The 230,686-nt window shown below is 55.9% G+C and carries 217 protein-coding genes and 1 pseudogene (2 of these 218 running past the window's edge); 120 read left to right on the top strand and 98 right to left on the bottom strand.

Features of this window, described 5'->3' with window-relative positions:
* A protein-coding gene (locus tag PYW49_RS02540; RefSeq protein WP_320385555.1) for a LysE family translocator crosses the window boundary here: on the top strand, positions 1–55 show its final stretch. Its footprint begins 548 nt before the window's first position; 55 of the gene's 603 nt are visible here — the last part of the coding sequence; its start codon lies beyond the left edge, outside the window; the stop codon is at positions 53–55.
* On the opposite strand, the gene PYW49_RS02535 is transcribed toward PYW49_RS02540, so the two are convergent.
* Positions 50–943 (bottom strand): LysR family transcriptional regulator, encoded by an 894-nt coding sequence (locus tag PYW49_RS02535; protein ID WP_320385554.1) that lies wholly within the window; start codon positions 941–943, stop codon positions 50–52. The genes PYW49_RS02540 and PYW49_RS02535 overlap by 6 nt on opposite strands.
* Before the next feature lie 214 nt (positions 944–1,157).
* Between PYW49_RS02535 and PYW49_RS02530 the strand changes: the two genes are divergently transcribed.
* The 5 genes from PYW49_RS02530 to PYW49_RS02510 are packed head-to-tail and all read left to right on the top strand — an operon-like array spanning position 1,158 to position 4,200.
* Positions 1,158–1,964 (top strand): MipA/OmpV family protein, encoded by an 807-nt coding sequence (locus PYW49_RS02530; RefSeq protein ID WP_320385553.1) that lies wholly within the window; start codon positions 1,158–1,160, stop codon positions 1,962–1,964.
* Between the two features lie 9 nt (positions 1,965–1,973).
* On the top strand, positions 1,974–3,089 hold the full coding sequence (locus PYW49_RS02525) for a serine hydrolase domain-containing protein (protein WP_320385552.1): 1,116 nt from the start codon (positions 1,974–1,976) through the stop codon (positions 3,087–3,089).
* A complete protein-coding gene (locus tag PYW49_RS02520) occupies positions 3,076–3,423 on the top strand; it encodes a hypothetical protein (protein ID WP_134350224.1) in 348 nt (115 codons plus the stop codon). The genes PYW49_RS02525 and PYW49_RS02520 overlap by 14 nt, the downstream gene beginning before the upstream one ends.
* A 25-nt stretch (positions 3,424–3,448) precedes the next feature.
* Positions 3,449–3,982, top strand: coding sequence for a DUF2975 domain-containing protein (locus PYW49_RS02515; protein ID WP_320385551.1), 534 nt, complete (start codon positions 3,449–3,451; stop codon positions 3,980–3,982).
* Between the two features lie 2 nt (positions 3,983–3,984).
* Positions 3,985–4,200 carry a helix-turn-helix domain-containing protein gene (locus PYW49_RS02510; RefSeq protein WP_024908393.1) on the top strand — a complete coding sequence of 72 codons (216 nt, stop codon included), beginning with the start codon at positions 3,985–3,987 and terminating at the stop codon, positions 4,198–4,200.
* On the opposite strand, the gene PYW49_RS02505 is transcribed toward PYW49_RS02510, so the two are convergent.
* The gene (locus tag PYW49_RS02505) at positions 4,155–5,117 is read right to left on the bottom strand and encodes a LysR family transcriptional regulator (RefSeq protein ID WP_320385550.1); all 963 of its coding nucleotides are present in this window, start codon (positions 5,115–5,117) and stop codon (positions 4,155–4,157) included. The two genes, PYW49_RS02510 and PYW49_RS02505, sit on opposite strands and share 46 nt — an antisense overlap.
* Before the next feature lie 89 nt (positions 5,118–5,206).
* On the opposite strand from PYW49_RS02505, the gene PYW49_RS02500 reads away from it, so the two are divergent.
* Together PYW49_RS02500 and PYW49_RS02495 are read left to right on the top strand one after the other, a co-directional pair.
* A complete protein-coding gene (locus PYW49_RS02500; protein WP_320385549.1) occupies positions 5,207–5,683 on the top strand; it encodes a GNAT family N-acetyltransferase in 477 nt (158 codons plus the stop codon).
* A gap of 119 nt (positions 5,684–5,802) precedes the next feature.
* Complete coding sequence (locus PYW49_RS02495) at positions 5,803–6,075, top strand: DUF883 family protein (RefSeq protein WP_047348589.1); 273 nt, start codon at positions 5,803–5,805, stop codon at positions 6,073–6,075.
* Positions 6,076–6,104: 29 nt separating this feature from the next.
* On the opposite strand, the gene PYW49_RS02490 is transcribed toward PYW49_RS02495, so the two are convergent.
* On the bottom strand, positions 6,105–7,568 hold the full coding sequence (locus PYW49_RS02490; protein WP_320385548.1) for an EAL domain-containing protein: 1,464 nt from the start codon (positions 7,566–7,568) through the stop codon (positions 6,105–6,107).
* A 276-nt stretch (positions 7,569–7,844) separates the two neighbouring features.
* Between PYW49_RS02490 and PYW49_RS02485 the strand changes: the two genes are divergently transcribed.
* Complete coding sequence (locus PYW49_RS02485; protein ID WP_320385547.1) at positions 7,845–8,729, top strand: MarR family transcriptional regulator; 885 nt, start codon at positions 7,845–7,847, stop codon at positions 8,727–8,729.
* 35 nt (positions 8,730–8,764) lie between these two features.
* Here PYW49_RS02485 and PYW49_RS02480 read toward each other — a convergent pair whose 3' ends face one another.
* The 4 genes from PYW49_RS02480 to PYW49_RS02465 form a co-directional block, all read right to left on the bottom strand.
* Positions 8,765–9,940, bottom strand: coding sequence for an HlyD family type I secretion periplasmic adaptor subunit (locus PYW49_RS02480; protein ID WP_320385546.1), 1,176 nt, complete (start codon positions 9,938–9,940; stop codon positions 8,765–8,767).
* Complete coding sequence (locus tag PYW49_RS02475; protein WP_320385545.1) at positions 9,937–12,117, bottom strand: type I secretion system permease/ATPase; 2,181 nt, start codon at positions 12,115–12,117, stop codon at positions 9,937–9,939. The genes PYW49_RS02480 and PYW49_RS02475 overlap by 4 nt, the downstream gene beginning before the upstream one ends.
* Before the next feature lie 73 nt (positions 12,118–12,190).
* On the bottom strand, positions 12,191–30,196 hold the full coding sequence (locus tag PYW49_RS02470; protein WP_320385544.1) for an Ig-like domain-containing protein: 18,006 nt from the start codon (positions 30,194–30,196) through the stop codon (positions 12,191–12,193).
* Positions 30,197–30,316: 120 nt separating this feature from the next.
* Positions 30,317–31,654: a TolC family outer membrane protein gene (locus PYW49_RS02465; RefSeq protein WP_320385543.1), complete on the bottom strand. Its 1,338-nt coding sequence runs from the start codon at positions 31,652–31,654 to the stop codon at positions 30,317–30,319.
* A 738-nt stretch (positions 31,655–32,392) separates the two neighbouring features.
* On the opposite strand from PYW49_RS02465, the gene PYW49_RS02460 reads away from it, so the two are divergent.
* Complete coding sequence (locus tag PYW49_RS02460; RefSeq protein WP_320385542.1) at positions 32,393–33,136, top strand: DeoR/GlpR family DNA-binding transcription regulator; 744 nt, start codon at positions 32,393–32,395, stop codon at positions 33,134–33,136.
* A gap of 13 nt (positions 33,137–33,149) precedes the next feature.
* Positions 33,150–34,217: an oxidoreductase gene (locus tag PYW49_RS02455; protein WP_320385541.1), complete on the top strand. Its 1,068-nt coding sequence runs from the start codon at positions 33,150–33,152 to the stop codon at positions 34,215–34,217.
* Between the two features lie 78 nt (positions 34,218–34,295).
* On the opposite strand, the gene cybB is transcribed toward PYW49_RS02455, so the two are convergent.
* Positions 34,296–34,826 carry a cytochrome b561 gene (cybB, locus tag PYW49_RS02450; protein ID WP_134350212.1) on the bottom strand — a complete coding sequence of 177 codons (531 nt, stop codon included), beginning with the start codon at positions 34,824–34,826 and terminating at the stop codon, positions 34,296–34,298.
* Between the two features lie 189 nt (positions 34,827–35,015).
* On the opposite strand from cybB, the gene gap reads away from it, so the two are divergent.
* Entirely contained in the window at positions 35,016–36,017 is a 1,002-nt protein-coding gene (gene gap, locus PYW49_RS02445) for a type I glyceraldehyde-3-phosphate dehydrogenase (RefSeq protein ID WP_134350211.1), read from the top strand.
* Between the two features lie 42 nt (positions 36,018–36,059).
* Here the strand turns inward: gap and PYW49_RS02440 are convergent, their stop codons facing one another.
* Positions 36,060–36,863 carry a YdcF family protein gene (locus PYW49_RS02440; protein ID WP_320385540.1) on the bottom strand — a complete coding sequence of 268 codons (804 nt, stop codon included), beginning with the start codon at positions 36,861–36,863 and terminating at the stop codon, positions 36,060–36,062.
* A 203-nt stretch (positions 36,864–37,066) separates the two neighbouring features.
* On the opposite strand from PYW49_RS02440, the gene PYW49_RS02435 reads away from it, so the two are divergent.
* The 4 genes from PYW49_RS02435 to PYW49_RS02420 all read left to right on the top strand — a co-directional run bounded on the left by PYW49_RS02435 (position 37,067) and on the right by PYW49_RS02420 (position 41,961).
* Complete coding sequence (locus PYW49_RS02435; RefSeq protein ID WP_320385539.1) at positions 37,067–38,719, top strand: MFS transporter; 1,653 nt, start codon at positions 37,067–37,069, stop codon at positions 38,717–38,719.
* A 22-nt stretch (positions 38,720–38,741) separates the two neighbouring features.
* Positions 38,742–39,824 carry an HlyD family secretion protein gene (locus tag PYW49_RS02430; RefSeq protein ID WP_320385538.1) on the top strand — a complete coding sequence of 361 codons (1,083 nt, stop codon included), beginning with the start codon at positions 38,742–38,744 and terminating at the stop codon, positions 39,822–39,824.
* The gene (locus tag PYW49_RS02425) at positions 39,821–41,200 is read left to right on the top strand and encodes an efflux transporter outer membrane subunit (RefSeq protein ID WP_320385537.1); all 1,380 of its coding nucleotides are present in this window, start codon (positions 39,821–39,823) and stop codon (positions 41,198–41,200) included. The genes PYW49_RS02430 and PYW49_RS02425 overlap by 4 nt, the downstream gene beginning before the upstream one ends.
* 101 nt (positions 41,201–41,301) lie before the next feature.
* Positions 41,302–41,961, top strand: coding sequence for an O-methyltransferase (locus PYW49_RS02420; protein ID WP_320385536.1), 660 nt, complete (start codon positions 41,302–41,304; stop codon positions 41,959–41,961).
* An 82-nt stretch (positions 41,962–42,043) separates the two neighbouring features.
* Here PYW49_RS02420 and hrpA read toward each other — a convergent pair whose 3' ends face one another.
* Positions 42,044–45,946: an ATP-dependent RNA helicase HrpA gene (gene hrpA, locus PYW49_RS02415; RefSeq protein WP_320385535.1), complete on the bottom strand. Its 3,903-nt coding sequence runs from the start codon at positions 45,944–45,946 to the stop codon at positions 42,044–42,046.
* A gap of 205 nt (positions 45,947–46,151) precedes the next feature.
* Here hrpA and azoR point away from each other — a divergent pair, with 205 nt between their 5' ends.
* Entirely contained in the window at positions 46,152–46,757 is a 606-nt protein-coding gene (azoR, locus tag PYW49_RS02410; RefSeq protein ID WP_008502313.1) for an FMN-dependent NADH-azoreductase, read from the top strand.
* A 90-nt stretch (positions 46,758–46,847) separates the two neighbouring features.
* Positions 46,848–47,534 carry an RluA family pseudouridine synthase gene (locus PYW49_RS02405; protein ID WP_134350204.1) on the top strand — a complete coding sequence of 229 codons (687 nt, stop codon included), beginning with the start codon at positions 46,848–46,850 and terminating at the stop codon, positions 47,532–47,534.
* A 7-nt stretch (positions 47,535–47,541) separates the two neighbouring features.
* Here PYW49_RS02405 and PYW49_RS02400 read toward each other — a convergent pair whose 3' ends face one another.
* Entirely contained in the window at positions 47,542–48,081 is a 540-nt protein-coding gene (locus PYW49_RS02400; protein WP_134350203.1) for a DUF2058 domain-containing protein, read from the bottom strand.
* Positions 48,082–48,434: 353 nt separating this feature from the next.
* Between PYW49_RS02400 and PYW49_RS02395 the strand changes: the two genes are divergently transcribed.
* Positions 48,435–49,409 carry a DUF1852 domain-containing protein gene (locus PYW49_RS02395; RefSeq protein ID WP_320385534.1) on the top strand — a complete coding sequence of 325 codons (975 nt, stop codon included), beginning with the start codon at positions 48,435–48,437 and terminating at the stop codon, positions 49,407–49,409.
* 23 nt (positions 49,410–49,432) lie between these two features.
* A complete protein-coding gene (locus tag PYW49_RS02390) occupies positions 49,433–50,461 on the top strand; it encodes a methionine synthase (protein WP_320385533.1) in 1,029 nt (342 codons plus the stop codon).
* A 4-nt stretch (positions 50,462–50,465) separates the two neighbouring features.
* Here the strand turns inward: PYW49_RS02390 and PYW49_RS02385 are convergent, their stop codons facing one another.
* Positions 50,466–51,398 (bottom strand): LysR family transcriptional regulator, encoded by a 933-nt coding sequence (locus PYW49_RS02385; RefSeq protein WP_320385532.1) that lies wholly within the window; start codon positions 51,396–51,398, stop codon positions 50,466–50,468.
* Positions 51,399–51,493: 95 nt separating this feature from the next.
* Here PYW49_RS02385 and PYW49_RS02380 point away from each other — a divergent pair, with 95 nt between their 5' ends.
* Positions 51,494–51,928 (top strand): DMT family transporter, encoded by a 435-nt coding sequence (locus PYW49_RS02380; RefSeq protein ID WP_134350200.1) that lies wholly within the window; start codon positions 51,494–51,496, stop codon positions 51,926–51,928.
* Between the two features lie 3 nt (positions 51,929–51,931).
* On the top strand, positions 51,932–52,390 hold the full coding sequence (locus tag PYW49_RS02375; RefSeq protein ID WP_320385531.1) for a DMT family transporter: 459 nt from the start codon (positions 51,932–51,934) through the stop codon (positions 52,388–52,390).
* A gap of 2 nt (positions 52,391–52,392) precedes the next feature.
* Here PYW49_RS02375 and PYW49_RS02370 read toward each other — a convergent pair whose 3' ends face one another.
* Genes PYW49_RS02370 through PYW49_RS02335 form a run of 8 tightly spaced genes read right to left on the bottom strand, consistent with a single transcriptional unit; the run spans position 52,393 to position 58,267 of the window.
* Positions 52,393–52,920, bottom strand: coding sequence for a DUF3833 domain-containing protein (locus PYW49_RS02370; protein WP_320385530.1), 528 nt, complete (start codon positions 52,918–52,920; stop codon positions 52,393–52,395).
* Entirely contained in the window at positions 52,917–53,441 is a 525-nt protein-coding gene (locus PYW49_RS02365) for a hypothetical protein (protein ID WP_320385529.1), read from the bottom strand. Before PYW49_RS02365 ends, PYW49_RS02370 begins: the two co-directional genes overlap by 4 nt.
* The gene (locus PYW49_RS02360; RefSeq protein WP_320385528.1) at positions 53,438–53,923 is read right to left on the bottom strand and encodes a DUF2878 domain-containing protein; all 486 of its coding nucleotides are present in this window, start codon (positions 53,921–53,923) and stop codon (positions 53,438–53,440) included. Before PYW49_RS02360 ends, PYW49_RS02365 begins: the two co-directional genes overlap by 4 nt.
* On the bottom strand, positions 53,920–55,140 hold the full coding sequence (locus tag PYW49_RS02355) for a cyclopropane-fatty-acyl-phospholipid synthase family protein (RefSeq protein ID WP_320385527.1): 1,221 nt from the start codon (positions 55,138–55,140) through the stop codon (positions 53,920–53,922). Before PYW49_RS02355 ends, PYW49_RS02360 begins: the two co-directional genes overlap by 4 nt.
* Entirely contained in the window at positions 55,137–55,859 is a 723-nt protein-coding gene (locus PYW49_RS02350; RefSeq protein ID WP_320385526.1) for a DUF1365 domain-containing protein, read from the bottom strand. The genes PYW49_RS02355 and PYW49_RS02350 overlap by 4 nt, the downstream gene beginning before the upstream one ends.
* 1 nt (position 55,860) lies before the next feature.
* Positions 55,861–57,120: an NAD(P)/FAD-dependent oxidoreductase gene (locus PYW49_RS02345; RefSeq protein ID WP_320385525.1), complete on the bottom strand. Its 1,260-nt coding sequence runs from the start codon at positions 57,118–57,120 to the stop codon at positions 55,861–55,863.
* Positions 57,117–57,836 carry an SDR family NAD(P)-dependent oxidoreductase gene (locus PYW49_RS02340; protein WP_320385524.1) on the bottom strand — a complete coding sequence of 240 codons (720 nt, stop codon included), beginning with the start codon at positions 57,834–57,836 and terminating at the stop codon, positions 57,117–57,119. Before PYW49_RS02340 ends, PYW49_RS02345 begins: the two co-directional genes overlap by 4 nt.
* On the bottom strand, positions 57,833–58,267 hold the full coding sequence (locus PYW49_RS02335) for a nuclear transport factor 2 family protein (protein ID WP_320385523.1): 435 nt from the start codon (positions 58,265–58,267) through the stop codon (positions 57,833–57,835). Before PYW49_RS02335 ends, PYW49_RS02340 begins: the two co-directional genes overlap by 4 nt.
* Positions 58,268–58,525: 258 nt before the next feature.
* On the opposite strand from PYW49_RS02335, the gene PYW49_RS02330 reads away from it, so the two are divergent.
* Together PYW49_RS02330 and PYW49_RS02325 are read left to right on the top strand one after the other, a co-directional pair.
* The gene (locus tag PYW49_RS02330) at positions 58,526–58,723 is read left to right on the top strand and encodes a hypothetical protein (protein ID WP_134350190.1); all 198 of its coding nucleotides are present in this window, start codon (positions 58,526–58,528) and stop codon (positions 58,721–58,723) included.
* 1 nt (position 58,724) lies between these two features.
* On the top strand, positions 58,725–59,513 hold the full coding sequence (locus PYW49_RS02325; protein ID WP_320385522.1) for a hypothetical protein: 789 nt from the start codon (positions 58,725–58,727) through the stop codon (positions 59,511–59,513).
* On the opposite strand, the gene PYW49_RS02320 is transcribed toward PYW49_RS02325, so the two are convergent.
* The gene (locus tag PYW49_RS02320) at positions 59,494–60,006 is read right to left on the bottom strand and encodes a GNAT family N-acetyltransferase (protein WP_320385521.1); all 513 of its coding nucleotides are present in this window, start codon (positions 60,004–60,006) and stop codon (positions 59,494–59,496) included. The two genes, PYW49_RS02325 and PYW49_RS02320, sit on opposite strands and share 20 nt — an antisense overlap.
* 332 nt (positions 60,007–60,338) lie before the next feature.
* Here PYW49_RS02320 and PYW49_RS02315 point away from each other — a divergent pair, with 332 nt between their 5' ends.
* Positions 60,339–60,491: a phosphoglycerate mutase gene (locus PYW49_RS02315; protein WP_320385520.1), complete on the top strand. Its 153-nt coding sequence runs from the start codon at positions 60,339–60,341 to the stop codon at positions 60,489–60,491.
* Between the two features lie 52 nt (positions 60,492–60,543).
* On the opposite strand, the gene PYW49_RS02310 is transcribed toward PYW49_RS02315, so the two are convergent.
* Entirely contained in the window at positions 60,544–61,122 is a 579-nt protein-coding gene (locus PYW49_RS02310; RefSeq protein WP_320385519.1) for a TetR/AcrR family transcriptional regulator, read from the bottom strand.
* 103 nt (positions 61,123–61,225) lie between these two features.
* On the opposite strand from PYW49_RS02310, the gene PYW49_RS02305 reads away from it, so the two are divergent.
* The gene (locus PYW49_RS02305) at positions 61,226–61,693 is read left to right on the top strand and encodes a nuclear transport factor 2 family protein (protein ID WP_320385518.1); all 468 of its coding nucleotides are present in this window, start codon (positions 61,226–61,228) and stop codon (positions 61,691–61,693) included.
* A 38-nt stretch (positions 61,694–61,731) separates the two neighbouring features.
* On the opposite strand, the gene PYW49_RS02300 is transcribed toward PYW49_RS02305, so the two are convergent.
* Complete coding sequence (locus tag PYW49_RS02300) at positions 61,732–62,307, bottom strand: ester cyclase (RefSeq protein ID WP_320385517.1); 576 nt, start codon at positions 62,305–62,307, stop codon at positions 61,732–61,734.
* Positions 62,304–63,419: an alkene reductase gene (locus tag PYW49_RS02295; protein WP_320385516.1), complete on the bottom strand. Its 1,116-nt coding sequence runs from the start codon at positions 63,417–63,419 to the stop codon at positions 62,304–62,306. The genes PYW49_RS02300 and PYW49_RS02295 overlap by 4 nt, the downstream gene beginning before the upstream one ends.
* Positions 63,420–63,517: 98 nt before the next feature.
* Here PYW49_RS02295 and PYW49_RS02290 point away from each other — a divergent pair, with 98 nt between their 5' ends.
* The 3 genes from PYW49_RS02290 to PYW49_RS02280 all read left to right on the top strand — a co-directional run bounded on the left by PYW49_RS02290 (position 63,518) and on the right by PYW49_RS02280 (position 65,534).
* Complete coding sequence (locus PYW49_RS02290) at positions 63,518–64,429, top strand: LysR family transcriptional regulator (protein WP_320385515.1); 912 nt, start codon at positions 63,518–63,520, stop codon at positions 64,427–64,429.
* A 57-nt stretch (positions 64,430–64,486) separates the two neighbouring features.
* Positions 64,487–65,086 carry an HAD-IB family hydrolase gene (locus tag PYW49_RS02285; protein ID WP_320385514.1) on the top strand — a complete coding sequence of 200 codons (600 nt, stop codon included), beginning with the start codon at positions 64,487–64,489 and terminating at the stop codon, positions 65,084–65,086.
* 133 nt (positions 65,087–65,219) lie between these two features.
* Positions 65,220–65,534 carry a PTS sugar transporter subunit IIB gene (locus PYW49_RS02280; RefSeq protein WP_320385513.1) on the top strand — a complete coding sequence of 105 codons (315 nt, stop codon included), beginning with the start codon at positions 65,220–65,222 and terminating at the stop codon, positions 65,532–65,534.
* Positions 65,535–65,578: 44 nt separating this feature from the next.
* On the opposite strand, the gene PYW49_RS02275 is transcribed toward PYW49_RS02280, so the two are convergent.
* Positions 65,579–65,947 carry a MerR family transcriptional regulator gene (locus PYW49_RS02275; protein WP_134350180.1) on the bottom strand — a complete coding sequence of 123 codons (369 nt, stop codon included), beginning with the start codon at positions 65,945–65,947 and terminating at the stop codon, positions 65,579–65,581.
* Positions 65,948–66,043: 96 nt separating this feature from the next.
* Here PYW49_RS02275 and PYW49_RS02270 point away from each other — a divergent pair, with 96 nt between their 5' ends.
* The 7 genes from PYW49_RS02270 to PYW49_RS02240 all read left to right on the top strand — a co-directional run bounded on the left by PYW49_RS02270 (position 66,044) and on the right by PYW49_RS02240 (position 74,115).
* On the top strand, positions 66,044–66,838 hold the full coding sequence (locus PYW49_RS02270) for an SDR family NAD(P)-dependent oxidoreductase (RefSeq protein ID WP_320385512.1): 795 nt from the start codon (positions 66,044–66,046) through the stop codon (positions 66,836–66,838).
* Between the two features lie 210 nt (positions 66,839–67,048).
* On the top strand, positions 67,049–67,663 hold the full coding sequence (locus PYW49_RS02265; RefSeq protein ID WP_134350178.1) for a TetR/AcrR family transcriptional regulator: 615 nt from the start codon (positions 67,049–67,051) through the stop codon (positions 67,661–67,663).
* A gap of 74 nt (positions 67,664–67,737) precedes the next feature.
* A complete protein-coding gene (locus tag PYW49_RS02260) occupies positions 67,738–68,847 on the top strand; it encodes an efflux RND transporter periplasmic adaptor subunit (protein ID WP_320385511.1) in 1,110 nt (369 codons plus the stop codon).
* Positions 68,844–71,933: an efflux RND transporter permease subunit gene (locus PYW49_RS02255; protein ID WP_320385510.1), complete on the top strand. Its 3,090-nt coding sequence runs from the start codon at positions 68,844–68,846 to the stop codon at positions 71,931–71,933. Before PYW49_RS02260 ends, PYW49_RS02255 begins: the two co-directional genes overlap by 4 nt.
* A gap of 34 nt (positions 71,934–71,967) precedes the next feature.
* Positions 71,968–72,561, top strand: a complete 594-nt coding sequence (locus PYW49_RS02250; RefSeq protein ID WP_134350175.1) for a TetR/AcrR family transcriptional regulator — start codon at positions 71,968–71,970, stop codon at positions 72,559–72,561.
* Between the two features lie 73 nt (positions 72,562–72,634).
* The gene (locus PYW49_RS02245) at positions 72,635–73,234 is read left to right on the top strand and encodes an NAD(P)H-dependent oxidoreductase (RefSeq protein WP_134350174.1); all 600 of its coding nucleotides are present in this window, start codon (positions 72,635–72,637) and stop codon (positions 73,232–73,234) included.
* A gap of 335 nt (positions 73,235–73,569) precedes the next feature.
* Positions 73,570–74,115: a cysteine hydrolase family protein gene (locus tag PYW49_RS02240; protein WP_134350173.1), complete on the top strand. Its 546-nt coding sequence runs from the start codon at positions 73,570–73,572 to the stop codon at positions 74,113–74,115.
* 64 nt (positions 74,116–74,179) lie between these two features.
* Here the strand turns inward: PYW49_RS02240 and PYW49_RS02235 are convergent, their stop codons facing one another.
* The gene (locus PYW49_RS02235) at positions 74,180–74,656 is read right to left on the bottom strand and encodes a WbuC family cupin fold metalloprotein (protein WP_134350172.1); all 477 of its coding nucleotides are present in this window, start codon (positions 74,654–74,656) and stop codon (positions 74,180–74,182) included.
* Between the two features lie 319 nt (positions 74,657–74,975).
* Between PYW49_RS02235 and PYW49_RS02230 the strand changes: the two genes are divergently transcribed.
* A complete protein-coding gene (locus PYW49_RS02230) occupies positions 74,976–75,446 on the top strand; it encodes a hypothetical protein (protein WP_320385509.1) in 471 nt (156 codons plus the stop codon).
* A 53-nt stretch (positions 75,447–75,499) separates the two neighbouring features.
* Here the strand turns inward: PYW49_RS02230 and PYW49_RS02225 are convergent, their stop codons facing one another.
* Together PYW49_RS02225 and PYW49_RS02220 are read right to left on the bottom strand one after the other, a co-directional pair.
* Positions 75,500–76,423, bottom strand: coding sequence for a LysR substrate-binding domain-containing protein (locus PYW49_RS02225; protein WP_320385508.1), 924 nt, complete (start codon positions 76,421–76,423; stop codon positions 75,500–75,502).
* Positions 76,424–76,447: 24 nt separating this feature from the next.
* The gene (locus tag PYW49_RS02220) at positions 76,448–76,984 is read right to left on the bottom strand and encodes a MarR family winged helix-turn-helix transcriptional regulator (RefSeq protein ID WP_320385507.1); all 537 of its coding nucleotides are present in this window, start codon (positions 76,982–76,984) and stop codon (positions 76,448–76,450) included.
* Positions 76,985–77,114: 130 nt separating this feature from the next.
* On the opposite strand from PYW49_RS02220, the gene PYW49_RS02215 reads away from it, so the two are divergent.
* The 3 genes from PYW49_RS02215 to PYW49_RS02205 all read left to right on the top strand — a co-directional run bounded on the left by PYW49_RS02215 (position 77,115) and on the right by PYW49_RS02205 (position 79,944).
* The gene (locus PYW49_RS02215) at positions 77,115–78,275 is read left to right on the top strand and encodes an MFS transporter (RefSeq protein WP_320385506.1); all 1,161 of its coding nucleotides are present in this window, start codon (positions 77,115–77,117) and stop codon (positions 78,273–78,275) included.
* 64 nt (positions 78,276–78,339) lie between these two features.
* The gene (locus PYW49_RS02210; protein ID WP_320385505.1) at positions 78,340–78,777 is read left to right on the top strand and encodes a VOC family protein; all 438 of its coding nucleotides are present in this window, start codon (positions 78,340–78,342) and stop codon (positions 78,775–78,777) included.
* A gap of 228 nt (positions 78,778–79,005) precedes the next feature.
* Entirely contained in the window at positions 79,006–79,944 is a 939-nt protein-coding gene (locus PYW49_RS02205; RefSeq protein WP_134350166.1) for an omptin family outer membrane protease, read from the top strand.
* A gap of 165 nt (positions 79,945–80,109) precedes the next feature.
* Here PYW49_RS02205 and PYW49_RS02200 read toward each other — a convergent pair whose 3' ends face one another.
* The 3 genes from PYW49_RS02200 to PYW49_RS02190 form a co-directional block, all read right to left on the bottom strand.
* The gene (locus PYW49_RS02200; RefSeq protein ID WP_134350165.1) at positions 80,110–80,415 is read right to left on the bottom strand and encodes a cupin domain-containing protein; all 306 of its coding nucleotides are present in this window, start codon (positions 80,413–80,415) and stop codon (positions 80,110–80,112) included.
* A 134-nt stretch (positions 80,416–80,549) separates the two neighbouring features.
* Positions 80,550–81,032 carry a glutathione peroxidase gene (locus PYW49_RS02195; RefSeq protein ID WP_320385504.1) on the bottom strand — a complete coding sequence of 161 codons (483 nt, stop codon included), beginning with the start codon at positions 81,030–81,032 and terminating at the stop codon, positions 80,550–80,552.
* 59 nt (positions 81,033–81,091) lie between these two features.
* Entirely contained in the window at positions 81,092–81,580 is a 489-nt protein-coding gene (locus PYW49_RS02190) for a DinB family protein (protein WP_320385503.1), read from the bottom strand.
* Between the two features lie 134 nt (positions 81,581–81,714).
* On the opposite strand from PYW49_RS02190, the pseudogene PYW49_RS02185 reads away from it, so the two are divergent.
* Positions 81,715–81,981: pseudogene (locus PYW49_RS02185) on the top strand (LysE family translocator); the annotation flags it as partial.
* Here PYW49_RS02185 and paaY read toward each other — a convergent pair.
* The 13 genes from paaY to paaA form a co-directional block, all read right to left on the bottom strand.
* Positions 81,979–82,575: a phenylacetic acid degradation protein PaaY gene (gene paaY, locus PYW49_RS02180; RefSeq protein ID WP_134350163.1), complete on the bottom strand. Its 597-nt coding sequence runs from the start codon at positions 82,573–82,575 to the stop codon at positions 81,979–81,981. The pseudogene PYW49_RS02185 and the gene paaY sit on opposite strands and share 3 nt — an antisense overlap.
* A 9-nt stretch (positions 82,576–82,584) precedes the next feature.
* A complete protein-coding gene (paaX, locus tag PYW49_RS02175; RefSeq protein WP_025757961.1) occupies positions 82,585–83,520 on the bottom strand; it encodes a phenylacetic acid degradation operon negative regulatory protein PaaX in 936 nt (311 codons plus the stop codon).
* A 100-nt stretch (positions 83,521–83,620) separates the two neighbouring features.
* Complete coding sequence (paaK, locus tag PYW49_RS02170; RefSeq protein ID WP_320385502.1) at positions 83,621–84,937, bottom strand: phenylacetate--CoA ligase PaaK; 1,317 nt, start codon at positions 84,935–84,937, stop codon at positions 83,621–83,623.
* Positions 84,938–84,963: 26 nt separating this feature from the next.
* Complete coding sequence (pcaF, locus tag PYW49_RS02165) at positions 84,964–86,169, bottom strand: 3-oxoadipyl-CoA thiolase (RefSeq protein WP_134350161.1); 1,206 nt, start codon at positions 86,167–86,169, stop codon at positions 84,964–84,966.
* The gene (paaI, locus tag PYW49_RS02160) at positions 86,169–86,591 is read right to left on the bottom strand and encodes a hydroxyphenylacetyl-CoA thioesterase PaaI (protein WP_134350160.1); all 423 of its coding nucleotides are present in this window, start codon (positions 86,589–86,591) and stop codon (positions 86,169–86,171) included. The genes pcaF and paaI overlap by 1 nt, the downstream gene beginning before the upstream one ends.
* Positions 86,581–88,005, bottom strand: coding sequence for a 3-hydroxyacyl-CoA dehydrogenase PaaH (gene paaH / locus PYW49_RS02155; RefSeq protein WP_320385501.1), 1,425 nt, complete (start codon positions 88,003–88,005; stop codon positions 86,581–86,583). The genes paaI and paaH overlap by 11 nt, the downstream gene beginning before the upstream one ends.
* A gap of 1 nt (position 88,006) precedes the next feature.
* Positions 88,007–88,795, bottom strand: coding sequence for a 2-(1,2-epoxy-1,2-dihydrophenyl)acetyl-CoA isomerase PaaG (paaG, locus tag PYW49_RS02150; protein ID WP_320385838.1), 789 nt, complete (start codon positions 88,793–88,795; stop codon positions 88,007–88,009).
* Complete coding sequence (paaF, locus tag PYW49_RS02145; protein WP_320385500.1) at positions 88,795–89,562, bottom strand: 2,3-dehydroadipyl-CoA hydratase PaaF; 768 nt, start codon at positions 89,560–89,562, stop codon at positions 88,795–88,797. Before paaF ends, paaG begins: the two co-directional genes overlap by 1 nt.
* A complete protein-coding gene (gene paaE / locus PYW49_RS02140) occupies positions 89,559–90,629 on the bottom strand; it encodes a 1,2-phenylacetyl-CoA epoxidase subunit PaaE (RefSeq protein WP_320385499.1) in 1,071 nt (356 codons plus the stop codon). Before paaE ends, paaF begins: the two co-directional genes overlap by 4 nt.
* Positions 90,630–90,636: 7 nt before the next feature.
* On the bottom strand, positions 90,637–91,134 hold the full coding sequence (paaD, locus tag PYW49_RS02135) for a 1,2-phenylacetyl-CoA epoxidase subunit PaaD (protein ID WP_320385498.1): 498 nt from the start codon (positions 91,132–91,134) through the stop codon (positions 90,637–90,639).
* A gap of 11 nt (positions 91,135–91,145) precedes the next feature.
* A complete protein-coding gene (gene paaC / locus PYW49_RS02130; RefSeq protein WP_320385497.1) occupies positions 91,146–91,892 on the bottom strand; it encodes a 1,2-phenylacetyl-CoA epoxidase subunit PaaC in 747 nt (248 codons plus the stop codon).
* Positions 91,893–91,900: 8 nt separating this feature from the next.
* Positions 91,901–92,188: a 1,2-phenylacetyl-CoA epoxidase subunit PaaB gene (gene paaB / locus PYW49_RS02125; protein WP_108416960.1), complete on the bottom strand. Its 288-nt coding sequence runs from the start codon at positions 92,186–92,188 to the stop codon at positions 91,901–91,903.
* A gap of 11 nt (positions 92,189–92,199) precedes the next feature.
* The gene (gene paaA / locus PYW49_RS02120; RefSeq protein ID WP_320385496.1) at positions 92,200–93,129 is read right to left on the bottom strand and encodes a 1,2-phenylacetyl-CoA epoxidase subunit PaaA; all 930 of its coding nucleotides are present in this window, start codon (positions 93,127–93,129) and stop codon (positions 92,200–92,202) included.
* Between the two features lie 284 nt (positions 93,130–93,413).
* Here paaA and paaZ point away from each other — a divergent pair, with 284 nt between their 5' ends.
* From paaZ to PYW49_RS02100, 4 genes are all read left to right on the top strand, one after another.
* Positions 93,414–95,453: a phenylacetic acid degradation bifunctional protein PaaZ gene (gene paaZ / locus PYW49_RS02115; protein ID WP_320385495.1), complete on the top strand. Its 2,040-nt coding sequence runs from the start codon at positions 93,414–93,416 to the stop codon at positions 95,451–95,453.
* A 165-nt stretch (positions 95,454–95,618) separates the two neighbouring features.
* Entirely contained in the window at positions 95,619–97,895 is a 2,277-nt protein-coding gene (gene tynA / locus PYW49_RS02110) for a primary-amine oxidase (protein ID WP_320385494.1), read from the top strand.
* 165 nt (positions 97,896–98,060) lie between these two features.
* On the top strand, positions 98,061–100,034 hold the full coding sequence (locus tag PYW49_RS02105) for an alkyl/aryl-sulfatase (RefSeq protein WP_320385493.1): 1,974 nt from the start codon (positions 98,061–98,063) through the stop codon (positions 100,032–100,034).
* A 72-nt stretch (positions 100,035–100,106) separates the two neighbouring features.
* Entirely contained in the window at positions 100,107–101,213 is a 1,107-nt protein-coding gene (locus PYW49_RS02100) for a GGDEF domain-containing protein (RefSeq protein ID WP_320385492.1), read from the top strand.
* Positions 101,214–101,299: 86 nt separating this feature from the next.
* Here the strand turns inward: PYW49_RS02100 and PYW49_RS02095 are convergent, their stop codons facing one another.
* Positions 101,300–102,799 carry an aldehyde dehydrogenase family protein gene (locus PYW49_RS02095; RefSeq protein WP_134350149.1) on the bottom strand — a complete coding sequence of 500 codons (1,500 nt, stop codon included), beginning with the start codon at positions 102,797–102,799 and terminating at the stop codon, positions 101,300–101,302.
* A gap of 241 nt (positions 102,800–103,040) precedes the next feature.
* Here PYW49_RS02095 and feaR point away from each other — a divergent pair, with 241 nt between their 5' ends.
* Complete coding sequence (feaR, locus tag PYW49_RS02090; RefSeq protein ID WP_320385491.1) at positions 103,041–103,949, top strand: transcriptional regulator FeaR; 909 nt, start codon at positions 103,041–103,043, stop codon at positions 103,947–103,949.
* Here the strand turns inward: feaR and PYW49_RS02085 are convergent, their stop codons facing one another.
* The 4 genes from PYW49_RS02085 to PYW49_RS02070 all read right to left on the bottom strand — a co-directional run bounded on the left by PYW49_RS02085 (position 103,950) and on the right by PYW49_RS02070 (position 107,636).
* Positions 103,950–104,267, bottom strand: a complete 318-nt coding sequence (locus tag PYW49_RS02085) for a YdbL family protein (protein ID WP_028017556.1) — start codon at positions 104,265–104,267, stop codon at positions 103,950–103,952.
* Positions 104,268–104,274: 7 nt separating this feature from the next.
* Positions 104,275–104,466 (bottom strand): YnbE family lipoprotein, encoded by a 192-nt coding sequence (locus PYW49_RS02080; RefSeq protein ID WP_320385490.1) that lies wholly within the window; start codon positions 104,464–104,466, stop codon positions 104,275–104,277.
* Entirely contained in the window at positions 104,463–107,102 is a 2,640-nt protein-coding gene (locus PYW49_RS02075; protein WP_320385489.1) for a YdbH family protein, read from the bottom strand. The genes PYW49_RS02080 and PYW49_RS02075 overlap by 4 nt, the downstream gene beginning before the upstream one ends.
* 210 nt (positions 107,103–107,312) lie before the next feature.
* Positions 107,313–107,636, bottom strand: coding sequence for a hypothetical protein (locus PYW49_RS02070; protein ID WP_320385488.1), 324 nt, complete (start codon positions 107,634–107,636; stop codon positions 107,313–107,315).
* 328 nt (positions 107,637–107,964) lie between these two features.
* On the opposite strand from PYW49_RS02070, the gene PYW49_RS02065 reads away from it, so the two are divergent.
* A complete protein-coding gene (locus PYW49_RS02065) occupies positions 107,965–108,954 on the top strand; it encodes a 2-hydroxyacid dehydrogenase (RefSeq protein WP_134350145.1) in 990 nt (329 codons plus the stop codon).
* 406 nt (positions 108,955–109,360) lie between these two features.
* Here PYW49_RS02065 and PYW49_RS02060 read toward each other — a convergent pair whose 3' ends face one another.
* On the bottom strand, positions 109,361–110,152 hold the full coding sequence (locus PYW49_RS02060) for a DUF6694 family lipoprotein (RefSeq protein WP_134350144.1): 792 nt from the start codon (positions 110,150–110,152) through the stop codon (positions 109,361–109,363).
* Between the two features lie 189 nt (positions 110,153–110,341).
* On the bottom strand, positions 110,342–112,375 hold the full coding sequence (gene dcp / locus PYW49_RS02055) for a peptidyl-dipeptidase Dcp (protein ID WP_320385487.1): 2,034 nt from the start codon (positions 112,373–112,375) through the stop codon (positions 110,342–110,344).
* A gap of 142 nt (positions 112,376–112,517) precedes the next feature.
* Here dcp and ydfG point away from each other — a divergent pair, with 142 nt between their 5' ends.
* Both ydfG and PYW49_RS02045 read left to right on the top strand, forming a co-directional pair.
* Positions 112,518–113,264 (top strand): bifunctional NADP-dependent 3-hydroxy acid dehydrogenase/3-hydroxypropionate dehydrogenase YdfG, encoded by a 747-nt coding sequence (ydfG, locus tag PYW49_RS02050; protein WP_063431503.1) that lies wholly within the window; start codon positions 112,518–112,520, stop codon positions 113,262–113,264.
* Positions 113,265–113,355: 91 nt separating this feature from the next.
* The gene (locus tag PYW49_RS02045; protein WP_134350142.1) at positions 113,356–114,042 is read left to right on the top strand and encodes a GntR family transcriptional regulator; all 687 of its coding nucleotides are present in this window, start codon (positions 113,356–113,358) and stop codon (positions 114,040–114,042) included.
* A 35-nt stretch (positions 114,043–114,077) separates the two neighbouring features.
* Here the strand turns inward: PYW49_RS02045 and PYW49_RS02040 are convergent, their stop codons facing one another.
* Positions 114,078–114,509, bottom strand: coding sequence for a universal stress protein (locus tag PYW49_RS02040; protein ID WP_059311321.1), 432 nt, complete (start codon positions 114,507–114,509; stop codon positions 114,078–114,080).
* Between the two features lie 287 nt (positions 114,510–114,796).
* Between PYW49_RS02040 and ydfZ the strand changes: the two genes are divergently transcribed.
* A complete protein-coding gene (gene ydfZ, locus PYW49_RS02035) occupies positions 114,797–115,000 on the top strand; it encodes a putative selenium delivery protein YdfZ (protein ID WP_134350141.1) in 204 nt (67 codons plus the stop codon).
* Between the two features lie 43 nt (positions 115,001–115,043).
* Here the strand turns inward: ydfZ and PYW49_RS02030 are convergent, their stop codons facing one another.
* The 5 genes from PYW49_RS02030 to PYW49_RS02010 form a co-directional block, all read right to left on the bottom strand.
* The gene (locus PYW49_RS02030; protein ID WP_320385486.1) at positions 115,044–116,507 is read right to left on the bottom strand and encodes a mannitol dehydrogenase family protein; all 1,464 of its coding nucleotides are present in this window, start codon (positions 116,505–116,507) and stop codon (positions 115,044–115,046) included.
* A 221-nt stretch (positions 116,508–116,728) separates the two neighbouring features.
* A complete protein-coding gene (locus PYW49_RS02025) occupies positions 116,729–118,096 on the bottom strand; it encodes an MFS transporter (protein ID WP_320385485.1) in 1,368 nt (455 codons plus the stop codon).
* Between the two features lie 73 nt (positions 118,097–118,169).
* On the bottom strand, positions 118,170–119,189 hold the full coding sequence (locus PYW49_RS02020; RefSeq protein ID WP_320385484.1) for a Zn-dependent oxidoreductase: 1,020 nt from the start codon (positions 119,187–119,189) through the stop codon (positions 118,170–118,172).
* Between the two features lie 14 nt (positions 119,190–119,203).
* On the bottom strand, positions 119,204–120,418 hold the full coding sequence (manD, locus tag PYW49_RS02015) for a D-mannonate dehydratase ManD (RefSeq protein ID WP_047348676.1): 1,215 nt from the start codon (positions 120,416–120,418) through the stop codon (positions 119,204–119,206).
* A gap of 112 nt (positions 120,419–120,530) precedes the next feature.
* Complete coding sequence (locus PYW49_RS02010; protein WP_134350136.1) at positions 120,531–120,857, bottom strand: YnfA family protein; 327 nt, start codon at positions 120,855–120,857, stop codon at positions 120,531–120,533.
* A gap of 152 nt (positions 120,858–121,009) precedes the next feature.
* Between PYW49_RS02010 and PYW49_RS02005 the strand changes: the two genes are divergently transcribed.
* Positions 121,010–121,348, top strand: coding sequence for a DUF1283 family protein (locus PYW49_RS02005; protein ID WP_134350135.1), 339 nt, complete (start codon positions 121,010–121,012; stop codon positions 121,346–121,348).
* Complete coding sequence (gene speG / locus PYW49_RS02000) at positions 121,348–121,908, top strand: spermidine N1-acetyltransferase (protein ID WP_047348678.1); 561 nt, start codon at positions 121,348–121,350, stop codon at positions 121,906–121,908. Before PYW49_RS02005 ends, speG begins: the two co-directional genes overlap by 1 nt.
* Positions 121,909–121,925: 17 nt before the next feature.
* Here speG and PYW49_RS01995 read toward each other — a convergent pair whose 3' ends face one another.
* Positions 121,926–122,636: a YnfC family lipoprotein gene (locus PYW49_RS01995; protein WP_134350134.1), complete on the bottom strand. Its 711-nt coding sequence runs from the start codon at positions 122,634–122,636 to the stop codon at positions 121,926–121,928.
* A gap of 104 nt (positions 122,637–122,740) precedes the next feature.
* Here PYW49_RS01995 and PYW49_RS01990 point away from each other — a divergent pair, with 104 nt between their 5' ends.
* The 5 genes from PYW49_RS01990 (at position 122,741) to PYW49_RS01970 (ending at position 127,672) form a co-directional block, all read left to right on the top strand.
* Positions 122,741–123,007: a DUF1161 domain-containing protein gene (locus PYW49_RS01990; protein ID WP_059311314.1), complete on the top strand. Its 267-nt coding sequence runs from the start codon at positions 122,741–122,743 to the stop codon at positions 123,005–123,007.
* Between the two features lie 131 nt (positions 123,008–123,138).
* Positions 123,139–125,577 (top strand): selenate/tellurate reductase subunit YnfE, encoded by a 2,439-nt coding sequence (ynfE, locus tag PYW49_RS01985; protein WP_320385483.1) that lies wholly within the window; start codon positions 123,139–123,141, stop codon positions 125,575–125,577.
* Between the two features lie 93 nt (positions 125,578–125,670).
* Positions 125,671–126,285, top strand: a complete 615-nt coding sequence (dmsD, locus tag PYW49_RS01980; protein ID WP_134350132.1) for a Tat proofreading chaperone DmsD — start codon at positions 125,671–125,673, stop codon at positions 126,283–126,285.
* Between the two features lie 154 nt (positions 126,286–126,439).
* A complete protein-coding gene (locus PYW49_RS01975; RefSeq protein ID WP_320385482.1) occupies positions 126,440–127,009 on the top strand; it encodes a hypothetical protein in 570 nt (189 codons plus the stop codon).
* Positions 127,010–127,270: 261 nt separating this feature from the next.
* On the top strand, positions 127,271–127,672 hold the full coding sequence (locus PYW49_RS01970; protein WP_320385481.1) for a hypothetical protein: 402 nt from the start codon (positions 127,271–127,273) through the stop codon (positions 127,670–127,672).
* Positions 127,673–127,827: 155 nt separating this feature from the next.
* Here the strand turns inward: PYW49_RS01970 and PYW49_RS01965 are convergent, their stop codons facing one another.
* Positions 127,828–129,549 carry a SulP family inorganic anion transporter gene (locus PYW49_RS01965; RefSeq protein ID WP_320385480.1) on the bottom strand — a complete coding sequence of 574 codons (1,722 nt, stop codon included), beginning with the start codon at positions 129,547–129,549 and terminating at the stop codon, positions 127,828–127,830.
* 285 nt (positions 129,550–129,834) lie between these two features.
* On the opposite strand from PYW49_RS01965, the gene PYW49_RS01960 reads away from it, so the two are divergent.
* Positions 129,835–130,236: a cell envelope integrity TolA C-terminal domain-containing protein gene (locus PYW49_RS01960; protein WP_320385837.1), complete on the top strand. Its 402-nt coding sequence runs from the start codon at positions 129,835–129,837 to the stop codon at positions 130,234–130,236.
* 126 nt (positions 130,237–130,362) lie between these two features.
* On the opposite strand, the gene PYW49_RS01955 is transcribed toward PYW49_RS01960, so the two are convergent.
* Positions 130,363–130,830, bottom strand: a complete 468-nt coding sequence (locus PYW49_RS01955) for a GNAT family N-acetyltransferase (protein ID WP_320385479.1) — start codon at positions 130,828–130,830, stop codon at positions 130,363–130,365.
* 457 nt (positions 130,831–131,287) lie between these two features.
* On the opposite strand from PYW49_RS01955, the gene PYW49_RS01950 reads away from it, so the two are divergent.
* Positions 131,288–131,587, top strand: coding sequence for a DUF6966 domain-containing protein (locus PYW49_RS01950; protein WP_320385478.1), 300 nt, complete (start codon positions 131,288–131,290; stop codon positions 131,585–131,587).
* A gap of 328 nt (positions 131,588–131,915) precedes the next feature.
* Here the strand turns inward: PYW49_RS01950 and PYW49_RS01945 are convergent, their stop codons facing one another.
* Together PYW49_RS01945 and PYW49_RS01940 are read right to left on the bottom strand one after the other, a co-directional pair.
* The gene (locus PYW49_RS01945) at positions 131,916–132,695 is read right to left on the bottom strand and encodes an SDR family oxidoreductase (RefSeq protein ID WP_320385477.1); all 780 of its coding nucleotides are present in this window, start codon (positions 132,693–132,695) and stop codon (positions 131,916–131,918) included.
* Complete coding sequence (locus PYW49_RS01940; RefSeq protein ID WP_320385476.1) at positions 132,695–133,021, bottom strand: nuclear transport factor 2 family protein; 327 nt, start codon at positions 133,019–133,021, stop codon at positions 132,695–132,697. Before PYW49_RS01940 ends, PYW49_RS01945 begins: the two co-directional genes overlap by 1 nt.
* A 90-nt stretch (positions 133,022–133,111) precedes the next feature.
* Between PYW49_RS01940 and PYW49_RS01935 the strand changes: the two genes are divergently transcribed.
* Both PYW49_RS01935 and PYW49_RS01930 read left to right on the top strand, forming a co-directional pair.
* A complete protein-coding gene (locus tag PYW49_RS01935; protein WP_134350120.1) occupies positions 133,112–133,438 on the top strand; it encodes a winged helix-turn-helix transcriptional regulator in 327 nt (108 codons plus the stop codon).
* Positions 133,401–133,727 (top strand): chorismate mutase, encoded by a 327-nt coding sequence (locus PYW49_RS01930; protein WP_320385475.1) that lies wholly within the window; start codon positions 133,401–133,403, stop codon positions 133,725–133,727. The genes PYW49_RS01935 and PYW49_RS01930 overlap by 38 nt, the downstream gene beginning before the upstream one ends.
* 316 nt (positions 133,728–134,043) lie before the next feature.
* Here the strand turns inward: PYW49_RS01930 and PYW49_RS01925 are convergent, their stop codons facing one another.
* Together PYW49_RS01925 and PYW49_RS01920 are read right to left on the bottom strand one after the other, a co-directional pair.
* Positions 134,044–134,598: a nucleotidyltransferase family protein gene (locus tag PYW49_RS01925; RefSeq protein ID WP_320385474.1), complete on the bottom strand. Its 555-nt coding sequence runs from the start codon at positions 134,596–134,598 to the stop codon at positions 134,044–134,046.
* A gap of 102 nt (positions 134,599–134,700) precedes the next feature.
* Positions 134,701–135,537, bottom strand: coding sequence for a MipA/OmpV family protein (locus tag PYW49_RS01920; RefSeq protein ID WP_134350114.1), 837 nt, complete (start codon positions 135,535–135,537; stop codon positions 134,701–134,703).
* A 203-nt stretch (positions 135,538–135,740) separates the two neighbouring features.
* On the opposite strand from PYW49_RS01920, the gene PYW49_RS01915 reads away from it, so the two are divergent.
* The 3 genes from PYW49_RS01915 (at position 135,741) to PYW49_RS01905 (ending at position 138,423) form a co-directional block, all read left to right on the top strand.
* Complete coding sequence (locus tag PYW49_RS01915; RefSeq protein ID WP_320385473.1) at positions 135,741–136,418, top strand: response regulator transcription factor; 678 nt, start codon at positions 135,741–135,743, stop codon at positions 136,416–136,418.
* On the top strand, positions 136,418–137,806 hold the full coding sequence (locus PYW49_RS01910) for a sensor histidine kinase (protein ID WP_320385472.1): 1,389 nt from the start codon (positions 136,418–136,420) through the stop codon (positions 137,804–137,806). The genes PYW49_RS01915 and PYW49_RS01910 overlap by 1 nt, the downstream gene beginning before the upstream one ends.
* A gap of 137 nt (positions 137,807–137,943) precedes the next feature.
* A complete protein-coding gene (locus PYW49_RS01905) occupies positions 137,944–138,423 on the top strand; it encodes an RrF2 family transcriptional regulator (RefSeq protein WP_320385471.1) in 480 nt (159 codons plus the stop codon).
* A 67-nt stretch (positions 138,424–138,490) separates the two neighbouring features.
* On the opposite strand, the gene oqxB is transcribed toward PYW49_RS01905, so the two are convergent.
* Positions 138,491–141,646, bottom strand: coding sequence for a multidrug efflux RND transporter permease subunit OqxB (gene oqxB / locus PYW49_RS01900; protein WP_320385470.1), 3,156 nt, complete (start codon positions 141,644–141,646; stop codon positions 138,491–138,493).
* A 24-nt stretch (positions 141,647–141,670) separates the two neighbouring features.
* Entirely contained in the window at positions 141,671–142,846 is a 1,176-nt protein-coding gene (locus PYW49_RS01895; protein ID WP_134350109.1) for an efflux RND transporter periplasmic adaptor subunit, read from the bottom strand.
* Between the two features lie 336 nt (positions 142,847–143,182).
* Here PYW49_RS01895 and PYW49_RS01890 point away from each other — a divergent pair, with 336 nt between their 5' ends.
* Complete coding sequence (locus tag PYW49_RS01890; RefSeq protein ID WP_134350108.1) at positions 143,183–143,545, top strand: helix-turn-helix domain-containing protein; 363 nt, start codon at positions 143,183–143,185, stop codon at positions 143,543–143,545.
* A 29-nt stretch (positions 143,546–143,574) separates the two neighbouring features.
* Here PYW49_RS01890 and PYW49_RS01885 read toward each other — a convergent pair whose 3' ends face one another.
* Positions 143,575–144,453 (bottom strand): LysR family transcriptional regulator, encoded by an 879-nt coding sequence (locus PYW49_RS01885; protein ID WP_320385836.1) that lies wholly within the window; start codon positions 144,451–144,453, stop codon positions 143,575–143,577.
* 100 nt (positions 144,454–144,553) lie between these two features.
* On the opposite strand from PYW49_RS01885, the gene PYW49_RS01880 reads away from it, so the two are divergent.
* The 3 genes from PYW49_RS01880 (at position 144,554) to PYW49_RS01870 (ending at position 146,237) form a co-directional block, all read left to right on the top strand.
* A complete protein-coding gene (locus PYW49_RS01880) occupies positions 144,554–145,534 on the top strand; it encodes a nitrilase family protein (protein ID WP_320385469.1) in 981 nt (326 codons plus the stop codon).
* A gap of 77 nt (positions 145,535–145,611) precedes the next feature.
* Positions 145,612–145,929 (top strand): YebG family protein, encoded by a 318-nt coding sequence (locus tag PYW49_RS01875; RefSeq protein ID WP_320385468.1) that lies wholly within the window; start codon positions 145,612–145,614, stop codon positions 145,927–145,929.
* Between the two features lie 92 nt (positions 145,930–146,021).
* Complete coding sequence (locus PYW49_RS01870; protein ID WP_320385467.1) at positions 146,022–146,237, top strand: DUF6500 family protein; 216 nt, start codon at positions 146,022–146,024, stop codon at positions 146,235–146,237.
* Positions 146,238–146,335: 98 nt separating this feature from the next.
* On the opposite strand, the gene PYW49_RS23345 is transcribed toward PYW49_RS01870, so the two are convergent.
* From PYW49_RS23345 to PYW49_RS01860, 3 genes are all read right to left on the bottom strand, one after another.
* On the bottom strand, positions 146,336–146,476 hold the full coding sequence (locus tag PYW49_RS23345) for an FAD-dependent oxidoreductase (RefSeq protein ID WP_407057596.1): 141 nt from the start codon (positions 146,474–146,476) through the stop codon (positions 146,336–146,338).
* A 4-nt stretch (positions 146,477–146,480) separates the two neighbouring features.
* Positions 146,481–146,906 carry a VOC family protein gene (locus tag PYW49_RS01865; RefSeq protein WP_320385466.1) on the bottom strand — a complete coding sequence of 142 codons (426 nt, stop codon included), beginning with the start codon at positions 146,904–146,906 and terminating at the stop codon, positions 146,481–146,483.
* A gap of 148 nt (positions 146,907–147,054) precedes the next feature.
* Positions 147,055–147,960, bottom strand: coding sequence for a LysR family transcriptional regulator (locus PYW49_RS01860; protein WP_320385465.1), 906 nt, complete (start codon positions 147,958–147,960; stop codon positions 147,055–147,057).
* A gap of 151 nt (positions 147,961–148,111) precedes the next feature.
* Here PYW49_RS01860 and PYW49_RS01855 point away from each other — a divergent pair, with 151 nt between their 5' ends.
* Together PYW49_RS01855 and PYW49_RS01850 are read left to right on the top strand one after the other, a co-directional pair.
* Positions 148,112–148,405 carry a DUF1330 domain-containing protein gene (locus PYW49_RS01855; protein WP_134350102.1) on the top strand — a complete coding sequence of 98 codons (294 nt, stop codon included), beginning with the start codon at positions 148,112–148,114 and terminating at the stop codon, positions 148,403–148,405.
* Between the two features lie 143 nt (positions 148,406–148,548).
* Complete coding sequence (locus PYW49_RS01850; RefSeq protein ID WP_320385464.1) at positions 148,549–148,959, top strand: YybH family protein; 411 nt, start codon at positions 148,549–148,551, stop codon at positions 148,957–148,959.
* A gap of 44 nt (positions 148,960–149,003) precedes the next feature.
* Here the strand turns inward: PYW49_RS01850 and PYW49_RS01845 are convergent, their stop codons facing one another.
* Together PYW49_RS01845 and PYW49_RS01840 are read right to left on the bottom strand one after the other, a co-directional pair.
* Positions 149,004–149,459 (bottom strand): hypothetical protein, encoded by a 456-nt coding sequence (locus PYW49_RS01845; RefSeq protein ID WP_320385463.1) that lies wholly within the window; start codon positions 149,457–149,459, stop codon positions 149,004–149,006.
* 335 nt (positions 149,460–149,794) lie between these two features.
* Positions 149,795–150,679 (bottom strand): LysR family transcriptional regulator, encoded by an 885-nt coding sequence (locus PYW49_RS01840; RefSeq protein WP_320385462.1) that lies wholly within the window; start codon positions 150,677–150,679, stop codon positions 149,795–149,797.
* Between the two features lie 114 nt (positions 150,680–150,793).
* Here PYW49_RS01840 and PYW49_RS01835 point away from each other — a divergent pair, with 114 nt between their 5' ends.
* The 9 genes from PYW49_RS01835 to clcB all read left to right on the top strand — a co-directional run bounded on the left by PYW49_RS01835 (position 150,794) and on the right by clcB (position 159,850).
* The gene (locus PYW49_RS01835; protein ID WP_134350097.1) at positions 150,794–151,921 is read left to right on the top strand and encodes an alpha/beta hydrolase; all 1,128 of its coding nucleotides are present in this window, start codon (positions 150,794–150,796) and stop codon (positions 151,919–151,921) included.
* A 47-nt stretch (positions 151,922–151,968) separates the two neighbouring features.
* Positions 151,969–153,156: an MFS transporter gene (locus PYW49_RS01830; RefSeq protein ID WP_320385461.1), complete on the top strand. Its 1,188-nt coding sequence runs from the start codon at positions 151,969–151,971 to the stop codon at positions 153,154–153,156.
* A 130-nt stretch (positions 153,157–153,286) separates the two neighbouring features.
* A complete protein-coding gene (locus PYW49_RS01825) occupies positions 153,287–154,030 on the top strand; it encodes a YoaK family protein (RefSeq protein WP_320385460.1) in 744 nt (247 codons plus the stop codon).
* Between the two features lie 68 nt (positions 154,031–154,098).
* Positions 154,099–154,722, top strand: coding sequence for a glutathione S-transferase family protein (locus PYW49_RS01820; RefSeq protein WP_320385459.1), 624 nt, complete (start codon positions 154,099–154,101; stop codon positions 154,720–154,722).
* Between the two features lie 282 nt (positions 154,723–155,004).
* The gene (gene osmY / locus PYW49_RS01815) at positions 155,005–155,715 is read left to right on the top strand and encodes an osmoprotectant ABC transporter permease OsmY (protein WP_320385458.1); all 711 of its coding nucleotides are present in this window, start codon (positions 155,005–155,007) and stop codon (positions 155,713–155,715) included.
* 18 nt (positions 155,716–155,733) lie between these two features.
* Positions 155,734–156,633, top strand: a complete 900-nt coding sequence (gene osmX / locus PYW49_RS01810; protein ID WP_320385457.1) for an osmoprotectant ABC transporter substrate-binding protein OsmX — start codon at positions 155,734–155,736, stop codon at positions 156,631–156,633.
* An 8-nt stretch (positions 156,634–156,641) separates the two neighbouring features.
* Positions 156,642–157,289 (top strand): osmoprotectant ABC transporter permease OsmW, encoded by a 648-nt coding sequence (gene osmW / locus PYW49_RS01805; protein WP_014169860.1) that lies wholly within the window; start codon positions 156,642–156,644, stop codon positions 157,287–157,289.
* Positions 157,289–158,437 (top strand): osmoprotectant ABC transporter ATP-binding protein OsmV, encoded by a 1,149-nt coding sequence (gene osmV / locus PYW49_RS01800; protein WP_134350091.1) that lies wholly within the window; start codon positions 157,289–157,291, stop codon positions 158,435–158,437. Before osmW ends, osmV begins: the two co-directional genes overlap by 1 nt.
* A 102-nt stretch (positions 158,438–158,539) precedes the next feature.
* Positions 158,540–159,850 (top strand): voltage-gated ClC-type chloride channel ClcB, encoded by a 1,311-nt coding sequence (gene clcB, locus PYW49_RS01795; protein ID WP_320385456.1) that lies wholly within the window; start codon positions 158,540–158,542, stop codon positions 159,848–159,850.
* On the opposite strand, the gene bioD is transcribed toward clcB, so the two are convergent.
* The 3 genes from bioD to PYW49_RS01780 all read right to left on the bottom strand — a co-directional run bounded on the left by bioD (position 159,785) and on the right by PYW49_RS01780 (position 162,858).
* The gene (gene bioD, locus PYW49_RS01790) at positions 159,785–160,480 is read right to left on the bottom strand and encodes a dethiobiotin synthase (RefSeq protein ID WP_111965730.1); all 696 of its coding nucleotides are present in this window, start codon (positions 160,478–160,480) and stop codon (positions 159,785–159,787) included. The two genes, clcB and bioD, sit on opposite strands and share 66 nt — an antisense overlap.
* Before the next feature lie 130 nt (positions 160,481–160,610).
* On the bottom strand, positions 160,611–161,831 hold the full coding sequence (mlc, locus tag PYW49_RS01785; RefSeq protein WP_134350089.1) for a sugar metabolism global transcriptional regulator Mlc: 1,221 nt from the start codon (positions 161,829–161,831) through the stop codon (positions 160,611–160,613).
* A 94-nt stretch (positions 161,832–161,925) separates the two neighbouring features.
* Positions 161,926–162,858 carry a LysR family transcriptional regulator gene (locus tag PYW49_RS01780; RefSeq protein ID WP_134350088.1) on the bottom strand — a complete coding sequence of 311 codons (933 nt, stop codon included), beginning with the start codon at positions 162,856–162,858 and terminating at the stop codon, positions 161,926–161,928.
* Between the two features lie 121 nt (positions 162,859–162,979).
* On the opposite strand from PYW49_RS01780, the gene PYW49_RS01775 reads away from it, so the two are divergent.
* From PYW49_RS01775 to PYW49_RS01735, 9 genes are all read left to right on the top strand, one after another.
* Complete coding sequence (locus tag PYW49_RS01775; RefSeq protein WP_320385455.1) at positions 162,980–164,233, top strand: MFS transporter; 1,254 nt, start codon at positions 162,980–162,982, stop codon at positions 164,231–164,233.
* Between the two features lie 173 nt (positions 164,234–164,406).
* Entirely contained in the window at positions 164,407–164,889 is a 483-nt protein-coding gene (locus PYW49_RS01770) for an Hcp family type VI secretion system effector (protein WP_320385454.1), read from the top strand.
* Positions 164,890–164,902: 13 nt separating this feature from the next.
* Positions 164,903–165,352, top strand: coding sequence for an STM2901 family protein (locus PYW49_RS01765; protein ID WP_134350086.1), 450 nt, complete (start codon positions 164,903–164,905; stop codon positions 165,350–165,352).
* A complete protein-coding gene (locus PYW49_RS01760) occupies positions 165,352–165,681 on the top strand; it encodes a DUF1493 family protein (protein ID WP_134350085.1) in 330 nt (109 codons plus the stop codon). The genes PYW49_RS01765 and PYW49_RS01760 overlap by 1 nt, the downstream gene beginning before the upstream one ends.
* Positions 165,682–165,865: 184 nt before the next feature.
* Positions 165,866–166,786 (top strand): hypothetical protein, encoded by a 921-nt coding sequence (locus tag PYW49_RS01755; protein ID WP_320385453.1) that lies wholly within the window; start codon positions 165,866–165,868, stop codon positions 166,784–166,786.
* 321 nt (positions 166,787–167,107) lie between these two features.
* Entirely contained in the window at positions 167,108–168,595 is a 1,488-nt protein-coding gene (locus PYW49_RS01750) for a carboxypeptidase M32 (RefSeq protein WP_320385452.1), read from the top strand.
* Between the two features lie 164 nt (positions 168,596–168,759).
* Positions 168,760–169,299, top strand: a complete 540-nt coding sequence (locus tag PYW49_RS01745) for a thioredoxin fold domain-containing protein (RefSeq protein ID WP_166790963.1) — start codon at positions 168,760–168,762, stop codon at positions 169,297–169,299.
* A 166-nt stretch (positions 169,300–169,465) separates the two neighbouring features.
* Positions 169,466–169,879, top strand: coding sequence for an acid resistance repetitive basic protein Asr (gene asr, locus PYW49_RS01740; protein WP_059311270.1), 414 nt, complete (start codon positions 169,466–169,468; stop codon positions 169,877–169,879).
* Positions 169,880–170,158: 279 nt separating this feature from the next.
* Positions 170,159–170,980, top strand: coding sequence for a trypsin-like serine peptidase (locus tag PYW49_RS01735; RefSeq protein WP_134350082.1), 822 nt, complete (start codon positions 170,159–170,161; stop codon positions 170,978–170,980).
* A gap of 1 nt (position 170,981) precedes the next feature.
* Here PYW49_RS01735 and PYW49_RS01730 read toward each other — a convergent pair whose 3' ends face one another.
* From PYW49_RS01730 to PYW49_RS23420, 4 genes are all read right to left on the bottom strand, one after another.
* Positions 170,982–173,144 carry a bifunctional diguanylate cyclase/phosphodiesterase gene (locus tag PYW49_RS01730; RefSeq protein WP_320385451.1) on the bottom strand — a complete coding sequence of 721 codons (2,163 nt, stop codon included), beginning with the start codon at positions 173,142–173,144 and terminating at the stop codon, positions 170,982–170,984.
* Between the two features lie 84 nt (positions 173,145–173,228).
* The gene (gene mdtI, locus PYW49_RS01725; protein WP_047348730.1) at positions 173,229–173,558 is read right to left on the bottom strand and encodes a multidrug/spermidine efflux SMR transporter subunit MdtI; all 330 of its coding nucleotides are present in this window, start codon (positions 173,556–173,558) and stop codon (positions 173,229–173,231) included.
* Positions 173,545–173,907 (bottom strand): multidrug/spermidine efflux SMR transporter subunit MdtJ, encoded by a 363-nt coding sequence (gene mdtJ / locus PYW49_RS01720; protein WP_134350080.1) that lies wholly within the window; start codon positions 173,905–173,907, stop codon positions 173,545–173,547. Before mdtJ ends, mdtI begins: the two co-directional genes overlap by 14 nt.
* A 117-nt stretch (positions 173,908–174,024) precedes the next feature.
* Entirely contained in the window at positions 174,025–174,195 is a 171-nt protein-coding gene (locus PYW49_RS23420; protein ID WP_455350753.1) for a protein YdgV, read from the bottom strand.
* A 133-nt stretch (positions 174,196–174,328) separates the two neighbouring features.
* On the opposite strand from PYW49_RS23420, the gene PYW49_RS01715 reads away from it, so the two are divergent.
* Positions 174,329–175,363, top strand: coding sequence for an AI-2E family transporter (locus PYW49_RS01715; protein WP_134350079.1), 1,035 nt, complete (start codon positions 174,329–174,331; stop codon positions 175,361–175,363).
* Between the two features lie 110 nt (positions 175,364–175,473).
* On the opposite strand, the gene PYW49_RS01710 is transcribed toward PYW49_RS01715, so the two are convergent.
* A complete protein-coding gene (locus PYW49_RS01710) occupies positions 175,474–176,499 on the bottom strand; it encodes an LLM class flavin-dependent oxidoreductase (protein WP_320385450.1) in 1,026 nt (341 codons plus the stop codon).
* A 178-nt stretch (positions 176,500–176,677) separates the two neighbouring features.
* Here PYW49_RS01710 and yajD point away from each other — a divergent pair, with 178 nt between their 5' ends.
* Complete coding sequence (gene yajD / locus PYW49_RS01705; protein WP_006808895.1) at positions 176,678–177,025, top strand: HNH nuclease YajD; 348 nt, start codon at positions 176,678–176,680, stop codon at positions 177,023–177,025.
* Positions 177,026–177,077: 52 nt separating this feature from the next.
* Entirely contained in the window at positions 177,078–177,350 is a 273-nt protein-coding gene (locus PYW49_RS01700) for a hypothetical protein (protein ID WP_320385449.1), read from the top strand.
* 12 nt (positions 177,351–177,362) lie between these two features.
* Here the strand turns inward: PYW49_RS01700 and PYW49_RS01695 are convergent, their stop codons facing one another.
* On the bottom strand, positions 177,363–178,148 hold the full coding sequence (locus tag PYW49_RS01695) for a MipA/OmpV family protein (RefSeq protein WP_320385448.1): 786 nt from the start codon (positions 178,146–178,148) through the stop codon (positions 177,363–177,365).
* A 124-nt stretch (positions 178,149–178,272) separates the two neighbouring features.
* On the opposite strand from PYW49_RS01695, the gene PYW49_RS01690 reads away from it, so the two are divergent.
* The 4 genes from PYW49_RS01690 to PYW49_RS01675 all read left to right on the top strand — a co-directional run bounded on the left by PYW49_RS01690 (position 178,273) and on the right by PYW49_RS01675 (position 184,462).
* Positions 178,273–178,968 (top strand): response regulator, encoded by a 696-nt coding sequence (locus PYW49_RS01690; protein ID WP_320385447.1) that lies wholly within the window; start codon positions 178,273–178,275, stop codon positions 178,966–178,968.
* Positions 178,965–180,161, top strand: coding sequence for a sensor histidine kinase (locus PYW49_RS01685; RefSeq protein ID WP_134350074.1), 1,197 nt, complete (start codon positions 178,965–178,967; stop codon positions 180,159–180,161). Before PYW49_RS01690 ends, PYW49_RS01685 begins: the two co-directional genes overlap by 4 nt.
* Positions 180,162–180,239: 78 nt before the next feature.
* Entirely contained in the window at positions 180,240–181,388 is a 1,149-nt protein-coding gene (locus PYW49_RS01680; protein ID WP_320385446.1) for an efflux RND transporter periplasmic adaptor subunit, read from the top strand.
* Complete coding sequence (locus PYW49_RS01675) at positions 181,385–184,462, top strand: efflux RND transporter permease subunit (RefSeq protein WP_320385445.1); 3,078 nt, start codon at positions 181,385–181,387, stop codon at positions 184,460–184,462. The genes PYW49_RS01680 and PYW49_RS01675 overlap by 4 nt, the downstream gene beginning before the upstream one ends.
* Positions 184,463–184,484: 22 nt before the next feature.
* Here the strand turns inward: PYW49_RS01675 and PYW49_RS01670 are convergent, their stop codons facing one another.
* Positions 184,485–185,252 carry an arylamine N-acetyltransferase family protein gene (locus tag PYW49_RS01670; protein WP_320385444.1) on the bottom strand — a complete coding sequence of 256 codons (768 nt, stop codon included), beginning with the start codon at positions 185,250–185,252 and terminating at the stop codon, positions 184,485–184,487.
* A gap of 96 nt (positions 185,253–185,348) precedes the next feature.
* On the opposite strand from PYW49_RS01670, the gene PYW49_RS01665 reads away from it, so the two are divergent.
* Complete coding sequence (locus tag PYW49_RS01665) at positions 185,349–186,803, top strand: aminotransferase-like domain-containing protein (RefSeq protein WP_320385443.1); 1,455 nt, start codon at positions 185,349–185,351, stop codon at positions 186,801–186,803.
* Here the strand turns inward: PYW49_RS01665 and PYW49_RS01660 are convergent.
* Complete coding sequence (locus PYW49_RS01660) at positions 186,775–187,659, bottom strand: LysR family transcriptional regulator (RefSeq protein WP_320385442.1); 885 nt, start codon at positions 187,657–187,659, stop codon at positions 186,775–186,777. The genes PYW49_RS01665 and PYW49_RS01660 overlap by 29 nt on opposite strands.
* A 135-nt stretch (positions 187,660–187,794) precedes the next feature.
* Here PYW49_RS01660 and PYW49_RS01655 point away from each other — a divergent pair, with 135 nt between their 5' ends.
* Positions 187,795–188,775 carry an NAD(P)H-dependent flavin oxidoreductase gene (locus PYW49_RS01655; RefSeq protein WP_320385441.1) on the top strand — a complete coding sequence of 327 codons (981 nt, stop codon included), beginning with the start codon at positions 187,795–187,797 and terminating at the stop codon, positions 188,773–188,775.
* A gap of 66 nt (positions 188,776–188,841) precedes the next feature.
* Here PYW49_RS01655 and PYW49_RS01650 read toward each other — a convergent pair whose 3' ends face one another.
* Both PYW49_RS01650 and PYW49_RS01645 read right to left on the bottom strand, forming a co-directional pair.
* Positions 188,842–189,288 (bottom strand): hypothetical protein, encoded by a 447-nt coding sequence (locus PYW49_RS01650; protein ID WP_320385440.1) that lies wholly within the window; start codon positions 189,286–189,288, stop codon positions 188,842–188,844.
* A gap of 75 nt (positions 189,289–189,363) precedes the next feature.
* Positions 189,364–190,419, bottom strand: a complete 1,056-nt coding sequence (locus PYW49_RS01645; RefSeq protein ID WP_320385439.1) for an SDR family oxidoreductase — start codon at positions 190,417–190,419, stop codon at positions 189,364–189,366.
* 97 nt (positions 190,420–190,516) lie between these two features.
* Between PYW49_RS01645 and PYW49_RS01640 the strand changes: the two genes are divergently transcribed.
* Positions 190,517–191,419, top strand: a complete 903-nt coding sequence (locus PYW49_RS01640) for a LysR family transcriptional regulator (protein WP_320385438.1) — start codon at positions 190,517–190,519, stop codon at positions 191,417–191,419.
* A gap of 68 nt (positions 191,420–191,487) precedes the next feature.
* Positions 191,488–191,757 carry a hypothetical protein gene (locus PYW49_RS01635; protein ID WP_134350064.1) on the top strand — a complete coding sequence of 90 codons (270 nt, stop codon included), beginning with the start codon at positions 191,488–191,490 and terminating at the stop codon, positions 191,755–191,757.
* 12 nt (positions 191,758–191,769) lie between these two features.
* On the opposite strand, the gene umuC is transcribed toward PYW49_RS01635, so the two are convergent.
* From umuC to PYW49_RS01620, 3 genes are all read right to left on the bottom strand, one after another.
* A complete protein-coding gene (umuC, locus tag PYW49_RS01630; RefSeq protein WP_134350063.1) occupies positions 191,770–193,032 on the bottom strand; it encodes a translesion error-prone DNA polymerase V subunit UmuC in 1,263 nt (420 codons plus the stop codon).
* Positions 193,016–193,450: a translesion error-prone DNA polymerase V autoproteolytic subunit gene (gene umuD, locus PYW49_RS01625; protein ID WP_134350062.1), complete on the bottom strand. Its 435-nt coding sequence runs from the start codon at positions 193,448–193,450 to the stop codon at positions 193,016–193,018. The genes umuC and umuD overlap by 17 nt, the downstream gene beginning before the upstream one ends.
* A gap of 327 nt (positions 193,451–193,777) precedes the next feature.
* Positions 193,778–194,644, bottom strand: coding sequence for an aldo/keto reductase family oxidoreductase (locus PYW49_RS01620; protein WP_134350061.1), 867 nt, complete (start codon positions 194,642–194,644; stop codon positions 193,778–193,780).
* A 143-nt stretch (positions 194,645–194,787) separates the two neighbouring features.
* Between PYW49_RS01620 and tcp the strand changes: the two genes are divergently transcribed.
* Positions 194,788–196,449, top strand: a complete 1,662-nt coding sequence (gene tcp, locus PYW49_RS01615) for a methyl-accepting chemotaxis citrate transducer (RefSeq protein WP_320385437.1) — start codon at positions 194,788–194,790, stop codon at positions 196,447–196,449.
* A gap of 27 nt (positions 196,450–196,476) precedes the next feature.
* Here the strand turns inward: tcp and smrA are convergent, their stop codons facing one another.
* Complete coding sequence (gene smrA, locus PYW49_RS01610; protein WP_320385436.1) at positions 196,477–197,040, bottom strand: DNA endonuclease SmrA; 564 nt, start codon at positions 197,038–197,040, stop codon at positions 196,477–196,479.
* A 356-nt stretch (positions 197,041–197,396) separates the two neighbouring features.
* The gene (locus PYW49_RS01605) at positions 197,397–198,308 is read right to left on the bottom strand and encodes a LysR family transcriptional regulator (protein ID WP_134350058.1); all 912 of its coding nucleotides are present in this window, start codon (positions 198,306–198,308) and stop codon (positions 197,397–197,399) included.
* A gap of 175 nt (positions 198,309–198,483) precedes the next feature.
* On the opposite strand from PYW49_RS01605, the gene PYW49_RS01600 reads away from it, so the two are divergent.
* From PYW49_RS01600 to uspE, 7 genes are all read left to right on the top strand, one after another.
* Positions 198,484–199,794: a M20 family metallo-hydrolase gene (locus PYW49_RS01600; RefSeq protein WP_320385435.1), complete on the top strand. Its 1,311-nt coding sequence runs from the start codon at positions 198,484–198,486 to the stop codon at positions 199,792–199,794.
* Complete coding sequence (locus PYW49_RS01595; protein WP_320385434.1) at positions 199,794–201,239, top strand: M20 family metallopeptidase; 1,446 nt, start codon at positions 199,794–199,796, stop codon at positions 201,237–201,239. The genes PYW49_RS01600 and PYW49_RS01595 overlap by 1 nt, the downstream gene beginning before the upstream one ends.
* Positions 201,240–201,290: 51 nt before the next feature.
* Complete coding sequence (gene abgT / locus PYW49_RS01590; RefSeq protein WP_134350055.1) at positions 201,291–202,817, top strand: p-aminobenzoyl-glutamate transporter; 1,527 nt, start codon at positions 201,291–201,293, stop codon at positions 202,815–202,817.
* A gap of 10 nt (positions 202,818–202,827) precedes the next feature.
* Positions 202,828–203,343 (top strand): methylated-DNA--[protein]-cysteine S-methyltransferase, encoded by a 516-nt coding sequence (gene ogt, locus PYW49_RS01585; RefSeq protein ID WP_320385433.1) that lies wholly within the window; start codon positions 202,828–202,830, stop codon positions 203,341–203,343.
* A 183-nt stretch (positions 203,344–203,526) separates the two neighbouring features.
* Positions 203,527–204,279: a fumarate/nitrate reduction transcriptional regulator Fnr gene (gene fnr, locus PYW49_RS01580; protein WP_006174991.1), complete on the top strand. Its 753-nt coding sequence runs from the start codon at positions 203,527–203,529 to the stop codon at positions 204,277–204,279.
* A 146-nt stretch (positions 204,280–204,425) separates the two neighbouring features.
* Complete coding sequence (locus tag PYW49_RS01575; protein ID WP_014883604.1) at positions 204,426–204,608, top strand: hypothetical protein; 183 nt, start codon at positions 204,426–204,428, stop codon at positions 204,606–204,608.
* A 109-nt stretch (positions 204,609–204,717) separates the two neighbouring features.
* Entirely contained in the window at positions 204,718–205,668 is a 951-nt protein-coding gene (gene uspE / locus PYW49_RS01570; RefSeq protein ID WP_134350053.1) for a universal stress protein UspE, read from the top strand.
* 122 nt (positions 205,669–205,790) lie between these two features.
* On the opposite strand, the gene pntB is transcribed toward uspE, so the two are convergent.
* Together pntB and pntA are read right to left on the bottom strand one after the other, a co-directional pair.
* On the bottom strand, positions 205,791–207,179 hold the full coding sequence (gene pntB / locus PYW49_RS01565) for a Re/Si-specific NAD(P)(+) transhydrogenase subunit beta (protein ID WP_059312357.1): 1,389 nt from the start codon (positions 207,177–207,179) through the stop codon (positions 205,791–205,793).
* A 10-nt stretch (positions 207,180–207,189) separates the two neighbouring features.
* Positions 207,190–208,719: a Re/Si-specific NAD(P)(+) transhydrogenase subunit alpha gene (pntA, locus tag PYW49_RS01560; RefSeq protein ID WP_320385432.1), complete on the bottom strand. Its 1,530-nt coding sequence runs from the start codon at positions 208,717–208,719 to the stop codon at positions 207,190–207,192.
* Between the two features lie 535 nt (positions 208,720–209,254).
* Between pntA and ydgH the strand changes: the two genes are divergently transcribed.
* The 3 genes from ydgH (at position 209,255) to folM (ending at position 212,528) form a co-directional block, all read left to right on the top strand.
* Complete coding sequence (gene ydgH, locus PYW49_RS01555) at positions 209,255–210,199, top strand: DUF1471 family protein YdgH (RefSeq protein ID WP_134350051.1); 945 nt, start codon at positions 209,255–209,257, stop codon at positions 210,197–210,199.
* Between the two features lie 184 nt (positions 210,200–210,383).
* Positions 210,384–211,766, top strand: coding sequence for an amino acid permease (locus PYW49_RS01550; RefSeq protein WP_134350050.1), 1,383 nt, complete (start codon positions 210,384–210,386; stop codon positions 211,764–211,766).
* Positions 211,767–211,805: 39 nt separating this feature from the next.
* Entirely contained in the window at positions 211,806–212,528 is a 723-nt protein-coding gene (gene folM / locus PYW49_RS01545) for a dihydromonapterin reductase (protein ID WP_134350049.1), read from the top strand.
* On the opposite strand, the gene PYW49_RS01540 is transcribed toward folM, so the two are convergent.
* Entirely contained in the window at positions 212,525–212,860 is a 336-nt protein-coding gene (locus PYW49_RS01540; RefSeq protein ID WP_320385431.1) for a GlpM family protein, read from the bottom strand. The genes folM and PYW49_RS01540 overlap by 4 nt on opposite strands.
* A gap of 128 nt (positions 212,861–212,988) precedes the next feature.
* On the opposite strand from PYW49_RS01540, the gene rstA reads away from it, so the two are divergent.
* The 4 genes from rstA (at position 212,989) to tus (ending at position 216,589) form a co-directional block, all read left to right on the top strand.
* Positions 212,989–213,705, top strand: a complete 717-nt coding sequence (rstA, locus tag PYW49_RS01535; protein WP_100170752.1) for a two-component system response regulator RstA — start codon at positions 212,989–212,991, stop codon at positions 213,703–213,705.
* 246 nt (positions 213,706–213,951) lie between these two features.
* Positions 213,952–214,212, top strand: coding sequence for a hypothetical protein (locus PYW49_RS01530; RefSeq protein ID WP_320385430.1), 261 nt, complete (start codon positions 213,952–213,954; stop codon positions 214,210–214,212).
* Between the two features lie 75 nt (positions 214,213–214,287).
* Positions 214,288–215,586: a two-component system sensor histidine kinase RstB gene (gene rstB / locus PYW49_RS01525; RefSeq protein ID WP_320385429.1), complete on the top strand. Its 1,299-nt coding sequence runs from the start codon at positions 214,288–214,290 to the stop codon at positions 215,584–215,586.
* 73 nt (positions 215,587–215,659) lie between these two features.
* Positions 215,660–216,589 (top strand): DNA replication terminus site-binding protein, encoded by a 930-nt coding sequence (gene tus, locus PYW49_RS01520; protein ID WP_320385428.1) that lies wholly within the window; start codon positions 215,660–215,662, stop codon positions 216,587–216,589.
* Here tus and fumC read toward each other — a convergent pair whose 3' ends face one another.
* Positions 216,590–217,984: a class II fumarate hydratase gene (gene fumC / locus PYW49_RS01515; protein WP_320385427.1), complete on the bottom strand. Its 1,395-nt coding sequence runs from the start codon at positions 217,982–217,984 to the stop codon at positions 216,590–216,592.
* A 183-nt stretch (positions 217,985–218,167) separates the two neighbouring features.
* Positions 218,168–219,814, bottom strand: coding sequence for a class I fumarate hydratase FumA (fumA, locus tag PYW49_RS01510; protein ID WP_320385426.1), 1,647 nt, complete (start codon positions 219,812–219,814; stop codon positions 218,168–218,170).
* 199 nt (positions 219,815–220,013) lie between these two features.
* Here fumA and manA point away from each other — a divergent pair, with 199 nt between their 5' ends.
* Both manA and PYW49_RS01500 read left to right on the top strand, forming a co-directional pair.
* Positions 220,014–221,189 (top strand): mannose-6-phosphate isomerase, encoded by a 1,176-nt coding sequence (gene manA / locus PYW49_RS01505; protein WP_320385425.1) that lies wholly within the window; start codon positions 220,014–220,016, stop codon positions 221,187–221,189.
* A 99-nt stretch (positions 221,190–221,288) separates the two neighbouring features.
* Positions 221,289–222,821, top strand: coding sequence for a YdgA family protein (locus PYW49_RS01500; RefSeq protein WP_320385424.1), 1,533 nt, complete (start codon positions 221,289–221,291; stop codon positions 222,819–222,821).
* A gap of 39 nt (positions 222,822–222,860) precedes the next feature.
* Here PYW49_RS01500 and PYW49_RS01495 read toward each other — a convergent pair whose 3' ends face one another.
* Positions 222,861–223,715, bottom strand: a complete 855-nt coding sequence (locus tag PYW49_RS01495) for an alpha/beta fold hydrolase (protein ID WP_320385423.1) — start codon at positions 223,713–223,715, stop codon at positions 222,861–222,863.
* A 15-nt stretch (positions 223,716–223,730) separates the two neighbouring features.
* Positions 223,731–224,711, bottom strand: coding sequence for an MBL fold metallo-hydrolase (locus PYW49_RS01490; RefSeq protein WP_320385422.1), 981 nt, complete (start codon positions 224,709–224,711; stop codon positions 223,731–223,733).
* A 107-nt stretch (positions 224,712–224,818) separates the two neighbouring features.
* On the opposite strand from PYW49_RS01490, the gene PYW49_RS01485 reads away from it, so the two are divergent.
* Positions 224,819–225,715: a LysR family transcriptional regulator gene (locus tag PYW49_RS01485; protein ID WP_320385421.1), complete on the top strand. Its 897-nt coding sequence runs from the start codon at positions 224,819–224,821 to the stop codon at positions 225,713–225,715.
* Positions 225,716–225,717: 2 nt separating this feature from the next.
* Here the strand turns inward: PYW49_RS01485 and PYW49_RS01480 are convergent, their stop codons facing one another.
* A complete protein-coding gene (locus PYW49_RS01480; protein ID WP_320385420.1) occupies positions 225,718–226,746 on the bottom strand; it encodes a Mal regulon transcriptional regulator MalI in 1,029 nt (342 codons plus the stop codon).
* A gap of 177 nt (positions 226,747–226,923) precedes the next feature.
* Here PYW49_RS01480 and malX point away from each other — a divergent pair, with 177 nt between their 5' ends.
* The 3 genes from malX to add all read left to right on the top strand — a co-directional run.
* The gene (gene malX / locus PYW49_RS01475; RefSeq protein WP_320385419.1) at positions 226,924–228,516 is read left to right on the top strand and encodes a maltose/glucose-specific PTS transporter subunit IIBC; all 1,593 of its coding nucleotides are present in this window, start codon (positions 226,924–226,926) and stop codon (positions 228,514–228,516) included.
* A gap of 48 nt (positions 228,517–228,564) precedes the next feature.
* Positions 228,565–229,737: a MalY/PatB family protein gene (locus tag PYW49_RS01470; RefSeq protein WP_320385418.1), complete on the top strand. Its 1,173-nt coding sequence runs from the start codon at positions 228,565–228,567 to the stop codon at positions 229,735–229,737.
* A 96-nt stretch (positions 229,738–229,833) separates the two neighbouring features.
* Positions 229,834–230,686: the 5' portion of an adenosine deaminase gene (gene add / locus PYW49_RS01465; RefSeq protein WP_320385417.1), read on the top strand. 149 nt of this gene lie beyond the right edge of the window; 853 of the gene's 1,002 nt are visible here — the first part of the coding sequence; it begins with the start codon at positions 229,834–229,836; its stop codon lies beyond the right edge, outside the window.

Raw genomic sequence — 230,686 nt, 5'->3', positions numbered from 1 at the left:
GTTGCTTATTACGGCGTGTTACATGCTCTCTTTACAGTTCTTAAGCCATTCATAACGTGTGAAACTCAACTGAGTTATACATATCATTAATCAATTTGTAGGCAATACTGCTGGTCGAAATATTTGAAGGCCATACGGCATAGACTTTCAGCGGCTCTAATGACCAACCAGGGAGTAAAGCCTGCATTTCTCCGCGCTTAACGTCCTCTTCGCTTAAATAGCGAGGAGGTGCCGCGAGGCCAATTTGCTGCTTTGCGAGGGAATAGGCGGCTTCGACATTATCAACATACACGGTAGGTGTATACGTTACGACGGCAACTTCCCCATTTTCATGCCGGAATTCCCGCTTATTCTGCCTCATATTGAGTCCAATCCACGGCAGCTGCGCTAAGTCATCAGGATGTTTAATTGGGGGATAATGGCTGAGCAAATCCCGGGAGGCAACTAACTGCCGGGGCAGCACAAAAAGATGCCGCGCTTTAAGTGAGCTGTCCGGAAGTTCGCCGATTCGAAATGCAACATCAATACCGTCAGCAATAATATCTCTGCGCGTATCGCTGTAAGAAATGTTCAGTAAAATACCCGGGTGTTTTTTTATAAAAGTGGCCAGATGACGAGTAAACGCGCTGTTCAGAAATACGGCTGGAATAGAAATATGCAGCTTATTCGCCGTTGAAATCGAACGCTGCTTAAATTCAATAACCCCCTGCTCATACAGCGCCAGCATCGATTTGGCCGTTTCCAGCAAATTAACGCCGTCGTGAGTGAGAGACAGTTTACGGGTGTTTCTGTACAGCAGCGCGCAGCCAAGATTTTTTTCAAGCTTAGATAAATGCGTGCTTGCCGTTGCTGTCGTAAGCCCTAAAGCCTCTGCCCCGCCTGAAATGGATCCTGCCTCAGCAATCTTTGCAAACACTATCAGATAACGGATGTCATCAATCATTTATCGTCCTGTTACAACGGCGTTCCTGCGAACCATTAATTCAATCATAGGGTTACGATAGCCGATTTTCCTCCCCGGTCGCATCTCTTTTTAACGAGAGCACTTGCGTCCCCCTACCAAATTTAGTGTAAAACAATAAATGTTTATTGTTAAACGATAAACACCAGGCTAGCCTGCACACACTTCAACGTACCTTTGCCAGGAGAGGCATCGAATGAACAGAAGTCTGCTGTATGGCGTTTCGCTCGCGGGGATGGCGCTTTGCGCCCCTTTACACAGTGCGGAGCTGTCCGGTTATGCGGGTCTGGGTGCCGCGGTCAGTCCCGTTTATTCGGGATCGCGGCACTCCGCGCCCGGGCCGCTACTTAAAGGCGGTCTGAGCCTGAAGAGTGAAGACTGGGGGCAATGGGATCTCTCCACGGAGGGACTGGTCTGGACGTTTCAACCCGAGTCCCCGTTTGCCGTGAGTTTGCTGCTGGCCTCAGATGAGGGGCGAAAAGAGATAATTAATTACCCCTTCTCCGCCAGAAAAGATCGTGACCTGCAGGGAATGGGCGATCTGTCCGACATGCTGATGGCGGGCGGGGAGCTGCGTTATCAACGTGGGGACTGGGGGCTCTGGCTGCGCGCATTAAGCGCAACGCAAACACACCGGTACGGTGGCGAGACGCAGCCCCTGGCGAGGACCGTGAACGGCGGCGTAAAGACTATCCTCTGGCGCGGGCAGCACGTCGAATTTTCGGTCGCTGGTGATATCACCTGGGCGAACAGCGGCTATCAGCAGCGCCACTATGGGGTCACCGTTAGCCAGTCTCAGCGCACTGATTTTGAGGCGTATTCCCCTTCATCGGGTTTACAGGAAGGAGGAGTCGATAGCGAACTGGTCTGGCACATCAGTGAAAACCTGGCGGCTGGAGTCGCTGGTCGCGCGGCCTGTCTGCTCGATGAAGCGGCTAAGAGCCCGCTGGTAAAAAGCAGAATGCAGTACACCCTCTCATCAATGATCCAATATCAATTCTGAGGCGCAACCATGAGCAAACAATATGTGCGCAGCCGTACGCGATTGTTAGCCGCAGGAACGGTTTTTATGTCGCTGATTGCCGCAGGCATCTACCTGCAGCCGGGATTCAGTAAACCCTCTCCACGCCTGGCGGGAGATGCAACGGTCGTCTCGTTCTTAACGCCCCTCCTCAGCGGCGCGCGAGGCAGCGTTGCCGCCGCCGTCATCACCCCGAAAGGCGTGCAGTACGCCCTGTGGGACAGTGATTTCACAAAACAGTATGAAATCGCCAGCCTGACCAAAACCATGACCGGCAGCCTGCTGATTGAGGCGCAGCGACGCGGTGAAGTGACCCCGCAAACCCGCGTCGGCGAACTCATCCCGGAGATAGCAGGCCCGGCGAGCGATATTACCCTTGCGCAGCTGGCATCGCACCGCTCCGGTCTGCCGCCGCTGGCAACGTCGTTACTCCAGAAAATTCAGGTACTTAAAACCATCATCCTGCGTGACAATTTCTGGAGCTTCAGGGAGAAGACGTTAATAGAGATGGTGAATAAAGCCAGCCTCGAACGCCCCGCCGGATTTGACTACTCTAACACCGGCTACGCGCTGCTGGGACTGGCGCTGGCACGCGCAGCGCATCAACCCTTTACCCAGCTTCTGCAAACGCGGCTTTTCGCCCAGGCGCACATGACAGATTCCCTCGTCGCCGGCGATTCAACACCTGCCTCGCCCGCGTTCAGCCAGGGTAGTACCGCATCAGGTTTCAGCGAAGCGCCGTGGATAATGCACGCATTTGCGCCTGCCGGTGGCGTGCGTTCGACCATTGTCGATATGGCCAATTATGCTCAGTCGCTGCTGTCCGGAGAGCTCGCCGGGAGCGACGCGATGACGCCGCAGTTTCCGACTGACGACCCCGATTCACGCGTGGGCTATGGCTGGTTCACCACGCGCATTAAGGGGCGTGATATCACCTGGCATGATGGTGAGTCGTCGGGGTTCGCAGCCGCTATCGCCTTCGACCGACAGCGACAAAGCGCCGTGGTGATCCTCTCCGACACCGCGTGGCCGGTGATTGTCCCGGCAATACGACTGTTATTAACGCAGCCAGATAATGCAGCAGAGGTACATCATGAACTGGATTGATATCCTCTGGGCGATACTGACCTTTGCCTCGGCTCTGCTGTTTGTGTGCGGAACGTGGGCCGCGCATTATAAGCTTCGGCTGGTCAACACGATGCTGACCGTCGGAATTATTCTGTATTGCATGGAAATGATGCAGACAATTACCCATCTGAGCAGTTCGGGTTACTTATTCAGAATGCTTACCTGGGTCATTCAGGCGTCATATCTTGCCGTTAGCGTGTATCACGCGTGGTCAAAACCCTGGATGAAACACGGTGCTAACTCTCTGAACGGCGTCAAGATTGCTATCGCGCTGATGCTTATGTCATGCTTGAGCATGCTGGTCTTAAAATAATATGAAATATTCAGGAAGGTTTAACGTGAACGGTGCGAGGAATAAACTCAGTCTGGTGCTCATTGCAGGGTTGCTACCGCTATTTCTCATCCTGGTATTAATCGTCCCCCTGTGGATCTATTTCACCGGTGAGTCGCTTTTTATTTCCACTATGCTTACGTTCGCCGAGGTTAAGAATGACACTCTGCAAATAACGACGGTGTCGCCGCTTCGCCAGCTACTCTTGCTGGCGATCCTTTATCTTCCTGCCGGTCTTTTTGCCTTTGCTATCTGGCAGGGAATGAGCGTCACGCGTCAGGTGCGTCAAAAACAGATCCTCTCCCGACCACTGGCAAACAGCGTGCGTAAGATTGCCATCGCAATGCTAAGCCTTGGCATCGCGCTGCCGATGTCTCGCTTTTTGATCCCGCTGACGATCGCGTGGCCGGGACATTACTACCAGGTCACCCTTTTGCTGGGGGATTTTGTACTGTTATTAACAGGCAGCTTGCTGCTGGTGACGTTTCACTCCCTGGTCGAAGGGATCAAAGCGGAAGAAGAAAATAAGGAGTTCATCTGATTATGGCTGTTGTGGTTCATCTGGACAAAATGCTGGTAGAGAAGAAAATGACGTCCAGAGCGCTGGCAGCCTTTGTGGGGATCACGGAGCAAAACCTGTCGCTGCTCAAGTCCGGAAAGGTGAAAGGGATACGTTTTGATACGCTGGCCAAAATTTGCGAGGCGCTGCAGTGTCAACCCGGCGATATCCTCTCCTGGGAGCCGGACAGCCCGGAATGAAGTCCTTGCGCCAGCGTTTGCAGCTCCTCTTTAAGCCAGCGGGTCGCGCCCCGCTGGCCGCTGCGTTTATGCGAGTAAATTTTCACTTCAAACCTGCGTATCGGGAACGGTAACGCAAATATCCTCAGATCCGCTGCCGCAGTCAGTTTCTCAGCGGCATACCTGGGGATGGCCATCAGCAGGTCACTTTCCGCTACGATAAACGGTGCGCTGAGCATCGATGGCGTTTTGATCGCGATTTGCCGGGTATAGCCCAGTTGTTCGAGCCGCACATCCAGAACGCCCTGCTTTTCATTCCACGGCGTTACCACCAGGTGCCGGGCCGCGAGATAATCTTTCAGCGTCAGCCGCGTCCGGTTTGCGTTGCTGATGACCACATATTCATCTTCAAACCAGCCGATCTCTTCCAGTTCTGGATGGCGAAAATCATCCGGCGTGCTGAAACCCAGCGCCAGATCCACCTCGCCCGCCAGCAGTTCCGTCAGCGCCGGGCTGTGCGGCAGGTAGCGCAATTCAAAACGTAAACCCGGGGCAGCAAGCTGCAGCTTGTGCATCAGGGCCGGAAAAATGCAAAGCGCGGTAAAATCCGTAATCGCAATCTGTAAGCTCTCCGTACTGCTGGCCGCGTCAAACTCCGGCTGCGGGGTCAGCTCATGATTAAGAAACGACAGTGCGGAAGCAATGGAAGGCGCAAGCTGAGAGGCATACACGCTGGGGGACATGCGATGCCCTTCCCGAAAAAATAGCGGGTCATTCAGGGTGGCGCGCAAACGCGACAGCGCATGGCTGAGCGCCGATGTGCTCATCGCCAGCTCATCAGCGGCCAGCCTAACGGAACGGTGGCGGTAAATCGCGTCGAAAACGGGCAGCAGGTTTAAATCAAGCCGCCTTAGTGCCGGATGCATAATATTCATCATTTGTTGATTTCATTGCACTTAATTCTTCGAACAATACTCCGTATGCTTAACGCCATCAATCGAAACACACGCTAAAAACAGGAACAACAATGAGCATCACCATTCGTCAGGCACGTCCCGAAGATGCGGCGGCCATTTACGCCATGATTTATGAACTGGCGGTGTATGAAAAAGCGCCGGAAGAAGTGGTTACCACGCCGGAGGAGATCCGCCAAACGCTCTTTGGCGCAGGCACTAAAACCGAAGCGTTGATCGCGGAGTTTGCAGGCAAGACTGCTGGCTATGCCGTGTTCTTCACCAGCTATTCTACCTGGCTCGGACGCAACGGGATTTATATGGAAGACCTGTACATATCCCCGGAGTATCGCGGTAAAGGCGCGGGCAGAGCGCTGCTGAAACATATCGCGCAGCTCGCGGTAACGCGGCAGTGCGGACGCCTTGAATGGAGCGTGCTCGACTGGAACCAGCCCGCCATCGACTTTTACCTGAGCATTGGCGCGCTGCCGCAGTCCGAATGGGTTCGCTATCGTCTTGATGGCGAAGCGCTGCTGAAATTTGCCGAATAACGGGTTAGCGGCATAGAGATATATCCGAAAACCACCGTATCGGATGCCGAAATTAGCCTTTCATCTCTCATGTCGGCAAAGAGCGGCTATCCTTTAATTATCAACAAAAGGAGGCAAAAATGTCTGATTTCGGTACTGATAAAAACACCCAGTTTGCTGAAGACAAAGCAAAAAATAAACTTGATGAACTTGCAGGCTCAGCGCAGCAGCAGTTTGGTGAATTCGTTGATTCACCGAAGCACCAGGTCAAAGGCGCGGCTAAAAAATATGCCGCACAGGCCAGCGATGCCGTTTCCGACGTCACTGAAGCTGTCAGAAATAACCCCCTCACCGGCCTCGTCGCAGCGGGTGCGGTCGGTATTGTTCTCGGCCTGTTGCTGGGTCGAAAATAATAAAAGGCCCTTCGGGGCTTTATTTTTTCTTAACTAAACAACCTGACCATGCGGTCTAACTCTTCCTCTTTTACAGCACGCGATAAATAATACCCCTGAAAGTTTTTGACGCCCAGCGCGACTAATTTCTCAAACTTTTCTTCACTATCAACCCCCTCCGCAATACAGTCCGTACCGGTCATGTCGCTATAAAGCTGTATCGCTTTAATCAAGTTATAGTCATTGTCGTTTGCCACAAAATGCTCAACGATGTCCCGATCCAGCTTGAGTCCATCAAAATGCACCTGCCGCACCGGGAACATGGTTTGATGATTAGAGAAACAGTCATCCAGAAACAATCGACACCCCGTATTACGTAACTGCCGCATGGTTTCAGGGATCCTTTTGTCCTTGGTCACGTCAATATCTTCTGCAAACTCAAAGACCAGCTTTTCGGCCCATTGCGGTTTAAGCAGCATACCGATAGCTTTCCTGGCCATATCAGGTAATGCATTCCCTGAGGCCAGCACAGGTGGAATATTCACTGAAAAATAGTATTTCCCATTATATTTATTAATCCCCGAAACGGCGGCATGAATGACTAACGCCGTTATTTTTAACCATATCTCGTGATTTGAGATATCTGTAAGGAAACTGGCTGGCTTGACAATTTTACCGTTTTTATCCCAACGAATCAGTATTTCAAAACCTACACCTTTCTTGTCACGATCGGTAATAATCTGATAGGAAGGGAAGATCTCTTTTTTAAGTAGCGCATTTAATATTTCTGTTTCCTTATCCGTGAACTCTGTCTTTTGACACTGATGTTTAATACCCCCTTCGGCTTTAAAATTATGCGGATCGTGTAGCCATTGTTTAATCAAGCGTAATTTCATCACGCCTTCCTTGCGGTGAGTATAAACCGTTTTATTAGAAAGCCCCATTACGTCACACATTTCTTTTACGGACATGCCGCGGTAGAAACTTAATAAAACGTCAATCTCTCTTTTTGTTAGCCACTTTACGTTTTCTTGCGAAGAATTATCCCTGCAGCGATCGCGTAATAAGTACGAACGATCCTTAAAATCGTTATGTTGCGTATGAGAACAGGTTATGACATCTGAAACGCGGGCAATACGAATCAATGATAATTGATAGCTATTATTTAAAAGACTGCCCAGGGTGCGATACAACCAGCCATCCGGAATGTCACCGTACAGGGTGACGCATCGAATAACGGGAAGAGTATTGAGCACGGATGCCAGCCGCTTCAGGGTTTCCAGTAGATTGACGATACCTTTTCCGAGAAACACCACAATATGAGATCTTTGATTTATAAGGATATTTTCCATATCCTGTTGGGATACCTCATCCCCCTCAAAGTGAATATGCGAGGCCTGTATTCCGTACTTGCTAAGGATCTCACGATATCCCAGGAATGTGAACGCGCAGGCTGAAACGACAAATTTTTGTTCATCGCACGCCCCATTTCTCAGAGAAATTTTGTGGGTCATAACCTGCTCCTGGGCACTGAAGCGCCATTTCCATTTGTGAATGCGTAAAATTTAACGCACCCGTTATAAACATTAATTTTACAGTACAGCCTCAGGCTAAGAAATAGTTATCAGCCGAATTCACAGGAACATCTTTGCGTTAATCACCGACGTTTAAATATACTTTTCTTTGCAAATACCCACGGCAAACACCTCATTCTCAGGGTATAATGTGAGTTCCGAAAAAGAAGACTAAACACTTCATCTATCGGCTCATTTAAATACGAGAAAAATGCTATGGATAATCACGTCTCATCCAGGGCCTTGCTACATCGAAGGGATGTTATAAAGAACAATCCGCGATTCGGTGAGGCAATATTAGAGCACTACACAATTAATGACACCATCTACAAAAAACAACCTCTTTTCTACAAAACAATGCTACAGGAATCACGATTTAACATTATCCTCTCCATGTGTTGTTTTATTTTTGGAAATCAGGCCGAGTCAGTATCAGAGATTAAAGCGTTATGTTCTCGCTATAAGATAGCCAGCCCCAACAGCGTTATTGCTATCATTACGATACTCAGAACCACAGGACGCATCAAGACCTGGCGGTGCACGGAAGACAGACGCAAAACAAAAATCGCACCAACCGAAAAAGGTTTGAATGAACTAAAGCGATATATGTCTGGCGCATTTCTGCCGGTCAGCATTCTTTATCCTAAATTTAATATCAATGTTAACTTACTGGATAATGATGCATTGAGAAATAACTTTTTCCGCCGTGCGGCTGAGTATCTTTTTCGGGGATTAACGTTCAGAAAGGTTTTGCCAGAAGTGGGATTATTTATCGATAAGGATGGCGGCCGCATGATTATGCTTTATATTTATCTGCAGGCCATGAAAAACAAATCGGCTAACGGTGCAGTCATTGCGTATTCAGCCAACTCGCTCGCAAAAGAATTTTTTGTTTCACGCATTCACGTCAACCGAATTATCAAAATGGCACAGGAGGCGGGTTATCTGAAAGATCGCGGTGATGGTCGGATGTCGGTATACCCGGCATTTCTCGAACTGGTCGAAAATTATGCCGGGTTATATTTTGCATACGTCACGCATTACATCAATGTTGTACCTAAAGAGCGACGCCACGCTCATAACGTAACGCCAACGGCATAATCCAGCAGGCGTTCGGTGTCCCGAACGCCATTCATCTATCGTTCCCGCAGCGCCTCTTTTGCCTTGTTCAGCGGCTTCAACAGATAATCCAGAATAGTTTTGCTGCCGGTTTTAATATCCACAGTGGCAATCATGCCCGGAAAAACCGGAAATTCCTGACCTTGCTTATTGGTCAGATGGTTACTGTCGGTACGAATATAGACGCGATAGTAGTAGACATCCCTTTTCACCTCATCCTGCAGGGTGTCTGGCGAAATCATGGTCACTTCCCCTTCCAGCCCGCCGTAAATGGAGTAGTCATAGGCCGTAATTTTCACCAGCGCTTTCTGGCCAGGATGAATAAACGCCACATCGCGCGGCGAGATTTTCGCTTCGACCACCATCTGATCGTCAAGCGGGACCAGGCTCATCAGCTTGCCGTTCGGCGGGATAACGCCTCCCACGGTCGTGACGTCAATATCCTTCACGATCCCGCGAACCGGGGCATTGAAGGTCAGCCGGGTCAGGGAGTCCTCACGCCCTTTCATCACCGAACGCTGGGCTTCAATCTCCGCATTGGCTTTCGCCAGCTCTTCACGGGCGCGAACGTAATACTGGTTTTTCATCTCGGTGATTTTATTCTCAAGCTCATTTTTTTGACGCTCAAGACGTAACACCTCAACCTTGCTGGCCGCCCCCTGGGTCACCAGCGGACGGGTTAACGACAGCTCGCGCTGCACCAGCTCTGCGCCCTGACGTAAACCGGCCAGCCCTTTTTCGAGGCTTTCACGACGGGACTGATAGAGCGCCGTTTCCTGTTTGACCAGCTCAACGTCGTCATCCAGCTCATCCGGAAACGCGAGTTCCGAGTCGTTCACCTCGGCCTTCAGGCGCGCTGCCGTTGCCAGCGCCGCTTTCAGGCGAGACGCACTCTCCAGCACGCTCGACTCGGTTTTTGTCCGGTCAAGCTGCGCAAGCTGCTGGCCGCGTTCAACAATGTCGCCTTCCCGCACCATCAGGCTGTGGATAATGCCGCCTTCCAGGGACTGAATGACCTGCTCATGAGAAGACGGTATTACCTTGCCGCTGCCGGTCGTCACTTCATCAAGATGGAACAGGCTTGCCCAGGCGATAAACACCGCCAGCAGGGCGAAGAGCGACCATGCCACCAGTGACGAGCGCGGCAGGCGGGGCTCCTTCAGTCGGCTATTGAAACGAGACAAATCATTCATGCCGCGCCCTCCTCGGCAACCGCCGCCGGCTTCATGGTCACCGTGCGCTGTGCGCCTTTCTGCGGCGCCATACCGTGCTGATGCAGGATCGCATCGCGCGGGCCGTCCATCACTACCTTGCCGTTTTCCAGCACAATGATACGGTCGACCAAATCCAGAATCGGCAGGCGATGCGTCGCCACGACCAGCGTCCGGCGCTTGCTCAGCCAGGTGTGAAGATGTTGAATAAACTGCTTCTCACTCATTTCGTCCAGCCAGGCGGTAGGTTCGTCCAGCAGCAGGATATTCGGGGAGGTAATCAGCGCGCGCGCCAGCAGCAGCGCCTGACGCTGACCGCCCGACAGGCCCGTTCCGCCCTCGTTGATGATGGTGTTCAGCCCCATTTTCTGCTTGCGCACAAACTCCAGCGCGCCGCTGTTGACCAGCGCCTGATGAATTTCATCATCTGTCGCCAGCGGGTTCCCCATCAGGATGTTGTCCCGCACTGAGCCAAAGAACAGCCGGGCCTGCTGGCTGAGCAGCTGCATGTCGCGACGCACGTCGGCCGGGTCCAGATGATTGAGGGCAATACCGTCCAGCAGGATGCTGCCCTGCTGCGGCTCCTGCATGCCCGCCAGAAGCTGTAGCAGCGTGCTTTTACCGGAGCCATTACGCCCAAGCACCGCCACGCGCTCTCCGGCGCGGATCTGCAGCTTGCTGATGTTGAGCACGGTGAGTTTCTCTTCCTCGTCGTAATAAAACCCGACGTCCTCAAGGTTATAGTCGCCACGCAGGTGGGCTTTGTGCACCTTTTTGCCGTGCTGCGGATCGTCAATCGGACGCTGCATCAGGTCGTCCAGCCCCTTGCGGGCCACTTTTGCCGACTGCCAGCGCGAGAGCACGCCTGAGATCTGCGACAGCGGCGAGATAGTGCGCGATGCCAGAATCGAGGTCCCTACCAGCGCACCGGTGGTCATGTCACCGCTGATGACCAGGTAACAGCCGACCAGCAGTACCACCGCATATACGATTGACTGCACCTCCTGCGTCCACGTGAGCAGCAGGCCCGTCAGCCAGCGCTGCTTCATGCCGACGCTGGCGGCGACGTCGTTGGTGTTATTCCACTGGTTCTGGAAACGCTGCTCGGCACGCATCAGCTTGATGTCTTCAATGCCCTGCACCGCCTCCACCAGCGTGGCGTTACGAATAGCGGATTCACGCATCCCTTCGCTGGAGAGTTTCCCCAGCGGGCGCTGCACCAGCAGGCCGGGGATGAGCAGCAGCGGCACGGCAAGCAGGACCACCAGCACCAGCGGACCGCCAATCATCCACAGAATAAAGACGAACAGCAGGAAAAACGGCAGATCGGAGATAGCCGCAATGGTGGTGGAGGTGATCAGCTCGCGCACCGACTCCAGCTCGCGGATCTGCGCGATAAACGATCCGGTTGATTTGGAGCGTGCGCCATTTTTGATCCGCAACGCGTGGGCAAAAACGCGTTCGGAGATGCGCAGGTCGGCGCGTTTCCCCACCACGTCAGAAATATGCACGCGCAGCATGCGCATGATGAATTCAAACACGATGGCAATCATCACGCCGCCAAACAGCACCCACAGCGTGGCTTCCGACTGCGACGGTACAACCCTGTCGTACACCTGCATGGAGAAGACCATGCCTGAAAGCGCCAGCACGTTGGCAACCAGCGCCACCAGCATAATGTCGCTATAGCGTCGCCAGTCCTTCAGCGCCAGCTGCCAGAACCAGTTTTTCTCATACGGTTTAATGTAGTCATCCACGCGGGCATCCGGCGTGGACTCGAGCGGACGCAGCACCATTAGCTCCTTTAGCCGTGGCCCAAGTTCTTCACGCGTCAGCGTCGTCTCCAGCCCCGCATCGCCGCTAAACTGCAGGCTGACGTTGCCTTCGCTATCCATGCGGTTAATGACCGCGATTTGTCCGCCGGTGAATTCCGCCAGCAGCGGCAGGCGCCACGGATCGAGGGATACCGCTTCAGCCGCCACCATACGCAACCCCAGCCCAAGCTGACGCGCCATCTCCTCCAGCACCAGCTGGCGTGGAGACTGGCTTTCATGGTTAACCGTGACCCGAACATGCTCCGCTGAGAAATCCAGCCGATAGTGTTTCGCGATGATAAGCATGCCCTGCAGCCAGGGTTCGTACTGTGGATGTGTCTTCATAATCTCCGGGTTAACGCAATTCGTGTAAAAGAAACGCCAAAAGGCCGCGAGGATCGCTCCCCGCGGCGTTGTTTTACGCAATTAACAGCTGATGGTTCGCCAGCAGCGTCGCCAGATCCGTCTGTACGCCGTTCAGCGTCACCAGAGTGGTTGGTGAGAACTGACCGCCTGTACCATCCATGTCAACCTGGATCTCGGTATTGCTGCCGTTCTGCACCACGCGGATGTAATCGCTGATATTGCCCGCGCTGCTGTCCAGCGTGGCCACGCCGTTCACATAGCTCGCCGAGCCCGTACCGGTATAGCCGCTATCGGAGAGCAGATCGCGCAGGTCAATACGATCCGTGTCCGCGGTCCCTTCCCAGGTGCCGACCGTAAAGCCATTCACCACGTCGTGACCGTTACCGCCCGTTGCGTCAGACGCGTTGATCAGCTTGTAGAGCAACGTATCGTGACCGCCGCTGCCGATATTGAAGGTGTCGTTCCCGCCGCGGCCTTCGAACCGGTTATCACCGCTGTTGCCGGTAATGACGTCGTCGAAGTTCGAGCCGTTAATTCCCTCAATGTTGAGCAGTCGTGACGTACCGAACCCGGTGTCCTGTGCGGTAGAGAGGCGCAAATCAACGGTAATGCCGGACGTCGCATTTCGGTAATCCACCACGTCCATGCCACCGGTATTGCTCCAGGTATCATGGTCAGAATGGGTATTCCAGCCGCCGGAACCGTTGTAGGTATAGGTGCCGTTCTCTGCGATAAAGGTGTCGTTATACCCGGTGCCGGTAATCGTCCCGCTGTGTCCGCCGGTAGCCGCTTCGGCCGTCAGCACGTAGCCCTCTTTGCCATTGCCCGCCTCCAGACCGCTCCAGGTGACGTTATCCGACACGCCGTTGGTGATCTTCAGGATCTCGGCCGAATAAGTTTCATTCGGATCCAGCCCGTAGAAGCTCACCAGCGCAGAGGTATCGTTCGAACCGATACCGGACTGGGCGTTGATGATCTGCGACGCCACCAGCACGCCCGCGGCGTTATACAGATTGACCGTGTTGCCGTAGTAGGCGTTGATGCCCTCGCTGTCGACGATGTGCAGATGCATCGCAGTACCGTCAGCAATGGTTTTGCTGTTCTGCACCAGCACCACCTTGCCGTTCTGCTGAGAAACCAGCAGATCCTGCGCGCCGTCCCAGTTGTAGTCCACGGCCGCCACGCCGGTGACGTTCGCCAGCCCTGAAGCCAGCTGGCTTGAGGTCCAGGTGGAACCGTAGCCGTTGTTGGTGAACAGGGTCGCCGTCTGCGAGCCGCCGTAGGTGCTGAGCTTGACGATGTCCATCTGCCCGTCACCGTTCCAGTCTACTGCCACCGACAGATAGCCCGCCGAAGCATTTGAGGCTTCAACCGCGCTCTTAGTGGTGGACAACTGCCCTGCACCGTTGTTGTAGTAAATCACTCCACCGGTGTTGTTGTAGCTGCTGCCCAGGTATAGGTCCATGTAGCCATCGCCGTTGAAATCCGCCCACGTCATGGACGCCGCCGTGGTGGTATTCGAGGCGTTTGCCACAAACACGTTGGTCAGGTTCTGACCGATAGAGAGCGTGCCGTTACCGTTGTTGTTGATCACGGTTAACGAGTACGCGCCGCTACGGTTGGTGTGCTGCACAATGTCTACGGTGCCGTCGTTGTTAATATCGACGCCAGAGAGTTCACGCAGCGTAACGAATTGTCCCCAGAATCCGGCCCCGCCGTTGGTACCATCCGGCGACAGTACGCCGTTGTTGTTGATCAGGTAAGTGATGGAGTCAGCACCCGCATCGCCGTACGCCAGGTCAAGATAACCATTGCCCGTTTTGTCGTACGCCACCACACCGCCGTACCAGATGGTGGTCCCCATCGCCAGCTGGCTGGCGTTATAGGTGCTGCCATCGTAGGTCCACATGACCTGCGTAGAGCCTGCGTAGCCGGTTTCAGTGCCGAATACATCCTGCGTGCCGTTTCGGTCAAAGTCGGCTGCCGTCTGGCTGACCACGTTGTAGGAACGAGTATTGGTCAGCGCATTACCTGCATAAGAGGAGCTATCGCTGCAGGAGTAAGACTGGCCGTTAGCAATGATATTCCACAGACCGCTGCTGTTCATGCCGAGGGTCATGGTGGAGTTGTTGCTGTTCCCCGCCGTGGTTGCCCAGTCGGTATTCACCGAGGTGGTATCAATCACCAGGCTGCCGGTCGCCGAACCGGTGGTGTTACCGTTACCCGCGCTGCTCTTCACCTGCGCCGTCACGCTGTAGCTCGCTACGCCAAGGGCATCGCTGTCCGGGATCTGCAGATACCAGGTGTTATGATCCGGGTCGACCACCACCGCGCCGCCGGTCTGCGAGGTATAGGTTTTACCGTTGACAATAACCGTCAAGTATTCCCCGTTCACCAGATCCGCGGAGACCGTACCGCTAACAATCGGCGTGGTATCGGAGGTTGTTTGTGCGGTAATTGCCGCCGTGGTAGTCGGGATGCTGGTGTCCACATTCAGCACGAAACCGTCCGATTCCGTGTAATTACCGGCCTTATCGGTGACGCGCACAATGTAGGTGTGATTGCCATCGCTCAGGCCGTTGTCCTGGAAGGACCAGCTTGCGCTGCCGTTCATGGTCACCTGGCCGAGCAGGACCCCGTCACGATACAGCTGCACAATTTCACCGTCTTCCGGGGCGCGGTTAAGCGTGCCGTTGATCAGCGGTGAGTTATCGTCAGTTGCCACCGCACTGCCAAAGGTACCCTGACGCTCGCCTTCACCGTCGGTATAGCTTACTACCGTGCCTACCGTGGTTGGCGGCGTGGTGTCCACCGTCACCACCTGAGAGGCGGTGGAGCCGACATTGCCCGCCTGGTCGATAATCCGCACCTGGTAGGTGTAGTCTCCGTCAGGCAGATCGCGGGTATCGGTGTAGCTCCAGCGCTGGTTGGTGACCGTGGTATCGAGCCAGGTGTTTCCGCCGTCCAGACTGATCTGCACGCGCTCGTCGCTTGCCAGCGCGCTGCCCAGCGAACCGTTGATGGTCAGCGTGGTGTCCATGGTGATGAAATCACTGCCGGACTGGCCGGTGTCTTCGCTGATGCTGTCGATGGTGACGCCGTACTGCGGCGCGTGCGTATCCACCGTCACCGCCTGCGCGGTGGTGGCCCCCACGTTCCCCGCCTGGTCAACGACCCGCACCTGGTAGTTATGGCTGCCGTCGGTCAGGGTACGCGTGTCGCTGTAGCTCCACTGCGTACCGCTTACGGTGGCGTATACCCAGGTGCTGCCGCCGTCCATGCTCACCTGCACGAATTCACCCGCGCCGAGTTCTGCACCGAGCGTTCCGTGCAGCGTGTACGAGGTCGAGCTGGTCAGGAAGTCGTTATTGTCGAAGCCGGTATCCACGGTGATGTTATCCACGTTCACCGTAATCGCCGCATCCGGGGCGACCGTATCGACGGTCACCTGCTGATGGGCGCTGGCGCCTACGTTACCGGCGGCATCCACCACGCGAACGTAGTAGTCATATGTCTGGTTACCCAGCGTGCGGCCGTCCACGTAGTACCAGCTGTTGCCGGTGACGATCACGTTCTGCCAGGTGACGCCGCCGTCGATGCTGATCTGTGCGTATTCCCCGTCGGCCAGCGTTGCGCCGAGCGAGCCGTGCAGCGTCAGGGACGTATCGTTGGTGATAAAGTCGCTGCTGCTCAGACCGGTATCGTCGCTGATGCTGTCGATGGCGATCGTTTTGCTGGCGTCAGGTGCAACCGTATCAATGGTCACCACCTGGCTGGCGGTGGCGCTGATATTGCCCGCGTCATCAATCACGCGCAGCTGGTAGTTGTAATCCCCGTCGGCCAGCGTGCGGCCATCAACATACGTCCAGCTCAGGCCGCTGACGCTGACGTCGATCCAGGTTACGCCACCGTCAAGGCTGATCTGCGCGTGGTCGCCGCTGCCCAGCGCCGCGCCGAGCGTCCCTTTCAGGCTGATCTGGTTGTCGCTGGTGATAAAATCACTGCCGGACAGGCCGGTATCCTGGGTGATGGAATCGACCGTAATCGTCGTCGCCGCAGGCTTCGTCAGGTCAATCACCACGTCCTGACTGTCCGTTGCCCCCATGTTCCCGGCGTTATCGATCACGCGCACCTGGTACTGGTAGGTACCGTCCGTCAGGGTGCGGCCATCGGTGTAGCGCCAGGTGGTGCCGGTCACGGTCAGGTCAATCCAGGTGGTGCCACCGTCGAGGCTGATCTGTGCCTTCTCGTTATTGCCGAGCTGCGCGGTCAGGGAGCCGTTGACCACAACCTGGCCGTCGTTGGTGATGAAATCGCTCGCGCTCAGGCCGGTGTCGTTTTGCAGGGAATCAATCGTAATTCCCATCGACGGCGCGGTGAGATCCACGGTGACGGTGTGGTTCTCGCTGGCGCTGTTGCCGATGGTGTTGCTCACCTGCGCGTTAATCACGTACGAACCGCCGTCCGCCAGCGCGGTCACGTCCGCGCTGCCCAGGGTGTAGCTCCAGGTGCCGTCATTCTGGACGGTAGCCGCATAAGTTTTACCGTTCAGCGTAATGGTCACCGTCTGGCCCGCCGGGGCGTCGGTGGTGCCGCTGACAGCCAGCGGCGTACCGTGCTCGGCGGCGTTGACGATATCGTCCTGCGCAAAGGTGTTAATGGTGATGGTTGGGACATCGCCGTTCAGCGTCACGTCGTGCGTTGCGCTGCCCGGGTTGCCCGCCTTGTCGTTCACCGTGGCGGTGATCGCGTACTGCCCGTCGCTCAGGCCGAGGAAATCACGGCCCGGCACGAAGACCGACCACGATCCGTCCGCCCCGACGGTCGCCTGATAGCTGTGCCCGTTAAAGGAGACGGTCACCGTCTGGCCCTGTTCCGCCGTGGTCGTACCACGGATCGTCTGGCCCGCCAGCTGCTCCGCGTTGTTGACGATATCGTCATCGGCCACGGTGCTGATGGTGACGGTTGGCGCGACGGTATCGACCGTTAAGGTATGCGTGGTTTGACCGTTATTACTCGCTTTGTCGTTCACCGACGCGGTGACCGTCAGCGCGCCTTCGCTCAGGCTGGCAAGATCGGCGGCCGGAACGTCGAGCGTCCAGGTGCCGTCGTTTGCTACGGTTGCGGTGTAGGATTTGCCGCCCAGCGTCACGGTAACCGTCTGGCCCGCTTCCGCGCTGGAAGAGCCGTGTACGGTGAGCGGCTGCTGCGCTTCCGCCGCGTTCAGAACGTCGTCGCCGGACAGCGTGGCAATGCTTACCACCGGCGAGGTGGTATCCACGCTGATGCCGTGCGTCGCCGACGCGCTGTTGCCCGCGCTATCCTGCGCCGACACGGACACCTGATAGCTTGCGCCATCGGCCAGGGCGCCCACGTCTGCGGCCGGAACGGTGGTCGTCCAGCTGCCGTCGCTCTGGATGCTGGCCGTATAGGTCTTGCCGTTCAGCGTCACGGTGACCTGCGTCCCGCTGGCGAACTGGGCGCTGGAGCCGTTAATCACCAGGGACGAACCGGCTTCAGCGGCGTTGATGACGTCGTCACCGCTAACGGTGTTCACCGTCAGCGCCACGGAGGCCGTATTCACCACCACATCGTGGGTCTGGGTGCTGCTGTTGCCCGCGCTGTCGGTAATCGTCGCGCTGAGGGTCACGGTGCCGTCGGTCAGCGCGGAAATCACGCTGGCCGGAACGCCCACGCTCCAGTTACCGCTTGCGTCAACGGTAGTGGTGTACTGGTTCGAACCGATGGTGATGACCAGCTTATCGCCGACGCTCGCGCCGGTTGCCGTGCCGCTGACAATCTGTGCCTGCCCGTGCTCCACGCTGTTAATGACGTTATCGCCCGCGACAGCGTTAAAGCTGACGGTCGGCGGCGTGGTATCAAGCGTAATCGCTTTGCCCGCGCTGCCCGGGTTACCCGCGGCGTCGCTCACGCTGACCTGCACGGTGTAGCCGTTATCCGCCAGTGCGGACAGGTCGGTGCCCGGTACGTTCACGCTCCAGACGCCGCCCTGCTGCACCTGCGCGGTATAGCTCTTCCCGCCCAGCGTCACGGTGACGGTCTGCCCGACTTCCGCCGTGGTGGTGCCGGAAATGGCCACGCCCGCAGCCGCTTCACTGCCGTTAATCACGTTATCGCCAGCGACCGTATCAATGCTCACGGTTGGCGCGGTCGCATCCACGCTGTACTCGCGGCCCGCAGAGGCGCTGTTACCGTGCGCGTTGGTGACGCTCACCTGCACGCTGGCATCGCCGTCTTTCAGGCCCGCGAGATCGGCGGAAGGCACGGTGGCCGTCCAGTTACCGTCGGCATCCACTTTCGCGGTGTAAGTCTTGCCGCCAAAGGTGATGGTGACGGTCTGGTTTTCCTCCACGTTCGACGTGCTGCCGGACAGCACCAGATCTGCGCCTTTCTCCGCCGCGTTAATCACGTCGTCGGTGGCAATCGCATCGATGCTGACGGCAACGGCAGACAGATCGACGGTGACATCGTGGCTGATGGTCACCGGGTTGCCCGCCGCGCTCTGGCCTGCAACGGTCACGGTGACCGTACCTGCTGCCAGGGCCCCGACGTCTGCCGCCGGGATCGCCGCGCTCCAGGTGCCGTCTGCCAGCACGGAGGCCGCATAGGTTTTGCCATTGACGGTCACGGTGAGCGTGGTGCCCGCCGCCAGCCCGTCGCTGGAGCCGGTGACGATCAGGTTCTGACCGTGCTCGATGGAGTTGATCACATCGTCGCCCGCCACGGTATCGACGCGCAGGCCCGGCAGGCTGGCGTCTATAGCGATTTCGCGCTCGCCCGTTCCCGTGTTGCCGTGGCCGTTGGTGACGGTCGCCGACACGGTCAAATCACCGTTGCCCAGCGCGGTCAGGACCGATTCCGGCACGCTCACGGACCAGGTCAGATCATCCTGAACGCTGGCCGTGTAGCTGTTGCCACCGAGGGTGACGGTGACGGTATTGCCCGCTTCCGCGTTCGCCACTTTACCGCTGATGGTCTGGCCTGCGGCCACTTCCGCCGCATTGATGACGTTATCACCCGCAATAGTGTTGATGGTGACGGTCGGCAGCGCGGTGTCGACCAGCAGGGTCGCCGTATTGCTGACGCTATTGCCCACGCCGTTGATGGCAGTTGCGCTCAGGGTGTAGTTGGCTTCGCCCAGGCCCGCCAGATCCGCTGCCGGAACGGTCAGGCTCCAGGTGCCGTCCGCCGCCGTCGTGGCCGTGTAGTTTTTGCCGTTGAGGGTCACGGTCACCACGGTGCCTTCCGACAGGTTGGCGCTGGTGCCGCTGACGCTCAGATCCTGACCTTTCTCCACCGCGTTCAGCACGTTATCGCCGCTGATAGCGTTGAAGGCTACCGATGGCAGACCGGTATCGACGGTCACGTTATGGCTGCCGGTACCGGTATTGCCCGCCGCGTCGGTGACTGTCGCAGTGACGGTTACGGTGCCGTCGCTGAGGCCGGAGATGACGCTGGCCGGTACGCCCACGCTCCAGTTACCCGCCGCGTCCAGCACGGTGGTGTAAGTCTGGCCGCCAATCGTAACGGTGACCTTATCGCCCGCTGCCGCGCCGGTGGCGGTGCCGCTGATGATGTGCGCCTGAGCGTGCTCAGTGATGTTAATCACATCGTCGCCCGCCACGGTGTTGATGGTGACCGCAGGCACGGTCACGTCCACCGTCAGGTTGTGGTCAACGGACGCCGGGTTACCGGCTTTGTCGCTCACGCTTGCAGTGACGGTCACGCTGCCGTCAGCGAGTGCACCCAGATCGGCGGACGGAACGCTCAGCGTCCAGGTGCCGTCTGCGCTGACCGTTGCGGTGTAGTCCTTGCCGTTCAGCGACACGGTCACGGTCTGGCCCGCCCCGGCGGTGCTGGTGCCGGAGATCGCCAGGTCAGACTGCGCTTCGGTCGCGTTCAGGATGTCGTCCGAGGCAATGGTATTGATGGTCACGGTCGGTGCGGTTGCATCCACGCTGTACTCACGACCCGCCGAGGCGCTGTTACCGTTCACGTTGGTGACGCTCACCTGCACGCTGGCGTCTCCATCCTTAAGGTGTACCAGATCCGCAGACGGTACGGTGTAGGTCCAGTTGCCGCTGTCGTCTACTGTCGCGGTATAGATTTTGCCGTTCAGGCTGATGGTCACGGTTTGCCCGGCTTCCACGTTGGTGGTCGCACCGGACAGCACCAGATCCACGCCCTTCTCCGCCGCGTTAATCACGTCGTCGGTGGCGATGGCGTTGATGCTGATGGCAACGGTCGCCAGATCCACCGTCACATCGTGGCTGATGGTAATCGGGTTGCCCGCTGAACTATCGCCGGTAACGCTGATTTTCACGGTGCCTTCCGGCCACGCGCTCACGTCTGCCGCCGGAACCGCTGCGCTCCAGGTGCCGTCTGCCAGAACCGTTGCGGAATAGTCTTTCCCGTTAACGGTCACGGTCAGCGCGGTGCCCGGGATCAGGCCGTCGCTGGAGCCGGTCACGATCAGGTTCTGCCCGTGCTCGATGGAGTTGACCACGTCATCACCCGCCACGGTGTCCACGCGCAGTCCCGGCAGGTTAGCGTCGATAGCGATTTCGCGCTCGCCGGTGCCTGTATTGCCGTGGCCGTTGGTGACGGTCGCCGTTACGCTCAGGCTGCCGTTGCCCAGCGCGGTCAGCACGTCAGACGGCACGTTCACGGACCAGGTCAGATCGTTCTGTACCGCTGCGGTGTAGCTGTTGCCGCCAATGGTGACGGTGACGGTATTGCCCGCTTCGGCATTCGCCACGGTACCGCTCAGGGTCTGGCCTGCCGCCACTTCCGCCGCGTTGATGACGTTGTCGCCCGCCACGGTGTTAATGGTCACGGTCGGCAGCGCGGTGTCCACCAGCAGGTTCGCGGTATTGCTCACGCTGTTGCCCACGCCGTTGGTGGCGGTCGCGTTCAGGGTGTAATTGGCCTGACCGAGACCGGCCAGATCCGCTGCCGGAACCGTCAGGCTCCAGGTACCGTCTGCCGCGGTCGTCGCCGCGTAGTTTTTACCGTTCAGGGTCACGGTCACCACGGTGCCTTCCGCGAGGTTGGCGCTGGTGCCGCTGACGTTCAGATCCTGACCTTTTTCAACCGCGTTCAGGACGTTGTCATCGCTGATGGCGTTGAAGTTCACCGATGGCAGGCCGGTATCGATGGTCACGTCATGGCTGCCGGTACCGGTGTTGCCCGCCGCGTCGGTGACTGACGCAGTAACGGTCACGGTGCCGTCGCTGAGGCCGGAAATCACATTCGCCGGTACGCCGACGCTCCAGTTCCCCGCCGCGTCCAGCACGGTGGTGTAAGTCTGGCCGCCAATCGTGACGGTGACCTTATCGCCCGCTGCCGCGCCGGTGGCGGTACCGCTGATGATTTGCGCCTGGCCGTGTTCTGCGATGTTAATGACATCGTCGCCCGCAACGGTATTGATAGTCACCGCAGGCGCGGTGATATCTACCGCCAGGTTGTGGTCCACGGACGCCGGGTTACCCGCTTTATCGCTGACCGATGCGGTAACGGTCACGCTGCCGTCGGTTAATCCAGCCAGATCCGCCTCCGGGACGTTCAGCGTCCAGCTGCCGTCTGCGCTGACGGTTGTGGTGTAGTCTTTGCCATTCAACGATACGGTGACCGTCTGGCCCGCTTCTGCGGTGCTGGTACCGGAAACGGCCAGATCGCTCTTCGCTTCGGCGGCATTCAGAATATCGTCGGTCGCCAGAGTATTGATGGTCACGGACGGTGCGGTTGCATCCACGCTGTACTCGCGGCCCGCCGAGGCGCTGTTGCCGTTCACGTTGCTGACGCTCACCTGCACGCTGGCGTCGCCGTCCTTCAGGCCCGCCAGATCAGCGGACGGAACCGTGGCGGTCCATTTGCCGTCGGCGTCCACCGTGGCGGTATAATTCTTGCCGCCGAAGGTGATGGTGACGGTCTGATTTTCTTCCACGTTCGAGGTGGTGCCGGAGAGCACCAGATCCGCGCCCTTCTCGGCCGCGTTAATCACGTCATCGGTGGCGATGGCGTCAATGCTGATGGCAACGCTCGCCAGATCCACCGTCACATCGTGGCTGATGGAAACCGGGTTACCGGCGCTGCTCTGGCCCGCAACGGTTACTGAAACCGTGCCTGCACTCAGTGCGCCAACGTCTGCTGCCGGGATCGCGGCGCTCCAGGTGCCGTCCGCCAGCACGGTCGCCGGATAGGTTTTGCCGTTTACGGTCACGGTCAGCGCCGCGCCCGCCGCCAGCCCGTCGCTGGTTCCGGTGATAATCAGGTTCTGCCCGTGTTCAATGCTGTTGATCACGTCGTCACCCGCCACGGTATCCACGCGCAGGCCCGGCAGGTTAGCGTCTATAACGATTTCGCGCTCGCCCGTTCCGCTATTGCCCACGCCGTTCGTGACGATGGCTGACACGGTCAAATTACCGTTGCCCAGCGCGGTCAGGACGGATTCCGGCACGTTAACGGACCAGGTGAGATCGCTTTGCACCGTTGCGGTGTAGCTGTTACCGCCAATGGACACGGTCACGGTGTTGCCCGCTTCGGCATTCACCACCTTACCGCTGATGGTCTGCCCGGCTGCCAGCTCCGCCGCGTTAATGACGTCGTCACCTGCAATGGTGTTGATAATCACGCCCGGCAGAACGGATTCCACGTTCACGGTGTGTGACGTGCTGGTATTGTTGCCGACGCTGTCCGTTGCCGATGCGGTAACGGTGTACAACGCTTCACCCAGCTGGCTCACCTGATCCGCCGGAACGGTAGTCGTCCATTTCCCGTTGCTATCGACCATCGCGCTGTACGCTTTGCCGTTCAGCATCACGGTCACCACCGCGCCTGTCGCCAGGCCGGAAGCCGTACCGGAGATCGTCAGATCCTGGGTTTTCTCGGTGCTGTTGATCACATCGTCACCGGAAACGGTGTCAATGGTCAGCACCGGCGCGGTCAGGTTCACCTCCACGCCGTGCGTGGCGCTGTTGCTGTTGCCCGCTTTATCGGTCAGCGCCGCGGTGATAGTGTAATCCCCGGCGGCCAGCGCGGTGACGTCCGCCGCAGGCACGCCCACGCTCCAGTTGCCGGAGGCATCCAGGGTGGCGGTGTAGGATTTACCGTTGAGGGTAACGGTAACCACGTCGCCCGCCGCCGCGCCGGTCACGGCGCCCGTAACAATCAGAGCCTGTGCATGCTCGGCGCTGTTGATCACGTCGTCGTCGGAAACGGTGTTAATGGTCAGCTGCGGGACGGTGGTATCGACCAGCACGTCGCGATCCGCAGAGGCCGGGTTGCCCGCCTTATCAGACACGGCGGCGCTGATGGTGTAGTTGCCGTCGGTAATACCGCTCAGATCCGCGGACGGTACGGTCACGCTCCAGCTGCCGTTCGCCTGTACGGTAGTGGTGTAATCCACGCCGTTCAGCGTCACGGTGACGGTCTGGCCCGCTTCGGCGTTGGTCACGCCGTTAACGACCAGATCCTGCTGCGCTTCGGCCGCATTGATGATGTTGTTGTCGCTGACAATTTCAATAGATACCGTCGGCGCGGTGGCGTCCACGCTGTACTCGCGGCCTGCCGACGCGCTGTTGCCGTTCACGTTGGTGACGCTCACCTGCACGCTGGCATCGCCGTCTTTCAGGCTGCCTAAATCGGCAGACGGTACGGTCGCCGTCCAGTTGCCGCTGGCATCCACCGTCGCGGTGTACGACTTGCCGCCGAAGGTGATGGTAACAGTCTGGTTTTCTTCCACGTTGGTGGTCGAGCCGGACAGCACCAGGTCCGCGCCTTTCTCCGCCGCGTTGATCACGTCGTCCGAGGCAAGCGGGTTAATGCTGATGGCGACTGCCGCCAGATCCACCTTCACATCGTGGCTGAAGGAAACCGGATTACCCGCCGCGCTCTGGCCTTCTACGGTCACGGCGATCGTGCCCGCATTCAGCGCGCTGACGTCTGCTGCCGGAATGGCCGCCGTCCAGGTCCCGTCCGCCAGCACGGTTGCGGCGTAGGTTTTGCCGTTGACGGTCACCGTTAACGCCGCGCCCGATGCCAGGCCTTCGCTGGAGCCGGTGATAATCAGGTTCTGAGCGTGCTCAATGCTGTTGATGACATCGTCGCCCGCCACGGTATCGACGCGCAGGCCCGGCAGGCTGGCATCGATGGTAATGTCGCGCTCGCCGGTTCCGGTGTTGCCGTGGCCGTTGGTGACGCTGGCTGACACCGTCAGATCGCCGTTACCGATGGCGGTTAAGACCGTGGACGGCACGCTGACCGACCAGCTCAGATCGTCCTGAACGATGCCAGTGTACGTATTGCCGCCGATTGAAACAGTGACAGTGTCACCACTCGCCGCGCCGCTCACTTTGCCGCTCAGGGTCTGCCCGGCAGCCACTTCCGCGGCGTTAATGACATCGTCCGTGGCGACAGGGTTGATGGTGACCTGCGGCAGCGCGCTGTCGACCAGCACGCTGTGGCCGGTGCTCGCGCTGTTGCCTGCAGTGTCGGTTACGCTCACCGTCACCACGTAGCTTGCTTCGCCCAGCGCAGAAACGTTTGCCGCCGGAACGGTGATGCTCCAGCTACCGCTGGCGTCGGTGGTGGCCGTATAGCTGATACCGTTCAGGGTCACCGTAATGGTGGTTCCGTCCGGCTGGTTGCTGGTGCCGGACACCAGCAGATCCTGGCCTTTCTCGGTCGCGTTGATCACGTCGTCAACCGCCAGGGTATTGATGGCAACCACCGGCGCGGTCAGGGAGACGTCAAACTCGTGCGTCGCGGTGGTGCTGTTACCGGCTTTATCGGCGAGGGTCGCAGAGAGCGTCTGCTCGCCGTTTGCCAGCGCGCCCACATCCGCCGCCGGAACGCCCACGCTCCAGCTGCCGGACGCATCCAGCATGGCGGTGTAGTCTTTACCGTTCAGGGTCACGGTAATAACGTCGCCCACCTGCGCACCCGTCACCTTGCCGGAGACGATCAGCGCCTGGCCGTGCTCGGCAATATTAATGACGTCGTCGCCCGCAACGATGTTGAAGGAAATCTGCGGTACGGTGGTGTCGACCAGCACCGCGGAGCCCGCGCTGGCCGGGTTGCCTGCCTTATCGGACACCGTCGCCGTTACCGCCGCGCTGCCGTCGGCGATGCCTGCCATATCCGCCGCCGGAACGTCCAGCGTCCAGCTGCCGTCCGCCTGCACCTGCGCGGTGTACTGATTGCCGTTGAAGGTCACGGTGACCGTCTGGCCTGCTTCGGCAGTAGAGGTACCGCTCAGGGTCAGATCCTGCGCCGCCTCTGCCGCGTTAAGCATATTGTCATGGCTAATGGTGTTGATGGTCACCGTCGGCGCGGTGGTATCGACGCTGAATTCCTGCGCCGAAGATGCCGCGTTGCCGTTCACATTGATGACGCTGACCAGCACGCTGGCGTCGCCGTCTTTCAGGCCGCTCAAATCGGCTGCCGGAACGGTCCAGGTCCAGTCGCCGCTGGCATCCACCGTCGTGGTATAGGTTTTACCCGCAAAGGTAATGGTCACGGTCTGACCCGCTTCAACGTTGGAGGTGGTGCCGGAAAGCAGCAGATCCTGGCCTTTTTCCGCCGCGTTGAGAACGTTATCGTCGGTCACGCTGCTGATGGTGATGGCAACAGGCGCGAGATCGACGTCCACAACGGTGCCGATGGTCACCGGGTTACCGGAAGCATCCTGCGCGCCAGCCTTGATATCCAGCGAACCGTCCGCCCACTGGGACACCTCGGCCGCCGGTACCGCCGCCTGCCAGGTGCCGTCCGCCAGTACCGTTGCAGAATAGGTTTTGCCGTTGATGGTCACGGTCACGGTGCTGCCCGCCGCCAGATCGGTGCTGGTACCGGACACAATCAGGTTCTGAGCGTGTTCAATCACGTTGATCACGTCGTCACCCGCCACGGTATCAATACGCAGTCCCGGGAGCTGGGCGTCGATGGTGAAGTCGTGAGAAGAAGAGCCGGTATTGCCGTGCGCGTTGGTCACGCTGGCGGATACGGTGAGGTCGCCGTTGCCGAGCGCGGTTAACTGGCTCTCGGTTAACGGCAGGCTCCAGGTCAGATCGTCCTGCACGGTAGCGGTGTACGTCTGGCCGCCAAGGATGATAGTGACAGTGTCACCTGACGCCGCGTTCGTCACCTTACCGGTCAGGGTTTGCCCTGCCGCTACTTCCGCTGCGTTAACGATATTGTCGCCCGCCAGCGTGTCGATCGTTACCACCGGCAGCGAGCTGTCCACCAGCACATCGTGTGAGGTTGAGGCGCTGTTGCCGACGTTATCCGTGACGCTCGCCGTCACGGTGTAATGGGCTTCTCCCAGCGCGCTTACGGCCGAGGCCGGTACGGTCACGCTCCAGTTGCCGCTGGCGTCGGTAGTGGCGGTGTAATTGATGCCGTTCAGGTTAACGGTGATGCTGGTCCCTTCCGGCTGGTTACTGGTGCCGGAGAGCAGCAGATCTTCGCCCTTCTCGGTCGCGTTAATCACGTCGTCCGCCGCCAGCGTGCTGATGGCGATAACAGGCGTCACGGTATTCACCACCACATCCAGTGAACTGCTTCCGGTATTGCCGGATTGGTCGGTCACGGAGACGTCGATTGTCCAGGTGCCGTCCGCCAGACCCTGCACGACAGACGCGGGCAGGCCAAGACTCCAGTTCCCCGCCGCATCCACCACGGTGGTGTAATCGACGCTGTTAATGGTGATGGTCACCCGATCGCCCGCTGCCGCACCGGTGACGGAGCCGCTCAGGATCTGCGCCTGTGAATGGGCGAGCTGGTTAACGGTGTTGGTGTCGGTGACAAAGTCGTTAATGGTCACCTGCGGAACGGTGGCGTCCACCAGTCCCACGCGATCGGCGCTGCTGGCGTTGCCCGCCACGTCGCTCACGGTTGCGGTCACGGTAACGATGCCATCCGTCAGGGCACCCACGTCAGCCGCAGGCACGCTCAGCTGCCACGTACCGTCCGCCTGAACCGTGGTCTGATACGTTTTGCCGTTCAGCGTCACGGTGACCGTCTGGCCCGCTTCCGCAGTGCTGGTACCGCTTAAGGCTAAATCCTGCTGCGCTTCAGCCGCATTGATGATGTTGTCGTCGGTCAGGTTATCGAGCGTAATCGCCGGTGGCTGCGTATCCACCGTCACCACGCGCGCGGCGTCCGCGCTGTTGCCGCTGACGTTAGTGACGCTGACGCTCACCTGCGCACGCCCGTCGATCAGGGTTTCCATGGCGCTGGCCGGAACGCTCAGGCTCCAGGAACCGTCCTGCTGCACCTGTGCGGTAAAGGTCTGGTCGGCGAATTTCACCACCACGGTCTGCCCCGCTTCCACGCCCTGCGTCTGACCGGAGAGGGTTAAGTCCGCGCCTTTTTCCGCCGCATTCAGCAGGTCGTCGCCGGAGACGGTATCAATGGTGACCGCCACGGCGTTCAGATCGAGTTCAATCGGGTGTTCAGCCGCAACGGTATTGCCCCAGGCATCTACCGCGCTGACGCTTACCGTCATGCCCCCCGCCGTCCATGCCTGCAGGTCCGCCGCCGGAACGCCGATCTGCCAGTTGCCGCTGGCGTTAACCGCGGTAACGTACTCAACGTTGTTGATGGTGACGACAATCTGCGTGCCCGCGGCCAGATGAGTACTGGAGCCAGTGACGCTCAGATCCTGCTGCTGTTCGATCGCGTTGATCACGTCATCGCCGGAAATGGTGTTCACGCGAAGACCCGGCAGCTCCGCGTTGATATTGATATCACGCTCGCCGGTGCCGGTATTGCCGTGCCCGTTGGTCACGGAGGCCGTAAAGGTTAAATCACCGTCGCCGAACGCCTGGAGATCCGCTGACGGGATTTTCACGCTCCAGGTCAGATCGCTGCCAACCGTTGCGGTGTAGCTCTTGCCGCCTGCGGTGATGGAGACGGTATCGCCCGCCGCCGCGCCGGTAACGCGACCGCTGAGGGTTTGATCGACGCCCGATTCGGCGTTATTGACCAGGTTATCGCCCGCAAACATATTGATAATGACCTGCGGAAGGACGGTATCCACCAGCAGATTCGCTTCGGCAGAACCGCTGTTACCCACGCTGTCGGTACCGCTGACGCTGACGGTATAAAGCGTGTTCGCCAGATTCAGCACGTCAGAAACCGGCACCTGGACCGCCCAGATACCGTTTTCGACGGTGGCCTGATAGGTGACGTTGTTCAGCGTCACGGTGATGGAGGTGCCGTCCGGCAGGTTGCTGGTGCCGGTCAGGCTCAGGGGCTGCATCGCCTCCTGGGCATTAAGCACGTTATCCTGGCTGATGGCGTCAATCGTAAATTCTGGCGGGTGTCCACTCAGCGTAATGCCGTGCGTGGCGCTGCCGGTGTTGCCTGCCGCGTCAGTGACGGAAACCGAAAGCGTGTGGTTGCCTTCACCCAGCGCGCCCAGTACGGACGCCGGAACGCCGACGTTCCAGCTGCCGTCCGCCAGCACCACGCCGGTGAAGGTCTGGCCGCCAAGAGTCACGGTGACCACATCGCCCGCGGCGGCACCGCTCGCCTGGCCGGAAATAATGTGCGCCTGGCCCTGCTCGCTGATATTGAGGATATCGTCGCCCGCCACGGTATGGATGGTGACGACAGGCGCCGCGGTATCCACCGTGAAATCTGCCGTCACGGACGCGCCGTTGCCCGCTTTGTCGCTAACGTTAACCGTCAGGGTCTGATTACCCTCATTGAGCGCCTGCACGTCGCTCGCTGCAAGCGTGACGGACCAGGTGCCGTCGCTGCCCACCGTAGCGTTATAGTTTTTACCGTTCAGGGTGACCGTGACGATCTGACCGGCTTCCGCATTCGTTTTACCGGTTAGGGTCAGCGGCTGATTGTGCTCAGCCGCATTAATGATGTTGTCCTGTGCGAGGGTATCGACAGAGAGGGTTGGCGCGGTGGTATCCACGCCAATCGTCTGGCTTCCGCTAACGGTGTTACCCGCCGCGTCTTTACCGCTCACGTTAACCGTCCAGGTACCGTCGCCCAGCGCCTGCGCGTCTGCCGCAGGCACGTTAACGTGCCACGCGCCGTCTGCCCCGACTTCAGCCGTGTAGGTTTTGCCATTCAGCGTCACGGTGAGTTCGGTACCCTGCGCCAGATTTTTGCTGGCACCGGAAAGCGTAAAGCCCGCGGATTGCTCGCTGGCGTTCAGCACGTTATCGCCCGCCGTGGTGGCCAGCGTAATAGCGGCATCGGCGGTAGAGACCGTCACGGTGATACTGCCCGCAGAGGTGGTTTTACTGCCGTCGAGCTGCACAACCGACCAGGTGTGCTCCCCGTCCGTCTGGGTCGGTAATATTACCGTCCACGTGCCGTCTTTACCGACCATGGTGCTGGCAATGGTGCTGCCGCTGCTATCTTTGATCTGGATGGTCGCACCCGGCTGACCGGTACCGCTAAAGGTTGGGTTGCTGTCGTCCGTGATCTCGTTTGCACTTAGCACGCCCTGCTTGTCACCCGCTTTATCCGACAGCAAGAAGGTCGGCGTGGCGCTTTCAACTTCTTTGGTATTATCAATGACTTTTGTTTTAGTTTCGCCGTCACCGCCGTTTGCCAGCAATGCCCCGATGGCACCGCCGCCTAACGCAGCCCCCGCAATCCAGCCCCACGGCGCGTCGCTTAAAACACTTTCCTGCTCGAGGAAAGGTTGAATGCTATTAATCGGTGTGGCCTGCGCGGTTAACTCGGTAACTGCAACGCCTGACGCTTCCCCGGCATCGGCAAAAGAAATATGTGTCAGTTCCTGACTGTCGTTGAACACCAGTTCTGACTGATTATGCGTTTCAGGATCTTCGACAAAATAGTTATTGCAGCGAATAACGCTGCCATCTTTCATATAAATGAGGAGGTCTTTACCCTGGCGGACATAACGCGCAACATCCAGAGCAGAACCCTGGATTTCAATCACACTCGGCGATGAAATAGAGACCGACAGATTTCCTTCGCCGGTTAATTTCGTTTTCTCTGCCGTTTTGCGAATGATGACATCAACAATTTTTACGTTACTCATTTCTTCTCCTTGCAGGTGTAAGGATTCCTGTGGATATGACCACCAGATGGATGTAGCTATCCCTGGGAAAAAACACCCATTATATTAAGACTTATTTTTGCGCAACACTGCGCATCTTTTTTAGCTCAAGTCAGGTAATTTTGCGGCAGCGTTTTTCTCTATTCCAATAAGCGGCATTAAATTATCAACCGCGGAAGCATAATTAATTGCCGAACTCCAGCCATCATACTCAGCGATTATTTTCGCTGATGTGGCCTGCCAGACATCCTGCTCAACGCTGAGCAGATCGTTAATGCTCCGCTTGCTCAGGGTGTATTCATTTTTATAAACATCGCGGGCGCGCAAAGCATTTTCCAGCTGTTGCTTCCCGGCTTCCATTCTTCCCCGTGCGCCGGTCCAGTCAGCCTGCGCGACGGAGGCTTTTTGCAGGACATCGAAACGCGCCTGATCGACCTGAGAGGAGGCCATGGCCCGTGTGCCTTCCGCCTGCCGAACGCGAGCGGAAACCGCGCCCCCCTGATACAGCGGAGCATCAATATTGAGCTGTATCTGGTCGTCCCAGTATGAACGGTTATCCGATTCATAACGGGTGCGTCCCCCTTTCAGGCTTAACGTCGGCCAGTGCTGGGACTTCGCCGTTTCCACGCCATATTGAGCCGAACGTTCCATATTCTGCGCGGCCATCACCGACGGTATTAACGAATAATCAATACGGTTGAGCGAATCTGGCTCAACCGCGAGGTTCGCAGGCACTGGCGACCAGGCTTCTGCCTGCATCCCCGTTAATACCGCAAGCCTTGCGCGCGCGCTGTTTAAGGCGGCGTTATACTGCGCGACCGTCGCCTGCATGCCGGCAATACGCGTGCGGGTCTGCAGCTCATCGGAGGTGGAACTCACGCCCGCGTCTGCGCGCAGCTTTGCCAGCTGCTCGACGTTTTTGAGCGCCTGCACGTTATCAATTGCCGCCTGCAGCAGATCGGAATAGCGTTTGACCTCTACATAGCTCAGCGCCGTTTTTTCCGCCACGTTCGAAAGCGTGCCCATCAACTGGTAGCGGTAGCTATCACGCTGGGCGGAAGACTGGCTGATGCTGTTATTGGTCTTGCCGAAATCGTACAGCAACTGCGTCAGGCTCAGCCCCCAGGCGGCAGAATTCTTCAGTGACCCGCTGGAATCGGTGGTCTGGCTGTGCCCTGTACTCCCGTTCAACGATATTTGCGGCATCCAGCCGCTGCGCGCTTCATCTATTTGTGCCTGGCCAATGCCTAATTGCGCGGCCTGCTGACTAATTGACGGATCGCGATCGATAGCAAAAAGAATACTTTCTTTTAAGGTTGTGGTTGCCACCGGAGCAATACCCACCTGATGACTATTCGCGTACGCCGAATTTATGGCTAATGAAATGAATGCCAGTGCTGCTGTAAATCGGCGTAACATAGGCTTTCGTAATATCGTCATGTTATCTCCCTGACTCTGAGTGATACTCAAGCAAATACCCAAAAGAGGTACAGATAATTAGACAAATATCTTATTTAGCTACCGTGCTGAATTTTAGGTAATAATCCCCACACCCATTTCCATTGGAGATGAGATCTGCCTGCGTCTTATTTCAATTAAGAATTTACTTATTTCTTAAACTGGTTAGCAGCATAACAAAATGTGGTATAGCCCACTACACCCACAATGTTAATGTGGTGTTGCAATTAAGAAAAAACATGGGGTTTCTGGACAAAACCCTAAAAGTACCCTTTCAGATGAAACATACAAACCCCCTGTTATCTAAGGAAAAAACTTAAATCTTTCTGTGCACATTTTTGCGTTAATTTCAGAGCGGGTCAGACACAAAGATTTTCAAAGAAGTGTCAATTTAAGTAACCAAAGGGGTATATTTAAAATTAAAAGCTTTTAAAAAACTAATTAAAGAAATTAAACGCTGCAAAATTTCGATTAAACAGAATTTATACCCATACAATGGCGATACACTGGTTACATAACCCAAATCGTTAAACAAAACATAACAATAACATTGTGATTAACATTCAAAACGGCTTACTTATACCCGCTTAATAAAATTTTAATAATCACCGATATGAACCATCACGCCGCTGCACATCGTCATGATGACATTCCCCTTCTCTCTGCGTCAAAATGCTGTATTATGCAAACTATTGCGACATTTTGCAGGATTACAGCCCCATGCACAAAACCGCACGTCAACGCTACGTCCTGGATATCCTCAGCGAGCAAGGCCAGGCCAGCATCACCGAACTGGCCGAAAAGCTGCAGGTTTCAGCGGATACCATCCGTCGGGATCTGACCGACCTGGAGAACCAGGGCCTTGCGCAGAAGAACCACGGCGGGGCCATCGCGCTGAACCTTTCTGCCATGAACCGGCTGGGTCGCAGCACGCTGCTGCCGGATGCTAAACAGCGCCTGGGAAAACAGGTCGCGCAGCAGGTTCCACCAGGATCTACCCTGTTTCTGGATGCCGGAAGCACGGTGATGGCGGTCGCCACCTTTCTTAAAGGACCGCTGACCGTCATTACCCCATCCCTGGATATCGCCCAGCATTTTAGCGACCGGGAAGATATTGAGCTGATTCTGCTCGGGGGAAAATGGGACCAAAAGCAACGCCTGTTTGCCGGAAGCGCTACCTTGTCCCTGCTGTCCCGGTACCGGGCAGATATCGCCATTCTCGGGGCGTGCGCCATCCATGCCGAGCTCGGCTTGAGTGCCGGTAAAGAAGCAGATGCCGAGGTTAAACGCGCAATGCTCGCCGCAAGCCATGCGCACTGGATTGTCGCCGACCACCTGAAAGTCAACCGCTGCGAACCGTATCTGGTTTCCGGGTTGTCCAGCATTCAACAACTCTTTTTAGATCGTCCCTGGCCCGAGCTTGGGGACCATAGCGCATTGCAGGTCACGGTATGCGCGCAATAACGTGGAGAAGGTCATGAGTAAAGTTCAAACAATCAACATTGCGCTGATCGGGTATGGATTTGTCGGTAAAACCTTCCATGCTCCGCTGCTCCAGTCGGTGGACGGACTTAAGCTGGCAGTGGTCTCTTCCAGGGATGAAGAGAAGGTTAAACGCGATCTGCCGGACGTACAGGTGGTAGCGACGCCGGAAGAGGCCATTCAGCATCCTGATATCGATCTGGTGGTGATTGCCTCCCCCAACGCCACGCACGCCCCGCTGGCGACGCTGGCCCTGAACTCAGGTAAGCACGTGGTCGTGGATAAGCCTTTTACCCTCGACATGCAGGAAGCCCGCGACCTGATTGCGCTGGCGGATGAAAAGCAGCTTCTGCTTTCCGTCTTTCACAACCGCCGCTGGGACAGCGATTTCCTCGGCATTAAGCAGATTATTGAGCAAGGCACGCTCGGCAAGATTAAACACCTGGAGTCGCATATCGACCGCTTCCGCCCGGAAGTCCGCGTGCGCTGGCGCGAGCAGAACGTCCCGGGGAGCGGCCTGTGGTTTGACCTGGGCCCTCACCTGATTGACCAGACGCTGCAGCTCTTTGGCCTGCCGCAGTCGGTTCAGGGGAATATTGCAACGCTGCGCGACGGCGCGGAAATTAACGACTGGGCGCACGTGGTTTTAAACTACCCGGAGCACAAGGTCATTCTTCACGCCAGTATGCTGGTGGCTGGCGGTACGGCCCGCTTTACCGCCCACGGGGACAAAGGCAGCGTGGTGAAAGCCAGAATCGACCAGCAGGAAGCGCAGCTGCTCTCAGGGGTTATTCCCGGCAGTGAAACCTGGGGCGAAGACAGCGACAGTATGGTGTTCTATGGGGCTGACGGCATCCCGCAGACGATCGAGACGCCGAAAGGCGATCAGCGCCAGTATTATATCAACGTACGTGATGCGTTACTCGGGAAAATCACCAATCCTGTCCACCCTGTCGAGGCATTAGCGGTGATGGCCGTGCTGGAAGCGGCGGTGAAATCGTCGGAGACCGGGTCAACGCAGCCGCTGGCGTTAACTGCTGAAGAGCGTGCTCTGCTGCGTTAAAAAACAAGCCGGGTGGCGCTGCGCTTACCCGGCCTACAAACGGTTCTGAGCGCAACGCCACCCGGCAAGCGTTAAAGACTACTGGCGCTTTTTCGGCATCATGCGCAGGAGGGTATTATCTTTCCAGAAGTAGTGATGCATCAGCGCCGCCGCCGCGTGCAGGCCAATAATAAAATAGCCCAGGTTAGCCAGCGTCTCGTGCCACTCTTTCAGTACATCAACCAGGTCAAAATTTGACTCCGCCGCATGCGGCATCACCAGACCAAAAGCAAACCAGTCGCTGCCCCGGTTGTACATCATCACAATGCCAATCAGCGGCAGCGCAATAAACAGCAGATACACCACCAGGTGCCCCAGATGAGACATCCCCGTCACCATCGCTTTTGGCTTCGGCTGAATCGGTGGCGCACGGAATTTCAAACGAACCAGCAGACGTGCCACCATCAGCACCAGGATACTGATACCGCATGAGACATGGATCATATTGATCGTCGGACGTGCGGTGCGCGGGAAGAAACCTTTGAACTCCATGGCGCAGTAGGCGACGATAATTAACAGAAACACCAGCCAGTGGATACCGATTTGCAGGCTTGTATATTTAGTGCGCATATGATTTCCCGGTTAAAAACAGTTATCGCGCCAACATAGTCCCCTTTCCTTAAAAATTCATTAATTTTTCTGTATGGTTTTTCAAATACTTCCCCCCGCATGAAGCATCTTCAATTGCCGCCCTGCCCGTGATGGTCTAAGCCTGGATGAGTTCAAACTGTCGCATCGACACGTTTACAGGAGAACACCATGAGTAAAATTGGCATTAACGGATTTGGACGCATCGGACGCCTTGTACTGCGTCGCCTTCTTGAAACCCAGGACAGCAACACCGTCGTCGCCATCAACGACCTCACCTCCCCCAAAGTGCTGGCCTATCTGCTGAGGCATGATTCAAACTACGGTGGCTTCCCGTGGAGCGTGGATTTCACCGAAGACGCGCTGATTGTGGATGGCAAAACGATCGCGGTTTACGCTGAGAAAGAGGCCAAACATATTCCGTGGAAAAGCGCGGGTGTGGATATCGTCGTTGAATGCACCGGTTTTTATACTTCCGAAGAGAAATCCAGAGCGCATCTGGATGCGGGTGCCAAAAAGGTGCTGATTTCCGCGCCGGCGGGTGAGATGAAAACCATTGTGTTTAACGTGAACGATGACACCCTCGACGCCAGTGATACCATCATCTCCGTCGCCTCCTGCACCACCAACTGCCTCGCCCCGCTGGCAAAAGCCCTGCACGACGCCTTTGAAATTAAAGTCGGTACCATGACCACCATTCATGCCTATACCGGTACGCAGGCGCTGGTGGATGGACCGCGCGGGAAAGATCTTCGCGCCTCCCGCGCGGCGGCAGAGAATATCATTCCTCACACCACTGGTGCTGCGAAAGCCATCGGCCTGGTGATCCCGGCCCTGAGCGGCAAACTGAAAGGACACGCCCAGCGCGTGCCGGTGAAGACGGGTTCGGTGACCGAGCTGGTAGCGATTCTGGGCAAGAAAGTGAGCGTTGAGGAGATTAATGCCGCACTGAAAAAAGCGACCCAGGGCAACAAATCCTTCGGCTATACCGATGATGAGATTGTGTCGTCCGATGTGATTGGCTCGCATTATGGTTCGGTGTTTGACGCCACGCAGACGGAAGTGTCAGAAGCGGGAGAGCTTCAACTGGTGAAAGCCGTTGCCTGGTATGACAACGAATATGGTTTTGTGACGCAGTTGGTGCGTACGCTGGATAAGTTTGCTGCGCTGTAACCGGTTTCCCCTCTCTCTCTGAGAGGGGAATTTCGCCAATGTTCACAGAAGTGAGCGCCGTGATAAGGCCTCGGTGAGGATCGGATCTTTTTGTAACCGTGCCCATGCGGCAGTCACGGCCTCAGGAAATTCAACGTGAGCGATAAAATCCCGCCCGGCCGGGCCATAGCCGTTAACGTCATCATACAGACGCGGCAGTTCCCCCAGAACCAGTGAAAGGTAGCGGTCAACGGGCCACAGTCCGGTGTTGCTCTCGCTAAATTCCACGCCATCTTTGCCGTTCTGCAGTATCGGCGTAATCCCCGGGTGGCTTATCCACTGCGGCGAAACGGTCTCATCCCGGCAAACGCGGGCAAATGTCGCCATCGTACGGCGCTGCATCGTCGGATCCTGCACCACCAGCACCTGCCCGGTTGCTTGCTGATGCTGTTTCAGCATATTCCAGCTAAAACGCGCGTTCTCACCGCAGTTGGTGGATTGATCCTCAATCCACAGGCGTGACTCGGGGATCTGCCAGAACTGCCGCGCAATGTCGGCAAGAATACTCGCTTCCGCCCGCCCCGTTGCCGGTACGGTATGATAATGCGGATGGTTGCCGATGGCTGCGTATAAAAACGCGGTCGAATGGCCTATACCGCCGCTAATCAGGAGCGGGATTTCGCTCTGCGCGGCGATGCGACAGGCCGCATCTATGGTCGGGATCGCCGCGTTCCCTGCCAGAATAACCGCATCGACGTTCGGAAACTGACGTGTTGCACGCAGGTCGTCCTGCGCCAGCCATTCACCGACGGTATTGATGGCCGCCAGCGTGGCATCCGGCAGGAGGGGAAAATGGGTCTGTTCCAAAATGAACTCCTTCTCTGTATCCCTTCAGGGTAGCGACTACAGTATCTCAACACAACGATGACGTCGGCCGCTCTTTTTCCTTAAACTTTCCCTTCAACATTTGATTAACATGCGTAAATCATATTCACTTGAATTATGATTTACGGCAGACGTAGAATCGCGTCCCCGTTAATTCTTCAATTTTTTCAAAGGTAAACAACGTTATGCGCCTGCCCGAACGCGACCCTTATGCTCCTCGCGAGTGGCAGCCACACGAGAAACCCGCCCTGCTGGGCTCGCCTTCTACGCCGGAGCACAGCACGCCCAAACGGATTGCCTATGGTGTCGTGGGCCTGCTGGTATGCCTGACGGGAGCCCTGGGAAATGCGGTGGTCACCGCCAACCTGCAAAATCTGCAGGGGACCTTCGGCGTCTGGTCTACGGAGATCGCCTGGCTACCGGCAGTCTATGTCATGACCAATATTTCCATAAACCTGCTGCTGGTTAAGTTCCGCCAGCAGTACGGTCTGCGCGCCTTCACGGAAGGTTTTCTGGTGCTCTATGTGCTGGTCACCTTTTTCCACCTGTTCGTTAACGACCTGAGCTCGGCGCTGATGGTCCGCGCCGCGCACGGGATGGTGGCCGCCGCGCTCAGCTCGCTGGGGATTTACTATCAGATCCAGGCCTGGCCGGCGAAGCATCGCCTGAAGGCGTTGACCATTGGCATCACCGGATCGTCGCTCGCTATCCCTCTGGCGCGTCTTTTTTCAACCGAACTGCTGCAGCTGGACGAGTGGCGCGGGCTCTATTTCTTCGAACTGGGGCTGGCGCTGATCTCCCTTGCCTGCGTGATAGCGCTGAAGCTGCCGCCGGGTGACCGGCGCAAGGTCTTCGAGAAGAAAGACTTTATCACCTTCTTTTTAATGGCCCCAGGGATGGCCCTGCTCTGCGCCGTGCTCTCATTAGGCCGTCTTGACTGGTGGTTCGAAGCGCCGTGGATCGGCTGGTCGCTGGCGTTATCCCTGGTGCTGATTGTGGCGGCCATCGTCTTTGAACATAACCGCACCAATCCGCTGCTGAACACCCGCTGGCTGTCGAGCGGCAGCATCGTTCGTCTGGGGCTGATCATGTTGCTGATCCGTATCGTTCTCGCCGAGCAAAACACCGGCGTCATCGGCTGGCTCCAGTATGTAGGGTTACAGAACGAACAGATGACGCATCTGGCGTGGTCCATTTTCGCCGGTATCGTCTGCGGGATAGTGACCAGCTGTCTGACCATCAAGCCCACGAAACTGGCGTGGCCGATAATCACCTCGCTGGCGCTGATGATTATTGCCTCGCTGTTGGACAGCCAGTCCAACAACCTGACACGGCCGGATCAGCTGATGCTAAGCCAGTTCCTGCTGGGCTTTGGCAGCGCCTTCTTCCTGGCGCCCGCTATGCTGGCCGCCATTGGCGGGGTGATCGCCGACCCGCGCAACCTGGTCAGCTTCTCGGTGATGTTTGGCATGAGTCAAAACATAGGCGGCCTGCTGGGTTCCGCCATCCTCGGGACCTTCCAGACCTGGCGTGAGAAGTACCACTCCAGCCTGCTGGCGGACCAGCTCACTACGCTGAATCCTCTGGTCAACGAACGCATTCAGCTTTATACCCAGATGTATAAAAGCCTGATTGGCGACAGCGCGCTGCTGGGAACGCAGGCGATAACGCAGCTGCAAACGGTCACCACGCTGGAGGCGAATATTCTGGCTTACAACGATACTTATCTTCTGACGGCGAGTATCGCTGCCGCCACGCTGGTCTGGATTTTATGGCGCTTGCTGCGCCTGCGCATCACTGCCCGTATGGCGCTTAAGAACGCCACCGGCAACAAATAATTGAAATATTTCTGGAGAGTTTATGAGTCAGCAGGATGCCGCCAAAGAGCAGGCCAACACCCGCAAAAATGTGCGCATTGTTTCCGTTTTCACCGCCGCTGCCATCGGTATTGTCGGCGTGCTGGTGATCCTTTATGCGTGGCAGCTCCCGCCGTTCACCCGCCACGCGCAGTTTACCGACAACGCTTACGTGCGCGGTCAGACGACGTTTATCAGTCCGCAGGTCAACGGTTACATCACTGAGGTGAATGTTCAGGATTTTGTGCAGGTCAAAAAAGGCGACCTGCTGCTGCAGATCGATGACCGTATCTATCGTCAGCGCGTACATCAGGCCGAGGCGCAGCTGGCGATGAAAATTGCCGCGCTGAATAACAACCTGCAGCAGCGTAAAAGCGCTGAGGCCGTTATCGCAAAAAATGATGCCGCGCTGAAAAATGCCCGCGCCCAGAGCCTGAAAACCCAGGCGGATTTGAAGCGAGTGAAAGAGCTGACCACTGACGGCTCGCTTTCCATTCGCGAGCGCGACGCTGCGCTGGCGAGTGCCGCCCAGGGCAGCGCGGATATCGACCAGGCGAAAGCCGCGCTTGAAATGTCGCGTCAGGATCTGCAGACGGTGATTGTGAATCGCGGTGCGCTGGAAGCGGATGTAGAAAATGCCAAAGCGGCGCTGGAGCTGGCGCAGATCGACCTGCAAAACACGCGTATTGTGGCCCCGCGCGACGGCCAGCTTGGTCAGATTGCCGTTCGTCTCGGGGCGTATGTCACCGCCGGGACCCATCTCACCACCCTTGTGCCGCCTCAGCACTGGGTCATCGCCAATATTAAAGAGACCCAGCTCGCGGAACTGCGCGTCGGTCAGCCGGTGAAATTCACCGTCGATGCCCTCAATAACAAAGCGTATCAGGGCCGCGTTGAGAGCATCTCTCCGGCGACCGGCGTTGAATTCAGCGCCATCACGCCGGATAACGCCACCGGGAACTTTGTCAAAATTGCCCAGCGTATTCCGGTGCGCATCGAGGTGCTCGGTAAGCCAGAGGCGTCCGCGCTGCTGCGTCCGGGCATGTCGGTGCAGGTGACCATTGATACGCGGGAGGCGAAGCAATGATCCTTCGCCCGATAGCCGCGCTGGTGGTGGCGGTAATGCTGGCCGGATGCCAGTCCGTCGATGTCAAACCGGCGCAGCCGACGCTGCAAATCCCCACGCAGTGGCGCAGCGTCTCAGGCCCTGCCAGCCCGACGGAGCAGCTCTGGTGGCGCAATTTTCATGACAACAATCTGAACCGCTACGTGGACCAGGCGCTTGGGCATAACAGCGATGTCCTGATCGCCCGCGAACGGATAAACGAGTACCAGGCGCGGGTCTTTGCGGCCGACGGCAGCCTCTTTCCCTCGCTCGACGCTGGAATCACAGGGACGCGCGCCCGTTCGCAATCCGCCGCGACCGGGCTACCGGTTTACGGCACGTTGTACAGAGGGAGCCTGACGGCGAGCTATGACGTTGATATCTGGGGCGTCAACCGCAGTACCTCACGCGCTGCCGAAGCCACGCTGGACGCGCAAAAAGCCGCCGCCGCCGCCGCGGATTTGACCGTCGCCTCGTCCGTTGCATCCGGGTATGTCACTCTGCTCTCGCTTGACGAACAGCTGCGCGTGACCGAGTCCACGCTGAAATCGCGCGAAGAGGCATTTAACCTCGCGAAGCGTCAGTTTGAGACGGGCTATAGCTCGCGCCTGGAGTTGATGCAATCGGATTCCGAACTCCGCTCAACCCGGGCGCAGGTTCCGGTGCTGCAGCACCAGATTGCACAGCAGGAGAATGCCCTGAGCCTGCTGCTGGGAAGCAACCCGGGCGATGTGGCGCGCAGCGAAAGCTTTGCGTCGCTAACGCCGCTGACGCTGCCGTCGCAGCTGCCCTCTACGCTTCTGAACCGCCGGCCGGATATCGCTCAGGCTGAACGACAGCTGGTGGCGGCTGATGCTTCGCTTGCCGCGTCGCGCGCCAGCCTGCTGCCGTCGATCAACCTGACAGCAACCGGATCGATACAGGATCGCACCCTGTCGGGCCTGCTGGACAATCCGCTTCAGCTCTGGAGCGCAGGGGGAAGTATTCTCGCCCCGCTCCTTAACCGCCAGGCGCTCAATGCGCAGGTGGATATCTCTCAGTCCCAGCGTAACCAGGCGCTGTACGCCTATGAGAAAACCGTGCGTAACGCGTTTGCCGAAGTGAACAACAGCCTTGATGCCATTACGCGCTATCAGGAACAGCTGACGGAGCTGCTTGCCCAGCAGGATGTAGCCCAGGAGACCCTGCGCATTGCGCAGAATCGCTATCGCAACGGTTATTCATCCTATCTGGACGTGCTGGATGCACAGCGCACGCTGTTCTCGGTCCAGACCAGCGTCGTGCAGGTGAAAAATAACCTGCTGCTGGCGCAGATTGATTTGTATAAAGCGATGGGCGGCGGCTGGGTTAGTGCCTGAAAACCTGCCCGGTGGCGCTGCGCTTACCGGGCCTACATTTTACCCCGTAGGCCCGGTAAGGCGCAGCCGCCACCCGGCGATTCTCCCTCAGGAGTCAATCTATGCAACAACAGTGGTCTGCAGTAGATAATTTCATGATTTCTTCGCTTATTCCTGAAGATGACGTACTGAGTCAGGTACTGGAAAACAACAAGCGCGCCGGGCTCCCCGAACACGACGTAGCGGCCAATCAGGGGCAGCTGCTGGCGCTGTTCGTGCGCATGACGCAGGCGCGGCGTATTCTCGAGATTGGCACGCTGGGTGCTTACAGCTCCATCTGGATGGCACGCGCCCTCCCGCCGGACGGAAAGCTGATCACGCTTGAGGCCCATCCCACGCATGCCAACGTTGCGCGCCAGAATATCCACCTCGCCGGGCTAAACGAGCGCATTGAACTGATTGAAGGTCCGGCCCTGAACTCTCTTGAGAATTTCGGTGACGTTCCGCCGTTCGACCTGATCTTTATTGATGCCGATAAGCCAAACAATCCAGGCTATCTGGAATGGGCGCTGTACTACTCCCGACCAGGGACGTTGATCATCGGCGATAACGTGGTGCGCGAGGGCGAAGTGATTAACGGGCAAAGCGACGACGCGCGCGTACAGGGCGTGCGTCGGTTTATCGAGATGATTGGGGATAATCCGCGCCTGACCGCCACCGCGCTGCAAACGGTGGGGGTTAAGGGATGGGATGGGTTTACGCTGGCAATTGTGGAACGATAACCAGCCGGGTGGCGGCTACGCCTTACCCGGCCTACATTTTCTTCCGTAGGCCCGGTAAGCGAAGCGCCACCGGGCAAGGGTTTTAAGCGGAAATCTGCTCCATCGCCTGCAATATACGTTTATCCGATATCGGATACGGCGTGCCAAGCTGCTGAGCAAAGAAGCTGACGCGCAGCTCCTCAATCATCCAGCGGATCGCCTGAACGTCTTCATCGTCGCGGCGCGCTGGCGGCAGTTTGTTGAGCCACTGCTGCCACGCCTGCTGCACGCTTTCCACTTTCAGCATCTGCGCGCGATCGCGGTGTGGATCGATAGCCATTTTCTCCAGACGTTTTTCAATTGCCTGCAGATAGCGCAGCGTATCGCCGAGACGGTTGAAACCGTTGCCGGTAACAAAGCCGCGATATACCAGCCCGGCCATCTGCGCCTTCACGTCAGACAGCCCCAGCGCCATGGTCATATCCACGCGCCCTTTCAGGCGCTTGTTGATATTGAACACGGCGGTGAGGATCTGCTCAACCTGTTTGGCAATCTCTACCACGGTGTCGTTCAGCTCCGCGCGCACCTTTTCATGAAGCTGTGCAAAGCCCTCTTCCGTCCAGACCGGGCCGCCCGCCTCGTGGATCAGTTTGTCCACGCCGCAGGAGATACAGTCGTCAATCAGATCCAGCACTTTGCCGTAAGGGTTAAAGTACAGCCCCAGTTTGGCTTTGTTCGGCAGCTTCTCGTGCAGATACTTAATCGGCGACGGGATGTTCAGCAGCAACAGGCGACGCAGCCCGCGCCACATCATCTGCTGCTGTTCCTGCGGGTTATCAAACAGCCTGATCGCCACGCTGTCGCGCTCGTCCACCAGCGCCGGCCAGGCTTTGACTTTATAGTTGCCGCGCTTCTGCTCGTAGCTTTCCGGAAGCTGACCAAAGCTCCAGATATGCAGCCCGCTCTGCTCGATGCCGTCGTCCGCCACCGCAGAGAGCGTCTCCTGGACTTTGCCTTTCAGGGCCTCTTTCAGCTCGCTCAGGGAACGCCCTTCCAGCAGCTTTTTGTTTTTATCGTCCACCACGCGGAAGCTGATTTTCAGGTGATCGGGCACCTGATCCCAGTTCCAGTCATCGCGGTCAATCGTAGTGCCGGTCATGCGGCGGAACTCGCGCTCCAGCGCATCCAGCAGCGGCAGCTCCAGCGGCGTGACGCGGCCTAAAAAGGCTTCCGCATAGTTTGGCGCGGGAACAAAGTTACGGCGCACCGGTTTCGGCAGGGATTTGATCAGCGCTATCACCAGCTCGCGGCGCAGGCCGGGGATCTGCCACTCAAACCCGCTCTCATCCACCTGGTTTAACAGCGGCAGCGGAATGTGGACAGTCACGCCATCCGCGTCAGCACCCGGCTCAAACTGATAGGTTAAACGCAGCTTGAGGTTTCCCTGATGCCAGAAGTTCGGGTAGTCGAGTTTGCTGACCGACTCCGCCCCCTCTTTAATCAGCATGCTCTTTTCAAAGTTGAGCAGGTCCGGCGTCTCTTTGCTGGCCTTCTTCCACCAGCTGTCAAAGTGGCGGGAGGAGATCGCTTCGTGACTGATGCGCTGGTCGTAAAACTCGAACAGCGCTTCATCGTCCACCAGGATGTCGCGACGGCGGGATTTATGCTCAAGCTCTTCCACTTCGGCACGCAGTTTGAGGTTTTCGCGGAAGAACGCGTGACGCGTCTGCCAGTCACCCTCCACCAGCGCATGGCGGATAAACAGCTCGCGGCTGAGCGCCGGATCGATCTGGCTGTAGTTCACCTTACGCGCGGCCACCACCGGCAGGCCGTAAACCGTCACTTTCTCGGTTGCCATCACCGCGCCCTGCGCGCGCTCCCAGTGCGGTTCACTGTACGAGCGCTTCAGCAGATGCTGCGCCACCGGCTCAACCCATTCCGGATCGATACGCGCGGCAATGCGTCCCCACAGGCGGCTGGTTTCCACCAGCTCCGCAACCATGGTCCATTTCGGCGGCTTCTTGAATAAGCCGGAACCAGGGAAGATGGAGAAACGGGCGTTACGCGCGCCGGTATATTCCTGCTTCTCGGCGTCCTTCATCCCAATATGGGACAGCAGGCCAGTCAGGAGTGCGATATGCACTTCACGGTACTCCGCCGGTTCGCTGTTGACCGGGATCCCCAGCTCTTTCACCACCTGGCGGAGCTGGGTGTAGATATCCTGCCACTCGCGCACGCGAAGGTAGTTGAGGAAATCCACGCGGCACTGGCGGCGGAACTGGTTCGATGAGAGCGCTTTCTGCTGCTCGCCAAGATAGTTCCACAGGTTCACGAAGGCGAGGAAATCGGACTCTTTATCGTGGAAGCGACGGTGTTTTTCGTCAGACGCCTGCTGTTTGTCCATCGGACGCTCGCGCGGGTCCTGAATGGAGAGCGCAGACGTAATGATCATCGCCTCGCGCACGCAGCCGTGCTTTTGCGCTTCCAGCACCATGCGCGCCAGGCGCGGGTCGACCGGCAGCTGGCTGAGCTGGCGGCCCAGCGGCGTCAGCTTATAGACCGTCGCCTGCTCGTCGGTGGTAATGGCCCCGAGCTCTTCCAGCAGACGTACGCCGTCCTGAATGTTGCGTTTGTCCGGCGCTTCGACGAACGGAAACGCCGCGATGTCGCCCAGCCCCAGCGCGGTCATCTGCAGGATAACGGACGCCAGGTTGGTGCGCAGAATTTCCGGGTCGGTAAACTCCGGGCGCGACAGGAAATCGTCTTCGGAATAGAGGCGAATACAGATCCCTTCCGACACGCGGCCGCAGCGGCCCTTACGCTGGTTAGCGGACGCCTGGGAGACCGGCTCAATCGGCAGACGCTGGACTTTGGTGCGGTAGCTGTAGCGACTGATGCGCGCCGTGCCCGGATCGATAACGTACTTGATCCCCGGCACGGTGAGCGAGGTTTCCGCCACGTTGGTCGCCAGCACAATGCGACGCCCGCCGTGAGGCTGGAAGACGCGGTTTTGCTCGCTGTTCGACAGACGGGCATACAGCGGCAGAATTTCGGTATGGCGCAGGTCGCGCTTGCTGAGCGCGTCGGCGGTATCGCGAATTTCTCGCTCGCCGCTCATGAAGATCAGAATATCGCCCGCGCTTTCATTACCCAGCTCGTCAACGGCATCAAAAATGGCCTGCAGCTGGTCGCGCTCGGTATCATCCGCCTCTTCCACAATCGGGCGATAGCGCACTTCCACGGGATACGTGCGTCCTGACACCTCGATGATCGGCGCGTTGTTGAAATGCTTCGAGAAGCGTTCCGGGTCGATGGTCGCGGAAGTGATGATGATTTTCAGATCCGGGCGACGCGGCAGCAGCTCTTTCAGGTAGCCGAGCAGGAAGTCGATGTTCAGGCTGCGCTCGTGCGCCTCATCAATGATGATAGTGTCGTACTGCATCAGCAGGCGATCCTGCTGAATCTCCGCCAGCAGAATACCGTCGGTCATCAGCTTGACCATGGTGTTATCGCTGACACGATCGCTGAATCGCACCTTGTAACCGATGCAACCGCCCGGCTCCGTTTGCAGCTCTTCGGCAATACGGTTCGCAACGGTACGCGCCGCCAGACGACGCGGCTGGGTGTGGCCAATTAGCCCTTTGATCCCGCGACCAAGCTCCATACAGATTTTCGGCAGCTGGGTGGTTTTCCCCGAACCGGTTTCACCCGCGACAATCACCACCTGGTGGTCGCGCACGGCCTCGAGGATGTCCTGTTTCTTCTGGCTGACGGGCAGGTTTTCCGGGTAGGTAATCGCCGGACGCGCGGCTTCGCGCAGCACAACTTTCCCTGCCGCCTGCTCAATCTCTTTCGCCATCTCCTGGTAAATGGCCTGTTGAGCATCAGGATTTTTAACCTTCTTCACGCCGTGCAGACGACGGGCGAAGCGCTGTTTATCGCGCAGCGTCAGGGAATCAAGCTGTTGCAGGAGCATCGGGAAGGTTAATTTTTGTTGTTCTGTCATAGCGTTAAAGGGCAGTACACGCCCTGATAAACTCTCTTTTTAATGATTGCTATAGAGTACCACATTGACGCCTTTCGCGCCTTATTCAAAAAATTCGAACATAGGCTTCGATATATTGCGCTATCTCTGTGGCAGGATTGTGAATAGAGTGTCAACAAGCAACGGGGCAACCCCCTTCAATCAAATGCAACAACAGGAATCACCCATGAGCAAAGTATTAGTTTTGAAATCCAGTATTCTGGCAGGGTACTCTCAGTCTGGTCAGCTGTCTGACTACTTCGTTGAACAGTGGCGTGAACAGCATTCTGCTGACGAAATCACCGTGCGTGACCTGGCTGCAAACCCGATTCCTGTGCTGGATGGCGAGCTGGTTGGCGCGCTGCGCCCAAGCGATGCACCACTGTCTCCACGTCAGCAGGAAGCTCTGGCGCTCTCCGACGAGCTGATTGCCGAGCTGCAGGCGCACGACGTTATCGTCATCAACGCCCCAATGTACAACTTCAACATCCCTACCCAGTTGAAGAACTACTTCGACCTGGTAGCCCGCGCTGGCGTAACCTTCCGTTACACCGAGAACGGCCCTGAAGGTCTGGTAAAAGGCAAACGCGCCATCGTGCTGACCAGCCGTGGCGGTATCCATAAAGATACCCCAACCGACCTGGTTGCGCCGTACCTGAGCCTGTTCCTGGGCTTCATCGGTATCACTGACGTGAACTTCGTGTTCGCTGAAGGTATCGCTTACGGTCCGGAAGTGGCGACTAAAGCGCAGACTGACGCGAAAGCCGCCATCGACAGCCTGGTAGCAGCGTAAGATTTCGCCCTCTCACCGCCAGGTGGGAGGGTTTTTCTTTTCCCCCGCATTTCGTTATCATCCGCTCCCACTCTCCAGCCGGGCGGCCTGATGTCTGCGATTATTGATTCTTTTATAGCTCCACCGTGTCACGACGACATTGAGATCCTCTGGCAGGATGAACATCTACTGCTGATCAATAAGCCTTCCGGTCTGCTCAGCCTCTCGGGCAAAAATCCGCAAAACCTCGATTCGGTCCACTATCGTCTGGTCCAGACCTTCCCCGGCTGCACGCTGGTACACCGTCTGGATTTCGGCACGTCCGGGCTGATGGTGGTTGCGCGCAATAAGGCCATCAACGCCGCGCTCTGCCAGCAGTTCAGCCAGCGCAGCGTGGAGAAAGGTTACAGCGCCCTGCTTTGCGGACATGTGGAAAACGATGAGGGAGTAATCGACGCGCCGATTGCCAAAGATCCGGCGCTGTTCCCGCTGATGTCGATCTGCGCCATCAGCGGAAAGCCGGCACGCTCCCGCTACCGGGTGGTGGAACGTTTTTATCAGGGTATGGAACTGCCGTTAACGCGGGTGATGCTTACCCCGGAGACCGGGCGAACCCATCAGCTGCGTATTCACTGCCAGCAGCTGGGGCACCCTATTCTGGGCTGCGATCTGTATGGCGGTCTTGAAGTGCCGGGGGCGGAAGACGCGCCCCGGCTGATGCTGCATGCCAGCGAGTTGAATTTTATTCATCCCGTGAGCGGAGAGCCAGTTAACGCCCGTCACGCCGCCCCGTTCTGAAGCCGATTTACCACATCAAATCGTCCGGGATTTTGAAGTCCGCGTACGGATCGTCTTCGTCCTGCTCTTCCTGGCTGAGCGCGCTGTTCAATACAATGCTGTCGGCATCGCGCTGGGCAATTTTATCGGCAACCACCGCCGGGATAATCGCGTATTCGCTGTCGCCGCTGGCGTTGATGACCAGACGGGCAATCGCCAGACGGCCGTTAATCAGCTGAGCCTGGGTTTGCTTGTCGACCTCGATTTTTTTGATCAGATTACCGTCGGTGAAGTTAAAGGTGATGTTGCCTCTTGAAACGGTGATGCGGTTCATCTCAATGAGCTGCTTCACCTGTGCTTTAAACTCTTTCGCCAGCACGGCCTGCTTCTGCTGCTCGCTCAGCTGCTTGTCACGCTCGATCTGCGCTTTCTTGTTCTCTTCTACCGCTTCCCGAGCTTCACGCGCCTGAACGCGTGATTTCTTTGCCGTGCGCTGAACTTTCGCCGCTTTTTTGCTGCTGACCAGGCCCGCTTTCAGCATCTGCTCTTGTAAGGTGAGTTTTGTCATGATCGTTTCTAAACCGGTTGGAAATTTTGGGGATTATAGCGGGAATTGAACGGAAATAAAAAATCCCTCTCCCCCGCAGCCGGTTAACGACGAGGGCAAAGTGCATATCACAGACATATTGCGAGCTTCGCCCGGCGGCGCTGCGCTTGCACGGGCCTACAAACGACGCTGAACCGTAGGCCGGGTAAGCGCAGCGCCACCCGGCATGAAGGCAGCGACACCTCGAGCATTACACTTCATGAAGTTCGCTCATGTTGCAGTGAAATTAAGTCACTTCCCCTGCGCCGCGGGCTCAGGCATAAATTATGCATTGGTAACCTCTTAGCAACATGAACTTAGGATGCATAACCACGATGAGCAAAGTTTTCACATATACCCTTAAGCGCAGTTGCTTCGATGAGAATTACAACCCGTCAGAAAATACGCGTACAACCACCAACTTTGCCAACCTGGCGCGTGGGGAAAAGCGTCAGGAAAACCTGCGCAACACGCTGGTGATGATCAACAACCGCTTTAACGCCTTAGCGCGCTGGGATAACCCCAACGCCGATCGCTACGCGGTTGAGCTTGAAATCATCTCAGTCGATTTGAATATTGGCGTGGAAAAACCGTTCCCGGCCATCGAGATATTGCAAACGTATATTGTCGACAAAAAAAATAACCAGCGTATTCCAGGTATCGTCGGGAATAACTTCTCGTCTTACGTGCGGGATTACGATTTCAGCGTGCTGCTGCTGGAGCACAACAAGAACCAGCAACGCTTCAGCATTCCGGAAAAATTCGGCGAACTGCACGGCAATATTTTCCGTCACTTTGTGAAGTCACCTGAATACAAAGAGAACTTCAGAAAAGCACCGGTGATCTGTCTGAGCGTTTCCAGCAAAGATACCTATCGCCGCACGGGCAACGAGCACCCCATTCTGGGCATTGAGTATCAACCGGAGGGTGAATCCTTAACGGAACAGTACTTCGCGAAGATGGGCCTGAGCGTGCGCTATTTCATGCCGGAGAACAGCGTGGCGCCTTTCGCGTTCTTCTTTACCGGGGATTTACTGAGTGATTACACCGATCTGGAACTGATCGGTACCATCAGCACGATGGAAACGTTCCAGAAAATCTATCGCCCGGAGATTTATAACGCTAACTCGGCGGCGGGGCTGTGCTATCGACCGGATCTGAACCAGCAGGATCACTCATTAACAAAAATTGTTTATGACCGTGAAGAGCGAAGCCGCCTGGCGATTGAACAGGGTCGATTTACCGAAGAGTACTTCATCAAGCCTTACAAACACATTCTTGAGCAGTGGTCTGATAACTACACGCTTTAATACATCAAAAAAGGTCTTTTATTATGAAAACATTGCTCCCGACTTCTACCGCTGGCAGCCTGCCTAAGCCGACCTGGCTTGCACAACCTGAAACGCTCTGGTCCCCCTGGAAATTACAGGATCGGGAATTACTGGCAGGTAAACAGGATGCGCTGCGCCTGTCCCTGGATGAGCAGATCCGTGCGGGTATCGATATCGTCAGCGACGGGGAACAGACCCGCCAGCATTTCGTCACGACGTTTATTGAACACCTGAGCGGCGTTGATTTTGAGAACCGCCAGACGGTGCGCATTCGTAACCGCTATGACGCCAGCGTGCCGACCGTGGTCTCTGCCGTCGCAAGGCAGAAACCGGTCTTCGTGGACGATGCAAAATACTTACGCCAGCTCACGGATAAGCCGATCAAATGGGCACTGCCGGGCCCGATGACCATGATCGACACCCTTTACGACGCGCACTATAAAAGCCGCGAAAAGCTGGCCTGGGAGTTCGCCAAAATCCTCAATCAGGAAGCGCGTGAGTTAGAGGCCGCAGGTGTCGATATTATCCAGTTTGATGAACCGGCGTTTAACGTCTTTTTTGACGAGGTCAACGACTGGGGCATCGCCGCGCTGGAGCGCGCCATCGAAGGGCTGAAATGCGAAACCGCGGTACACATCTGCTACGGATACGGCATCAAGGCCAATACAGACTGGAAAAAGACGCTCGGCTCAGAGTGGCGACAGTACGAAGAGGCCTTCCCTAAGCTGCAGACCTCTAACATCGACATCATCTCCCTGGAGTGCCATAACTCCCGCGTGCCGATGGATCTGCTGGAGCTGATCCGCGGTAAAAAAGTGATGGTCGGCGCGATCGACGTGGCAACGAACACCGTTGAAACGCCGGAAGAAGTGGCCGATACGCTGCGTAAAGCGCTGCAGTTTGTCGATGCCGACAAGCTTTATCCGTCAACTAACTGCGGCATGGCTCCACTTTCTCGTCAGGTTGCCAACGGCAAGCTGAAAGCGCTCAGCGCCGGTGCAGAGATTATCCGCAAAGAGCTCGGCGCGTAATCCTTTACGTTTGCCAGTAAAGCGGCGTACCAAAGCGCTCGACGTAATAATCAATCACCGCCCTGACGTTCAGGGGCGGATGTCGGGCATCTGGATAGATCGCCGCGATAGCCTGCTGTTCCGTATTAATGGCGCACTCCAGCGCGGGCAGGAGCGGAATCAGCTCGCCGCGCTGGAGCTGCTCGCTCACCAGCCAGTCTGGAAACAAAACAATACCCATCCCGCCCAGCGCCGCTGCCAGTAACGCTTCCGCATTATTCGAAGTCATCAATGGCGTAACGGGATAGTGTGTCCACGCCTCGCCCGCCCTGCGCAACAGCCAGCGGTTAGGCCCAGACGATCCGCGATAGACAAGACAGTGATGACGGTTCAGATCGTCCGGCCCTTCAGGTGCACCGTACTTACGCACATACTCTGGCGACGCGGCCAGGTGATACACCTGCTGCCCGAACACCCGCGCGTGAAAAGAGGAGTCCGTCAGCACGCCAATCCGGAAGATAACGTCGGCGGCATCGCGGTGCGGGTCGATAAAATCATCGGTCAACGTCAGCTCTACGCTGAGGCGAGGATAACGTTCCGACAGGCCGGGAAGTCCGGGGGCAATGTGCTTCTGGCCGAAAAACACCGGTCCGTTAATGCGGATTGCACCGGACGGCTCCACCGCACGCGCGTCCAGCTCTCGTCGCGCCTCTTCCAGGTTTTCCGTCATCGAACGGGCATAGCGAATAAAAAGATGACCGCTTTCCGTGGGGATGACGGCCCGCGTGTTGCGGTAGAAAAGCTGCTGCCCGAGCGCGTCCTCAAGCTGGTGGATCACGCGCGATATCTGCGAGGCCGATATTCCCTGCCGCCGCGCCACGACGGAGAAGTTCTGTGCTTCATACACGTCAATAAAGATCAGCAGCGCGCGGATGTTGATATTGCTGGCGTCAACCATTGATGCATATCCTGCAAAGGTGTTTCCAGCATTATGGCATTTTTCTCACTGAGCTACCGACGTAATCTTCTTCGCCTGAAAACGGAGGAAGAAGAATGCAGTTTGTTTTGATTTTACTGGTGATTGCCGGCGGGATGGGTCTTTCCGTCGAGGCGGGGTTGCTGGGGCCGCTGGGCAGCGAAGTTGGGGATTTATGGGCCACGTTCAGCATCTTCGGCGTGGGTGCCGCGCTGACGTTTCTGCTGATGCTATTTTTTAGCCCGCGAAACAGCCCGTCATTTTTTTCACAGCCGTCATGGCAACTGCTCGGCGGCGTGCTTGGCCCTGTTTACGTGGTCATTCTGACCGTGGCGACACCCGCCATCGGCATCGCCCTGACGATGATTGGCATTCTGGCCGGTCAGGTCTTTAAAAGCCTGATCATTGACCACTATGGTCTGCTGGGTACACCGCACAGGAGGATAAACGCGAAGCGCATTATCGCACTGGGATTCATCATTGCGGCACTGGTTCTGGTCGCACAGGGGTAACGTATGACACTGATTATGATTCTTCTGGCCGTTTGCGGCGGCGCGACGCTGAGCATTCAGGCCGCAATCAACGGACAGCTTGGCAGCAACGTCGGCGTTTTTAAAAGCGCGTTCCTGACGTTTTCCGTCGGTGCCCTGGTAACCGCCCTGCTCATTTTCTTCTTTGAGCCTAAGCAGACTGTCACTCTGCTGGACGTGCCGAAATGGCAGCTCCTCGGTGCGATGTTTGGCGTGCCCTATATCGTGATAATGGTGCTCGCGGTGCAGCGTATCGGCACCGCCGTCGCCACGGTAGCGGTCATCTTTGGTCAGCTCACCATGAGCATGCTGATTGATAACTTTGGCTGTCTGGGGAATACGGCCATTCCCTTTTCGATGAGCCGCCTGGGCGCGGTGGTCTGTCTGGGTATTGCCCTGTACTTCATCTACTCCAGCAGCAAAACCGGGAGCCTCCGCGACTAAACTCACGTCTTACGGGTAAAGAACAGCGTCACCGTGGCGACGGTGACGCCAAATTTCTTCATCTCGGTTTTATTAAACAGATGGGTCTCATCCTGCAGGTACATCCAGTCGTCAAACTTCAGTAGCCAGGTGCTCCCGTTGGCTTTTACGTTCATGCTGTAATGCCAGTTAAAGGCGTTGCCCGCTGCCTGCCCCGTGGCAACCCCTTCAATATCCCCCGCCGTTCCCTCGTAGCGATCGTTCCCCACGCGACGGATATGCCATACCCGCTGCTGCTTCTCGCCGTCGTCGTAGACAAAGTGTTCATTGAGCGTCAGCGTATCGCCGATAACGTCCCCGGCAATCTCAACGTGGAAGCGACGGATTTGCTTCCCGCTACGATCCTGCACCATCCCCCACGCTTCGGTTTTGCCCTGGAAATAGTGGAAGATATCCAGTCGCGGCTGCTGCTGGCGATACTCGGCCACCTCCGTGCTACAGCCCGCCAGCAGCATCGTGAATGCCAGCGCCATCATCAGGATACGTTTCATTTTTGGCCTCCGATTAACTGCTGGCGCAGCTCAGGATATTGCGTGCGAGGATCGAGCCAGATGGCCAGAAAACGGGTGCTGAACGCTTCCGACTGGCGTGGTCCGAGTGGAATAAAGGATGTTTGCGCCGCTGACGCGCGGTACCAGAACTGCCCCTGCTTATCGTTGAGAACAAACGCCAGCTGCGAGCCCGCTCGGACATCCGGCCACAGCGACTGGAGCATCCGCAGCCAGGCTTCGCTTTGCGGTTCCTGGGCCAGGATCCCCTGAGCCTGCCACTGGTCGCGGGTCGCCTCGACCAGTTCATCGCGATCGATGTCGCGCGCATAGGTGATAATCAGCGCCTGATTCGGGTTCTCCCGGCTGTAACGGCCATCCGGAGTGCGCAGCTGGGAGGTATAGACGGTGAAAGGTCCCCAGGTGAGCGTGGCGTCGCCCACCTTACGCCAGGCCAGCCAGTCGGCCGCCTGGGCTGCGGGGGTGACGATCGTTAACCAAAGCAGCAGAACCGCAGCTCTCATTTTTGTCTCCCCATCAGCAGGTGGAAAAACAGCATCAACACCAGCCACCCCGGCGCCATCCAGCTGACGACGATAAAGGTCGGCTCCAGAAACGTGATAGCGCCCAGGCGCTCGCCGAACAGGTAAGCCACCGGCCCCCCAAGCGCGGCCAGCAGGGTCAGCAGCCAGCCGGGCAACGTTGTAGTGCGCGTCAGCTGTGTCCAGACCGTGGCAAACATCAGCCACAATGCCACCATCCATAACGGCATCAGGGACTCACCCGTGAAGGCAATGAGCCCGGTCAGGGCCCAGAGCGCATCCAGCATGCTGCCCGCCGCCGCCAGCCCAATGGCGTAAAACCGGTATGCTGGCGGTAACAGCAGGCACGCCAGGACCGCCAGCGCGAGCCAGATAATCAGGCCTTGCTCGCGAAAGAGCACCACCAGCGCCCAGTAAAGATCGAACGCGACGGCCAGCAGGAAGACCTGAAGGTAACGCCTCATACGCGCTCGGCGGTGAGCTGCACCACGCTAATGGTGCGGGCGTTAAACCCGGCTTCGCAGTAGCCAAAGTAATACAGCCACATCCGGCGGAACCGTTCATCGAAGCCAAGCTTTTCAATCTCCTGCCAGGCATGGACAAAGCGCTGCCGCCAGTGGGCCAGCGTGCGGGCGTAGTCCGGCCCCATGTCGAAGAGATTGCGCACCACGAAGTCGGTGTGGCGCGTCATCAGCTCATTCATTGCGGTAATGCTCGGCAAAAAACCGCCGGGGAAAATGTAGCGCTGGATAAAATCGACGCTTTTGCTGTAGTCGCGATAGCGCTGATCCTGAATGGTGATGGCCTGAATCGCCATGCGTCCTCCCGGACGCAGCCGCGCCTGGCAGGTGCGAAAGAACACCGGCAGATAGCGCAGCCCCACGGCCTCAATCATCTCTATTGAGACCAGCTTGTCGTACTGACCGGTGAGATCGCGATAGTCGCAGAGCAGCACCTCAACCCGATCCTGCAGCCCGGCGCGGGCGATCCGCTCTGTCGCCCAGACGTATTGCTCCTGTGAAAGCGTGGTGGTGGTCACCCGGCAGCCATAATGGCGGGCGGCGTATTCCGCCATCGCGCCCCAGCCGGTGCCAATTTCCAGCAGGTGGTCACCCGGGCGCAGCGCCAGCTGTTCGCACAGACGCGCCATTTTGGCCTGCTGAGCCGCCGTGAGATCCTGCTCGTCAGCGGTAAACAGCGCGCTGGAGTAGAGCAGCTCCTTATCCAGAAAATGGCTATAAAAGGTGTTGCCCAAATCGTAATGGGCCGCAATATTTTCCCGCGCCTGCACGCGAGAGTTGCGCCGCGTCCAGTGGCGTAACCGTTCAAGCGGCCTGCCGAGCAGATGGAATCCTTTTTCCAGACGGCCAAGTACCTCGCCGTTGAGCGCCAGCAGTTCCAGAAGCGGCGTGAGATGCGAGGTTTCCCATTCGCCGTCTATCCAGGCTTCTGCCGCGGCAAGGCTCCCGCCCGTTAAGACACGCCAGTAGACGCCGGGCGTGAGGATCTGCACGTCGGCATGCAGCGCGGAGGATGTCTCGCCAAAATGAAAGGTCTGCGCCCCTTCCCGCAGCGTGAGCGAGCCGCCGCGGATGCCGCTTAACAGCCTGAAAAGCAGCCAGCGCGCGATGCGGACGTTGCGCGGGATATCGGGTTCTAGCGCAAAGACGGGATCGGTCATGAGCGTTCACTCCTGCTGACGGGATGGTTATACAGCGGCACGCGCTTGAGCCACAGGCGCAGCGCCTGCCAGTAAATGGCGAAAACGGTTTTCAGGGTCATCAGCGGGATGCGCAGCAGCAGCGAGCGCAGCGCCGGACGGGTCAGAGGCGCCCGGCGCAGCGCCAGCGTGGCGTCAAACACCTTCGCTTCCTGGTGATTTTCAATGTGCATATGCAGGGTGTTATCCGGGTTGTTGAAGCGCCAGTGGTAAATCATGTCCATCGGGTTGAAGGGGGAAACGTGAAACGCTTTTTCCGTGGGCTGCGCATCCTGCCCGTTGACGGCATAGTAATGACGTTCATTCCACGGCGTGTTGCGGACCTCAGCCAGCACCCAGCGCAGGATTCCCTTCCCGTCATAGCAGTAGTAAAAGTTGACCGGATTAAAATGCAGCCCGAAATAGCGCAGCTGCGTCAGGAGCATAACCCGCCCGTCCGGACGTTCGCCGGTCAGGCTCTCCAGCCTGCTCAGCACGTTCTCCTTAAGCGGCGTGCCGAGGGGATAGTCCGCATCATGGAACGAGGCGGCGGCAAAGCGATTGCGCCGCACGCCGACGGAGGCCAGCTGCGGCAGTTCATCCAGATCCAGCCAGGCCATAAAGACGCTGTAGCTAAATTCATGGGTTTTCGGCTGAAGGCGACGGTGGCGTAACACGCCGTGATAGAGGCAGCTGTTCATGTCAGTTCCCCTCTCCGGCCGCTATCGCATTGACCACGTCCAGCGCGCTGCGCACGCCATCTTCATGAAAACCGTTGTACCACCAGGCACCGCAGAACCAGCTCCGCCGCTGGCCGTTGATCTCGCCGCGGCGCGCCTGCGCCTGCCAGCTTTGCGGGTTAAACAGCGGATGTTCATAAACAAAGCGTTGCCAGACGAAGCGTTCGTCCACCGGCGTGTCCGGATTGAGGGTGACGCAGAACAGCGGACTGCCCGCAGGCAGCCCCTGCAGGATGTTCATGTTGTAAGTGACGCAGGCGCTGGCCTGCTCCCGATCGCTGAGGCGGTAGTTCCAGCTGGCCCACGCCCGCTGGCGCACCGGCAGCCAGCGCGGATCGCTGTGCAACACCACCTCGTTGCGCTGCCAGCCGATATCGCCCAGCACCTCGCGTTCTGCCTGCGTCGGATTGTCAAGCATGGCCAGCGCCTGGGCCGAGTGGCAGGCAAAAATCACCTGTTCGAAGGTATGGGTGGCGTCGTCAAACAGGAGAGTGACGCCATCCGCATGGCGTTTCACACGCTGAACCGGCGCGTTCAGGTGTAGCGTCAGACGGTCACCCAGTTTGTCCAGCATCGCGCGGATATACTCCCGCGAACCGCCCGGGACGACGTACCACTGCGGGCGATGGGTGATATCCAGCAGGCCGTGATGGTGAAAGAAGCGTAAAAAGAGCGGCAGCGGGAAACGCTTCATCTCCTGCAGCGAGGATGACCAGATGGCGGCCCCCATCGGCAGAATATAGTGTCGCGCGAAAAACGGCGTGAAGCCGTGCTGCTGCAGAAACGTCTGCAGCGTGGCGTTGGGGTCAACTTCGGCGTCCAGCGCCGCTTTCGCCAGACGATTGAAGCGAACAATCTCGCCCAGCAGCCGCCAGAATGTCGGATTCACCAGGTTTCGACGCTGGGCAAACAGCGATGTCAGGGTGTGCCCGTTGTACTCAAGCCCCGTCGCCGGGTTGTGCACCGAAAAGCTCATCTGCGTTTTTTGCCCGCTGATGCCCAGCTCGCTGAGCAGGCCCATAAAGCGCGGATAGGTGCGATCGTTGTAGACGATAAACCCGGTATCGATCGCATATGTGCCCTGCGGCGTCGTCACGTCAACCGTTGCGGTATGGCCGCCGGGCGTAGCTCCCGCTTCAAACAGGGTCACCTGGTGGTGCCCGGCCAGCCGCCAGGCGCAGGTCAGCCCGGCGATGCCGCCGCCGATAATCGCAATCTTCATGAACGCACCATCCTGCGCAGCAGCGCGCGCTGCAAAAACGCGGGTAGCCTGGAGAGCAGCCGCAAAATGAAGCCAAACCCGGCGGGAAACGCGATATGCATTTTCCCTGCCGCCAGCCCGGTCCGGATCGCCTTCACCGCCTCGTCAACGTTCACCCTGCCCGGCATGGCAAAATCGTTTTTCCGCGTCAGCGGCGTGTCAACAAAGCCCGGCGAGACAACCGTGACGGTAATCCCTTTTGGCTCCCAGTCCAGGCGCAGGCTCTCGGCAAACCAGCTCAGCGCCGCCTTGGACGCGCCGTAGGCCTCCGCGCGGGGAAAAGGCAGCCAGTGGGCCATCGAACTCACCAGGACCACGCGGTTGCCCGCAACCAGCTGCGGCTGTAGCGCCTCAAGGCAATTCACCGGACCGAGGAAATTTGTTGCCATCACCCGCTCCACCAGCGCCGCGTCCACCACGCCCTGTTCGAGGTATTCGCAGGTCCCGGCGCAGAGAATTATCAGATCGGCGTAGCTGCCGGTCAGGGCCTGGCGACAGGCATCCCTGTCCGTCATATCGAACAGGCGAACGGTGAGATTGGGGCAGGTTTGATGCAGTGCTTCCAGGCGCGCAGGATCTCGCCCGCAGGCAATCACATGGTAGCCGTCAGCGGAATAGGATTTCGCCAGACCGGCACCGATGCCCGAGCTTGCGCCAGTAATCAGCACCGTCTTCATGATTTCACCCTCCGCTTAACGCCCCGTACCGCCCAGCCAAGCAGAGGAAGGTGTTCGTAAATCATCTCTCCCGCATCGTAGTAGTCGCGCTGGCGTGTGATGAGATCGTTTTCCGTCTCCACCACGGAACACCCCGGCAGATCGAGCGCTTCTCCCCCGGCAATGCGCGGGTGCGACCAGTGCATCACCCAGGTCACAACAAAACGGCTTTCGCTGCACAACGGCGGATCGATGGTAAAACGGCAATGCTCAACGTTGGCCAGCAGATGGATGAAGTAGCGCTGAAGCGCGAAAATCCCGTCATGCTCGCCAAACGGATCGATAAGCGTGGCATTTGAATGATAAAGCCCCATCAGCGCAGACGGCGGCTGGCTATCCAGTGCGGCGTAGTACTCAACAAACCGACTCACGACAGAGGGCAAAGTGCTCATGGGTCACATCCTGGCTGTAAACAACGTGGCGTAATCGCATAATTAAAACTTACACAATTAACGTTATTTGTCCAAGTTTGTAGTGATCTATTTTTTATTTTAGATATATATCAATAAGTTGATAACAAATCAAAAAATGGGTTTTGTGGACGGGGTAAGGTGTCGCCGTCAGTCGGCTTTAACTTTCAGGTTATCCTTAAGGCAAACTCACCGGACATCTACCAGGCTTATCCTTTTTAATTCATAAGGATGCCTGACATGAAACGCTTCTTTCTCTCGCTTTTCTCCAGCCCCGAATCTTTGCTCCAGGTAATGAGCCAGCAGGAAATGATTGAAGCCGTCGAAGATGGCGATCGCATCATCATCGACCAGGACGGGAACGCCTCGGTGAACTACAAAAGCAACGAGGTGCGGCAGGATTTTCTGCGTCACGTCGACACGCTGAAGAGGGCCTGATATGGGAACGGCGATATTTATGGTGCTGATGGTATGCGGGTACTGGTACACCAGCCGCGACCTGTCGACCCGCTTTAAAATCAAGCGGTCCTTCGGCTGGGATGTCTATTTTCTGGTTGCGCTGTATGGCTGTATTTTCGTTCTGCAGGGCGTGATTGCCACGGGGCTGCTCTGGTTGCTGCTGCTCGCCCTGTCCGCCGCCAACAACGCTTTCCACTTTGCCTCACCGAAATATACCGACTGGCAAATCGATTTTATGAACTGGAGTTTTTTAGGCATTCAGGCACCGGTGGTGGTTATGCTGGCGTTTGCCATCCTGTTTTGCCTCTACCGCTCTAACTGGGCGGGCAGCGCCAGGCTGGACGGTGAAAGCCGGAAAAAGCTCTACAAACGCCTTGCCCAGTCGAGCGGGATAGAACAACTGCTGTACCAGTGTATGGAGCAAGGCGAGCTGGCGCAGGTCACGCTCCGGTCGAGGCGGATATACATCGGCATGATCCACACCGCGACGCTGGAATATGAAAAAACGGCCAATATTGTGCTGATCCCGATGTTAAGCGGGTACAGAGATGAAAAGACAATGGATCTGCGCATCGAGAATAATTACAGCAGGTGGTATGCGGAGCATGACATTACGCTCGACTCGGAACCCCGCAGCGCAATGTCATTCCGCAAGGTGATTTTACTCAATCAGATTGAGAGCCTGTCATTGTTCGACCCCGCCAGCGCCAGTGCGCTGTCGCTGGCACAGCGGGATGCGCGCGCTTTTTTTAAAGAGACATCCCCATAATCCTGAGTATGCTCTGCTGAGAAGCGGTTTCGAAAAGCACGTTCTTAAGGCAGAGCATGCCCTGCTTTTGGTAGAAGCGGTACGCTCCCGCGTTCTGCTCAAGCACTTCCAGCCAGAGATAGTCTTTCCCTCTGTTCCGGGCCATGTCGATGATTTCGTTGAACATGACCTGACCATAATTCTTGCCGGTCTCAGCAGGATCAAGGTAGAGCTTGTTCAGAAGCACACCCTGCTTATCCGTTTCTGGAATCATGGCCTCCCAGGTCACTTTCATGAACCCCACGGGCCGATCGGTCTCGGCAACATACCAGGAAACAGCGTTATCTTTTAGGCTCTGTTCAAGTACAGAAAGCGCGTACTCACCGTGCAGAAAATCCTTCATCTCTGCGTCTGACACCCACAGATGCTGAAAATGGGCGGGGTAAATGCGATATCCCAGCTCGCTTAAAAGCGTTGAATCGGCCCCGGTGGCCTGTCGAATTCGAAGAGACATGGAGGGTATCCTTACTAACCCGCTTTACGTGTGATGCCGCGCGAAACGAGAAAGCCAAAAAACAGTTAAATTCTTGCGACATATATTATTGTGGTGAACGACGTTAAGTACAGCCGCGTGTTATGGTTCTCGCTCTGACACACCAAAACGGGTGGGTGAACATTCTTATCAGATCGCGTTAGTCTGGCTGTGATGAATGGAAGATCGGGTTACGGTTATCGCCTTTTTCCTGGGCGGCACTGTTTCGTATACTTTGGCTCTGCGGCCTGTCTGGCGAGGCAGAGTGCGTTAACAGCGCAAAAAAGCGTGCCGCTAAGGCGGCCGAGATCCTCATGACGGCGGCTAAGGGCTCCGACGGTCCCGTCCTGCTCATGGGGCACGGGATCATGAACCGGTTTATTGCAAAAGCGCTGATGGCATCCGGCTGGAAAGAAGAGACTCGCCCGGGTAAGGGGTACTGGGGCGCGGGGGTTTACAGTCTGTAATAGACTGTCGCGTATTCCAGCCATTTAACATGATGCAACGCCCCGGCTGCGCTTATTTTCCAGTTAACCTTTCCAGACCCGGTGCTAACGACGTGATGACCGTACTGGTATCTATGCCCATTTGCGCATGAATAATTGCGCCGTCAATGAGCAACATGATTTCGCTGACGACGCGCTCATCAGCGATCTTCGTCAGCGATGCAATAATTTTCTTTGTTTCACATTTATGATTTCGGCAAATCTCTTTTATTTCGCTTTCAATATCTTCCGATTTTGCCTCTGCGCTGGCATTAATAAACGCGCAGCCGTGAAACTCGGGCGAAACAAACCATTCGTAAAGCGTTGCAGATAACGCATCAGAAGGTATTTCACCTTCCTCAAGATGTCGACGCAGCGTGGACTCAAACCAGCCAATCCATATTTCATGCCGATACTGTAAATAAGCGAGAATAAGTAAACTTTTACTCGGGAAATGGCGATAAAAAGTCACCTTTGTCACTTTCGACGCTTTAATCAGCGTATCCACGCCCGTCGCCCTGAAGCCTGTGGAATAAAACAGATCGTGCGCCGTCAGTAATATCTTATCTCTGACGCTGATTTTTGTATCGTTGCCTGCGGATTCTGTTTTCACTTTTTTATAACCTCAAAACGGATGTTGACAGCGTTATTTTACAGGCATAGATTAGCGCAAGTAGACAGACCTGTCTACATCATAACACGCTGAGGTAATCGCAATGAACACACGTCCTCCTTTACCGCCCTTCACACGTGAAAGCGCCATCGAAAAAGTCAGACTGGCAGAAGATGGCTGGAACAGTCGCGACCCGGCGAAAGTCGCGCTGGCCTATACGCTGGATACCCAATGGCGCAACCGCGCGGAGTTCGCCACCAACCGTGAAGAAGCGCAGGCGTTTCTGGAGCGTAAATGGAAAAAAGAGCTGGATTATCGTCTGATTAAAGAGCTCTGGGCGTTTACGGATAACCGCATCGCCGTTCGCTATGCCTATGAATGGCATGATGATTCTGGCAACTGGTTCCGCTCGTACGGCAATGAAAACTGGGAGTTCGAACCGGACGGATTAATGAAGCGCCGTTTTGCCTGCGTAAACGATATGCCGATAAAAGCCGCTGAGCGACTGTTCCACTGGCCGCTGGGCAGACGCCCGGACGATCACCCCTCTCTGAGCGATCTGGGGTTATAGGATTTACGCATCACTCCGGGTTACCCGGAGTGATGAAGTTACAGTGCGCCCAGCTGTTTCATCAGCGTCAGGTTATCCTCAATATGCCAGTTAGCCGCAATTTTACCTTCACGAATGTCGTAAATATCCGTGGCGATAAAATCTATTTTCTGCCCCTTCCCCTTCAGCTTGCCGAATGTTCCGCTGAACGTGCCGTAAAAATGCAAATGGGAGACCACGCGATTACCTGAAATAATCATTTGCTCAACCTCGCAGCGTAAATCAGGCACGGCGGCACGAAAGGCCCGCGAGGCTAAAATAGCGCCTTCCGGCCCCTGCTTACGACCTTCCGGGGGCGTTTTATCAATAAAGTTCACCGCCAGGGCATCACGCGCCAGGGATTCATCCCCCGTGTTCCAGAACGTTGCATATTCTCTGGCAACAGATTCATTCGCAGTTAATTGCGCCTGGGGCAGGCTTTTATCCATAATAAGCTGATGAGGTTTTAGCCATTCTGCCTGCGCCGAATACGCGGCACCCGACAGTCCAACAAAAACAAGCGCCGCGAGAGCGGAACGAAAATATGTCGACCCGCTGCCGGACGCGCCGCCGATAATTAAGGTCTTACGGTTCATAATGTTTCTTCCTGCAGGTTATATAAGGGGTAGTCGGTATATCCCGTCGCGGTGCCGCCAAACAGCGTGGCGGGATCGCGCACCTGTGCCAGAGGCAACCGGTGCGCCAGTCGGAGGGGTAAATCCGGGTTAGCAATAAATGGTCGTCCGAACGCAATCAAATCGGCATAGCCCGCGGCAAGGATGTTTTCCGCTTTTTCACGATCGTAGTTACCCGCGACGATAAGGGTTCCGCTAAAGGTCTCGCGAAGTGACTGGCGGAAATGTTCAGGTACCTGCGGCGCATCGTCCCAGTCGGCTTCCGCCAGGTGGATGTACGCGATCCCTTTTTGTTCACACCAGGCCGCAAGAGCGAGTATGGCTTCCGTCACCTGCGGATCGTTCATCCCGCGCTGGGTAATAAACGGCGAAAGACGGATGCCCGTACGCTCGCGACCAATGGCCTCAGCAATGGCGCTCAATACCTCCTGGGCAAAGCGGATCCGGTTGGCAAGCGTGCCACCGTACTCATCCGTGCGTATGTTGGATGTTTGACGCAGGAACTGGTCGATCAAATAGCCGTTTCCACCGTGAACCTCCACGCCATCAAACCCGGCCTGAACGGCATTCAGGGCGGCCTGGCGATAGTCCGCAACGATAGAGTGAATGTCCTTGCGCGAGAGGGTTCTCGGCTGTGGGCAGTCAACCATCTGGCCCTCTCCCTTTTCATTCACCACCCATACCTGCGCGTCCGGCGCCAGCGCTGACGGGGCAACGGGCTGACCGTCCTGATGAAAACTGGCGTGCGACATCCGCCCTACGTGCCAGAGCTGAGAAAAAATGACCCCGCCCGCCTGATGCACGGCGCCCGTGGTGAGCTGCCATCCTGAAACCTGCTCCGGCGTATGCATGCCGGGTGTCCATGAATAACCCTGCCCCTGAGGCGAGATCTGCGTGGCTTCCGTGATGATTAATCCCGCGCTGGCCCGCTGCCGGTAATACTCCGCCATCAGCGCGGAGGGAATATTTCCCGGCTGAAGGGAACGCGCGCGGGTCATCGGTGCCATGACGATACGATTTTTCAGGTCCAGCGGACCCAACCTGTAGCGTTCAAAAAGTGAGGTAGGTTTCATGTTTCATCCCCTGTGGTTTGTATGAAATCACTTTACAGACGGTATCTGGTTTTGATAATTACGCTAAAAACAGATGCACTTTTCGGAAAACATGAATAATGGGCAAGCTCGAAGACATGGCATTACTGGTTGAAATTGCCGAGGCCGGTGGCCTTTCCGCTGCCGGACGACGCCTGTCGCTTTCCCCTGCCACCATGACGGCCAGGCTGAAGGCAATTGAAGAGCGTTACCAGACCCGCCTGTTTCATCGCTCAACGCGGTCCATCACGCTGACCCGCGCCGGAGAAGAGTTTTACCATGCTGCGCTGCGCGTGCTGGAAGAAGTGCATCATGCCGAGTCGTTACTGACGCAAAAAGAAGGCGTTCTCAGCGGCAACATTCGCCTTTCTGCACCCTCTGACTTTGGCAGGCAGTATCTGAGCCCTGCCGTCGTTGAATTTTCCCGCATCCATCCTGACGTGAAATTTTTCATCTCGTTAAGAGAGCACGTTGAGGACCTGGTCGCTAACCGGCTGGATATGAGCGTACGCTTCGGTAACCTGCCGGACAGCAGTCTTGTCGTCAGAAATATCCGCCCGAATCATCGGGTGCTGGTTGCCTCCGGGCAATATCTTAACGACCGTGGCATCCCCTCCACGTTTGCAGATTTAGCCCATCACCGGTGCCTGGCGCTTGAGTCGCAGGGCGTGGTAATGAACGAATGGCGCTTTGAAACCGAGGGCGAGGAAACGGTTGTTCGCGTGGATCCTGCCATGGTGTGCGACGACGGCGCGCTGCTTCGTCAGTGGGCCCTCAGCGGGGCCGGTATCGCGGGGAAATCCTGGTGGGACGTCAAAGACGATGTTGAGACCGGAAGACTCACGGTGCTGTTTGCCGACAGCTTCACCGGCTTTAGCCGATACGATCGCAAAGATGTCGGTCTGCAGTTTGTTTACCCGCAGCGCAAGCTGCAGCCGCTTCAGGTCACTGCGTTTAGCCAGTTTTTTCTCGACTGGCTAAAAAAACATTAACATCAAAAACAGTGATACACTCGCCCGATGCAATTCATTATCCCGTCTGAACGGCTTATGACTACAAATATTGCTTTTTTCGATTTCGATGGAACGATAACTTTTTCCGATACCTTCACCCCGTTTATTTACCGTTCTGTGGATGAAAAAACGCTGCGGCGTGGAAAGCTACGCCTTCTTCCCTATATCCTCGCCTATAAAATGGGCGCGTTATCGGGATCGGTTTTACGAAAAAAAGTGGTAAGAATAGCGTTAGCTGGCAAGTCTGAAGCTGAATTAAAAAATGCAGGTCTTTTCTACAGTAAAACAGAAATTCCATCCCTGTTGCGGGAGGATGCCATGAACAAAATCAACTGGCATAAATCTCAAGGGGATACGGTGGTAGTTGTCTCAGCCTCGCTTGATTTATACCTTAAACCCTGGTGTGAGCAGAATGGGTTGGAACTTTTATGCAGTGAAGTGGCCTTTTCAGGGGGGAAAGCCACCGGAAACTACAAACAAGGCGACTGTAGCGCTCGCTTAAAAAAAACGAAGATAATTGATAATTATGATTTATCTTCCTATAAAGTCGTCTATGCCTATGGCGATACAAAAGAAGATTTAGACATGCTCTCTCTTGCCTCGATAAAATTTTATCAGTGGAAAGAAATGGTCTGAATCTTCCGCGTCATATCAAACAAACATTCAATTAATGCAGCTGCAGTTAATTTGTCACCAAAATAAGAGATAGCGCGCATTTCGGTGACAACCTCAGGTTTACCCTATGAGCGGTTTTCAGGAGGAACAAAATATGAAAAAGCTTCTGATATGTTGTTTGTTCGGTAACACCGCAAACTCTCTCGCCAAAAAAATGCAGTCCCTGGCAGAACAAGAAGGCTATCCACTGATGATTAGCGCCGTTGGGCTGGATAACTTCGCCAGTGTTTCCCCCGCTTTCGACGGTTTTCTTATCGCGCCGCACATTCAATACAAACTCGATGAGATAAACGACATCGTGGGAAATTCGCGTTCAATTGCCATCATTGAGAGCCTTCCCTACGCGTCTCTGGACGCGAGGAAAGTGTTGAATTTCGTGAAGGAGCAGATGCCTGAACTGGCTGCCTGACAGACAAGGCCGCATCGCTATTGCGGCCTCCACTCACCTGCCGATCAAAACTCGTCTATACAAGGCTGGCCAACCTTATTAATAGCGTTGATTAGCCTGGCTCTGAGTTCAATTAACGCCGTTTCTTTCTCTTCAAGCTGCTGCAATTTGCGGCGCAGAGAGGTTTGCTTTTGCTCAGAGGTAAATTTATCGTCGACCCAGACAGCTAAAACCTCTGATATTTCAGCTAAAGTAAAGCCCAGCATTTTGGCATGTTTGATCATGTTCAAACGCTGTAAATCGACGGCGGAATAGACTTTGTAGTTATTGCTGCGATTGGGTTGTGGGATATTCTCTAACAACCCCTGCCTTTCATAGTAACGGACCGTCTCTTTCGATAATCCCGTTTTCGTACACAGTTCGCCAATTCGCATTGCGTCGTCCTTATCTTGTAAAAATCACGCTTGACCGTGTACCTAAGTGCACGGTTTATCCTGTGATGCACAAATTAGGGAAACGGGATTTAAGGTATGAACTCTTTTGATTATACAGGAAAAACAGCGCTGATTACCGGGGCATCTTCGGGAATAGGTCGTGATTTCGCCAGACAACTCGCCGCTCGCGGCGTGGCATTGATCCTGATAGCCCGCTCAGAGCAAAAGCTTCAGGCGCTTGCCGCTGAGTTAGTCAGAAAGCATGGCGTTTCCGTTACGGTTATCGTGCAGGACTTAGTGAAATCAGAAGCCATCCCCCACATTGCAGAACGGCTTGAAACCTTAAGGCGTTTCCCCGACATTCTGATCAATTGCGCCGGGTTCGCCACCTATGGGCCATTCGAAGAGCTGTCAATCGACAGGCAGCGTGATGAGATCAACGTGAATTGCCTGGCCCCTGTGGAACTCACTCACACCATGCTGCCGGGAATGCTGCAGAAAGGCTCCGGGGTGATTATTAATGTTGCCTCTACTGCCGCGATGCAGCCTGACCCTTATATGGCGATTTATGGCGCAACTAAAGCATTCCTGCTCTCGTTTTCAAACGCGCTGTGGGGAGAATACCGCTCAAAGGGTATTCGCGTGTTGGCGCTTTGTCCCGGTGCCACAGATACGGCTTTTTTTGATGTAGTGAACGCTGAGGAAGCCTCAGTAGGTAAAAGAATGCCCGCGGACAAAGTGGTCACTCTGGCGTTAGAGGCCGTGGACACTAACCGTAGCTACGTAATTACCGGATGCGGCAACTGGCTTCTGGGCCAGCTACACCGCTTCGTGACGCGCAGGCGTCTGGTGCTCATCGTCGAAAAAATATTGCGCCCACGATCGGCTTAAGCAAAATATTGACGTTTCAGTGCAAGGGAATTGCGCTGAAACCCTCACAATTCGCAGACAGATAGATGCCATAGTACGCGAAAAACAGTGATACACTTACCCCACCTGGTTGATCGTCCCGTCTGAACCGCTCATGACGAAAACGCATGTAACCAAAATACGAAATGGTCACTCGTTGTCAATCCTGGCCCGTCACGCTAAGCTTAAATAATGACTAAAAATATGAACGCCCCATCAACACGTGGTCCCCTTGACCACTCTGTCAGAGAGCAAATCGTCGAAGCGGCTTTTGAGCACTTCGGTCACTATGGCTATGAAAAAACCACCGTAGCCGAACTGGCTAAATCCATCGGTTTTTCAAAGTCCTATATTTATAAGTTTTTCGATTCCAAACAAGCAATTGGTGAAGTGATCTGCGCTAACCGCCTGGAGCTGATCATGGCGGCCGTGCTTGCCGCCATCAATGATGCGCCGTCAGCAAGCGAGAAATTACGCCGTCTTTTCAAAGCGCTCACCGAGGCAGGAAGCGAGCTGTTTTTCCACGATCGTAAGCTTTACGACATTGCCGCCGTTGCCGCACGCGACCAGTGGCCTTCGACAGAGCGATATGCAGAAAGCCTGATGAAGCTGATTGAGAGCATCATTATCGAAGGCAGGCAGGCGGGCGAGTTCGAGAGAAAAACGCCGCTGGATGAGGTCACTCAGGCCATCCACATGGTGATGTGTCCTTACATTAATCCCGTACAGCTGCAGTACAACCTCGAAACGGCCCCGGCGGCAGCGGTGCTGCTCTCTTCACTGATTTTAAGAAGCCTGGCCCCCTAATTTGTGACCATTGACATTATTGGTCACTAGTCAGAGAATGCGGATATCGTCCTGTTACGTCTATAAGGTATCCCATGCTCAGGCTCACTTCAGCCCACGTTGCCGCTTGTCTCCTGCCGTTTGCCCTGGTGGCGTGCGGCGATAATTCCGCGAGTGACGATCCGCGCACTCAGCCACCGCTTGTCAGATCCACCTCCGTCGAACTTGCGAACCATACCGCCCGCTCCTTTACGGGCGTGGTGGTCGCCAGAACGCAAAGCGATTTGGGTTTCAGGGTTCAGGGAAAAATCCTCGAACGCCTGGTTGATACCGGGCAGACCGTCAAACAAGGCCAGCCGTTGCTGCGCCTCGACCCGGTTGACCTCAAATTACAGGCCCAGGCACAGCAGCGCACGGTGGATGCAGCCCAGGCGCGTGCGAAAAAAGCGTCCAGCGATGAGGCGCGTTATCGCGGCCTTGTGGCATCCGGTGCCGTATCTGCCTCGGAGTATGACCAGATCAAAGCGGCGGCCGATACGGCCAGGGCCGAGCTCAGCGCTGCCCGCGCGCAGGCCAACGTGGCGCAAAACGCAACCGGCTATGCCGTACTGCTGGCGGATTCAGACGGCGTGGTGATGGAGACGCTCGCCGAACCGGGCCAGGTCGTCAGCGCCGGGCAGGTGGTGATCCGGCTCGCCAGAGCAGGACAGCGCGAAGCGCTGGTGCAGTTCCCGGAGACCTTGCGCCCTGCCGTCGGCAGCGCAGCGCAGGCCACACTGTATGGCAATGAAAAACACCCGGTCACCGCAACGCTGCGCCAGCTTTCTGATTCAGCCGACGCCACCACCCGCACCTTTGAAGCACGATACGTCCTGGAAGGCGCGCTGGCCAACGCGCCGCTGGGAGCCACCGTCACGCTGAACATTGAAGACACGAAAGCGCAGGGTCAGATCATGCAGGTCCCGCTGGCCTCGCTCTACGATGCGGGCAAAGGCCCCGGCGTCTGGCGTATTTCTGCTCCGCCGGCAAAGGTCGCATGGACGCCCGTCAACGTGCTGAGCGTGGGTGAAGCTGCGGCGCAGGTCACGGGTGGCGTAAAGCCCGGCGAGAAGATTGTTGCGTTAGGCGCACATCTTCTGCACGAGGGTGAAGTCGTCAGGCTTGCTGGACAACGCAATGCCGCCCATGCGGAGAACACGCCATGAGCGGAAGCCGCTTTAACCTGTCAGCGCTTGCCGTTCGCGAGCGTTCAGTCACGCTGTTTCTGATCGTTCTCGTGACGATTGCCGGTATTTACGCCTTTTTTGGGCTCGGACGCGCGGAAGATCCGCCCTTCACCGTCAAGCAAATGACGGTGATTACCGTCTGGCCGGGTGCCACCGCGCAGGAAATCCAGGATCAGGTTGCCGAACCGCTGGAAAAGCGCCTGCAGGAACTCAAATGGTATGACCGTACGGAAACCTATACCCGTCCCGGCATGGCCTTTATCACCCTGTCATTGCAGGACAAAACGCCGCCCGCAGAGGTGCAGGAAGAGTTCTACCAGGCGCGAAAGAAGCTTGGAGACGAGTCCCAGCGCCTCCCGGCGGGCGTCATCGGCCCGATGATGAATGACGAATTCGCGGATGTCACCTTTGCCCTTTTTGCCCTCAAAGCGAAAGGCGAACCCCAGCGGCAGCTGGTACGTGATGCCGAAGGCCTGCGCCAGCAGCTTCTGCACGTTCCTGGCGTGAAAAAAGTGAACATTATCGGTGAACAGGCCGAACGGATTTATATCTCCTTCTCGCACGATCGTCTGGCGACGATGGGGCTCTCGCAGCAGGATATTTTCAATGCGCTCAATAGCCAGAATGCGTTGACCGCCGCGGGCGCCATTGAGACCCGGGGCGCGCAGATCTTCATCCGCCTGGACGGTGCTTTCGATGAACTGCAGAAGATCCGCGATACGCCATTCGTTGCTCAGGGAAAAACGCTCAAGCTCTCCGATGTGGCGACGGTTGAACGCGGCTACGAAGATCCGCCCACGATGCTGATACGCAATCAGCATGAGCCCGCCCTTCTGCTGGGCATCGTGATGCGCGAAGGCTGGAACGGCCTGTCGCTGGGTAAAGCGCTGGATGCGGAAACGGCGAAAATTAACGATAACCTGCCTCTCGGCATGACCCTGACCAAAGTCACCGATCAGTCCGTGAATATCCGCTCGTCGGTCGATGAGTTTATGATCAAATTCTTCGTTGCCCTGCTTGTGGTCATGGTGGTCTGTTTTGTCAGTATGGGCTGGCGCGTGGGCGTGGTGGTGGCAGCGGCGGTCCCGCTGACGCTGGCGGTCGTCTTCGTGGTGATGGAGGCCGCGGGGATAAATTTTGACCGCGTCACGCTGGGCTCCCTGATCCTCGCCCTCGGCTTACTGGTGGATGATGCCATTATCGCCATCGAAATGATGGTGGTGAAGATGGAGGAAGGTTACGACAGAATCAAAGCCTCAGCCTACGCCTGGAGCCATACCGCCGCGCCCATGCTGGCAGGTACCCTGGTGACGGCCATCGGCTTTATGCCGAATGGTTTTGCCCAGTCGACCGCCGGGGAATACACCAGCAATATGTTCTGGATTGTCGGCCTCGCCCTGATTGCGTCGTGGTTTGTCGCCGTGGTGTTCACGCCTTATCTGGGTGTGAAGATCCTGCCGAACATTCCAAAAGTGGAAGGTGGTCATGCCGCCATCTATAACACGCCCCGATACAACCGTTTTCGCCAGCTGCTTGGCCGCGTTATCGCCAGAAAATGGCGGGTGGCCGGTTCAGTGGTCGCCATTTTCATTCTGGCCGTCCTCGGCATGGGGCTGGTGAAAAAACAATTTTTCCCGACCTCCGATCGCCCGGAAGTGTTGGTTGAAGTTCAGATGCCCTACGGCACGTCGATTGCCCAGACCAGCGCCGCCACCGCAAAAATAGAAGCATGGCTGAGCAAGCAGCCGGAGGCCAAAATCGTTACCGCCTATATTGGTCAGGGTTCACCCCGTTTTTATCTGGCAATGGCCCCCGAGCTGCCCGACCCTTCATTTGCGAAAATCGTGATCCTGACGGACAGCGAGACGTCGCGCGAGGCGCTCAAGTTCAGGCTCAGGGAGGCTGTCGCCAGCGGCCTTGCGCCCGAAGCGCGTGTGAGGGTGACGCAGCTGGTGTTTGGCCCGTACTCTCCCTTCCCGGTTGCCTGGCGCGTTTCAGGGCCGGATGTCGAAAACGTGCGTGACATCGCTGATAAGGTAAAAGCCGTGCTCCAGGCCAGCCCGATGATGCGAACCGTCAACACCGACTGGGGGTCACGCGTGCCCGTATTACATTTCACCCTCGATCAAAACCGCCTGCAGGCCACCGGCTTAACCTCCAGCGCCGTCGCCCAGCAGCTCCAGTTCCTGTTATCAGGCGTGCCAATTACCTCCGTACGGGAAGATATTCGTTCGGTAGAGGTGATTGGCCGTGCGGCGGGTGATATCCGTCTTGACCCGGCAAAAATCGAGGGCTTCACCCTCGTGGGTAATGCGGGACAGCGTGTTCCGCTGTCTCAGATCGGCAAAATTGAGATCGGCATGGAAGACCCACTCCTGCGCCGTCGCGATCGCACCCCCACGATTACCGTGCGGGGCGATATCGCCGACAATCTTCAGCCGCCGGACGTGTCGACCGCCATCATGAAACAGCTCCAGCCGATTGTTGATGCTCTGCCGGCCGGCTACCGTATCGACATGGCAGGTTCTATTGAGGAATCGGGTAAAGCCACGCAGGCCATGTTACCGCTGTTCCCGATCATGATTGCCCTGACGCTATTGATCATCATTTTGCAGGTGCGTTCACTTTCGGCGATGGTGATGGTGTTTCTTACCGCTCCGCTGGGGTTGATTGGCGTAGTGCCTACCCTGCTGCTTTTCAATCAGCCGTTTGGCATCAACGCCCTGGTGGGCTTAATCGCTCTGTCAGGCATTCTTATGCGCAATACGCTGATTCTGATCGGTCAAATCGATCATAACCAGAAGGACGGCCTCGATCCGTTCCAGGCGGTAGTCGAAGCAACGGTCCAGCGGGCACGCCCGGTATTACTGACCGCAATGGCCGCCGTGCTGGCGTTCATTCCCCTGACGCATTCCGTATTCTGGGGAACGCTGGCCTGGACGCTGATCGGCGGAACGTTAGGTGGGACGATCATTACGCTCGTCTTCCTGCCCGCGATGTATGCGATCTGGTTCCGGATCCGCCCTGTAGAACAACGCGTGCAGCAACGTACGGAAAACGTGTAAACTACCATCAGTAGATAATTGATTTGAGGAAAGCATGGTTGTTAAGCGCTTAAGAAAAGAGGACCGCCGCGTGCAGCTGCTGGAGGTTGCGCGTGGAATTGTCCGCCAGCAAGGCACGGAGGCACTGACGCTGGGCTATCTGGCTGAACGGGCCAACGTGACAAAGCCCATTCCCTACGACCACTTTGGCGATCGCGAAGGGTTGCTGATGGCGCTGTACCAGGATTATAGCGATCGGCAACTGGCGAAATTCCGTGAGACGCTGGCGGTAGACAGCAAAACGCTGGAAAAGACGATCCGCTTTTTCAGCGCTGCCTATATTGATTGCGCGATTTCCGCTGGCCCGGAAACCGGGCCGATCGCCGCGGCGCTGTCCGGATCCCACGCGCTGCAGACGTTCCGGGAGGCATGCGTGGCCGAGTGTGCCGACTGTCTGCGCACCGCGCTTTCTCCTTTTATCGTGCTGAAAGGTGTCCAGGGGGAAGCGGTGCTGACGGCCATCATTGGTGCGGCAGACGCGCTCAGTACCGCCGCGGGTAACGGCGTGCTCGCCCGAAATGTTGCGGAAGATATGCTCAGCGGCGCGATGTCCGGCGTGCTGGAAACCTACGCGAATAGCACAAAATGATCGTAGCAGGCGGATTGACACACAAGTTACCAATAGTAATATAGGTGTCAATCCTACCCCTGTTGAGGTTGCTATGTCTGCTACAAATGTCATCAAGAATGCGCTGATCGTGACGGCTCACCCTGTCGATAATTCGTTATCCCATTCACTGGCAAATCGCATTGCCGGACAGCTTCGCGAGCAAGGTACGCAGGTCGAGATTGCTGACCTGCATGCCGAAGGCTTTAATCCGGCAATGTCTCGCCCCGATCTGGATTTGTATCACGGTGATGCCAGCGCGCTTCCCGACGATATTCAGCGCGAGCAGCAGCGCGTTGATCGTGCGGACAAGCTGGTATTTGTCTTCCCGGTGTACTGGTGGTCTGTTCCCGGTCTGCTGAAAGGCTGGTTCGATCGCGTGCTGACGCTGAACTGGGCGTACAAGGTGGCAGAAGATGGCCGGATTGTCGGTAACTTACGTGACGTTCCCGTTCACCTTATCGCGACTGCTGGCACCGATGTTAGCGGGTTCGATAAGCATGGTTATTCAACGGCGATTCAGACGCAGATCGTCGAGGGCGTCTTCGGCTTCTGCGGTTTGAAGAACGTCACGCTCGATATTCTCTATCAGGCCGATACGGCGACGCCTGCTCAGGTTGAGGATTTCCTGCGGGGCCTGGACAGTATTAAATAATAACGGCCAGCACATTTCAGAAAATCCGGGTGATCCTTTTTTTTCGGCACTGAAGAAAGTGCAACGCTAATGGCGCACCTACCCAAGTTAGTGTATTGAAGAAAATATTTCACCCGCGATATAACTGAATGGACTTTTTCGCCGATCGCGAAATAAATAAGCAAAGGTCTTTATATGTATCAGTCAGTTCAGCCAACAACCACTCTCACCACCACCGGCACCTTCGGCGGCGTGAGCGTATCTGTAGCGAACAACTAACAAACAGATCCTCATCCCCCGCCAATCTGGACGGGGAAATGTATCTCCGTTCATCACCTTCTGAATGGAGAAAGAAAATGGTTTCATCTGACAATGCTCTCTTAGTTATCGACATGCAGCAGGGACTCTTCAATGGCCCGGTTTCCCCCTGTTCCGCCGATACCGTTCTGGCAAATATCCGTTTATTAATAGCCAAAGCGCGTCACGCGCAGGTGCCCGTCTTTTTTGCCCGCCATACCGGGCCTGATAACTCTCCGTTTTCAGAGAAGAGTCCGTTAACAAGCCTGGTACCCGAACTGGAGGTGAAGCGTGAGGTGGATGTTGTTTTTACAAAGCGCTATCCCAGCTGTTTTCGGGATACCGTATTGCAGCGTGAACTTAATCAGAGAGGCATCAAACAGCTGGTCATTGCCGGGATGAAGACAGAGTTTTGTGTCGATACCACTTGTCGGATTGCACCGGAACTGGGTTTCAGGACGGTATTGATTTCAGATGCGCATACTACAATGGATAATGAATATTTATCTGCCAATGACATCATTACTCATCACAACAGCACGCTGGCAGGTCCATTCGTGACGTTGTCGACTGCCAGTGACTGGCATTTTAATACGGTCAGTTGAGTCAGCGGATCTTGTCTATCTTGCCCGGCTCGCCTTTCCGCGCGCCGGGCACAAGACAGAATCCCTACAGGGAAAAACCACCGTCACCCACTTGCGCCTGAGCGTACCATTTCATCAGCTCCGCGGTGCCGGGCGCGTTTTCAGCCGGTGACCACGGGGCGGTATCGTGTTCAGCTACGGGCTGATAACCACCGTGTTTCACCTCAAAAATGACGCCGCCTTTATCAAGGGACAGCACGGCATGCCAGGTACCTGCGTCCATCTCCAGTACTTTACACTCTTCACCTAACACAACGCGCTGGGTCACGGTACCGTTGTCATCAAAATTCAGCACCAGAAAGCGGCCGCTAAGCGCGGTCAGCAGTTCAAACGTGTGCGGGTGACGATGGGGGCGAACATAGGTACCGGGCTCCATGGCAATGGCCAGACGCTGCACCGGGTCGCTCAGTTCAGGATGTAAATTACGATGCGCGCGTAAGCGAGGAGAATTTGCGGCCTGCTCGCTCTGTTGCTGCAGGTCACTGAAAGTAATTTGTTTCATATACACCTTTGTGAATGGGGTCAGACGACGGCAACCCGCTTGCCGCAGGACGTTATACCATCCGCAACAGTCACTGAGCCATGGCATTTGTGAAACAAATCGCTGCAGGGAGATATTACGCAAGGCCGATGTCCAAAGCGCCACTTTTCGCGGCGACAGAGCACCCAACATTGAGTAAAACTCACATTGATGCTCACTATTTATCGTTTTTCAAACATAGCCGCCATGAAATATCATCCTTTTAAACCTGCTTGATTAGTGAAGATAAAAAACATCGACATACAAACGATAAATAATACCGCGCGCATATGGAGCACCTATGACACTCGATATTCTATTTCATGTAATGAAAATTTTTCCGCCACATAAAAACAGTACCAATGAAAATATACATGAGTTTATAAAGCTTCTTTCAGCAGAAAAGGAAAGTTCAGAAGTGCTGTCACCCTTTATCCATCGACTGCATCTCCTGGCTTTCGCTCAGGGTAACCCGGGTAACGCCGAGGAACTGCTCGCAGCGCATTTACCAAAAGATGAGGGGAACCTCCCGCTGCTTGACTTCGCGGGCTGGCCCCAGGTGCGTTACGCTGCGTCAGGCGAAGTGCAGACGCCTGAATCAGAGGATTATTTCCGTAAAATGACCTCGGCTGCCAATCTGTTACGTTCTGCGCTGATCGATGCCGAACACGAACAGGGGACGCCTGCGCTTTATATTCTGGATAAATTACTCAACCTGAACAGCGCGCTGCCGGAAAGATATAAGAAAATGGCCAATATTCCCTACGCATAAATAGACTCCACAGGCAGGATATTCCGAAAGGAATATCCTGCACTTAAAGAGTATTAAAATCGTTTTTCATCGTCATCCAGATAAACAATGTCCAGAGAAGGAACAACCGGCGTATGGAAATTAAGCCAGGTCAGCAGGCATTCAATGCTCTGTGTTCTGAGCGAATTTTTCGGCCAGACAATATAGTAGCCGTCGCCCGTCGCGATAGCTTCCCTGAAAGGCAGCGCGAGCAGTCCACCCTCAAGCGCCTCACGGGTAAGACAAAGATCGGCCATCGCGACGCCATGGCCGTTCATGGCGGCCAGGCTTCCCTGCTCCAGGGTGTCGAACACTATTCCTCCACTCACGTCGAGCCCGGGGAATAACCCCGTTCTTTTCAGCCAGCGCCTCCAGTCCCGTCGGTCCCGTGAGGGATGGATAAGATCGCACTGTGGAAGCTGATGCCGGGCAGATTCAAGCAATAACGGGGTACAGACCGGAATGAGCCATTCGCTGAAAAGCAACCGGCTTTCTGTTGACTCACCAAAATAGCCATTACCGAGGAGGATCGCACAATCGTAAGGCTCACGGCTGAAGTCAACCGTGTCGAAGTCCATCCAGACGCTGGCAATTTCCACTTTGGGTTTTGCATGGTTATCGCGAAAGGTTTTCAGAACATGAAGAAGCCACTTCATCGTCAGGGAGCTGGGTGCTTTAAGGCGCAAAAGGTGGTTTTCACTTTTGAATGCGCGACAGGCCCACTCGATGCTGGTGAAACTCTCGCTAAGTTGCCCGGCCAGAACGCGTCCGGCGTCACTGACCTCGACTCTCGGGCCCTGCCGTTTAAAAAGCTCACAGTCGAACCACATTTCAAGCGTCCGGACATGCCTGCTGACCGCCCCCGGCGTGATATTGAGCGCTTCAGCAGCCTTGCTGAAGGAGTTCAGCCGTGCGGCAACTTCAAAAGCGCGCAGGGCATACAGTGGAGGTAAGGACATAATTTCCCTTTCAGTGAGGTTTATTCATGTAGTGGTTTTTTTATCTGCACTCAGCGGTTTATCCACCTCGTCCTCGGGCGGAAACGTCAGCAGTAACTCTCTGAGCAGGGATTCCAGCTGCGCGCGTTGTGCATCAGACAAGTTTCGCAGCAGCGCATTCTGCGTTTGGGTATGAACGAGTAGCGCCTGTTCGATACGCTCCAGCCCGAGTGACGTCAGACTTACGAGAGTGCTGCGCTTGTCATCGGGATCGGCAATTCGCCGGATAAGCCCTTGTTGTTCAAGATGCGTTAGCCGGTTCGTCATCGCCCCTGAGGTGATCAGCAGCGATTTATACAGCTGCGTTGGCGAAAGACAGTACGGTGCTCCGGCGCGACGCAGCGTGGCCAGCACGTCAAATTCGCCCTCGCGAAAGCCAAACGGCGCCATGGCCTGCGCGCGTTTTTTACCCAGGTGCTTCATTAGCCTGAGTATTCGGCCAAAGATTCTCATCGACGAGGCGTCCAGCTCAGGCATGGCGCTGCTCCACTGGTCGACGACGAAGTCTACATGGTCTTTCATTTTCACCCCTGATGGCATGGGAATTTATCGTGTTGTGCGGTACATCTTACACAAAAATACATTTTATCTTAACGTTAAGATAAATGCTCGCGGTGATTTGCCCGGGCCATTCATAGCCGAAAAGGATCTCATGTTGAAACGCACGTCTCCAATACTCTTTGCCGTTATCGCTTTTATCGTCGGGTTGAACCTGCGCCCCATTCTGGCGTCTGTCGGACCGCTGTTTTCCGTGCTACAGCGCGAAGCGGGACTGACGGCCACACAATTCAGCCTGCTGACCACCCTACCGGTCGCGATGATGGGCCTGGCCGCCTTGTGCGGACCCTGGCTGTTAGCCAGAGTGGGTGCCGTCCGGGGGATTATGATCGGACTTTTCATCCTGCTGGTGGCCTGTTTATTACGCGGTTTGAGTGCCTCGCTGGTGAGCCTGATGGGCACCGCGTTACTGGGTGGGGCCAGCATCGGCACGATCCAGGCGTTAATGCCTGCCCTGATAAAAAAAGAGTATTCGCAAACGGCCAGCACGGTCATGTCGCTGTTCAGCACCGGCATTATGGCCGGTGCTGCAGTAGCCGCCGCCAGCGCCGAGCCGTTGTTTTCGTGGCTAACGCTAAAACCGGCGCTGGCCATGGCAGGCCTGTTAGCACTGCTTGCGCTGATGCTATGGCTGACCCTGGTGACGCGTTCGCAAAGTGAAAATACGGCCCGCGAAACCGTTACGCTCTCCTCCTCCCGGACAGGGTTACTGCTGCTCTTTTTCGGCGTAGGGACGGGAGCCTACACGCTGGTATTAGCCTGGCTGCCGCCGCTCTATATTCAGGCGGGATGGTCCGCACGCAGCAGCGGCTATATGCTGGCCTGGCTGACGTTAACCGAGGTGGTCGCAGGGTTTGTCGTCTCCGCGCTTATCGGTAAATTCCCCGACCGCCGTGCTCCGCTGATTACGGTCCTGTTGCTGCTGCTGGCGGGATTACTGTGTCTGGTCTTTGCACCGGGCACCACGCCGGTATTATCAACACTGCTGCTTGGCACAGGTATCGGTGCCCTCTTCCCGCTGTCGCTCATTGTCACCTTCGATCATGCACGAACGCCCGCGCAGGCCGGGAAGCTACTGTCTAAAGTTCAGGGAGGTGGATATATGATTGCCGCGCTGATGCCGTTAATTGCGGGGATCGTTCGCGACAGCGCTGTCTCACTGACCAGCGCATGGCTGGTCATGAGTGCGGGTGTTATCCTGCTGATCGTCATCGCGTTGAAATTTAAACCCGTCGGGGAAGCGCAGGTACGGTGAATGCGGTACCCGATCTGAGAGTCGTACTATAAATTCTGGAGTTTCAGCCAATTAAGGAGTGGATATGTCGCAGACGTTACCGGGAATTGATGTCTTATTTATCGCCGGCTTCGGGCCCATTTCACAAAGCACCGACGCCAGCACCGCGTTTTATGTCCATACACTCGGTTTACCGCTGAAGCCCATGGAGGGTAACAGCGACTATCTGCTCGCTGAAGAGGGTCAGCTGGAGGGCGTGAAGCATTTTGCCGTCTGGCCGCTTTCACAGGCGGCAACCTCCTGTTTTGGTGAAGCGCAGTGGCCCTCTGAGCACCCGATACCGCAGGGATGGATTGAATGCGAGGTGCAGGAACTTGATTCGGCTACCCGCATTCTGAGTGAAAAAGGCTATCGCCTGCTGGTGGCCAACCGCACCGAACCCTGGGGCCAGACCGTTACTCGCCTGCTCAGCCCGGAAGGCCTGCTGACCGGCCTGACGATCACGCCGTGGCTGCGCGGGTAAACGGAATTTATTGTGGCGCCGGTTACAGTAAATCAACTGACTGTTATTTCGCATTGAGCCAGTAATGATTTAAATATTCGCGGCCGCCTCCTTCGGGCGGCCCAAAGTTAAATATCACTCCTTACGTCAAATTATAAAAAATTACCAAAACTGGCAGTTGATTCTTATTTGTATGACTTTTAATATTTCCCTGCAACTCATTGATTAATTTGTTTTAGGGAAATAAAAATGACAAGAAATATTGTTGCGGGAATGATGATGGCCGCGTTTTCAGGGGCAGTATATGCAGGTACCTCACAAGTCACACCGGATTTTTCACCGGAAAGTTTAACGGTTTCAGCCTCTGCCGGGATGCTGAGCGGAAAATCCCATGAGATGGTTTATGACGAAGTCACAGGAAGAAAAATTAGCCAGCTGGACTGGAAAATAAAAAATGTCGCTATTCTGAAAGGCGATATTTCCTGGGATGCATACTCATTTTTGACACTGAACGCCCGCGGCTGGACGTCCCTGGCATCAGGCTCAGGTCATATGGATGACTATGACTGGATGAATGCAAAACAATCCTCCTGGACAGACCATTCAAGCCATCCTTCGACCAACGTTAACTATGCCAATGAATACGATCTCAACGTAAAAGGCTGGATCTTCCAGGGCGATAACTATAAAGCGGGCGTAACCGCTGGTTATCAGGAAACCCGCTTCAGCTGGACGGCGACCGGGGGTTCTTACAATTACGATAACGGCGCCTATCAGGGGAACTTCCCGGCAGGCGAACGCGGTATTGGTTATAGCCAGCGTTTCTCCATGCCGTATATTGGCCTTGCAGGACAGTACCGCTTTAATGACTTTGAATTTAATGCCCTGTTTAAATTCAGTGACTGGGTCCGTGCGCATGATAACGACGAGCACTACATGCGCGATTTAACCTTCCGCGAGAAGACAACGGATTCCCGTTATTATGGCGCATCCGTTGATGCCGGATATTATGTGACGCCGCACGCCAAAGTTTTTGCTGAATTTACCTATAGCAGTTACGAAGAAGGTAAAGGCGGTACGCAGATTATTGATACCAATACTGGCGAATCCGGCTCTATTGGCGGGGACGCTGCGGGTATTTCTAACCATAACTATACCATTACCGCGGGTCTGCAATATCGCTTCTAATTCAGGCGTTAAAGCAGACCAGGCCCCTTACGGGGCCTGAGATTGATAGCAAACCCCGCCATCAATATTTTAACCGTCTTTTTTGCCGGGTGGCGCTGCGCTTACCCGGCCTACATTTCACACCGGGCGAAACTCACAAATCGCATTTTGTCAGCAGTCTGAAATTTAGGTTTCGGGTAGATCGATGATAACCAGTGTGCCAAAGCTGCCGATTTCCACGGTATGAGGAACGCCCGCTTTAGCTATATAAAGCTCGCCCGAGCTTACAGAGATTTTTTTGCCGTTAACACTCAGTTCCAGACGTCCGTCAATGACCAGTAACCCCTCGTCATACTCATGCACCTCTTCAGTGACTGAGCGCTCATCCATTCGTAAAATTTTGAGATTTGCTTCCCCAACGCGGCCTAATACGTGAGAGCGCCAGGCCTCATTTAATGCATTTGCTTCAGTCTTAAGGTCATAAAGCGACATAAGGTCGTTCCCTTTGATATTCGTATGGTGCATTTATGCCATATAAATTTTCTTTCGCTATATAACAAATAGGGGAAAACAAGTCGAAAAACAGACTAAAGAAAGGCCATCAGGGCTGCTAAAAACAAAGAAACTTAGCTTTCCAGGGCCGCAAGGATCGCAGACTCCATGTTCTCGGGCCTGGTCATCGGTGCAAAGCGCTTGAGAGGTTCCCCGTTGCGTCCGATCAGGAACTTCGTAAAGTTCCACTTAATTCTCCCGCCCAGCACGCCGGGCAATTCGTTTTTCAGATAACGAAACAGCGGGTGCGCTGAGGCTCCATTTACCTCTACTTTCTCGAACATTGGGAAACTGACGCCGTAGTTGATGTAACAGGTCTTTGAGATATCATCGGCACCGCCGGGTTCCTGCTTACCAAACTGGTTGCAGGGGAAGCCAAGCACCACCAGTCCTTGAGCCGCGTATTTCTTGTATAGCGCTTCAAGCCCGGCGTACTGAGGCGTGAAGCCGCACTGGCTTGCCGTATTCACGATCAAAACCACTTTACCCGCGTAGTCGGCCATAGAGATTGGTCGGCCATCCAGGCTGGTCGCTGTAAGTTGGTAAAAATGAGTCATACTGGCATCCTCAAAACAGAACCTGTTCTAATTCGACGATTGTTTCTAACGTTGGCCTGTTAGTGATTATGATCCCTTAGAAAAACAGTGAGTACATCCTTAGGCGGGGTAATTCCCGTTTCGGAAAGCATCCAGCCCACTGCACCACGATGATATGAGCCATGAAATAAGACATGATTAAGCATATCCATCGCTTTCATCTCTCCGAATCCGCCATCGACAAAACGAAATTTTATCGTTTCCTGGAAATCAGCGGCATTCATTGCTCCTGCGTGTTGTATATACCAGTCAGCGCATTCAGACATCTTTAAAAGAAGTTCGTCTGATGATGGAGTTTCTGGCGTATTTAACGCTGTGTACTGGTGGTTTTGACCAGTAATGTTTGCTCTGAAAATCATATCCACAACATATATATGGTTCATAAGCCTGAGCATCAGATGGTGCTTCTTAGCATTCTCCAGGATATCGACCTTCTGCATTGCCCGTAGTGTTTCGGCGTCTGCCCAGCGTTTGAACTTAAATAACGTGACAATCGTGTCTGCGTTCATTTATCCCTCCAGATTAATTCAAAATTATCATATCAGTTCAGGCCTGATATTCCAGAACTTCACGGGATGGGGCTGACGCGTTCCTTGATAATAATTAAGCGTTGCGACGTCAGGCTGATTGAGAAAAAACCACCCTGGTTGCACCAGGTCTGGGTGCTCTGCTGCCGGTTTCAGAAATGGCTTACACGGTGCTGAAAGTTTGTGGTGCCGCCTACCTAAGCTGGCTGGGCTTGCAGCTGCTGATACGCCCCCGGACGTCCTTCAGTCAAAGCGATAGCAATGCCGTCTCCCGGGGAAACTGGTTTGTCAGAGGGATGCTTGGGAATGTGCTTAATCCCAAAATGGGTATTTTCTATGTCTCTTTACGTCCGCTTCTGCCGCGAAGCGGACCTTCCACCCTACACCGCCGACTTCGGCCGTAAATTCTCGTCAAACGTCAGCCGTTTGCGATCGGCCTCAACCTCACGCAGCGGCTCCACCTGATGCATCGTCAGCTTACAGCGTTCCACCAGCACCTGATACTCCCGCGTGCCCTGCTGCTTCCAGGCCAGCTCCTGCTCGCTGAGCTCACGGATCGCTTTGGCCGGGCTGCCGATAATCAAATGGTTGGCGGGCATTTCCGCTTTCGCCTTCACGAACGCCGCCGCGCCAACGATGCTGTTTTCACCAATGACGGCCCCGTCCATCACCACCGCGTTCATGCCCACCAGCGCATTGCGGCGGATCACGCAGCCGTGGAGAATGGCGCTGTGGCCGATATGCCCGTCCTCTTCCACCACCGTGTCCTGCTCCGGGAAACCGTGCATCACGCAGTTATCCTGAATGTTCGCACCGTCTTTCACCACGATACGACCAAAGTCGCCGCGCAGGCTGGCATTGGGGCCGACATAAACGCCTTTGCCCAAAATCACGTCACCAATCAGCACCGCCGTCGGGTGAACATAGCTCTCGTCCGGTACTACCGGCGTCAGACCGTCAATTTGATAAACAGGCATCTTCACTCCTTATGCGCTTGTAAGACCACCAAAGCGTTGATAGTAGAGCGTGCCGGGCACGGGCAGTTCGCCGACGGAGGTTTCGCCCTTTTCGCTGACAAACGCCAGCGCCCCCGGTGCCACACGCTGATAAATATTGATGCAAAGCTGACGGGCGCTTTGTCCCGCCCAGTGCGCGGGCAGTAACTCTTCCGGCAGCAGCGGGTCTTTCAGCACCACGCGACGATAAAAGTGAATCAGTAACAGCTGGATCTGGAAGCAGCGTTCCGGCGTCAGTTCCTCCGGCGCGGCCTCTTTCAGCAGCGGCAGCAGCGGGCGGAACGAGCTGATAAACGTCTCGTACATCGCGTTTTGCTCGGTCAACTGCCAGCACTCTTCTACCCGCGAACGCAGCGCGGCGCGGGAGAGCGCCAGCGGCGAGTGGGCTTCAAAGAAAATTACGTTTTCCGCCACGCCGGCATCGTGAAGCAGGGACTGCACATCCGCCAGATGCTGCGACGGCGAGGCCATCAGGCTCGGCGCCAGCGTGCCAAACCCCTGCCAGATAAGCTGTTTTTTAACGTCGGCAAGGGTGTTTTTATCCAGCCCCTCGGAGAGCAGCAATAACCATTTGCCGTCCCAGGCGGGCAGTTCCGCACGGTAGATCTTATTCTCCGCGCGACGCGTCAGGCGCAGCCCTTTATCGCTCAGGCGGTAAAAGCTGCGCCGCCCGATGCGCGAGACGTCCAGCCAACCCTCTTTGTTGAGGCGAAACAGCGCGGTACGTACGAAGCGCTCGCCAAACCCCATGCCTTCCAGCAAGGCAGCCAGGCTGCCGAGCCAAATCTCACCGCCGCGATGGGAAAGCGCGTCACCGTATAACGAGGAGATAAGCGATGTCCCGCTGACGGGAACGGAGCTGACCGCATGCTGGATAAAGGCGTCGAGTTTATTCATGTGATTCATTCTGTTGTTATTTTTGTCCTGGATGAATCATAGCATACGAATCTGGGATGTACCCTCACCCTAATCCTCTCCCAAAGGGAGAGGGTGTATTGAGGGAAATTCAACCGTTGGCCGCCACTTTACGCAGGTCAAACACCCGGCAGGCTTTCCCCTCTGAGCGCGGGATACTGCCGCAGTTGACGATCGTCACGTCGGTGGAAATCCCAACCATCGACTTGATCCGGTGACGCAGCTGGTGACACACCTGGCAACGCTGCTCGTGGGTCAGCGTCAGGCTGCTCTCTTTCAGCTCCACCTTCACGGAAAGTGAATCAAGATGCCCACGGCGGTTCACCTCCAGCTGGTAGTGCGGAGAGAGATGTTCGAACTTCACAATCTCCTCTTCCAGCTGCGACGGGAAGACGTTGACCCCGCGGATGATCAGCATATCGTCACTGCGACCGCTGATGCGGTCCATACGGCGCATGCTGCGTGCGGTGGCCGGTAACAGACGCGTCAGGTCGCGGGTGCGGTAGCGGATCACCGGCAGCGCCTCTTTGGTCAGCGTGGTGAACAACAGTTCGCCCGGCTGCCCATCATCCAGCGGCGTACCGTCGTTCGGGTTAACGATCTCCGGGTAGAAATGGTCTTCCCAGATGGTCGGGCCGTCGACGGTTTCGATACACTCCATCGCCACGCCCGGCCCCATCACTTCGGAGAGGCCATAAATGTCCAGCGCCGTAATGCCTAAGCGTTTTTCAATTTCGCGACGCATGGCCTGCGTCCACGGCTCGGCGCCGAAGACGCCCACGCGCAGAGAACAAGCGCTGGCATCGCCGCCCATCTGGCGCTCCAGCTCTTCAATCAGGTTGAGGCAATAGGATGGCGTCACCATGATCATGTCCGGCTGGAAATCACGGATCAGCTGCGCCTGTTTCTCCGTCTGGCCGCCGGACATCGGGATCACCGTCGCCCCTAAACGCTCGGCGCCGTAGTGCGCACCCAGCCCGCCGGTAAACAGGCCGTAGCCATACGCCACGTGAATTTTGTCCTTCGCGCTGCCGCCCGCGGCGCGCAGGGAGCGGGCCACCAGATTGGCCCAGTTGTCGATGTCGTTTTGCGTATAGCCAACGACGGTCGGTTTGCCGGTGGTGCCGGATGATGCGTGAATGCGCACCACCTGCTCCATCGGCACGGCAAAGGTATCGAATGGATAGTTATCCCGCAGGTCCTGCTTGGTGGTGCACGGGAATTTACGGATATCCGCCAGCTCTTTGAAATCGTCAGGGTGAACGCCCGCAGCGTCAAACTTGCGTTTGTACATCGGCACGTTGTTATAGGCGTGGTGCAGCGTCCATTTCAGACGCTCGGTCTGCAGCGCCTGTAACTCGTCAATGGAAGCCGTTTCAATCGGATCAAGCTTTGTTGTATTTGTCATTGTAGGGTACTCACATTGTCTTACGCTCAAACACGCTCAAGGATCATGGCAATGCCCTGACCCACACCGATGCACATCGTACACAGCGCGTAGCGCCCGCCGCGTCGGTGCAGTTCATTGCTCGCGGCCAGCGCCAGTCTGGCACCGCTCATCCCCAGCGGGTGGCCCAGCGCAATCGCGCCGCCGTTCGGGTTGACGTGTGCGGCATCATCCGGCAGCCCCAGCTGACGCAGCACGCCCAGCGCCTGCGAGGCGAAAGCTTCGTTCAGTTCGATGACGTCCATATCGTTAATACTGAGTCCGGCGCGCTCCAGCACCTTGCGGGTCGCAGGAACCGGGCCGAGCCCCATCAGACGTGGCTCGACGCCTGCTGTTGCCATCGCCACGATCCGCGTGCGCGGGACTAACCCCTGAGCGAGCGCCATCTGCTCGCTGGCAATGAGCAGTGCCGCCGCGCCGTCGTTGACGCCGGAGGCATTCCCCGCCGTGACCACCCCGTTCTTACGGAAAGGCGTTTTCAGGCCTGCAAGCTGCTCGAGCGTGGTGTCCGCGCGCGGATGTTCATCCACGCTAAATTCCGCGATCGCCCCTTTTTTACCCGGCACCTGCACCGGCACGATCTCCTGCGCCAGAATACCGTTCTGCTGCGCCTGAGCGGTACGCTGCTGGCTGCGCAGCGCGAAAGCGTCCTGATCGGCACGGCTGATATTTAACAATTCAGCTACATTCTCTGCCGTTTCCGGCATACTGTCAGTTCCGAATTGCTGATGCATGAGCGGATTCACAAATCGCCAGCCGATGGTGGTATCAAAGATCTCCGCCTGGCGCTGAAACGCGGCGGTGGCCTTACCCATCACAAACGGCGCGCGGGACATTGACTCCACGCCGCCGGCAATCAGCAGGTCGCCATCGCCCGCCTTAATCGTGCGCGCGGCAAAACCAATGGCGTCCAGGCCTGAGCCGCACAGGCGGTTAATGGTGGTCCCGGAGATCGTCTGCGGCAGCCCGGCCAGCAGCGCCGACATGCGTGCCACGTTGCGGTTATCTTCCCCCGCCTGGTTGGCGCAGCCGTAAATCACGTCATCAATACGCTCGAGGTCGAGCTGCGGGTAGCGGGCCAGCAGCGCGCGCAGCGGCACGGCACCGAGATCGTCGGTTCTTACCGCAGAAAGCGCGCCGCCGTAGCGCCCCACCGGCGTTCGAACGCCATCACAAATAAATGCGTCACGCATCAGGCCTCTCCTGTCACACTGCCGCCGATGCGGTGAGATTTCCCGCGAAAAAGGGCGACGGTTTTCTGTTGTTGATTCTGGATCTCAATGTCATACACGCCGGTCAGCTTGCCCTGATGCTTCACCCGTGCGGTGGCGGTAAGCGTGTCCCCGGCAAAGCCCGGACGCAGAAAATCAATCGAACAACCTGAGGCCACCGCCGCCAGCCCCTGGCTGTTGCAGGCGTAGGCAAAGGCGGTATCTGCCAGCGAAAACAGCTGCCCACCGTGGCAGGTGTTGTGGCCGTTCAGCATCTGCGGGGTGATGGTCATGGTCACTACCGCGTAGCCCTCGTCCATCTCGACAATGTCCATCCCCATCGCCTGCGCGCAGGCGTCCCGTTCGTACATGGTGCGGGCGTTATGCCAGGCGTTATGACTCATAGCTACTCTCCAGAAGCGCGCGCTGGCGCAGCAGTGAACAGGGGCGATAGCGTTCTTCGCCGTAATGGCGCTGCAGGTTCTCCAGCAGCGTCAGCAGGCGTTGCCAGCCCAGACGCTCGCCCCAGGCAATCGGGCCGCTCGGGTAGTTCACGCCGAGGCGCATGGCGGTATCGATGTCCTTCTCGCAGGCGACCCCTTTTTGCAGGGCATCCAGCGCTTCGTTGGCGATCATCGCCACCGTGCGCCAGATCAGCAGGCCGGGATAATCGGCAATTTGTACCACCCGTTTTCCCTGCTGTTGCAGATAGCGGATGACTTTTTGCGTCGCGGTGTGGGGGTTGCTGGCGGCCGCCGCAATGACCGCCACGTCGCTCTCCATGCGGTCAACGACCACCACCGGGCCGTTAAGGCGCAGCGCCAGCGCCTGCGCGGTTTCCCCCTGCGTTTCCACCAGATACACGTCATCAATCTCGGTGACACCGTCACGTCTTTTCTCCACGCGCATCGGGCTGTAGCTGTCATTTACCGCCTTAACCCACTGCACGTCGGGTTTGTCACTCTGCCAGTCGTAAACACCCTTCCCGCTCTTTTTGCCCAGTCTTCCGGCCAGCACCAGCTCCTGCTGCACCAGCGAAGGCAGAAAACGACGCTCCTGCCAGAAGGCGTTAAATACCGAGCAGGTCACCGCAAAGTTAACGTCCTGACCAATCATGTCGGTCAGCTCCAGCGGCCCCATCGGGAAGCCGCCGCCTTCGCGCAGGGCGGCGTCAATGACCTCCGGCGCAGCCACTTGCTCTTCCAGCGCGCGCCAGGCTTCGGAATAGAACGGACGCGCAACGCGGTTGACGATGAACCCCGGCGTTGACTGGCAGCGAACGGGCTGTTTCCCCCAGTTCAGCGCCAGCTCGCACAGCGCATCGGCCACTTCCGGTGAGGTTGCCAGCCCGCTGACCACTTCCACCAGCTTCATCACCGGCGCCGGGTTAAAGAAATGCAGCCCCGCGACGCGCTCCGGGTGGTGCACGTCCGCCGCAATCGCCGTGATGGAAATGGAAGAGGTGTTGCTGGTCAGCACCGTCTGCGGCGGGCAGATCTCTGCCAGCTTTGCAAACAGTCCCTTTTTGACTTCAAGCCGCTCGGCGGCCGCTTCAATCACCAGATCGGCCGCAGCAAGCGCGTTGATATCCGTGACCGGAAGCAGCCTGGCAAGGATCTGGCTCCCGGCATCGGCGGAAAGTTTTCCGCGCGTCACCCGGGAGGCCAGGCGCTGGCGGATCCCGTCGATGGCGCGTGATATCGCATCGCTGGAGATGTCGTAGATCAGCACCTGATGGCCGTGGCTGGCCGCCACTTCGGCAATTCCGGCACCCATCGTGCCGCTGCCAATCACGGCGACAGTACGTATGTTCAACATCTTATTTCCCCGTAAAATTCGGCGCGCGCTTCGCCAGGAAGGCGCTGACGCCCTCGCGGTAGTCGTCGCTGCGCCCGGCCAGACGTTGATAGTCGCGCTCGAGATCGAGCTGAGCGTCCAGGGTATTCGTTTCCGCGGCATTGATGGCCTGCTTGATCAGCCCCAGACCGAAGGTTGGCTGAGAGGCAAAATGCAGCGCCATCTGCTGTGCGGTAGCGGAGAGCTGGTCGTCGTCCACCACCTGCCAGATCATCCCCCAGGCCTGCGCCTGTTCGGCGCTGAGCTTGTCACCGAGCAGCGCCAGCCCCATCGCACGGGCGCGTCCGGCCACGCGCGGCAGCAGCCAGGTGCCGCCGCAGTCCGGGACTAAGCCGAGCTTGCTGAAGGCCATCACAAAGTTAGCGGAACGCGCCGCAATCACCATGTCGCACCCGAGTGCCAGCGTGGCACCGGCGCCGGCCGCCACGCCGTTGACCGCGCAGATGACCGGTTTCGGCAGTTTCGCCAGGCGGCGAACCAGCGGGTTATAGAAGGTTTCAACGGACATCCCCAGATCCGGCGCCGGGCCGTTGGGGTCGACGTTGCGGTCATTGAGATCCTGACCGGCACAGAAACCGCGTCCTGCCCCGGTGATAAGCAGGCAGCGAACGGTATCATCACGTTCGGCCTGTTTCAGGCAGTCGGCAAGCTGCTGATGCATCACGTCGTTAAAGCTGTTCAGACGCTCCGGACGGTTCAGCGTAATCGTCATTACGCCCTGTTCTACATGACTGAGAATAAATTCCACAATTAGCGTCCTTTAAAGTCGGGGGTGCGTTTTTGTAAGAAGGCGTCGATGCCTTCCCGGCGGTCTTCGGTGGCAGAAAGCAGCGTAAAAAGCTGACGCTCCTGCGCCAGGCCAGCCTGTAGCGGCACCTCCTGAGACTGACGCAGGGCCTGTTTGGCCGCCTGTAACGCCAGCGGTGAGTGGCGCGCCATCCGTGCCGCCTGTTTCAGGGCATACTCCAGCGTCAGCGCTGCCGGGAAGACATCGCTGACCAGCCCGGCGCTCAGCGCCTGCTCTGCACAGATGCTCTCGCCGGTCAGCACCATTTTGCTGGCCAGCGATTTCCCGACGCAGCGAATAAGACGCTGGGTGCCCCCCGCGCCGGGCATAATGCCGAGCGTGATTTCCGGCAGGCCAAAGCGGGCGTTGTCGCCGGCGATAACCACGTCGCACAGCAGCGCCAGCTCGCAGCCCGCGCCCAGCGCGAAGCCGTTCACGGCGGCGATCAGCGGTTTAGGAAAAGCGTTGATTCGCGCCCACAGCTGCGGACGGATATCGTTCAGGGTGGCAGGCAGGTCTTTCTCTGCCATTTCATTGAGATCGGCCCCGGCGGCAAAGCAGCGCTCGCTGCCGTAAATCACGCAGACGGTGACGTCGGCATCCGCTGCGGCGGCCTCAAGCTGCTCAGCAAGCTGCGTCAGCAGCGCATTGTTGAGGGCGTTGCGCGCCGCCGGACGGTTCAGCGTCAGCTGCATCACGCGGCCATGACGGGTAACGGTCAGTTCGCTCATGCCATCCCCTTCGCGTCAAAATCCACGATCACGTCAGCGGTTAACGGCAGCGACTGGCAGCTCAGTACATACCCGGCGGCCAGTTCGTCCGGCTCCAGGCTGTAGTTGGTCGCCATGTCCACCTTCCCGCGCAGCACTTTGCATTTACAGGTGGCGCACACGCCGCCCTTGCAGGCATACGGGAGATCCGCCCCCTGACGCAGGGCGGCATCGAGAATACTTTCATCGTCCGCCGTCAGGGTGATTTCACGGTCGCGTCCGTCCTGACGCACGGTCACTTTCTGGCCTTCCGCCTGCACGCTCACCGCGCGCTTAGCGGCGTTTCCGGGCGTATTAAAGCGCTCGAGATGAATGGACGTTTCCGGCATCCCCAGCGCCTTCAGCGCGGCTTCCGCGTCGTCCATCATTGCCGACGGGCCGCAGATGAAGGCTTCGTCGTACTGGCGGAAGTTGATCAGGGTTTTCGCCAGCGCCTGCAGCTTTTCGCCGTCGATTCGGCCGTAGAGCAGGTCGCTGTCCAGCCGCTCCTGGCTGAAGATGGAGACCAGCTGCAGCCGCTGCGGGTATTTGTCCTTCAGGTCCGCGAGCGCCTGGCGGAACATCATGCTCTGGCTGCTGCGGTTGCCGTAGATCAGGGTGAAATGGCTGTTCGGTTCGGTCGCAAGCGTTGCGGAGATTATCGCCAGCATCGGGGTGATCCCGGAGCCTGCCGCAATCGCCAGATAGTGCCCTTCACGTTCAGCCCGCGGCTGGTAGCCAAACTGTCCCTGAGGGACCATCACCTCCAGCGCCATGCCCGCTTTGATCTCATCCCGGGCATAGCGGGAAAAGCGCCCGCCTTCGATGGCTTTGACCGCCACGCTGATCTCGCCCGGGGCGGTACTCCGGCAGATGGAGTAGCAGCGGCGCAGCTCGTCCCCGTCAAGCTTCGTTTTTAAAGTCAGGTGCTGACCGGGACGGAAGCGGTAGGCTTCCTGCAGCGCCTGCGGCACCGCGAACGTGATGGTTACCGCGTCGCGGGTTTCGGGTTCCACTTTTGCCACTGTTAATGAATGAAACGTTGTCATGGCAGCCTCAAATGCATTTGAAATAGTCGAAGGGCTCACGGCAGGAGTTGCAGCGGTAGAGCGCTTTGCAGGCCGTCGAACCAAATTCACTGATAAGCGAGGTGTCGGTGCTGGCGCAGCGCGGGCAGCTCACCTCAGCAGGCGCGTGCGCGTGACAGCTATGCCCCACGGGCGGGCTGATGCCATACGCCCGCAGACGCTCGCGCGCGGCGGCGGTCATCCAGTCGGTGGTCCAGGCGGGTTCAAGCTGAAGCACGATATGCACCGGGGTAAAGCCGTTAGCGGTCATCGCGTCGCGGATCGCCCCCAGCAGGTGTTCCGTTGCCGGACAGCCCGAGTAGGTTGGCGTGAAGCCAATGACCCAGCCTTCCCCCTGCGCCTTCACGCTGCGCACCATGCCTAAATCGGTGATGGTTAATACCGGCACTTCCGGGTCCGGGATCTGGCTTAACAGCGACCAGATCTGCGGAATTTGTGCTGGCGCAATGTCGACGAGGCGTTGCATAGCGTTCTCCTTTACCACTGCTGACCGGGATACGCGCGCTGGAGATACTGCATTTCCGCCAGCATCGGGCCCAGATGTTCGGTATGCAGCCCCTGCTTGCCCCCGGTGCGGTACGCCGCCTCTTCGGGCACCTGCAGGCAGGCTTCATTCAGACCTGCAAAGACTTCGCTTTCCCACGGCTGGCGCAGGAGGCGCGGGTCAACCGCCACGCCGGACTCAATCAACTCCAGCTCAACGTCATCCGCTTCAAACAGCTCCGCCGTAAAACGCCACAGGTTGTCGATGGCCTGCTGCATTTTCTGCGCGGAGGTTTCGGTGCCATCGCCCAGGCGCACCAGCCAGCCGCGGCTAAAGCGCAGGTGGTAGCGCGCCTCTTTAATGGCTTTCGCGGCGATGGCGGCAAGCTGGCTGTCGGTGCTTTGGGTCAGGCGTTCGTATAGCGCCACGTTCCAGGCATCCATCAGGTACTGACGGGCCATCGTCTCAGCGAAGCTGCCGTTTGGCTGCTCCACCAGCAGCACGTTGCAGAACTGGCGCTCATCGCGGCCAAACGCCAGCGTGTCTTCATCGCCCTGGCCTTCCAGCTCGGCGGCATAGGCCAGGAAATTGCGCGCCTGGCCCAGCAGGTCAAGACCGATATTGGCGAGCGCGAGGTCGATTTCCAGCTCCGGCGCGTGGCCGCACCAGGCACCCAGACGCTGGGAGAGCACCAGACCGTTGTCGCCCAGACGCAGGGCATAGGCAGTCACTGAATTCATTCTTTGCCTCACATATGCTCGATGCCATCGGGGATGGTGTAGAACGTCGGGTGGCGGTAAACCTTGCTTTCCGCCGGGTCGAAGAACTCGCCGCTCTCTTCCGGCTGGGAGGCGACAATCTCGCTCGCCCTGACCACCCAGATAGAACACCCTTCGCTGCGGCGAGTGTAGGCATCACGCGCATTTTCCAGCGCCATGCGATCGTCAGCGGCATGCAGACTGCCCACGTGACGGTGGGATAACCCTTGTTTGCTGCGTACGAACACTTCGTACAGCGGCCAGTAGACATTGCTCATCGTGATTCCTCTTAAGCCACTTTGCGGGCGTGTTGTTTTTCCGCGTGCGCCAGCGCGGCTTCCCGCACCCACGCCCCTTCGTCCCAGGCTTTACGTTTGGCGGCCAGACGTTCATGGTTGCAGATGCCGCGCCCGTTAATGACCTCTTCAAACTCCTGCCAGTCGATCTCGCCGAAGCGGTAATGACCGCTCTCTTCATCAAAACGCAGGTCGGGATCGGGCACCGTCATGCCCAGCATCTCCACCTGCGGCACCGTGTTGTCGACAAAGCGCTGGCGCAGCTCATCATTACCGAAACGTTTGATTTTCCACGCCAGGCTGCGGGCGCTGTTCGGCGAGTTGTCGTCGTTCGGCCCGAACATCATCAGCGCCGGCCACCAGAAGCGGTTGATGGCGTCCTGCAGCATCTGGCGCTGAGCCTCGCTCCCCTGCGCCAGCGCCATGCAGGCTTCAAAGCCCTGACGCTGGTGGAAGCTCTCTTCTTTACAGATTTTCACCATCGCCCGGGCATACGGACCGTAGGAGGTCCGGCACAGCGCCACCTGGTTGACGATGGCCGCCCCGTCCACCAGCCAGCCAATCACGCCGATGTCGGCCCAGCTCAGGGTCGGATAGTTAAAAATGGAGGAGTATTTCATCTTGCCGTCGAGCATCTTCTGGTAGATGTCTTCCCGCGCGCAGCCCAGCGTTTCCGCCGCGCTGTAGAGGTAGAGCCCGTGTCCGGCTTCATCCTGCACTTTCGCCAGCAGGATCGCCTTTCGGCGCAGCGTCGGGGCGCGGGCGATCCAGTTCCCTTCCGGCAGCATGCCGACAATTTCGGAGTGCGCATGCTGACCAATCTGGCGGATCAACGTCTTACGGTAGGCGTCAGGCATCCAGTCCTGAGGCTCAATCGCCGTCTCCTGCGCTATGCGCTGCTCAAACCGTTGTTCTTGCGTCACGTCATCACCTTTATGATTCGTTAGTTTGCAAATTAAAGCGTAATGTTGAATCACTTTGTTTTTTAAAAGTTACACAAAGGTTAAATATAACCCCAAGGATTGTTTCCCGGTTTTGTGATGCCGCTCGCAAGGCTTTTACTTAAGGCCCTGTGAGCAGCGCCTTCTGGCGAGACAATTCATAATCCCGGATCACAACGATAACAATTCATTAAAACTCAGCTTGATTTTTATGATTCGCGATCAAACTATTAATAGTGAAATTACGTAACATTTGGAGATAAGCGATGCAGCAGTTAGCCAGCTTCTTGTCCGGTACCTGGCAGTCTGGCCGGGGCCGCGAACGCACTATTCATCACGCCATCACTGGCGAAGCGCTGTGGAGCGTGACCAGCGAAGGGCTGGACATGGCGGCCGCCCGTCGCTATGCGATTGAGCGCGGCGGCGACGCACTTCACGAAATGACCTTTATTGAACGTGCTGCCATGCTGAAGGCGGTGGCAAAGCACCTGCTTGGCGAGAAAGAGACGTTTTATGCCCTGTCCGCCCAGACCGGGGCGACGAAAGCAGACAGCTGGGTCGATATTGAAGGCGGTATTGGCACCCTCTTCACTTACGCAAGCCTGGGTAGCCGTGAACTGCCGGACGACACATTGTGGCCGGAAGATGAGTTGATCCCCCTGTCAAAAGAAGGCGGCTTTGCGGCGCGCCACGTTCTGACCTCGAAGTCCGGCGTGGCGGTGCATATTAACGCCTTTAACTTCCCCTGCTGGGGCATGCTGGAAAAACTGGCACCGACCTGGCTTGCAGGAATGCCTGCCATTATCAAACCCGCTACCGCCACCGCACAGGTAACGCAGGCGATGGTGAAATCCATCGTGGACAGCGGACTGGTGCCGGACGGCGCCATCAGCCTCATCTGTGGCGGCGCGGGCGATCTGCTGGACCAGCTCGACAGCCAGGACGTGGTGACCTTTACCGGCTCCGCCAGCACCGGACAAAGCCTGCGCGTGCACCCGAATATTGTGGCGAATTCGATTCCGTTCACCATGGAAGCCGACTCCCTGAACTGCTGCGTGCTGGGTGAAGACGTCACGCCGGAACAGCCGGAATTTGCCCTGTTCATCCGGGAAGTGGTGCGCGAGATGACCGCCAAGGCCGGGCAAAAATGTACTGCTATCCGCCGCATTATCGTCCCGCAAAACCAGATTGACGCCGTCAGCCAGGCGCTGATTGCGCGGCTGGAAAAGGTGGTGGTGGGCGACCCGGCGCAGGAAGGCGTGAAGATGGGGGCGCTGGTCAACGCCGAACAGCGCGCGGACGTGCAGGAGAAAGTGGATCAGCTGATCGCCGCAGGCTGCCAGATCCGTCTGGGCGGCAAAGCGGATTTGCAGGCCGCTGGCGCGTTCTTCCCCCCGACTCTGCTGTTCTGCCCGCAGCCGGATGAAACCCCTGCCGTCCACGCAACGGAGGCTTTCGGCCCGGTTGCGACGCTGATGCCGTATCGCACAGCACAGCACGCGATGCAGCTTGCCCGCGCGGGCGGCGGCAGCCTGGCGGGAACGCTGGTGACCGCCGATTCGGCGATTGCCCGCCAGTTTATTGCCGGCGCGGCGCGCGCCCACGGGCGTATTCAGATCCTCAACGAGGAATCCTCAAAAGAGTCCACCGGCCACGGCTCCCCGCTTCCTCAACTGGTCCACGGCGGCCCGGGCCGCGCGGGCGGCGGCGAAGAGCTGGGCGGTCTGCTCGCGGTGAAGCACTACCTGCAGCGCACCGCGATCCAGGGCAGCCCGACGATGCTGGCCGCCATTGGCAAACAGTGGGTGCGGGGCGCAACGGTGCAGGAAGATCGCGTTCATCCGTTCCGCAAATACTTCGAGGAGCTGCAGCCGGGCGACAGCCTGCTGACGCCGCGCCGCACCCTGACGGAAGCGGATATCGTGAACTTTGCCTGCCTGAGCGGCGACCACTTCTACGCCCATATGGACAAGATCGGTGCGGCAGAGTCAATCTTTGGCGAGCGCGTGGTGCACGGCTACTTCCTGATTTCCGCCGCGGCGGGGCTGTTCGTCGACGCGGGCGTCGGGCCGGTCATTGCCAACTACGGTATGGAAAACCTGCGCTTTATCGAGCCGGTTAAGCCGGGCGACACCATTCAGGTGCGTCTGACCTGCAAACGTAAAACGCTGAAGAAACAGCGCACCGCGGAGGAAAAACCGACCGGCGTGGTGGAATGGGCCGTTGAGATTTTCAACCAGCACCAGCAGGCCGTGGCGCTCTACTCCATTCTGACGCTGGTGGCGCGCCAGCAGAGCGATTTCTAGACCTTTCCTCACTTACACACTGACCGGGATGTGACGTCATCCCGGTCTTTTTTTAACCTGGCAAGGCTGACAAATAATCTGGCAGATGCAGGCAAACGCTTTTCTCATGGGCCTGTCAGGATAAGGCTGTCACAACACAATAAACACAACAAGATGAGGTCTACGATGGGAAGCAATTCTTCTTTTTCTGCCCGTAGAACGGCGCTGGCCATGGCCGTTGCGCTGTGTTGCGCCTGGCAATCCCCTGTTTTCGCCCACGGCAGTGAGGCGCATATGGTCCCGATGGACAAAACGCTGCAGGACTTCGGCGCGGACGTTCAGTGGGATGATTACGCACAGATGTTCACCATTGCGAAAGACGGTGCCTTTGTGAAGGTCAAACCGGGCGCCAAAACCGCCATCGTTAACGGTAAAACCCTCAAGCTTGAGGTGCCAGTGGTAATGAAAGGTAAGAAAGCCTTTATTTCCGATACCTTTATCAACGATGTTTTCCAGTCCGGCCTTGACCAAACCTTCCAGGTTGAAAAAAGCCCTCACCCCTTAAACGCGCTAACGGCGGACGAAATTAAGCAGGCCGTAGAGATTGTTAAAGCCTCTGCGGATTTTAAACCGAATACCCGCTTTACCCAGATTGCCCTTGCTGAGCCAGAGAAAGCCAAAGTGTGGGACTTTGTGCTTAACGGTACGCCAGTGGATTCCCCCCGCCTGGCGAAGATCGTGATGCTCGATGGAAAGCACGTTATCGAAAGCGTGGTGGATCTAAAGGATAAAAAAATTCTGCGCTGGGAACCGGTGAAAGACGCGCACGGCATGGTACTGCTGGATGATTTCACCGCGGTGCAGCAGATCATCAACGACAGCACAGAGTTTGCCGAGGTGCTTAAAAAGCACGGCATCACCGACCCGAAAAAAGTGATAACCACGCCGCTGACCGTCGGCTATTTCGACGGTAAAGACGGTCTGAAGCAGGAAGATCGCCTGCTGAAAGTGGTGAGCTATCTCGACGTTGGCGACGGCAACTACTGGGCGCACCCAATTGAGAACCTGGTGGCCGTGGTGGATCTTGAGCAGAAGAAAATCCAGAAAATTGAAGAAGGTGCCGTTATTCCGGTACCCATGACCCCGCGCCCCTATGATGGCCGCGACCGCGTAGAGACGCCGAAAAAGCCGCTCGACATCACTGAGCCGGAAGGCAAGAACTACACCATAACCGGCGACAGGGTGCACTGGCAGAACTGGGATTTCCACCTGAGCCTGGATTCCCGCGTCGGCCCGATGATTTCAACCGTGACGTATAACGACAACGGCAAAAAACGCCAGATTATGTATCAGGGCTCTTTAGGCGGGATGATCGTCCCGTACGGCGACCCGGACGTGGGCTGGTACTTTAAAGCCTATCTCGACTCCGGCGATTACGGTATGGGCACCCTGACCTCACCGCTGGTGCGCGGGAAAGACGTGCCGTCTAACGCCGTCATGCTCAATGAAACCATTCCGGATTACACCGGCGCGCCGATGGAGATCCCGCGCGCGATCGCCATTTTCGAACGCTACGCCGGGCCGGAGTACAAACATCAGGAGATGGGCCAGCCTAACGTCAGCACCGAGCGCCGCGAGCTGGTGGTGCGCTGGGTCAGTACCGTTGGCAACTACGATTACATCTTCGACTGGGTGTTCCATGAAAATGGCACCATCGGCATTGACGCCGGCGCGACGGGTATCGAAGCGGTGAAAGGCGTGCAGGCGAAAACCATGCACGATGCCACCGCGAAAGACGACACCCGTTACGGTACGCTGATCGACCATAACATTGTGGGCACCACACACCAGCACATCTACAACTTCCGCCTGGATATGGACGTGGATGGCATCAACAACAAGCTGGTGGCCATGGATCCGGAAGTTAAGCCGAATACCGCCGGTGGCCCACGCACCAGCACCATGCAGATTAACCAGTACGATATTGATACCGAGCAGCAGGCGGCGCAGAAATTCGACCCGGGTACCATTCGCCTGCTGAGCAACACCCGCAAAGAGAACCGCATGGGCAACCCGGTCTCGTACCAGATAATCCCTTACGCGGGCGGTACGCACCCGGTGGCGACCGGCGCGAAGTTCGCCCCGGACGAGTGGATCTACCATCGCCTGAGCTTTATGGACAAACAGCTGTGGGTGACCCGCTATCATCCTGATGAGCTCTATCCGGAAGGGAAATTCCCTAACCGCTCCGTGCACGACACGGGCCTGGGGCAGTACAGCAAGGATAACGAGTCGCTGAACGACCAGGACGACGTGGTCTGGATGACCACCGGCACCACCCACGTGGCGCGGGCGGAAGAGTGGCCGATCATGCCGACGGAATGGGTGCATACCCTGCTCAAACCGTGGAACTTCTTCGACGAGACGCCAACGCTCGGGAAGAAAAAAGACGAACAAAAATAAATAACGCACCGGGCGTAATGCCCGGTTTTTCATCTATTTACTTGCTGAATACCTCTCCCCGATTATAGTTATTTCACCTCGTTTATTTCCTTGCATTTCTTGAACCACTTTCAGCCAGGACTCGAAGTTTCCACGAACGACGTAATACATCACTGAGAGGTTAGGATGAAATTCAATTTGATCGTCAGGAGTCTTGCGCTGGCAGGGCTTGTTATTTCCGCAAATTCGACTTATGCCGCAGAAGCCCCGAAGGATGCCACTGCCGCGACGCAACAATCCAATAACGCCCTGTTTAATCAACTTCCCTTCTCCGACAACACCGATTTTACGGATGCCCATAAAGGCTTTATTGCGCCTCTTCCTCAGGACGTTATCAAAGGGGAACAAGGTAATATCATCTGGAACCCACAGCAGTATTCGTTTATTAAAGAAGGCGATAAGGCACCGGACTCCGTTAATCCCAGTTTATGGCGTCAATCTCAGCTGATTAATATTAGCGGCCTGTTTGAAGTGACCGATGGCGTATATCAGATACGAAATCTTGATCTGTCGAATATGACCATCATTGAAGGGAAAGACGGTATTACCGTGGTTGACCCGCTGGTGTCGGCAGAAACGGCGAAAGTCGGGATGGATCTCTATTTTAAAAATCGCGGCAAGAAACCTGTCGTTGCCATCATTTATACCCACAGCCACGTGGATCACTATGGCGGCGTGCGCGGCGTGGTGGATGAAGCTGACGTGAAAGCTGGCAAGGTGAAAATCTACGCGCCAGCCGGGTTTATGGAGGCAGCCGTTGCCGAGAACATCATGGCAGGTAACGTGATGAGCCGCCGCGCCAGCTATATGTACGGCAACCTGCTGAAGCCAGATGCCAAAGGTCAGGTGGGTGCTGGTCTTGGGACCACCACCTCCGCCGGGACGGTGACGCTGATTGCGCCGACCAATATTATTGAAAAAGATGGGCAGAAAGAGGTTATCGACGGTCTGACCTACGACTTTATGCTCGCACCGGGTTCCGAAGCACCATCGGAAATGCTCTGGTATATCGAAGAGAAAAAAGTCATTGAATCCGCAGAGGATGTTACCCACACCCTGCATAATACCTATTCTCTGCGTGGCGCAAAAATTCGTGAACCGCTGCCGTGGTCGAAATACATCAACCAGGCGATTGTGCGCTGGGGTGACAAAGCCGAAATCATTATGGCACAGCACCACTGGCCGACCTGGGGCAACGAAAACGTGGTCAAGCTGCTGAAAAGCCAGCGTGACCTTTATCGTTATATCAACGACCAGACGCTACGCATGGCAAACGAAGGGCTGACGCGCGACGAAATCGCCGCTAACTTCAAGCTCCCGGACTCACTGGCACATACCTGGGCGAACCGTGGCTATTACGGTTCGGTGAGCCATGACGTCAAAGCTACCTACGTGCTTTATCTGGGCTGGTTCGACGGCAACCCGGCGACCCTGGACGAACTGCCGCCAGAAGAAGGCGCGAAGAAATTCGTTGAGTATATGGGCGGCGCGGATGCCATCCTGAACAAGGCGAAAACCGACTTCGACCAGGGGAACTACCGCTGGGTGGCGCAGGTGGTGAGCAAAGTAGTCTTTGCCGACCCAAACAACCAGGCGGCGCGAAACCTGGAAGCGGACGCGCTGGAACAGCTTGGCTATCAGGCTGAATCTGGCCCATGGCGTAACTTCTACCTGACCGGTGCGCAAGAGTTGCGTAACGGCGTGGTGAAAGGTCCAACGCCGAATACCGCCAGCCCGGATACGGTACGCGCGATGACGCCAGAGATGTTCTTTGACTATCTGGCTGTCCATATCAATGGTCAGAAAGCCGGAGAGGCTAAATCGGTGTTTAACATTGACTTAGGCAGCGATGGCGGGAAGTACAAACTCGAGCTGGAAAACGGCGTGCTGAACCACACGGCGAACGCTGAAGCTAAAGATGCTGACGCAACGCTGACGCTGAACCGTGACACGCTAAATAAAATTATCCTCAAGGAAGTTACGTTGAAACAGGCTCAGGATAGCGGAAAGATTAAAATTAGTGGCGACAGCGCTAAACTTGATGCCATGCTTAGCTATATGGACAAGTTTGATTTCTGGTTTAACATTGTGACACCGTAACGTCGCGAGCATAAGGGCGGTTCATCCGCCCTTTCCTGCTTCACGTGTGGCCAGGACAGGGTGAAAACGTCAATGGAAAAAAGAAAAAAACCGACACTTGAACGGGCAACCTGGCCGACGCGCCATGCCATGGTCATGCATGGACTGGCGATAAACCTGCCGTGGCTGGCTTTCGTCAACGTCAGCTTTGCCGTGATGATCCTGCTGCGACACATCCTGCTTAAGGCCGGCGATCCCCTTTATCCGACCTCACCGCATCTGACGAAAATGGTCGATGCCTCCATGCTTGGGATTATTATCCTCTCTGCCGCGCTGGTCCTGATGGCCTGGCGGCGTATCGCCGGTATCAGCGTCGTGCTGTTTATCTGTAGCGCCATCTGGTCGGTAGCCTGTTTCTGGTTTATTACCCAACTGCTGCTGCCTCACGTCTGGCCCCTGTGCGTCATTTTATTACTCGCTGGCTTAACGGCGCTCTATTTTTACCCTGAAGGGCTACTCGCCTTTGTGCTCCCGCTATGGGTCACCCTGCCGGTCGCCAGCTGGAGACTCAATGAGGGCCTTAACCTTCACTTCGTTATTATCTGGAGCGTCTTTACGCTGATCCTGATCTGCGGGCGTTTCATCCTGTTAAGCTGGTTTGACGAAGCGTGGCGACGCAACCAGCAAAATCAGCTGCTGATTTCACGGCTTGACGCGCTGGCGCATCAGGACCCGTTAACCAAAACCGCCAATCGCCGGAAAATGGAAGTGGTGCTGGAAAACGCGGTTGAGCAGAAAAAAACCTTCTCGGTGATCATGCTGGATATCGACTATTTCAAACGCTACAACGATACCTACGGGCACCAGGCGGGTGACGAATGCCTGACGCGCGTGGCGCGCGTGCTGAAGCAGTCGGTGCGCACACCAGAGGATGTGGTGTCACGCTACGGCGGCGAGGAGTTCGTAGTGATCCTGTTTAACTGCCCGGAAAACATCGCAGAAAAGGTTGCCCTGCGTATTCAGGACGGCCTGCGCGCGGAGTCCATACCGCACAGCGCCTCAGCGGTCAGCGACCATGTCACCGTCAGTATGGGCATTGCAAGCATGGCGGAGGGGTTAGCCGGCACCGAGATCATCGCCCGCGCCGATGCGGCGCTGTATCGGGCGAAGGAGGCCGGGCGGGATCGGTGGTCTTTGTAAACATGTCGGGTGGCGGCTACGCCTTACCCGGCCTACGGCTCGTGCTGTTGTAGGCCGGGTAAGCGCAGCGCCACCCGGCTTGTTTTTTAATACCGCACGCAAACCGATTTGGTTTCACACCAGCCGTCCAGCCAGTCCGGGCCAAAGTCACGTCCGGTGCCGGACTGCTTCATCCCGCCAAACGGCAGGTTGGCGTCGATCAGCGTATGGCTGTTCACCCAGACGGTGCCCGCCTGCAGCCTGTCGGTATACTCCAGCGCCTTGCTGATATTTTGTGTCCAGACGCTGGCCGTCAGGCCATATTCGGTGTCGTTTGCCAGCTGGAGCGCCTCTTCCCCGTCAGCAACGCGCACCAGGTTGACCACCGGACCAAACACCTCTTCGCGGGTCAACCGCAGCGCGGCATCCGGGTTGACCACCAGCGTAGGCGAAACGTAATAGCCTTTACCTTCCGGGCCACGGTTTCCGACAATCAGTTCAGCATGGCGAGTTTTCGCTTCATCAAGGAAGGTCTGCACCTTGTCGCAGTGCGCGCGCGACACCAGCGGGTTAATAAACGCCTCCGGCGACATGCCCGGCCCGACGCTCAGGGATTTCACCGCCTGTTCAAACCCGCTGACCAGCGTGTCAAACAGCGGCGCTTCAATATAGATGCGGGAGCTCGCCGCGCAGACCTGCCCCTGGTTCAGGAAGCTTCCGGTCATTAAGCCTTCTATCACCCACGCAGGATCTGCATCCTTCAGCACAATCGCCGGGTTTTTGCCGCCCAGTTCGAGGGTCACCCCGGTAAGCGTGTCCGCCGCCGTGCGGGCAATTTGCTTGCCTGTCGCCGTAGAGCCGGTAAAACTAACCTTGGCAACATGCGGGTGTGAGGTCAGCGCTGCGCCACACACCGCGCCGCTCCCGGTTACCACGTTGAACACCCCGTCCGGGATGCCCGCTTCGCTGGCCAGTTCCGCCACGCGCAGCATGGTCAGCGGCGTGGTTTCGGACGGTTTAATGACGATAGAGCAACCCGCGGCCAGGGCAGGCATCACTTTCCACATCCCGATCATCAGCGGGAAGTTCCAGGGCACAATCCCTGCCACGACGCCAACCGGCTCTTTGCGCGTCCACGCCTGGTAGCGCGCGCCCTGCGGCAGTGGAATAGAGAGGTCGAGGGTTTTACCCGCAATTTTGGTGGTCAGCCCGGCGGTATAGCGCATCCAGTTGAGGGTGCAGCCCACTTCAAAGGCGCGGGAAATATTAATGGATTTGCCCTGCTCCAGCGTTTCAAGCTGGGCCAGCTCCTCGCTGTGCTGTTCTACCAGATCGGCAAAATGGAGCAGGATCCGCTCGCGCTCCGCCGGTAATTTTCCGGCCCAGCTGCGGGCAACAAAGGCGCGCCAGCCGGACATCACGGCGCGGTCGACGTCATCGACGCTGGCATCGGCAGTCGAGGCAATCACCTCGCCCGTGGCCGGGTTATAGACGTTCAGCCGTTTTTCGCTGTCCGACGCGGCCTGACGCCCTTCAATCCACAGGCCATGATGTCGGTCTAAAAACTGTTGCACGGCAGGCTGAATAGCCACCTGGGATTCAGACATAGGATACTCCTTCGTTATTATTCGCAGGGTGTTAATCCAGTCTAAGAGGGGTTTCGCATTCTCGCTTTTGTCTCTGTGACATTCGCTTTGCCACCTGTGACAGGCTCCGCAAATCGTGATAATTCCGCCTTATATCGCTGTCCCCGGTGAGTGTTCTTTCCTATAGTCAGCCTCATAGCTCTGACAAAATGCAACACAAATGTAACAATGCGAAAACGTTGACGGCGCAGTGAGAGAAACGATGGCGTGTGCAAGCGAGCAGGAACAGTATCAGCAGTGGCTGGCGCAAATTAACCAGGTTTGCGGGCGTTTTAACGCCCGTCCTCTGGAGGGAAAATTCTTCGGTGAACTGGAAACCAGCTACGCGCGCAGCCTGAAGCTCAGTACCGTTACCGCCGGCGGCGTTAACCTGTTCCGCTCTCGTCAGGAGATCAAAAACAGTAACGATGCCTGGTTCTATACCGTGTTCCAGCTTGAAGGCAGCGCGGAGATTGAACAGGACGACCGCCGAGCGGTGCTTAAAACCGGTGATATCACGCTGCTTGACGCATCGCGCCCCTGCTCAATCAACTGGCAGGAAAAATCCCGCCAGATTTCTCTGCTGGTACCCCGTCAGATTATTGAGCAGCAGTGTCGGTTTCAGGAAATAAGCTGTGCGCTCACCCTTTCCCGTTCGTTGCCGACGGTCCAGCTGAGCCACCGTCTGTTGATGGACAGTATGAACAATGCTGACCTGAGTGACCGGGAGAGTGAAGCGGCGCTTGAAGCGATGGTTTGTCTGCTGCGCCCCGCTTTCCAGCAGCGCGAGTTGATTCAGCCGCGTAAGGAACGTCAGTTCCAGCACGTGGTGGCGATGATTGACGACAATATTCAGTCTGAATCTCTGCGCCCGGAATGGATTGCCGCCGAGAGCGGTATGTCCGTACGCAGCCTCTACCGCATGTTTGCCGAGAAGGGACTGGTGGTGGCGCAGTACATCAAAAACCGTCGTCTGGATCTCTGCGCGCAGGTGCTGCGCTCTGCCGGCGACGATGAAAAGCTGGCGGGGATTGGCTACAGCTGGGGGTTCACCGACCATAGCCATTTTTCAACGGCATTTAAGCAGCGTTTTGGCGTCTCGCCGGGTGAATACCGCAGGCGCTACCGCTAGCTACTTCTTGAGCCATTTTCCGTTAATGCCCTTCACGTACTCGCCCGGCTGCGCGCGGGCCACCAGTTTTTGACCGGCCATTTTCGCCACTTCATCAACCGGTAAATTGTTGCTGTCAGCCAGCTTCTGGTAGTTTTCCGTGCGCGCCGCGTTGATACGATTGACCAGCGCCAGCGTTTCCGCGTCCTGTTGAATCGGGGCAAGATAACCACTGAGGGTTTCCCCCACGCGCCCCTGCGCCCGGGCATCGTTTAAGGTCAGCGCCGCTGCCTGCACGTTCATCCCCAGTGCCAGTAAAATCAGAGCTAATCGTTTCATGGCGTCCTCAGAACAGATCGCTGCGCGATTTCAGCAGGGTTTCAACGTCTTTATCGACCTTAATATGGATCTCATGTTCGATTTTGACATTCATATTGATGGTAATCGGCTCCTTCGGTGCAGCGACTTCAATGCGCGGCGTACAGCCGGTCAGTAGCGCGGCAGCGGCAACGGTGAGCACACCAGCCCTCATTTTCATTGTTGTTCCTCACTTTCCTTGCCAGTCGAACTGCGGGGAGCAGGTATCGCCGCATGTTGCTCAAACCAGGTTTGCAGGTTGTCTCCAAAACGCAGGCTGCGCCAGAGGGTAAAGACATTCTCGTCATGGGTATAGTTCAGATTGACGGAGCTGCTTTTGCCATCCACGCGGCTGGTCCCCTTGATGGTCGCCTGCATGGTTAATTCACCCAGGTTATCTAAATTGATTCTCGTCCACGAACGCGAAATTTCCATATAGCGGAGCCAGTTAATTGCAGCACCCGCCACCATATTATCTTTCACGATGGCGTCCGCCGTGTCTTTGTCGATGCGCAGCGTCATGGGACCCGGGTTGGTCAGCCAGCCATCTTTAATGATCCATTTTTCATTGTCCAGCCAGAACGGCAGCGCCCCGCTGACCGGGCCCGACATGGTAAACTGTTTCGGATTAACGGCGCTAACCAGTTCGCTCGAGGAGATATTGTCCACGCGCAGCAGGGCTGGATCGTGCTGCGGCATCCTCAGCTGCTGCATAGTGATCTTCCCGCCGAGGGCTTCCACCTTCACGTTGGTAAGCAGCAGCGGATTGTCCTCCGTCCAGGGATAGTCCCCCTGTAAGTCGGCGGTAATATTGCGTGCTGTCACCAGGTTTACTACTTCGCCAATGCGCAACGTGACCGGGCCGCGCGTGCCGAGAGACCAGGTCCCTTCGCTAAAGCGGAACGGCAGCACAAAATCGACGCCGTTGATCTGGTTATCCGGCATCCAGGCGCTGCCGGATTTCAGCACCCCGTGCCCACCCGCTTCAAAGCCCTGATCGGCCGCCGCCGAGAAGGCGATCTGCGCATAGAGCTCCCCGTCACGCAGCGTCATTTTCCAGTCCGGCGGGATCAAAGGCTGGAATACGGTGAGCGACTGTTTCGGCCACCAGGCCTGCCCGCGAAGACGTACGCCATCCCAGCGGCCGTTCACCTGCACCGGGCCGATTTTGTCCGCATGGAGGTCGCCTTTAAACTGGAATATCGTCGGGTCGGTACCGTCAACGCTGAAGGTCAGGACCGACGGCGGCAAAAAGCTGCCGCCGGAGAAACGGGTTTGCCCGGCATTGAGCGACAGCGCGCCGCTGAAGCTCGGCTTTTCAGGGTCGCGGAACCAGCGCACCGGCCGATCCAACACCAGGCGCGGCTTGCTGACGTCCATCGTGCCGTACTGAAGCTTGTCAAAACCGGTGGAGAGCGCCGTCAGCTCGATAAGCTTGTCGCGCCACTCGCCTTTTCCGGCGACATCCCAGCGGGCATTCATCGGCGTAAAACCACCTTTCCCCCAGTAGCGCCACTGCCACAGACCGTTGTCGGGTAAAAAGTCGTTGGCCTGTCCGTCCAGGTGGAGCTCAAAATCGCCCATTTCGTTTTCATGGGCGCGCAGAATTGCCTGTAAACGACCGTCCACGCCCTTCTGCGTGAGCTTCACGCCCGCCAGCGGCCAGCGGATTTCATCGATGTCGAGTGAGTTGATGATGCGCCCGCGCGAGCGGAGCAGCGCACCCGGTTCAAAGGCAAGCTGCGGTTCATACAGGCTGCCGGTCAGCTTTGCCGGCAACCGGGCGTAAAGAATGAGATCGTTTTGTTTCGCCTCGCCGCTCAGGTGCAGCGGCATGTCGCTGTTTTCCAGGCTGAGCCTGCCGGGCCCAATATTCAGTACGGCGTTGCCTTTCCCCGCATCGCCGTGCGTCAGCACGTTCAGTCGTCCGCTCAGCGTGGTTTTATCCAGCCCCTGCTGCCAGTTATCGGCGCGAAGCGAAATGCGCCCGCTTAGCGGCATACCGGAAAGGTCCCAGTTCCAGCGTCCGTCACTGATGTTCAGCTGTTCCGCCGTGATTTGCCACGGCAGGTCGAGCAGCGGATCGGGGTTGTCTCTCGCCATGACCACCAGTTGACCCTGATTGTCTTCCCAGTCGAGATCGGCATCGACCAGGGACGTTAACTGTGGCACGTTAAAGGTCGCGACCGCGTGGCCTTTCACCGGCACACCATCCGGAACCAGCGGCAGCGTGAACTTCCCAACCAGTTTAATGGGCTGCGGCTGATCGGGTAGCTGAATATCGAACTGGCTCACCGAGAGCGTCTGACCGTGTAGTTTTCCTTTGATGCTGACCTGCTCGCCTTTATAGGCGATCTCCTGGCTTAACGGGGTCAGTGACGCATTAAGCTCACCCTGCCACTGCTGCCAGGGCGAAAGCGTCAGACGATGAACGGTGAGCCAGGTATTGGGCAATACCGCCTGCCACTGGGCCAGCGTTTTGGGGGCAACCGTTGACGGCGCGGACTGGGGAATTTTACTGAGGCAGACGGAGTTAAGATCCAGCGCGCCGATATCCAGTTTCCAGCGGCTTGGATGTGACAGCGTCACGTTATCGATGCGCGCTATTTCGCAGTCTTCAACCAGATAACGGAGATCGGGGATGACCAGCGCGTGACGAGTGAGCTTTGGGCTCTCCTCAAAAGCGATGCGCGTCCCGACGGGCAGCCAGATCCCGGCGAGCGTCGGTACCCACTGGGCGAGCGTCATCAGCAGCGTCAGCGGCAACAATATGAACAGCAGTAAAAGCGCAAATGCGGCTTTGTATTTACCCTTCATGGGCAGTTAATATCCTGATTTAGCGAAAGAATTAAGCCGGCAGTGCCGATCATTGTCGCATGTTTAGCGACTGAGTTGAAGTCAACGCCAAGTTTAAGGATAGATGCTGTAACGCTATGTGGTAAATTTTTTGCTATACGCAACCTAAAGAACTCGATTTATATTCAATAGGTTACGCATACCTTCAGCGTAAATAACAAAATTGGGAGGCTAATACCTGTTCCGTGGCATCGCCAGCAGGTAAAGCATAGCGAATATCAATGACCCCCAATACACTGAGTCGTAACGCCAGGGATCAAAGTCGATATGCAAAAAACCGCTCATGAACGCATAGCCATTGGCAAATACGTTAATTTGTACGGCTGCAATTGCTATAACAAACAGAGTGTAAGCAATGAAGAGAGGATATTTTCTGCGTTTGTTAACCTTGAGCTTACCCATGTACAGCAAGAAAAAAACAGCAATAGATACAATAAAATAGCACAAGGCAGGCATAATGGGCGGGGTTAATGACAACTCAAATTGTTGCGACATGCTCCATTCTCCCTTTCTGTCTAAAAACTCAACAACTTGTTAAGTCGTTCCATTGCCTCCGGAAGCATTGCAGTTTTTACGCCCGCTTGCCATTCTTTAACGTAATCCAACCAGACGTTCGATCACATCCTTTATCAACGCCCTTATTCCCAGGCTATCCCGGACCAGATTCGCGCCTGAACTTTCTCGTAGTAAGAATATCATGGAGTTAGGATGTACATATGCTCTAGAATAATTGATAGAACTTATTGAATTCAATAATATTTTAGAAATTGTAAGATAATTTTAATCATGCTAACGTGAATGCAAAATCACTGGAGAAAGTCTTATGAAACTCGCGGTATATAGCACAAAGCAGTACGACAAAAAGTATCTGCAACATGTTAACGAGGCTTACGGGTTTGAGCTTGAATTTTTCGACTTTCTGCTGTCCGAAAAGACCGCCAAAACGGCGCACGGCTGTGAAGGCGTCTGCATCTTTGTTAACGATGACGGCAGTCGTCCGGTGCTGGAGGAGTTGAAAAAACACGGGGTGAAGTACATCGCCCTGCGCTGTGCGGGCTTTAATAACGTGGATCTCGACGCGGCGAAAGAGCTGGGTCTGAAGGTGGTTCGTGTCCCGGCCTACTCCCCGGAAGCGGTCGCGGAACATGCGATTGGCATGATGATGTCGCTCAACCGTCGTATTCACCGCGCTTATCAGCGTACCCGTGACGCCAACTTCTCGCTGGAAGGGCTGACCGGCTTTACCATGTACGGCAAAACCGCGGGCGTGATCGGGACCGGTAAAATTGGCGTGGCCGCCCTGCGCATTCTGAAAGGCTTCGGCATGCGTCTGCTGGCGTTTGATCCGTACCCAAGTGCGGCGGCGCTGGATCTGGGCGTGGAGTACGTCGACCTGCCGACCCTGTTTTCGCAGTCTGACGTGATCTCCCTGCACTGCCCGCTGACGCCGGAAAACTACCACCTGCTTAACCAGGCGGCGTTTGACCAGATGAAAGACGGCGTGATGATCATCAACACCAGCCGCGGCGGATTGGTTGACTCTCAGGCCGCTATCGAAGCGCTGAAGACCCAAAAAATTGGCGCGCTGGGGATGGACGTATATGAGAACGAACGCGATCTGTTCTTTGAAGACAAGTCTAATGATGTGATCCAGGACGACGTGTTCCGTCGCCTCTCTGCCTGCCATAACGTGCTGTTTACCGGGCACCAGGCGTTTCTGACCGCCGAAGCGCTGATCAGCATTTCGGAAACGACGCTGGGTAACTTGCAGCAGCTGGAAAAAGGCGAGGCGTGCCCTAACGAAATCGTGTGAGCGTGTATTGCCCGGTGGCGGCAACGCCACCGGGCGTTAATCGGTTATTTTGTTAATACCGACCCACCGAAACACAATTTACGGGTAAAGGTTATTACCAGAGTTTTACGCTTCCATCTGGCTGCTTACCACCTACAGGCGTCATGTCATAGACCCTGGAATAGGCTTTAACATTTCAAATCCATTTTAATTCATAATAAGTGCATGAATAAAACACCTTATTTCACCATACTTGTCCCGGTTTTATTTTCAGTTTCCGAGCGGAGTTATTCTAAAGATCACCAAAGGATGTGGAGCGTGTTGAATAGCTAAACGACCATTCTCTTCCAGCAGTATATTTTTCGCTCACCACGTTTCCTCTCAACATAAAAAAACCCGCCGAAGCGGGTCAATTATGAGTCATAAATCAAAGATTATTTTTCTTAAGATCTTCAAGCCTGCTGTCATCTTTCTTTGTGAACCCTGTTGCATCAAACAACGCCTGGCGATCAGGCCCGTCTACCCTTGCGACGGTCACAGTGAAAACGGCATCAGTTGGGACATAAAGTCGACCCCATTCAGAATCCTTAGGCGGAGCCAGAGTCCACGTGGCTTCTTCATTTGGTTTAAGTCCACCAGGAACATCGTAAAAGAAATTACTTACCAGCCAGGGTTCTGAATGCCCACTGCCTGCAACCACTCCCTGAAGGTATGCCCTGGAGATAACGGTATCAGTATTGTTTTTAACGACCAGTTTTATTATGGGTTGTGGCTTACCGTCTTCCTGGGGCTCCTTGATAAGTTGGGATGATAAAACCTGGACTTTTTTCAGCGCTTCTATGGCTTTCTCTGCGTTAGCTTTTCTCTGTTCCAGCCCTTTGATTTCCTGAAGCACCTGCTCTTTCTGCTTAAGCTCTTTCTCCGCGTTTACTTTCTGAGCATATGAAATTACTTCGTCGGCAGTCTTTCCAGACAGAGAATCGCGCATCTTTTTGCTTAGGTCTTCTTTGTCACTTTGTATTAGATCAGCCATATTGATGTTACTGAATGCCACCACCTGTAGAGCGTTATCAAACTCCCCCCGCTTATTCTCCGGAAGTGACTCTCTGACTTTAGCTATAGATGATTTCATTGCGTCATCAGTTGATGAATCAATTTTAGGTTGATCACAACCGGCGAGTAAAAAGGAAAGTAATATTACGCCAACTATTTTTTTCATGTCCCTATTCCATCGGTAAAAATTAGGAATAATCTTATCAGAAAATGACACAACAAAAAACATGCATACAATGCATTTACGTGATTTTCCGCGCGGCAATATCCCCACCATCGACGCAGCAATATTAGGTAAGAAAAATGACAAAAAACCGGGCATCACGCCCGGTTATATTTTCAGCTGCTGATGACTCTACTCACTCAGCCCACGGTTCTCCAGCATCGGTTCAATCTTCGGATCGTGCCCGCGCCAGTTGCGATACAGTTCAGCTAAATCCGTGCTGTTCCCACGAGACAAAATCGCCTCGCGGAATTTCTGCCCGTTTTCACGCGTCAGCCCGCCCTGCTCGACAAACCACTGATAGCCGTCGTCCGCGAGCATCTGCGTCCACAGATAGGCGTAGTACCCCGCCGCGTAGCCCCCGCCAAAAATATGGGCAAAATAGCTGCTGCGGTAGCGCGGCGGTACGGCCGGCAGATCCAGCCCCTCTTTTTTCAACGCTGCCGCTTCAAAATCTTCCACGCTCGAAACGGCTTCACCGATGCCGTGCCAGTTCATGTCCAGCAGCGCGGCACCCAGCAGCTCCGTCATGTCGTAGCCCTTGTTGAAATGCGTTGCGTTGAGCATGCTTTCCCGCAGCGCGTCCGGCATCGGTTCGCCGGTTTCGTAATGGCGGGCATAGTGGGTAAACACCTGTGGATGGCTGGCCCAGTGCTCATTGATTTGCGACGGGAATTCAACAAAATCACGCGGGGTATTGGTGCCGGAAAGCGTGGCGAAGCGCTGGCTGGCAAACAGCCCGTGCAGCGTATGGCCGAACTCGTGGAAGAGGGTTATCACGTCGTCCCATGAGAGGAGCGCGACGCCGCCGTTAGCCGGTTTTTGGTAGTTACAGACGTTGTAGATCACCGGACGGGCAGCAAACTCGAAGGATTGCTCAACGAAATTCCCCATCCACGCTCCACCCTGCTTGGAATCGCGCGCAAAGAAGTCGCCGTAAAACAGCGCCATACCTTCTCCCGTATGGTCGAAAATTTCCCATACGCGGACGTCCGGATGATAAACCGGAATATCGAAGCGCTCGACGAAGCGGATGCCAAACAGCTGGCTGGCCGCCCAGAATACGCCATCCTGCAGCACGGTATTGAGCGCAAAATAAGGCCTGATTTGCGACTCATCAAGGGCATATTTTTCCTGGCGCACGCGCTCCGCATAAAAAGCCCAGTCCCAGGCCTGCACGGTGAAACCACCCTGCTCGTCATTGATGACCTTCTGAATATCGGCCTGCTCGCGTTCCGCACGGGCGCGGGCGGCAGGCACAATGCCGCGCATAAATTCCAGCGCGGCGCCCGGGGTTTTCGCCATCTGATCGGCGATGCTCCAGCTGGCGTAATCCTCAAAGCCCAGCAGGCGGGCCTGTCGCGCGCGCAGCGCCGTCAGACGAAGGATCAGCGCGCGTGTGTCGTTTTCATCCCCTTTCTGAGTGCGCGTCCAGCCTGCGTTGAACAGGTTTTCGCGCGTCTGACGATTGCGCAGCGTTGAAAGCGCGGGCTGCTGGGTGGTGTTCAGAAGCGGGATCAGCCAGCGATCGTTTAGCCCTCTCTCCGCGGCAGCCTGCGCAGCGTCAGCGATCTCAGTGGCGCTGAGCCCATCAAGCTGGTGCGCATAATCCACCACCAGCCCGCCCGTCTTATCGGCAGCCAGCAAGCGCTGATTAAACTGGCTGGTCAGGGAGGCCGCCTCGGTATTCAGCGCCTTCAGCTCGGCTTTTTCTGTCTCATTCAGACGCGCGCCGGCCAGAATAAACCGCTGATAAATCTCCTCTACCAGCCGGTGTGATTCGGCGTCCAGCGCGGCACGGTCCTGCCATACGCTCTCCACGCGGGCGAAAAGCACGTCATTCAGCCAGATATCGTTCGCCAGTTCGGCAAGCTCGGTGGAGAACTGTTCCTCCAGCTCCTGCAGGTACGTATTAGTGTGCGCGGAGGTCATGGCGAAGAAAACGCTGCTGACGCGCGAGAGCATGGCACCGCTTTTCTCCAGCGCCAGCACGGTGTTATTGAAATCTGGCGCAGCGGTTTGAGAGATAATGGCGTCAATGTCCGCCCGCTTCTGGCGCAGGGCTTCATCGAAAGCCGGACGATAGTGGCTGTCGTTGATTTCATCAAAATGGGGAGCCTGGTAAGGCAACAGGCTGATTTCAAAAAAGGGATTGGTGGCCGTCATCTTTCACTCCTGAGTACGGGTATCCTCCCAGAGTAGGCCAGGCCGCCATCCCCTGCAATGCTGTCATACAAATGTTGCCTTAACGCACCCTCTGCGGCCGTGCTATGTTAGTACAACACAAAAAGCGTTGAGGAACAGTGAGATGATTATTTTAGTTACCGGGGCAACGGCAGGTTTTGGTGAAAGCATCACGCGTCGCTTCGTCGCCAACGGGCATAAGGTTATTGCGACCGGTCGCCGTCAGGAACGTCTGCAGGAGCTGAAAGACGAATTAGGCGACAGCATCCTGACCGCGCAGCTGGATGTGCGTAACCGCGCGGCCATTGAAGAGATGATTGCCAACCTGCCCGCCGAGTGGCGCGCCATCGACGTGCTGGTCAACAATGCCGGTCTGGCGCTGGGCATGGAGCCCGCACATAAAGCCAGCGTGGAAGACTGGGAAAATATGATCGACACCAACAACAAAGGGCTGGTCTATATGACCCGCGCGGTCCTGCCGGGCATGGTCGAGCGCAACCGCGGCCACATTATCAATATCGGCTCCACCGCCGGGAGCTGGCCTTACGCAGGCGGCAACGTTTATGGCGCAACGAAAGCGTTTGTGCGCCAGTTTAGCCTTAACCTGCGTACCGATCTGCACGGCACCGCCATTCGCGTCACCGATATCGAGCCGGGCCTGGTGGGTGGCACTGAATTTTCCAACGTCCGCTTCAAAGGCGATGACGCAAAAGCGGGCAAGACCTACGAAAATGCGAACGCGCTGACGCCTGAAGATGTCACCGAAACGGTCTGGTGGGTGGCGACGCTGCCAAAGCACGTCAACATCAATACCGTAGAAATGATGCCAGTCAGCCAGAGTTTTGGCGGACTTAGCGTCCATCGTGGCTAAATGTGCCCTTCCCGGCCTGCGGGCCGGGTCTGTTTCGGGTCATAAAAGAATGGTAGTATGTTCAGGCTAACTCTCTGAGAAATGACAACTCATGGCCGCTGAATCGCAACTTAATCCCACCCAGCCCGTAAACCAGCAAATCTATCGCATTTTGCGACGTGATATTGTCCATTGCCTGATCCCGCCGGGAACGCCGCTTTCTGAAAAAGAGGTGTCCGTGCGTTTTGACGTATCCCGTCAGCCGGTGCGTGAAGCGTTTATTAAGCTTGCGGAAAATGGTCTGATTCAAATCCGCCCGCAGCGCGGCAGCTATGTGAATAAAATTTCACTTTCTCAGGTACGTAACGGATGTTTTGTTCGCCAGGCCATTGAATGCGCGGTGGCGCGCCGTGCTGCAACGCTCATCAACGACAACCAGTGCTACCTGCTGGAGCAGAACCTGCATCAGCAGCGTATTGCGATTGACCGCAAGCAGCTCAATGACTTCTTCCAGCTTGATGATGAGTTCCACCAGAAACTGGCGCAAATTGCGGATTGCCAGCTGGCCTGGGACACCATCGAAAACATCAAAGCCACCATCGACCGCGTGCGTTACATGAGTCTCGATCACGTCTCCCCGCCGGAAATGTTGCTCCGACAGCATCATGATATTTTCAGCGCGCTTGAAAAGCGCGACCAGGACGGTGTGGAAAAAGCGATGACGCTGCACCTGCAGGAAATTAGCGAGTCCGTGCAGCTTATTCGTCAGGAAAATAGCGAGTGGTTTAGCGAAGAGTAATATTACGCCGCCCCCTTTCGGGCGCGGCGACAGGGTTAGCGAACGACTAACACCGGAATAGTGGCGTAGCGCAGGATTGTTTCGGCATTTGAACCCAGCAGATGCGTAGTGATGCTCGGATTTTTCGACCCGATGACGATGACGTCATATTCCCCCTCTTTGCTGAGCTTGATGATTTCATCGCGGACGTTGCCAAAGCGAACCATGCTGTGAATATTCTCAGGGGAGATATCGAAGAGTCTTTTAAGCTCGTTCATTTTCTTCCCGGACTCTGCGGTCATATACTCTTCAAACTTTTTAATATCGGCATTGAATCCCCGCAGCAGAGACCGACTGCTGGCAGGCAGAATATTGACCAGGGTAATCGACGCGCCCTCTGCCTTCGCCAGATTGGCCGCGTGGCGCACCGCTTTGTCGCTCAAATCCATTTCAAACACATCAACAGGCATCAAAATCTTCTTATACATAAGCCTGACTCCTTATTCCGATGAAAGGGTTATTTCCTGAACCCAGCATGACATCAGGAATATAAACCAATCCTCAACGCTTCCCTGTCGAAACTATCAATTAAAGAAAATAACTGTCGGGTTTGTAAATTACCGTCGTGAACCGTCAGCGCCAGACACAATAAAGAAAAAAGTGTGAGTTTGATCAAAAACAAAAACATGAAGCGCGGACAGGCGTATTTATATGCCCCGTGAACGGCACACCTGAAATAGCGCCGTAACGAACAGGTTAGAGAGGAGAAAATACCATGATGACATACGACCGTAACCGTAATGCAATCACCACTGGCAGCCGCGTCATGATTAGCGGCACAAACCAGTTCGGCGTGATTAAAGCGATCCACAGCGACGGCCTCAGTGCCGAGCAGGTGCGTCGTAGTAAAACGGTTGAAGTGGAAGGATGCGAAGGTAAGTTCGAACCGATCGAGCTGATTCGCCTGGGTATGCACTAAGCCGTGCGCAGACATGCCGCCGCAAACGGCGGCATGTGCTGAATTACCGTTGAGACACGTACTGAGCCACGGTCGCTTTTGCGCCCTTTTGCAGTAACATCTGGTACGCCTTCATCACCGCATCAACAAATTTCGCTTCCCGCGGTAACTCTTTGCCAAAGATGGCCTCGATGCCGAGCAGCGCGTTGACCCGACTTTCCCCTTCCGCGCTTCCCTTCACCGCCACCTGAATCACCGCCAGCTGCGGATCGCTCACGTCAATGGCGTTACCCTGCTCATCCACGCCGCCGACATAGCGCATCCAGCCGGCCACGCCCAGCGCCAGCAGCGGGAAAGGTTTCTGATGTACCAGGTGCCAGCGTACGGAATCCAGCATACGCTGCAGGAGCTTCTGGCTGCCGTCCATCGCGATTTGCCAGGTACGGTGGCGCAGGGCCGGGTTGCTGTAGCGGGCAATCAGGAGTTCGGCATAGCGTGCTAAATCGACGCCTTTCACTTTTAAGGTTGGTGCCTGCTCGTTAAGCATCAGCGCGTGAGCGGCGACGCGGTAGTGCTCATCTTCCATACACTCGTTGATATGCTGATAACCCGCCAGATAGCCCAGGTACGCCAGGAATGAGTGGCTGCCGTTGAGCATGCGCAGCTTCATCTCTTCAAACGGAATGACGTCTGACACCAGCTCGGCGCCGGCTTTTTCCCATTCGGGGCGCCCGGCGACAAAGTTATCTTCGATCACCCACTGGCGGAACGGTTCACAGGCCACCGCTGCGGGATCGCGCACGCCGGTCAGCTGTTCGATTTTATCCAGCGTATCGGGAGTAACTGCGGGCACGATGCGATCCACCATGGTTGACGGGAAGGTAACGTGGGCTTCGATCCAGTCCGCCAGCTCACCGTCTACCGCGCGGGCGTAAGCGCAGGTCACATTGCGCATCACGTGGCCGTTCTCCGGCATGTTGTCGCAGGACATCACGCTAAACGCAGGCAGGCCTGCCGCTTTGCGTCGCGCCAGCGCTTCGACGACCACGCCCGGAGCGGATTTTGGCTGGTACGGTTTTTGCAGGTCGGCAACAATAAACGGGTGATCGAGCATCAGTTGCCCGGTCGCCGGCGAATGGCAGTACCCTTTCTCGGTGATGGTCAGCGAGACAATCGCTACCTGCGGTTCGCACATCGCGGCCAGCACGGTCTCGAGCCCGTCAACCTGCGCATGCAGCGCCTTTTTGACCACGCCAACCACGCGGGATGTCCACGTATCGGCGGACATTTCCGCCACGGTATAGAGGTTATCCTGCGCGTTAAGATCGGCAATCTGCTGCTCGCCGCCAATCAGGTTAACCTCACAGTAGCCCCAGTCGCTGCCATGCTCAGCCGCGAGAATGTCGGCATACACCGCCTGATGTGAGCGGTGAAATGCGCCAAACCCTAAATGAACAATGCGTGCTTTAAGGCTGTTACGATCGTACTGAGGCAGCGTCGCCCTGGCCTGTAATAACGTGTTTTCCATGATTAAGACTCATCAATTAGAAAGCTGTGGTTCGCTGCCGCTCTTTGCTTAAGCGGCAGCGCCTGCTGACTACACCAACTAGAATGGCAGTTGGAGTAAAAAAATATCTGCCATCAACCATACTGATACTGCCGTTTGAGATTTTGATTTATATTAACTTTTGGTCATGTGGTGTGACATAAAGATAAAGTTGTGTGACAAGTCACGCAAGCTATAAACCATTAGCGTCGCGAGGAGACAGCGCCATAGGCCGCAGGCTCTTTTGGGGCGTTCTCCGCAGCGTCTTCCGCTGCGCTCAAATCACGGTCCCGCACCTCTGGCATCAGGATCGCAGAGATCAGCCCAATCATGGAGTAGGCAACCAGCATGACAACAATCGGCCACCACGAGCCGGTCATATTGCAGAAGATCCCCGCCAGCACCGGACCAAAGCCCACCGCCACCAGACCGCCCGCCTCTTTTGAGATAGCCATGCGGGTAAAGCGATTTCGCGAACCAAACATCTCCGCCATGGTGATATTTTCCAGGGCAAACAGCCCCAGCACGGCGAAGTTATGAATAACGATGATAGAGAGCATGATCGTCCCCGGCGCATAGCTCTTATCGACGATAATCGACAGCATCGGGTACGCGAGAAGAATGGCGGAGATATTGAGGATAATGTAAGGCAGACGGCGTCCGACTTTATCGGAAAGCCAGCCCAACAGCGGGATGGAGATAAACCCGAGAATGGAGCTGATCATCAGCGCGTCGGTAGGGATGGCTTTATCGAACAGCAGCGTCTGGACCAGATACCCGGCGAGGAAGGTCTGAATCAGACCCGAGTTACCCGCCTGACCAAACCGCAGGCCGGTCGCCAGCCAGAAGGATTTACTTTTCACCATTGAACCCAGTGAGGTGTCCGGCTGCACGGTTTGTGCATCGTTCACTTTCTCAAAGACCGGGCTCTCTTTCAGGTTCATACGCAGCCAGATGGCAAAGATCATCACCACCACGCTTGCCAGGAACGGCACGCGCCAGCCCCAGGCAATCAGCTCTTCACGGTCGAGGGCAAAGAACATCACCGCCCAGATCGCCGTTGCGCTCAGCGTCCCGCAGTTAGTGCCCATCGCCACCAGCGAGGAGATGATGCCGCGTTTACCTTTCGGCGCGTACTCCGCCAGCATGGTCCCGGCCCCGGAGATCTCTGCCCCGGCACCCAGCCCCTGAATAATACGCAGCGTCACCAGCAGAACGGGGGCAAAAATACCGATTTGCGCATAGGTCGGCAGGACGCCAATCAGCGTGGTGCAGATCCCCATCATGGTAATGGTGATAAACAGTACCTTCTTACGGCCAATGCTGTCGCCCATTCGTCCGAAGATAAAGGCCCCGACGATGCGCGCAATATAGCCTGCGCCGTAGGTTCCCATCGCCAGGATCAGCGCCATCGCGGCAGACTGTTCCGGGAAGAAGATCTCATGGAAGACCAGGGCGGCTCCCAGGGAGTAAAGCTGAAAGTCCATAAACTCCAGGGCGGTGCCCAGCCAGCCGGAAACGGCGGCTTTCACCAGATCGGAGGTGGTTCTTTGAGGTTGTGCTTGCGTCATAATGGCTATCTCTAAAAGGTAAGATGCGTACCACATAGAGCCTGTCTGCGCAGGCTCTTAACCGCTTATATGATTATTGGCCGAACGTGAGTAACACTTTGCAGCACTGCCGCTGGTCTTTCTCAAACAGTTCGATGGCGTCTGTAACGTGGTGATAGTCAAAGGTATGGGTGATCAGTTTTTCCGGGTCGATCAGCCCCTTTTCCAGCCAGTCGATCACGACCGGGAATTTATTGGCATTCAGGCGCGAGGAGAATATCGCCAGCTCTTTGCCGGTGATGCCCTGCTGAACGACCTGGCTCGGCTCGCTGGAGAAGCCCATCAGCACGATGCGCGCCGCCGGAGAAGCCAGGGTTACCGCTTCCTGCAAAATCGTTGGATGGCAGGCGGCATCAATGATTAACGTCGGTTTGATGCCTTTTTCGTCCAGCGCGGCCTGCAACGACTGCTCGCCGTTATTAAACACCCAGTCCGCGCCGCTGCGCTGAGCCATTTTCAGGCGTTCATCAATGCGGTCAACTACGATAACCTGCTTCACCTTATAGACGCCTTTCAGCGCCTGCACGGTGACCAGCCCCATCGGGCCCGCGCCGTAAATCAGCGCAACGTCCTGTTCAACAGGACTGGCCTGCCCCGTCACGTTGGCGGCAATGGTGAAGGGTTCAACCATAACGGCGTGTTTATCCGGGATCGCGTCCGGGATGGGCCAGGCATTTTTAGCGGGCACTGCCGCATATTCGCTGAAACCGCCGTCACGGTGAACACCCAGCACCACCAGCGAGGTGCAAACGTTAGGCTTACCGACGGAGCACGGGTAGCAGTGCCCGCAGCTGATCACCGGATCGACCGAAACGCGCTGTCCCAGACGCGCGCTGTCGACGCCCTCACCCACGGCATCAATCACGCCAAAAAACTCATGGCCGATGACGCGTGGATACTTCGCAAACGGGTTATGCCCGCGGTAGATGTGGCTGTCTGAACCGCAAATCCCGGCCAGTTTAACCTTGACGCGTACTTCACCCGCGCCCGGCAGCGGGAGTAGCCGCTCTTCAATGACCAGCTGGTTCGGCTGTTGAATCACTACGCTTTTCATCGTTCGCTCCTCGTTTACCAGTTCCACAGCGTGCCGTCTTCAAGACGGGCCACCGGCAGATAGGCAGGATCGTACGGATACTTCGCTGCCAGTTTTTCATCAAACTCAATGCCCAGACCCGGCTTATCGCCCGGATGCATATAACCGTTATCAAACCGCCAGCTGTGCGGGAAGACTTCGAGCATTTGTTCGGAATAGCCCATATATTCCTGCACGCCAAAGTTCGGCACCCACAGGTCGAAATGCAGCGCGGCCGCGTGGCACACAGGCGACAGATCTGACGGGCCGTGTGAACCGGTACGCACCTGGTAGAGCGAAGCGAAGTCTGCGATGCGACGCATCCCGGTGATGCCGCCCGCATGGGTAATGGTGGTGCGGATATAGTCGATAAGCTGCTCTTCAATGAGCTGCTTGCAGTCCCAGATGCTGTTAAACACTTCGCCCACTGCAATCGGCGTGACGGTATGCTGGCGGATAAGACGGAAGCACGCCTGGTTTTCCGCAGGCGTCGGGTCTTCCATCCAGAACATGCGGAACTCTTCGATGCTCTTGCCGAAACGCGCCGCTTCAATCGGCGTCAGGCGATGGTGCATGTCGTGCAGAAGATGTTCATTGAAGCCGAACTGACTTCGCACCGCGTCGAACAGCTTCGGTGTGAAATCGAGGTATTTTTCTGTAGACCAGAGCTGCTCTTCCGGCCAGTCGCCTTTTGTCGCAGGCTCGTAGGCCAACCCTTTGCCTTTGGCCATGCCGTAGGTGGTTTTCATGCCCGGCACGCCGCACTGCACGCGGATCGCCTTAAAGCCCATCTCTTTATGACGGGCGTAATCTTCCAGCACATCGTCGATGGTGTGACCGGTGGTGTGGCAATAGACCATCACCCCTTCCCGGGAGGCACCGCCCAGCAGCTGGTAGAGCGGCATGTTGGCGGCTTTGGCTTTGATGTCCCACAGCGCCATATCCACGGCGGAGATGGCCGACATGGTGACCGGTCCGCGACGCCAGTAGGCACCTTTATAAAAAAACTGCCAGATATCTTCGATGCGGTGCGCATCGCGGCCAATCAGTTGAGGGCAAAGGTGATCTTTCAGGTAAGAAGCAACCGAGAGTTCGCGTCCGTTCAGCGTGGCATCGCCAAGCCCGACAATCCCTTCATCGGTGGTAATTTTAAGGGTGACAAAGTTCCGCCCCGGGCAAGTAACAAACACGTCAGCCGCGACAATCTTCATAATTCCTTTCCTTACATCGTTCGTTGTGATGCTGGAAATTTACCCATCAACCCTACTACCATACAAGTATAATGATCATAAAATCAGCTAACGATCACAAAATCCGGGGGGGTCAGGCCCGCCCCCATCCCGCCACAATAATCAGCATACCGCACAGGGCAATCAGCGCGCCGGCCCAGTCGTACGCGCTGAGTTTGACGCCGTCCACCACGCGTAACCACAGCAGCGCAGTACAAACATAGACGCCACCGTAAGCCGCGTAAACGCGCCCACTGGCCGCCGGATGCAGCGTTAACAGCCATACAAACAGGGCCAGCGCGACACCCGCCGGGATCAGCAGCAATACGCTTCCCCCCTTCTTCAGCCAGAGCCAGGGCAGGAAGCAGCCGATGATTTCGCATAGCGCGGTGGCAAAAAAAAGCAGCGTCGTTTTAAGCATATTTCACATCAGGTGAGGTTTTATTTAAACATCATACCTGATGATGTCCTTTACTTTTCCATACTTGCTCCGCGGGTATGCCGTCATTTTGCTTTAGTGTAGAATCTGTACGGGGTAACTTGATTATCTGCACCCATTTAAAAGGAAACGCTATGACCACATTAAGCAAACGCCTTTGTCTGACAGCCCTTCTGGCGCTGTCATCGTTCGCCTTCGCCGCCTCCGCGTCAGCGGAAACCAGCAAACTCGTCATTGAGTCTGGTGACAGCGCGCAAAGCCGCCAGAACGCCGCTATGGACAAAGAACAATGGAATGACACCCGCAACCTTCGTCAGAAGGTCAACAAACGTGCTGAAAAAGAGTGGGACAAAGAAGATGTCGCTTTTGACGCACGCGATAAGTGTCAGCAAAGTGCAAACGTCAATGCCTACTGGGAGCCTAACACCCTGCGCTGCCTGGATCGCCGCACTGGCCGCACGGTAGCTCCATAATGTCGGCTCCCTGCGACATTAAGCTCCGTCCGCTGGAGCGTGAAGACCTGCGCTTTGTCCACCAGCTCGACAACAATGCCAGCGTGATGCGCTACTGGTTCGAAGAGCCTTACGAGGCCTTTGTCGAGCTGTCCGATCTCTACGACAAGCACATTCACGATCAAAGTGAACGTCGTTTTGTGGTGGAGTGTGAAGGCGAAAAAGCCGGTCTTGTGGAGCTGGTTGAAATCAACCATGTTCACCGCCGGGCGGAGTTCCAGATCATCATCTCCCCTGAGCATCAGGGAAAAGGCCTCGCCTCACGGGCGGCGAAGCTGGCAATGGATTACGGATTCAACGTTCTGAATCTCTACAAGCTTTACCTGATTGTGGACAAAGAGAACGAGAAAGCGATCCATATCTACCGCAAGCTGGGCTTTATGGTGGAAGGTGAGCTGATTCACGAGTTCTTTATCAACGGTGAATACCGCAATACCATTCGCATGTGCATCTTCCAGCATCAGCACCTGGCCGGGCACAAGCCGTCAGGCGCCAGCCTGCTGAAACCTACCGCGCAGTAACCTGCGCGGCTTTACTCTCAGTAATATTCAATCGTGTTTTTGATGGTGTACTTGCGCTCAACGGCGGGTTTGACGCTATCGTCCGTGATGGTCAGATCGCAGCTCACCGGATTATTGTGGCGATCGTAGTCGCAGCTCTGCGTCACGTTGCCCAGAGGCTTGTCGTTCAGCATGCTGACTGCCGAGTAATCCATTCTTTTGCGAACGTCTTTAGACGGCGTTGCCTGGACGGACAGATGCTGATCCCCGGAGACGGTGGTTTTGCCCAGCGGGTAGCCATCCGCATCGTAGCGGTACTTCACTTCCATCTCTTTGCCGTGCGCCGCCACCACAAAACCGTTATCGTCGGTATCCCACGTCACACCGGCTGACGGCAGTTCGGCCAGCTGGCATTTCCCCTGCAGCTTCACTTTCCGCTGCTGGGTTTCCGCATCAAGGTAGTAATTGGCATCCAGCACCAGCGCGACGCCAGTATTGGCCTCCAGATCGTGCAGCTCCAGCGTATCAAAACAGCCTTCCGCCGACACGGTACCGGCGATCCGTTTGGACACTTCACCCTTCTCGTTGAACAGCGTCTGGGTAAAATCTTTGACCGGGCCGCGTAGAGGATCAAAATCAAACTCGTTCGAAAAGCTCGCCATCTCGGGCGTAAACGACAGCGGCGCGGAGTTGTTGTCGCACCCCACCAGTGCTGCTGCCAGTAGCGTTATCGCTGCGTATTTCTTCACATTTGTTACCGTACAGGGAGATTATTCCCAATCATATTAGCAAATACAGTTGTTTACACGAAGCCTGCTAAAATTAATCTACACACAGAGAAAAGGAGCTACAGATGAAACGGTTACCCTGGATTACCGCCCTGCTGTTAATGAGCGCCTCAACGGCCGCACTGGCGGCACCGGACTCCTGCGAGCGCGTGAAAAGCGACATTCAGCAGAAAATTATCAACAACGGCGTGCCGGAATCAGGTTTTACGCTGAGCATTGTGCCAAACGACCAGGCCGACCAGCCGGGCACGCAGGTGGTGGGCCATTGTGCCAACGACACCTTTAAAATTTTGTATACCCGAACAGGCTCCGGGGCTGCGGACGCTCAGTAATTTACCCTCAATCCCCGTTGATTTGATGAGGATTAAGATCTAATACCCCCAAATAAGTAACACTCACCCCATCATTAGCCCGGTTGTAATTACGGGAAAAATAATACGTAATCTCAATGTTGGGGTGAGCCATGTCTGAGGTCGATCATCACGGCGGAATTAGCCGTCGAACACTCGTAAAATCTACTGCCATAGGTTCTCTGGCGCTTGCCGCCGGCGGTTTGTCGTTGCCCTTTGGCGTGAAAAGCGCTGCCGCTGCGGTGCAAAACGCCATTAACGCTGCCGAAGATAAAGTGGTCTGGGGTGCCTGCTCGGTCAACTGCGGCAGCCGCTGCGCATTGCGGCTGCACGTTCGGGACGACGAAGTGTACTGGGTCGAAACGGACAACACCGGCGAGGATATTTACGGTAACCACCAGGTGCGCGCCTGCCTGCGCGGACGCTCTATTCGCCGTCGCATTAATCATCCTGACCGTCTGAACTACCCGATGAAACGCGTGGGCAAACGCGGTGAAGGCAAGTTCGAGCGCATCACATGGGATGAAGCGCTAAACGCTATCACCGCCAGCCTGAAAGACGTGGTGGCTAAATACGGCAACGAAGCGGTTTACATTAACTACTCCTCCGGCATTGTCGGCGGCAACATCACCCGCTCCTCTCCTTATGCGTCACTGGTGGCGCGCCTGATGAACTGCTACGGCGGTTTCCTGAGCCACTACGGCACCTACAGCACGGCGCAAATCGCCTGCGCGATGCCCTACACCTACGGCAGCAACGACGGCAACAGCACGTCTGATATAGAAAACACCAAGCTGGTGGTCATGTTCGGCAATAACCCGGCTGAAACGCGCATGAGCGGCGGCGGGATTACGTACTATCTGGAGCAGGCTCGCGAGCGCTCTAACGCCCGCATGATCGTTATCGACCCGCGCTACACCGATACCGCCGCCGGGCGCGAAGATGAATGGATCCCGATCCGCCCGGGTACCGATGCCGCGCTGGTAGCGGGTATCGCGTGGGTATTGATCGACGAAAACCTGGTCGACCAGCCGTTCCTGGATAAATACTGCGTTGGCTACGACGAAAAAACGCTGCCGGAAGGCGCGCCCGCTAACGGTCACTATAAAGCGTATATTCTCGGCCAGGGCGAGGACAATACGGCGAAAACCCCTGAGTGGGCCTCCCGCATTACGGGCATACCCGCCGATCGCATCATTAAGCTTGCGCGCGAGATTGGCTCCGCCAAACCGGCGTATATCTGCCAGGGCTGGGGGCCACAGCGTCAGGCGAACGGAGAACTGACGTCCCGCGCGATCGCGATGCTGCCTATCCTCACCGGAAACGTAGGCATCAACGGCGGTAACAGCGGCGCGCGTGAGTCGACGTACACCATCACCATCGAGCGTATGCCGCTGCCGGATAATCCGGTCAAAACGCAAATATCCTGTTTTAGCTGGACGGACGCCATCGCCCGTGGGCCGGAGATGACCACCCTGCGCGACGGCGTGCGCGGCAAGGATAAGCTGGATGTGCCGATTAAGTTCATCTGGAACTACGCGGGCAACACCATCATCAACCAGCACTCTGATATTAATAAAACCCACGATATCCTGCAGGATGAAAGTAAGTGCGAAACGATCGTCGTCATCGATAACTTCATGACGTCGTCAGCGAAGTACGCCGATATCGTGCTGCCGGACCTGATGACCGTCGAGCAGGAAGACATCATTCCTAACGATTACGCCGGGAACATGGGCTACCTGATTTTCCTCCAGCCCGTGACCGCGCCGAAGTTTGAGCGCAAGCCCATCTACTGGATCATGAGCGAAGTGGCGAAACGCCTCGGTCCGGATGTCCATCAGAAATTCACCGAAGGACGCACGCAGGAGCAGTGGCTGCAGTATCTGTATGCCAAAATGCTCGAAAAAGATCCCAAACTGCCGTCGTATGACGAGCTGAAAAAAATGGGCATTTATAAGCGCAAAGATCCGAACGGGCACTTTGTGGCCTATAAAAAATTCCGCGAGAACCCGGAAGCTAATCCGCTGAAAACGCCATCGGGCAAGATTGAAATTTACTCCAGCAAGCTGGCGGAGATTGCGGCCACCTGGGAGCTGGCAAAAGATGAAACCATCAGCCCTCTGCCCGTCTACGCCTCGACCTTTGACGGCTGGGATGCGCCCGAACGCGCGCAATTTCCGCTGCAGCTGTTTGGCTTCCACTTCAAAGCCCGTACTCACTCAAGCTACGGCAATGTCGACGTGCTGAAAGCGGCCTGCCGCCAGGAGGTCTGGCTTAATCCTGTTGATGCCGAAAAACGCGGCATTAAAAACGGCGATACGGTGCGCGTCTTTAACGACCGCGGTGAGGTGCGAATTGAAGCGAAAGTCACGCCGCGCATCATGCCCGGCGTGAGCGCCATGGGCCAGGGTGCCTGGCACAACGCCAATATGAACGGCGACCGCATCGACCACGGGTCATGCATCAATACCCTGACCACGCACCGCCCGTCGCCGCTGGCAAAAGGCAACCCGCAGCACACCAATCTGGTGCAGATCGAGAAGGTCTAGAAAGTGAAGCGCATGACCGTGGTTTATTCTATGGTCTATAAATTGGTTTAACACAGTCGCGCGGGCGTCATCCGCGCGAACAAGGAAGATGTAATGAAAGACGTCTCACAGCGTGAATCGTTCGCGTTTAGCGCCCGCGTACTGGGCGCGCTGTTTTATTTTGCACCCGACAGCGAGCAGGCTGCGCCGCTGGTGCAGGCCCTCACCGCTGGCGACTGGGTTCAGGACTGGCCCCTGCCGCCGGAAATGCTGCAACCCGTTGCCGAAACCTTTGCCGCGCCTGCCGATGAGCCGCTGACGGACGCCTGGCAACGGCTGTTTATTGGCCCTTATGCCCTGCCCGCTCCGCCATGGGGTTCCGTCTGGCTTGACCGCGAATCCGTGCTGTTTGGCGACTCCACCCTCGCGCTGCGCCAGTGGATGCGCGAGAACAGCATTGCTTTTGAGATGCAGCAGAATGAACCGGAAGATCATTTCGGCACGTTGCTGCTGCTGGCGGCGTGGCTGGCCGAGAATGGCCGCGAGTCGGAATGCGATCGGCTTCTGGCGTGGCATATACTGCCGTGGAGCACCCGCTTCCTGTCGGTATTTGTCGACAAGGCCGGGCACCCGTTTTATACCGCGCTGGGCAGGCTTGCGCAGCTAACGCTGGCGGACTGGCGATCCGGGTTGGTTATTCCTGTTGCGGAAAAGACGCTGTATCGCTAAGGGTTGTGGCTTGCTTGCTGGTGGCGAGCAAGCTACGCTCAGAAGAGGACGTTTAAAAATTCATATCGAAACAGGAGGCATATTAATATAAATAATATATAATGACCTTACCTTGAAAGGTCTATGCTATCGTTTGATACAAACAAATAAAAAAATGACTGAAAATCATCACTCCGAGAACAAGCTAAAAAGATTACTCATAACAGCCGTGACATTTAGCATTCTCGGTGCATGGATCTGGTATATGTCATGGGTATCAAGCATCTCCAATAATACGATTTTACAAAAATCGGTTCCTGAATGGAAGACGTATATCTACTTTGGAGTATTGATCGGAACCCTTTTTGTTATACGAACCTTTTTTGTGCACGCTTTTAACCAAACATTAAAATACTTTGCCAATGTTTTCTTTAGTGGTTTTTTCCTTGGTTTTTTATTGAGCTTAAATTGTTATGATATTTATGTCTATCTCTTTCCGGACAAAATAATTGGCTATGAATCTGAATATGAAGTTGTCTTCCCGGGACCATCGCGAGGTAAGCATGGACATTGTGAAGCTGGTCTCTGGTTAAAAGATCAGAATACTAACAGATGGATACAGCTTTGTACCAACAAAGAATATCTGCACAGTCACCGTAAGCAGGGAATGACAGGAGTATGGGTAACAGCTCGTGTTAATAAGATTGGAACTTACATTGTGAAATATGAATTTATTTATTTGTAGTCGCCATCTTTTATTGCGCCTGTGAAAATGAATAGCACTCAAGGCCTGCTCCTCGCTGTCGGCCAGATGTTCGCACTACAGATTGTGCATCCACAGCGGAGCAACCTGCTATGGACAGGATCATCTCACTGTCCAGTGCCGTCAGTGGTTAAGCCTCGGTGGTAGCAGTTCTGAATGTTCCCTGCGTGTCAGAAGCGGTTGCTGTCAAGGTTACGCAAGATAGGTTTAAATATTGTCTTCTAATGGATATGGATTCTACACGTGAAAATACGATTATTACTGCTTATATTGCTCATCACTTTCCAGTCGTGGGCAAGTGAGCTCTCCCCAAGAGAGCAAGCTAAAAAAATGGCTGAAGCAGCATGTCTATACCAATACAATGTGATCTACTCTCGCTTTACTTTGGGTTTTTCTGAGGAAAAAGCAGTTCAGGTGTCATCTAAAATACTCACTAATTATATAGAGAGTAATAAAGAGAATGCAGGTGATTTTTTTCTCTCATCGATTCGTAGAAGTACAATTGCACAGTTGCGGGAGATAGAAGTAAATAAAGAGGCGGTTCAGCAATTAAGAACTCCCCCGCCAGATTTTAAAGATAAATTTTTATCATCTTGCAATCAAATGAAAACAGAGCAATTGGAAGCCATGCAAGTTTTTGGTTAAATTCCGCATATAGATATCCTGATACGCTTTTTTGAGGCTATCATAATTATTACTTTCGCCCCTTGCTTATAATCGATTGAAGTTTAAGACGGTCAGGGCTGCAACAGCAGCCCTGTACCAAAAGCTGGAACTACAAGCCTTTAACCAGGATTTAGTTATGCATCGCCGCCTGATCCACCCTCACTCGCACTCTCTTTGCTTTGAATGAACCGGAGTGCCAGATAAAGATCTGGTGCCAGAATCATGTCATCATCATTCATTGTTGGCCGACTATCTTTAAACCAGCGCGTTAATTCCGTTTTCCTGCCCGCAAGGATTAACGTAATCTGTCGACTTTTCAGGTCACGCTTTAACTCATTAATGGTTGCCAGGACACTGATATCTGAATAGGTGAAGCAAGCCACGGCATCAATAATCACCCATTTAGGTTGTAATGCTGCACCATCAACTAAGTTCAATACCCGGCGTTTAAAATAAGCCACATTAAAATAGGTCAACGGCGAGTTAAATCGATACATCAGCACGCCCGGGACCATTTTAATATCGGTTGTATTACCTAATGAGTGAATCATTCCATTTTCGTCAGTACCCAGTAAGTGCTCAGAGGGACGAAAGACTGTGCGAAGGAACTGTAGCAGGCCAAGCAACACCGCAAGGCCGATCCCCTGAATAACGCCGATAATTAACACACAGCCAAACGTGAAGAAGGCCAGACGAAATGCCTGTTTATTTCTTCGCCTCAGGTTCCATAGCCCGCGTAAGTCAATCAATGACCACGATGCATACATTAGAACAATACCTAATGCGGATACCGGAATAAATTGTAATGGCTGAGTGAAAAATACCACTACGATACCGATGAGTAAGGCTGCGACTACGGAAACCAGCTGGCTTTTCCCACCAACTGAATCATTAACCGCGGTCCGGGAATCGGCTCCACTGATAGCAAACCCCTGAGATAAACCAGACATCAGATTCGCAATACCCAGCGCTCTGAACTCAGCATCCGCATTAATTTCATAGCCATTTTTCGCGGCGAAACTGCGAGCGGTTAGCATCAGGCTGACAAAGCTGACCAAAGCCAGGTTCAGTGCTGGGATCACTAAATCACGCATCGGACCGGGCTGGAACGCCCCCCAGTGAACGACGGGTAAACCAGGCTGAAAGCCTTCCCCGCCAATGGTGGCAATACCGTACTGTTGCGCAGATGTTCCCCATACCAGTACCGTTGTTATCACAATGGCAATCAAAGGTGCTGGCCAGTGGCTACGATACGTTTTGATAACCATCAAAATAATTAACGTTAAAAGCGATATCCCTATCGTTAATAAATGGCTGTCTGAAATTCGGCCTGGCAAAGCCATTATTTTCTCAATAACCTGCGTTTCATCTAGCTTTATCCCCAAAACCTTGCCTAATTGCCCGACAATAATCGTCACGGCTACGCCATTAAGCAAACCCGTAAGAATGGGATGAGAAAGTAGATCGGCAAGCGCGCCCAGCCGAAATTTACTGGCAAGCAGGCACCATCCGCCCATCATCAATGTCATGATGATCGTCAGTTGCCAGTGCAGTTCAGGATTTCCCGCTGAAAGAGGAAACACGACGGCCGCAATCACCGCGCAGGTCGTGGCATCAGGGCCCACAATAAGCTGACGTGAAGAGCCAAACAGTGCGTAAGCTATCATTGGTAAAACACAGGAATACAGCCCTACTATTGCCCCAACCCCCGCCAGCTCAGCATAAGCAATAGCTACGGGTAGCGCGACAGCCGCAACGGATAACCCGGCTTTTACATCATCTTTTAGCCAGCTTTTATCGTAGGCCAACAAATTTTGTAACCCTGGCATGTAGTTCAACAATAGTTTTCCGAACACATTATTCTCCGGACATGAATATTACCCACGAAATGTTGGCACACTTTTAAACGAAACTCTGGTTTTCAAATGCTCCGGATTGAGGCCCTAATAACACTTCAACCATTTTATTATTCTGACTGGTTTTAAACATAGTTCAAAAACGACCGCTTAGCCGGAGGTGGGACCGGCAGCCAGATCGCCGACGTTGTGACTGGTTATTGGTAGTTGAAAAGAGGACAGGAATTACGGAAGAATATTTAAACATTACTGAAGATTAAATGGATTGCGGGGTAAGAAGTGGGAATGTCTCAAGCAGTAAAGAAAATCGCTATGGTGGCTATACTGGTGAACCTGGCCGCAGGATGCGCGCCGCTACACCCTTCCGGCTGCCATAAGACCACGGCAACGGGTAATTGCGGTTCAGGACGCTGGGACGATCGGGATGAATGGGGCGCGCAAGCGCGGGCAATCAGAGCGGCAATCAATGCCGAAATTGAAGAGCCGCAAACCTGGAAAGGGAAAAAATGCAGGTTGCATATTGAATTTGCGCAGGATGGCACGCCTTTAAACATCTCAACCAGCAACGGCAATAAGGCCTATTGCGAAGCGATAAAATCAGCCGCCCATAAAGCCAAATTCCCGGCCTTCAGCAATCCGGAAGTTTATAGAGATTTTCAAAAATCCAGCTTCGACATGCGCGGTTAGCACCATGATAACGCTTTGAATTGTCGCGCTTTGCTCAACCCCGCCATCCTGGTACAGGCTATGTCCGCTTTGTGCCAGAAGCGGACACTGTAAACTGGCCAGCCTGGAGATGAATATGAGCGTAGGTCAGCCGCGATTTTTTCCATTGGTATAAATATCAGGCCGGGTGATACTCCACGCATAGTTTTTCCGATTAACGGGTTCGTACCCAAATTTTTGATAGAGCCAGGGAGCTGTTGTTGTAAACAGCATGATTCTGCGAAGCTGCTCAAAGACGGGATGATGATGTATGCATTGCATCATCCATTTTCCCAGACCCTCTCCCTGATATTCCTCAAGAATATAAACATCACATAGATAAGCGAATGTAGCGTAATCTGTTATCAATCGCGCGAAACCTATCTGTTTTTCATCATGGTAAACGCCGAAATTAAGACTGTTTTCGATTGATGCGCCTACAATTGACAGGTCAATCCCTTTAGCCCAGGTCGACCTCGTTAGATAGCGATGGATAGCCTGTACATCCAGTTTTTCCCTGTCTGTACTCACCAGGTAGTTATCCTTATGCCACTCATAGTTCTCTGAAATGCTCACGGACGTACCTTCTCATAAGGGTATGGGAAACCTGACCTTATCACTTGAGGTAAAATCGTGCTATCAGTGCTGCTTTGCAATAGCTAAAGCCTGCTGCTGGTATCAATGAGGGATTGCGTCCGTTCCTCGCTCATAGCGGACCTTTTCTGGTCAGTCCCCGGTCATACAGAACCCAGGCGCTGGCGGAGCCAGCATCAGGGTACGTTGTCAATCAACGGGGAGCATCACAAGGAGTGATCCAAACCAGGATAGATAAGGCTCTGCTACCCAAATGGCCTAATGGAAGTGAATCTCCTCTTGCTAGCTATCACGAGATCCAAATACCCGCAGGAACGAAAGTATATGTTGGAGAAGTTGGCTATCAAACAGACCTTTTTTCCGGTGGCTCTGAGCAAGTTGTAATACCTACACCGTGGAAAATACCTGGCGTTAAGATACTTAGAAGTGGTGGTTTGAAATGAAAAATGAAATAAAGAAAACAGTAACCGACATCATTAAAATACTATCCTCAAACGACGAGAATTCATGGGCAAAAACATTTGAAAAACTGGTCATCGAGCTCGATGTTGATTGTGAATCATCCATTTACTCATTGAAAAAGCTCTTCGGCGGGATGGGATCATTTAACGATATTGTTCTCCATAAAAATGGAATACCTCTAATTCGAGAAAATGACGAGCTAGATGATTTGAGGCACAAACTCTACAAGCAACTTGACCATGCAATCGGCTTGTTAAACGCAGGTGATTTACCATAACGTCGTTACCAGCAGCACCAATGAGGTACTGGCGACGCTTCCGGTGCGAAAGGATAAAACTGCTATGTATTAACCCGGAAAACGACCGGAAACTCGCATGGTAAAATTTATCCGGCTGCATGACTATGCAGCCAGCTGAATTGCCATGCGGCTCGCCGAAACATGGCCAATCGGCGGACAGCACTAAGGTCCGCTTTTAACTTATAGCTGATGTCTTACGACCCCGGATATGTCTGCTTTGTGCCAGAAGCGAACATAATTGCTATTTACTCGATTGGCGTCAGTGAACGTTAAACGGCCCTAATATTCAGCCGTTTAAAATACATAACTAGACCGTTGGGATGGTGCCGCCATCTATAACATATTCCGTACCCGTGATAGTGGCAGCACAGGAAGACGCCAGGAAGGCGATGAGGTTCGCCACTTCGATGGGCTTTGAGGGACGCCCCACCGGAATGCCACCTAAAGCCTTCATAATGATTTGCTTACCGCCCTCGTAGTCCGTTCCTGCCTGCTGCGCTAGTCGTTCTGCCAATGCTACCGATGCTTCGGTTTCTACCCAGCCAGGCGCAACACGAACCACCCGAATTCCCTTAGGGGATACTTCTTTCGACAGGCTTTTACTATACGCCGACAACGCCGCTTTCGCCGCCGCATAACCCGTGGTCGATTCCGGTAACGGAAGCTCACGCTGAATGGAGGTGACGTGAATAATCACGCCATTCTGCTGAGCCAGCATCCCAGGCAACAAGGCACGATCTATTCGTACCGCAGGCAACAGGTTAAGATTGAGTTCCTGTTGCCACTCATCTTCACCGAGTGCTGCAAAACCACCGCCGGGAGAGTTAGAACCACCAGCTATGTGCACGATGATATCGACACCACCCAGGTGCTTCTGAACCGCTTCCACGACTAAGTTACACCCTTTGATTGTGGTCAAATCTGCCGCAACGAATGCGTCTGCAATAGAATCCGTGGGAATGTGACGTGCGGTGGTTAACACCGTGGCCCCCTGCTGCTTTAACAGCGCGACAACCGCTTTACCGATCCCTTTGGTACCAGCGGTAACAAGCACACGCTTACCCTGAAAATCAAGATCCATCGACATCAGACAATCTCCAGCGTGTTAATTTTGTCGCCAACCAGACCGAAAGCATGTTTGAGCACCACTGGGCTGCCGGGGAAATTACCCACCACGTAAGACGTGACTGTTAACCGGGCACCTTCAGTGAGAATTTCAATGGGCTCTACACTGTAGTCAAACTCAGACTGCGCGGCCCGTTGCCACGCTTCGATTGCCGCATGTCCTTGATAAGTTTTCCCTTCGTCGATCACAATAGCATTGGTGGTAAAACAGTGCTTAATGTCGGCAATATCGGCCCCATTACTGATCGTGAAATAGAGTGAAATAGCGTTCGGAAGTGATAATGACATGGCTCAATGATCCCGTTATTTACAGTACGAGAATTTTTACCATAGACTGTTAAATTGACAAGTACGCACAAAAAAGTGAGTGACTGTTCTATGAGTAAGTTATATAGCCCTGAATCTGCCGCAATCGGTGTGGAGCAAGCCCTGCGACTGCTGGAAGGTCGCTGGAAACTGATTATCCTGTTTCATCTTTTCGACGGAAAGGTGCAACGCTATTCGAATTTTGAAAAACTGATTCCCGAAATTTCGCAGAAAATGCTAGCGCAACAACTCAGACAGCTGGAAGCCGACGGCATTGTGTCGCGCATGGTTTACCCGCAGGTACCACCGAAGGTGGAATATCGACTTACTGATTGGGGGCAGGCATTGTGTCCAGCTCTCGATGCAATCCTTAAATGGGCGGAAAAACGCAAGGTTTAGGTATCACTGGTACATCCGGATCGACCAGTTAGACTGCGAGCTGGTCAACATCATTGCCCGTCGTGCCGAATGCGTTAAAGCTGCAGCGGCATTCAAAACAGATCACTCAGCCGTTCGGGCTCCCGATCGCGTGCAACAGGTCATCTGTAAGGTTCGCAGGCAGGCAGCTGAGGCTGGGCTTTCAGAAGTGATTATCGAGAAAATCTACCGGACCATGATAAGCGCATTTATCGAGTATGAGCTTGAGCAACATGACCAGCTTCAACATGCTGCGGCAAAGACTGAATGAACCGGTCTGTCTGCACCGACCGGGTAACGAAAATACAAGCTGGTATTAATACCCATTCTGGTAGCTGTTAACAGTACCTTGTTATGACAAAATAGCGCACGCAAACGGTTTCGTTGGTTTTAACCGTTTTCGACACATTATCTATTGCTGTGATGGCATTGTTGTTTAGCATTTTATTCTTGACGTCTCCCTCCCCTGTGGAGACGTTTTTTTTCCCCCACAGATAGTTGCAAACCCAAACTTCGAGACGAAAATGATATAAACGGGTGAAATGAGCTTCCAACAGACAGATTAGATTATGAGATATAAATCCTACTCAATTAATGAGCTGCAACTGAGGATAACGCGCTAACCAACGCTTCTCTTCAACGCGTCGCCTAAAGACATCATACTTTTCCCGCTCAAATGCTGGCGTCGGTCTTAAACGTAACTCAAACAGGTCATCAAGACCATAGGGTGCAATGACCTCGATAAGATCGTTATCGCCCAGTCTGACGCCCACGGCCGTCGCGGTTTCGGGCCAGTACAACAGCGCATTTTCTGTTGAGTGATAGGGATTATCGCCATTGCGCAGATGCATTCTGGCTTGATTCTTCACAGACCAGTTAAAAGCGGGCAACTGCTGTTTAAGTTCTTTTTCCAGATGACGTTCATCGTCTGGGGTACAACATTCGGGATCGTACCAGACGACATCCACATCGCCAGATAAGGAATGATGCCAATCTCCATGCATATGATCCCATACGGCATCCCTGACGAAACCCGCCCCGACCCAGCAGTCACGAAGTTGCAAATCACGGACCGCGTAAAGCACCTGCATCCGTGAAGGGTCCACTGACAATATTCTCTGCAATGAATTTAGATAGTTCATGATTATTCCTGCCAGTAAACGGTCCGCCCCGCCATCTTAAGCGGAGCGGCTTATATATGTCGCGAGTGCGCGCTCAAAACCTCAGGACAGCGCGCCCAACAATCAGAAGCTGTACGTCACTTTCAGGCTTCCCGTGGGCGACGTCTTGCGTTGTACAATCGGGCTATCGGCGGCATCCCCCGTCAGCTGCGTCACGCCCGCTGCGGCAAGCACGCTCCAGCGTGAGGTGAGCCTGTGGGTCCAGTCAAGATTCAGCGAATACGCATAAATTCCGGCACCGGCGTCATGTCGGGCAAATCCCGATGCGGCCGACTGGGCGGCGCTGACGCCATAGTACGTTTGCATATACTTGTCGGATCCCCAGCTGCTGGTCAACGCCAGCGTGACCGCATTATTCGGTGAAGTATAGAGCGGACTGGAAATGCCGAAGTGTACAGCCTCACCGTTGTCTCTCTCAGAAACCGGAACCTCAGCCTGCAGCTGCAGATTAAGCCAGTCGGTCACCTTGTACCCCAGCCCGGGCACCACGATAGCCGAGCCTTTTATCTCGCCCATCCCTCGCAGCTCGTCGCTGCCAGAGCTTATCGAATCGCTGCTCACGTCTTTATCTTTACGGCCTATGCGATAGCTCAGCGCCGCGCTGTAATCCAGGTTACCGATGTTGTTGCCGTAACCGATACCCCGCGTGGTGCCGATAAAAAAACCATTGGCCATGGAGTAATCCACCACCTGAGCCGCGCTGACGCGGGTTTTATCTGAACCCGAGTAGCGTGTCGCGACATCTACGCCGCCCCCAAGGGTTAACACATTGCCCTGGCTCTGCTCTGCCGCCAGTGTCGGAGTGGCCAGTAACGCCAGAACGACGCCCGGCACAATGTTTTTCAGGCTGCGGCCCGGGAATAAATGGGGGAACGTATGACGCAGTTCGATGTTTCTCATTAAGGGAGTCCTTATGGATTCAAATGATGACGATGCATGCGGTTAACCGCCAGAACGCCCATTTTGAATACTGACCCTAAGGTTCTTATGAGCTGAAAATGAAGAAACACTGAAGCGCGCGCGGGTGCTGTAAACCGGACAGATTTCCTGATACCGTTTTTTTCTTAAGATGTTCTTCATTCACTGTCGATACAGTTACCAATGTGAAAATTCTACTTATTGAAGACGACCTGGATCTCGGCAATGGCGTACGTATCGCCCTCTCAGATCAGGGATTTGACGTTATATGGGTTCGCCGGAAAGAGGATGCGCTGCATCAGCTTGACGTCTGCGTGCCCGAGCTTATTTTGCTCGACCTGGGGCTGCCCGATGGCGATGGCATGAGCCTGATGACGCGTTTGCGTCAGCAGCTTAAGGGGATCCCCGTGATCATACTGACGGCGCGAGGTACGCTGCAGGATCGCCTGTGCGGGCTGGATGCGGGCGCAGACGACTATCTGGTCAAACCCTTTGTTCTCGCCGAGCTGCTGGCGAGAGTGAGAGCCCTTGCACGACGCAGTTACGGTTTTGAGAATGAGGCAATAGAAATTCGCGGGCTGTCTCTGCATGTGCCAACGCGTCGCGTAACGGTGAGCGCCCGCCACGTTGACCTGACGGCCAGTGAGTACGCCCTGCTTGAAACGCTGATGCTGCGCGCTGACCGCGTGCTTACGCGACGGTTCCTTGAAGAACGGATATTTGGCAACAAAGAAAACCTCAGCAATGCGCTCGACGTACATATGGGTAATTTGCGGCGAAAAATCGGCGACGGCTATGTGCGAACGGTGCGTGGGGTCGGGTATGTCATTGATACCGTCTCTGTCCAGAAGGTGACCGGTTAATGCGAAACTTATGGTACCACCTGAGGCGCCCGACGCTGGTACGGCGAATTATCATCGCCCAGATGTTGCTGCTTACCCTGCTGTGGAGTCTTTTTTTAACCTTTATTTTATGGGAGGACCTGCGCAGCCCTCCCATCCTCACGGGCAGTAATACGTACGAAACCCTTTTTACCCTGGTTGAGCGTACGGACGGACGCCCGCAGGATCGTAGCGCCGTGCTGGAAGCCTTCAGCAAGGCGCTGCGCGAGGGCTATGGCGGCGGGGAAGATCCCGCGCTGTCCATTAACCTCATCGTTCGCAAGAATAATACCGTTATTTTTGCATCAGACGGCGCACCCGCAGGGGTAATAAACACCCGGCTTGGGGAAATGCAGCATGTTCAGAGTGAAGGTCGCGTCTGGACCAGCCGCACCCTCAAATCCGCTCACTCCGACGTGGAGGTCACCCTTTTCACCCCAGCAAGCGGCTGGAACTTCTTTATCTACCTCAACTCGCGCGGCTACTACATCCTGCCGCTGCTGGTGTGCTTCCCTTTTCTGCTGTTTCCCGCGTGGCTTTCAATTCGCATTGCGATGCGCCCCTGGAACCGGGTGGTCAATGAAATTTCATTACGCACGCCGGACGATCTCTCTCCCTTAAAAGCCGTCCCCAAACACAGAGAGCTTCGCCAGATGGTGGATGCAATCAACGACTTCCTTGCCAGGGTGCGTGAAAGCGCTGAAAGAGAACGGGTTTTCATTGCGGATGCCGCGCACGAGCTGCGTACGCCTCTCGCTGCGATGCGCATCAACGTGGATGCGCTCCAGTCCTGGGTCATCAGCGAGAGCCAACAGGAGCTGCTTGCGGGGGTTATCCGCAGCAACAGCCGTGCTGCGCGTCTCGTTAATCAGCTGCTGCTGCTGATGCACAGCGAAGCGCGCATTGACACGGACATGGAGCCCGTGCCGCTGACGACGCTCATCCAGGAGCGAATGGCCGAGCTGGAACCGTTAGCCTCTGCGCGCAGGATTGAGCTGGAATTCTTCGCTGAAGATGAAATCTGGATCCCAGGCGTCAGGGAACGCCTGATGTCACTGATTGATAACCTCATCGAGAACGCCGTGAAGTACAGTCCTGAGGGCGGGCGGATTCAGGTTGACGTACGTGCACGCGATCGCTGCACGCAGCTGCGTGTCTCCGATGCAGGCCCCGGCATTCCGGTTGAACTGCGGGACCGCGTGTTCGACAGGTTTTTCCGCGACCCTAATCAGATGCAAAGCGGGAGCGGTCTGGGGCTTGCCATCGTCAAAGCGGTGGCGCAGCAGCACAACAGCAGCGTAAACCTGAGTAATTCCGCTGAAGGGGGTCTGATGGTGACGGTTGACTTCCCGAACCGCACGTTTAGCTAAACCGGAACAGGGTGTTTGATCGCAAATGCCGCAGATTGCTTCAAAAAAATTACCGTATTTGTTATATTGTTGTTTATTGCTTATTCACCTCTGCGGTGCCAAAAAGAACAAGATTCACCGCAACCCAGGATACAAAAATGTTAGATTACCGCTTCCCGACAGCTTTGCAGATGGTTCTCAGCGTAGCGATGGCGGAGCAATTGGGTGAACGTTCGACAAGTGCGATTCTGGCCTACGGCCTGGAAGCGAACCCGAGCTTCATCCGCAAATTGATGGTTCCGCTGACGCGTGACGGCATTATCGTCTCAACGCTTGGCCGTAACGGCTCAATTCACCTCGGTCGCCCGCCGGAAGAGATCACCCTGCGCGACATCTACCTTTCGGTCATCGAAGATAAAAAGCTGTGGGCGTCGCGCCCTGACGTGCCGGCCCGCTGCGTGGTCAGTGCTAACGCGTGCTGGTACTTTAAATCGATTTCCGAAGAAGCTGAGCAGGCATCGTTAGCGGTACTGGCCCGCCATACCGTGGCAAGCGCCCTGGACGCGGTGAAAAACGCCGACAGCAGCGGATGGGATCCGCTCCCCGAGCTTATAGCTCAGTATCAAAAAACGTCATAATGCTTTACCTGCTGCGAAAAAAAACCGCCTTCACTGTGAAGGCGGTTTTTTATTATCTGCAACGTCCCTACGCAGGCAGAACTTCCCTTTCTACTTTGCCGCGCCGCGTCACGAATTTACGCAGCGTCACGTAGAACACCGGCGTCAGGAACAGGCCAAACAGCGTCACGCCCAGCATCCCGGAGAACACCGTGATCCCGGTGACGCCGCGCACTTCGGCACCCGCACCGTGGCCGAGGATCAGCGGAATGGTCCCGGCAATAAAGGCGATGGAGGTCATCACAATCGGGCGTAAACGCAGGCGACACGCCTCCAGCGCGGCCTCCATGATGCCTTTGCCCTGAATTTCCAGCTCGCGGGCAAATTCCACGATAAGAATGGCGTTTTTACAGGCCAGCCCCATCAGTACCACCAGCCCTACCTGCACGAACACGTTGTTATCGCCACCGGTCAACCAGACGCCAAACAGCGCGGAGAGCATCGTCATCGGCACGATAAGGATCACCGCCAGCGGCAGCGTCCAGCTTTCGTACAGCGCCGCCAGCACCAGGAACGCCAGCAGTACCGCAACCGGGAAGACGATCAGCGCCGTATTGCCCTGCGTGGCCTGCTGGAAGCTCAGGTCCGTCCATTCAATATTCATCCCGTTCGGCAGGATCTGCTTAGACATGCCTTCGAGCTGCGTCATCGCCTGCGTGGACGAGAGCACGCGCGGGTCGGCATCGCCAATCAGATCCGCCGCCGGGTAGCCATTGTAGCGAATCACCGGGTCCGGCCCGTAGGTAGTACTGATTTTCACCATACTGCCAATCGGTACCATTTCGCCCTGGTTATTGCGGGTGCGTAAGTTAGCAATATCTTCCACGCTGTCGCGGAACTGTCCGTCTGCCTGGGCCATCACGCGCCAGGTACGTCCGAACTGGTTGAAGTCATTCACGTACGACGAGCCCAGATAGGTTTGCAGCGTACCGAAGAGATCGGTCAGCGACACGCCCTGCGCTTTCGCCTTATCGCGGTCAACCTGCACGTCCAGCTGCGGCACGTTAGCCTGGTAGGTCGAGATCGGGAAATGCATCCCCGGCGTCTGCATAATCGCCCCGGACATGGTGTTCACCGCGTTTTGCAGCGCGCCATAGCCCAGACCGGCGCGATCCTGAATGTACAGGGAATAGCCCGACCCCTGACCCAGCCCTAAAATCGGCGGCGGCAGGATGGAGAAGCCAAAGCCTTCCTGGATTTGCGCGATTTTCGCGTTAATCTCCGCGTTTATTTCCGCAGCAGAATGTTTACGCTGGTCGAACGGCTTCAGGCCAAAGAAGACCGTCCCGGTATTCGGCGTGTTGGTGAACTGCAGCGCATTCAGCCCCGGAAACGCGACCGCATAGTCCACGCCCTCGGTATTCATCCCGATTTCGCTCATTTTGCGGATCACCGCGTCGGTACGCGCCAGGGAAGAACCTTCCGGCATTTTCACGCCGCCGATCAGGTACAGCTTGTCCTGTGTCGGAATAAACCCGCCCGGTACCGCTTTAAACATCACGCCTGCCGCGCAGAGCAGCAGCAGATAAACGACAAACACTGAGCCGCGACGTCCAAGCGTTTTGCCCACCAGCCCCTGATAGCCGCTCGAGCTGCGGTGGAAAAAGCGGTTAAACGGACGGAAAAGCCAGCCGAACAGACGGTCGATAAGCCGGGTCGGAAAATCTTTCGGCGCGCCGTGCGGCTTTAACAGCAGAGCCGCCAGCGCCGGCGAAAGCGTCAGCGAGTTGATGGCGGAAATCACCGTGGAGATGGCGATCGTCACCGCAAACTGCTTGTAGAACTGGCCGGTCACGCCCGAGAGAAACGCCATCGGGACAAACACCGCGCACAGCACCAGCGCAATCGCGATAATCGGCCCGGACACTTCACGCATCGCCTGATGCGCCGCTGCAAGCGGCGCAAGCCCCTCTTCGATATTTCGCTCGACGTTTTCCACCACCACAATGGCGTCATCCACCACGATACCGATGGCCAACACCAGCCCGAACAGGCTCAGGGTATTCAGCGAGAAGCCCAGCAGGTAGAGAATGCTGAAGGTACCCACTACCGAAACCGGCACCGCGATCAGCGGAATGATCGACGCACGCCAGGTTTGCAGGAACAGAATCACCACCAGCACCACCAGCACCACCGCTTCCAGCAGCGTTTGCACGACGGCACGGATGGAGTCACGCACAAACACGGTTGGATCGTAAGGTGCCGCCCACTTCATATCCGCCGGGAAACGCGTGGACAGTTCGTCCATTTTGGCGCGCACCGCGTTAGACAAATCGATGGCGTTCGCCCCCGGTGACTGGAAGATACCAATCCCGACCGCGTCTTTATTGTTGAGCTGGGAGCGCAGCGCATAACTGCCGGAGCCCATTTCGATACGCGCCACGTCGCGCAGGCGAACGACCGTACCGTCCTGCGTTGTTTTCAGGACAATATTGCCAAACTCTTCTTCGGTATGCAGACGTCCCTGAGCGTTAATGGAGATCAGGAAATCGCTCTCTTTCGGCAGCGGCTCCGCGCCAAGCTGCCCGGCGGACACCTGCACGTTCTGCTCCTGCATCGCCGTCACCACGTCCGAGGCCGTCAGCCCGCGCGCCGCCACCTTGTTTGGGTCCAGCCAGACGCGCATTGCGTATTCGCCGGAGCCGAAGATCTGAATCTGGCCGACGCCGGGCAGACGCGCCAGCTCGTCCTTCACTTTCAGCGTGGCGTAGTTACGCATGTACAGGGAGTCGTATTTACCGTTTGGCGAAAACAGATGCACCACCAGCGTCAGCGTCGGCGACTGTTTCTGGGTGGTAATGCCCAGACGCCGCACGTCTTCCGGCAGACGCGCTTCGGCCTGCGCGACGCGGTTTTGCACCTGAACCTGCGCCTGATCCGGGTCAGTTCCCGGACGGAAGGTGACGGTGGTCACCAGCACGCCGTCCGAGCCCGCGACGGACTTCATGTACATCATGTTCTCAACGCCGTTGATCGCCTCTTCCAGCGGCGTCGCCACGGTCTCGGCAATCACTTTCGGGTTGGCGCCCGGGTACTCTGCGCGCACCTGCACGCTTGGCGGCACGACGTCAGGATATTCGCTTACCGGCAGCAGCGGGATGGCGATTAATCCTGTGATAAAAATCAGAATCGACAGGACGGCGGCAAAAATCGGCCTGTCGATGAAAAAACGGGAAAAGTCCATGGGTTGGATTCTCAGGTCAAGGGATCAGTTGAGGGCGGCGCTGGCGGTCATAGCAACGGTTTTCGCGTTAACCGGCATACCCGGCATAAACACTTTTTGTAAACCATCGACGATGACTTTATCGCCAGGGTTCAGCCCCTGCCGCACGATGCGTAAACCGTCAGCCAGACGCCCCGGCGTAATGTCGCGGCGCTGCGCTTTCCCCTCTTTATCCACGATATAGACGTATTTACGATCCTGATCGGTCAGCACCGCTTTGTCGTCGACAAGCGTGGCTTTAAATTCCGCGCTGCCCGGCAGGCGCACGCGGGCAAACAGTCCCGGCGTGAACTGACGCTGCGCGTTATCGAGCAGCGCGCGCATGCGGATCGTCCCGGTACTCGGCGTGAGCTGATTATCAAGGAAGTCCACTTTGCCCTGATGGGGGTAGCCCTCCTCGCCCGTCAGGCCAATCTCAACCGGCAGCGCCGTGTGATTGCTGGACGCTCCCTGCCCGCTGCGGGCAAGGTTTTGATAGTGAAGATAGGTAGACTCGTCCACGTCAAAGTAGACGTAAACCGTCTTCTGCGAGACCAGCGTGGTGAGGACGCTAGCAGTGTCACCCGCGGTGACCAGATTCCCGCTGGTGATCAACGCCCGGCTGGCGCGACCGTCGATAGGCGCGGTCACTTTGGTGAAGTCCAGGTTGAGCTGAGCCGCGTCAACCGCCGCCTGTGCGGCGCGAATGTCGGCCTGCGCCTGAACGGCGGCCGAGCGACGCTGCTCCCACTCTTCCCGTGAGACCAGGTGAGTATTGATCAGCTTATCGGTACGGTTAGCCTCACTTTGCGCCAGGCTGGCCTGCGTTTTGGCTCTCGCCAGGTTCGCCTGCGCCTGTTCCAGCGCGGCGCGATAGGTTCTGTCATCAATGGTGAACAGCACCTCGCCCTTCTTCACTTCCTGGCCGTCGGTGTAATTCACTTTATCAATGTAGCCGGACACGCGCGGACGTAGCTGAACGCTCTCCACCGCTTCAATCCGACCGTTAAAGCTATCCCACTGGCTAATAGATTTCACAACCACGTCAGCGGCACTGACGGCGGGCGCAGGTGGCGCGGCGTTTTGCGCGACGCTGTTATCACACCCGACGAGCAGCACGGAGAGCAACATCACCCCCAGCGCGCTCAGTTGAAAGTTACCCCAGGTTTTTTGCAGGCTCATTATTTTTATTCCGGTATTGGTAGCCGCCGGGCAAGACGCAGCAGGAGACACCGCGCCACTTCCTTTGTCCGGTAGCTGGCTTAAGGCCATTTGTGTCGTTCATCGCCACAAAACTGTAACAGTTGCGAATACACTATCGCGGCGATTGTAGGAAGGCGCTTAACTAAGTGCAAGAATAATTGTTGCACTTTATGTGCTATTTGAGCCGATGTGAAAAGCCCCGTTTCGGTCAAGAATTTAAATGCAACAATAAAACTTGCAATTAATACAAAAACGCGCCACCTTTTAATGCAACAGACAAAGATACTTTTAGATATGCTGCGTGGGGGTAACCAGATGAACACTGGCGCATTTATGCACGATTTACTCGACTGGATCGACAACAACCTGGACAGCCGTCTGGACATTGAGTCCGTCGCCAGGCGATCCGGCTATTCAAAATGGCACCTCCAGCGGCTGTTCAAAGAACATACGGGCTATCCCCTCGCCGGCTATATTCGCGCGCAAAAGCTGCAAAAATCGGTCGAGCGCTTAACCCACAGCGATGAGCCGATTCTTAACGTGGCGATCGCGCTGGGCTTTGACTCACAGCAGTCCTTCAACCGCAGCTTTAAGCGTCAGTATGGTCAGGCGCCTGGCGCCTGGCGGCGCAGTATAAGTGGCCCGGAAACGCAACCGTTGCGCCAGCAATCCAGGTAGTGTGCCGCGCGGGATGGTGCCCTCAGGCATCATTCCCCGCAATCAGCGGAAATGCCCTTACGTATGCTGGCAATAAAGTTGTCACGGATGACATCTTCTTTGCCTGCGTCCCAGGCGATGCCCACCTTCCAGCTTATTGACTCCCCCGTTAACGGAATCACCATCAGTTCCGGCGGCGCGATATGCGTCACGCTGGTGGGCAGAATGGCAACGCCGATGCCCGCAATCACCATCGCGACGATAGTTTGGATATCATCAGTCAGCTGAGTTGATGAGATGAAAAGACCGTTGTCATGCAGGAAGCGGTCTATTTGCGCATTTAACCCCCGCCCTCGCTCATCATACAGCCGCAGCAGAGGCCGTTGCGTTAGCCACTCAGTGGCCGACATTGTCGGCGACGCGGCGGGCGCAACCAGAACCAGCCGATCGGTAAATAACGGCAAGTATTCAAGCGCCACGGGGGGAGGAACCCTGACAAAACCCACCTGAAGCTCATCATTTTGCAAAAGCGCGTACTGCTGGAAGGAAGGCAGATCCGTCAAGGACATCTCGACTCCCGGGTAGTCCCGGCGAAAGTCAGCGATACAGCGCGGTGCCAGATAAAAGCTTGAAAGACCGAACCCGACGGAAATATGCCCCTCAACCCCTTTTGATACTCGCTCAGCATGCTGCATAAATAGCTGGCTTTGCCTGACCACTTTTTCAGCCTCCGGCAGCAAACGCCTGCCGCCGGCCGTCAGTATTGCGCCGTGACGTCCTCGTGAAAACAGAGACATATTCACCTGAGATTCGAGGAGATTAATCTGTTTGGTCAATGCCGGTTGCGAGATAAACAGCGCTCGCGCCGCATCGGCATAATTTCCTTTTTCAGCCAGCATCAAAAAGGCTTTGAGCAACCGGGTGTTCATTTTTTCATTCCAGATGGTTATCGAAATAAGAAATGTTTTGATTATACAGTTATTAGTAATCGTTATGTAATTCAGTTTCGATAACAACCGGAGACGCACCATGAACGAACCTGAATTCTTAAAGGCTGCAACCGTACAGTTTCAGCATCAGGCCAATAACAAAAAATACAACCTGCTGATCATGGAGAAATTTATTGAACAGGCAGCGCTTGAGCAGGTGAAAATTCTCACCTTCCCTGAAATGTGTATCACCGGCTACTGGCATGTCCCTAAGCTCACCGCAGCGGAGGTATCTGCGCTGGCCGAACCGATTGCTGACAGCCCTTCCCTGACGTTAATCCGCTCTCTGGCAATCAAACATCAAATGCTGATTGGCGCCGGGATTATTGAACGAGCCGACGATGGCCGCCTCTACAATGCGTATGTTGCCTGTATGCCGGACGGCTCAATGCATACGCATCGTAAACTCCATGCTTTTGAACATCCGGCCATCAGCAGCGGGGAACGCTTTACCGTTTTTGATACGCCGTGGGGAGTGAAGGTCGGTATCCTGATTTGCTGGGACAATAATCTGGTCGAAAATGTGCGCGCGACGGCGCTGCTGGGTGCGGATATTCTTCTCGCGCCGCATCAAACAGGCGGTACCGATTCCCGCAGTCCTCACGCAATGAAGCCAATTCCGCTCGCGCTCTGGGAGGAGCGGGAAACGCGCAAGGAAGAGATTACGGCCGCATTCAAAGGGCCAAGCGGTCGGGAATGGCTCATGCGCTGGCTGCCTGCCCGCGCGCATGACAACGGAGTATTTGTTCTCTTCAGCAACGGCGTCGGTGCCGATGACGACGAAGTGCGCACAGGCAATGCGATGATCCTCGACCCTTATGGAAGGATCGTGAGTGAAACCTGGGCAGCGGAAGATGCGATGGTGAGCGCCGAGCTGGATTTAAGCCTGCTCGCTATGAGCACCGGGCGGCGCTGGATCCACGGTCGCCGTCCTGATTTATACCAGATACTGACGCAGCCGCAGGGCTATGAGCGTGATGCGATCGGCGCACGGTTTTCGAATGCGCCCCCTGCACGCTAGAAATGTGAGCATTTTTTAGCTGCAAAATACAGCTGGAACTGTTATACTGTATATAATTACAGTATGAGGTGCGCATAATGGCTGTTGAAACAAAATTTGTTGTCGTAAGAAAAGGTGAAGAGAAAATGACATTTGCCAGTAAGAAAGAGGCTGACGCTCACGACAAGCTGCTCGATATGGCAGACGCGTTCACCGACTGGCTGTTGCAAAGCGGAATGCAGATGGATGAAACGCAGGCTGAAAATCTTGGCCTGTATCTCGCCGAGCAGAAAGAGACCGTGCAGCATATTCTGCGTACCAGCAAGCTTCCCGATCTCAACGCTCCAGCTGCAACGGATAGAACAGAATCCGATGGGGCTGACACGAAAAAAATCAGAGCTGTGAAAGCGGCCTGATTGTCAGAAAAATCATCACCGATCCGAAAGCCGTAAGCAGATAACTGCTTACGGCTTTTTTAGTCAGAAAATGAAAAGAGTAAGGAGATGGTGTGCGGCAGGGAATGAAGGAAAAAATCATCAGGATCTGTGATGCAAAAATCGCCGCTAAGGGAAGCAATGTTGGGCTCTCGTTTTATGCTTTTTTTGCTAATAAAAATGACGATCCTGAACTGCTTATGGAAGTGGCGCACTGGTGGATTATGGAAATGAAACTGGACCATTTTGAAAAGGCTGAGAAGATCAGAAACCTCGTTTCAGCCCTTTAACCCGCTAAAGCGGGATGGCCGGTAACATTGCGGGATTTCATCGCTCTGACCGTCGCATAACGCTTCAGAGACCAGTCTGCCAATCGTCGCTGCGCAAGTCACGGCTGGGTGCATAGAGGCGACGTAAACCGTCCTGCTCTCATCAGTAAAAGAAGAACAGGATAGCGGTGGGCAAGATGCCATGCGATGGATACGCCAGTAATCCCAGCGCCTAAGACGACAATCCTTTTTCGGGTCACGGTACTATTCTTCGTCTACGAACGTATCTGCTTCAGGAGAATAAGGATGACAAACGCATGCCAGCTTATGTCCGTCAGGATCACGCAGATAGGCAACATAAAAGTCGGGGCCGTACGCGGTTCGTGTACCTGGTGCACCTTCATTTTTCCCTCCCGCAAGGAGGCCAGCAGTATGGAACCGTCTGACAAGTTCCGCGTTATCTGCTCTGAATGCGAACATCGTCCCGTTTCCTGCCGTTGCGGGTTGTTGGTCAAAAGGAGGACAAATACAGAAGTTGAACATCTCATCAGGATTATTTTTATTTCCCCACATTACCCAGTCTTCTGTCCATGCAGGCTGACGTGAGTAGCCAAGAACGTTAAAAATAGCGTCATAAAAGTCCACGGAGCGCTGAAGATCATTTGTACCTATAGTGATATAAGTCAGCACCTTATTACATCCTTTTTGCTGTTTGTCTGAACTAATATTATATCTCAGAGTAGCAATGAATTATTTCCCGGTTCCGCCTTACCATGATTCGCGTGGAATCACCTCCTTTATGGAAAATCACTTTTCTCAATGGCTATGATTCCTGCAGTTAGTCAAAGTAAGGTTTTAAAATTTCTTCTGTCCAGCTCATAAAAGCCCTGACCCGCTGCGACAAATTGCGTCTGTGCGCGACGACAAAAAAAGCAGCGAGTGGTTCTGGAGGCAAATCCGGCAGAACTTCAACCAGTGCGCCGCGTTTGATGTGGGGTAAGAGCGAGGAATAACCGCCCTGGATTAAGCCTAAGCCCGCCAGTCCTGCCTCATGATAATCCGGTACGCTGTTGACTCTCACCGTGCCGGGTAACATCAGAGACTTATAGCCATCTTCAGTCGGATACGCCCAACCGTCAGGTTTAGAACCAAAATTGCGAATATAATGTACCATTCTGTGTCCCTGGTTAATCAGATCATCAATAGTCTGTGGCACACCAAATCGTTCAAGATAGCGCGGGCTAGCGGCATTGATCATTCGTAGATGTCCCAGTGGCCGCGCAATAAGCGTTTCATCAACAATCGGGCCGAGACGCACTACGCAATCAAATCCTTCCTGAACCAGATCGACCCGGCGGTCAGTGCTTGAAAGCTCAAGTTCCAGTTCAGGGTGAGCCTCCATCAACTCCGGCAATGCGGGAATCACCACGCTCTGCGCTAATACCGCCGGCATATCAACGCGTATTCTCCCCCTTAGTGACATGCCCTCGAGAGAGAACATTGATTTCAACTCCTCGGCTGCTGACAGAAGATCGAGGGCTCGCGAATAAAAAGCCCGCCCATCTTCCGTCAGTTGTACAGTTCGAGTTGTCCGATGCAACAGTGTCGCGCCAACTTCTCGTTCAAGCTCGCGTACCACCATTGACACGCGTCCTTTCTGAATGCCCAAACTTTCCGCCGCCAGCGTAAAGCTCTTCATGTCCGCCACGCGAGCAAAAATGATCAGTATCTCCAGATTTTTCATTGTTCACCTTTCAGGTAACAGTGCGTTACTTTATTCGATATTTATAACTACTATAATACCTAATAAACTCCTTTCACACTCAATTCAGCTTAAGTTATCGCCTGTTGGTGTATTTAGGCTGGAATACCTCATCACTGAGGAAGGTTTAAAAATGAATAAAGGTTATTTAATTGCTCATGTGACGATAAAAGATCCCATCGCATATGCTGAATATGCCAAAGCTGCCGGAGATGCCATGAAGAATTTCAATCCGAAAATAATTGCCTGGTCCGGACAGTATGAAAATCTTGAGGGGGAAATTCATGAACGGCATGTTATTTTTGAATTCGATTCTTTTGCCGAAGCCAGGCGTTTTTATGAAAGCCCAGAATATCAGAAAGCAAGGGCAATACGGTCAGGTGCTGCGATCGGAACATTTGTATTAGTTGAAGGTGCAGCTCTTTAACAAGTAGGGTTTTATATCCGCTTCTTTATAGCTGACGTAACGTTAACTAAAAACCAGTGCTACCAGCCATAAAACCTGGTAGCTATACAAACGCACCAGGCTGTTACGTTAATACGTGTTTACCCCCCAAAGAGGAAATGCGCATGACCCCACACCCGCTACGCCAGATAATCGAATCCTGCGACCACGCCATCACGACCAAAAACTATGACGTCCTGATGGCGTTCTACGCCGAAGATGCGGCTCTGGTGGTCAAGCCCGGCATGACGGTTAAAGGCAAAGAAAATATCCGCAGCGCGTTTATTGCCATCTCTGATTATTTTCAGGATCAGCTGATCGTCGAACAAGGGGAGATGCAGGTAATAGAGGGTGGTGGTAATGCCCTCGTTATCATGGAAACCGTTCTGCGCTTTCCTGATGGTCGGGGCGGGATAACGGAAATGTCGCGCCGCGCGACCTATGTTTTTCGACAGGAAAGCGACGGTCGCTGGCTTTGTACCATCGACAACTCCTACGGTACGTCGCTTCTGGATACCACGAACTCATCACGTTAACCACGGTTTCAAAGGGGCGCTGCCGCCCCTCTACGCCAGCATCCTTAATGCGCAGTAATGCGCGGCTCCTTCACAAACTCAGCCAGCAGCCACACCATATCGTGCAGCAAGCCCGTAAGCTCTTTCGCTACGTGGGCGGGCAGCGTTCCGCCCATAACCGCTTGTGTCAGTGCCAGAACATAGTCCACCTGAGTTAGAGTGTCCTGCCAGCAGTCCGGCACGCAGGAGTTCATTTTCTCACCCATGATCAACTGCGCGATCAGGTCTGGCGGCAAATCGACATCACAGAGTTCCCGCAGCTTACGCAGAGCCTGAAGGAGACGCTCGCAAAGCACGGTAAACAGCTTCGCATCCTCGATTTCAACCAGCACGCTTACCAGCGCGGCGCAGTTGTCGGCGACGATGAAAAGATCGGCATCCACCGGAAGCGGTTGGGACAGAAGTTGCAGAATGACGCTTTCGTCAGACGGGAGAGAAGTCAGGGTTGGGGTAGTAGCCATACAAGGCATCCTTCTATATGCAGTTCATTAAGCCACCCAATAAGTTCCTACGCTCGGGGGGTAGCGCTGACAGAGGTAGGAATACCGCCCATATAGAAAAACGGCCAGCCTTTCGGCTGCTCCGCCAGCGCCACCGCAATTGTAACGGGATCGGCGCTGCCGCGACATACGAAATGTCACTATATGGTAGATGCGGGTTCCTACGCCCGATTGCGGATGTGCCGCAACGCAGGCACTTTACGACCCCGATCGGTTGTAGAAAAGACATAACCCTGAATTTCACGCGGTTAATTTGCGGTTTGCGAGGCGTCTTCCAGAAAAATAACCCCCCTCCCCTAAATCCTCAACGTATCAATCACCGCTCTCAACGCGGGCGACACGTTGCGGTGCGGATAATAGAGGAACAGCCCGTCCATGCGCAGGCTGTAGCGCTGCAAAACCCGGATAAGCGTGCCGCGCTCCAGATCGTCGGCCACCAGCTCCACCGGCACATAGGCCAGCCCGAGCCCCAGACGGGCGGCTTCGGCTTCCATATAGCTGTCCGACAGCGCCCATTGCCCTTCCGGCCGATGGGTAACGCTCTTTCCGTCCACCACAAGCTCCCACTGATAGAGGCTGCCATCGGCAAACTGGTAGGCGATGCAGGGATGCCCCCCTAAATCCGCTGGCGTCTGCGGGAAACCATGGCGCCGGAAGTGCTCCGTTGTACCAACCACGGCCATCTCCATATCGGGCGTGATGCGCACCGCGATCATCCCCTGCGCCACCTCCGGGCCCAGCCTAACGCCCGCATCAAACCGTTCGGTGATGATGTCGACAAATCGACTCTCGTTCATCAATTCCAGGCGAATATCAGGATAGCGCTGCTTAAAGACCGCAAGCTTTGGCAGAAGACATTTATCGATGGCGTGCTGACTGGCGTTAATCCGCACCGTACCGGACGGCGTCTCGCGGAAATGCGCCAGGGTCGCAAGGCCATTATCAAGCGTATCGAACGCGGACTCGGCGGTCTGATAGAGCTGCTCCCCCGCGTGGGTCAGCGACAGTTTTCGCGTGGTGCGCACCAGCAGCTGAACGCCCAGGCGCGCTTCCAGTTCCCGCACCGAACGGCTTATTCCGGATTGTGCCAGCCCGAGCCGCTGCGCGGCAGCCGTAAAGCTTCCCTCCCGCACCACCTGCGTAAAGAGATACAGCTCATTATAGTTTTCCCGTTTCGCCATCTTGTCTTCGCCATTTATAACAATCTGATATGAATCCTAGCAGTTCTGGGCCTCTAATCAGCACTATTTCTGCTCACTATAATGACCGCATCACAACAACGCAGGGTATCTCTGATGAAAACATTCACCCAAAAACTGTCAGTTGCGATGCTGCTATGCGCATCATTAAGTGGAGTAACGACAATGAGTTATGCAGAAACAACCAACCCAAACGCGCCCATTTCGATGGTGACCACCTGGGACAAAACGTTCGCCGAGAGTGACAAAGTCGACCACCGCAAAGTGTCGTTCCAGAACCGCTACGGAATTACCCTCGTGGGCGATCTGTATCTTCCGAAAGACCGTGCAGACCGTAAGCTGGCGGCAATCGCCGTCAGCGGCCCCTTTGGCGCGGTTAAGGAGCAGTCCAGCGGCCTGTATGCGCAGACCCTGGCAGAACACGGTTTTGTGACTCTGGCGTTCGACCCGTCCTACACGGGTGAAAGCGGCGGACAGCCGCGCAACGTCGCCTCTCCGGATATCAACACCGAGGACTTTAGCGCGGCGGTGGATTTTCTGGGGTTACAGAAAGAGGTCGACCGTAACCGCATCGGCATTCTCGGCATCTGCGGCTGGGGCGGGATGGCGCTGAATGCAGCCTCCATGGACACCCGCGTGAAAGCGGTCGCCACCAGCGTGATGTACGACATGAGCCGGGCGATGGGTCACGGCGTCGGCGACGGCAAAGATCGTTATTCAACGTCCGATCGCCGTGCCGTCCTGCAGTATCTGAACGAGCAGCGCTGGAAAGATGCCGAGCGCGGCACCTTCGCGCACGGTGGTCATGACATCTATGTCGATGCCAACGGCAAGGTGACTGCTGCGGAACGTATTCTGCCGGAAGCGTTACCCGCCAACCCGAATCCGGTACTCAAGGAGTTCTTTGATTACTACCGGATGCCGCGCGGCTTCCATGCCCGCTCAGTCAACTCCACCGGCGCATGGACCGCGACAACGCCATTATCGTTCATGAATATGCCGCTGCTGAGCTATGCCGGGGAGATTACCATTCCTACGCTTATCGTAACCGGTGAAAACGCGCACTCCCGCTATTTTGCAGAAGATGCGTATAAAGCCGTCGGCAGTAAGCAGAAAGAGTTGGTGATTGTCCCAGGCGCGAACCATGTCGACCTGTACGACAATGCTGCCGGGAAGATCCCTTTCGCGCAGTTCGAGCAGTTCTTCAAAACCAGCCTGAAATAACCCCCTATGCCACCCGTTTTACGGGTGGCTCTTGATGAAATCTGAATATGTCCACATTAAGCCAAACCACATCACAACAAGCCGGGACGTCGTACTGGGGCGGGATTTTTGCCATGACCTTGTGCGTATTTGTGCTGATTGCATCAGAATTTATGCCCGTTAGCTTGCTCACGCCCATCGCCAGCGATCTGGACGTGACGGAGGGGTTCGCGGGCCAGGGAATTGCCATCTCCGGCGCGCTGGCCGTTGTGACCAGCCTCTTCCTGTCCCGGCTGGCCGGAAATATGAATCGCAAATATCTCCTGCTGGGGATGACGTTGCTGATGGCGATATCGGGGATCGTTATTGCCTTCGCATCCCGTTACTCGGTGTATATGGCTGGCCGCGCGCTGATTGGTATCGCGATCGGTGGCTTTTGGTCAATGTCCGCCGCAACGGCCATTCGACTTGTGCCGAGACATCAGGTTTCCCGCGCGCTGGCGATTTTCAACGGCGGGAACGCGCTGGCGACGGTCGTGGCGGCCCCGCTGGGCAGTTATCTTGGCGCAACCCTTGGCTGGCGCGGCGCCTTTCTGTGCCTGGTTCCCGTGGCGATCGTGGCCTTTATCTGGCAGTGCTTTAGCCTGCCGACGATGAAAGGCAATAAAAACAGCGCAGCGGGCGGGAGCGTATTTCGCCAGTCCGTGGTTTCTGTCGGCCTGATTGCCTGCGGCCTGTTCTTTATGGGGCAATTTGCGCTCTTTACCTACGTGCGGCCGTTTCTTGAAACGGTTACGCAGGTGAGTGATGCCGGGCTATCGCTGATCCTGCTGGCTATCGGAACGGCGGGCTTTATCGGCACCCTGATTATCGCCCCAATCCTTAACGCCGCATTTTACCTGACGTTGATGGCGATCCCTCTGCTGATGGCCGCCATTGCCGGATTGTTAATTCTTTCCGGGCAAAGCGTCGGGGGCGTCGCCCTGCTGCTGGGTTTTTGGGGGATGCTGGCAACGGCAGCTCCTACCGGATGGTGGACGTGGCTCGCGCGCACCCTTCCCAATGATGCTGAAGCAGGCGGCGGGCTGATGGTTGCGGTTATTCAACTTTCCATTGCGCTGGGCTCAACGGCGGGCGGCACGGTGTTTGACCATGTTGGCTGGCAAAGCACGTTCGCCATGAGTGGGCTATTGCTGATAAGCGCCGCGATACTGACCTTTTGCACGTCCCGCCAGCACGCTAAAGGCATTAAATAAACAGGTTTATTTTAATTAATTACGAAACCCCCACTCTTTTTCAATACGCTAATAATTAAGCAATATCCTGGTCAGCCCGTTCACGCGCTTTGCTAGCCTGAAAAGGCAAAGCTCAAACCGGAGGTATTCTTTGCTCATTAAGCTAAAAAAAGATCGAACGCATCAGGAGGATCGTCGGCTTGCCCTGTGGCTGGCGACCTCTGCAGGTTTGCTGAATGCCATCGCGCTGGGTGCGTTTGGCTTCTTTCCCTCCCACATGACAGGCAATACCTCCCAGTTATCAAGTGAAGTCTCTTCCACTGACCTGAACGATATTCTTTTCTTCGGCGCTATTATCCTTTCATTTGTGGCGGGGGCGATAGCGGCGCGCATAATGGTGCTGTGGGGCATTATCCATAACGTCAGGCTCATTTTTTGTCAGATTCTGATTATTGAGGGATTATTACTGGCCGGCGTTTCGCTGTACGAAATGTATTTCCACTCATTTTCCACAAATCGTCAGATTATCGTTTTCCTGTGTGGCCTGATGGGCATTCATAATTCCACCTCCACTCAGCTTTCCAGCGGACGGGTGAGATCGACGCATATCACAGGAACGCTTACCGATGCGGGAATATCGCTGGCCTCTGTCGTCGTCGCCATGCTGCGACGGGATTACTCTAAAGATACTGCGGCCCAAAAAAGCCAGCTCAAAACCCATTTAACCACCCTGTTTTCGTTTATTACCGGCGGTATTGCAGGGCTGATCCTGTTCAGAGGGTTTGGATTTCACGCGATGCTGGCGCTGGGCTTAATGCTCGTTGTGGTTGCGACCTTCTCCATCATGAGGATCTCGCTTCGCGTGCGCAGGGTTCGCCCTGCTCTCAGTAAATAATTCCCTCTTTTCTTCACTGCGGGTGTATTGTTTTTAAACGATTCCCCACAGTGAAGAGAAGCGTCTGCATGATTAAAATCCTCGGCAAAACAACCTCCATTAACGTGCGTAAAGTGCTCTGGACCTGCGAAGAAGCTGGTATTACGTATCAGCAGGAAGATTACGGTAGCGGCTTCGCCTCAACGCAAACGGAGGCCTTCCGCGCCATGAACCCGAACGCCATGGTGCCGGTACTGATCGACGACGATTTTGTGTTATGGGAATCCAACGCGATCTGCCGTTATCTAACGCGTAAAGCGGGTCGTAACGATCTGCTCCCTGACGAGCCGCAGGCCTGTGCTAACGTCGAACGCTGGATGGACTGGCAAGCGACTGAATTCAACAACGCCTGGCGCTATGTCTTCCCGGCCCTGGGCCGTAACAACCCGGATTTTAACGATCCAGACCGAATTGCCGCAGGTATTAAAGAGTGGAATCACTGCATCACTATTCTTGAGCAACAGCTCCAGCGTTCAGGGGAATGGGTGGCGGGTGAAGGCTTCACCCTCGCGGATATCGTGCTGGGGTTGTCGGTTAACCGTTGGAAAATGACGCCGTTTGATAAACCGACCGTGCCCGCTATTGAAGCCTGGTTTGAACGCCTGAATCAACGTCCGCCGTTTTTACGCCACGGCAATAACGGCATGGTGTAATGCCTGCGACCCGCACCACATCGTGCGGGTCCCCCCCCTATTAAGTGACGGTGTCACATATCAAAAACATCTTTAAGATAATTCTGCCTGACCCGCATCAAGGCCTTTTACCATAAGGCTTGAGCTAAGGTTATCTCATTTTTCATAGGGTTACTGATTTCCCCCCTTCGCTGGAACCCTTCCCAATCGCTTGCTATAGGTCAACTACCCCTGCCGAAACATGGCATAACAACAGGCAACCGGTGGTTGCTATAACGCATGCGCACAGGGAGACACACCGCAATGCACCCATTACTCAAACGTTCGCTGCTGTTTGTCAGCGCCATTATCGTGATCCTCGTCCTCCTCGTCTGGGGCATCGGGCTGGAGACGATTAAGGCGCGTCAGGTTGACCTGGTCTATCTCGGGCAACAGCACATGATTCTGGTTTTCTCGTCGATGTTTTTTGCCCTGCTGGTCGGTATTCCTGCCGGTATCCTGCTGAGCCGCCCGGCCGCGCGGGGTATCGCCGAGTACGTGATGCAAATCTTCAACGTCGGCAACACGCTGCCGCCGCTGGCCGTGCTGGCGCTGGCGATGGTGGTGATTGGCATCGGCGATACGCCCGCCATTATTGCTCTGTTCCTCGCTTCGCTGCTGCCGATAGTGCGCAATACCTACGCCGGGCTGTGCTCGGTCCCGCCGTCGTTACTGGAAGCGGCAAACGGGATTGGGATGACCAAATGGCAGCGTCTGCGCCAGGTCGAGCTGCCTGCTGCCTGGCCGGTCATGCTCTCGGGGATCCGCATCGCCACCGCCATTAACGTCGGTACCGCACCGCTGGCGTTCCTGATTGGCGCCAGCAGCTACGGCGAGCTGATTTTCCCCGGTATTTACCTGAACGATTTCCCCACCCTGATCCTCGGCGCGGCGGCCACCGCCCTGTTCGCCCTGATCCTCGATACCCTGCTGGCGGCGCTGGGTCGCGTGATGAGTCCCCATCTCGCTCGATAACAATAACAAGGAGCTTTTATGAGACTGTTTTCCGGCCTGACGGCGCTGTATGCCGCGGCGCTGTTCACCAGCCAGGCAATGGCAGCCCCGCTGATTCTGGCGACCAAGAGCTTTACCGAGCAGCATATTCTCTCGGCGATGACCGTGCAGTACCTGCAAAAGAAGGGTTTTCAGGTTCAGCCGCAAACCAATATCGCCACGGTGATTTCCCGTAACGCGATGATCAACAAACAGATTGATATGACCTGGGAATATACCGGTACGTCATTAATCATCTTTAACCACATCAACAAGCGCATGTCGCCGCAGGAGTCTTACGAGACGGTGAAACGCCTGGACGCGAAGCACGGTCTGGTGTGGCTCAAACCCGCCGATATGAACAACACCTATGCCTTCGCCATGCAGCGCAAGCGCGCCGAGGCGGAACATATCAACACTATGTCAGAGATGGTGGCGAAGATTGAGCAGGTTCGTAAAACCAACCCGGACAAAAACTGGCTGCTGGGCTTAGACCTGGAGTTTGCCGGGCGCAGCGACGGCATGAAGCCGCTTCAGGCGGCCTATAACCTGACGCTGGACCGCCCACAGATCCGCCAGATGGACCCCGGACTGGTCTATAACGCGGTGCGCGACGGCTTCGTCGATGCCGGTCTGATTTACACCACCGACGGCCGCGTGAAGGGTTTCGACCTGAAGGTGCTGAAGGATGATAAAGGCTTCTTCCCGAGCTACGCGGTCACCCCGGTGGTGCGTAAGGACACGCTGGAGGCCAACCCGGGCCTGGAAGAGGCGCTCAACACCCTCTCGGCCCAGCTCAATAACGACGTTATCACCGAACTGAACAAGAAGGTGGATATCGACCATCAGTCACCGCAGCAGGTCGCCCGAGATTTCCTGCGTAGCAAACAGCTGCTGTAGGAGGCGCTATGGAGACGATTCACTACATTCTCGATAACTGGGACTACCTGCTGACCCTGACGCTGCAGCATCTGTGGCTGGTGGCGCTGGCCGTGGGCTTAGCCATTCTCATCGGCGTCCCGCTGGGCATTTTGATTGTCCGCCACAAGTGGCTGGCGACGCCGGTGCTGGGAATAGCCACCATCGTGCTGACCATTCCGTCCATTGCTCTGTTTGGCCTGATGATCCCGCTATTTTCGCTGATCGGTCAGGGGATTGGCGCCCTGCCCGCGATTACGGCGGTGTTTCTCTACTCGCTGCTGCCGATTGTGCGTAACACCCACACCGCGCTCGACAGCCTGCCGCCGGGCCTGCGCGAAGCCGGGCGCGGCATCGGCATGACGTTCTGGCAGCGCCTGCGCTGGGTTGAAATCCCGATGGCGCTGCCGGTGATTTTCGGCGGCATCCGCACCGCCGTGGTGATGAACATCGGCGTGATGGCGATTGCAGCCGTTATCGGCGCGGGCGGCCTGGGCCTGCTGCTGCTCAACGGCATCGGTGGAAGTGACATTCGCATGTTGATTGCGGGCGCGCTGATGATTTGTCTGTTAGCGATTGTGCTCGACTGGCTGCTGCACCGTCTGCAGGTGGTACTGACTCCAAAGGGGATTCGATAATGATAAAACTGGAAAACCTCACCAAACAATTTTCACAGAAGCACGGCCAGACCGTTAAGGCCGTCGATAACGTTAACCTGAACGTGCCCGAAGGGGAAATGTGCGTCCTGCTCGGCCCCTCCGGCTGTGGGAAGACCACTACCCTGAAGATGATTAATCGCCTGATCGCCCCGAGCAGCGGAACGATCCTGATTAACGGCGAAGACACCAGCGGCATGGACACCGTGACCCTGCGCCGCAACATTGGCTACGTGATCCAGCAGATTGGTCTGTTCCCGAACATGACCATTGAAGAGAACATCACCGTCGTACCGCGCATGCTGGGATGGGATAAAGCGCGCTGTAAAACCCGCGCCGAGGAGCTGATGGATATGGTGGCGATGGATCCGCATAAGTTTCTCAACCGCTATCCGCGCGAGATGTCCGGCGGGCAGCAGCAGCGTATCGGCGTCATTCGCGCCCTGGCGGCGGATCCTCCGGTACTGCTGATGGATGAACCCTTCGGTGCGGTGGACCCGATCAACCGCGAGGTGATCCAGAACCAGTTCCTGGAGATGCAGCGCAAGTTGAAAAAAACCGTCATGCTGGTCAGCCACGATATCGACGAGGCCCTGAAGCTCGGCGACCGTATCGCGGTATTCCGTCAGGGGAAAATCGTTCAGTGCGCAAGCCCCGATGAGCTGCTGGCGAAGCCGGCGAATGACTTTGTCGGCTCGTTTGTCGGCCAGGACCGTACGCTGAAGCGCCTGCTGCTGGTCTCCGCAGGTGACGTGACCGACCAGCAGCCGACCATCACGGTGCGGGGCTCTACGCCGCTTCCCGAAGCCTTTGCGACCATGGATGATAATGACATTCGTGCCGTGACGGTGGTCGATGAGAACGGCAAACCGCTGGGCTTTGTTAAGCGCCGCGAAGCGCGCAACGCCAGCGGTACCTGCGCCGACATCCTGCATCCGTTCCGCATGACCGGCAAAGCGGAAGACAACCTGCGCGTGGTGCTTTCTCGCTTGTATGAGAGCAATACCAGCTGGATGCCGATCGTGGATGAGGACGGGCGCTACAACGGCGAGATTTCGCAGGACTATATTGCCGAGTACCTGAGTTCAGGCCGTACGCGTCGAGCGCTGAATATTCATAGCAACAGCTAACCTTTCCGGCCGGGCATCACCCGGCCTTTTCGCACGCAGACCTTTTGCTAACCCCGCGATTTCCCGCCACAATATCGTATCGTCCTCGTTAAAATACGACTCATGCAACGTCTTCATACCTACCCCGACATCCGCGCGATGTTTCGTCGCCTGCTGATTGCCACCGTCACCGGCGTGCTGGCCGCGCTGGCCGTTGCGGTATTTCGTCACAGCATGTACCTGCTGGAGTGGCTGTTTCTGAGCAATGACAGCGGGAGCCTGGTGAATGCCGCCGCGTCGCTCTCTCCCTGGCGGCGCGCGCTGACGCCAGCCCTGGGCGGGCTGGCTGCCGGGCTGCTGCTCTGGGGATGGCAGCGGCTGACTGCACAGCGGCCTCACGCACCCACCGATTATATGGAAGCCCTGGAGACTGATGACGGCCAGTTTGATTACGGCGCCAGCCTTGTTAAATCCCTTGCTTCGCTGCTGGTCGTTGCCAGCGGAAGCGCCATCGGGCGTGAAGGGGCCATGATCCTGCTCGCCGCCCTCGCCGCCTCCTTTTTTGCCCGGCGCTTTACGCCAAAATCTGAATGGAAGCTCTGGATCGCCTGCGGTGCCGCGGCCGGGATGACCAGCGCCTACCATGCGCCCTTAGCCGGAAGCCTGTTCATTGCAGAAATTCTGTTTGGCACACTGATGCTGGCCTCGCTCGGCCCCGTGGTTATTGCGGCGGTGGTGGCGCTTCTCACCACGCAGCTCCTGGCTCCGGGTGCCGGCACGCTCTACGCGGTCCATCTGAGCGGCATCCTCACCGCGGCAGATTATGGCCTGCTGGTCGCCATGGGCCTGCTGGCGGGGCTCTGCGGTCCGCTGCTGATGTGGCTGATGGCGTTCAGCCATTCTTTATTTTTGCGCCTGAAACTTTCTCCGCCCTGGCAGCTGGCGCTGGGCGGTTTGATCGTCGGGCTGCTGTCTCTCCTCACGCCAAAGGTGTGGGGAAATGGCTACAGCGTGGTTCAGGCTTTTCTGCTCGCCCCGCCGCTGCTGACGGTCATTGCCGGGGTGTTTATCTGTAAATTGCTGGCGGTACTGGCAAGCAGCGGTTCGGGCGCGCCGGGCGGGGTGTTTACGCCCACGCTGTTTGTCGGCATGGCGACAGGCATGCTGTTTGCACAACTTTTCGCGCTGTGGTTACCGGGTTCTGAGACGGCGATTTTGCTGGGTCTGGCGGGAATGGCAACGTTACTCGCTGCGACCACGCATGCGCCTATTATGTCGGCGCTGATGGTCTGTGAAATGACCGGGCAGTATTTTTTACTGCCCGGTTTACTGGTCGCCTGCGTGGTGGCGTCCGTGCTGTCGCGGACCTTACGCCACGACTCGGTCTACGGTCAACACGCCACCGAGGGCAGAGAGATCGATGTACTGCGCTAGCTCACGCTGTTCGGCGCGAGGCAGATAAGGCAGTTCACCCACCAGCGGTCCGGGCAGTTTGGTACTCAGCACGTCGATGATCTCAGCGTAGTGCGCCAGGCCCGGGTTGATCCGGTTTGCCACCCAGCCAATCAGCGGCAGGCCGTCATTGGCAATCGCCTGCGCCGTCAGCAGCGCATGGTTGATGCACCCTTCCTGGATACCCACCACCATCACCACCGGAAGCTGTTCCTGCACCACCCATTCAGAAAGCGGACGCAGGTCATTCATCAGGCTGCGCCAGCCGCCCGTGCCTTCGACCACCACGTGATCGACCTTCTCGCTCAGGTTCGCCAGGCCGTCGGACAACAGGGGATAATTAATCAGGCCGCTGTGCGCTACGCTGCTCTCCTCTTCGCTTAACGCAATGGGATTGACCGCGTGATAAGGCAGTTCCAGTGACGAGACGCTTTGCAGCACCAGGGCGTCTTTATTACGCAATCCCTCTGGCGTCTCTTTACTGCCTTTTGCGACCGGTTTGTACCCTGCCACGCGTTTACCGCTTGCTGCAAGAGCCTGCAGCAATGCGCGGGATACGACGGTCTTGCCAACAGAGGTATCTGTACCAGTAACAAAGAAACGCTTAAGCATGACTCACTCCACCTCTTGGGTATGCTTCGAAAATATAAACCAGGTAAATAATTCAGTGGAGGAAGTCTACGGGATGCGTGCGCTACCCGGCTTGAGATAGCGCAATTTTTCTTACATCTGCGGAAAAGAGTTAACCCTGTAACAGGCGGATCAACAGCGAGCCGTTATACATGGCGTCTTTGACCAGCGCCGCGCCGGCCATCGTACCCTGGTTGGAAAACTGGGTGCTTTCTACCGCAATATTTTTGCTGTAGGCGGGAAGCGACTGCTGATGGATACAGGCCGAGATCGCCGGGAATAAGATCTCCGCCGCCTGGCTGAGCGGCGAGCCAATGAGGATTTTTTGCGGGTTAAAGAGGTTCACCATAATGGCCAGAATGCGGCCAACGTTATTCCCCACGCCGGTAATAATGTCCTTCGCCAGCAGATCGCCCTGACGCGCTGCGGCGCAGAGGGAATCCACCGTTAAGGGTTGTCCGTGCAGCGAGGAGCTCATGGACTGGCCGAGCCTCACCTGCGCCAGCTCCAGCACGCTCTCCACGCTGGCAATGGTCTCCAGACAGCCGTGGTTCCCGCAGTAGCAGCGCTTGCCGTACGGGTCGACCTGGGTGTGGCCAATTTCCACCAGGCTGCTGCTTCCGGCGTGGAGAAGACGTCCGTCGGTGATCACGCCCGCCCCGACGTTATGGTCGATGACCACCTGAATCACATCCCGCGCACCGCGGGATGCGCCAAACAGCGCCTCCGCCATGGTCCATGCGCTGATGTCATGCTGAATATAGACCGGCACGCCGGTGTGGTTTTTCAGTACTTCGCCCAGCGGCATCTCTTTGACATCGTCATAAAACGGCATGCGGTGAACGATGCCATTCTCGGTATCAATAATGCCCGGCATGGTGATGGCAATCGCCGTTAAGCGCTCAAGCCGCTGCTGATGGCGAATAAAGAAGTGATCGATGTGAGTGACAATCGCGTCGAGAAGCGGTTCTTCCGCGTTGAGGGGCAGTTCAAGCCGGTCTTCCACCACCAGCTTGCTGCTCAGATCGCGCAGTGCGAGGAAGATCTCGCCCCGACTGATGCGCAGCGACAGGTAGTGCCACGCTTCCGTCTCAACCACCAGCCCGACGGCCGGACGGCCACGGCTGCCCGGCTCCTGAATTTCCGTTTCCTGAACCAGGTGCGCTTCCAGCATTTCGCGGACAATCTTGGTGATACTGGCGGGTGCCAGCTGTGCCAGGCGCGAAAGATCGATACGCGAAACCGGACCAAGCTGATCAATCAGGCGATATACCGCGCCGGCGTTGGTCTGCTTAATCTGATCGATGTGCCCTGGCTGACTATCAGCAACCACCTCGTACTCCCTTATTTTCGAGCTTCGAAATAAACTGTTAGCTATGGTGAAGCACTTGCATGGTTGCCGTCAAATATTTACTTAGCCATGTGATTTACCGCACATTTTTACCCCCTTTCGCCTGAAAATATCGGCCAGCAGAGGCGTTAATTAGCTGCTGTTTGAAGCGCTGTGCGGCATGGCCCTGTTCACGATGTTTTGACCAGACCAGCCACATCTCTGAAACGGCATCCTCTTCGGCGATGGTCACCCAGCGCATTTCGCGTAATTGTACCCGTTTAAAGGAGGCCGGGAGAATAGACACGCCCAGCCCGGCGGCGACCAGACCAATAATGGTCATCGCTTCCCCGACTTCCTGGGTGATGACAGGAGCAAGATCGTAGCGGCGCATCAGACCCAGAATATCGTCATACAGCCCCGTCCCGACCTGCGGGTCAAAAAAGACGAACGGCTCTTTTGCGAGCTCTGCCAGCGAAACCGACGGACGCGACGCCAGCGGGTGATCGTGTGGGATCATGGCCATCAGCGGTTCGCGCAGGATCACCTCCCACGCCAGCGTGTCCGGCAGCTGGGTATTGCGCATCAGCCCCAGATCCAGAGAACCTTCATTCAGCGGTGCAATCTGCTCGCGGGTATTGATTTCACGCGTCTGAATATGAACATCCGGAAAGTGACGACGGAATGACGACAGGGTCTCCGAGACGGCGCTGATAAACGGTGCGGATGAGGTAAACCCGATTCGCAGCTCTCCGGCTTCCCCGAGATACAGCCGTTCTGCCCGGGCGGCGGCATCCTCGACCATGCTGAGGATTTGTCGGCTGTCGTTCAGAAACTGCTTTCCCGCCGCCGTCAGGCTCACGCTGCGGTTAGTACGGGCCAGTAGACGCGCCCCGACCTGCTGTTCGAGGATCTGAATCTGCTGGCTTAACGGTGGCTGAGAGATATTCAGCCGCGCCGCCGCGCGGCCAAAATGCAGCTCTTCAGCGACGGCGACAAAGTAGCGAAGATGACGCAGCTCGATATTCATATTTTTAAAGTATCATTTGAGATTATTAATATATTAGACAGAATATTTACATTTTCCTACCCTGAACATGTGGTCATACCCGTCACCAGAAATCACGGGGATGTTTAAGCAAGGAAATTGTGTGAGTCGTACAACTACTATTGATATCGATCCGGCCAGAGATATCAATGATTTACCTGCAACATCGCAGCCGGTTCAGTTCATTAAACGTGGTACCCCCCAATTTATGCGCGTCACGCTGGCGCTCTTTTCCGCCGGTCTGGCCACTTTCGCCCTGCTCTATTGCGTTCAACCGATCCTGCCCGTGCTCTCTCATGAGTTTGGCGTATCGCCTGCCAGCAGCAGCATTTCCCTCTCCATTTCTACCGGTATGCTGGCGATTGGCCTGCTCTTTACCGGCCCGCTGTCCGATGCCATTGGCCGTAAACCGGTGATGGTGACCGCCCTGATGCTGGCCTCGGTCTGTACGTTACTTTCGACCATGATGACCAGCTGGCACGGTATTCTTGTAATGCGCGCGCTGATTGGGTTATCGCTCAGCGGCGTGGCAGCGGTCGGGATGACCTATCTTAGCGAGGAGATCCACCCGAGCTTTGTTGCCTTTTCTATGGGGCTTTACATCAGCGGAAACTCGATTGGCGGTATGAGCGGACGCCTACTGAGCGGGGTGTTCACGGACTTCTTTAACTGGCGTATTGCGCTGGCGGTCATCGGCTGTTTCGCGCTGGCATCAGCCCTGATGTTCTGGAAAATTCTGCCGGAGTCTCGTCATTTCCGTCCTACCTCCCTGCGCCCAAAAACGCTGTTTATCAACTTCCGCCTGCACTGGCGCGACAAGGGGCTACCGCGCCTGTTTCTGGCAGGCTTCCTGCTGATGGGCTCCTTCGTCACGCTGTTTAACTATATTGGCTATCGCCTGATGCTCTCCCCGTGGCATCTGAGCCAGGCGGTGGTCGGCCTGCTTTCCGTGGCGTACCTGACCGGCACCTGGAGTTCGCCGAAAGCCGGGGCGATGACCGCACGCTATGGGCGCGGCCCGGTCATGCTGTTCTTCACGGCGATGATGCTGCTCGGCCTGCTGCTGACGCTCTTCTCCTCCCTGTGGCTAATTTTTGCCGGAATGCTGCTCTTCTCCGCGGGGTTCTTCGCCGCCCACTCGGTCGCCAGCAGCTGGATTGGTCCGCGCGCGCGTCGCGCCAAAGGACAGGCATCGTCGCTGTATCTGTTTAGCTATTATCTGGGTTCCAGCATCGCCGGGACGCTCGGCGGTGTGTTCTGGCATAACTACGGCTGGAACGGGGTGGGCGGGTTTATTGCGCTGATGCTGTGCGCGGCGCTGCTGGTGGGAGGGAGTTTGCATCAGCGTTTGAAATAAACAAACGCTATCCCCCGCATGAGCGTAATTGTGCGGGGGGTCGTTTCTTACGTTAGTCACGCTTAATTTAAAATTTAGAAAAATCAATTAATTATAGCCATTTCGTGCATTTATCGCCCCTCCCTCTTTTTGTAAGCTCATCGACTCCATCCTAAGAAAAGAAGGGTTTTAAAATGGCTATTCCAGGCAATATGTGGTTATTCGATGACGGTGGTGCACTGATTAAAGGTGGTTGTGATGTGCAGCACAGGGAATACAGCATTGAGTTCAAAGGATTTCACCACAATCTTTCGACTCCCACCGATAACCTGACAGGTAAACCTACGGGTAAACGCATCCACTCCCCGATGATGATCGTAAAGGAATTCGATTACTCATCACCCTATCTCTATAAAGCGGTCGCGACAGGTCAGGCTCTACAAAAAGCCGAACTCAAATTCTATAAAATTAATGACGCAGGTCTTGAAGCTGAGTACTTCAATATTCTTCTGGAAGGCGTGCGGATTGTTGCGGTATCACCTGCAATGGCCGCGCCGGGCGATAATAATAACAACCACCTCGAAACGGTTGAATTGCGCTATGAGAAAATTACGTGGAAACATAACGACGGCAATATCATTTTCTCTGACGCATGGAATGAACGGGCGACAGCGTAACTGGGGTATTGGTATGGATACTACGGAAGAGATTAACGGAACCTACTTCTACAGAGGCCATTCAAACCTCACTCCAGGTGAGTTACTTGAGATCATTTTTCTGGAGGAGTTCTGTATGGAGTTGGGGATAGATGCCGTTTCAGGCGCGGCTATTTTGGGCGGGCAACCATGGCTAGGTACTCGGGCAAAACCTGAAGGTGCTATCCTGGGGACGAGCGTTGTTTCAAAGTACGCGCGAATAATTTTACGGGACGCACGTCTCCCTTTCGGGATTAAAATTCCCACTCCCGTTGGAGTCAGAATGCAGCCAACTAACAAACTCGCTGCGGTAATTGGTCGTTACATCCCCTGGCTAGGATGGACCTCGCTTGCACTGACTCTTCATCGAGTTTCAACACGTACGCAAGAAAAATACAATTTGATTGCACGACCAAAAGACCGCATAGCGTGGACATTTTTCTGATGAGCATCGTAGACGACGTGTTATTTATGTTTCGGGATGAAATTCCTGGCTATCTGGATAAAGACTGGAAAGAAGTTCCTCTGGAACTTGATTCTGATTTATTTGGTTCCCCGGGGGATGACTTTCATGATGCATTAAACCGATACGAGAAAGAGTTTAACGTGGATTTGTCTGGCGTGAACTGGTCTCGTTATTTTCCCTGGCAGAATACCCCATTGTTAGATCGCTGGTTCAAGCTGAAGCGGGAAGAAGTTGAAGCAACCCGCATCCCGTTGACCGTAAGAATGTTTGCAGAGTCCGCAAAAGCAGGCAAGTGGCTCTACGACTGACTGATAAGGGGCTTCACGCCCCTTGTATCAAAAATGCATTAATCCTCCCTAAATCACGTTACACTCCCTGAACACTCCCAACACGATAAGGAAGAACAAGAATGGAAAAAACATCAGCTTATCAACAACTCATGACATGCCATGCTGAATGGATGAAACGTATGCAGGATGAGGAATCAAAGTGATGAGTCATGATGCAGAGCTTATTGCCAAGGCTATATCAGCACTTCAACCAAAACCCGATTATCTTAAGGACTATGTTCTTCCTTTTGTGATTGCTCTTTTTGGTGCACTACTGGGTGGTCTTTCCGCTGTTCGCATAAGCAAACGTCAAGAGTTAAAAAACATTGCCAGAGACAATTTTGTAGCAGCAAACCAAGTTTTTGTATTAGCACATGGATGTCTGGCAAAGCTGGTAGCAATCAAGTCAAATTACGAGCACATCTCATCAGACGTCCCGCTGGTAAGGGCGGGAGAATTCCCCACAATAGTCACCAAGCTCGAAGATGTTAAATTCAATGCTCATGAGCTTTTTTTCATTAGGACTAGACCCACAGCAAATAAGAGTCTTTGGCAAAAGATAAAATGGACATTCCTTCATCGCATTTTAAGAAGAAAAATTAAGCAACCTTCAATAGATGAGTTGCGTAAATCCTGGAGAAATGTTGTCAAGATTGGCGCGATGTTTGAAAACTACAATCAAGTTATGGAGCTTCTGCGTAAAAGAAACCATATCAATGAAAGGGTTAAAGAGGTTATGTCTCAAGTTGGTATCTTGGAATACAGGGACGTGAATTTAGTACGAAAAATGCTTGGTGATGAACTCTGCGGTGGATTTGTAGATATAACAGAATCAGCAATTTCTTTAACTGATTATGTCCTTGATGAATTACATCAATTTCTCCTGGAGTTTCCGAAGATTGCTGAGAGCAACATTGAACTGAGTAAAATCAAAGAGTGGGGACACCTTCCTACCTATCACAATAAGCAACAAGCATTTTTAAACTGTTTGAAACCAATAGTGAAGCCTAACTATAAAACGATGTCTGAATACACAGGCATGTCAGAGGCAACTGTTTTGAAAAAATATAATTACGAGAGATAACTAAAGCACAGCGGGGGGAGTTTCGCCCCCCTTCCTTCCTTACTGGACTTGTCTAGACATCACTGTGGCCTTATTTAACGCCAGAAGCATCTGTTTCAACGGCTGTCTGGTCTTATACACACGGTCTGACGTGGTGGTGTGCGCATGACCGAGTATGTGATATCGAACTGAATCCGGTACCCACAGCATCTGTTTAGAGTGTCTTTTCCTCCATACATACCCATCTCTTTCAGTGAAGGAAATGTGCAGGGATTGTGTTGAATGTTTGTTACTATTCACGAATGCTCCTTAGAACACTCCCACTTAGAAGGACGATGTAGAATGCAAAAAACCCCGCAATACCAACAGCTTGTAAAAGTATTTCAGCGCCTCTCCCGCTTCTCCCACCTCTCCTCCATCGCCAGCTGGGACATGTTTACGATGATGCCGCCAGGTGGCAGTGCCGCACGCGGTGAGGCGCTGGCGGAGATGAGCGTCCTGCAACACCAGATCCTGACCGATAAAAAAGTGGGCGACCTGCTGACTGCAGCGGCAGGTGAAGATCTGAATGACGTTGAACAGGCCAACCTGCGCGAAATGACGCGTCAATATCAGCAGGCCTCGCTGCTGCCGGAATCGCTGGTGGAAGCCAAATCCCTCGCGGGCAGCAAGTGTGAACATGCCTGGCGCACTCAGCGCCCCGCTAACGACTGGCAGGGCTTTTCCGCCAACCTGAAAGAGGTGGTCAAGCTCAGCCGCGAAGAGGCTCGTCTGCGGGCCGAAGCCAAAGGGTGTACACCTTACGATGCGCTGCTGGATATTTTTGAGCCCGACATGACCAGCGCCCGTCTGGACGTTCTGTTCGGTGATATGAAATCCTGGCTACCGGACCTGCTGGCAAACGTGGTGGAAAAACAGGCTCAACGGTCGTTTGTTCCCCCGCAAGGTCCCTTCCCGACCGCAACACAGCGCGAGCTGGGCCTGGAAGCCATGAAGATGCTCGGCTTCGATTTTAACGGCGGTCGCCTGGATGTCAGTGCGCACCCGTTCTGCGGCGGCGTACCGGAGGACGTGCGCATCACCACGCGCTATGACGAGGATGAACTGCTCAGCGCGCTGTTTGGCGTGATCCACGAAACCGGACACGCGCGCTACGAACAAAACCTGCCGCGCGCGTGGGCAGGACAGCCGATTGCGCTGGCCCGCTCAACCGCGATCCATGAATCGCAGAGCCTGTTCTTTGAGATGCAGCTGGGACGCAGTGAAGCCTTCCTCAAACATCTTCTCCCTGCGGTACATGCCCGCTTTGGCAGCCAGGCGGCGTTCAGCGAAGAGAACTTTATTGCCTGGAACCAGCGCGTAAAACCGGGCTATATCCGCGTCGATGCGGACGAAGTGAGCTACCCGGCACACGTGGTGCTGCGCTATGAGATTGAGCGGGCGCTGATCAACGGCGAAATCGAGGTGGACGATATTCCCGCCCTGTGGGATGAGAAGATGCAGGCCTGGCTTGGGTTATCAACCAAAGACAACTACCGCAACGGCTGTATGCAGGATATTCACTGGACCGACGGCGGTTTTGGTTACTTCCCGTCTTATACGCTGGGAGCTATGTATGCCGCGCAGCTGTTCCACGCCGCCAGTACCGCGCTGCCGGGTCTACAGGCCTCCATTGCAGAGGGCGATTTTTCCGCCCTCTTCGAGTGGCTGCGTCAGAACATCTGGCAGCACGGTAGCCGCTTTACCACGTCGCAGTTAATTACCCAGGCGACGGGTGAAGATCTGAATATCCGTTACTTCCGCGAACATCTGACCTCCCGTTATTTGTAATTCCCCCCTGCCGGAGTGCGCTCCGGCAATTTCTTTGCTCTTCTACATAAGAATATGATTCTGCACATTCCTTTGCGATCTCACTTGAGGTATGTAGTTTAATCCTGGCTACATAATTAAACCGCTATCAGGCCAGGGTTAAAAAATAAATAAAGGGATGAATAATGAAAGGCATAATGAAAACGATGGCGTTAGCCGTACTGTGCGCGACGAGTTTAAGTACCTTCGCCGCCACGGATAACACCCCGCTAGAAGCATATAACGATATCACCCGTTCTCTCGCAGATCTCCAGCCCATCACATTTCAGGCTCCCGCAGAAAAATACAAGCTGCTGGTGTTTATTGATAACCAGTGCGTTTACTGCAGCAACGTGGTGAAAAACGTGAAGCAGTATACGGATGCCGGCTTGACCATGTCGTTTCTGACCGTTGCCCCTAAACCTATTCGCGACTCGGTCATTGAGGATATGGGGCGCGTCTGGTGTTCAACCGATAAGGTCAAAAGCCTGCAGAAAGCGATGACGGGATTTTTACCGGATAACGAAACAACGCCTGCCTGTTCCGACCGGGTCACTCGCCAGTCTGCTCTGGCTGAAAGGCTGGGCATCAACATCACACCGTTCATGGTGGTCATCGAGCCAGAATCACGCTCGATTATTGGCAGCCAGCCACCGGCTGCAATTCTGGCTGCGCTAAAGAAATAGCCCTCGCGTGTACGAACGTGCCTGTTCGTACACCTTTTTTCCCCTCTGTACATTCCGTTACACGCCGATACCAATCACTCACGGAAACCCCGAGTTTACAGGGATATAGTTATTTCAACGGCCCCGCAGTGGGGTTAAATGAAAAACCAAATTCGAGGGTATGAGAATGAATAAAGTATTAGCTCTGGTTGTTGCCGCTGCTATGGGTCTGTCTTCTGCTGCATTTGCTGCTGACACTACCGCAACTGCTGCACCGGCTGCCGCGCCTGCTGCAACCACCACCGCTGCGCCAGCAAAAGCGGTTCACCATAAGAAACACCACAAAGCTGCAGCGAAAAAAGAAGCCGCTGCACCAGCAACCGCAGCACCAACCGAGCAAAAAGCTCAGGCTGCCAAAAAACACCACAAAAAAGCCGCTAAACCGGCTGTAGAGCAGAAAGCGCAGGCTGCTAAAAAGCACCACAAACACAAAAAAGCGACCAAACCGGCCGTAGAACAGAAAGCTCAGGCTGCTAAAAAGCATCACAAAAAAGCAGTAAAACACGAAGCTGCTAAACCAGCTGCACAGCCAGCTGCGTAAGAGTACAAGCTTAACCGTGCCTTACGGGGCACGTTGGTAAACCGGCGCTGAACCGGAACAGGTTCCGCGCCGTTTTTTTTATCCGGAGGGCGTATGCTGCGACGCTATCGGTTTGAGCTGATTCTGATCCTGCTTATTTTATGCGCGCTCATCGCAAGCCATTTTTATCTTTCCTGATTGTAGCACGCTGATTTTACTCCCACTTTAGCGCTGTCCCGTCTATAGTATTTTCATAGGGTTCACTTTTAATAATCATAATTACCCCCACCAGAGTGTGATATGCGTAAATCTGTTGTGTTGTTACTGGGAACGTTTGGTCTTTTTTCTGGATTTTCACATGCGGATGATGGCGGTGATGACACCATTAGCGCGAAAGAGCTAAAGACGCTTTTTTTCGGTCATGACGATCGCACGCGCGTCACCGACCCGACCCAGGCACCCTGGGACGCTATAGGCCAACTGGAAACCGCCAGCGGTAACTTATGTACTGCAACACTGATCACCCCGCAGCTTGCCCTGACGGCAGGCCACTGTCTGCTAACCCCACCAAACGGCAAGCCGGATAAAGCGGTTGCCTTGCGATTTGTGTCGCAAAAAGGCATCTGGCGCTATGAAATCCACGGCATTGAAGGCCGGGTTGATCCCTCTCTTGGCAAGCGCCTGAAACCGGATGGTGACGGCTGGATAGTGCCACCGGCGGCCGCCTCATGGGATTTTGGTCTGATCATTTTACGCTACCCGCCTTCCGGCATTACGCCGTTGCCGTTATTTGACGGCGACAAAGCCGCCCTCACCGCCGCGCTGAAAGCCGCCGACCGGAAGGTGACCCAATCAGGCTACCCTGTCGATCATCTGGATACGCTTTATACGCATACCGACTGTATTGTGACGGGCTGGGCGCAAACCAGCGTGCTTTCGCATCAGTGCGATACGCTGCCGGGCGATAGCGGCTCACCGCTGATGTTGAAAACGGATAAGGGCTGGCAGCTGATTGGTGTCCAGAGCTCTGCGCCGGCGGCGAAAGACAGATGGCGCGCAGATAACCGGGCCCTGTCCGTTACCGGTTTCCGCGACCAGCTCGAAGCGCTGGCACAGCAGTAAATCAACACCTTCTGACCTGATGTAACGCCCTGATTGACTCAATCGGCATCGGCTGGCTGAACCAAAAACCCTGCAGTTGATCGCAGCCAGCCAGCCGCAGCAGTTTCATTTGCTTCTCGGTTTCTACCCCTTCTGCGACCACCGCCATGCCCAGCGCATTGGCGATCCGCACCGTGCCGCTCACCAGCGCGGCCGCCTGTTCATCGTTATCCACCAGCCCGGCCAGCGATTTATCAATCTTGATGGTGTCGAAGTTAAAACGCCGCAAATACCCAATGCTTGAATAACCGGTGCCAAAGTCATCCAGCGCCACCGCGGTGCCCAGCGCTTTAAGATTGGCGATTGCCATGCGGGCACGCTCAGGATTTTCCAGCACATAGGACTCTGTGACCTCAAGCTGGAGCCTGTTAGCCGGGAAACGGGTGGTCTCCAGCACGCTGGCCACTTTTTCTTCGAAGGCAGGATCGCGAAATTGTGCGGGAGAGATATTCACGGAGAGCTTTAAGTCACCGTACGGCTGCAGATCCTGGCAGGCCCGCTGCAGAACAAACTGGCCCAGTTTGTAAATCAGACCGCTGGTTTCCGCAATGGCGATAAAGGTATCCGGGCCTAACGGCCCGTCCGGGCGACGCGGCCAGCGGACCAGCGCTTCGACGCTGCTCATTTTCTGGCTGCGGGCGTCAATAATCGGCTGATACCAGACCTCAAACTCATCGCGCTCCAGACCGTGGCGGATCTGATTTTCAATCGCCAGCTTGCGTTCCCTGGCGCTGTTCAGCTCCGCGTCGTAGTGGGTGATACGCCCTTTCCCGCTCATTTTGGAGTGATACATGGCAATATCGGCGCGGCGAAACAGCTCGGTGCTGTTGCACTCAATCAGGGTTCCGCTGGCGATACCGATGCTGGCACCAATATGGATGGTGCGTTCCCCCAGATGAATGGGGGTGGTGAGAAAATCCAGCACGGAAACGGCAAAGGCGGTGGCCTCTGCCTCGGCCTTATCACCGCCGATAGTCATGGCAAATTCATCCCCGCCCATTCGCGCCAGCATCCCGCCCGGCGGCACGCGTTCACTCAGCGTTTTCGCAATCGCCACGATGAGATCGTCACCCACGCTGTGGCCGTAGATGTCATTCACGTCTTTAAAGCCATCCAGATCGATAAACACCACGCTTTTGACGTCGATATCACAGCGTAAACTCACCCGATCCAGCGCCTCGATGAGCGCACGCCGGTTCGGCAGATGACTTAGCCAGTCCGTTCTTGCGACCAGACGCGCCTGGCTTTCTCCGCGCGCAAGCTTGTAGAGCCCCACGCTGCTCACCAGAATAAACAGCAGGATCAGGGCCGACGCCAGCACCACAATCTGCCGGATGTCAGAAGATGCCGCCCGGGCGGCCTGCGCGCCCGGAAGCCGCGCCTGCCAGTTCAGATACCCGACTAACTCCCCCGCAGCACTGCGCAGCGGCATGCTGCGATCGTTGATTTTGCCTGGAGAATAGTTGAGGTTATCAATCTGAAAGGTCGCCCCCAGGTCGGATAATATTTTGGCGTTCAGATGACGGGTAATCACCAGATAGCGGCGCGTTCCATCGGTCACCTGTAATCTTCCGACCATCGGGCGAATCAGCCCTATTCCGACAAAGGCGACACCGTGGCGCGTCTGGCTGATCCCCGCATAGATATTTTTTTCACCAGAGAGCGATCGCCTGTGCTGGTCAATAAGCGCTTTGAGGCCTTTGCCAAAGAAGTCGAGGTTGGTCTCGTTGAAGTGTTGGCTTTGAAACGATCCCCAGATGACATTGAAATGTTCATCAAGCACAAAGGTACCGTCATAGAGATTGTTGATTTTAAAGCCAGCGCCCCAGGTGTTATACAACCAGTCGGTATCGAGCACTGAACGGTAGGCCTCCCGCACCGCATCGTCCCAGACGGCATTATCGAGTACCAGAGAGGAGACGCGGTTAACCGATGTCTGAATGGCACCCTGCACGGAAAGCGCCGAGCGGTGTTCGTCAATTTCATTGGTTTTCGTGCTGATAAGGTGCAGGGAAAGATAGAGAAGCGCGACGATGGAGATGATTAAGCCGATCCCCGCCATGAAGACCATGGCAAACAACGTTCTCGCGGTGGGAATATTGCGCCAGCTTAATGTGCGATACATCAGCCATCCTCTTCAATGTTTTGCTTTTCTAAGAGTAATACAGGCAGCGAATTTCGCTGCCTGTAAATAATGGCTTGAGGTCTGTCAGGCGAGTTTTATCATGATCATGCCGGCAAGCAGCAATATGAGTCCTATCCAGCCCTTGTTATTTAAACGCTGGCCGAAGAGCACCCAGCCTGCAGCCAGCGTGGCGGCGATACCAAAACCACCCCACAGCGCATAGGCCACCGACAGATCGATACCTTTTACCGCCTGGGAAAGGGCGCTGAACGCCCCCAGAACCGCAGCAATTGACAGCAGGCCGTATATTTTACGGCGAAAACCATCGGAGAATTTAAGCAGGACGTTCGCCAGAATTTCCAGCACGATGGCGAGCCCCAGCCAGGCCGCATGAACCCACTCAAACTGTTGCATGGTTCTGCTCCTTCTGCTGTTTGACAGGCTTACGGGTGCCCGATTTAATCAGCACAATACCCGCGACCAGCGTCGTTAACCCGGCGATCTTCATTGTTGTTAATGTTTCGTCAAATATCAGCACGCTGAACAGCGTAATCAACAAAATACCGATCCCTTCCCACAGCGCATACGCGACGCCCAGCGCGATTTTCTTCACCGCAAACGAGAGGAAAATATAAGAAAGTGAAATCATCACCAGCATTAAAATAAAACCGGTGTTGCCATCGCTGACGCTTGCCCATTTCATCGACAGCGTGCCGGTAATTTCAGCGATAATCGCCAGGGCTAATAAAATCCAGTAAAACATGTTTTTCTCCTGCTTGAGAATATAATCCATCGTGGCCCGCTGCGAGCAGCAAACCAAAAAATACGAATTGAAATCAGACAGCTAAGCGCTTAGCGCCAGCTCAGGCAGAAGATATGACTATAGTGCGGTGCGCCAGTGTTGCTCACCAGAAAGCAGGAAGAAGGAGGTGAAAAATACAGCGGTGTTGTTTGAAGCGTACGTCCTGAACAGATTGTCCATAAAATTACAATTATCCGCGTTGTTGCTTCTCGTCTTTGCGGATGAAAATTGTCCTCGGTAGTTAAACACACCAAATTTGTACCATAAGCCAGGATTTTACTCAAAGTCTTTGCAATTCTTTACCCACCCCGTTTGATTTTGGTTAGTTTATTGCATCGCCTTTCGCCTTTATTATAAATATAAAGAAAAATACGGAGTCACCATGGCTAAACCCATCATTACCCTGAACGGGTTAAAAATTGTCATCATGCTGGGCATGCTGGTGATTATACTGACAGGCGTTCGCTTTGCCGCCGACATTATTGTGCCCTTTATTCTGGCGCTGTTTATTGCGGTGATCCTGAACCCGCTGGTACAGCGCATGACGCGCCTGCGCATCCCACGCGTGCTGGCTATCACGCTGCTTATCAGCATCATTATTGTGGCGATGGTCTTGCTGGTGGCGTATCTCGGGACCTCGCTAAATGAACTGGCGCGAACGCTGCCGAAATACCGCTCTTCGCTGGCGATACCGCTGCTGCAGCTTGAACCCTGGCTGCAGCGCGCGGGTATCGAAGTCTCGGTTGAGGAGCTCCTGAAATATATCGACCCGAATGCGGCCATGACTATCGTCACCAGCCTGCTGGCGCAGCTTTCCAATGCCATGACGTCTATTTTTCTGCTGTTTTTAACGGTGGTGTTCATGCTGCTGGAGGTGCCTCAGCTGCCGGCAAAGCTGCAGCAGATGATGGTCCGTCCGGCTGAAGGGATGGGGGCGATTCAACGCGCGCTGGACAGCGTTTCCCGCTATCTGGTGCTGAAAACGGCCATTAGCCTGGTCACGGGCGGTGTCGTCTGGGTGATGCTCCTGGCCCTGGACGTTCGCTTTGCCTTCGTCTGGGGATTACTGGCGTTCGCGCTTAACTATATTCCTAACATCGGGTCCGTGCTGGCGGCGATCCCCCCTATTCTTCAGGTGCTGGTTTTCAGCGGGCTTTATGACGCGCTGATCCTGCTGGCCGGCTATCTGGTCATCAATCTGGTGTTCGGTAACATTCTTGAGCCACGAATGATGGGCCGGGGCCTGGGACTGTCCACGCTGGTGGTCTTTTTGTCCCTGATATTCTGGGGCTGGCTGCTCGGCCCCGTTGGGATGCTGCTCTCCGTCCCGCTGACCATCATCGTCAAAATTGGCCTTGAACAGACGGCGGGTGGGCAAAGTATCGCCGTGCTGCTGAGCGATATGAGCCATCAATAGCGGTCAGTCCGCCAGTGGGTACAGCAAGGTTACGGTGTACCCACTGGCTCGCCAAAACGGCGAGACCAGAGGGTCTTTCCATAACGATCTCACGGCTGAAAGCGGAGCGACTACTTGCGCCAGCCCATTGCCGGTGCGACATGCTTGAGAATGGACTCAATCACGTGCGCATTATAATCCACACCCAGCTGGTTCGGGACGGTCAGTAAGAGCGTATCGGCTTCGGCAATCGCCTCGTCCTTTTTCAGCTGTTCAACCAGCTTGTCAGGCTCCGCGGCATAGCTGCGCCCGAAGATAGCGCGCGTTTTCTCATCCAGGTAACCCACGCTATCGCTGTCGTTGCGGCTGGCACCGAAGTACATCCGGTCACGGTCGTCCATTAGTGCAAAAATGCTGCGGCTAACCGATACCCGCGGCTCGCGCGTGTGCCCCGCATCTTTCCAGGCCTGCCGGTACGCGCGGATCTGTTTTGCCTGCTGAATATGGAACGGCTCACCGGTTTCATCGTCTTTCAGCGTTGAGCTTTGCAGGTTCATTCCGAGTTTCGCGGCCCATACGGCCGTCGCATTTGAACCGGCACCCCACCAGATCCGCTCGCGCAGCCCTTCTGAATAAGGCTCCAGACGCAGCAGCCCCGGCGGATTCGGAAACATCGGCTGTGGATTCGGTTTGGCAAACCCTTCACCGCGCAGCACCTCAAGCAGCACCTCGGTATGGCGGCGCGCCATATCCGACTCGTTTTCCCCTTCCTGCGGCACATAGCCGAAATGACGCCAGCCATCAATTACCTGCTCCGGAGAGCCCCGGCTGATGCCAAGCTGCAAACGCCCGCCGGAAATCAGGTCCGCCGCGCCCGCATCCTCGGCCATGTACATCGGATTTTCATAGCGCATATCAATCACGCCCGTACCGATTTCGATGGTTTTCGTTTTTGCGCCAATGGCGGCCAGCAGAGGGAACGGCGAGCTAAGCTGTCGGGCGAAGTGGTGCACGCGAAAGTACGCGCCGTCGGCCCCCAGCTCTTCAGCCGCCACGGCTAAATCGATGGACTGCAGCAGCGTGTCTGCCGCTGAGCGCGTGCCGGACTGCGGCGAGGGTGTCCAGTGACCAAAGGATAAAAACCCGATCTTTTTCATAACCATGTGTCCTGATAATGCTTTGCGTACTATCTACTTTACGCAGTATCTGGAGAGAATAAACGGCGTTTATTTAACGGAATGATTCAAATAAATTGATTGAATTGAGGGGTTCGTCATTACGTTCCATAATGGGATATAATATTCCCCACTCTTTTTATGGCAGGTAAAATCGGCAATGGCTTTGATCCCCAAAAACTACGCGCGGCTGGAAAGCGGCTATCGCGAAAAAGCATTAAAAATCTATCCATGGGTGTGTGGACGCTGCTCGCGCGAGTTTGTCTATTCCAATCTGCGTGAACTCACGGTTCACCATATCGATCACGACCATACCAACAACCCGGAAGATGGCAGCAACTGGGAGCTGCTGTGCCTGTTTTGCCACGATCACGAACATTCGAAATACACCGAAGCGGATCAGTACGGTACCACCGTGGTTGCCGGGGAAGACGCGCAAAAAGACGTGGGCGTCGCCACGTTTAATCCCTTTGCTGATTTAAAAGCGATGATGAATAAGAAGAAATAATCGTTCACCGCCCATATCTGCCGTATGGGCGGCTCAGGAAAGGAAAAAGGCCATGGACACCCTCAGTTGCTACTGGGATATGTTTTATACCGCCTACGGTTTACTTTTCTCCAGAATCATTGCCTTCATACTTCTGGTCTGGCTGTGTCATGATTTTCTGCGCCGCATAAGGAAAAACGCCGCGGACGCCGCCGCAGACCCGATCGCAGAAGCCGATGCCCGGGAGCGCTATCAATGGCGTTTTCAGCTGTGGTCATTGCGAACGGTACAAATCCTCTGCCTGCTCTCTCTTTTCTGGATGCTTATTAAGGGACTCTTTGCCTGACCCTTTCCCTGGTTAAAATGTCCAGGTGATAGCGGCGGTTGCAGCCCCCTCATTGCGCCGCATCACAATCGGGCTGTCATTCGCATGGTCGCCAAGCCAGGTATAGTCCGCGCTCAGGACTGTCCCCCAGTGAGCATCGAACTGATGGCTCCAGGTCAGACTGGTATCGACGCCATAAAATCCACCCGGCGCAGCATAGCGGCTATAGCCGGTGCGGCGGCTCTGCTGCTCGCTGACCCCATACCAGGTATTCAGATAACGGCTGTCGCCAAACAGGGCCGCGGACTGAAAGGCGATCGTGTCCTGGTTATTTTGTACCGGGATCAGCGTCACGGAGGCCTGATAGCTTCCCCCCTGGCTGTCCGTTAACGGCAGCGTGGCTCTGCCCTCAACGCTCAGCCAGGGCGCTGCCTGCCAGCCGACGGCAAGGCCGGTATTCAGGGTGGCATCAATGTCACCCATCCCTTTCAGATTGTTTGCGCCCTCACGCCAGCCAGAATTTTTCTCAGCCCTTCCGAAGTCGTAGCCCAGCGTGTGTTCGAAGTACCAACCGCTGTCGTTTTGCAGGTCATATCCCACCCCTTTTTGCGCATCAATAAAGAAAGCGCCATGACGACCCTGCAGCACCGGAACCACCTGCCACACCTGCTTGTCTGAGCCTGAGTAACGGGGGGCGTACTGCCCTCCCAGCCCAACTGTTAAGGAATCGGACGCGGTGCCATCATCCGCCTGCGCGCCGGATGCCACGACCATCAGAAGCGGGACGGACATATACAGGACTTTTTTTATCGCTATCATACTGCTCTCCATACAGACGCTGGCGTCTCCTGAAACAGGGGCGGCCACACAATGTTGGCGCAGTATGATTTGCCAAAATCAATGAATCGTCGGGATAGTGTTAAGAAACGGTCAAGGAGAACGGATGTTGTCCAGAAGAGTACTGATTATTGAAGATGACGCCGACGCGGCTGGCGTGCTCGAAGCCTATTTACGGCGTGAAAATTACGACGTGACCATTACCGGAGACGGTCTTTCCGGGCTGGAGATGGCGCAGCGGTGGAAACCCGACCTCATCCTGCTGGATGTGATGCTGCCGGGGCTTAACGGCACCGAAGTGCTGACTGGCCTGCGTCGTAAAAGCGACGTGCCGGTGATCATGGTTACGGCCATGGGAGATACCCCCGATCGCATTGGTGCCCTGCGGTACGGTGCCGATGATTATGTTGTTAAACCTTATCATCCGGGCGAAGTGGTGGCGCGGGTGCAGGCGGTACTGCGACGCAGCAGTAAAAAAGAGACAGAGGAAAAGATCCTTCGCTGGCAAACGCTGGCGGTGGATGTCGCCGCCATTGTGGCGAGCGTGGATAACGGCGACGACGCGCCTGTAATGCTCGATCTTACGCCAACGGAATTCTCTCTTCTGGCAACGCTGCTGCGTTCTCCTGCGTACCCGTTTTCCCGCCAGTATTTACTGGAGCACTGTTTGCCGGAAAGCGAGGCGCTGGAGCGCGTAGTCGACACCCATATTTATAACCTGCGCAAAAAACTCGAGGCTGGCGGTATTTCCGGCGTGCTGATCAATGTTCGCGGCGTAGGTTACAGGTTCAGACAGCCATGATAAAACACCGGCACTCCTCTCTGTGGCGCTGGATTTGCGCGCGCATATTAGCCCTGGCCATCGGCAGCGTGATTGTCATTGCGACCTGTATGTGGCTGCGTTATGCGGTCCAGAACTACTGGATAATGGGCAGGATGCCGGCGGCGGTCCGACAAGAGTTTCTTACCCTCAGCCAGAACCCGCAGCTCAACCCGGCCCGTTTCCACACGATTGTGGATACCTGGTGGGGCCTGAGCTATTCCACGCCGTCCATCGCTTCGGCGGACTGGGCCACGGTGGCGCTGCTAGTGCTGGTGATGATCCCGTTTATTGTGGTGATGGGGCTAAAACACGCCCGGCCGCTGGCGCTGCAGTTCAGCCGACTTCGTGATGCGGCAAAGGATGTCGCCGAAGGGCAATTTGGCCGTCAGGCAGAGCTCATCAAGGATGCGCCGGCGGAAATGGTCAGCTTCGCGACGGACTTTAACTCCATGACGGGACGACTCGCCCGCTATGAAAAAGAGCTCCGCGCCTCACACGTGGCGATGGCACACGAGCTGCGATCGCCCCTGACGGCCGCCATCGGGCGGATGCAGGGCATGTTAGACGGTGTGTTTGATGCCAGCCCCGCGCAGCTGGAAATGGTCATGAAGCAGCTCCAGCACCTCAATCGTCTCACCGATGAGCTCCACCTTATCTCGTTGGCCGATGCGGGTAACCTTGTGCTGGAGGACCAGCCGTTCTGTCTGGATGAGCTGATTCAGGAGCGGGCTGCCTGGATCATGCCCCAGGCCGATGCGCATCATTTCAGAATAACGCTGCGTAACCCGCACACCTGCCCCTTCCGGGGCGATGCGTTCCGGATGGGCCAGGTCATTACCATCCTTATGGAAAATGCGCTACGTTACGGACGCGAAGGCGGCCACCTTGATGTGGCGCTGCACTACGCCCGCGGGCATTACACCCTCGAATTTACCGATGACGGGCCGGGCGTCTCGCCCCAGTTCTTACCGGAAATGTTTAAACGTTTTAGCCGCGAGGAGCAGTCCCGCGCACGGCACTCCGGCGGCAGCGGCCTCGGTTTGTCCATCGCCCGGGCGATTTGTCAGGCGCATGGGGGGGAGATTAGCGCGTCATTACCGGAATCAGGCGGCCTCGCGGTGCGCATTTTATTGCCCTGGCATCCGTCCGATAATGAAAATCTTCACTCTTGATAAAGCCTTGACACAACATCGAATCTTTCTCGACGTAGCGCGCATTTAATAACGCCATCACCTTTATGGAGCGGCGTTATGTCAGACGAATTTATTCTCTCCCTCCGCCACTGCCTGCATCATTTGTACGGCGTGGCGCGCACCCTTTCCTGGCTGCATTTTCTTCCCCTGGCGCTGATTGCGCTGGCGATTTTTCCGCTGACCGGCTGTGGTGATAAACACGAAAATCAGCCAGCCCCTGTGCGTACGGTACGGTACGTCGTCGTGGGCGCCGCCCAATCGCTTCCCGCGCTGGAAAGAACCGGTGAAATCCATGCCCACGATGAAACGACGCTGAGCTTTCGCACCGGAGGCCGGATACTGACGCGTAGCGTCGATATTGGCGATCGGGTCACCGCCGGACAGCTGCTGGCCACGCTTGATAATACGACCGGGCAAAACCAGCTCGACAGCGCCGCGGCCGACTATGAAGGCGCTAAAGCCTCTGCGCAGGTCGCCGCGCTTAACGTCAGTCGAATGCAAAAGCTCATGCCAACAGGCGCGATAGCCCGCACGCAGCTCGACAGCGCCCGTGCGGACTGGCTTGTCGCCAGCGCGCGCTTAAAAAGCAGCGAGGCTGCATGGCGTAACGCACGCGAAAGCCTGGGCTGGACGCGCCTGATCGCCCCGCAAACGGGCACGATCACGGCCGTAAGCGCGTCTGCGGGGCAGGTTGTCAGCGCCGGTCAGTCTGTGCTGACGCTGGCGACCGGTGAAGCCCGCGACGTGGTGTTTGATATTGCCACGCCCGATGCGGTCCCGCCTCTGGACAAGGCGGAGTTGCAGGTTTCCCTCCTCAGCGACCCGTCAGTTCAGGCGTCTGCCGCGCTGCGGGATATCACCCCGCAGGCCGATCCTCAGACCCGCACCTGGCGCGTCAGGGCCACCCTGCAAAACCCGCCAGCGGCCATTGCGCTGGGCGCCAGCGTCACCGTTACGTTGCCTTCCACCGCTCCGCACGGGTTTACCCTGCCCGCGTCGGCGCTGAGCCGCGCCGGCGACAAACCGGCGGTTTTTGTGATCACCCCGCAGTCGCAGGCGCAGCTGCGCGTGGTGGTGCCCGCCAGCTATACGGCCACCTCCGTCATGATTGCCTCCGGCCTTAGGCCCGGCGACAGGGTTATTACGGCTGGCGTGAGCACATTACGTTCCGGCGAGCCGGTGGTGCCCGGGGAGGTTCAGCCATGAGCGCAGGCGCGGAAGCGAAATTTAACCTGTCCGCCTGGGCGCTTAAGAACCAGCAGATGGTCAGTTTTTTCATGCTGCTGGTCATTGCGATGGGCGTGTTCTGCTATGAGAAGCTGCCGCGTAACGAAGATCCGGCATTCACCATTAAAACGGCCGTCGTCTCCGCGCAGTGGCCGGGAGCATCCGTGGCGGATACCACCCGTCTGCTGACCGATACCCTTGAGAAAAAGCTGCAGGAAACGCCCTGGCTGGATTATCTCGAAAGTGAAACTCATGCCGGACGCACCGTTATCCACGTCAACCTTCGTGACGATACGCCCCCGCAAAACGTGCCGGGCATCTGGTATCAGGTTCGCAAGAAAATGCAGGACATCGCGCCGTCCCTGCCTGAAGGGGTGCAGGGCCCTGCCGTTGACGACGAGTTTGACGACACGTTCGGCACCATTTATGCCTTTATTCCCGAGGGTTTCACCCTGCGTGAGGTCCAGGATCGCGCAGAAACAATACGTCGGGAGCTCATGTCCGTGCCGGATATGGGCAAAACCACCCTGCTGGGCGAACAGCAGGAGCAGTGGGTCCTCGCCTTTTCTCCGGCGCGTCTGGCCGGTATGGGGCTCGATATTCAGGAGGTTGCCGATGCCCTCCGGGCGCAAAACGCGGTTGTCCCGGCAGGGATTATGCGCACCGGACAGGAGAATATCGCCATAAAGGTCAGCGGGGCGCTCTCGACCGAAGAGAGTTTACGCGCCGTCACGCTGCACGTTAACAATCGCTATATTCCGCTGACCGACATTGCCACCGTCACGCGGGAAACCGCCGAGCCGCCGGCCCCCGCTTACCGGGTGAACGGCAAACCGGCGATCGGGCTGGCGGTGTCGATGGCGCCGACGGGCAACATGCTGCGTTTCGGTGCGGCGCTGAATGCCAAAATGGCGGCCCTCAGCGCCGGGCTGCCGCACGGTATAGAGATGGTGAAAGTCGCCGATCAGTCGGCGGTGGTCAGTGACGCGGTAAGCGGTTTTATCCGGGTGCTTATCGAAGCCGTTGTTATCGTGCTGGCGGTCTCATTTGTCTCGCTGGGTTTACGGGCAGGGCTGGTGGTGGCGACGGCCATCCCGCTGGTGCTGGCCATGACGTTTGCCGGCATGATGCTCGCCGGCATCGGCCTTCAGCGCATTTCGCTCGGGGCGTTGATCATTGCGCTGGGTCTGCTGGTGGATGACGCCATGATTGCCGTAGAAACGATGGTCTCCCGGCTGGAAGCCGGGGATTCCCGCCTGCACGCGGCCACCTGGGCCTTCCGGACGACGGCATTTCCAATGCTCACCGGTACTCTGGTGATGATTGCCGGTTTTATTCCCGTTGGTTTCGCGGCCTCCAGCGCCGGTGAATACTGCTTTTCCCTGTTTGCGGTGGTGCTCATTGCCCTGCTCTGTTCCTGGGCTGTCGCGATCCTGTTTTCGCCGCTGACGGGGACGTGGCTGTTGCCGGAAAAAATCAGACATAGTGCATCAGGCCCCGGCAGGATCGCGCGCGGGTACGGACGGCTTTTGCGCCTGGCACTGCGTCACCGGCTCGCTACCGTGCTGTTCGCCCTTTCCGCGCTGGGGCTGTCAGCGTACGGCACGACGTTTATGCAGGGCGAGTTCTTCCCCGCCTCCGACCGGCCTGAGCTGCTGATCAGCCTGACGCTTCCGGCCAACGCCTCGCAGCAGGAGACGCTAAGACAGGTGGAAAGGCTGGAAAAGGCGCTGGCCGGCAACGGCAATATCGATCGCTACTCTACCTACGTCGGGTCGGGCGCCATCCGTTTTTACCTGCCGATGGACGTGCTGCTGGAAAATGAAAATATCGCCCAGATGGTTGTGGTGGCTAAAGATCTCGAGGCGCGGGATCGTCTGCATACGCAGTTGAACAGGATCCTGGCGACGCAATTTAGCGACATTATCACGCGCGTATCGCCCCTTGAGCTGGGGCCCCCCGTCGGCTGGCCAATCAAATACCGGGTGAGCGGGCCGGATTATCAGCAGGTCCGGGCGCTCGCGAACCGTCTCACGGACGCGATTGGCCGGTCGCCGTTATCCCGCGACGTTAACCAGACGGCCGGAGAGCCGGAGAGGGTCATTACCCTTGAGGTGAATCAGACGGCGGCCAGGGCGGTGGGGATCTCATCAGAAAGTCTGGCCCGCACGCTGAATACCGTCTGGTCCGGCAGCGTTGTTACCTCGGTCAGGGATAACGATCGCCTCGTTGACGTGGTGCTCCGGGCCGCGGACAGCGCGCGTCACAGCACCGCCACCCTCTCCTCGCTCACGATTCAGGGGAATGACGGTAAAAAAATTCCGCTAAGCGCCGTCGCGACGCCGGTCTGGGGCGTGGACGATCCGGTCATCTGGCGTCGGCAGCGCGTGCCCTTTATCACGGTGCAAACGGATCTTGCCCCGGGACTGAGGGCTGAAGCGGTATCGACAGCGCTGCGTCCGGCGGTCGATACGCTGCGCGCGAGCCTGCCGGCAGGTTACAGCATTGACGAAGGCGGCGCGGCTGCCGAATCGGATAAGGGGAATAACTCCGTCTTTACCGTTCTTCCGGTGACGCTGGTCATCATGCTGTTGCTGCTGATGCTTCAGCTGCGGCGATACTCCCGGATGCTGCTGGCGCTCCTGATGGCCCCGTTTGGTTTACCGGGGATCGTGCTGGCTATGCTGCCCGGCGGAACGCCGATGGGGTTTGTGGCGCTGCTGGGCGTCATCGCCCTGGCGGGGATGATCGTGCGTAACGCGGTGATATTGATTAGCGAAGTTGACAGCAATCTTGCTCAGGGGATGGCAAACGATGCCGCGATTATGGCGGCCGCGGAGCACCGGGCCAGACCCATCTGTCTGACCGCCTGTGCCGCCATTCTGGGGATGATCCCTATCTCTCACCAGGTCTTCTGGGGCCCAATGGCTTATGCCATTATCGGCGGGCTGCTGGTTGCGACGCTGGTAACGCTGACCGTATTACCCGCGTCGTTTAGCCTGCTGTTACAGTGGGGGGCTCAGCGTAAAACCCCAGAAGAGAGGCAGTGCTGAGGCCCCACCGCTTCCCGGCAGATTACGCGGCGGTCAGCGCAAAACGGTCTTTCAGGACATGGCGGATGTCCTCCTCCGCCAGTTTCCGCGTTTCAGTGCCGTTCGCCGTGATGGTTTTCAGCACATCGCCCAGTAAAATCTGGCGTCCTTCCGGGCGATGCTGCACTACCACCAGCTTTTGCACAAAGATGGCATCCGGGTGCGTGGAGTTAAGGTAGTTGGCCGGGACGAAATCAATCCACTCCTGGGGGGTGAGATCGAAGCCGTATTGCCGGGCCCATTCACCCTCAACCTTCGCCTCAAGCAGATACTCACCCTCCGCGCTGCGGCTTAGCCGAAACGTGTCGAAATCCTGCGTGATATCCACATCAAGCGTGTCCAGCGCCATAGGCGCGCGGATGCCGTAGCTGCCGAACCCGAGGTCGCAAAGCCACTGGCGGCTATCCACGTCCGCGATGAGCGCCATATGGGTTTTCGGCCGCCGAGCAGGGTAGAACATCGGGCGCGCCGCCACGAAACGGTAAGGTATCCCTAACGCCGCCAGCGCCATGGCAAAAAGCCCGTTCACCTCATAGCAGTAGCCGCCGCGCCCCTGCGTTAATACCTTATCGGCAATATCGTCTGGCGCCAGCGAGACAACTTTGCCCGCCTGCACGTCCAGATTTTCAAAGGGGACGGAAAAGAGCTGATGACGCATCAGCGCATGCAGGGTAGCCGTGTCGGCAGCCGCTGGCCCGGTGTAGTTTATGCGTTTGAAATACGTGGAAATGTTGAAATTATCGCTGTGCATAATGCCTCCTTGTCCTGAACATGCCGGACACTATAGATGGCGCGCATCATTGGCTGTATAGTCAGTTTTATCGAAAATTAGCCTGAACAGATACCCATGTCTGCCCCGTCACAATCATCCCCACACTATCGCCGAATTGCTGAGATGCTGCGCCTCACGCTGACGTCTGGTGCGCTGCGCGTCGGCGACCGCATGATCTCCGCGCGTAAACTGGCTGAACGTGAGCACGTTAGCCTTCCGACGGCGCTGGAGGCCCTTCGCTGCCTGGAGGCTGAAGGGCTGATCGTTGCGCGGCCGCGTTCAGGTTATTACATCCGCCAGACCAGCCTCCCTCCGCGCGTGGAGCCTGCGCGTTCCCCGACAGGCCCGGTCCCCGTCACCATGTCCGCCGTGGCCCGGTCGCTGTTCAGCAGTGCAGAAGCCCGACTGATCCCGCTGGGCGCCGCCCTGCCCGATCCCGCCTGGCTGCCGGGAGATGCGCTGCAGCGGGCGTTGCACTCTGCGGGACGTCGTCTGGACGCGCACGGGCAGAGCTACAGCCTGCCTCCGGGAAGGGGAGATTTGCGCAGTAAAATTGCCGCGCGTGCTGCGCAGTGGGGAGCCCGCTTCGGCGCGGACGATCTTATCGTCACCGCGGGCGCGACGCAGGCGCTACGCCTGGCCCTTCGGGCGGTGTGTCAGCCTGGCGATGTCGTGGCGATTGAGCAGCCAGCCTACTTTGGTACGCTCCTGCTGCTGGAGGATTTAGGCCTGAAGGCCTTAGCGATCCCCACCGATCCTGTGGAAGGCCTGCTGCTGGAACCGCTGGCTGACGCCATTCGCTGCCACCGCCCCGCTGCCGTTCTGGCCTCTCCAACCGTGCAAAACCCGTTGGGTGCCAGCATGCCCGTCGCGCGCAAGCAGGAACTTGTGTCCCTGCTTGAAGAGGCGGGTATTCCTTTGATTGAGGACGATGTCTACGGCGATCTGGTCGGCGAGGGGCAGCGTCCTCCGGCCTGTAAAGCGTTCGATCGCAGCGGGAACGTGATTTACTGCAGTTCCCTGTCTAAAACGCTTGCGCCGGGCTGGCGAATCGGCTGGATTGCCGCCGGACGCTACCACCCGCAGGTCTTACAGGCCCGCATGGCCGGAGACTGGGCTGGCACGCCGCTGCTGGAAGCCGCGACGAGTGAGATGCTGGCAAGCGGCGACTACGATCGTCACCTGCGGCGGCTAAAGCGCCGGGTCGCAGAGGGAATACGCGCCGTCGTGGCGCGGGTCGAGGCCAGTTTCCCTCCCGGTACGCGCGTTAACGTACCCGCTGCCGGTTTTCTGCTGTGGGTGGAACTTCCTCAGCAGGTCAACGCGCTGGAGGTGCATCGTCGTGCGCTGGCGCTGGGCATTGGCGTCAGCCCTGGCCCCCTTTTTTCCCCTGGCGCAGAATTAACGCATTTTCTGCGGCTAAACTGCGCAAACGAACCCACGCCCCGCCTGCTGAACGCTGTGGAACAGATTGGCGCGCTGTGCCATGAACTGGCTGCTTTTACACCAGACTCTCCAGCCACTCGGTAAAGACCCGCACCTTGCGGGAGAGGTGGCGGTGTGGATAGAGCAGTGACAATTTGCGGTCCGGAGAGCGATGCTCTGGTAGAACTTCAACCAGAAGACCGCGGTCTATGTAAGGCTGAAGAAAGAGATTCATCCCCTGCATCAACCCCAGCCCGGCCAGGCCTGCCGCGATGTAGGCCTCGGAGTTATCCACGACAAGCTTACCGGGCAGCCTAATCTCCGCGGTGCCCTCTGGCGTGCTAAACGTCCACGGATGAATTTTTCTGCTGCTGTTATTAATCCAGTTGATGGCCTGATGATTCTGTAAATCATCCAGCGTTTCCGGCGTACCGTGTTTTGCCAGCCAGGCCGGGCTGGCACAGGTCGTAATTTTAATGTTCCCGATTTTACGCGCGATATAGTCGCCGTCGTCCAGCTCGCCCACCCGCAGCACGCAGTCCAGACCATCCCGCAGCATATCCCGACGGCGGTCAGAGCTGCTCAGAATGATGTCAATCTCAGGATGCTGACGATAAAAATCAGGCAGGTTGGGTATCACCCGCAGCGCCGCAAAAGAGATGGGCATATCCACACGCAGCTGGCCGTGTATTGCCCGGTCAGCACCAAACGACTCCAGTAATTCGTCCGCCTGCGCCAGCAGGGGTTTGCTCCGGCGATAAAACGCTTCTCCATCCGGCGTCAGGCTAATCCGACGCGTTGTGCGTTGCAGTAGCCGCGTTCCGCTGTGTTGCTCCAGAAGCTGTAACGCTTTGGTAACGGCCGGGCGATGGACCTGCAGATTCTCCGATGCCTGGGTAAGGCTCCCTGACTCGACAATCTCAATAAAAATTCTTATAGATTCAAAGAGGTTTATTTGCATAAGGGATAGTTTTGCCGCGAGCAGGATAAAATTATTGTTATTAATTTTATAACAGTGATGAATGTTTTTGGCTATTTTTCCTAACAATCTTGCGCCCTACACTCTCCCCCATTCAAACATGAGGAAGAGTCTGCTATGAAAAATAACCGTATTTGCCAGATCCTGGGTATCGAAAAACCTGTTATTCAGGGACCGCTGTCCTGGCTCACTGACGCCCGTTTAGTCGCTGCGGTCAGCAATGCCGGCGGACTCGGCGTGCTGGGACCCAACGCGGGCTTAACCGCCGACACCGCGGTCTCCACGCCGGAAGCGACCGCCGAAAAAATGCGGGAAGAAATTCGTAAAACTAAACGGCTGACCGAAAAACCCTTTGGCGTGAACCTGATCCCCACAGCCGTTAATGACGTCTGGACAGGGCCTATTCTTCAGGTGGTGAAAGAAGAAGGCGTCAGGGTCGTGGTGTATACGGGCTATGGGGAAGGCAGCATTATTCCGGCGCTGTTCAGCGAATTAAAAGAGGCGGGTATCGCCATTATCTATCGCGATATCAACCCCACGCCGGAGAACACCCGCCTCGCAGAAGATATGGGAGCAGACATTATTGTCGCCACCGGTTTTGACGAGGGCGGAACGTTACCCGCAACGGCGCTTGGCACCTTTTCCATCGTGCCGCTGATTGCCGATGCCGTGAAGCATATTCCGGTGATGGCGGCGGGCGGTATTACCGATAATCGCACCGCCAGAGCGGCGCATGCCTTAGGTGCTGAAGGCGTATTTGCCGGTTCGGTGTTTATCAGTACCGAAGAAAGCCGCGTGCCGCAGGGGGTCAAAGATAAAATTGTTGCCGCCAACGGTCTCGACTTGCTGCTTTTTCGCACCGTACCCCATTACTACCGCTCTCTACCCGGCAAGCTGGCGGAAAAACTGGCGGCGATGGATAAAGCAGGCGCAAGCAACGAAGCGCTGGGCAAGGCGATGGGCGGATTACGGGGCCTGCGCCTGGGCATGCTGGAAGATAACACCGATGAAGGTTATATCGCGCTCGGCACGGGGATTGGGAACATCCAGAGCGTGAAAAGCGTGGCAGAGGTGGTTAACGCGTTAACGGTTGAGTAAGCCCTTAACTCTGATGCTATGGACGCTGCACAAGAGCGGCGTCCGCACACCGTCTGCGGTTGTTTTTCACAAATTGAGGATTGCGCGTTCTTTAACGACAGCATCAGGATTGGCAGTTTTCACCGCAGCCAGAAAAGCCGTGAAGTTATGATTCCAGAGGGTGAGATTGTTATAAAACTGCACCTGCTTTTCATTAGCACCGTCACGGTAAATAACAATCCAGACCCGTCTGCTATTTATCTCGGTATTCCCCGGCCCGATTTTAATGATATTAGCCAGCGCAATCTTGCGGGTGGCGTTGTTTTTAACTTCATATAAAAACTGGTCATCATAAAACCAGGTTTTACCTGCATTCCCGCCAAATAGTGAGGGGTTGGCAGATATCTTTTTCATCCCGTTACGCTCTGAAATAATGCATTTTGCCTGGCGAATGCGTCTGACAAAAAATCTTAACAGTATGAAAAGCGCAATAAGGGGCAGCGCGACTGATAGTAATTTTAAACTCTCGTGCATATCCCTGCCCCGCCATACTTTTTTATCAACACGTGAGTATAACGCGCCGATCGTTGATGACAACACCTCTTACGGTCAGGGAATAATCCGCGCGGCTCTCAGCTGCGCGAACAGGCTGAAGAACATCTCATCGGTCGCCTGCATTCGCGTGAAGCCCGACCGCCGGAGCTTGCTCCCGTCACCGAACATGTCGTAATCCCAGCTAAAGACGAAATCGGCAAAATGCCCGTCGCTCAGCTGCATAATATCCGCTTCCACCAGCCGTTCCCCGGCAAGGTCGCGCCATACGCCGCGATAGTCCATAAACAGCTGATGAAATGACAATCTCACCGGCGGCGCAGAGTCCAGCTCAAACCAGCGTGCGATGCGCGGCCACAGCTCGCTCCAGCGCCAGATATCGCCATTATTCACGTTGAACGCCTGATTCTGTGCCGCAGGTGACGTGGCGGCCCACAGCGTTGCTTCGGCCAGCAGCCCGGCGTCAGTATGATCGACGATGCTGTGCCAGGCTTGTTCCGAACCGGGAAAACGCAGCGGTAAACCCAGCGCCTTACACAGTGAGGCGTACAGGGCGATGCTCAGCGCAAGGTTCATGGTATTGCCGGATACAGCACTTCCCACCACGCCCGGCCTGATGGCATTCCAGTGCCAGCCTTTCCCCCGCTGAAACTGGCTGAGCCATGTGAGCTGCGCGGCGTTAAACTCGGCCCCCGGTACGCCGGGATCGCTTTCCCGCGCCGGGGTTTTAAACGGCCCCAGATGCGCACCATAGACTTTGTATCCCTGCATCAGGCTTACCGTCTGTAAAGGTGCCGTTTTTTCGAGGGTGCTGACCAGATTACGCAGCATCGTAACGTTCGGCTCAACCATGTCTGTCCAGTTCGCCGCATTCGCCCAGGCACTGTAAAAGAGATGGGTGATACCGTGCAGGGAGTGCAGCGCCCGTGCAGTGTCCCGCGCATCCAGTAAATCGACGTTCACCATCGGAATGCCGTCCGGATGGGTTACCGCCTGGCGACTGAGGCCGATAACCTCCCACTGATGATGCAGGAGCGTGTTGACAAGCTGTCTGCCGACAATGCCGCTGGCCCCCGCAACCAGGGCGACGTTGTGTTGCTGCTTTTTATCCATGGTATTTCTCCAGAATGGGTGACAGACGCAGTGTCATATATTATTTTTTTAGCGGATATCCCTTACAGCTGATGGCACTTATCAGAAAAACCATTAAATGAATAATAAGCTCAACGCCATTTCCACTTTTCTCTGCGTTGCACAGGCGGGTTCCTTTTCGGCAGCCGCCCGCCAGAGCGGGATGAAACAATCCGCCGTTAGCCAGCAGATCGCCGCCCTTGAGCAAGAGCTCGGCGTGGTGTTACTGCATCGCACAACGCGCACAATGAAGCTGACCGAGCAGGGAGAACGTTACCGGCGCGACATGCAGCTGCTGCTGGACGCCATGCGGGAAGCGGAAAGGCGGCTGAATCCCGTTGACCATAAATTTCAGGGAAGCGTGCATGTCCAGCTGCCGAGCGGCCTGGGTCAGATTGTTTTGCCCCCTTTACTGGCGCTGCAACGCCTGCATCCAGAACTGCATCTGATGATTTCCCTTGATGACCGCATTGCCGATCTGGTGACGGAGGGCGTGGATGTCGCGATACGGCTGAGCAGCGAGCCCCCGCAGGCGCATGCGGCTCGCGTGCTGGCGCGTATTGAAACCGCGCTATTTGCCGCCCTCGGTTTTCAGGCGGTGCACGACGTCAGCGAGCTGGCGACGCTGCCGCACGTACGATTTAGCGGCATCCCGCCGGATGCTCCGCTGAAGTTGATATCTGATGAGGACACCCTCGACGTGAAGGTAAACACCGTTTTTCGGGCCAATACCAGCGACGCGCTGCTGCAGGCGCTGGAGGCAGGCATCGGGATCGGCGGCATGCAGCGACCCCTTGCGGCCCGCGCGCTACAGGCCGGCACGCTGGTACCGGTATTACCCGCCTGGCGGTTACCCGATCGCTTCCTTTATGCCGTCTATCCTGACGCCCGCTTCATTCCGCAACGCGTCCGGAGCGTCGTGGGCGTGATTGAGCAATTACTGCCTGAAATAATAAAGAAAAATCGATCGTTTCCACCGTAAATCACGTGCGTTTTTTAACCGCAAGGAATAGAGTATTTTCACCGTATTCTTCTCTATCTGGAGCACGTATGCCGGATTACCGTTTTTTCCAAAAAGGCCCGAACCTCATTGCGATCGAGAGTGCAAACACCGACTCGGCTGCTCAGCTCATCGCTCAGGGGTTTGAAAAACAGTTTGAGGAGATCGGCGCCGCGGATGAAAAAGAGGCGCTGACCCGCCTTGCTGATATCCGCAGAAATAATGAAATCGATCGCCATAACTTCCTGGCCGGGGCGGGCGAAATGCCGTTGATCGGCGTACTGACGGCTGCGGCAACCTGGTTGACGCAAAAGAAATAACGCAACCATCCGCTACCTCGCCACCGGTAAATCGGCGTACCGTGTCGTATAGGCTGGTGACAGCATCTCACGCTTCATCGCCCAGGATTTCTCAATACCCTGCCCGGCAAACCACACCTTCCCTTTGCCGGAATGATTTAAACTGTCGATTATCTCCATCAGCGCCGCGCTGTTGGCGCGCAGACGATTATCGTCAAACAGGTTCAGCTGGGCGACGCCGCTGCTGAAAAAGTCCGCCAGCATCACCCCGGCTTTCATATAGCGATACCCGTCGCGCCATATGCGCCCCAGCGCCTCCGTGGCGGCACGGATGATATCCCGCGAGTCATTGGTGGGCGTCATCAGGGTGACCGAAGCCTGATTGCCGTAATAAATTTCGTTGTCCGCATGCGGGCTGGTGCGCACAAACACGCTGATAAAACGGCAATATTGATGCTCGCCACGCAGTTTTTCTGCTGCCCGCTCCGCGTAGGCGCAAATCGCCTGATGCATCTCTTCATATTGGGTAATACGGTGTCCAAACGAACGGCTACAGATAATTTGCTGCTTCGTGGGGGTGAACTCTTCCAGGTCAAGGCAGGGCTCACCGCGAAGCTCGCGCGCCGTGCGTTCCAGCACCACGTTAAAATGTTTGCGAATGACCCAGGAAGACGCTTCCGCCAGATCCAGCGCCGTGGTAACCCCCATCGCGTTAAGCTTTTTCGTGATGCGCCGCCCTACGCCCCACACCTCCTCTACCGCAACCTTTGCCAGCAGCTTACGCTGCCGCTCCCGATCAGAGAGATCGACCACGCCGCCGGTGCCGGCCCACCGCTTCGCCGCATAGTTAGCCAGCTTCGCCAGCGTTTTTGTCGGGGCAATACCGACGCCAACGGTTAAGCCCGTATTTTTAAAGACCTGCGTGCGCATCTGGTGACCAAACGCTTCCAGCGATATGCAGTTATTGACTCCTGATACGTTCACGAACGCCTCATCAATCGAGTAAATCTCTATTGCCGGGGCGAGATCGGTCAGCGTCTGCATCACTCGACTGCTGAGATCGGCATACAGCGCATAGTTCGAGCTAAAGACGTAAACCCGCGACGGATAGCCCTTCTCTTTGAACTTAAAATATGGCTCACCCATTTTTATGCCGAACTGCTTTGCCTCCCGCGACAGGGAAATAATGCAGCCGTCATTATTGGAAACCACCACGATGGGCTTCCCCTGTAGATCGGGGCGGAACACCTTCTCGCAGGAGGCATAGAAGCTGTTCACATCAACCAGCGCGAACATGTTTATGCGTTTTGAGGGTGTGGGTGACGACACCGAAGATTTGCAGCTCCTCTTCGGACTGAAAGGTAATCGGCTGATAGCGGGCATTATGTGGCATAAGTCTCAGAACCGGACGGGTCTGCAGCTCTTTCACCGTAAACTCACCGGCGACCGACGCGACGACGATATCCCCATGTTCGGCGTTTAACGAACGGTCAACCACCAGCAGATCGCCGTCGCCGATCCCCGCCCCAATCATGGAGTCTCCGCTCACCTTGATAAAATAGGTCGCACTGGGGTGTCTCACTGCCAGCCGGTTAAGATCGAGACGATCTTCCACATAATCCTGCGCCGGGCTGGGGAAACCACAGGCAACACGCTCTAAAAATAAAGGTAATTCAATGCATTGGTTTGGATGATAAGAAAAGAGAGTGTCCATAATGCCTTTCTCGCCAGATACTGTATATAAATACAGTATTACGGATTGTGGCCAGGGATCAAGGTCATTTCCGGAAGCGAACCCAAACACGTTGAAGTTTGAGCGGATTTAATTTAGCTGCATCCTCTGTCCGGAACTCGCCTCAGGTTCTTCCTGGTTAGCGTTAATAGCCCTCATAACACAAGTCATTTTAAAGTCACAAAAAAATGACTTATTTGTGACTTGCAAAAAAGTAAATTCACAAAAATTGAATCACTTAATATTGACTTTAATGTCAGATAAAATCATATAGCACGCAAAGCCCTTCGGGCCTTGCGTATGTCACGATCAGTCCATCAGCGAATTCAGCGTTTCCAGGGCCTCAGGCGGTAACCGCAGCTCGCCCGCCGCAAGGTTTTGCCGCAGATGCGCCACGGAAGAGGTGCCTGGGATCAGCAGGATATTCGGGGAACGTTGCAGCAGCCATGCCAGCGCAACCTGCATTGCCGTCGCGCCCAGTGAGTCTGCAACAGCCTGTAGCCCGGAAGATTGCAGTGGCGTAAAGCCCCCCAGCGGGAAGAATGGCACATAGGCCACCCCCTGCTGCGCCAGCAGATCCACCAGCGCGTCGTCGCCCCGGTTCACAATGTTGTACATGTTCTGCACGCACACTACCGGCACCATCTTCTGCGCTTCCGCGACCTGAGTGGCCGTGACGTTGCTCAGGCCAATATGACGCACCAGCCCCTGCTGTTGTAATTCTGCCAGGGTGGAAAGCGGTTCAGCAATCGACCCTTCCGCCGGCCCGTGCACGCTAAACATGATCCGCAGATTCACCACATCCAGCACGTCCAGCTGCAAATTACGCAGGTTGTCATGCACCGCCTGAGTCAGTTCCTGCGCGGAGAACGCCGGTAGCCAGGCGCCTTTGCTATCGCGACGGGCACCAATCTTGGTGACGAGCGTCAGATCGTCCCGGTAAGGATGCAGTGCCTCGCGGATCAGCTGGTTCGTCACGTGGGGGCCATAAAAATCACTGGTATCAATATGGTTAACCCCCGCTGCCACAGCTTCGCGTAACACGTCCAGCGCGGCCTGTTTATCCTTCGGAGGACCAAAAACGCCCGGCCCGGCCAGCTGCATCGCGCCATAGCCCAGTCGTTTAACCGTCCGCGTTCCGAGCGCGTACGTCCCGCTTTTATCAATGCTGCTCATGTTGACCTTCCTCATAAAAATGATCCGGGTTTACAACAGGTTCCTTCAAAGAGCCCTTAGTTAAGCGCAAGTTAATTAAAGTTTAAATTCTCTACGACGATAGTAATTAAGTACCCCTGCATCTTCTCTAACGGACGACCGCCATGCTGAAAAATCTGCACGTGATTACCGGTATTATCTTTGCCCTCACCATATTCTGTCTGTTGCAAGTTGTCACGGGAGGGTTGTTCTACTCTGCCGTCAGCAACGATCGCCATAACTTCCAGAACTCCGGCGTACTCAATGCCCAGCAGGAAAGCCTGAGCGACAGCGTGAACACGCTGGTGAAAACGCGCGTCACCGTCACCCGTGTGGCGATCCGCTACCTGAAAAACCAGCGTGATCCGGCTTCCCTTGCGGCAATCAATAAATTGCTTGGCACCGCAGGCGACTCGCTGGCAAAAGCCGAAGCCTATAACAAAGAGTGGCAGAAACTGCCGCAGGTTAAGGGCCAGGATGCGGCCTTAACCGACGAGATGCAGAAATCCTGGAATCAGATGCACGAAGTGATGCGTTTGTCGATTGAGTATCTGCGCGCCGACAACTACCAGGCCTATGGCGATCTGGACGCACAGCAGGCTCAGGACGATATGGAGGCGGTCTATAACCGCTGGCGCGCCGAAAACAACACCCTGCTGAAGGCGGCCACCGAAGAGAACCAGAGCAGCTTCACGCAGATGCAGTGGACGCTGGCCGCTATTCTGCTGGCCGTTATCGCGGTACTGGTGATTATCTGGCAGGGTTTACAACACCTGCTGTTAAAACCACTCAACACCATTATGAACCATATTCGCGCCATTGCAGGAGGCGATCTGACGCAGGATATCGCGCTTTCCGGCCGCAATGAGATGGGTCAGCTGGCCGCTGGCCTGCATGAGATGCAGCAGTCGCTGGTGACCACCGTCAGCGCCGTACGCGGAAGTACAGATTCCATCTACACCGGCGCAGGCGAAATTGCCGCAGGGAGCAACGATCTTTCCGCCCGCACCGAGCAGCAGGCGGCCTCGCTTGAAGAGACCGCCGCCAGCATGGAAGAGCTGACGGCGACGGTTAAGCAGAACTCCGATAACGCCCGTCAGGCTACGCTGCTGGCGAAGAACGCCTCTGAAACCGCTGCGCGCGGCGGCCACGTGGTGGATAACGTGGTGAGAACCATGACCGAAATCGCCGACAGCTCGCAGCAAATTGCGCATATTACCGGCGTGATTGATAGCATCGCATTCCAGACGAACATCCTGGCGCTTAACGCGGCGGTGGAAGCCGCACGCGCCGGGGAACAGGGTCGTGGCTTTGCGGTGGTTGCGGGCGAAGTCCGTACGCTGGCGAGCCGCAGCGCACAGGCGGCGAAAGAGATCAAAGGACTGATAGAGAACTCTGTCAGCCGCGTGAGTACCGGCTCTGAGCAGGTTAGCGAGGCTGGCACCACCATGAAGGAAATCGTCGCCGCCGTCACCCGCGTAACCGACATTATGGGCGAGATTTCATCAGCCTCTGACGAGCAGAGCCGCGGCATTGAACAGGTGAGCCTGGCCGTTTCGCAAATGGACAGCGTGACGCAGCAAAACGCCGCGCTGGTGCAGGAGTCCGCCACGGCGGCCGCGGCACTGGAAGATCAGTCCGAACAGCTGCGCCAGGCAGTGGCCGCGTTTCGTCTGAACGGAAAAGAAAAAGCGGTAGCCCCACGCCCGGCCAATGTGAAAACGCCACAGCTGTTGCGCCCGGCAACGACAACCGCCTCTACCGACAGCAACTGGGAAACGTTCTGAGTTTCAGGCGGGCGAGGATATCGCCCGCTAGCGGCTGCGCTTGGCGTGCCGCTCCCAGTTCTCCTGTTTCGCTTCATCGGATTTGCGCAGCGAGACATAGCATGCCCCGCTGCCGCCGTGATGTGGCAGCGCCACGCAAAAAGCCTGCACTTCCTCAAACTCGGTTAACCAGCGCGCCAGATAGCTGCGCACCACGTTAGGATGTGAGTTCTGCTCGCGTCCTTTTCCGTGAATGATAATCAGGTTGCGTAACCCGTCGCGCCCGGCCTGACGAATGAAAGAAAAGAGCATCTGCCGGCAGCGTTCGGCGGGCTGACGCAGGAGGTTTAAGCTGGCCTGGCGGGCGTATTTGCCCGAGCGCAGCTTATCAATAACGCCCTGTTGTACTCCTTCGCGCCTGAACGCCAGCGGCTCTTCGAGGGGCAGAAGGTCAAGAAAATCCAGCGTCAGGAAGTTATCCAGCTGTTCATTATCCACCTCCTCGCGCGCCCGGGTATTGCGGCTCGGCTGCCAGTGAATATCCGCGCAGCGCTTCAGGGGCTGGACATCTTCCATGGCGTCAAGAAAAAATGATTTGTCGTCAGGGTTCATGGACATCCTCCGGCTACAACTGAGGACGGTACTATACCTGCGCCTGAGGCCGGCCTCAATCGCCGCTATACGCCGTCGTGCGCCATAAATATTAACCCGATGAATATATATAGTATTTATAAAGTGAACTTAAACATCACTTAACTAAAATTTCAGCAAAGGTAAAATAAGTGATTTGTGTTAAATTTTCGTAAAATCAAATACTCAATACCCTTCCATTTTTCGGGAAAGGTGTTATACCTAAATAAACCTGCTTCATGGAAATAATACTCAGGATTGGCGAAAGGACGCACTGCTGTGTGTACTGGAGGGTCTGTCAGATGTCGGGCAGACCCTGTTTTTTTATGATCGGCTTTTCACGCCACAACTATTTTCCTCGCTTCCCTTCTGAATTGCGTAATTAATGATTCGGCAAGGGGCGTCTGACGTGAATCACGGCGCTGAATTAAATAATATGCTGCTTTTGGAAGCGATTCGACAACCGGTAGCATGACCAGTCGGTGCGCCAGCAGCGGGTCACAGCCCAACTCCTGCGGTAATATGCTTAAAAAATCGCTTTGCGCGACCAGGCTAATACAGGAGGAAAAGGTTTCGCAGACAACGCCTATTCGCGGTATTTGCGAGCGATGACTAAATACCTCTTCCAGTTGCTTATAATAACTTCCCCGTGGCGTCGGCATTGTCCAGTTATAATGTAGCAGTTCATTAATAGAGGTTGCCCCCGTTGCCGGGTGCCCTTCACGGCAAAATACCGCAAACGGCTTTTCGAAGAGTTTTTCAAACGTAAACTCGTGGTCATAAGGCCCCTGATAATAGGTGTTGATGGTGAAATCCAGCTCACCCTGGCGTAATTCATTGATCATCGACACCAGTTGCCCTTCCATAATCCGTACCTTGACCTGCGGATGTTGCGCATGAAAGCGAGTGATAACGGCAGGCATCAGGCTTCGTGAAACGCTGGCACCCATCCCGATATTGATCTGCCCGGCCAGTTCACCCTGCCGCTGACGGATATCATCCTGCGCCGCGCGCAACTCTTCCAGAATCAACCTCGCGCGCTGGTAAAAGCCCTCACCGCATTCGGTTAACGCGACGCCCTTGCTCCTGCGCACGAAAAGCTGCGCCGCCATGCCCTCCTCCAGCTCTTTAATGGATTTGGTCAGCGCCGGCTGCGAAAGATTCAGCGTCCTGCTGGCACCGCGAATGCTGCCCTGACGCGCGACTTCAACGAACGCCCGGATTTGATGAAATTTAATCTGAAATGACATAGCCCGACCGATAACCGTTGTTTATCAGAGTAAAGAAACTGTCATCTACTTTAATGGAAAGGGATGTGCGAGGGTAATTCCTGAACGGTTAAAACTGTGAAAAATCGGTTAGTGATAAGTAAAAACTATCACAGCGTGAAGCAGTTCACATATTTTAATGATGACAGGAACAGATATGGACACACTGGCGCAGTACATCCAGACGTTAGCCCCGCAGCTGAGCGCATGGCGTCGCGATTTTCACCATTTTGCGGAATCCGGCTGGGTAGAGTTTCGTACCGCAGCGAAAGTTGCGGAAGTCCTGGACTCGCTGGGTTACGAACTGGCGATGGGCCGCGACGTGGTGGATGCCGAGAGCCGTATGGGGCTGCCCGACAATGCCACCCTTTCGCGAGAGTTTGACCGCGCCCGCGCACAAGGTGCGCCTGAGAAATGGCTGGCGCCGTTTGAAGGCGGGTTTACCGGCATCGTGGCGACCCTCAATACCGGCCGCCCTGGCCCCACCCTGGCGTTTCGCGTGGACATGGATGCCCTTGATTTAAGCGAAGCGCTCGATGAAAGCCATCACCCATTCCGCGACGGTTTTGCCTCCTGCAATCCGGGCATGATGCACGCCTGCGCACACGACGGCCACACCACGATTGGGCTGGGGCTGGCGCAGGTACTTAAGCAGAAGGAAGCGCAGCTCAGCGGGACCATCAAGCTCATCTTCCAGCCAGCCGAAGAAGGGACGCGCGGCGCGCGCGCCATGGTTGCCGCCGGGGCGCTGGACGACGTGGACTATTTTACGGCTATCCATATTGGTACCGGCGTGCCTGCCGGGACGACGGTCTGCGGCAGCGATAACTTTATGGCGACCACCAAGTTCGACGTGAGCTTTACCGGTGTTGCCGCACACGCAGGCGGTAAACCGGAGGACGGGCGTAACGCCCTGCTCGCCGCCGCACAGGCCGCGATCGCCTTGCACAGCATCGCCCCGCACAGCGAAGGGGCGTCCCGGGTGAACGTTGGCGTACTGCAGGCGGGCAGCGGGCGCAACGTGGTGCCTGCCAATGCCCTGATGAAGGTTGAAACGCGCGGCGAAAGCGAAGCGATTAATCAGTATGTCTTTGAACGCGCGCAGGCAGTTATTAACGGCGCGGCCGCACTCTACGGCGTTAAGGCAGAGATGCGCCTGATGGGTGCCGCCACCGCCAGCTCGCCGACACCGGCCTGGGTTGATTATCTGCGCGAACAGGCCAGTCAGGTTTCCGGGGTTGTTCACGCGATCGATAAGGTGAAAGCCCCGGCCGGTTCCGAAGACGCCACGCTGATGATGGCCCGCGTGCAGCAGAACGGCGGCATGGCGTCGTATATGGTGTTTGGCACAGATTTGAGCGCCGGACATCACAACGAAAAATTCGACTTCGATGAGCAGATCATGACTATCGCCATCGAAACGCTGGCGCGGACTGCGCTCAATTTCCCGTGGACGCGAGGTGTGTAATGCAGGACAACTACGCTTTTATTGCCGATGCGATCGACACGCGATGTCGCACGTTAACCGATATTGCCGATGAGATTTGGGATCATCCTGAAACCCGCTTTGAAGAGTTCTGGTCCGCCGAACGGCTCGCCAGCGCGCTGGAAGCCGAAGGTTTCACGCTCACGCGCGAAGCAGGCGGCATTCCCAACGCCTTTATCGCCAGCTTCGGCAGCGGGAAACCGGTTATCGCCCTGCTCGGTGAATACGATGCGCTGGCAGGGTTAAGCCAGCAGGCACACTGCGCAACGGCGCAATCCGCCACGCCGGGGGCTAACGGCCACGGTTGCGGGCATAACCTCTTAGGCACCGCGGCGCTTGCGGGCGCGGTGGCGGTAAAAAGCTGGCTGGAGCAGCACGGCGGCAGCGGGACGGTGCGTTTTTACGGCTGTCCCGGTGAAGAAGGCGGCTCCGGGAAAACCTTTATGGTGCGCGAAGGCCTGTTTGACGACGTCGATGCCGCCGTCACCTGGCACCCGGAAGCCTTTGCCGGCATGTTTAACGTCAGCACGCTGGCTAACATCCAGGCCGCGTGGCGCTTTCACGGCGTGGCGGCGCATGCAGCCAACTCTCCCCATCTGGGGCGCAGCGCGCTGGATGCCGTAACGCTGATGACCACCGGCACCAACTTCCTCAACGAACACATCATTGAGAAGGCGCGCGTCCATTATGCCATTACCGATACCGGCGGAATTTCGCCCAACGTGGTGCAGGCGCAGGCCGAGGTGTTGTACCTGATCCGCGCCCCGGAGATGGCCGATGCGCAGCAAATTTACGAACGTATCGAGAAAATCGCCCAGGGCGCGGCAATGATGACCGAAACCACCGTCGAGTGCCGCTTTGACAAAGCCTGCTCCAGCTACCTGCCGAACCGCACGCTTGAGGCGGCGATGTATCGCGCCCTGCAGCACTACGGCACGCCGGCCTGGACGGAAGAAGAACGCGACTTTGCCCGCGAGATCCGCGCCACGCTGACGCCAAACGATCTGCAAAACAGCCTCAAAAATATTGCCGCTACAGGAGGTGAAGCGGGGAAAGCCTTTGCCCGCCGTCATCAGGAGACGCTGCTGGTGGATGAAATAGCCCCATATGCCATCACCGACAACGTGCTGGCGGGCTCAACGGACGTGGGTGACGTCAGCTGGAAAATGCCGGTTGCCCAGTGCTTCAGCCCCTGCTTTACCGTCGGCACGCCTCTGCACACCTGGCAGCTGGTGGCGCAGGGGCGAACCTCCATTGCCCACAAAGGTATGCTGCTGGCAGGGAAAGTCATGGGCGCAACCGCGCTAAATCTGCTGCAGGATGCCGCTCTGCTGAAAAAATGCCGTGAAGAGTTTGAACAACAAATACAAGAAAAACCGTACGTGTGTCCTATCCCACAGGGCGTGACACCGTCACCTTTAAAATAAAAAAACACAACACAACACAACACAACAACACAACACTCCCGAGGAACGCCCATGAGTATGTCATCCATACCTTCGCATTCCCCATCCGGTAAGCTCTATGGCTGGGTTGAAAGGATCGGCAATAAAGTGCCGCACCCTTTCCTGCTTTTTATCTATCTGATTGTGATTTTGATGGTCGCTACCGCCGCGCTCTCCGCCTTTGACGTTAGCGTGCGCAGCCCGGCCGACGGCAGCCTGGTGGCGGTGAAAAACCTGCTGAGCATTGAGGGGTTGCACTGGTTTTTACCCAATGTGATTAAAAACTTCAGCGGTTTCGCCCCGCTGGGTGCCATTCTGGCGCTGGTGCTGGGGGCCGGGCTCGCCGAGCGCGTGGGCCTGTTACCAGCCCTGATGGTGAAAATGGCCTCTCACGTCAGCGCGCGTTACGCCAGTTACATGGTGCTGTTTATCGCCTTCTTCAGCCATATCTCCTCCGACGCCGCGCTGGTGATCATGCCGCCGATGGGGGCGCTGATCTTCCTCGCCGTCGGGCGTCACCCCGTGGCAGGCCTGCTGTCGGCGATTGCGGGCGTGGGCTGCGGATTTACCGCTAATCTGCTGATCGTCACCACCGACGTGCTGCTCTCTGGCATCAGCACGGAGGCGGCGAAAACCATCGATGCGGCCATGCACGTCAGCGTGATCGACAACTGGTATTTTATGGCCAGCTCGGTGATTGTTTTGACAATTGTCGGTGGGCTGATCACCGATAAAATCATCGAGCCGCGCCTCGGTAAATGGGAAGGCCGTAGCGATGAAAAGCTCGAGACGCTAAGCAAAGAGCAGCGCTTCGGCCTGCGCGTGGCCGGCGTTATCTCGCTGGCCTTTATCGCGCTGGTGGCGCTGATGGTGGTGCCGGAAAACGGGATATTGCGCGATCCGGTTAAACATACCGTCCTGCCCTCGCCGTTTATCCAGGGCATTGTGCCGCTGATTATTCTATTTTTCTTTGTCGTTTCGCTCGCCTACGGTATCGCCACTGGCAAAATCCGCCGCCAGGGCGATCTGCCGCAGCTGATGATCGAGCCGATGAAAGAGATGGCTGGCTTTATTGTGATGGTATTCCCGCTGGCGCAATTCGTTGCCATGTTTAACTGGAGCAACATGGGCAAGTTTATGGCCGTTGGCCTGACTGATGCGCTGGAGGCCGCCGGGTTAAGCGGTGTACCGGCGTTTGTCGGCCTGGCGCTGCTGTCATCCCTGCTGTGCATGTTTATCGCCAGCGGCTCCGCCATCTGGTCGATTCTGGCCCCGATTTTCGTGCCGATGTTTATGATGCTTGGGTTCCATCCGGCCTTCGCGCAGATCCTGTTCCGCATCGCGGACTCCTCGGTCATTCCGCTGGCGCCGGTTTCACCGTTTGTTCCGCTGTTTTTAGGCTTCCTGCAGCGCTATAAACCCGAGGCCAAACTGGGTACCTACTATTCGCTGGTTTTACCCTACCCGCTTATCTTTTTAGGGGTATGGCTGGTGATGCTGGTCGCATGGTATCTTGTCGGCCTCCCGATTGGGCCGGGGATCACCCCGAGGCTGAACTAAAGGAATGAGGATGCTGAGATTACTCGAAGATAAGATTACGACGCCGCTTGGGCCGCTGTGGGTGATCGCGGACGAGCAATTTTGTCTGCGCGCCATTGAGTGGGAAGAGCACAGCAACCGCATGGAAGAACTGCTCGATATTCATTACCGCTCACAGGGGTATGAACGCATCCGCGCCACCAACCCGGGCGGACTGAGCGACAAGCTGGCGGCGTACTTCGAAGGCGATCTCAGCATCATTGACACCCTGCCAACCGCCACGGCAGGCACGCCTTTTCAGCGCGAAGTGTGGCAAGCGCTGCGGTCCATTCCCTGCGGACAGGTCATGCATTATGGGCAGCTCGCGGAACAGCTAGGTCGCGCAGGGGCAGCACGTGCAGTGGGCGCCGCAAACGGCTCCAACCCGGTCAGCATCGTGGTGCCCTGCCATCGCGTGATTGGCCGCAACGGTACCCTGACCGGCTATGCCGGAGGGGTGCAGCGAAAAGAGTGGTTACTGCGTCATGAAGGGTATCTCTTGCTCTAGTTCCCAGGCTTTTTGTGCTTAATTTTCTTCCGGTTAGGCTAAAAATCCATAATCAAGCTGTGGAATTTCAAGAAGATGGCGACACGTTGCCGTCACTTGTCCTTATTGAGGGTTTGTCAGGCTTACGTACTTACCAAAAAGATGTTAAAATTGACCAATATCAATTAAGGCTTGAGCAAACCTATGATCCCGGAAAAGCGAATTATACGACGCATTCAGTCTGGCGGTTGTGCTATCCATTGCCAGGATTGCAGCATCAGCCAGCTCTGTATCCCGTTTACCCTGAATGAGCATGAACTCGATCAGCTTGATAACATCATCGAGCGCAAAAAGCCTATTCAGAAAGGGCAGACGCTGTTTAAAGCGGGAGACGAACTGAAATCGCTCTATGCTATCCGTTCTGGCACCATCAAGAGCTACACCATCACCGAACAAGGTGATGAGCAGATCACCGGCTTCCATCTGGCGGGCGACCTGGTGGGCTTTGATGCCATCGGCACAGGCCATCACCCGAGCTTTGCTCAGGCACTCGAAACCTCGATGGTTTGCGAAATCCCGTTTGAAACCCTGGACGATCTGTCCGGTAAGATGCCTAACCTGCGCCAGCAGATGATGCGTCTGATGAGCGGTGAGATCAAAGGCGATCAGGACATGATTCTGCTGCTTTCCAAAAAGAATGCAGAAGAGCGCCTGGCTGCGTTTATCTACAACCTCTCCCGTCGCTTTGCCGAACGTGGCTTCTCGCCGCGTGAGTTCCGTCTGACCATGACGCGTGGCGATATCGGTAACTACCTGGGCCTGACCGTGGAAACCATCAGCCGTCTGCTGGGCCGTTTCCAGAAAAGCGGTATGCTGGCCGTTAAGGGTAAATACATCACTATCGAAAACGGTGAAGCGCTGGCCGTTCTTGCCGGGCATGCCCGCAACGTGGCATAACTTTCCGCATGTTGATGACCAGACTGATAAATTTTTGTGATTTATTGGTCTGGTATAATCACTTCCGTTTCAAGATATTTTCACCGTAGCACGTCCCCACACAGCGCCCGAAAGGTTCTCGTTGAGGTTATGAATTGAGAGAAAGTTTGTTTTTCGTTTCAGTCGTGATTGCCTCAGTGACCTTTATCTTCATCTGGATCATGCTTGTTGGCCCAATGAAGGGGGAGGAAAAAACCTACGTTCAGGACTCCACGACCTTTGCGATAGCGGTGATGGTGCTGCTGTTTATTGCGTTTATCGCGGTCACCACGACGGTGCTATTCCTCTGATAATTTTTCATGAATTATTGATCTGGCAAAACCTCCCCTCTGTTTCATTCAGGATATATAGGTTACTCTTTTAATTACAGACTGTGGTGACAGTAGTAAGGAGACCTGTATGGCCAAGTATCAAAACATGCTGGTAGCTATCGATCCTAACCAGGACGATCAGCCGGCATTACGACGTGCTGTGTATTTGCATCAACGGATTGGTGGCAAAATCAAAGCGTTTTTGCCGATCTATGACTTCTCGTATGAGATGACCACCCTTCTGTCGCCTGACGAGCGCACTGCTATGCGTCAGGGCGTCATCAGCCAGCGTACCGCGTGGATCCGTGAACAGGCCAAATATTACCTGGAAGCGGGTATACCCATTGACATTAAAGTGGTCTGGCATAACCGACCTTTCGAAGCCATCATCCAGGAGATCGTTGCCGGTGGGCATGACCTGCTGCTGAAGATGGCGCACCAGCACGACAAGCTGGAGTCCGTGATCTTTACCCCAACCGACTGGCATCTCCTGCGTAAATGCCCTTGTCCGGTGTGGATGGTGAAAGACCAGCCGTGGCCTGAAGGTGGGAAAGCCGTCGTGGCGGTTAACCTCGCCAGCGAAGAGGACTATCACAATTCGCTGAACGAAAAGCTGGTGAAGGAGACAATCCAGCTTGCTGACCAGGTCAATCACACCGAAGTGCATCTGGTTGGCGCCTACCCGGTCACCCCGATCAATATCGCCATTGAGCTGCCTGAATTTGACCCGAGCGTGTACAACGACGCGATCCGCGGTCAGCACCTGCTGGCCATGAAAGCGCTGCGTCAGAAATTCAGTATTGATGAAAAAATGACCCACGTAGAAAAAGGGCTGCCTGAAGAGGTGATCCCGGATTTAGCCGAACATCTGCAGGCCGGGATTGTGGTGCTGGGTACCATAGGTCGGACCGGTATTTCTGCCGCGTTCCTCGGCAATACGGCTGAACAGGTGATCGACCATCTGCGTTGCGACCTGCTGGTTATTAAGCCGGATGAGTACCAGACGCCGGTTGAGCTGGACGATCCGGAAGACGATTGACTGGCAAGATGAAAAAAACCGTCGGGGAACCGGCGGTTTTTTTTTGCCGGGTGGCGGCTTCGCCTTACCCAGCCTACAGGTTTGCCAGGCCCGGTAAGCTTGCGCCACCGGGCTTTACTCTGTCAGAGTGATTTCAGAATCGCATCCACGCTGGCTTTGGCATCACCAAACAGCATGTGGGTGTTCTCTTTGAAGAACAGCGGGTTCTGAACCCCGGCATAACCGGTATTCATGGAGCGTTTAAAGACGATCACGTTCTGCGCCTTCCACACTTCCAGAACCGGCATCCCGGCAATTGGGCTACCCGGATCGTCCTGTGCAGCAGGGTTAACGGTATCGTTGGCACCAATGACCAGGACCGTGTCGGTATCAGAGAAATCATCGTTGATTTCATCCATTTCGAGCACGATGTCGTATGGCACTTTCGCTTCCGCCAGCAGCACGTTCATATGGCCAGGCAGACGTCCTGCCACCGGGTGAATACCAAAGCGAACCTTGATACCCCGCGCGCGCAGCTTCTCTGTGATCTCCGCAACCGGATACTGCGCCTGCGCCACCGCCATGCCGTAGCCCGGGGTGATAATGACCGTATGCGAGTTTTTCAGCATGTCTGCGGTATCTTCCGCTGAAATTTCACGGTGCTCACCTACTTCTTCATCCGCACTGGAAGAAGCTCCGTCGGTACCGAAACCACCGGCGATAACGCTGATGAACGAACGGTTCATTGCCTTACACATGATGTAAGACAGAATCGCACCCGAAGAACCCACCAGCGCACCGGTGACAATCAGCAGGTCGTTGCTCAGCATAAAGCCCGCCGCCGCCGCCGCCCAACCGGAGTAGGAGTTCAGCATCGACACGACCACTGGCATATCCGCACCACCGATGGACGCCACCAGATGCCAGCCAAACGCCAGCGCAATAATGGTCATTACCAGTAACGCCAGCACCTGCAGACCCACGCTTTCGGTACGCACGAAGACCACCAGCAGCACAAACGAAACCACCAGCGCCGCCAGGTTCAGCTTATGACGGTTTGGCAGCATCAGCGGTTTAGAGGAGATCTTCCCGCGCAGTTTGCCGAACGCAACAATGGAGCCGGTGAAGGTGACCGCACCGATGAAGATACCGAGGAACACTTCCGTCAGGTGGATGTTCACCAGAATCGGTTCCAGGCCCGGCGTGTGGTACAGGTAGCTGTTGAAGCCCACCAGCACCGCGGCCAGACCCACGAAGCTGTGCAGAATGGCAACCAGCTCCGGCATTTCGGTCATTTCAACGCGTTTTGCCAGGCGAATACCAATCGCGCCACCGATGATCATCGCCACCAGGATCCATGCCACGTTGCCGGTGTCCGGCCCGAAGATGGTGGCAATCAGCGCAATCGCCATCCCGGCGATACCAAAGTTATTTCCCTGCTGAGACGTTTCGTGTTTGGAAAGCCCCGCCAGACTGAAAATAAACAGGATTGCAGCAACAATGTATGCAGCTGTTACTAATCCTCCAGACATATGCTACCCCTTAGCCTTTACGAAACATTTTCAGCATGCGCTGAGTCACGGTGAAACCACCGAAAATATTGATACTGGCGATCAGCACCGCGATAAAGCTCAGGAAGCTGATCCAGCCGCCGTGACCAATCTGCAGTAACGCCCCCACGACAATGATCCCGGAAATAGCGTTGGTTACCGACATCAGCGGCGTATGCAGCGCATGAGAGACGTTCCACACCACGTAATACCCTACGACGCAGGAGAGCGCGAAGACGGTAAAGTGGCCGAGGAACTCTTTCGGCGCGACGTCAGCCAGCCAGCCGAACAGAATAATCACCAGCGCCATGATCGCGTATTTGCGCCACGGGGAAGCCGGTTTGGCGGGTTCTTTAGGCTCTGGCGCCGCTTTTGGAGCGGCCTGAGGCTGGGCAGAAACCTGAATAGGTGGCGCAGGCCAGGTGATTTCACCTTCACGGACCACGGTGACACCGCGCACCACCACATCGTCAAAATCAACGGTGATGTTGCCGTCTTTCTCTTTGCAAAGCAGCTTCAGCAGGTTGACAAGGTTAGTACCGTACAGCTGAGAAGACTGTGTAGGCAGGCGACCCGGCAGATCGGTATAACCGATCACCTTCACGCCGTTAGCGGTCGTGGTCACCTGATTCGGCACGGTATATTCGCAGTTACCGCCGTTTTGCGCGGCCAGGTCGACGATCACGCTGCCCGGCTGCATGGAATCAACCATCTCACGGGTGATTAGCTTCGGCGCCGGTTTACCCGGGATCAGCGCGGTGGTGACAATAATGTCGACCTCTTTTGCCTGGGCGGCGAAGAGTGCCATTTCGGCTTTGATAAAGGCTTCGGACATCACCTTCGCGTAACCGTCACCGCTGCCTGCTTCTTCCTTAAAGTCCAGCTCAAGGAATTCGGCCCCCATACTCTGGACCTGCTCCTTCACTTCCGGACGGGTGTCAAACGCGCGCACGATAGCGCCCAGGCTGTTTGCCGCACCGATTGCGGCAAGACCCGCCACGCCCGCACCAATCACCATCACTTTTGCCGGAGGAACTTTACCCGCAGCCGTGATTTGACCCGTAAAGAAGCGACCAAACTCGTGGGCAGCTTCCACAATGGCGCGGTAGCCGGCAATGTTTGCCATGGAGCTTAAGGCATCCAGAGACTGCGCGCGCGAAATACGCGGCACGGAGTCCATCGCCATCACCGTCACGCCACGGGAGGCCAGCTTCTCCATCAGCACAGGATTTTGCGCAGGCCAGATAAAGCTCACCAGCGTCGTTCCCGGATTCAGCAGCGCAATCTCACTCTCTTCCGGTGCGTTTACCTTCAGAATAACCGGCGACTGCCAGACGTCAGCACCGTCGACCACTTCCGCGCCAGCCTGGATAAAGGCCTCGTCATCGAAACTCGCCAGTTTGCCCGCGCCGCTTTCAATCGCGACGGTAAAACCCAGTTTAAGCAGTTGCTCCACCGTTTTCGGTGTTGCCGCTACGCGGGTTTCATTGGCTAACCGTTCTTTTGGTACCCCAATACGCATAGTTTTCCCTTCCATCGGTTTTTGATGATGGTTTATCGATAAATGCCCGCGGTTTGTATCAATTTTCACCGTCGCGTGAACAACGAGATATGATTAACCCCGGAAAATAAAACAGTAACAAACTGTCTATAACCTACTGAAAATAGCGCCTGCGATCTACCGTCAGAAAACACTATTTCTTACTTTATCTGTGAAAAATAAGCGATCGGCGTCACTGACAGTGATATTTACCTTAAATTCATCGCCGGAACCGATAAATCGCGCAAGCGAAGCGGTAAAAACATGATATAGCGCCATAAGAGAACAACTCATTAACATTAAATTAACTTGTAAAAGTCATATGCTTTATCAGTTTTACTTGTCAAACGCCTGTTTTTTCAACATATCACTAAATGTTATCGAATTCGGTGATTCAGTGAGCACAGGCTGTGAAAAATGGCGCAGACAGCGACGGGTTTTAAATGCAATAATCGGGACCGTCTCAAATTAACAACAATACCAGTACATGGTTTGCGCAAGGCGAAGGATTATTTTTATGAAGCTTAAGAACACACTCCTGGCGTCCGCACTTCTTTCCGCGACCGCCCTGTCTGCGAATGCCGCGACAGAGTTAACGCCGGAGCAAGCGGCAGCGTTAAAACCTTTTGACCATACGGTCATTGTGGGTCGTTATAATTCTATTGGCGATGCCGTCGCCGCTGCATCAAAAGCCGCTGATAAAAACGGAGCGGCCTCGTTTTATGTTGTTGACCAGTCTGATTATGGCAACAGCGGTAACCAGCGCGTGACCATTGCGCTGTTCAAAGACAATGCGCCAAAAGCTGACGCACCGAAAAATCGCGTGATCAACGGTGTCGTTGAGCTGCCAAAAGATCAGGCGATTGAGCTGGAACCTTACGACACAGTCACCGTTCAGGGCTTCTATCGCAGCCAGCCTGAAGTGAACGATGCCATCACCAAAGCCGCGAAAGAGAAAGATGCATACTCTTTCTATATCGTGCGTCAGGTCGATGCTAACCAGGGTGGCAACCAGCGTATTACCGCGTTCATCTATAAAAAAGATGCGAAAAAACGTGTTCTGCAGAGCCCGGATGCCATTCCAGCTGATTCAGAAGCCGGTCGCGCAGCGATAGCGAAAGGTGGCGAAGAAGCGAAGAAAGTTGAAATTCCTGGCGTAGCAACCTCTGCAGCACCAAGCGCTGAAGTGGGCCGTTTCTTTGAAACGCAATCCACGAAAGGTGGCCGTTATTCCGTCACTCTGCCAGACGGCACCAAAATTGAAGAGCTGAACAAAGCCACTGCTGCGCAGATGGTGCCGTTCGACAGCATCAAGTTTACCGGCAACTACGGCAACATGACGGAAGTCTCTTATCAGGTCGCGAAGCGTGCGGCGAAGAAAGGGGCGAAGTATTACCACATCACCCGCCAGTGGCAGGAACGTGGTAACAACGTCACCATCAGCGCCGATCTGTACAAGTAACAAAATCGTTTATGAAAGGCGGCGCAATGCCGCCTTTTTTGTTACTTTTTTTGAATTTCTGCCCCACGTCATTGCATGCTTTCGTTACACTCCGTAAAATCCCGCGCCTTAGTGTGATCCACCATTTTTATGCGCCTGTGCGAAATAATTATTCTGGATTTTGACCTTTCATAACAGGAAGCCAATGGAAAAGAAACTTGGCCTGAGTGCTCTGACTGCACTCGTTTTAAGCTCAATGCTGGGTGCAGGCGTATTCAGTTTGCCGCAGAACATGGCGGCCGTTGCAAGCCCTGCCGCGCTTCTCATTGGCTGGGGCATTACGGGGGTTGGGATACTGCTGCTGGCCTTTGCCATGCTGCTGCTCACCCGCATTCGCCCGGATCTGGACGGCGGCATATTTACCTATGCACGTGAAGGTTTCGGCGAGCTGATTGGCTTCTGTTCCGCATGGGGATACTGGCTGTGTGCGGTTATCGCCAACGTCTCCTATCTGGTCATCGTCTTCTCCGCGCTCAGTTTCTTTACCGATACGCCTGAGCTGCGCTTCTTTGGCGACGGCAATACCTGGCAGTCTATTGTGGGCGCCTCGGTATTACTGTGGTTCGTCCACTGGCTGGTGCTGCGTGGCGTACAAACGGCCGCCAGCATCAACCTGGTGGCGACGCTCGCGAAGCTGGTTCCGCTCGGCCTGTTTATCGTTCTGGCCTTTATTGCGTTCCGTCTCGACGTGTTTACGCTCGATTTCAGCGGTATTGCGCTGGGCGTCCCTGTCTGGGAGCAGGTGAAAAACACGATGCTGATAACCCTGTGGGTGTTTATCGGCGTTGAAGGGGCTGTCGTGGTTTCAGCCCGGGCCCGGAATAAACGTGATGTCGGTCGCGCCACGCTGCTGGCCGTGCTGGCCGCGCTGGGGGTGTATCTGCTGGTGACGCTGCTGTCGCTGGGCGTGGTGGCGCGTCCTGAACTGGCTGAAATGCGTAACCCGTCAATGGCAGGGCTGATGGTGAAAATGCTCGGTCCCTGGGGCGATGTGGTGATCGCTGCGGGGCTGATCGTCTCCGTCTGCGGGGCTTACCTGAGCTGGACCATCATGGCGGCTGAAGTACCGTTCCTGGCCTCAACGCACAAAGCGTTTCCACGCCTGTTTGCTCGTCAAAACAAAAACAGTGCACCGTCTGCGTCACTCTGGCTGACCAACATCAGCGTTCAGGTTTGTCTGGTGCTGATCTGGCTCACAGGTTCAGACTATAACACCCTGCTGACCATCGCCTCGGAAATGATTCTGGTACCCTATTTCTTAGTGGGGGCATATTTGTTAAAAATTGCCACACGCCCGGCGCATTATGTCGTGGGTGTCGGAGCCTGTATTTACGGCCTGTGGTTGTTGTATGCTTCCGGGCCTATGCATCTGCTGCTGTCGGTGGTGTTGTACGCGCCGGGTCTGCTGGTGTTTATCTACGCCCGCCGCACGCATCAGCTGGAGAATGCGCTGAAGCGCCGTGAAATGGCATTAATTGGAATGTTACTGGTTGCTGCCGTACCGGCAACCTGGATGTTAATGGGATAGCATCGCCTTTCCCATTGTTGAACTGCAAAGGAGAATACGATGGGAAATGCACAGCTTCGCCCAATACTGATCACCGGTGGAGGCCGACGTATCGGCCTCGCCCTCGCCCATCACTTTCTCAACCTTCGCCATCCGGTCATTGTCAGCTACCGTACGGAATACCCATCAATTGAAGGGTTACGTAAAGCCGGGGCGGTTTGCATTCAGGCTGATTTTTCGACCGATGACGGCATTCTGGCCTTTGCGGAAAAGGTGAAATCCACCACCACGGGGCTGCGCGCCGTGATCCATAACGCCAGCGCATGGCGGGCCGAAAAGCCCGGTACCTCACTCAGCGAAACGCTCTCCGCCATGTTGCAGATCCACGTCAATACCCCTTATCTGCTCAACCATGCCCTGCAGGATCTGCTGCGCGGCCATGGACATGCTGCGGGCGACATTATTCACTTTACCGATTATGTGGTGGAGCGCGGAAGCGACAAGCACATCGCCTATGCGGCCAGTAAAGCCGCTCTGGATAACATGACGCGCTCGTTTGCCCGTAAGCTCGCGCCCGAGGTGAAGGTGAACGCGATCGCCCCGGCGATGATTTTGTTTAATGAAAATGATGATGCAGAGTATCGCCAGCAGGCGCTGAATAAGTCGCTCATGAAAATTGCCCCAGGCGAGAAAGAGGTGATCGACCTGGTGGATTACCTGCTCACCAGCTGCTATGTCACCGGCAGAACGTTTGCCGTGGACGGCGGCCGACCGCTGCGCTAGTGAAAGCGGCTCCAGAAGAAAATTAACACCCAGGCGCTGAGTCCCCAGCAGACCACTGCCCCGCTCAGCGCCAGGGGAAGTCGCAGAAAACCGGTGAAATACCACAGCGAAAGCAGATAGAGAAAATAAGGGATGATAGACCACATGCCAAACACGATGGTCGTGCGTAGCGCTTCCGTACCCCGCTCATTGCCCACTATATAGTGGGCAATGAGCGCAAAGGTTGGGAAGAGTGGGATCAGCCCGGCAATATAGTAGTTTTTCGTTTTTGCCAGAACGCCAATCAATAACACCACCAGCGCCCCCAGCGCGGCTTTAATCACCAACCCCATACTTTTTCCTATTACAATCAAGTAACAATATGACTCAGAATAACGGAACCGGCGTTAATTTTGAAAGATTAATGGAAGGTTAAGGTTTCGCGGTGTATGTTGGCTTTTTTCACGAAAACAGACGTTGTATGAATAAGATTGTTTATGTTGAAGACGAACCCGAAGTCGGGCAATTGATCGCCGCCTATCTGGGTAAACATGATATGGACGTCATTGTTGAACCTCGCGGCGATCGTGCCGAAGAGGTGGTCGTCCGTGAAAACCCGGATCTGGTACTGCTGGATATCATGCTGCCAGGAAAAGACGGCATGACGCTCTGCCGCGACCTGCGCGCCCGCTGGGACGGTCCAATCGTACTCCTCACCTCCCTGGACAGCGATATGAACCATATTCTGTCGCTGGAGATGGGTGCTAATGACTACATTCTTAAAACCACACCGCCTGCCGTTCTGCTTGCCCGCCTGCGCCTTCACTTACGCCAGCACGCCAGCATCGAACGCGAAGCGCCCGCGCCGTCTCTGACGCCGCACAAAGCGATGCGTTTTGGTACGCTGTCCATTGATCCGATCAACCGTCAGGTTCTGCTTTCCGGCGAGCTTATCGCCCTCTCCACCGCAGACTTTGACCTGCTGTGGGAGCTGGCAACGCATGCCGGGCAAATCATGGACCGTGACGCGCTGCTGAAAAACCTGCGTGGCGTAAGCTATGACGGGATGGACCGCAGCGTTGACGTTGCGATTTCGCGGCTGCGGAAAAAACTGCAGGATAATGCCACCGAGCCCTACCGCATCAAAACCGTGCGTAACAAGGGTTATCTGTTCGCCCCGCACGCCTGGGAAACCTGATCGCGTTATCCGGTCAGGATAACCTGCGCGAAAAGAAGGCATTACACGTTGGTGCTTTTTCTTTCGCGCGTTAATTTGCCCGTTTGCGCAACCATTCACTTGCTAAGCCCGCGAACTATTCCATAATTAAATACTCTACTGCCCTTTCTTCAGCTGGCACCGCCCCGGCTACCACGCAGTTTCACCGTGAAACGTTCACGATATCTCTCCCATAAATCTTGAAATGAGGATTTAAGCCCATGAAATATGTATAACTACAATCAGGTAGAAGCCATCAAAACCAATCTTGAATGGATTGTTAATCAGGCCGCACTTAACCATCCTTCTCCCTCGCGCCCCGATCAAAAAGCGCTCTTTGATCTCCTTGAACTCATCCAGTCTTATGAAATTCTTCTGGATTTAATTCACGAATTCGGGACTGACGTGATTGATATGCACATTGCGGAAGGCCTGGCCGTGACCGAAAAGCTCATCGCCAAGGTAAAAAACAGCGCGAATGCCATGTAACACGCTTCACAGACATAAAAATATCGAAGGGTTTTCATGTATATTCTGCATGTATTGTTTTTTCGGTGAGATCCAATGAAAAAGCTGTTTGTGCAGTTTTATCTTTTGCTGTTTGTCTGCTTCCTGGTGATGACCATGCTGGTCGGGCTGGTTTATAAGTTTACCGCCGAGCGTGCGGGCAGGCAGTCGCTGGATGACCTGATGAAAAGCTCGCTGTATCTGATGCGCAGCGAGTTAAGAGAGATCCCGCCACACGACTGGGCTAAGACCCTGAAAGAGCTGGATCTGAATCTGTCGTTCGATTTACGCATCGAGCCATTGAAAGATTTCGAACTGGACCCGCCCGCCATGCAGCGTCTGCGTGACGGGGACATCGTCGCGCTGGATGAGAAATACACTTTTATCCAGCGAATTCCGCGTAGCCATTATGTGCTGGCCGTCGGGCCGGTACCCTATCTCTATTATTTGCACCAGATGCGTCTGCTGGACATGGCGCTGATGGCCTTTATCGCCATTTCGCTCGCATTTCCGGTCTTTATCTGGATGCGCCCACACTGGCAGGACATGCTGAAACTCGAATCCGCCGCGCAGCGTTTTGGCGAGGGGCATTTTACCGAACGTATTCACTTCGACAGCGGTTCCAGCTTTGAACGTCTGGGCGTGGCCTTTAACCAGATGGCCGATAATATCAATGCCCTTATCGCCAGCAAGAAGCAATTGATCGACGGGATTGCACACGAGCTGCGCACGCCGCTGGTCCGCCTGCGCTATCGTCTGGAGATGAGCGAGAATCTGACGGAAGCGGAGTCTCAGGCACTCAATCGCGATATTGGTCAGCTTGAAGGGCTGATAGAGGAGCTGCTGACCTACGCGCGCCTTGACCGCCCGCAGAACGAACTGAACCTCAGCACGCCGGACCTGCCTGACTGGCTGCAAACCCACATTGATGATGTCCAGAGCGTGAACCCGCAGCGCACGCTGTTGACCCGCGTCACGCCGGGTGATTACGGCGCGCTCGATATGCGCCTGATGGAGCGCGTGCTGGATAATCTGATCAACAACGCCATGCGCTACAGCGAAAGTACGCTACAGATTGGCCTGGATTTGCAGGGCAATCAGGCCAGCCTGACGGTTGAAGATGACGGACCGGGGATTGCCCCGGAAGCGCGCGAAACCGTGTTTGAACCGTTTGTACGCCTCGACCCGAGCCGCGACCGCGCCACCGGAGGGTGTGGCCTGGGGCTGGCGATTGTCTACTCTATCGCGCAGGCAATGGGCGGCACGGTGCATTGCGAAGAGAGCGAGCTCGGCGGTGCACGCTTCTGCTTTAGCTGGCCGGTATACCATAACATCGCCCTTCCCGTTCCTGCCTGACCTAAACCGCACGCTGGCCTGACCCGGCGTGCTGTGCTATATGATAAGTATGTTGTAACTAATGAGTGTGTTTATGGCAACCTACGATCTCATCGAAAGGCTGAACAGCACCTTTCGCGAAATAGAACACGAGTTACTCACTCTGACAGAACGTTTGCAGACCTGCCGTCTGCTGGCCGCGCGCGTCTTTACCCTGCCCGACGTGGCCAAAGGAGCCGAGCACGATCCGCTGGATACCATCGAGGTGAAACAGCACATCGGCAGCGCCGCATGTGAGCTGGCGATGAAACACTATCGCCATCTCTTTATCCAGCAGCAGTCAGAACAGCGCAGCAGCAAGGCGGCCGTACGTCTGCCTGGCGTGATCTGCCTGCAAACCGATGCCGCAGCGCGCGAGGCGCTTGAAACCCAGATTGCCCATATCAATACCCTGAAAGCGACGTTTGAAAAGATCGTCACCGAAGAGTCGGGCCTGGCCCCTGCCGCCCGGTTTGAGTGGGTACACCGTCAGCTTCCGGGGCTGATTACCCTGAATGCCTACCGCACGCTGACGGTTCTGCACCACCCCGCCACGCTGCGCTTCGGCTGGGCGAATAAACACATTATTAAAAACTTTACCCGGGACGAGATTCTGGCGCTGCTGGAAAAAAGCCTGAAGACGCCGCGCACCGTCGCGCCGTGGTCGCGTGAACAGTGGATCGAACGCCTGGAGCAGGAGTACCACAGCATCGCCTCGCTACCGGCGGACACGCGCCTCAAGATCAAGCGACCGGTGAAGGTGCAGCCTATCGCCCGCGTCTGGTATTCCGGTCAGCAAAAACAGGTGCAGTATGCCTGCCCGACGCCGCTGATTGCGCTTTATGATGCCGAACAAGGGGCCGTCGTGCCGGATATTGGAGAACTGTTGAATTACGATGCTGAAAATGTCCAGCACCGTTACAGACCTCAGGCGCAACCGCTACAGCTGATTATTCCACGGTTGCACCTGTACGTGGCGGGATGATTATTTCAGACTGCCGACCATCGCTTCCGGGCGTACCCAGGCGTCGAACTCCGCCTCCGTCAGATAGCCCAGCGCCAGGGCGGAGGCTTTAAGCGTCAGCCCCTCTTTATGCGCTTTCTTGGCGATCTCGGCGGCTTTGTCGTAGCCGATATGGGTATTGAGTGCGGTCACCAGCATTAATGACTCATTCAACAGCTGGCTGATGCGCTCGCGGTTTGGCTCAATGCCCACCGCACAGTGCTCGTTAAAGCTCTCCATCCCGTCCGCCAGCAGACGAATGGATTGCAGAACGTTGTGGATCACCATCGGGCGATAGACGTTCAGCTCGAAGTTGCCGGATGCCCCGCCCATATTGACGGCCACGTCGTTGCCCATCACCTGACAGCAGAGCATGGTCATGGCTTCGCACTGGGTCGGGTTCACTTTACCCGGCATGATAGAGCTGCCCGGCTCGTTTTCCGGAATGCTGATTTCACCAATGCCACAGCGAGGGCCGGAAGCCAGCCAGCGCACGTCGTTGGCAATTTTCATCAGCGAGGCCGCCAGCCCCTTCAGGGCACCGTGGGTGTGAACCAGCGCATCGCAGGTCGCCAGGGCCTCGAACTTATTGGGTGCGGTGACAAACGGCTGCCCGGTAATGGCTGCAAGCTCCTCAGCCACGCGCACCGCGTATTCAGGATGGGTATTTAACCCGGTACCGACCGCCGTACCGCCGAGCGCCAGCTCCGCCAGATGCGGCAGGCTGTAATCAATATGTTTCAGGTTATGTTCCAGCATCGCCACCCAGCCGGAAATCTCCTGACCGAGCGTCAGCGGCGTGGCGTCCTGAAGGTGCGTACGGCCAATTTTAACGATGTCGCGGAAAGCCTTCGCCTTATCGTTGAGCGTGGATTTTAGGACGTTTAGCTGGGGGATAAGCTGTTCGCGAATAGCGATCACCGCCGCCACGTGCATCGCCGTGGGGAATACGTCGTTAGAGCTCTGGCTTTTGTTCACGTCATCGTTTGGATGGACCTTGCGCTCCATGCCGCGTACGCCACCCAGCAGCTCGCTGGCCCGGTTTGCCAGCACTTCGTTCATATTCATATTGCTTTGGGTGCCGGAACCGGTCTGCCAGATGGCGAGGGGGAATTCGTCGGGATGCTTGCCCGCCAGCACTTCGTCGGCGGCATTAATGATGGCGGTGGCCTTGTCTGCCGCCAGCAGGCCTAAATCCTGGTTGACTTTCGCGGCTGCACGTTTGGTAAGAGCCAGCGCCTGGATCAGCGAAACGGGCATTTTTTCGGTCGAAATACGGAAATGTTCCAGCGAACGCTGGGTTTGCGCGCCCCATAGCTTGTCGGCCGGAACTTCGATTGCGCCCATAGAGTCTTTCTCATGGCGTACCGTTGTCATTACTTTCTCCTTGATAACACTGTCGGGATTGCTCACATGCTTAAGGGATAAGTATTGATGACTTCTGAGAAACGATATGGCGCTTTGTGCGCTCTTTTTGGTGTCGGGTGGCGCTGACGCTTACCCGCCCTACCAGACTCGTAGGCAGGGTAAGGCGCAGCCGCCACCCGGCAATTTACAGAATTACTTCACACATGCCGAACACTGAGAGGACTGGATCTGTTTGAAGAAGTCGTTACCTTTGTCATCCACCAGTATAAACGCCGGGAAATCTTCCACTTCAATTTTCCAGATCGCTTCCATACCCAGTTCCGGGTATTCCACGCACTCCAGGCTCTTGATACTGCCCTGCGCCAGGACCGCAGCCGGGCCGCCGATGCTGCCCAGGTAGAAACCGCCGTGCTTGTGGCAGGCGTCCGTCACCTGCTGGCTACGGTTGCCCTTCGCCAGCATGATCATGCTGCCGCCGTTGGCCTGCAGCTGGTCAACGTACGAGTCCATACGCCCTGCCGTGGTCGGGCCTAACGAGCCGGAGGCATAGCCTTCAGGCGTTTTCGCCGGGCCCGCGTAGTAGATCGGGTGATCTTTAATGTACTGCGGCAGCCCTTCGCCGTTGTCCAGACGCTCTTTCAGCTTCGCGTGCGCGATGTCGCGGCCTACGATAATCGTGCCGTTCAGGGAGAGACGGGTCGAGACCGGATACTGCGAAAGCTGCGCCAGGATCTCTTTCATCGGACGGTTGAGGTCAACGCGAACCGCTTCACCCTCGCCCGCTTTACGCAGTTCTTCCGGGATGTATTTGCCTGGGTTGTTTTCCAGTTTTTCGATCCACACGCCTTCGCGGTTGATCTTCGCCTTGATGTTGCGATCCGCAGAGCAGGACACGCCCATCCCGACCGGGCAGGATGCACCGTGACGCGGCAGACGGATAACGCGCACGTCATGGGCAAAGTATTTGCCGCCAAACTGCGCGCCGAGGCCCAGATTGCGCGCTTCTTCCAGCAGCTCCTGCTCAAGCTGAACGTCGCGGAACGCCTGGCCGTGCTCGTTACCTTCGGTTGGCAGACCGTCGTAGTATTTGGTTGAGGCCAGCTTCACGGTTTTCAGCGTGCTTTCCGCAGACGTACCGCCAATGACAAACGCGATATGGTACGGCGGGCACGCGGCGGTGCCGAGCGTGCGCATTTTCTCAACCAGGTAGTTCTTCAGCTTACCCGGGGTGAGGAGCGCTTTGGTTTCCTGATAGAGATACGTTTTGTTGGCTGAACCGCCGCCTTTGGCGATACAGAGGAATTTGTACTCGTCACCGTCCACGCTGTAGAGATCGATCTGTGCAGGCAGGTTGGTACCGGTGTTGACCTCTTTATACATATCCAGCGCCGCGTTTTGCGAATAGCGCAGGTTGTCTTCGATGTAGGTGTTGTAAACGCCATGCGCCAGCGCTGCTTCATCACCGCCGCCGGTCCAGACGCGCTGGCCTTTTTTGCCGACGATGATCGCCGTGCCGGTGTCTTGACAGGTTGGCAGAACACCTTTCGCCGCGATGTCTGAGTTACGCAGGAACTGCAGAGCAACGTATTTATCGTTTTCGCTGGCCTGCGGGTCGCTCAGGATATCGGCAACCTGCTGCTGATGCGCAGGGCGGAGCATAAACGAGGCGTCGTGGAAAGCGTGCTGCGCCAGCAGCGTCAGCGCCTGCGGATCAACCTTGAGGATCTCTTGTCCTTCAAACTCAGAGACGGAGACGTGATCGCGGGTTAACAGGTAATACTCGGTCTGATCCTTACTGAGGGGGAAAGGATCCTGATAATGGAAGGGTTTATTCGACATTGGTCTCTCACTTACTGCTTCGGTCTGATTATTCAGGGCAGATGTTCCGCTGCCCGGCTTAAAAGCGAGTCAGCTTATCCTACACAATTTTTTAACAAAAACTGAGACTAGTACGACTTTTTACATCCACAGGTTACTTCCATGAGGTTTATTGCTTTAATACCCGGAGTTAATTCCATAATTGAATCAGGGCTTGATAATGCAAAAACTCATTAACTCGGTGCAAAACTACGCCTGGGGAAGTAAAACTGCGTTAACGGATCTCTACGGTATCGCCAACCCGAACAACCTGCCGATGGCAGAACTGTGGATGGGGGCTCACCCGAAGAGCAGCTCAAAAATTGAAGATGCCAGCGGCCAGGTACGCAGCCTGCGTGACGTAATTGATGCCGATAAAACCGCGCTGCTGGGCGACAAGGTAGCTCAGCGCTTCGGCGAACTGCCGTTCCTGTTTAAAGTGCTGTGCGCCGACCAGCCGCTCTCCATTCAGGTTCACCCGAACAAGAAAGCGTCTGAAATCGGCTTTGCGAAAGAGAACGCGGCGGGTATCCCGTTAGACGCCGCCGAGCGTAACTACAAAGATCCTAACCATAAACCGGAGCTGGTTTTTGCGCTGACCCCGTTCCTTGCGATGAATGCGTTCCGCGAGTTTTCAGAGATCATTTCCCTACTGCAACCGGTCGCGGGTGCCAACAAGGCTATCGCTCACTTCCTCGAAAACCCGAACGCAGACGCGCTGAGCCAGCTGTTTGCCAGCCTGCTGAATATGCAGGGGGAAGAGAAATCTCACGCGCTGGCGGTGCTGAAAACAGCTCTGGACAGCCAGCAAGGTGAACCGTGGAACACTATCCGCCTGATTTCCGAATTCTACCCGGACGACAGCGGCCTGTTCTCTCCTCTGCTGCTGAATGTGGTGAAGCTGAACCCGGGCGAAGCGATGTTCCTGTTTGCCGAAACCCCGCACGCTTATCTGCAGGGCGTGGCGCTGGAGGTGATGGCCAACTCCGATAACGTGCTGCGCGCGGGTCTGACGCCAAAATACATCGACATCCCGGAGCTGGTTGCCAACGTGAAGTTCGTGGCGAAACCTGCCGCAGAGCTGCTGACTCAGCCGGTCAAAAACGGCGCAGAGCTGGACTTCCCTATTCCGGTCGATGATTTTGCTTTCTCCCTGCACGACCTGAGCCAGACGGAAACGGCCATCGCACAGGAGAGCGCGGCGATCCTGTTCTGCGTTGAAGGTGAAGCTACTCTGCATAAAGGTAGCGAGCGTCTGGTGCTCAAACCGGGCGAGTCGGCTTTTGTTGCAGCGAACGAGTCGCCGGTTAGCGTGAGCGGCACCGGTCGTCTGGCGCGCGTTTTTAATAAGCTATAAGCACTTACTGAATTTTTTAACAACTCTTGCTAAGCTAGTGGCAGGCTTTATATCTCCGGGCGGTTTCAACCGCCTGGTTTCATTTTAGGGATAGTTGCAATGAAAAAATCGGTCGTAGCGGTTGGAGTGATTGTAGCGTTAGGCGTGGTCTGGACGGGTGCCTCCTGGTTTACCGGGAAACAGCTGGAAGGCCGTCTGGCTGAGATGGTGGCGCAGGCGAACGGAGAGATTAAGCGCAGCGCGCCGGAAGCAGGCCTTGAGCTGAGCTACCAGAATTATCAGCGCGGCGTGTTCACCAGCCATATGCAGCTGGTGGTGAAGCCGGTTGCCGGTACCGAAAACGGCTGGCTGAAACCGGGCCAAAGCGTGGTGCTGGATGAGGTGGTGAGCCACGGCCCGCTCCCGCTGGCACAGTTAAAATCGTTTAACCTGATCCCGTCGATGGCGTCCGTTCACACCGTGCTGGTGAACAACGACCTGACCAAACCGCTGTTTGACCTGGCGAAGAATGAATCACCTTTCGACATTAATACCCGCATCAGCTATGCCGGTGACACGAGTTCCGATATTGCCCTGAAAGCGCTGAACTACGAGAAAGAGAATGAGAAAGTCGCCTTTAGCGGCGGTAACTTCAAACTTGACGCTGACCGCGACGGAAACGTGCTCTCCCTGACGGGTGAAGCTGAAAGTGGCCTGGTCAATGCCGTGAACGAATATAACCAAAAAGTTCAGCTCACCTTCAACAACCTGAAAGCTGACGGCAACAGCCGAATGACCGATTTCAAAGAGCGTATCGGCGATCAGAAACTTTCTCTCGACAAGGTTGCGATTGCGGTTGAAGGCAAAGAGATGGCCGTGCTGGAAGGCATGGATATCAACGGTACATCCGACGTTTCCAAAGACGGTAAGAGCATCAACACGCAGCTGGACTACACGCTGAAGAGCCTGAAAGTACAGAATCAGGATCTGGGTACCGGCAAACTTTCGCTGAAGATCGGCAATATCGACGGCCAGGCGTGGCACGAATTTAGCCAGAAATACAGCAAAGAGAGCCAGGCGCTGCTGACCGATGCCGCGCTGCAGCAGAACCCTGAGGTGTACCAGCAGCAGGCAATGGCGGTACTGTTCAACAACCTGCCTATCCTGCTGAAAGGTGAGCCGGTGGTAACCGTTGCGCCGCTGAGCTGGAAAAACAGCAAAGGCGAAACCAACTTCAACCTGTCTCTGTTCCTGAAAGATCCGGCAACCGCAACGGGCGAACCGCAGACGCTGGCGCAGGAAGTGGATCGCAGCGTGAAGTCGCTCGACAGCAAGCTGACCATCCCAATGGATATGGCGACCGAGTTTATGACCCAGATTGCGAAGCTGGAAGGCTACGGCGATGAAGACGCCGGTAAGCTGGCGAACCAGCAGGTGAAAGGCCTGGCAGCCATGGGTCAGATGTTCCGCATCACGAAGGTGGACAACAACACGATTTCCACCAGCCTGCAGTATGCCAACGGCCAGGTAACGCTCAACGGCGATAAAATGCCGCTGGAAGACTTCGTCGGGATGTTTGGTATGCCGACGCTGGGGATGCCGGAACCGGCTGAACCCGCAGCGCCAGCCGAACCGGCAGCGCCGCAGCAGTAAACAACAAAACCCCTCGCATGAGGGGTTTTTTATTGCCCGTTAAAATTTCCATCCCGCCAGGAAATCCAGCAGCAGCGCGTTCACTTTCTCTGGCTGCTCCTCCTGCGGCAGATGACCGCACTCATCAATACCGTATGCCCGCAGGTTATCCGCCATTTCGGCCCAGACGCTTTGCATATCGAAGAGCTTGCCAACCGCGTGAAAATCATTGCCCCACAGCGACATTACCGGGCAGTTAATTTTCACGTCAGCGTCTGCCAGATCCTGCACCACATCCTCTGCGTTGGCGCGATAGTCAGCCATTGCGCCCCGCACGGCACCCGGCGCCTGATACGCGCGCACATAGGTGTCAAACGCCTCGCCGCTGATGGTTGACGGGTCGTAGGTCCAGTCCGAGAAAAAGTGGCGCAGCCATACGTTTTCTCGACCCGCAATCAGGGCTTCCGGCAGGTCGGGCACAAGATGAAACAGGAAGAACCAGTATGCACGCGCAATCGAAGCATTCAGATCGCGGGCCACAATACGCGTTGGCACGTTGTCCATCACCACCATGCGGTCGATTAACTCAGGATAATCTTTCGCAAAGCGGGTCGCAACCCGCGCCCCGCGATCGTGCCCTACCAGCACCACCTTCTCCAGACCCAGTACTCGCATCAGTTCCCGGATGTCACGCGCCATGTTCCGTTTATCATAACCGGAGGCCGGTTTATCCGTTTCCCCATATCCGCGTAGATCGGGCGCAATCACGCGATAGTGGCGGGATAAAGCCGGTATCTGGTGGCGCCAGGCATAGTTTGTTTCTGGAAAACCGTGCAGAAGAATAACCGGCGCGCCTTCACCCTCTTCGACCACAAACTGACGGATGCCGTTTGCCGTTACGGCGTAACTTTTCATGCGGTTAACCTCACTTTATTTCAGCAGAGGCACATGGGCCGCACGTTGATAAGGACCATAATTTACCGGGGTCCAGCGGTAGCCCTGCTGCCAGGCGGTGATATGCCCAATACCCGGGAAAGGCAGATGCGCCGCGGCCATCCACTCGCCGTCTTTCGCCAGCGCGTTAAATTCCTGCGCGCGGGATGAGACGGCTTTTTTCGAATCGACATCGAAACGAATAGACACTTCAGGATGCGGGAACTGGACGGCAGGAGCATGAATCAGGTCCCCAACGAAGTTAATGGCCGTTCCCTGTGAAGCAAACCGATAAACGGTGCTGCCGGGCGTATGGCCAATGGCATAGGCCGTCTGGACTTCAGGAATAGGCGAAGCGGGCGGAATAAAGGTTTTAAGATGTCCGGTGGCTTTATACACAGCCAATGCATTCCTGGCGATAGCGAAATAGGCTTTCGCATTCGCAGGCGCGCTCGCTTCCTTAGCCGGGTCGAGCCAGTAATCGGCCTCCCCCTGCGGCACATAAACGGTCGCATTGGGGAACAACGCCTTACCGTCCGCATCGCTCAGGCCACACACATGGTCAAGATGAAGGTGGGTCAGGAAAATCGTATCGACCTGCTCAGGCCGATAACCTGATGCGTTCATATTGCCGATAAGCTGGCCGGCGGTTTCCGCCATGCAGTGGCCACCCCCGCTGTCAATCATGACCAGGTGTTTACCGGTATTCACCAGAAAGGCGTTGAAGGCGGTAGGCATGCGCTCGGCATCGATTTTTTGTTGTGCCAGCAGTTTACGAACCGCGTCGGGTGAAAGGCCTTGTAACAGCGTGGGCGAAAGATCGTTATAGCCGTCGAACAGCGCCGTCACCTCGTACTCCCCTACGGCAAGGCGATAATAGCCGGGGACCTGCTGCTTCACCTGCGCGGGTGCATCTGCCCACGTCGCGCTCGCAAACATCAGGCCGCTGAACGCCAGAACCGTTTTCAACTTTTTCATCTTCACTCCAAATTCATGTTTATCAGGATGTGAAGAGACTATGGCAGCGTAACGATAAATAATGTAGATATGTAATTTGATAAGGCAGCATAACGAAAAACGATATAATGAGACTGGAAGATATTGAAGTTTTTGTTGAAGCCGTCAGGGCGGGTAGCCTCGCCGGCGCCGCACGACGGCTCTCCATGAGCGCTATGGCCGCGTCGTGTGCCCTGACGCATCTCGAAGCGGAGCTGGGGGTTCGGCTGGTACACCGCACCACGCGTTCGCTCTCGCCCACCAGCGACGGGGATATTTTTCTCCCTCACGCGCTGGCGCTCCTGGAAGATAAAAGCAACGCGCTTGCCGACCTGTTTCCCGACGGGACCCACCTTTCCGGACGCCTGCGCATTACCGCCTCAGCGGGGTTTGGCCGGAAGATCGTGGCTCCTATGCTGACCCGGTTCATGCAGCAGCATCCCGCCCTGCAGGTCGATTTACTCGCCACCGACGAACAGGTTGATATTGTCGGCAAAGGCATAGACGTGGCGTTACGCATTGCGCCGCTGCGCGATAACCGGCTGGTTGCCCATCGCCTTTGCCATAACCCTCGCGATCTCTGCGCCAGCGCGGAGTATCTTGCAGCAAACGGTTATCCAAAATCGTTTAACGAACTGGCGGCACACAGCTGTCTGACCACGTCAGACACGGTCCACTGGTCTTTCGAACAGGGCGAACTACGCTACAAGCAGAAGGTGTCGGGCCGATTCTCCGCGAACTCTGTCGAGGCCATTTTCGAAGCCTGCCTCGGCGGGATGGGCATCGCTAATTTATCTCGCTGGTACGTAGAACCGGCGTTCAGAGAGGGGAAACTCGTGCGCATCGTCCTGGAAGATGCCCAGCCGGAATCGCTGGCCGTGTGGGCGGTTTACCCGACCTCCCGCCTGATCCCGGCAAAAGTACGAAAGTTTGTGGAAGCCCTTGAGGCCGAGCTGCTGCTCAACCCGCTTACGCAACAGACCTGAGGTTATTTCGCCGTCACTAGCCGCGCCGCCACAATCTGGTGCCCGGCCTGAACATCCGTATTGTCGATGCGCTGCATGATCCTGTCCGCCAGCGTGTAGCCCATCTCCCGCGCAGGGGTCGTGGCCCAGACGATCGGGAGATCGTCGAGCGCGTTTTCGCCGACGTCGGCGAACGCCCCCAGCGCCACCTGATGGCCGAAGAACGTTTCTACCCCACCCTCGCCGCTCTGGCGTCCGGCGCGGATCAGTCCAAACCAGGCCCCCATAGCAATCACGTCGTTGTAGCAAATCACGGCGCTAATCGTCGGACTGCTTCGCAGTAGCGCGCCTATCGCTTCCGCTGCTTTCTTCTGGCTGGATTCACACTCCACGACCCATTCGCTGTGGAACGGCAGGCCGTATTTAATCAGCGTCGCGCAGTAGCCGCCTACCCGCTCGGCGCGCGTCAGGGACGAGCTTTTCCCGCCCAGCCAGGCGATGCGCTGATGCCCGCGACGAATAAGATGCTCGGTCAACATTTGCGCGGCCTGCATGTTATCCGGGCGCAGCGTATCGGCTTCGTCCAGGTAGCTGGCGCGAGAAGCAAACACCAGCGGTACGCCTTTTTCGGCGGCACGCTCACACAGCTCGCTGCCCACGCCCGACGCCCCGGCGACAATCACACCGTCCACTCCCTGGTTTAGCAGCATATCGAGCCGGGAAAGGAGCTGATCGGCCTCACGTCCGCCATGCAGCAAGAAGACCATTCGCCCCTGCGCTTCAAGCGCTTCGGTTAACCCTGCGGTCAGCTCCGCATAGAACGGCGACGTCAGGTCGCGGACAATCAGGCCAATCACCCCGCTTTGCCCGCCGCGCAGCGCCGACGCCTGGCGATTACGCACAAAGCCCAGCTGTTCAACCGCCTCGTTAACCCGCTGACCGGTTGCGGGCGAGATACGCCCTTTTCCGCTTAGCACCAGAGAAACGGTGCTGACGGAAACGCCCGCCGCCAGCGCGACATCGTTAATGGTGATTTTTTTCGCTACAGCCATGTGTCGGCGTGACTCCCTGAAATGAGATCGGTAAAACGTTTTATCAATACGTTATCTTTATACTACCAGTCAAAGCCTGAGAATGTGATTTAGCGCGCACTAAACTTTGATAAAACGTTTTATCTTCTCGCAGCATTGAGGCAGACAAACTGATTTTAACAATAAAGGAGTCGTTTTATGACGGCGAAAGCAGCACAAAAAATATCGCTGTGGGAATTTTTCCAGCAACTGGGTAAAACCTTTATGCTGCCCGTGGCACTCCTCTCGTTCTGCGGGATCATGCTCGGGATCGGCAGCTCGCTAAGCAGTAAAGACGTCATCACGCTGATCCCGTTCCTCGGCGCGCCCGCGCTGCAGGCGATCTTTATCTGGATGAGTAAAGTCGGCTCCTTCGCCTTCAGTTTCCTGCCCGTCATGTTCTGTATCGCTATCCCGCTGGGCCTGGCGCGCGAGAACAAAGGCGTCGCGGCGTTTGCCGGGTTTGTGGGTTACGCGGTAATGAACCTCGCGGTTAACTTCTGGCTCACCGCAAAAGGCATACTGCCTACCACCGACGCTGCGGTGCTCAAAGCCAACAATATTCAGAGCGTGATTGGCATCCAGTCTATTGACACCGGGATCCTCGGGGCGGTGATCGCCGGGGTGATTATCTGGATGCTGCACGAGCGCTTCCACAATATCCGTCTGCCGGATGCCCTGGCCTTCTTCGGCGGCACCCGCTTTGTACCGATTGTCACCCTCGTGGTCATGGGCCTGTTTGGTTTGATCATTCCGCTGATCTGGCCGGTCTTCGCGATGGGCATCAACGGCATTGGCCGCATCATTAACGGCGCGGGAGATTTTGGTCCGATGATCTTCGGTACCGGCGAGCGCCTGCTGCTGCCGTTTGGCCTGCAGCATATCCTGGTGGCCCTGATTCGCTTCACCGAAGCGGGCGGTACCATGGAGGTATGCGGTCACGATGTGAGCGGCGCGCTGACCATCTTCCAGGCGCAGCTGAGCTGCCCGACCACCCACGGCTTCTCCGAAAGCGCGACCCGCTTCCTGTCGCAGGGTAAAATGCCGGCCTTCCTCGGCGGCCTGCCCGGCGCCGCGCTGGCGATGTACCACTGTGCACGCCCGGAAAATCGTCATAAAATTAAAGGTCTGCTGATCTCCGGCGTGATCGCCTGCGTCGTGGGCGGTACCACTGAGCCAATCGAATTCCTGTTCCTGTTCGTTGCGCCGGTGCTGTATCTGATCCACGCGGTATTAACCGGTCTGGGCTTTACCGTGATGGCGGTGCTGGGCGTCACCATCGGCAACACCGACGGCAACGTGATCGACTTCGTGGTGTTCGGCATCCTGCACGGCCTGTCCACCAAGTGGTACCTGGTGCCGGTCGTGGCGGCTATCTGGTTCGCGGTGTACTACGGCATATTCCGCTTCGCAATCACCCGCTTTAACCTGAAAACGCCGGGTCGTGATGCGGATACCGCCACCAGCGTAGAACAGGCCGTTGCAGGGACCGTAGGTAAATCCGGCTATAACACTCCGGCCATTCTGGCGGCGCTGGGCGGTGCGGATAACATCACCTCTCTGGATAACTGCATTACCCGCCTGCGTCTGTCGGTGGCGGATATGTCAAAAGTCGACACCAACGCCCTGAAAGCCAACCGGGCTATTGGCGTGGTACAGCTTAATCAGCACAATTTGCAGGTAGTTATCGGCCCGCAGGTGCAGTCAGTGAAGGATGAGCTGACCACCCTGATGCGAACAGTAGAAGCCTGATGCCCCAGCCCCCTCACCATGAGGGGGTTTTACGTTAAGGAATAAAGCATGTTTGATTTCTCAACCGTCGTGGACCGTCACGGCACCTGGTGTACGCAGTGGGACTACGTCGCCGACCGCTTTGGTGCAGCCGATTTGCTGCCCTTCACCATCTCCGATATGGATTTCGCTACCGCCCCCTGTATTACCGACGCGCTGCATGAACGCATTAATCACGGGGTGTTCGGCTACAGCCGCTGGAAAAATGACGAGTTCCTGGCCGCCATCGCGCACTGGTTCCAGCAGCGCTTTAACAGCCGGATTGATACTGAAAGCGTTGTGTATGGACCTTCGGTCATCTATATGGTTTCCGAGCTGATACGGCTCTGGTCAACCCCTGGCGACGGCGTGGTGGTTCACACCCCGGCATATGATGCCTTTTACAAGGCCATTGAGGGCAATGCGCGTCATGTGGTGCCCGTTGAGATGCAAAAACAGCCGGCAGGCTGGCAAGGGAATATGGCTGCCCTTGAAGCCGCCCTGGCAAAACCCGAAAACAAAATTTTGTTACTGTGCAGCCCGCAAAACCCAACCGGCAAGGTCTGGACGCGGGATGAACTGACGCACATGGCTGAACTGTGCGCACGTTATGACGTGGCGGTCATCAGCGATGAAATCCATATGGACATGGTGTGGGGAGAGCATCGTCACACGCCGTGGAACGACGTCGCGCGCGGCAAATGGGCGCTTCTGACTTCCGGATCGAAAAGCTTTAATATTCCGGCGCTCACGGGCGCTTATGGCCTGATTGGCGATGAAGAGAGCCGTAATGGCTACCTCAGCGCGCTAAAAGGCCGCGACGGGCTATCTTCCCCCGCAGTGCTGGCGCTGACGGCCCATATTGCGGCCTATCAGCAGGGAGCGCCATGGCTGGATGCCTTACGCCGTTATCTCGAAGAGAATTTGTTGTATATCGCGCGCGAATTAAACAGCGCTTTTTCGAATCTGAACTGGCAGCCGCCGGAAGCGACCTATCTGGCCTGGATTGACCTGCGTCCGCTGAATATTGACGACCATGAGCTGCAAAAAGTACTGATCGAGCAGCAAAAGGTCGCCATCATGCCGGGATATACCTACGGTAAAGAGGGAATGGGTTTTGTGCGGCTTAACGCTGGCTGCCCGCGCAGCAAGCTGGAACAAGGGGTTCAGCGCCTGATTGCCGGGATTAACGCACTCCAGTAATCAATTTGCGCAACGGAATATTCCCTTGCGCAAATAGCTTTTTACCCCGTTTTGTTTTTATAATATGGCGCACTTTAACCAGAAAAGAGTGCGACCATGATTGATACACGCCTGCCTTTAACTGATATTCATCGTCACCTTGACGGTAACATTCGTGCCCAAACCATTCTCGATCTTGGCCGCCAGTTCAATTTAACGCTTCCCGCCCAGACGCTTGAGTCTCTGATCCCGCATGTACAAGTGACCTCTAATGAACCGGACCTCGTCAGCTTCCTGAGCAAACTCGACTGGGGCGTGAAGATGCTGGCCTCGCTGGATGCCTGCCGCCGCGTAGCCTTCGAGAATATTGAAGATGCGGCCCGCAACGGCCTGCATTACGTCGAGCTGCGCTTCTCGCCGGGCTATATGGCGATGACCCACAACCTGCCCGTTGCAGGCGTGGTAGAAGCCGTCATTGAAGGCGTCCGCGAAGGCTGCAAAACCTTCGATGTTCAGGCCCGTCTGATTGGCATTATGAGCCGCACGTTCGGCGAAGCAGCCTGTCTGCAGGAGCTGGAGGCGCTGCTGGCCCATCGCGATGCCATCACCGCCGTCGACCTCGCCGGCGATGAGCTGGGCTTCCCGGGCAGTCTGTTCCTCTCCCATTTCAACCGAGCGCGCGATGCCGGCTGGCACATTACCGTGCATGCGGGTGAAGCGGCAGGCCCGGAAAGTATCTGGCAGGCCATCCGCGAGCTGGGCGCCGAGCGTATCGGCCACGGCGTGAAGGCGGTCGAAGATCGCGCCCTGATGGATTTCCTGGCGGAACAGCGTATCGGGATTGAGTCGTGTCTGACGTCTAACATTCAGACCAGCACCGTCGCCTCACTTGACAAGCACCCGCTGAAAACATTCCTCGAGCACGGCGTGCTGGCCTCGCTGAACACGGACGATCCGGCGGTACAGGGGG

This window comes from Enterobacter chinensis, assembly GCF_034008295.1.
Classification (GTDB): domain Bacteria; phylum Pseudomonadota; class Gammaproteobacteria; order Enterobacterales; family Enterobacteriaceae; genus Enterobacter; species Enterobacter chinensis.
Note: the sequence above shows the minus strand (reverse complement) of the source record. Positions and strands in the feature narration are given on the sequence as shown.

Coding starts and splice junctions, on each gene's coding strand:
- PYW49_RS02535 (WP_320385554.1), bottom strand. CDS start 943: ATGATTGATGACATCCGTTATCTGATAGTGTTTGCAAAGATTGCTGAG.
- PYW49_RS02530 (WP_320385553.1), top strand. CDS start 1,158: ATGAACAGAAGTCTGCTGTATGGCGTTTCGCTCGCGGGGATGGCGCTT.
- PYW49_RS02525 (WP_320385552.1), top strand. CDS start 1,974: ATGAGCAAACAATATGTGCGCAGCCGTACGCGATTGTTAGCCGCAGGA.
- PYW49_RS02520 (WP_134350224.1), top strand. CDS start 3,076: ATGAACTGGATTGATATCCTCTGGGCGATACTGACCTTTGCCTCGGCT.
- PYW49_RS02510 (WP_024908393.1), top strand. CDS start 3,985: ATGGCTGTTGTGGTTCATCTGGACAAAATGCTGGTAGAGAAGAAAATG.
- PYW49_RS02505 (WP_320385550.1), bottom strand. CDS start 5,117: ATGATGAATATTATGCATCCGGCACTAAGGCGGCTTGATTTAAACCTG.
- PYW49_RS02500 (WP_320385549.1), top strand. CDS start 5,207: ATGAGCATCACCATTCGTCAGGCACGTCCCGAAGATGCGGCGGCCATT.
- PYW49_RS02495 (WP_047348589.1), top strand. CDS start 5,803: ATGTCTGATTTCGGTACTGATAAAAACACCCAGTTTGCTGAAGACAAA.
- PYW49_RS02490 (WP_320385548.1), bottom strand. CDS start 7,568: ATGACCCACAAAATTTCTCTGAGAAATGGGGCGTGCGATGAACAAAAA.
- PYW49_RS02485 (WP_320385547.1), top strand. CDS start 7,845: ATGGATAATCACGTCTCATCCAGGGCCTTGCTACATCGAAGGGATGTT.
- PYW49_RS02480 (WP_320385546.1), bottom strand. CDS start 9,940: ATGAATGATTTGTCTCGTTTCAATAGCCGACTGAAGGAGCCCCGCCTG.
- PYW49_RS02475 (WP_320385545.1), bottom strand. CDS start 12,117: ATGAAGACACATCCACAGTACGAACCCTGGCTGCAGGGCATGCTTATC.
- PYW49_RS02470 (WP_320385544.1), bottom strand. CDS start 30,196: ATGAGTAACGTAAAAATTGTTGATGTCATCATTCGCAAAACGGCAGAG.
- PYW49_RS02465 (WP_320385543.1), bottom strand. CDS start 31,654: ATGACGATATTACGAAAGCCTATGTTACGCCGATTTACAGCAGCACTG.
- PYW49_RS02460 (WP_320385542.1), top strand. CDS start 32,393: ATGCACAAAACCGCACGTCAACGCTACGTCCTGGATATCCTCAGCGAG.
- PYW49_RS02455 (WP_320385541.1), top strand. CDS start 33,150: ATGAGTAAAGTTCAAACAATCAACATTGCGCTGATCGGGTATGGATTT.
- cybB (WP_134350212.1), bottom strand. CDS start 34,826: ATGCGCACTAAATATACAAGCCTGCAAATCGGTATCCACTGGCTGGTG.
- gap (WP_134350211.1), top strand. CDS start 35,016: ATGAGTAAAATTGGCATTAACGGATTTGGACGCATCGGACGCCTTGTA.
- PYW49_RS02435 (WP_320385539.1), top strand. CDS start 37,067: ATGCGCCTGCCCGAACGCGACCCTTATGCTCCTCGCGAGTGGCAGCCA.
- PYW49_RS02430 (WP_320385538.1), top strand. CDS start 38,742: ATGAGTCAGCAGGATGCCGCCAAAGAGCAGGCCAACACCCGCAAAAAT.
- PYW49_RS02425 (WP_320385537.1), top strand. CDS start 39,821: ATGATCCTTCGCCCGATAGCCGCGCTGGTGGTGGCGGTAATGCTGGCC.
- PYW49_RS02420 (WP_320385536.1), top strand. CDS start 41,302: ATGCAACAACAGTGGTCTGCAGTAGATAATTTCATGATTTCTTCGCTT.
- hrpA (WP_320385535.1), bottom strand. CDS start 45,946: ATGACAGAACAACAAAAATTAACCTTCCCGATGCTCCTGCAACAGCTT.
- azoR (WP_008502313.1), top strand. CDS start 46,152: ATGAGCAAAGTATTAGTTTTGAAATCCAGTATTCTGGCAGGGTACTCT.
- PYW49_RS02405 (WP_134350204.1), top strand. CDS start 46,848: ATGTCTGCGATTATTGATTCTTTTATAGCTCCACCGTGTCACGACGAC.
- PYW49_RS02400 (WP_134350203.1), bottom strand. CDS start 48,081: ATGACAAAACTCACCTTACAAGAGCAGATGCTGAAAGCGGGCCTGGTC.
- PYW49_RS02395 (WP_320385534.1), top strand. CDS start 48,435: ATGAGCAAAGTTTTCACATATACCCTTAAGCGCAGTTGCTTCGATGAG.
- PYW49_RS02390 (WP_320385533.1), top strand. CDS start 49,433: ATGAAAACATTGCTCCCGACTTCTACCGCTGGCAGCCTGCCTAAGCCG.
- PYW49_RS02385 (WP_320385532.1), bottom strand. CDS start 51,398: ATGGTTGACGCCAGCAATATCAACATCCGCGCGCTGCTGATCTTTATT.
- PYW49_RS02380 (WP_134350200.1), top strand. CDS start 51,494: ATGCAGTTTGTTTTGATTTTACTGGTGATTGCCGGCGGGATGGGTCTT.
- PYW49_RS02375 (WP_320385531.1), top strand. CDS start 51,932: ATGACACTGATTATGATTCTTCTGGCCGTTTGCGGCGGCGCGACGCTG.
- PYW49_RS02370 (WP_320385530.1), bottom strand. CDS start 52,920: ATGAAACGTATCCTGATGATGGCGCTGGCATTCACGATGCTGCTGGCG.
- PYW49_RS02365 (WP_320385529.1), bottom strand. CDS start 53,441: ATGAGAGCTGCGGTTCTGCTGCTTTGGTTAACGATCGTCACCCCCGCA.
- PYW49_RS02360 (WP_320385528.1), bottom strand. CDS start 53,923: ATGAGGCGTTACCTTCAGGTCTTCCTGCTGGCCGTCGCGTTCGATCTT.
- PYW49_RS02355 (WP_320385527.1), bottom strand. CDS start 55,140: ATGACCGATCCCGTCTTTGCGCTAGAACCCGATATCCCGCGCAACGTC.
- PYW49_RS02350 (WP_320385526.1), bottom strand. CDS start 55,859: ATGAACAGCTGCCTCTATCACGGCGTGTTACGCCACCGTCGCCTTCAG.
- PYW49_RS02345 (WP_320385525.1), bottom strand. CDS start 57,120: ATGAAGATTGCGATTATCGGCGGCGGCATCGCCGGGCTGACCTGCGCC.
- PYW49_RS02340 (WP_320385524.1), bottom strand. CDS start 57,836: ATGAAGACGGTGCTGATTACTGGCGCAAGCTCGGGCATCGGTGCCGGT.
- PYW49_RS02335 (WP_320385523.1), bottom strand. CDS start 58,267: ATGAGCACTTTGCCCTCTGTCGTGAGTCGGTTTGTTGAGTACTACGCC.
- PYW49_RS02330 (WP_134350190.1), top strand. CDS start 58,526: ATGAAACGCTTCTTTCTCTCGCTTTTCTCCAGCCCCGAATCTTTGCTC.
- PYW49_RS02325 (WP_320385522.1), top strand. CDS start 58,725: ATGGGAACGGCGATATTTATGGTGCTGATGGTATGCGGGTACTGGTAC.
- PYW49_RS02320 (WP_320385521.1), bottom strand. CDS start 60,006: ATGTCTCTTCGAATTCGACAGGCCACCGGGGCCGATTCAACGCTTTTA.
- PYW49_RS02315 (WP_320385520.1), top strand. CDS start 60,339: ATGACGGCGGCTAAGGGCTCCGACGGTCCCGTCCTGCTCATGGGGCAC.
- PYW49_RS02305 (WP_320385518.1), top strand. CDS start 61,226: ATGAACACACGTCCTCCTTTACCGCCCTTCACACGTGAAAGCGCCATC.
- PYW49_RS02300 (WP_320385517.1), bottom strand. CDS start 62,307: ATGAACCGTAAGACCTTAATTATCGGCGGCGCGTCCGGCAGCGGGTCG.
- PYW49_RS02295 (WP_320385516.1), bottom strand. CDS start 63,419: ATGAAACCTACCTCACTTTTTGAACGCTACAGGTTGGGTCCGCTGGAC.
- PYW49_RS02290 (WP_320385515.1), top strand. CDS start 63,518: ATGGGCAAGCTCGAAGACATGGCATTACTGGTTGAAATTGCCGAGGCC.
- PYW49_RS02285 (WP_320385514.1), top strand. CDS start 64,487: ATGACTACAAATATTGCTTTTTTCGATTTCGATGGAACGATAACTTTT.
- PYW49_RS02280 (WP_320385513.1), top strand. CDS start 65,220: ATGAAAAAGCTTCTGATATGTTGTTTGTTCGGTAACACCGCAAACTCT.
- PYW49_RS02275 (WP_134350180.1), bottom strand. CDS start 65,947: ATGCGAATTGGCGAACTGTGTACGAAAACGGGATTATCGAAAGAGACG.
- PYW49_RS02270 (WP_320385512.1), top strand. CDS start 66,044: ATGAACTCTTTTGATTATACAGGAAAAACAGCGCTGATTACCGGGGCA.
- PYW49_RS02265 (WP_134350178.1), top strand. CDS start 67,049: ATGACTAAAAATATGAACGCCCCATCAACACGTGGTCCCCTTGACCAC.
- PYW49_RS02260 (WP_320385511.1), top strand. CDS start 67,738: ATGCTCAGGCTCACTTCAGCCCACGTTGCCGCTTGTCTCCTGCCGTTT.
- PYW49_RS02255 (WP_320385510.1), top strand. CDS start 68,844: ATGAGCGGAAGCCGCTTTAACCTGTCAGCGCTTGCCGTTCGCGAGCGT.
- PYW49_RS02250 (WP_134350175.1), top strand. CDS start 71,968: ATGGTTGTTAAGCGCTTAAGAAAAGAGGACCGCCGCGTGCAGCTGCTG.
- PYW49_RS02245 (WP_134350174.1), top strand. CDS start 72,635: ATGTCTGCTACAAATGTCATCAAGAATGCGCTGATCGTGACGGCTCAC.
- PYW49_RS02240 (WP_134350173.1), top strand. CDS start 73,570: ATGGTTTCATCTGACAATGCTCTCTTAGTTATCGACATGCAGCAGGGA.
- PYW49_RS02235 (WP_134350172.1), bottom strand. CDS start 74,656: ATGAAACAAATTACTTTCAGTGACCTGCAGCAACAGAGCGAGCAGGCC.
- PYW49_RS02230 (WP_320385509.1), top strand. CDS start 74,976: ATGACACTCGATATTCTATTTCATGTAATGAAAATTTTTCCGCCACAT.
- PYW49_RS02225 (WP_320385508.1), bottom strand. CDS start 76,423: ATGTCCTTACCTCCACTGTATGCCCTGCGCGCTTTTGAAGTTGCCGCA.
- PYW49_RS02220 (WP_320385507.1), bottom strand. CDS start 76,984: ATGAAAGACCATGTAGACTTCGTCGTCGACCAGTGGAGCAGCGCCATG.
- PYW49_RS02215 (WP_320385506.1), top strand. CDS start 77,115: ATGTTGAAACGCACGTCTCCAATACTCTTTGCCGTTATCGCTTTTATC.
- PYW49_RS02210 (WP_320385505.1), top strand. CDS start 78,340: ATGTCGCAGACGTTACCGGGAATTGATGTCTTATTTATCGCCGGCTTC.
- PYW49_RS02205 (WP_134350166.1), top strand. CDS start 79,006: ATGACAAGAAATATTGTTGCGGGAATGATGATGGCCGCGTTTTCAGGG.
- PYW49_RS02200 (WP_134350165.1), bottom strand. CDS start 80,415: ATGTCGCTTTATGACCTTAAGACTGAAGCAAATGCATTAAATGAGGCC.
- PYW49_RS02195 (WP_320385504.1), bottom strand. CDS start 81,032: ATGACTCATTTTTACCAACTTACAGCGACCAGCCTGGATGGCCGACCA.
- PYW49_RS02190 (WP_320385503.1), bottom strand. CDS start 81,580: ATGAACGCAGACACGATTGTCACGTTATTTAAGTTCAAACGCTGGGCA.
- paaY (WP_134350163.1), bottom strand. CDS start 82,575: ATGCCTGTTTATCAAATTGACGGTCTGACGCCGGTAGTACCGGACGAG.
- paaX (WP_025757961.1), bottom strand. CDS start 83,520: ATGAATCACATGAATAAACTCGACGCCTTTATCCAGCATGCGGTCAGC.
- paaK (WP_320385502.1), bottom strand. CDS start 84,937: ATGACAAATACAACAAAGCTTGATCCGATTGAAACGGCTTCCATTGAC.
- pcaF (WP_134350161.1), bottom strand. CDS start 86,169: ATGCGTGACGCATTTATTTGTGATGGCGTTCGAACGCCGGTGGGGCGC.
- paaI (WP_134350160.1), bottom strand. CDS start 86,591: ATGAGTCATAACGCCTGGCATAACGCCCGCACCATGTACGAACGGGAC.
- paaH (WP_320385501.1), bottom strand. CDS start 88,005: ATGTTGAACATACGTACTGTCGCCGTGATTGGCAGCGGCACGATGGGT.
- paaF (WP_320385500.1), bottom strand. CDS start 89,562: ATGAGCGAACTGACCGTTACCCGTCATGGCCGCGTGATGCAGCTGACG.
- paaE (WP_320385499.1), bottom strand. CDS start 90,629: ATGACAACGTTTCATTCATTAACAGTGGCAAAAGTGGAACCCGAAACC.
- paaD (WP_320385498.1), bottom strand. CDS start 91,134: ATGCAACGCCTCGTCGACATTGCGCCAGCACAAATTCCGCAGATCTGG.
- paaC (WP_320385497.1), bottom strand. CDS start 91,892: ATGAATTCAGTGACTGCCTATGCCCTGCGTCTGGGCGACAACGGTCTG.
- paaB (WP_108416960.1), bottom strand. CDS start 92,188: ATGAGCAATGTCTACTGGCCGCTGTACGAAGTGTTCGTACGCAGCAAA.
- paaZ (WP_320385495.1), top strand. CDS start 93,414: ATGCAGCAGTTAGCCAGCTTCTTGTCCGGTACCTGGCAGTCTGGCCGG.
- tynA (WP_320385494.1), top strand. CDS start 95,619: ATGGGAAGCAATTCTTCTTTTTCTGCCCGTAGAACGGCGCTGGCCATG.
- PYW49_RS02105 (WP_320385493.1), top strand. CDS start 98,061: ATGAAATTCAATTTGATCGTCAGGAGTCTTGCGCTGGCAGGGCTTGTT.
- PYW49_RS02100 (WP_320385492.1), top strand. CDS start 100,107: ATGGAAAAAAGAAAAAAACCGACACTTGAACGGGCAACCTGGCCGACG.
- PYW49_RS02095 (WP_134350149.1), bottom strand. CDS start 102,799: ATGTCTGAATCCCAGGTGGCTATTCAGCCTGCCGTGCAACAGTTTTTA.
- feaR (WP_320385491.1), top strand. CDS start 103,041: ATGGCGTGTGCAAGCGAGCAGGAACAGTATCAGCAGTGGCTGGCGCAA.
- PYW49_RS02085 (WP_028017556.1), bottom strand. CDS start 104,267: ATGAAACGATTAGCTCTGATTTTACTGGCACTGGGGATGAACGTGCAG.
- PYW49_RS02080 (WP_320385490.1), bottom strand. CDS start 104,466: ATGAAAATGAGGGCTGGTGTGCTCACCGTTGCCGCTGCCGCGCTACTG.
- PYW49_RS02075 (WP_320385489.1), bottom strand. CDS start 107,102: ATGAAGGGTAAATACAAAGCCGCATTTGCGCTTTTACTGCTGTTCATA.
- PYW49_RS02070 (WP_320385488.1), bottom strand. CDS start 107,636: ATGTCGCAACAATTTGAGTTGTCATTAACCCCGCCCATTATGCCTGCC.
- PYW49_RS02065 (WP_134350145.1), top strand. CDS start 107,965: ATGAAACTCGCGGTATATAGCACAAAGCAGTACGACAAAAAGTATCTG.
- PYW49_RS02060 (WP_134350144.1), bottom strand. CDS start 110,152: ATGAAAAAAATAGTTGGCGTAATATTACTTTCCTTTTTACTCGCCGGT.
- dcp (WP_320385487.1), bottom strand. CDS start 112,375: ATGACGGCCACCAATCCCTTTTTTGAAATCAGCCTGTTGCCTTACCAG.
- ydfG (WP_063431503.1), top strand. CDS start 112,518: ATGATTATTTTAGTTACCGGGGCAACGGCAGGTTTTGGTGAAAGCATC.
- PYW49_RS02045 (WP_134350142.1), top strand. CDS start 113,356: ATGGCCGCTGAATCGCAACTTAATCCCACCCAGCCCGTAAACCAGCAA.
- PYW49_RS02040 (WP_059311321.1), bottom strand. CDS start 114,509: ATGTATAAGAAGATTTTGATGCCTGTTGATGTGTTTGAAATGGATTTG.
- ydfZ (WP_134350141.1), top strand. CDS start 114,797: ATGATGACATACGACCGTAACCGTAATGCAATCACCACTGGCAGCCGC.
- PYW49_RS02030 (WP_320385486.1), bottom strand. CDS start 116,507: ATGGAAAACACGTTATTACAGGCCAGGGCGACGCTGCCTCAGTACGAT.
- PYW49_RS02025 (WP_320385485.1), bottom strand. CDS start 118,096: ATGACGCAAGCACAACCTCAAAGAACCACCTCCGATCTGGTGAAAGCC.
- PYW49_RS02020 (WP_320385484.1), bottom strand. CDS start 119,189: ATGAAAAGCGTAGTGATTCAACAGCCGAACCAGCTGGTCATTGAAGAG.
- manD (WP_047348676.1), bottom strand. CDS start 120,418: ATGAAGATTGTCGCGGCTGACGTGTTTGTTACTTGCCCGGGGCGGAAC.
- PYW49_RS02010 (WP_134350136.1), bottom strand. CDS start 120,857: ATGCTTAAAACGACGCTGCTTTTTTTTGCCACCGCGCTATGCGAAATC.
- PYW49_RS02005 (WP_134350135.1), top strand. CDS start 121,010: ATGACCACATTAAGCAAACGCCTTTGTCTGACAGCCCTTCTGGCGCTG.
- speG (WP_047348678.1), top strand. CDS start 121,348: ATGTCGGCTCCCTGCGACATTAAGCTCCGTCCGCTGGAGCGTGAAGAC.
- PYW49_RS01990 (WP_059311314.1), top strand. CDS start 122,741: ATGAAACGGTTACCCTGGATTACCGCCCTGCTGTTAATGAGCGCCTCA.
- ynfE (WP_320385483.1), top strand. CDS start 123,139: ATGTCTGAGGTCGATCATCACGGCGGAATTAGCCGTCGAACACTCGTA.
- dmsD (WP_134350132.1), top strand. CDS start 125,671: ATGAAAGACGTCTCACAGCGTGAATCGTTCGCGTTTAGCGCCCGCGTA.
- PYW49_RS01975 (WP_320385482.1), top strand. CDS start 126,440: ATGACTGAAAATCATCACTCCGAGAACAAGCTAAAAAGATTACTCATA.
- PYW49_RS01960 (WP_320385837.1), top strand. CDS start 129,835: ATGTCTCAAGCAGTAAAGAAAATCGCTATGGTGGCTATACTGGTGAAC.
- PYW49_RS01950 (WP_320385478.1), top strand. CDS start 131,288: ATGAAAAATGAAATAAAGAAAACAGTAACCGACATCATTAAAATACTA.
- PYW49_RS01945 (WP_320385477.1), bottom strand. CDS start 132,695: ATGTCGATGGATCTTGATTTTCAGGGTAAGCGTGTGCTTGTTACCGCT.
- PYW49_RS01940 (WP_320385476.1), bottom strand. CDS start 133,021: ATGTCATTATCACTTCCGAACGCTATTTCACTCTATTTCACGATCAGT.
- PYW49_RS01935 (WP_134350120.1), top strand. CDS start 133,112: ATGAGTAAGTTATATAGCCCTGAATCTGCCGCAATCGGTGTGGAGCAA.
- PYW49_RS01930 (WP_320385475.1), top strand. CDS start 133,401: ATGCAATCCTTAAATGGGCGGAAAAACGCAAGGTTTAGGTATCACTGG.
- PYW49_RS01925 (WP_320385474.1), bottom strand. CDS start 134,598: ATGAACTATCTAAATTCATTGCAGAGAATATTGTCAGTGGACCCTTCA.
- PYW49_RS01920 (WP_134350114.1), bottom strand. CDS start 135,537: ATGAGAAACATCGAACTGCGTCATACGTTCCCCCATTTATTCCCGGGC.
- PYW49_RS01910 (WP_320385472.1), top strand. CDS start 136,418: ATGCGAAACTTATGGTACCACCTGAGGCGCCCGACGCTGGTACGGCGA.
- PYW49_RS01905 (WP_320385471.1), top strand. CDS start 137,944: ATGTTAGATTACCGCTTCCCGACAGCTTTGCAGATGGTTCTCAGCGTA.
- oqxB (WP_320385470.1), bottom strand. CDS start 141,646: ATGGACTTTTCCCGTTTTTTCATCGACAGGCCGATTTTTGCCGCCGTC.
- PYW49_RS01895 (WP_134350109.1), bottom strand. CDS start 142,846: ATGAGCCTGCAAAAAACCTGGGGTAACTTTCAACTGAGCGCGCTGGGG.
- PYW49_RS01890 (WP_134350108.1), top strand. CDS start 143,183: ATGAACACTGGCGCATTTATGCACGATTTACTCGACTGGATCGACAAC.
- PYW49_RS01885 (WP_320385836.1), bottom strand. CDS start 144,453: ATGAACACCCGGTTGCTCAAAGCCTTTTTGATGCTGGCTGAAAAAGGA.
- PYW49_RS01880 (WP_320385469.1), top strand. CDS start 144,554: ATGAACGAACCTGAATTCTTAAAGGCTGCAACCGTACAGTTTCAGCAT.
- PYW49_RS01875 (WP_320385468.1), top strand. CDS start 145,612: ATGGCTGTTGAAACAAAATTTGTTGTCGTAAGAAAAGGTGAAGAGAAA.
- PYW49_RS01860 (WP_320385465.1), bottom strand. CDS start 147,960: ATGAAAAATCTGGAGATACTGATCATTTTTGCTCGCGTGGCGGACATG.
- PYW49_RS01855 (WP_134350102.1), top strand. CDS start 148,112: ATGAATAAAGGTTATTTAATTGCTCATGTGACGATAAAAGATCCCATC.
- PYW49_RS01850 (WP_320385464.1), top strand. CDS start 148,549: ATGACCCCACACCCGCTACGCCAGATAATCGAATCCTGCGACCACGCC.
- PYW49_RS01845 (WP_320385463.1), bottom strand. CDS start 149,459: ATGGCTACTACCCCAACCCTGACTTCTCTCCCGTCTGACGAAAGCGTC.
- PYW49_RS01840 (WP_320385462.1), bottom strand. CDS start 150,679: ATGGCGAAACGGGAAAACTATAATGAGCTGTATCTCTTTACGCAGGTG.
- PYW49_RS01835 (WP_134350097.1), top strand. CDS start 150,794: ATGAAAACATTCACCCAAAAACTGTCAGTTGCGATGCTGCTATGCGCA.
- PYW49_RS01830 (WP_320385461.1), top strand. CDS start 151,969: ATGTCCACATTAAGCCAAACCACATCACAACAAGCCGGGACGTCGTAC.
- PYW49_RS01820 (WP_320385459.1), top strand. CDS start 154,099: ATGATTAAAATCCTCGGCAAAACAACCTCCATTAACGTGCGTAAAGTG.
- osmY (WP_320385458.1), top strand. CDS start 155,005: ATGCACCCATTACTCAAACGTTCGCTGCTGTTTGTCAGCGCCATTATC.
- osmX (WP_320385457.1), top strand. CDS start 155,734: ATGAGACTGTTTTCCGGCCTGACGGCGCTGTATGCCGCGGCGCTGTTC.
- osmW (WP_014169860.1), top strand. CDS start 156,642: ATGGAGACGATTCACTACATTCTCGATAACTGGGACTACCTGCTGACC.
- osmV (WP_134350091.1), top strand. CDS start 157,289: ATGATAAAACTGGAAAACCTCACCAAACAATTTTCACAGAAGCACGGC.
- clcB (WP_320385456.1), top strand. CDS start 158,540: ATGCAACGTCTTCATACCTACCCCGACATCCGCGCGATGTTTCGTCGC.
- bioD (WP_111965730.1), bottom strand. CDS start 160,480: ATGCTTAAGCGTTTCTTTGTTACTGGTACAGATACCTCTGTTGGCAAG.
- PYW49_RS01780 (WP_134350088.1), bottom strand. CDS start 162,858: ATGAATATCGAGCTGCGTCATCTTCGCTACTTTGTCGCCGTCGCTGAA.
- PYW49_RS01770 (WP_320385454.1), top strand. CDS start 164,407: ATGGCTATTCCAGGCAATATGTGGTTATTCGATGACGGTGGTGCACTG.
- PYW49_RS01765 (WP_134350086.1), top strand. CDS start 164,903: ATGGATACTACGGAAGAGATTAACGGAACCTACTTCTACAGAGGCCAT.
- PYW49_RS01760 (WP_134350085.1), top strand. CDS start 165,352: ATGAGCATCGTAGACGACGTGTTATTTATGTTTCGGGATGAAATTCCT.
- PYW49_RS01755 (WP_320385453.1), top strand. CDS start 165,866: ATGAGTCATGATGCAGAGCTTATTGCCAAGGCTATATCAGCACTTCAA.
- PYW49_RS01750 (WP_320385452.1), top strand. CDS start 167,108: ATGCAAAAAACCCCGCAATACCAACAGCTTGTAAAAGTATTTCAGCGC.
- PYW49_RS01745 (WP_166790963.1), top strand. CDS start 168,760: ATGAAAGGCATAATGAAAACGATGGCGTTAGCCGTACTGTGCGCGACG.
- asr (WP_059311270.1), top strand. CDS start 169,466: ATGAATAAAGTATTAGCTCTGGTTGTTGCCGCTGCTATGGGTCTGTCT.
- PYW49_RS01735 (WP_134350082.1), top strand. CDS start 170,159: ATGCGTAAATCTGTTGTGTTGTTACTGGGAACGTTTGGTCTTTTTTCT.
- PYW49_RS01730 (WP_320385451.1), bottom strand. CDS start 173,144: ATGTATCGCACATTAAGCTGGCGCAATATTCCCACCGCGAGAACGTTG.
- mdtI (WP_047348730.1), bottom strand. CDS start 173,558: ATGCAACAGTTTGAGTGGGTTCATGCGGCCTGGCTGGGGCTCGCCATC.
- mdtJ (WP_134350080.1), bottom strand. CDS start 173,907: ATGTTTTACTGGATTTTATTAGCCCTGGCGATTATCGCTGAAATTACC.
- PYW49_RS01715 (WP_134350079.1), top strand. CDS start 174,329: ATGGCTAAACCCATCATTACCCTGAACGGGTTAAAAATTGTCATCATG.
- PYW49_RS01710 (WP_320385450.1), bottom strand. CDS start 176,499: ATGAAAAAGATCGGGTTTTTATCCTTTGGTCACTGGACACCCTCGCCG.
- yajD (WP_006808895.1), top strand. CDS start 176,678: ATGGCTTTGATCCCCAAAAACTACGCGCGGCTGGAAAGCGGCTATCGC.
- PYW49_RS01700 (WP_320385449.1), top strand. CDS start 177,078: ATGGACACCCTCAGTTGCTACTGGGATATGTTTTATACCGCCTACGGT.
- PYW49_RS01695 (WP_320385448.1), bottom strand. CDS start 178,148: ATGATAGCGATAAAAAAAGTCCTGTATATGTCCGTCCCGCTTCTGATG.
- PYW49_RS01690 (WP_320385447.1), top strand. CDS start 178,273: ATGTTGTCCAGAAGAGTACTGATTATTGAAGATGACGCCGACGCGGCT.
- PYW49_RS01685 (WP_134350074.1), top strand. CDS start 178,965: ATGATAAAACACCGGCACTCCTCTCTGTGGCGCTGGATTTGCGCGCGC.
- PYW49_RS01680 (WP_320385446.1), top strand. CDS start 180,240: ATGTCAGACGAATTTATTCTCTCCCTCCGCCACTGCCTGCATCATTTG.
- PYW49_RS01675 (WP_320385445.1), top strand. CDS start 181,385: ATGAGCGCAGGCGCGGAAGCGAAATTTAACCTGTCCGCCTGGGCGCTT.
- PYW49_RS01670 (WP_320385444.1), bottom strand. CDS start 185,252: ATGCACAGCGATAATTTCAACATTTCCACGTATTTCAAACGCATAAAC.
- PYW49_RS01665 (WP_320385443.1), top strand. CDS start 185,349: ATGTCTGCCCCGTCACAATCATCCCCACACTATCGCCGAATTGCTGAG.
- PYW49_RS01660 (WP_320385442.1), bottom strand. CDS start 187,659: ATGCAAATAAACCTCTTTGAATCTATAAGAATTTTTATTGAGATTGTC.
- PYW49_RS01655 (WP_320385441.1), top strand. CDS start 187,795: ATGAAAAATAACCGTATTTGCCAGATCCTGGGTATCGAAAAACCTGTT.
- PYW49_RS01650 (WP_320385440.1), bottom strand. CDS start 189,288: ATGCACGAGAGTTTAAAATTACTATCAGTCGCGCTGCCCCTTATTGCG.
- PYW49_RS01645 (WP_320385439.1), bottom strand. CDS start 190,419: ATGGATAAAAAGCAGCAACACAACGTCGCCCTGGTTGCGGGGGCCAGC.
- PYW49_RS01640 (WP_320385438.1), top strand. CDS start 190,517: ATGAATAATAAGCTCAACGCCATTTCCACTTTTCTCTGCGTTGCACAG.
- PYW49_RS01635 (WP_134350064.1), top strand. CDS start 191,488: ATGCCGGATTACCGTTTTTTCCAAAAAGGCCCGAACCTCATTGCGATC.
- umuC (WP_134350063.1), bottom strand. CDS start 193,032: ATGTTCGCGCTGGTTGATGTGAACAGCTTCTATGCCTCCTGCGAGAAG.
- umuD (WP_134350062.1), bottom strand. CDS start 193,450: ATGGACACTCTCTTTTCTTATCATCCAAACCAATGCATTGAATTACCT.
- PYW49_RS01620 (WP_134350061.1), bottom strand. CDS start 194,644: ATGAGCAGCATTGATAAAAGCGGGACGTACGCGCTCGGAACGCGGACG.
- tcp (WP_320385437.1), top strand. CDS start 194,788: ATGCTGAAAAATCTGCACGTGATTACCGGTATTATCTTTGCCCTCACC.
- smrA (WP_320385436.1), bottom strand. CDS start 197,040: ATGAACCCTGACGACAAATCATTTTTTCTTGACGCCATGGAAGATGTC.
- PYW49_RS01605 (WP_134350058.1), bottom strand. CDS start 198,308: ATGTCATTTCAGATTAAATTTCATCAAATCCGGGCGTTCGTTGAAGTC.
- PYW49_RS01600 (WP_320385435.1), top strand. CDS start 198,484: ATGGACACACTGGCGCAGTACATCCAGACGTTAGCCCCGCAGCTGAGC.
- PYW49_RS01595 (WP_320385434.1), top strand. CDS start 199,794: ATGCAGGACAACTACGCTTTTATTGCCGATGCGATCGACACGCGATGT.
- abgT (WP_134350055.1), top strand. CDS start 201,291: ATGAGTATGTCATCCATACCTTCGCATTCCCCATCCGGTAAGCTCTAT.
- ogt (WP_320385433.1), top strand. CDS start 202,828: ATGCTGAGATTACTCGAAGATAAGATTACGACGCCGCTTGGGCCGCTG.
- fnr (WP_006174991.1), top strand. CDS start 203,527: ATGATCCCGGAAAAGCGAATTATACGACGCATTCAGTCTGGCGGTTGT.
- uspE (WP_134350053.1), top strand. CDS start 204,718: ATGGCCAAGTATCAAAACATGCTGGTAGCTATCGATCCTAACCAGGAC.
- pntB (WP_059312357.1), bottom strand. CDS start 207,179: ATGTCTGGAGGATTAGTAACAGCTGCATACATTGTTGCTGCAATCCTG.
- pntA (WP_320385432.1), bottom strand. CDS start 208,719: ATGCGTATTGGGGTACCAAAAGAACGGTTAGCCAATGAAACCCGCGTA.
- ydgH (WP_134350051.1), top strand. CDS start 209,255: ATGAAGCTTAAGAACACACTCCTGGCGTCCGCACTTCTTTCCGCGACC.
- PYW49_RS01550 (WP_134350050.1), top strand. CDS start 210,384: ATGGAAAAGAAACTTGGCCTGAGTGCTCTGACTGCACTCGTTTTAAGC.
- folM (WP_134350049.1), top strand. CDS start 211,806: ATGGGAAATGCACAGCTTCGCCCAATACTGATCACCGGTGGAGGCCGA.
- PYW49_RS01540 (WP_320385431.1), bottom strand. CDS start 212,860: ATGGGGTTGGTGATTAAAGCCGCGCTGGGGGCGCTGGTGGTGTTATTG.
- rstA (WP_100170752.1), top strand. CDS start 212,989: ATGAATAAGATTGTTTATGTTGAAGACGAACCCGAAGTCGGGCAATTG.
- PYW49_RS01530 (WP_320385430.1), top strand. CDS start 213,952: ATGTATAACTACAATCAGGTAGAAGCCATCAAAACCAATCTTGAATGG.
- rstB (WP_320385429.1), top strand. CDS start 214,288: ATGAAAAAGCTGTTTGTGCAGTTTTATCTTTTGCTGTTTGTCTGCTTC.
- tus (WP_320385428.1), top strand. CDS start 215,660: ATGGCAACCTACGATCTCATCGAAAGGCTGAACAGCACCTTTCGCGAA.
- fumC (WP_320385427.1), bottom strand. CDS start 217,984: ATGACAACGGTACGCCATGAGAAAGACTCTATGGGCGCAATCGAAGTT.
- fumA (WP_320385426.1), bottom strand. CDS start 219,814: ATGTCGAATAAACCCTTCCATTATCAGGATCCTTTCCCCCTCAGTAAG.
- manA (WP_320385425.1), top strand. CDS start 220,014: ATGCAAAAACTCATTAACTCGGTGCAAAACTACGCCTGGGGAAGTAAA.
- PYW49_RS01500 (WP_320385424.1), top strand. CDS start 221,289: ATGAAAAAATCGGTCGTAGCGGTTGGAGTGATTGTAGCGTTAGGCGTG.
- PYW49_RS01495 (WP_320385423.1), bottom strand. CDS start 223,715: ATGAAAAGTTACGCCGTAACGGCAAACGGCATCCGTCAGTTTGTGGTC.
- PYW49_RS01490 (WP_320385422.1), bottom strand. CDS start 224,711: ATGAAAAAGTTGAAAACGGTTCTGGCGTTCAGCGGCCTGATGTTTGCG.
- PYW49_RS01485 (WP_320385421.1), top strand. CDS start 224,819: ATGAGACTGGAAGATATTGAAGTTTTTGTTGAAGCCGTCAGGGCGGGT.
- PYW49_RS01480 (WP_320385420.1), bottom strand. CDS start 226,746: ATGGCTGTAGCGAAAAAAATCACCATTAACGATGTCGCGCTGGCGGCG.
- malX (WP_320385419.1), top strand. CDS start 226,924: ATGACGGCGAAAGCAGCACAAAAAATATCGCTGTGGGAATTTTTCCAG.
- PYW49_RS01470 (WP_320385418.1), top strand. CDS start 228,565: ATGTTTGATTTCTCAACCGTCGTGGACCGTCACGGCACCTGGTGTACG.